The sequence below is a fragment of the Polaribacter sp. SA4-12 genome (assembly GCF_002163675.1).
Classification (GTDB): domain Bacteria; phylum Bacteroidota; class Bacteroidia; order Flavobacteriales; family Flavobacteriaceae; genus Polaribacter.
Genome location: NZ_CP019334.1, coordinates 2,488,872 through 2,719,557, shown reverse-complemented (window position 1 = coordinate 2,719,557; position 230,686 = coordinate 2,488,872). Strand labels below are relative to the sequence as shown.

Sequence of the window (230,686 nt, the reverse complement as noted above, 5' to 3'; positions counted from 1 at the left end):
GTTTGACCAGTAAGATCTAAAATTAAAGCACCTGTTGAAGTATAATCTGACGTATTAGTGGTTATAGTAGAATTATAACTATTACCGTTTACATCAAAAGCTTCTAAACTTGCTTGACTATTACCTGCACGTTCCATCCATGCCAAAAGGCGATTACTAGATACAACTATAGGCTCAATATAAGTGAGTTCATAATAATCTCCAGTACCTAAAGGGTTTCCTGGATCTAATGCTTGATAATAATTTAAATTTCTGCTTTGCATAGCTGGTAGTACAAAATTCTCCCAAGTGCTCTGATTGTTAACCCACTCATCTGTATAAGCACCATTTTCTCTTATTCTAATATTTTCTGAACCAGGAGGGTTGTAATTATAATTAAAACCATCTGGTGTAATAAAATCACTATAAGTAACACCATCCACAACAATGTAATTAAATGTGTGAGGCTGTGTGTGGTCGTTTAAATTTGAGCTTGTAATTCCTGCAGGACCGAAGGAAACATTACTAAATGCTCCATTTTGATTGCTATCTATTGCTACAAATGGGGTGCATTCATCAATATCCAAAATCCCATCATTATCATCGTCAAGATCGCATATGTTATTTATACCATCTCCATCTGGGTCGTTTGCTGTAGCTGTTCCTACTGTTGCGCCCTCTGTACATGTTGTATTAAGAACGGTTACTGTTAAAGTAGCTTGGTTTGAAGTACCTGGGTTAGATACACCATCTAACACATAATTGTCTTGAACAGTATAAGGTATGCTAACATCACCTGTAAAACCAGGTATAGAGGTAAACGTAACGTCACCTAATGAGCTTACAGTAAAAGTACCATCTGCAGTAGTTAATGAGCTTTGAATACCTGGTAAAGAAGGGTTTAAATCTACCGAAGCTATATTAATAGTACCATCTGGATCTGTATCTGTACTAGTTACATTAAATGTCACTGGGATTTCAGTTGTAGTTACTGCTGTATTATTATCTGCAATAGGTAACGCGTTTATTGCATTTGCAGTAATTGAAACTTGAGCGGTTTCAATTCTAAAAGAGCGTGCATTTGGTTGTGATTCAGTTCCAGCAACATAAGCACCATTGTTGATGGGCAGCAACCTTATAGTTGCAGTTGCAGCTGTTGCTAAAAAAGAAATTCTTGTTGTTGCCCAAGTTTCTTCATTTACAGCTAAAGATTGTATTGCTCCACCGTCTATTTGATAACTTAATGCATCAATATATGTACCAGCATACCATCCATTACCAGAACCAAAAAATGAACCTCCGTTTTGGTTTGTTTTTGATGTTAATGTATAAAAAACTAACTCATAAGTAACACCAGGCGTTAAACCAGACATTGTAGTAAAAACGCTTTCTTGTGTAATTGCTGAACCTAAATCTCTTAATGAAATCCATTCTGTATGATTATTTGGCGGAAGAGGTAATGTATTAACCCAAGTTGCATTTAACCCATAAAGATTAGAACCTCCTCCTGCAATATTAGCATTAGAAATGTCTGGCGTTCCTCCACCATCCGTCCACCCAGCAGGCACACAATTAGAACACCTAGCCGTACCATTTGATGCAGAAATCGTTTGTAGGTTGCCTTTATAATCTGCTAATTCTAACCCTTTATTTTTAGGCCCTTCCTCTAAAACCCAGTCTCCTCCATTTCCTGTAATATTAGTAGAGGCAGAAACTTGAAGTGATAATGTGTTTTCTAAATAGGCTACAGCTTGTAATCCTTTTTCTCCTTCGGCAAAATTACAACCGTATATATTAAGGTAGGAAATTTGAGATTGTGAATTAGAAATTTTTGAATTCACAAAAACCGCGATTTCTTCTTTCCCTAACCATTTACCGTCTATTAGCAACTCGCCTGGTTTACCGTGTGTAAAGAAATGAAACGAATCATTCTCTAATGTTTTGGTTTTCACATGCGCTTCTAAATCAGATACAGATTGGTCTATAAAATAAGTTTGCGTTTGATTTTTAACAATATAATCTTTGTTAATTCTATCATTTTCATTATCTATTGATGATATAACGTTAAAAACTATTGTCTTTTTAGCGCTTTTTTTTGTTATTTCTAGGCTATTACCACTAACACCTTTAATTGGTGAACTTGAACTTGAGCTAATAAAAAAAATTAGTAAAAGAGTAAAAAAATGTATTGCTTTTCTGTGTATTAATTTTTGAAACAGCAAGAAGAAATTTAAATTATTCATATTGTGTATTTAATTATTAGCTTAAATTTCTTATTAGAGAAACTTTAAATTATTAACGAAATAAGTTGGGGGTTTAAGTTTTTTTGTTGTCCTACAAATTTTCGTGAATCTTTAACCGTAACAGGTTCTTAATTAGCGAAAACAATGTGTTTTTTAGATTTTATATGTATGATTTTTTTGTTCATATTTTATTTTCACAAATTTCTAACTTTATGACCTGGGCGCTTTAACACTAATTCCGGAAACGTTAACACGTATCACTTATATTGTGAGTATTGTTAACAGGATTTTGCAAAGTTTTATTTATTAATAGGTTAATTTTCTTATTAGAGAAACTATAAATCATTAATGAAATAAGTTGGGTGTTTTAGTTGTTTTATTATATCACAAATTTCCGTGAATCATTAATTACAAGAGGCTCTTAATTAGCGAAAACAGTGTTTTTTTTTAACAAAAACATGTGTTTTTTAGATTTAATAGTGTGTTTTTATGTAAAACAATAATTTTAAGTTTTTTTTAAACATATCTTTGAGAGAGATAAAAAAACAGTGCAGTTTTAAAAATTAACACTCTAACAATTTTAAATATTACCCCAAATAATGAAGCTTCTCCTACCATTAATTTTCTTACTTTATTTTACCTTTAACTCTAATGCACAATCATCTAAAAACCATTTAGATAGTTTAAAAAATGTGTTACAGAAAACAAAAAGTAAAAATGAAAAAGTAGTCCTTTATTCGAAAATTGCAGAAAATGAAAAAAACAAAGATTCTATAAAGTTTTATTTGCAAAAGGGCTTTTATTTATCTAAAAAAATGAATGACAAAAATCTGTTAGCAAATTCTTTTTTTTTAAAAGCTGAACTTCTTTTTAATTACAGTAAAAGATTTGATAGCTTTAGTAACAATGTCCATAGGGGTTTAAAAATGGCCACAAAACCAAAAGTTCTTAATTATGGTTATGAGTTATTAAGTGATAAATACATACAAGACTTTATATTAATAGATTCTGCTTTATTTTATTCAACCAAAATATTAAATCTCTCAAAAGACAATACTTTTTTATTAAATGCCAACAAAAAATTATGTCTCTATTGGCGAAGAAAAAAAAATTATGAAAAGTCAAAAAAGCATGGTTTAAAATCACTAGAATTAGCAATAGAGAGCAAAAATAAAAACAAAATTTCTATAAGTTACACAGATTTAGGCAACTTATATATAGATATGCGAAATTATAATTTAGCCTTAACTAATTATGAACAAGCTTTAAAATATGCAAAGAATAATTCTTATAATCTGGTTAGAATATATACCTACTTGGGTTATTTAGTTGATGTCACTGAACCCAAAAACGAGAAAAGTATTGAATTTTATGAAAAAGCAGCAGAAATTAGTGATCATCTAGACATATCAAAATCTTTAAAAGCACAACCCTATATCTCTCTTTCTTCAATTTATTTACCGTTTAATAAAAATAAGAAAGCCCTTATTGCCATAGAAAAAATAAAAGAATTAGGTTATGTCTCTAAATATCCTATTTTTTTTAAGGCCTATTATAATAGATACAAAGCTTCTTATTTTTTAAATATTGGTAAAAGAGATTCTGCAATTATTCTCTTTAAAAAAAGTATTGAATTCGCAAAAATAAAGAAGAATGAATATGTTATTGCAGATGCCTATATGGAGCTTGGTGAAATATATCACAAAAACAATATACAATTATCAAAAAAATATTTTTTAGAGGCTGAAAAATTTGGACTTAAAGTAAATGAGCCTAATATAATACCTAAAGTATATAAAAAACTAAAGGAGGTATATGAAGCCGATAATAATTATAAAAAGGCAATAGAATATATTAATACATATGCAAAAATTAATGACAGTTTAGAGGTTATAGAGAAAAAAAGTACAGTCGATAAGTTTTTAGTTAAATATGAAACCATTGAAAAGGAAAATAAAATTTTAAGTTTAGCTAAAGACAATCAAGAAAAAGATGTGAAAATATATAAAGATCGTCAAATATTTATTTTAATAATTTTCTTTATTCTTTTAATCTTAATAACCGTTTTTACAATTATACTATACAATAGAAAAAGAAATCATTTAAAAACAAGGTTAGAACTTGCTGCAGAAAAAGAATTAATAAGTAGAAATAATATAATATTAGAAAATATTTCTCACGAAATTAGAACCCCTATTAGTATAATTAATGGCTACCATCATTTAATAAAACAAAAAAATACGCACCCAGCAGAAGTTTCTAGATATGTAAATTTGGCTGAAAAAAGCACTATTAATATTCTTACAAATTTTAATGATTTTTTAAATTTATTAAGAAGTAATGGAAAGCCAATTTTATTAAAAAAAATTGAAAAGAAAGAACTCTCTTTGTTCTTTAAAGAAATTTTACATGCTTATAAAGGCACTGCATCTAAAAAAAATATTGGAATTTATTTTAAATCAAATTTTAAAGAATCTCTAACTTTAGAATACGACTTTATTGGAATGCAAAAAATTGTAAACAACTTAATTACAAATGCTATTAAATATAGTAATTCTAAAAAAAATATTTATGTCGCTGTTTTGTTAGAAGACACAGCTCTTAAAATTGAAATAAAAGACGAAGGGTATGGAATTCCTAAAGAAGAACATAAATTAGTTTTTAATCGTTTCTACCAATCTAAGAGTCATAAAGTATCTGGTGGATTTGGTATTGGTCTATCTTTAATTAAAGAGATTGTAAACAATTTAAATGGTACAATAGATTTAAAAAGCGAAGAAAATATTGGTTCTGTTTTTACAGTTACACTACCAATAGAAGGTATAAATACAGCGCTTTACCTTAAACCATTAAAAAATAGATATGAAGAGATTGCACATATCATTGAAAAAGAAATAATACAAGAGCCTTTAAATTTACCAAAAATACTATTGGTTGATGATAATTTAAATATGATTGAATATTTAAAAGAGATATTACAGCCACAATACACTTGTATCTCTGCTAATAATGGTAGAGAAGCTATGGAAATAATAAAAAAACAACCTATAGATTTAATTATTTCTGACTATAGAATGCCAACTATGGATGGTTTAAGCTTTAAGGAAGAGTTAAATAAAACTAAAGAATTACAAGACACACCTTTTTTATTATTAACAGCTCATAGTTTTAATAATTTTGATAAGGTTAAATTACGCTTAGGTATTCAAGATTATATAGCAAAACCATTTACCTACCAAGAAATTATAACTAGAATTAGAACATTGCTAGAAAACACCTTATCTATTAAAAATATAAAAGATATTGATACTAGATTGCATTTAGATAGTCATATATATAGCCTTCTAGAAAATATAAAAGAGCTTATTTTAAAGAACTTATCTAATTCAGAATATACCATTAAGGATCTAGCTACAGAAAGTAATTATGGACAACGTCAATTAGGTGAAATTGTAAAGGAAAATACAGGTATAACTCTTGTAAAGTTAGTTTTAGAAATTAGATTACAAAAAGCATATGAATTAATTATTAATAAAAAACACCTTACAACATTAGAGGTAATTTATGCTGTTGGTTTAAATAATCGATCTTATTTTAATAAAAAATTCTTTGAAAGATTTGGTATTAAACCAGGTGATCTTTATAAGAAGTATTCTTAAAAAAATTAAATAACTTTATAAACCTGACTCATTTTTTTTACCTCATCATGTAATAAATCATAAGGTAAAAAGGTATGTGAATGATATTTATATCCCAACTTTTTATAAAATTTAAAAGCTTGGGGTTGTTCATTCATAGCATCTAACCAAATAACTTTATATCCTTTTTGTTTCGCTTTTTGCTCTAACCAAGTAAGAAGTGTTTTTCCTATTCCTTTTCCTTGTGTTTTTGGGTGTAGATAAACTCTATGTAATTTTACTTGTTTTTCTTCAGATAAACCTGCTAGTTTTTCATCCCAGATAATTCTAAAATTACCAATAATTTCATCTTTAAAAATAACAAAATAATAGTCTGTTTTTTCTTCTGACAGTTCTTTTAAAATGTTCTCTTTAGAATATTGACTATTCACATACCAATCTCCATTATCTTTCCAAAAATGACTGTATGCAAGTGGATATATTTCTTTCATCAACAGAAAAAGAGGTTCTAAATTTGAATTTAAAATCTTTCTTAATTGTATGTTTTCTGATACTTTAATCATTTTATAAATATAAAAAAACTGCTATAGATTGATTACTTCTATAGCAGTTGATAATAATAGTTAGAACTTTTAATATTTATTCTTGATTTTCAATAGCATCTTTTATTTTTCCTTCAAGTTCTTCTGCTAACTCAGGATTATCTTTAATTAATCCTTTAACAGCATCTCTACCTTGCCCTAGTTTGGTTTCGCCATAACTAAACCAAGATCCAGCTTTCTTTACAATACCTAATTCTACACCAATATCTAAAATTTCACCAACTTTAGAAATACCTTGTCCGTACATAATATCAAATTCTGCAATTTGAAACGGCGGTGCTACTTTATTTTTTACAACTTTAACTTTAGTACTGTTTCCAATAACTCTGTCTCCGTCTTTAATTTGTGTTCTTCTTCTAATATCTAAACGTACAGAAGCATAGAATTTTAATGCGTTACCACCAGTTGTTGTTTCTGGGTTACCGAACATTACTCCTATCTTCTCACGTAATTGATTGATAAAAATAACAGTACATTTTGTTTTAGAAATTGTACCTGTTAATTTACGTAATGCTTGAGACATTAAACGAGCGTGTAAACCCATTTTAGAATCTCCCATTTCTCCTTCAATTTCTGCTTTTGGCGTTAAAGCTGCAACAGAATCTATTACAACAATATCAATTGCGCCAGATCGAATTAAGTTTTCTGCAATTTCTAATGCCTGCTCACCATGATCTGGTTGAGAAATAATTAAATTATCTATATCTACACCTAAATTTTCTGCATAAAACTTATCAAAAGCATGTTCTGCATCAATAAAAGCAGCAATACCACCAGCTTTTTGAGCTTCTGCAATTGCATGTAGTGTTAAAGTTGTTTTACCAGAAGATTCTGGTCCATAAATTTCTATTACTCTTCCTCTTGGATAACCACCTACACCTAATGCTAAATCTAACCCTAAAGAACCAGATGAAATTGCATCTATATCTTCAGTAACTACATCTCCTAATTTCATTACAGCACCTTTACCATACGTTTTATCTAGCTTATCTAGAGTAAGTTGAAGTGCTTTAAGTTTTGCTGCTTTTTCTTTATCTGCTGCCATTAATATTACTGTTTTTATTTTTGAATAAGTCCGACAAGTTACAAAAAACTAAGATTAATTTCCTAACAAATAAGAGTCAAATTTATACTATTTTTACACAAAGCATACTACCAATGAGTTCTAAAGAAATTTTAAGAAATAAAGAGTGTCTAGTTGTAATTGAAAAAGGAGAATTAATCAGTTTTCAAAAAGACAATCTAGAGTATATTCATCAAAAAGGAAATAAAGGTTGGCGTAATTCTGATGATGAAATGTTTCCTGTTATTGGACCAACATCTAAAAATAATTTTAGAGTGCATACCAAAAATGGTGATGCAATTCTAGATCAACATGGTTTGTTAAGAGAAATGGAATATTCTTTAGTTTCTTCGGATGAAAACAGTGCTAAATTCATCAAAAAGTATAAAAAAAATACGCAGATAACAAACAGTAAATTTCCAGTTAAATCATCAGAAGAAAATTTATTTTGGCCTTTTGATTTTTCTTTTCAAAAGAACTTCACCTTAGAAAATGGTATTTTAAAAATCGAATTTATTATCGAATCAGAAAAAGGAATGCCTTTTATGTTAGGATATCATCCTGCTTTTTTATTGTCTGATTCTGGTAAAGAAACATTAGAATCTAATAGAAAAGAGATAACGTTGGCTGATGTTTACAAAGCGGGTGCAAATGCGTGTCCTGTTTTAAATTCTGATAAAATAATATTAAAAAATATAGATAAACAAAACTTAGAAATTACCACAAAAGGTTTTAATAATTTTATGCTTTGGACCGAAGTTGACAACATGCTTTGTATAGAACCAATAACTCAATATACTTCTTATACAGATCAAAAATTCTCTGAAGATAATATGCGTTTATCCGAAGGAAAAAATATTTTTTCTGTAGTAATTAAAGTAGTGTAATCGTCTATGAAAGAAATTATTTTTCTTTTCATTTTTATTTTTGTGAGCATAAATATGCGCTCACAAAATACTTATGTTCCTGATGATAATTTTGAACAATTACTTATAGATTTTGGTTACGATTCTGGTCCTTTAGATGATTTTGTACCAACCAATAATATAAATTCTGTCACTGAATTATTTATCAATGATTCTTCAATTAAAAAATTTGTTGGTTTAGATGGGTTTACTGCTCTTACTCGTTTATCTATAGAAGTACATGATGTTACAGAGCTAGATATTTCTAAAAATATAAAATTAAAAGACCTATATCTTTCTAATGGTTTACTTAAAAACATAGATATTTCTAAAAATACAGAGCTAGAAACGCTACGTTTAGTTGTAGTGGATGTTTCTTCAATTAACCTAAAAAATAATCTAAAATTAAAAGATTTAACAATAGGAAATACAGGTATTACAAAAATAGATTTAAGTTCTAATAGAGAGCTTTTAGAAATAAATTTAAGTCATGGAATTATAGAAAACATAAATTTAAAAAATAACAACAATACAAATGTAAACTCATTTTCTTGTATTGATAATTCAGAGTTGAAATGCTTACAAGTAGATAATAAAAATTATAGCATTACCAATTGGACAAATATTGATGACAATACTGTTTACAATGAAAATTGTAGTGTTTTTGAAAATTTAACATATATACCAGATGATAATTTTGAACAAAACCTTATTGATTTAGGTTTCGATTCTGGCGCTTTAGATGATTATGTACCCACACAAAATATTGATACAATTAGAGAGGTTTTTCTTATAAGTTTAAACATAAACGATGCTACAGGAATTGAAGATTTTGAAAAATTAGAACACTTACAATTAAGAGATAATAATGTTACAACCTTAAATGTTTCTGATTTAGAAGAATTAAGAGTCTTAGATTTTACATCTAATAAAATTGATAATATTGATGTCTCAAGTAATAAAAATTTAGAATTTATATTTTGTAATGACAACCCAATTAATAATTTACAAATTAGTAAAAATGATAAGATTACAAGAGTTGAAATAGATGACACAAATATTTCAAATATCAACCTCGAAAACAATCAGCTTTTAAGTATTTTTTCGTGTAATAATACTCCTTTAACAGAATTAGATCTCTCTAAAAATACAGCGCTTGAAAGATTGTTTTGCGACAATACTTTATTAGAAACAATAAACCTAAAAAACACTAATAACACATCAATTATTCGGTTTTCTTGTCTTAATAATTTAGAATTGTCTTGTTTTTTGGTTGATGATAAAAACTACAGTACCACAAATTGGACAGCAATTGATGATGCTTCTGTATTTACAGATACTGCATGCCCTAAGGTTGGTTATACTTACGTGCCAGATGATAATTTTGAACAAGCTTTAATCGATTTTGGTTATGATACGCTGCCACTTGATGATTATGTGTTAACGGATAATATAAACACCATTAAAAACTTAAAAATTGATCAATTAAACATTTCAGATTTAACAGGAATTGAAGATTTTACAGCTTTAGAAGATTTATATGTTGATGATAATTCTTTAACCGTTCTTAATTTAGATAACAACACCAATTTAACGCTATTATCAACATCAAATAATAATATTACAAGTTTATATATCACTTTAAATTCGAAGCTTTTAGAAATAAATTGTAGTAATAATCCGTTATCAACTTTAAAACTACCATCAAATAATATTCTTACTAATTTATATGTTCAGTCTACCTTAATTTCTGAATTAGATTTAAGAAACCAAGCCAATTTAATTTCAACTTCAAACTCATTTTTAGAAATACAAAACAACCCAAATTTAAAATGTGTTTTTGTAGATGATGTACATAAATTTAATACCGATATTTTTTCTACAATTACAAAAGATGCTAGCGCAGAATTTGTTGCAAATGAAGCTGCTTGTAACTTAATATCTTGTACTATAAATGTAGATATATTAAGTAGTTTAGAAATTTTAGATGCTTATACATTACCAAATATTACCAATGGTAATTATTACACAGAATCTGGTGGAAATGGAATACAATTATCTGAAGGTGCTATTATTACAACTTCTCAAATAATATATATTTATAATCAAAGTACAGTAGATTTATTGTGTTTTGCAGAATCCTCTTTTAAAGTAACTATAAATGGATGTATAATTCCAACTTTTTTTACACCAAATAATGATAATAAAAACGATACTTGGCAGGTAATCTGCAATAAAACGGATATAAATTCTATCGATATTTTTAATAGATTTGGAAAACTAATAAAGCGGATTCAACCAAATACTGAAGGTTGGGATGGAAACTATAATACTAAAAGTACAAATTCGAATACGTTTTGGTATTTGATAAATTTTAAAGATGGAAGACAAAAAAGAGGCTATTTTTCATTAATAAAATAAGAAATATATAAATGAAAAAACACCAACATTTTATAATAAACAAACCTTGGGGAATGATTTCTCAGTTTGTAAATCCCGCAAAGCGGAAGAAAAAATTATTAGGCGATTTATATGATTTTCCTGAAGGTACAATGGCAATAGGTCGTTTAGATGTACCCTCTGAAGGATTACTTTTATTAACAACCGATGGTAAAGTTTCTGCAGAAATTAGATCTCATAAATACGAAAAAGAATATTACGTACAAGTTGATGGAGTTATTACAGAAGAAGCCATAGAAAAGCTTAAAACAGGTTTAGAAATAGGTATTAAAGGAGAAAAATATATTACAAAACCAGGGAAATCTTTTTCAATTGAAGATCCTAAATTTCCGTTAAGAAGTATGAAAATTAGAGACGAAAGACATGGACCTACAAGTTGGGTTTCTATCGTTATTAGAGAAGGAAAATTTAGACAAGTTAGAAAAATGACTGCTGCTGTTGGTTTTCCAACATTACGTTTAATTCGTGTTAGAATTGGAGAAATAGAATTAGGTAATTTAGAGATTGAAGGAGTTAAAGAAGTAACTAATTTTTAAAAAAATATTATTATAATTGCTATAAAAAAAACTATGAAAACTACATTTACATTGCTATTAAGTTTTGTGTTAACTTTTACTTTTGCACAAGAATACTCAGAAGAATATACAAGTGAAGAACTAGAAGTACTTCAACAAAAAATAGACAGTATTAATAATTATTTTACTTATGAATATGGAAAAATCTCAATTCAGGATGGAATAGCAGAAGTTGATGTACCTGATAATTATAAGTTTTTAAATGCTAAACAAAGTAATTATGTTTTAACTGAATTATGGGGAAATCCTCCGTCTGAAGTTTTAGGGCTTTTATTTCCAAAAGATACAAACCCTTTAAGTGAAAACTTTACATATGCTGTAGAAGTTACCTACTCAGAAGAAGGTTATATTGAAGATGATGATGCTAAAGATTTAGATTATGATGAGCTTTTAGAAGAAATGCAAGAAGGTACAAATGCTGATAATGATGAACGAAAAAAATTAGGGTATCCAACAATGGATCTTGTAGGTTGGGCTTCTAAACCTTACTATGATGAAGCTGAAAAAAAGTTACATTGGGCTAAAGAAATAAAATTTGAAGGTGAAGAAATAAATACTTTAAATTACAATATTAGAGTTTTAGGAAGAGAAGGTTACTTAAATTTAAATGCTATTGGAACCATAGATGTTTTACCTGTTTTTAAAAATGATGTAAATGAAATTTTAAGCAGTGTACATTTTACTGAAGGTAATAAATACGCTGATTTTAACCCAGATATTGATACTGTTGCTGCTTATGGTATTGGAGGTTTAATTGCCGGAAAACTTTTAGCAAAAGCTGGTTTCTTTGTTATAATTTTAAAATTTTGGAAAGTAATTGCTCTTGCAATTGTCGGTGCTTTTTCTATTTTTAAGAAGAAAATATTTAGGTCTAAATAATCTTAAAATTTAGAAATTTTAATTTATCAAGAAATGTAACATTTATCACAAAAAAAGAAAATTTATCTTTCTAATTTTGCTGTATGGGTAATTCTAATACAACTTTATATATAGTAGCTGCAGTAATCATTTTACACTTTGTAGTTGGTTTTGGGTATTTAATATATAAAATGACTAAAAAGAGCGATAAAGATTAATTTTTATCTTTTTACATTAAAAAAATCATCATAAGAATATATAAAATTGGAATTGCAGAAATAAAAATCCAAAATATATTTTTCTTTAAGTTTGATTTATATTTAGTTATTAAAAACAGTGTATTTACTACTGAAGCAATAATTATTACTCCTAGTGAAATAAATAACGATACTGATTTTTCATAATCATAAATCCAAGCTCCTCTATAAAATTCTGATAATTTTCCAGTTAATATAAAAATAAAGAATAATAAAACTACAATAATTGCAATCTTTTTATTTCTGTCTATATTTTTAAAAGGTAGTTTCAAATTTATTCTAAATCCATTCTAATATGAGGAATTCCATCTTCTAAGTACTCCTCTCCTACTTGAATAAAATGATGCGTTTCATAGAATTTTTTTAAATATTTTTGAGCAGAGATTGTAATTTCATCAACTTTAAAATACGTTTTGACAGCTTTAATAGAAGCTTTCATTAAATCGTGACCAAAACCATACTTTCTTTCTGAAGCTGCAACTACTACTCTACCAATACTTGCGTTATCAAAATAATCTCCTGGTTTAAAAATTCGTGTATACGCAACTATTTTATCATTTTTAGTACCAATAACATGTAACGATTTTTGATCTTTAAAATCTACATCTTGATACACACAATCTTGCTCTACCACAAAAACTTCAGATCGTAATTGTAATATATTATAGAGTTCTGTTGTGTTTAATTCTTCGAAAGTTTTAATTTGAAAATTCATCATTTTTAATTCTAAATATTCTCGATACAATTTCGCTAAAAAAATCGAAATCACTCAAACTGACAATAGCTATTTATCAATTTGAGTGAAAATTATTTTTAAGGATTTTGTGTCGAATAAAAATTATCCAGCACAAGAAATTTTATTTACTCTTGTTCCATGTCTTCCACCTTCAAATTCTGTAGCAAGAAAAATATCTACAAAACCAATAGCTTGTTGTAAAGAAACAAAACGTGCAGGAATCGTTAAAACGTTTGCATTATTATGTTGTCTTGTTAATGCAACCAATTCATTATTCCAACAAAGTGCAGCTCTAATACCTTGGTGCTTATTAGCTGTCATTTGAGCTCCATTACCAGAACCGCAAAGAATAACACCTAGTGCTGCTTTACCACTTTCTACAGCATCTGCTGTTGGATGAATTGCATCAGGGTAATCCATAGAATCATTTGTATCAGTTCCAAAATTTAGAACTTTATATCCTTTTTCTTCTAAATGTTTTATAATTTCGAATTTGTATTCTGTACCTGCGTGATCGTTTCCAATTGCAATTGTCATAATAGATTGATTTTAATTTAGTTGTCGTCACAAAAATACAGTTATTAACGGTTATCAACAGTTATAAACATCTTAAATTTTGGGTTTTTTAATAACTTATTAATTTTTAACTCTTTAGCTATGTTACCTAAATGTTAAGAACTATCGGTAAAGTTTTACAAGTAAATTTGGTGATTAAATAAATTATTACAATACAGCGAGCACTATGACATACACAACTTTTTTTATGAGTTTTTGATAAAAGTTTATCAACATAAAATTAACGTTTTGTTTACAGAGATTACGTTGTTAACTATTAAGATTTTTCGGTTAATTACTGTTTATAACTATTGTTAACAACTCTAAAATTATATTGATTTTTAATACTTTAAGTAGCTAACAAAATGTAGATGGTTTTTAATAACTCATATTAAAAAATAAAAAGAGTTTTTTTTATAGTAGCTATTCACACACTATTATAACCATCATTGTTTTTTTTAAATTTAAAAAGAAAATATAATTATAATATAGAATGTTGATAACTGTTGAAAAGGTTAAAATTCAAAAAATGAAAATAGATTGAAATGAAGATTCCTTTAAAGTTTATTTAAATTTTTTAAAATACAATACTTAAGAAATTTATTAAAAACGAAACAAATTATGACTTTACTAGAGACTATATAAAACGTTTTTAGAAAATTTAGATACTTTGACATTCAGCTCTAAATTAAATCTTTTAAATATATCTTATTTAAAGAATTCAAAAATTAAATTTTAAACACAGTTTTTTTACCGAAAAATAGAATCGGGTAGAGGATACGTTAAAAAAAAATAGAATTTAAACTGTTTTCTTTTCAGCTTGTAAAAGATACAAGGTGTCTTTTTGAATATCTACAGTTTCGTTAGTATTTATTGTTTTATTCAAAGAAGTATTTACAGTCATTACAGTAACAAAAATGCCTGCAACAAATATAAAAGCGAATAAAATAATAACTTTATGTAGATTTTTCATCTTAATAATTAGGTGTTCTTATTATAAAGACGCTTCATTTTAACAAACGTTACACAAATTTTAAGATTTCTTTAACTTAATGAAACTCTAATTTTAAAATCACGAAGTGATGTATAAAATTAGTAAGTTGAATTAATCCCGTTGAAAAACGGGATCTATGATTTAATTCACAACAAAATTCACAGCCTTTTCAATAATTTTAACATTCACTTTTCCTGTTCCAATCAATTCACCATCTGCTTGAATAAAAGGTTTTGAAGTTTGTGGAATTACCCTTATTTCTTTGGTTTTATACGTTTCAATTTTTTTATGATGCACAATAGTACCGTTATAAAGTTTTTTAATATTAAAAATTAAATCGAAAATAGTTAAGTTTTTAGCAATTGTAATATCAAAAAATCCATCAGAAGAATTTACATCTTTTGTAAACTGCATTCCACCTCCAGAGAATTTACATATTCCGAAAAGTGTCATTAAACAGTTCGTTTCTATTATTTTATCATCAAAAATAACTTTAAAAATTGTTTTTTTATAGAATAATAAACCAGCCAACCCACTTAATAAATAAGCAATAGATCCAAAACGTTTTAATGTTTTCAACTTATTAACAATGTAGCCATCATATCCTAAACCAGCTACATTATTAAAATAAGAAATACTTTTATCCGCAGTTTCTAAAACACCAATATCTTGTAAAATTATTTTCTTTTGGGCGATGATTTCTATCGATTTTTCAACATCATTTGGTATGTTATATGTTTTAATCCAATCGTTTCCTGTTCCTTGTGGAATCACTGCAATAGTTATATCAGAAGTTTTTACATACCTTTGCAGCATTATTCCGTTAACTACATGATGTAGTGTACCATCTCCACCAACCGAAATAATATTTCTAAAACCTTGTTTAATTGCGGTATCAACCAATTCAATTTCGTGTTTAGAAAATTGTGTAAAAGCAAAAGAATAGTCTAAATTCTTATTGTTTAGTAATTGTTGAATTTCCTCCCACTGTATAGAAAATTTCCGATTTCCAGAAGTAGGATTTGCAATTATAAACCAAGAGTTAGACATAAATAATAATTAAAGTAAAGCCAAAATACAATAATAGATTGATAACTATAATTTAATAGACTATCACAGTAAATAATTGTAAATTGGTATCATATAATAAGAAGTAAGAATTAATGACAAAAAAGAAGAAAAAAATATATAAAAAGAAAGGGAATGTTGTAAAAGACTTAACTAGAAATATATTTAGAGTTTTAAAAGAAGACAGCGAAAAAAGTTTTAACCATAAACAAATTGCTGCAAAATTAAAGATTTCTGATACTGATGGTAAAACACAAATAGTAAAGAAATTAGCAGAATTAGCTGCAACAAAACAAATTAAAGAAGTAGCAACAGGTAAGTTTCAAGTAAATGTTGATAAAAAATACGCTATTGGTGTATTAGATGTCACATCTACAGGAAATGGATATTTTGTTTCTGATGATTATGAAGATGATATTTTTATTCCGAATGTTAATCTTGGTAAAGGTTTACATAACGATACTGTAAAAGCATACGTTTATAAAAAACGTAGTGGAAATAAATATGAAGCAGATGTTGTTGAAATTATTGAGCGTGCAAAAACAGAATTTGTAGGTGTTTTACAAAAGAATAAGAATAAAAATTTCGGTTTTGTAGTTCCTGATAGTAATAAAATGTACGCAGATATTTTTGTTTCTGAAAGCAAAATGAATGGGGCAGTAGATGGAGATAAAGTACAAGCAAAATTATTGGATTGGCCTAAAAATTCTAAAAATCCATTCGGAAAAATTACTACAGTTTTAGGTAAACCAGGAGATCATAATACAGAAATGCATTCTATTTTATTAGAATATGATTTGCCTTTTGAGTTTGATCCAGAAGTAGAAAAAGAAGCTGAAAATTTATCAATAGAAATTACAGAAAAAGAAATTTCTAAGCGTAGAGATATGCGTAAAGATTTAACTTTTACGATAGATCCAAAAGATGCAAAAGATTTTGATGATGCTTTATCATTTACAAAATTAGAAAATGGGAATTACGAAATAGGAATTCATATTGCAGATGTTTCGCATTATTTAGAACCTAAAACTATTTTAGATGATGAAGCTTATAAAAGAGCAACATCTGTTTATTTAGTAGATAGAGTAGTACCAATGTTACCAGAAATGTTAAGTAACGGAGTTTGTTCTTTAAGACCAAATGAAGAAAAATTAACTTTTTCTGCTGTGTTTGAATTGAATGAAAAAGCACAACTTGTAAACCAATGGTTTGGTAGAACTGTAACCTATTCAGATCAACGTTTTGCATATGAAGAAGCACAATCTATTATAGAAAACGTAAAATTATCTGATGATGTTCAGCCTTACGTAATGCCAGAGGATATTTCTATTATCGATAAAGAATACACAGTAACTCCAGAAATTGTAGAAGCTACTTTAAAATTAGATGAATTGGCTAAAATTCTTCGTAAAAAAAGAATGAAAGATGGCGCAATTTCTTTTGATAGAGTAGAGGTAAAGTTTAATTTAGATGAAGAAGCAAACCCAGTTGGTGTTTTCTTTAAGGAATCTAAAGATGCTAATAAATTAATTGAAGAATTTATGTTATTAGCAAATAGAAAAGTTGCTGAATACATTGGTTTTTCTAAAGGAAAAGCAACAAACAGAACGTTTATTTATAGAATTCATGATGAACCAGATGTTGAAAAATTAGCTTCTTTACAAAACATGATTAGTAAATTTGGATATAAAATTAATACGGATACAAAAGAGTCTACTTCAGATTCTTTAAATAAGTTGTTAAGTGATGTTCATGGTAAAGCAGAATCTAATATGATTGAAACTCTAACGATTAGAACAATGTCTAAAGCAAAATATACGACTCAAAATATTGGTCATTATGGTTTAGCTTTTGATTATTATAGTCATTTTACGTCACCTATTAGACGTTATCCAGATGTAATGACACATAGATTGCTTCAATATTATTTAGATGGCGGAGACGCACCTAAAGCACTTCCTTATGAAGAAAAGTGTAAACATTCTTCAAATAGAGAAGAATTAGCTTCTAAAGCAGAAAGATCATCAATTAAGTACATGCAAATTAAATACATGCAAGATCATAAAGATGAAGAATTTGAAGGTGTAATAACAGGAGTTACAGAATGGGGAATTTATGTAGAAATTTCTTCTAATAAATGTGAAGGAATGGTTAGAATTAGAGACATAAAAAGTGATTATTATGTTTTTGATGAAAAACAATATGCTATTGTTGGTCAATCTTCTAAGAAGCTATATCAATTAGGAGATGATGTTAAAGTAAAAGTTAAAAATACAGATTTAGAAAGAAAGCATTTAGATTTTACTTTAATAGAAAAATAATATTCTACGTTTCTACGTTTAATATTTTATAAAAATTATCATTCCCGCGAAAGCGGGAATTTAAGTATTAAATAATTTTGAAAATATTTTAATACTTAAATAATAATAAAGGACACTTTTACCACAATAAAAACCTTAAAAAGTCTTTATAGTGGTATAATTATTGATTTAAATATTGTAATCAAATTTTAAAATGATGAAAAAAATAATTTTTATTTGTGCTATAATGTTAAGTTATATAACATTTTCACAAACAGTTGTAACTAAAAATCTAGGAGATTATACTACTTTAAAAGTTTATAATGGAATAGAGGTAGAGCTAGTTAAATCTGAAGAACAGAAATTAGAAATTACTGGAGAAAAATCTGAAATGGTTAAAATTAAGAATGTAAATAACACCTTAAAATTATCGTTACCTTTTTCTTTAAAACCAGAAAATAATGCAGCAGATGGTAAAGTTTTAATAAAACTATATTACAATAAAAACATTGCTATAATTGATGGTAATGAAGGTGCTACTATTACAGGTAAAGATTTTAATCAAGATAAATTAGAAGTAAATGCACAAGAAAGAGCTTTTATCAATCTAACATCAAAAGTTAAATATTTGATAGTAAAAACTACTTCAGGCGGAATTGTAAAATTAACTGGTACAACAGAAAATCAGGAAGTAGATGTAGATTTATATGGTATTTACAATGGTTTCGGATTGCAAACTACCGGTAACTCAACAGTAAAAGCTGGTACTGGCGCTAAAGCAGAAATTTTAGCAGGTCAAACTTTAAGTGCTACAGTTAGTTTTGGAGGTTCTATATTTTATAAAGGAAACCCAGAAGTTGTAAAAGATAAAAAAGTAATTGGTGGTATTATTCAAAAAAGGGATTAGCTCTTTAAAAGTAATATACTGTAATAACCTTTTTTGTATATTTGTGCTATTAAAATAAAAAACAATGAACAGTTTAGCTATATATTTTGGATTTATTGGTGGCCCACAAGTTATCATTATTTTAGTAGTCGTTTTATTATTATTTGGTGGAAGAAAAATACCAGAATTAATGAAAGGATTAGGAAGTGGAATTAAGGAGTTTAAAAATGCTTCTAAAGAAGAAGATACTGATGATAAAATAGAAGATAAAAAGTAATTTTAATAGTACTTTTAAAATATAAAAAAGCTCAACTTGTTTAAACAAGTTGAGCTTTTTAGTTTATAAAATATTTTTTATTACTGCATTCTAAATGATGATTAGCTGAATAGCTATTTTTATTACTATTTGTTTTAAATAAAAACTATAAGTAATAAAATGATAAGGTAATTAAAAAAGAAGTTTTAAAAAGCTTGTAAATAAGTAATGGAACATAAAGAGCATAAAATAAGAAATTTTAATGTTTACTTTTAAAACATAAAAAAAGCTCAATTTGAATTAACAAGTTGAGCTTCTAGTTTGTAAAATTAAAAATATCCCCCAACATTTTTAACTTTTTTTTCATTAAGACAAATATAGGTTTCAAAAATGATACTATTTAATTTTTGTTGCAAACAGGAAGTATTTTGGGGTATTTGGGATAAATGGGAATGTTTAACGTATTAATTTTTGTAAAGATTCTCTAGAAAAACTTCTTGATACGGGTATATCAATAGTTATAAAATCTGATTTTAATAAATATCCTCTCGCATTTCCAGAAATATCATTTATAATATTAATATTTACAATATAACTTTTATGACATCTAATTATATAAGAATACTCTTTTAATTCGATAGCAATTTTAGTTAAAGTAACTCTTAAAATTTTTTCTTTTAAATCCCCTTCATTTTTTAAAAAGAAACTCGCATAGTTTCCTTGAGATGTAACGTACACTAAATTATCTATATGAAAAGTAATACTTTCTTTTCCGTTATCAGAATGAATACTAACTTCTTTATTTAGTTTTTTTGAAGTATCAATTTCATTTTTTCTATTAATTTCTTTAATTTCAAATACTCTTTTTTCTCTTCTTTCTCTCACATTCTTCTCATTTATAAAAATAAAGAAGGTTAGTGGAATTAAACTAACTAAAAACGTATAAAATAGAAATTGTAACAGCGTTATTTTTCTAAAATTATAAGGTGCTTTATACATTTCTCCAAAATACCATAAAAGAATTCCTATAAAGGTAATACCTATTGCCATTAAGAAAAGGTTTCTACCAATAGTCCAATTATCTTCATTAAAATATTCTTTAAAAATAAGTGCAGGAAAGTATAAAATAATAAAAGTTGCTAAAAAAGCTATAATACCTATTCCTAAAGTATATTCTAAAATAATAAGATCTAATTCAATGAGGTAAAAAGGTCTAAAAACATATAAAAAAAGAAATAAAAATAAGCCATGAAACAAACTCATTTTTAGTTTAAATTTTATTGTAGGGTTAAAGTAATAAGGCTTTGAGAGCCAAGAAATAATACTCTTCATATAAACTTATAATTGTAAAATAAACGGATTAAATCTTTTAGTTCTTTTTGTATTAATTTCTATATAAATAAGTACTGTTAAAAAACTTTTTTGTATTTCCTTAAATTGAATTTTGAATATAATATTTATAGCATCTTATAATAAGATCATTTCCTTTTAAACCAGAAATATTATTTATTTCTAATATTAGAACTTTTTATAAGACTAATATAATTTCATTGTGAAGATATATAAATTATACTATTTATTTTAAAGTCATGATATATTTTGAATATTTTACTATCTATAGATACTAAAATAGTAAAAAAACAAAAGCACAAAGATATAAGATGATATAGATGAGAGTTAATAAATGGTTGTCTTTATTAGTTACTTAAATTCTATTGTTCTATAAGTGTTTAAAAGTTCTTAAAATATAATTCTAAAGAAAAGAAGTAAAGTATTTTATAATAAAAAAGCTCAATTTGTATTTAACAAATTGAGCTTTACTTTTAAATTAAAAATCCCCCAACTTTTAACTTAAAATGTATCGTATTCAAATTTATTAAAACTATTCTTATTGTAATACTAATTTTAGTAAAAGGGCTGTATTACAAGGTTTGGGGTAAATGGGAAGCTTTTAGTCGACTATTTTTTCTAAGTATTCTTTATTGAATTTTCTAGAAACAGGTATTAGATTTTCTATTTGATTCGTTTTTAAAAAATATCCTCTTGCGTTTCCAGAAATAGAATCTATATAATTTGTATTTATAATATAAGATTTATGGCATCTAATAAAATTTGGGTAATCGCTTATTTGATTAATAATATTTGATAAAGTATTCCTTAAAACTAATTCTTTTATACCTTCTTGTGTATTTATATAGAAACTTACATAATTACCAGTTATTGAGGTGTAAATTAATTCATTAATATTAATAACTATGCTTTCCTTTTTACCTTCAGAATAAATAGTTAATTTTTCTTTTATAATTTGATTATTTTTTTCAACTCTTATGTTATGTATCTTATTTTTAAGTTTGATTATTTTATCATTTAAAACAAAAAACAACAGCATAGAAAAAATTGAAATAATAGATGTATATCTATAAAAAAGGGTAAAGGATAATTTTTTTTTATACCCTTTTAAATCTTTGTAAAATCCACTAGAATACCATAAAACAAGACTATAGATAAGAATACAAAAAAAGCATAATATTAATATATTAGAATAATTCCATTTTTTGTAATTTACTTTTTTTAAAATAACAAATATTAAATAAGGAGTTACGATAGATTGAATTCCCATTAATATGGAGTATCCAAAAAAATATTCATTTAAAAGATCTAATTTAAATGGTTTAAATAGATTTAAAAAAGCAAAAATAAATAAACCATGAGATACACTTAATTGTACCTTATTAGAAATAAAAGGTTGAATTTTAAAAGGCTTTATTAAAAAGTATTTTATGTAATTAAACAAGATTTTAATTTTTGAGCGAAAATAAAAAAAAATATTATTTTAAATCATTAATAAAAAATCTAATTTATATTACAAAAAGAGAAGTAATAAATGAATCTTTATTACTTCTCTTTTTGTAAAAAGGTACTGTTATTTTATTCACTTTTCTTCTTAGCCTTTAAGTTCTTCATAGACTCCCCAACTTGATTTGTAGCTGCAAAGCTTGCTACCATATCAGTTAACATAGAACTTGCTGCATTTGGGTTATTAGGTAGTAAAATTAAGTTACTATTAGTATCTGCACCAATAGCTTGCAAAGTATCATAATGTTGGGTAACTACAATTAGTGCTGATGCTTCTTGGCTATTTATACCTGCTCTATTTAATACCACCATAGATTCTTCTAAACCACGTGCAATTTCTCTACGTTGGTCTGCAATACCTTTACCTTGTAAACGTTTACTTTCTGCTTCTGCTTTTGCACGTTCTACAATTAAAATACGTTGTGCATCTCCTTCATATTGTGCAGCTGTTTTTTCTCTATCTGCTGCATTAATTCTGTTCATTGCTTCTTTTACTTGAGCATCTGGATCAATATCTGTTACTAAAGTTTTAATTATGTCATATCCGTAACTAGACATTGCTTCATTTAATTCTAGTTTTACAGCAATTGCAATATCATCTTTCTTAACAAAGACATCATCTAATTTCATTTTTGGTACTTCTGCTCTTACAACATCAAAAACATAAGAAGTAATTTGATCATGAGGATAATCTAACTTATAAAAAGCGTCATATACCTTGTCTTTAATTACCTTAAATTGTACAGAAACTTTCAACTTTACAAATACATCATCTAAAGTTTTTGTTTCAATAATTACGTCTAACTGCTGAATTTTTAAACTTATTCTTCCTGCAACTTTATCTATTAAAGGTATTTTTAAATGTAAACCAGATTGACGAATAACTTTAAACTTTCCAAAACGTTCTAAAATTGCAGCTGTTTGCTGTTTCACAGTGAAAAAGGAAGCAAATAAGACTAATAAGCCTAGTACTATTACTATAATTAATATTGGGTTCATAATTAAATTTTTCTTTTAAATTAATAATTGATTTATGTAAAGATACTGAATTTCAGTAGTTATTTATTAGACGCATATTTATAAATATGTTACATTTTAAAATGAAGAAAACCCTGCAAAAAAATATTTTTACAGGGTTTTTAATTTGGTTTGTAGATTTGTTATTATTCTTTTGGAAAAACTTTGTAAATCTTTCTATTATACTTAATCCACTTTTTATATTGCTTTTCAGAAAGTAACTCTTTCATCGTTGAATTTAATTTTAGATCTTCTACCTTAAGTGTTTCAAAAATTGGTTTTAGGTTTTCACCCATCCTTTTCTGTACCTTTTTTTGATTTGAAAAATCACCACTTTCTCTAGATGATTTCTGAAAGTTTTCAATCATATCTTTCGTACTTCTTAGTAAAAAAGAATTAATTCTAGTAATGTCTTTTATATCTTTATTATACTTAGTTAACACTTTAGAAAATTCTTTTCCTTCTTTAGATGATAACTTTATACTCGATTTTTTTGCAGCTTTTTTAATATCATAAATAACAATTCCAATATATCTTTCTACATTAAAATTTGGTTTAGGAGCTTCTTGTTGCGTTTGTCCCATTTGACTTTGACGCTGGCTTCTACTATTTCTATTACCATATTGGGCTTGTGCAGTAAAAGCACAGCCTAAAATTAAAATTAAAATTATTTTTTTCATGATTAAATTTTTGTTCCTATGATTTCTGCAAGATATTAAAAACTTAATTGGAATATATCTTTAAAAAATTACAGTTTTTCAATTGCGTTTTTAAGTCTATTAATAGTTTCTTTTTTACCAATCATTGCTATGATATCAAATAAATGAGGACCCGCTAATTTACCTACTAAACTTAAACGTAAAGGTTGCATTACTTTACCAAAACCAATTTCTTTAGCAGTAATCCATTCTTTAATTTCTTTCTCTGTATTTTCTGATGAAAAATCTTGAATATTTTCTATAATGTCAATTAATTCTGTCATTAAATCAGGAGTTCCTTCTTTCCAGTTTTTTTTAGAAGCTTTTGCGTCATACTCTGTTGGAGTTTCAAAAAAGAAACTAGATAATTCCCAGAAATCTTTTACAAAAACAGCTCTTTCTTTTATTGCAGAAACTACTTTTAAAACAAAATCTTTGTCTTTAGAAATTCCTTTTTCTTCTAAAATAGGAATAAATAAATCAGTTAATTCTGCATTATCTTTAGTTTGCATATATTGTTGATTGAACCAACTTGCTTTTTCTGGACTAAATTTTGCTCCAGATTTGCTAACTCTTTTTAGATCAAAATTTTCTACTAAATCTTCTAAAGAGAATATTTCTTGTTCTGTTCCAGGATTCCATCCTAAGAAAGCCAACATGTTAATAAAGGCATCAGAAAAATATCCATCTTCTTTATAACCACGAGAAACATCACCAGAAACTTCATTTGTATATTCTAATGGAAACACTGGGAAACCTAATTTATCTCCATCACGTTTACTTAATTTTCCTTTACCAACTGGTTTTAAAATTAATGGTAAATGTGCAAATTTAGGAGCATCCCAACCAAAAGCTCTGTACAATAAAACATGTAAAGGCATAGAAGGTAACCATTCTTCACCACGAATTACGTGAGAAATTTCCATTAAATGATCATCAACAATATTTGCTAAATGATAGGTTGGCATTCCATCACCTTTAAATAAAATTTTATCATCTAAAGTATTGGTATCAATTCTAATATTTCCACGGATTTCATCATCCATACGAAGTAATTCATCTTGTGGAGTTTTAAAACGAATTACATAATTTTCGCCAGAATTAATTCTGTTTTGTACTTCTTCATCAGTTAAAACTAAAGAATTTACCAAACGTCCTTTTTCTCTATTATGCCAATTGTAGATAAAGGTTTTTCCTTCTGCTTCATGACCTTTTCTTTCAGCATCTAAAGCTTCAGCAGAATCAAAACAATAATATGCCCAACCTGTTTCTATTAATTGATTAGCATATTTTTTATATAAATCTTTACGTTCTGATTGTCTGTAAGGACCAAATTTTTCGTTCTTTCCTGGACCTTCATCAAAAGGAATATTACACCATTCTAAAGCGTCTATAATATATTGTTCTGCATTTGCAACATAACGTGTTTGGTCTGTGTCTTCTATTCTTAAGACAAAAGTTCCATTATATTTTTTTGCAAATAAATAATTAAATAAAGCTGTTCTTACACCTCCAATATGTAAAGGTCCTGTAGGACTAGGTGCAAAACGAACGCGAACATTAGATTCCATTTTTTCTGTTTTTTTGATGGCGCAAAGATAGTTTTTATAATAGAAAATAGAGAAAAGAAAAATGACTTGTTTTTTAGGTGTTTTTAGTATTTTTATAAAATGAAAATGAAAAGGCATTGTGATTTATGCGATCATCAAAAGCTAAGTTTAAAAGAAGGTAGTTTATGTGGTTTAACAAATAAGAAACCAAGCTTTCATAGAACTTGTGTAAAAATTGATTTTAATAAAATCTTAATAAGCTTATTGGAAGATCTTCATATAAACTTTGAAGATCAGAAAAATATGAAAAAAAAATCAGCAACAAATTTTATTATAAAACCAATACTTGGTGTTGTTGTTATTTTGATAGGATATTATTTATGGCAATTTATTTGGAGTGTTGGATATATTGCTTTTATACCAGCAGCAATTATTGCAATGGGAGCTTATTTAATAAGAAACCCTTTTACGCAAAGAAAACTTTTTTATATTCAAATTAGAAAAATAGAAAATGAACTTTTTGAAATTGAAGAGGTTTTAAAAATGTATCATGTTTCTTATACTACTAAAGTTACTTTTAGTAAAGAAATTCATGGAACTCAAGAAGCAAAAGCCAATATTAAAATTTCAAAATAATTTAAAACTTCTTATAAACTCCAAAAGATAAAGCGACTTGTTTTGCAACATTATTTCCAAAAAATGCAGCTGGTAAACTTGCTGTAACTCCAAAATTGTCTGAGAATTCTCCAATTGCTTTTACACCAACAACACCATATTCTTGATCGTTTACATACAAACCTGTTGCTAAATTTGAAGCAGGTAAATCAATATCACCATTTTTAAATGATTTTTCGATATCTAGAAAACCAACTAACCAAATATTTTTAGAAATTTTACTTCCATATTCTCCACCAATTTTAAAGTTAGAAGAGTAGTTATTTGTTCTAATTTTAGATCCAACAAATGTTTGTAAATACGATTTTCCAAAACTTTTTCCAGCTAAGAATAGGGGAGTAAAAGTATATGCATCATAACCAGTTCTTATTCCTGATTCTGTATCAAAAGAAGCTGTATTTGCTTCAACAGAAAATTGCCCAGAAACCAACCAATTTTTTTTATAAAAATTATGTTTTAAACCAATTTCTATGTTTCCTAAAGAAGTATTACTATGTTCATTAGTGTTATTTTGATCAAAAGAAATCAATTTTAAAGGTAAATTTACAATTAAAGTTGTTTTGTCTGATACACCATATTCTCCATAAAATTGAAGTGTATTGTCAGAGATTTTTCCATTAATTTCAATTTCTGGGTCGCCAAATAAAGTATCATAACTTGGTATTGTAGTAAATGATAATTGCGTATAAAACTTTCCTTTTTCTTGCGTCCAAGGACCTTGTGAAAAAGCTGAAATACTTACTAATAAAATTAAAAGTTTGGCTATTTGTTTCATCTTTTTAGAATTTTAATCTTTAGTTGCAGTAATTTCTAAATACTTACAAAAATCGTTTTAACAATTATTTGATTGTGTATCAATGTAAAAATAGTATTTTTAAAAGTTAATTATGGATGGATTTAAAAATATTGAACAAAAATTACATCAATTTACACGAAAATATTACACGAGTGAATTGATAAAAGGAGGAATTTTATTTCTGTCTTTAGGATTTTTGTATTTCTTTTTTACTTTATTTTTAGAGTACTTTTTGTGGCTAAAACCTACAGCAAGAACCATTTTATTTTGGTTGTTTTTAGTTGTTGAATTATTTCTATTGATTCGTTTTATTGCCATTCCTATTTTTAAGTTGATAGGTTTAAGAAAAGGAATTACCAATGAACAATCTTCAAAAATTATTGGTAGTCATTTTCCAGAAGTTCAAGATAAATTACTGAATGTTTTGCAATTAAAACAAAACACTAATCAATCAGATTTATTATTAGCAAGTATCGATCAAAAAGCAGCAGAATTACAACCAATTCCGTTTTTAAAAGCAGTAGATTTTAATCAAAATAAAAAGTATTTAAAATATGCGATAATTCCTGTTTTAATTTGGTTAACTATTTTATTTACAGGTAATAACGGTGCAATTACCCAAAGTTTAGATCGTGTTGTAAATCATAATACTGCGTATAATCCTCCAGCTCCATTTTTGTTTTCTATTGCAAATTCTAAGTTAGAAGTTATACAAGGTAAATCTATTGCAATTTTGGTAAATGTAGCAGGAAAAGTGTTGCCAAGTGAAGCGAAGATCCATTTTGATAATCAAGAATATTATTTACAGAATAATAGTAATGGAACCTTTTCTTACACGTTTTCTGATGTTCAAAAACCTATTGATTTCTTTATTGAAGCAAACGGAATTCAATCTCAAGATTATTTAATTGAAGTTATTAACACACCAACAATTCATAATATTTCTTTAGATATTAATTATCCTAGATATTTAGGAAAGAGAAATGAAACGATTAAAAATTCTGGAAATATTGTTGTTCCTGAAGGAACTAGAATTACTTGGAACGTAATTGCGAATCAAACCGATTCAGTGGCTTTTATCAACAATAAAAAAAGAGATTTTTTTGAATCTGTTTCTGATGATAATTTCAAATATTCAAAAAGAATTCAAAATGCACTCAATTATCAAATTGCATCATCAAACAAAAAATTAAAAGATTTTGAAAATTTACAGTTTTCTGTGGATGTTGTAAAAGATGAATCTCCAACAATTTCTGTGCAATCTAATATTGATAGTATTTCTCGTGGAACAGCTCAATTTGCTGGTCAGATTTCTGATGATAATGGAATTCGAAAATTGCAGATTGTTTATTACGATGATGGAAATCCACAAGATCAAAATACGTTTGATTTAGAAATTACAAAAGAGAACATTCAAACATTCTTTTATCAATTTCCTGAAGGATTAAATTTGATAGAAGGAATTAATTATGAATTGTATTTTCAGGTTTTTGATAACGATGCTGTCAACGGAAGTAAAAAAGCAAAAAGTAAAGTTTTTAATTATCGACAAAAAACAGCAGAAGAGGTTGATCAAGAATTATTGCAAGAGCAAAGAAATACAATTAATAATATTGAAAACTCTATTCAGAAACAGCAAAAACAAAATAAGGATTTAGAAAAAGTCCAGAAAGAGTTACAAGGGAAGAAGAAGATTAATTGGAATGATAAAAAGAAGATTCAGAAGTTTGTAGAACGCCAGAATCAATATAATAAAATGATGCAACGACAAACAGAAAAGTTGCAAGAAAATCTTGATGAAAAGAAAGATGAAAATGAGAATCTTCAAAACAAAAAAGAAGAATTAAAAAAGAGAATAGCTGAACTTAAAAAACTGGATAAACAACAAAAGTTGTTAGATGAAATTCAGAAAATGGCTGAGAAACTAAACAAAGAAGATTTGGTAAAAAAAGCAATAGAATTAGCGCAACAAAATAAACAACAAGAAAGGAGTTTAGAACGGATTTTAGAATTGACTAAACGTTTTTATGTTGAACAAAAAACAATGCAAATTGCAAATAAAATTGAAGAACTTTCTAAAAAGCAAGAAGAGTTAGCTAATAAAAAAGAGAAAGATTTAGACGCACAAAAAGAAATAAAAAAAGAGTTTGAAGCTATAAAAAAGGAATTAGAAGAATTAAATAAAGATAACGAGAAATTAAAAGAAGCAATGGAGCTTCCTGATGTGGAAGATGAAAAAGAAGAGGTAGATGATGAGTTAAAAAAATCTGAAGAGAATCTTTCTAAAGAAGATAAATCTGATGCAAAAAAGAGTCAGAATAAATCATCTAAAAAGATGAAAGAAATGGCTGCTAAAATGCAAAAAGCCATGATGGAAATGGAAGGTGATTCTATGGAAGAGAACATGGAAGATCTGCGTAAGATTTTAGATAACTTGGTTGTTTTTTCTTTTAAGCAAGAAACGTTAATGAATAAGTTTAATGAGACTTCAACGTCTCATCCAGATTTTGGAAAAGACTTGAAGAAGCAAAATCAGCTAAAAACTTATTTTGAACATATAGATGATAGTTTGTATGTTTTGTCTATGCGTTTGCCTAAAATATCAGCAAAAATTAAAGACGATTTATCTACAACGCACTATAATTTAGATTTGTCTTTAGATAATTTTTCTGAGAATCGTTTTCCAAATGGAGTTTCAAATCAACGTTATGTTATGACTTCTGTTAATAGTTTAGCAGATTATTTAAGCAACATTTTAAACAATATGAAAAACTCTATGTCCATGAAAATGGGGAAAGGGAAGAAAGGTAAAGGAAAGGGGTTTAGTTTACCAGATTTAATTAAAAAGCAAGGTGAATTGTCTGAGAAAATGAAGAAGGGAATGAAACCTGGTCAAAAGCCTGGTGATAAACAAGGTGATGGAAAAGACGGTAAAAAAGGAGAAAAGGGAAAAAAACCTGGAGACAAAGGAAAAGGTAAAAAAGGTAAAGGAGATAAACCTGGTGAAAGTGGTAAGAAAGGCGGAAGTGGAGAAGGAGAACCTAATGACGATTTAGACGGAGAAATTTATGAGATTTATAAACAACAAAGTTTATTAAGACAAGAATTGCAAGAGCAAATTAAGCAGTCTGAAAGTGGAGGAAATGGTGTAAACTCTGAAGCTAGAAAAGCTTTAAAGAAAATGGAAGACTTAGAAAATGAAATCTTAGAAAAAGGTTTTAATGCTGGTACACTTCAAAAAATGCAAAATCTAAACTACGAATTACTAAAATTAGACAAGGCAGCTTTAGAACAAGGAAAGGATAAAAAGCGTAAATCTAATGCTAATAAAAAGCAGTTTGATCAAAAAAATATTAAAGCGATTCAATTTAAAAAGCAGTTTTACAATCAAACCGAGATATTAAACCGACAATCATTACCTTTGCAGCAAAATTATAAAAATAAAGTCAGAGAGTATTTTTCTGATAAAAAGAAAGAGTAGGTATGGTTACTTTTAATTACGAAACATCATTTGAATTACAGGGTGAAAACCTTTTAGAATATTGGATAGATACTGTTGTCTCTGAAGAGGGTTTTAGTATTGGTGAAATCAACTATATTTTTTGTGATGATGAATATCTTCATAAGTTAAATGTTGAGTTTTTACAACATGATACGTTAACAGATGTTATTAGTTTCGATAACACTTTAGGGAAATTAATAAGTGGCGATATTTATATTTCTGTTGAAAGAGTCGAAGACAATGCTAAGGATTTTGAGGTTTCTTTTTTAGATGAATTACATAGAGTTATGATTCATGGTGTTTTGCACTATATGGGTTATAAAGATAAATCTGAAGAAGAAAAAATAAAGATGAGAAATGCAGAAAATAAAGCATTATCTGAATTTAAATAATTGATAACCAGTAAAATACACACGTGGTTTCACGTGGAACTATAATATAATGAGTTTATTTTCAACAACATACGATGTAATTGTAGTAGGTGGAGGTCACGCAGGAAGTGAAGCTGCTGCGTCTTCTGCAAATATGGGTGCACACACTTTATTGATTACAATGAATTTGCAAAATATTGCACAAATGAGTTGTAACCCTGCAATGGGTGGAATAGCAAAAGGTCAAATTGTAAGAGAGATTGATGCTTTAGGTGGTTACAGTGGAATTGTTACCGACAAGACTGCTATACAATTTAAAATGTTGAATAAATCTAAAGGACCTGCAATGTGGAGTCCAAGAGCACAATCTGACAGAATGCAGTTTGCTGAATGTTGGAGAACGATGTTAGAGCAAACAGAAAATGTAGATTTTTATCAAGATTCTGTAAACGGTTTATTGTTTGATGGCGATAAAATTATTGGTGTAAAAACAGCTTTAGGTTTAGAGATAAAATCGAAGACTGTAGTAATTACTGCGGGTACATTTTTAAATGGATTAATCCATATTGGTGATAAAAGTTTTGGAGGAGGAAGAGCAGGTGAAGGAGCTTCAACTGGAATTACAGAAGACTTAGTTGCTAAAGGTTTTGAGTCTGGAAGAATGAAAACAGGAACTCCACCAAGAGTTGATGGAAGATCTTTAGATTATTCTAAAATGATTGAACAACCTGGGGATGAAATCACAGAAAAGTTTTCTTATTTACCAATTACAAAGCCATTACAAAAACAACGTTCTTGTTGGCTTACTTATACTAATTTAGATGTGCATGATTTGTTACGTACAGGTTTCGATAGATCGCCAATGTTTAATGGTAGAATTAAATCTACAGGTCCAAGATATTGTCCTTCAATAGAAGATAAGATAGATCGTTTTGCAACTAAAGATAGACATCAAATGTTTATTGAACCAGAAGGATGGACTACTTGTGAAATGTATGTAAATGGATTTTCAACATCACTTCCAGAAGATGTTCAGGACAAAGCAATTCGTTCTGTTGCTGGTTTCGAAAACGTAAAGTTTTTAAGATATGGTTATGCTATAGAGTATGATTATTTTCCACCAACACAATTAAAACATTCTTTAGAAACGAAGAAGATTGAGAACTTGTTTTTTGCCGGACAAATTAATGGAACAACAGGTTATGAAGAAGCTGCAGCCCAAGGATTAATGGCTGGTGTAAATGCTGCTTTAAAAACACAAGGAAAAGAACCTTTTGTGCTAAAAAGAAACGAAGCTTATATTGGTGTTTTAATTGATGATTTAATAACTAAAGGTACAGAAGAGCCTTATAGAATGTTTACATCTCGTGCAGAATACAGAACGCTTTTAAGACAAGATAATGCAGATTTAAGATTAACTCCATTAGGGTTTAAATTAGGTTTGGCTTCTCAAGAAAGATTAGATCGTGTTATTCAGAAACAAGAAAAAGCAGATTTATTAATTAAGTTTTTGCAAGAAACAAGTGTGAAGAAAGAGGAGATGAATCCTATTTTAGAAGCAAAGAATTTAGCATTGATTAATCAATCTATGAAACTTTATAAAATAGCAGCAAGACCACAATTAGAATTTTCTGATTTTAAAAACGTAGAGAAATTAAATGTGTTTTTAAAGGAGAATGCTATCGATAAAGAAATGATTGAGCAAGCTGTTATTCATTTAAAATATTCAGGTTACATCGAAAAAGAAAAGAACAATGCTGATAAATTAAATAGGTTAGAGAACGTTATGATTCCTTCTAAATTTAATTATCAAAAAGTAAAATCTCTTTCTTTTGAAGCGAGAGAAAAGTTGACTAAAATACAGCCAACTTCAATATCTCAAGCTAGTAGAATTAGTGGTGTTTCTCCCAGTGACATTTCTGTTCTTTTAGTTTATATGGGAAGATAAATTAATAAAAAAATGCTGATGTTCCTCGTGGAACATTTTATAAAGAAAGAATAAAATGGGGAGAAAAAGAGAACTTCATAAAGGGTTAGAACCTTTTTTAAATTGTAAAGATTATACAGTTTCTGGAGAAACATATGAAGTAATGTTTAATCCAGATTATGATATGTTGATCACTTCACCAGTTCCTGTTGATTTAGAAAATTACTATAAAAGTGAAGATTATATTTCGCATACTGATAGTAAAAAATCAATGCTAGATAAAGTATATCAATCTGTAAAAAACTATACTTTAAAAAGAAAACTATCTTTAATTAATTCTTTTGATACTGAATCGAAAAACATTTTAGATGTAGGAGCAGGAACAGGAGATTTCTTAAAAATTTGTGCTGCTAATAATTGGAATGTTTTAGGAGTAGAACCTAGTTCTGATGCTAGAAACATTGCAAAAGAAAAAGGAGTTGTTTTAAAAGAAGATTTACTTGAAATAGAAAACCAAAAATTTGATGTAATAACACTTTGGCATGTTTTAGAACATGTAGAAATGTTATCAGATTATATTTCAAAATTAAAAGAGCTGCTTTCTGATAATGGAAGATTAGTTATTGCGGTTCCTAATCATAAAAGTTACGACGCAAAATATTATAAAGAGTTTTGGGCAGCATTTGATGTTCCAAGACATCTTTGGCATTTTTCTCAAACATCAATTCATAAAATTTTTTCTACCGAAGAAATGATTGTTGAAAAAACAATACCAATGAAATTTGATTCTTACTATGTTTCTCTTTTAAGTGAAAAATATAAAACGGGTAAAATGAATCCTGTTAAAGCTTTATATAGAGGATTTACTTCAAATTTAAAAGCGAGAACCTCTTCTGAGTATTCTTCTTTAATTTATGTGATTAAAAAGCATTAAAAACGATTTTAAAATATATTTGGTTTGATTTTAACACCTAAACTATATAAGTTATTTACTAAAATTAAAAAAGCTCTTAAAACGTCTATTTTAAGAGATTTTTTAATAAATAATATTTATAGAGTCTGTGAGTTTTATCAGTTTTAACTATTTAGCAAATAAACACCACTAAGTGTAATTATAAAATAGACACCTAGAGACATCGCTCCTGGATAATCTTTTGCGAGACGTTGACCAATTAGCATAAAAATTATACTGACCGCAGAAAGCTCTATACCCAATAAAGCAATTTCTTTTGTTTCTGATGTATAAAGTTGATAAACTCCAATAATCATTAAGATGGATGCAATTATTTCTACGATTAAAAGAATTGCTAGTAAAAAAGGAACCTTGTTTTTAAAAGGTGAATTTTGAAAATGATCTTTTATAAAATTCACATTTCCTTTCCAATCTGATATTTTTTCATATCCGGAGATCACATAAGTGATAATTAGAAAAAGTAATATGATTACTTCTGTTGGATAGTTCGAAAATAATTTCATTCTTTACTATTTTTATTTTCCGAATAATCGTTGAAAAAAGGTTTTTGACTTTTCCTTTATTTCTGTAATTTCTTCTTTTGCATCTTCAGCAAAATCTGCTAAATGTTCTGCTGCTTCACTGGCTAATTCAGAAGCATTTTCTTTTATATCTTCGAAAGCTTCTTTAGCATCCTCTGTAAACTCAGCAGCTTTTACCTTTGCAACCTCAGTGTATTCTTCTGCTTTTTCTTTTACCTTTTCAATATTTTCATCAGAAAAAGTTTCATTTATCTTTTCTTTAGCACTTTCTAATACCTCTTTCGCTTCTTCTTTTATTTCAGTAGCTTTTTCTTTTGCTTCGTCTTTAAAAGATTTTGAAGATTCTTCGTTTTTTAAATTTTCATCTAACATAATTATCTGATTATAAGGTTTTTGTATTTTGTTTTTTACTCAAAAGCTTTGTCTATTGGTTCCCAAAGTTCAATTTTATTTCCCTCATTGTCTAAAATCCAACCAAATTTACCATAATCATATTCTTGCATTTCACCAACAATGGTAACTCCTTCTTTTTTGAGTTCTTTTAATAATTCTACCAAATTTTCAACTCTATAGTTAAACATAAAGTCTTTTTTTGAAGGTTCAAAATAATCGGTGTCTTTTGCAAACGGACTCCATTGCGTAGAGCATTTATTTCCATCTTTATCTTTCCACCAAAAAGTACAGCCCCAATCATCTGTATTAAAACCTAAGTGATTTTTATACCATTCTTTAGCCGCTTTAGAATCTTCAGATTTAAAAAATAAACCACCAATTCCTGTTACTCTATTTTTCATTTTATTTCTTTTTGATATTCGTTTCGTAGACTTTTATCCATTCTTTAAGGGTAATTTTTTGTGATAATTCAGCAATTAAATCAAAAGGAATTTCCTCTAGTTTTTTAAAACGGACACAACTTTTACCCATATCTAATTTTCGAGAACTATGTTTTGGATATTCTTTTACAAACCAATTATGAATTTCTGGAATTGCATAAATACCCATATGATATAAATTCACAGAATTTTTTTGAGAAGCAAAACTCATAAAAGGCAAAGGTTCTTTTTTGTTACAATGATAACCATCTGGATACATAGCATGTGGAACATAATAACTAATCATTCCATATTGAATACCTTCTTCAAAACCTTTTGGTAGATTTTCTGTAATAGTTTTCTGTAACTTTTTAAGAGTTTCTTTACGCTCTTGTGGAGCTTGGTCTATATAATCTTTAGGGGAATTAATTTTAGGGAGCATAACATCATTTTTAGATGCCTACAAGTTAATAAAATTTTGCTTTAATTTTATCTACAATCGTTTGTGCTAATCTTTCTTTGCTTTCAATTGTCCAACCAGCAACGTGTGGAGACAATAAAACATTCTCAGAATCAATTAAATATTTAAAAGCTTCTGGCATTTTATCATCAGAAAAAAGATTTTCGAAAGATGCTTTTTCATATTCTAAAACATCTAAACCAGCTCCTAATATTTTATCTGATTGTAAGGCAGAAACTAAATCTTTAGTAACAACAGATTTTCCACGAGCAGTATTTATCAACCAAAAAGATTTTTTAAAACCATTGATAAAATCTGTATTTATCATGTTTTTAGTGAGTTCAGTTTGTGGTGTGTGTAAACTTAAAACATCAGCTTTTTCTTGCAATTCAGATAAAGAAACTTGTTTGCAATTAGCATCACCAACATTTGGTTTTATATCGTAGCACAAAACTTCAACATCAAAACCACGAAGTTTTTTAGCGAAAGATTTCCCCATATTTCCATAACCAATTAAACCAACTGTTCGTCCATCTAGTTCAATTCCACGATTTTCTTCACGTAACCATTTTCCGTTTCTAACTTCTTTATCAGCTTTATTAAGGTTATTAAAAAGAGATAATAACATTCCTAAAGAATGTTCTCCAACTGCGTTTCTATTTCCTTCAGGAGCCGCAATTAAAGTAATTCCTTTGCTTTCTGCATACTCACAGTCTATGTTTTCTAAACCAGCACCAACGCGCCCAATAAACTTTAAATTTGATGCTTTGTCTAGGAAATCTTTATCAATAGAAAATCGACTTCTAATTATAAAACCATCATATAAATGAATTTTATTTTCAATGTCAGATTTTGAGGAAGTATAATCTTCATCATTAGTATAACCTAAATCATTTAGTTGATTTATTAAAAGTGAGTGATTGGAATCTAAGTGGAGAACTTTCATTTGTAATATTATTTGTTTGACTACATAGAGACATAGTCAACATAGATTTTGTGTTTATAATCTTATTAAGTCAGAAGTAATTGATTTCATAAAATCATTTTCGCCATTTTCCAATGATTAATAATAAAGCCATAATTGGAAATAAATAAAAAGCGTAAAACTTAAAAAATTTTAAAAAAAACTTAAAAATGGGAGCAAATGAATTATTTCTATCTTCTGTTAAGTGAAATACTTTTTTTGATAAAAAATTAAAACATATTCGAACAAATGGAATTAATAATAGATAAATTATAGTGAAAAAAACTTTTTCTATTAATAATTCCATTTACTTATTTGCTATAAATTCCTTCTCTTTGGGAAGGTTACAATGGGCTATTAATACTGTTCTTTTTCATTCGGGAAATCACCACTCTTTACATCATTTTTATAACTTTCAAAAGCACCAGTCATATCCTTATATAAATCTAAATATCTACGTAAAAAACGAGGATTAAATTCATGTGTCATTCCAATCATGTCATGGGTAACTAAAACTTGTCCATCAACACCATTTCCAGCGCCAATTCCAATTACAGGAATCGTTAATGCATCCGCTACTTTTTTAGCTAATTTTGCAGGTACTTTTTCTAAAACTAAAGCAAAACAACCAATTTTTTCTAATAATAAAGCATCTTTCATTAGTTTTTCTGCTTCCTCTTCTTCTTTAGCTCTTACAGTAAATGTACCGAATTTATATATAGATTGTGGTGTTAAACCTAAATGTCCCATTACAGGAATTCCAGCATTTAAAATTCTTTTTATAGAATTCTTAACTTCTTTACCACCTTCTAATTTTATAGAATGACCACCACTTTCTTTCATTATTCTAATAGCAGAACGTAAAGCTTCTTTAGGGTCAGATTGATAACTACCAAAAGGCAAATCTACCACCACTAAACATCTGTCTATTGCTCTTACTACTGAACTTGCATGATAAATCATTTGATCTAATGTAATTGGCAATGTAGTTTTATGACCAGCCATCACATTAGATGCTGAATCGCCAACTAAAAGAACGTCAATTCCTGCTCCGTCTAAAATTTTGGCCATTGTAAAATCATAAGCAGTTAACATAGAGATTTTCTCTCCATTCATCTTCATATCTCCTAGAGATTTTACAGTAACTTTTTTATATTCTTTCTTTGGTAATGACATACTTCTTATTTTTATAATGATGTAAATGTAAGAAAAAGCAGTAGATATTAAACAAGTTAATATTCCGTTAATCTTAAGTAATAAAAAAAAAGAAATTTAAATTTTAGTTAGTTATAATTTAAACGCTATATAAGCTCTATTTAAAAGGGAATTTCAACCATTGTGTTGCTAATTAATTTCAGTTATTTAATGATAAAGGAACGTGGAAAATTATTTATTTAGTAGATATGAGGAGAAGAGAAAATTGTAAGTAGTCTAATCTAATAAAAAATAGCGTTATATTTGATTTTTATTTCTAAAATGGCAGAAGAGCAAGTTTTATTAAATACGGACAAATGGATAGATAATTATGCAGATTATATGTATAATTATGCAGTTGTACGTGTAAATGATAGTGATTTAGCTAAAGATTTGGTACAAGATACATTTTTTGCAGGTTTAAAATCTGCTAAAAATTTTCAAGGAAAGTCTACAGAAAGAACTTGGTTAATATCTATTTTAAAAAGAAAGATAATAGATCATTATAGAAAAATAAATTCTAAAAAAGGACAAGCTGAAGTTAGAATAAATTTTTACGATGATGGTGAAAATGAAGGAAACTGGTTAGAAGAAAGAGTACCTCAGAGTTGGGATAATCAATCTGAAAAATCAATTGAAAATCAAGAATTAAAAAGCCAATTAGAATCTTGTATAGATGCTTTACCTGAAAAATACGCAATGGTTTTTAGGATGAAAACAATACAAGAGTTTGAAACTGAAGAAATTTGTAAGGAGTTAGACATAACAGCGTCAAACTTATGGGTTATCATTCATAGAGCAAGAACACAGCTTAGAAAATGTATGGAAGATAACTGGTTTAATAATTAAAAAATGTTTAAAAGTTTAAAAATTACTTGCGATCAAGCTACAACCATATGTGATAAAAGTCAATATGGTGCTTCTACGTTACTAGATAAAGTGAAATTAAATATTCATTTTTTAGGATGTAAAGTTTGTTCTCTATACACTAAGCAAAATTCTATGCTTACAAGATTATATAAAGGGCATGCAAAAAATTGTAAAGGAACTAAGGCATGTATGAGTAAAGAAGATAAAGAAGCTCTTAAAAAAGAGTTAGAAAAAATAAAGGCATAAAAATATTTTGGTGGTTTTTAGAAAACCACATTTTTGATTTTTTGTTAGATTGAAACGGAATTTATAGAAATATAGATTCCGTTTTTTTGTACTTTTGAGTCTTATATTATTAGATAGTTTGATTTAGAGATTTCTAGACAAAATTTCTAATCATTTAATGATCTAACCGTCTAAAATTCTTTAATAAAATGCATTTTTTACCAGAAAATATTGATAATTACGTTGTTGAACATTCACAACAAGAACCGGCAATTTTAAAAGAATTAAGTAGAGAAACTTGGCAGAAGGTATTAAACCCTAGAATGTTAAGCGGTGCTTTTCAAGGAAGAGTATTATCTATGATTGCAAAGTTAATTCAGCCTAAAAACATATTAGAAATAGGGACTTACACAGGGTATTCTGCTTTGTGTTTAGCTGAAGGACTGCATAAGGAAGGAAAGATTTTTACAATTGATAAAAACGAGGAATTAGAAACACTCCAGAATAAATATTTCGAAAAATCTGGTTATAGAAATCAAATAGAACAGTTTGTTGGTAATGCTTTAGAAATAATACCAACAATTGATGCCAAATTTGATCTCGTTTTTATTGATGCAGACAAATCTAATTACATTAATTATTTTCATTTAATGATTGATAAAATGAATCCTGGAGGAATTATTTTGTCTGATAATGTACTTTGGAGCGGAAAGGTTGTTGAAAAATTAGATCCAAAAGACAAAGACACAAAAGTACTTTTAGAGTATAATAAACTACTTAATACTGATGATAGAATTGAAACCGTTCTATTACCAATTAGAGATGGATTAACAATTAGTAGAGTTAAATAATATTTGTTTTTTGTCATTCCTGCGCAGGCAGGAATTCAAACTAAATTACTTATTTTCATTTTGATAAGACGCTGTCAATTCGAGTGAATTATTCGATTGAAATGAGGGAAATTTGTATCGAGAATAAGAGTTTTAGTTATTGTATAAATTTCTTTTCACTAAAGTAGAATTGTGTCTTTAAGAAATTATAAATTCCTGTATTCGCAGGAATGACAGACTCAAGAATTAATCTTTAAAAACTTCTAAAGCAGGAGTAGCTTTTAAATTAAAATCAAATAAAGCTTGATTTTCCCATGAAGAACCATCTGTAGCAATTTTGCCATTATAAGCAACCCATTCTGCACCCCAATATCCAAAACCTATACCTTTTTTTAACGATTTTATGATCGTCTTTATTTCTTGTAAATATTTTTTTTGACCTTCTAAAGTTGCAAGAAATTGTGGGTAAATTATTTGAGAATTATCACCAATAACATTGTTTGTATTGTCGTTCCAATCTAAAGTAAAAGGATAAGAAGTTTCTGCTAAAACAATATTTTGAGCGTAGTTATTATCTAAAATTTGAAGCTGATTTTTAAATATATTTAAATCTTTTCCGTGCCATTTTGGGTAATATGAAACACCAATTAAATCGTAATCTAAAGGTTTTATAAGATCAAAAAACCAAGAAGCATTTTTAGAATCTGCTTTATGAATCATAATTTTAGTTTCTGAATTATGGTTTCTTACAGCAGAAATTCCTTTTTCTAAAAGCGCTAAAAATTGCGTTTTATTAGCACCAATATCTCCAATAGGAAGCAGTATTCCTGGATCAATTTCGTTACCAATTTGAATAATATCGGGTTCAATATTCTTCATGATTTTAGAAGTATATTTATAAACACTGTCTTTTAAAACAGCAAAAGAAGCATTTTCCCAAGCTTTAGGAATCGCTTGATTTGCTGGATCTGCCCAAGTATCTGAATAATGAACAGTTAACCAAACTTTAAAATCTAAACTTTTTAATTCTTTAGAAAAAGCTTCAACCTCTTTAAAACTTGCGTGTTCATCTTTGGGCGAATGCCATAAACGCAAACGAATTGTATTGACTCCGTTTTCTTTTAAAATCTGTAAAAAGTTTCTTTGAGTTCCGTTTCTGTTGTAAAAAGTAAGTCCTTTTTTTTGAATTGTTGGGTAATAAGAAATATCTACTGCATTATAAAAAGTATCTGTAACAGGAACGATAATTTCTACATCTTCGTTTTCGTCTAAAACAAGCGTAGTAGTATTTTTACAAGAAATAAGTAGTATTAAAAAAAATAAAAGTTGATATTTTACCGAACTTTTCAACGTTAAAAATTACGTTTTATAGGACCCGTAAGGTCATCAATATTATCTTTTACCTTAGACATTTCTTTTTTAACTCTTTTAAAGTCTTCACTAATGCCTTTGTTTAGATCTTTGGTAATATCAGTATCAATTCCGTTTTTTTCAGAACTGTCTTTAATTTCTTTTTTAATATCGTTTGTTGCATCTTTTACTTGACGGATACCTTTACCTAAACCTCTAGCAATTTCAGGAATTTTATCTGCACCAAAAACCATAACTACGATTAACATAATTACCATTATTTCTGGACCACTAATAAATAAAAGAATAGAATTCATATTGCAAATATAATTACTTTTTAAACAACAGACTTCTATCTTATTTATTTTAATTAATACACCAATAAATATAATTTTGAAAGCACCAATAAATGGTTTGTTTTAAAGTTTCCATTTTGGACTAACTGAAAGTAGTGAGTCATCTCACTATTTTCAGTGAAGTAAAAATTTCACTGTTTTCAGGGATTGACAAGTGTGTTTTTATAGTTTAGTTTTGCTGAAAAATAAATTGCTAAAAAAAAATAGGTAAAAGGAAAAGAAACTTACCATTTCATGTCAAAAAATGTGAAAGCTAAAAAAAGACATTAAAAATAGTTAGACGAGTTTATATCCTGAAAATTGAAAGAGTAGGGGAAATTGAAGTTAATAATAATAATAATAATGGAAATAACAGAAAGTGATTTTAATATTTGGTCAGTATTACTACAAGCAATAAGTATATTTTGTTTTGTACTGATAATTTACTTGATATTTAAATATATAAAAAGAAAAAAATGAAAAGAATAATATTTATATTAGTTATTTCATTATCACTTTTATCTTGTGATAGTGATTTTAAAGAAGAGAGTCTATTAACTAAAGAGCAGTTAGAAACTTTTATAAAGAATAAGAACCCAAATTATGTTTTTCATAAAAATTTAGCTAAAAGTAATACAAAACTAGTAGAACCAATTCATTTTAATAATTTATTAGAATTAGACAATTTTATTAACGAAATAGAGGAAAGTAAATCAAATGCAGAAGAAGGAAAACATCTTTTAACATACGATAATGATAACGAGTTATTTAATGGGGGATCAGGTGCAAATATTCCTGGTTTATTTAGGATACAAAGATGGAGAGGGTTTTATTATCATAATACAACTTTTTTTGTTGATGAAAGTTGTAATGGAACTCAATTGAAAAGTTTTTTAAGTGGTTTTACACTAGGAGTATCTTATAGCGAGAATTCTAGTAAACTTACCAAGAATTATCCACATATAAGTTATACAGTTTCGGGAGTAATTGATTACTCTATAGTTGTTCAAGGTATTGGAACATATTATAGTGAGTATGTTAATTATTCTGGTACACATGATTGTCCAGGAATATAATTAGATTATAGTTAACCGAATGTTACTTTTTTGCTAACATTCGGTTAATTTCTTTTTTAATATTGTCTGATAAAGTGTAATTTGAATAATTTCGAGATATCCTAAAAATTTAATTTAGCTTGCCTATCGTACATAATAATGCTTCCTGCAACAGATACATTTAAACTCAACTCAGATTTAAATTTTACTAAATGATGCGATTTTTCAATAGCAATTTTAGACATTCCATGATCTTCTGCACCTAATAAATAAACACAACGTCTAGGATGCTCAAAAGTTTCTAATTGTACCGCTTTTTCATCTAATTCTACACCAACTAACATAGCGCCTTTTGGCAAGTTGTTAAAGAAATCTTCAAAAGTTTTGTAATGAAAATAAGGCATTGCACCAGTTGCTTTATGAGTGTCGCAGGCTTGTTTTGCATAGCGATTACCAATGGTAAAAATAAAACTAGCACCCATATTTTGAGCAGAACGCCATAATACTCCTAAGTTTTCAGGTGTTTTCCATTTTGAATTCCAATTCCAAAAAAACCTTGTTCTAAATTGTTTACCATTACTTTTTTTCTTTTTCACCCAGATTTGTCATTTCGACCTTGTGGAGAAATCTAACAAAAAAAATATTAATTAAGATTTCTCAACTACGTTTCTCTTCGTTCGAAATGACAAAATAAATAGTTTAAGATTTCTCAATTCCACTTTGTTTCATTCGAAATGACAGTGTATTATTTCTTAATCAACATTCGCTTAATTTCATTCAATTTCATAAGCGCTTCAATGGGTGTTAAAGTATCAATATTTGTAGCAAGAATTTCTTCTTTAATGTTTTCTAACAAAGGATCATCTAACTGAAAAAAGCTAAGTTGCATTTCCTCATGTTGCTCATGTTTTAAAACGTCTTTTACTTCCGTGTTTTTATTACTTTTTTCTAGTTTAGCGAGTATTTTATTCGCTCTATGAATCACCATATTTGGCATTCCAGCAAGTTTAGCAACATGAATACCAAAACTATGATTAGAACCTCCAGAAACCAATTTACGTAAGAAAATAATAGTGTCTTTTAATTCTTTTACAGACACATTAAAGTTTTTAATACGCTCAAAAGTGGCTGTCATTTCATTCAATTCATGATAATGCGTAGCAAACAATGTTTTTGCTCTAGAAGGATGCTCATGTAAGAACTCAGAAATGGCCCAAGCAATAGAAATTCCGTCATACGTAGAAGTTCCACGACCAATTTCATCTAAAAGAACCAAACTACGCTCAGAAAGGTTATTTAAGATCGATGCAGTTTCATTCATTTCTACCATAAAAGTAGATTCGCCCATAGAAATATTATCACTTGCACCAACACGCGTAAAAATTTTATCTACAATACCAATTTTTGCATTTTGAGCAGGCACATAACTTCCCATTTGTGCTAATAAAACAATCAATGCTGTTTGCCTTAAAATAGCAGATTTACCAGACATATTGGGTCCAGTAATCATAATTATTTGTTGTTGATTTCTATTTAAAACAACATCATTTGCAATATAAGTTTGGTCTATTGGCAACTGTTTTTCTATAACAGGATGACGACCGTTTTTAATCTCTAAATCTGTGCTTTCATCCATAATCGGACGCACATAATTGTTATCAATTGCTAAAACTGAAAAAGACAGTAAACAATCAATTTTTGCAATAATTTGCGCATTTTCCTGTACAATTTGTACAAATTGAATGATATATTGTAATAATTTAGAAAATATTTCTTGTTCTAGTTTGGCTATTTTTTCTTCAGCACCTAAAATTTTGGTTTCGTATTCTTTTAATTCTTCAGTAATATAACGCTCTGCATTTACCAAAGTTTGTTTACGAATCCATTCTTCAGGAACTTTGTCTTTATGAGAATTTCTAACTTCTATGTAATACCCAAAAACATTGTTGAAAGAAATCTTTAAACTTGTAATTCCCGTTCGTTCAACTTCACGCTTTAACATGTTGTCTAAATACTCTTTCCCTGAGTTAGAAATTGCGCGTAAATCGTCTAATTCTTGATGAACGCCAGTAGCAATTGCATTTCCTTTATTGATGTTTACAGGTGCATCATCAAACAAAGTTTCATTAATTTTTTCAATTAAATCTTGGCAAGTATGCAGCTGATTACCTAGTTTGTTTACAGCGTTATTTTTACTTTTTTCTGCGGATGATTTTATCGGAAGAATCGCCTTTAAAGAATCTTTTAGTAAGACAATTTCTCTAGGTGAAGCTTTACCTGTGGCAACTTTAGAAATCAATCTTTCTAAATCTGATATTTGTTTTAATTGATAGGTTACCGTCTGAGAAAAATCATCAGAATCTATAAAGAATTTTACCAATTCATGACGATTTTTAATTTCGTCAATATTTTTTAAAGGAAGTGCCAACCAACGTTTTAATAAGCGTCCACCCATTGGTGAAATCGTTTTATCAATAACGTTTAAAAGTGTGACCGCATTTATAGAATTCGGATTATACAATTCTAAGTTTCTAACCGTAAAACGATCCATCCAAACATAATTATCTTCAGCAATTCTGCTGATATGTTGAATGTGTTTTAGTTGATTATGTTGCGTTTCAGACAAATAATACAACACTGCTCCGGCAGCAATAATTCCGTTTTTTAAATCCTGAATTCCAAAACCTTTTAAGCTTTTTACTTCAAAATGATTCTGTAAAGTTTCGTTTGCGTATTCCTTTTGAAAAACCCAATCGTCTAAATAAAACGTGTAATATCTGTTTTCAAAAAGCTCTAAAAACTGTTGTTTGTTTTGTTTTTGCACTAAAACTTCACTTGGAGAGAAGTTTTGCAATAACTTATCGATGTATTCTGCATTTCCTTGCGCAACCAAATATTCACCTGTAGAAACATCTAAAAATGAAATTCCGAGTTGTTTTTTATCAAAATGAACAGCCGCTAAAAAGTTGTTTGTTTTGGTTTGTAAAACTTCGTCATTTAAAGAAACTCCAGGAGTCACTAATTCTGTAACACCACGTTTTACAATGGTTTTTGTCATTTTAGGGTCTTCTAACTGATCACAAATTGCAACACGCATTCCTGCTTTTACCAATTTTGGTAAATAGGTATTTAAAGAATGATGCGGAAAACCAGCCAAAGCAGTTTCTGTTTCACTACCAGCACCACGTTTTGTTAACGTAATTCCTAAAACTCCGGCAGCTTTTTTAGCATCTTCTCCAAAAGTTTCATAAAAATCCCCTACACGAAAAAGTAACATTGCATCAGGATATCTTGTCTTGATAGCATTGTATTGTTTCATTAAAGGAGTTACCTTTTTTGGTTTCGGTTTTGCCAAGTTTTTAGAAATTTTCAGTTAGTTTTGCGAAGATAAATATTAGTAAGCAGTTTTCAGTAGCAGTTTACAGTGAACTTATTCACAAACTATGAGGAAATTAAAGAATAACGAGTTAGGTAGAATTACAGTTGATGAATTTAAGTCTGTAGAAAAAACGCCTATAATTGTGGTTTTAGACAATATTAGAAGTTTAAATAACATTGGTTCTGTTTTTAGAACGAGTGATGCCTTTTTGATAGAAAAAATCTACTTATGTGGTATTTGTGCAACTCCGCCAAATAAAGATATTCATAAAACTGCTTTGGGCGCAACAGAATCTGTAGCTTGGGAATATGTAGAAGATACGCTGACTTTAGTAGAAAAATTAAAGGCAGAAAACGTAAAAGTTTTAGCAATTGAACAAGCAGAAAATAGCACAAAACTGAATACTTTTTATCCGAAGGAAAATGAAAAGTATGCCATTGTTATGGGGAACGAAGTAAAAGGTGTGCAGCAAGAAGTTGTAAGTGCTGCCGATGTATGTTTAGAAATACCACAATTGGGTACAAAACACTCTCTAAATATCTCAGTAACAACAGGGGTGGTTTTATGGGATTTATTTCAAAAAATGAACATATTATAGTTGTTTTTAATTCTAAAATTCTATTTTTAGGATGTTAAACAAAAAAAACATAAAAATGAATTTACAAGAAGACTATTTAGAAGAATTAGCAATGAATTTAAACCCTGGAGGAGATGATTCTGAGAATGATGATAACAGTGGTGATACTGTTATTAAAGAAAAATAATTGATTTAATACACAAACGCTCTATGGGATTAGAGCGTTTTATTTTTATGCAAAAAAAAGTATTTTTTTTACTATTCTTTGTAGGAATTTCTGCATTTTCTCAAAATCTAGATTTTGAGAAAAGTAAAGATTCTATTGCTTTATTGATGAAAGAATACAATAAAACAAATGCAACTAAATTAACTAGCAAAGCTTTTTTAGTAGCAGAAAGGACCAAGAATGACTCTTTAATTAGAAAAACCTATATTAATTTTGGTTGGATGGCTTATAAAGCCAATAAAGACTTTGCAAATGTAGCTTTAACTGAAAAAAAATTACTTCAACTTTTCAAAATAAAGAATGATTCTTTTGCTTTAGCAAAATACTATCATTTTAAAGGAACTTCTTTTGATTTTCATAATAAATCTGATAGTAGCTTTTATAATTACAGCAGATCTAAAGACTTTCATGTACTATTAAAAGATTCACTAGAAGCAGGGGTGAAATTACTTTTTATGTCTCGTATTCAGTATAGAGAAAGAGATTATTTAGGCTGTGAGAATTCTGTAGTACAAGGGTTACGATATATAGAACCTCTTGAACATTATTATTACTTAAAGAGGTTAAATAATCGTCTTGGAAATATAATGCGTATTACAGATAGGCAAATAGAAGCTAGAAAATTGTACTTAAAAGCTTTCGAAGTTAGCAATAGAAAATCAAAAGTGATCAGTAAATATAAATATGCTTTTCTATATAATCAATATGCAAAGAGTTTTGAATCTGAAGGAAATAATATAAAAGGATTAGAATTCTATAAAAAAAGTTTAGTTATTGATAGTTTGATAAATAAGTTTCCTCTTGATTATTATCAAGCATTAGATGGCTATTCTTATAATAGTTTTAAGTTAGGGAATAAAAAACTGGCAATAAAAGGATATTTAGAAGTCTTAAAGTCTAGAGAAAAGAGAAATGATAAAAAACGTTTGGTTTTTTCACATTCGCTTTTAGGAGAAGTATATGCTACTACTAAAAACGTTAAAAAAGCAATATTTCATACAAAAAAAGGGTTAGCTTTAGCTAAAGAAGTAAATAATAGCGAGCGTATTTTAGAAAACCTTTTATTGTTATCTAAATTAGTAAAAGGAGAAAAAGGAAGACAATATTTAGAAGAACATTTTATATTGAATGATAGTCTTTTTAAGCGAGAAAGATCTTTAAAAAATCAGTTTGCAAAAATTAGATATGAAACTGAAAAAAAGGACAAAGAAAACGCGGGTTTAAAAGAAGAAAATACAGAAAAACAATTGCTTTTAGAACGCGAAAAACAACAGAAAACAATTGGGTGGTTTATTGCAGGAATAAGTATTTTAGTGATTGGTTTTGGAGTAAGTATTGCTTCTAGTAGAAGAAAGAAAATTCTTTTTGATGCGAAGATGCAACAAATCGAAGCACGTGAAAAAGAGCGTCAGCAAATTGCAAAATCTTTACATGATGAGGTTGCTGGAGATATACGAATGTTACATTTAAAATTAGCAAAAACCAACCAAACAGAAGAAGCAAAAAGTTTAGATGTTATCAAAGAAAATGTTAGAAATTTATCGCATCAATTAAGTAGCGAAAGCTTTGATAAAGTGTCTTTTAAAGATCAGATCATTAATTTAATATCAGACTTTTTTGAAATCGACTTTAGAATTAAAGCAGAGAAAATAGACAGTGTAGATTGGCAAAATATTAATAATGCTATTAAAAGAACCTTGTTTTTAACAATAAGAGAAAGTGTTCAAAATGCTAAAAAACATGCAGCGGCAAAAAATGTTGTTTTAAGTTTTAGTGAAACAAAAAAGGCTGTTTTTTTAACAATTTCTGATAACGGAAAAGGTTTTAATGTTGCTGCTAAGAAAACCGGAATTGGTTTAAAAAACATGGAAAATAAAATAAGAATTTTAATTGCTGATGATCATCAACTTGTAATACAAGGAATCCTTTGTTCTTTAAAAGAAGTAGGCGATTTTGATGTAGTTACAACCGATAATTGCGATGACGCTTTTCAGTTGATAAAAAGCAACCAGAATACAAACCCATTTCAACTTTTATTTACAGATTTAAGTTTTGATAATGTTACGAGCGAAACAAATTTAGATGGAGGAGAAGAGTTGATAAAGGCCATTAAAAATAATGAATTTGATATTAAAATTGCAGTAATTACGGGTCATACAGAAACAAATAGAGTGTATAATGTAATTAGTAATTTAAACCCAAATGCGTACTTATTAAAAAGTAAATGTGATGCTGCAGAGATTGGTTTTGCTGTTCAAAAAATGTTAGCAAACGATTACTATTACACGCACGAAATTCATCAAAAAATAATGAAACGTAACATCATTCAAATTCAAATGGATGATGTTGCTATTCAGATTATTAAAGAACTTCCAAATCATCCAAAACTTGCAAATTTAGAAGGAGTGATTACAAAAGGAGATGGTTCTTTTTTAAAACTTCGCTCTATAGAAACAAAATTAGGTAGCTTAAGAGCTGATCTAAACGCAAATAATAATACAGACTTAGTTTTAAAAGCAAAAGAACTAGGCATTATAGACTAATTTTTGCTTTTGCGGAAATCCACATTTTAAACTGCGGTTTTTTACAGTTATAAAGTTAATAACTGTTATAAATTTGCAGCGTAATATTTAACCAAATACTACAAAAAGGGATTAATTGCGATATGAGATTAGGGGCTTATATCAAAAGTTAAGAGAAAAAGGAAAAAACCTTTCAGTTTTACTGAAGGGTTTTTTTATATGCCTAAAATAACCTTTGCAATCATAAAGTAAATTAAGATTCCAAAAATATCATTACTTGTAGTTATAAAAGGACCTGTTGCAATTGCAGGATCGATACCTCTTTTATTTAAAAATAAAGGAACGAAAGTACCTATTAAACCAGCTACAATAATTACGATTACTAAGGATACAGAAATTGCTAGGGCAAGATCTATTTTACCTTGATAAGCCCACACAAAAAAGAATAGTATTAGTGCTAAAATAAACCCGTTTAAAGCCGCTAAAAGCATTTCTTTAAAAAGACGACTATTTATACTTCCTTTTACATCATCGTTGGCTAAACCTTGCACAATAATAGCTGAAGATTGTACACCTACATTACCTGCCATTGCTGCAATTAAGGGGGTGAAAAAGAACAAAGCTGCATATTTTGCAAAAACACCATGAAAACCTTCCATAATTAAAAAAGCACCAATACCACCTAATAAACCTAAAAATAACCAAGGTAAACGTGCTCTTGTCAATTCAAAAATACTATCGTCAGAATCTACATCTTGTGTTAAACCAGCTGCCATTTGATAATCCTTGTCTGCTTCTTCTTTTAAGAGATCTACAATATCATCAATTGTAATTCTACCTAATAAAACGTTGTTATTATCTACAACCGGTATTGCTTCTAAATCGTACTTTGCCATAATTCTAGCAACTTCTTCATCATCTTCATTTACGTTTACAGCATCTACTTGATCTATATATATTTCTGAGATTTTTTGATCAGACTTGGCAATAATTAAATCTTTTAAAGAAAGCCTACCAATTAATTTCTCTTCTTTATCTACTACATAAATAGAATGTACTCTAGTAACATCTTTAGCTTGCCCTCTAATTCTACGCATACAGCCAGCAACCGTCCATGTTTCATAGACTTTTACCAATTCTTTTGCCATTAAAGCACCTGCAGTTTCTTCTTCGTAAGAAAGTAATTCTTTAATATCTGCTGCTAACTCATGATCATCTAACTCAGAAATTACACGTTTTTGGCGTTCTTCAGAAAGTTCACCAATAATATCTGCAGCATCATCAGAGTCCATTTCTCCAACTTCTTCTGCAATTTCTTTTGCAGATAAGTTTTCTAAGATTTTCTCACGAATATCCTCGTCTAATTCCATTAGAATTTCAGACGTTTTCTCGCTATCTAAGAGTTTGATGATATAAATTGCTTCATCAAAATTAACCTCGTCTAAAACCTCTGCAATATCTGCATAATGGACATCTTTAAATAAGGAATAAATTACCTTATCATCATTAGAGCTTATAACGTCGGATAGTTGTTCTATAAATTCATCTGTGATTTCAAATGCCATTTTCTGCTAGTTTTTGAGTCAATTCTATAAATTCATTTACAGATAATTGTTCTGGTCTTTTTGTAAAGAAAGGATCTTCTTTTAAAGAATCTGAAAGGTTAAAAGATTTTAAGCTAGAACGTAACATTTTTCTACGTTGTTGAAAAGCAGTTTTTACCACTCTAAAAAATAGTTTTTCATCAACAGGTAATGAATAATCTTCTTTTCTAACAAGTCTAATAACACCCGAATCTACTTTTGGTGGCGGATTAAAAACAGTTGGCGGAACTGTAAATAAGTATTCCACATCAAAAAAGGCTTGTGTTAAAACAGATAGAATTCCATACACTTTACTTCCTTCTTTTTCTGCGATTCTTTTTGCCACTTCTTTTTGAAACATTCCTGCAAATTCAGGAACATATTCTCTATTTTCTATTGCTTTAAAAACAATTTGAGTAGAAATATTATATGGAAAATTACCAATAATAGCTACTTGCTTTTTATTGAAAATATCTTGAATGTTTTTCTTTAAGAAATCGCCTTCTAAAATACTAAAATGTTCTGTTGAAGTATCTAACTTAATATGTTCTAAAGGAAAAGTATCATTTAAATAAGCAACAGATTCTCTGTCTAATTCCATAACAGTAACTTTTGCTTTTTTGGGCAATAAGTATTTTGTTAAAACCCCCATTCCTGGGCCAATTTCTAAAACATCATCATATCCGTTCCCCGATAAAGCATCTGCAATATCTTTTGCAATACTTTCGTCCGTTAAAAAATGTTGACCTAAATGTTTTTTTGCTTTAACTGACATGATTCTATTTTTTTTAAAGAAAAAGAAATTAAAAGAGTTGAAACGCTTTCAATTCTTTTTTAATTACTAGTATTTGTAGGATAAAACTCTTTTACCAATCTTAACTCTGTTCTAAAAGCTAACATTTTATCGCCAAATTTTTTAAGACTTTCACTACGCAATTTGTCTGCATCGTGTTTATAATAATCTTCTAAATCTTCTTTTGTATTTGCTGTGTATTGTACAGAATAAGTTCTTCCTCCCATATCTTCTTCGACCAAAACTTCAGTAAGTTTTGCAGAAGTAAATTTACCTGTATTTAATACATTAGGTATTTGAGTTTCCATCCAAGTTAACCATTCTAAATGAACAGTTTCATCGATATTTATAGTTACGTTATATATGTACATTTGTGTTGTTTAATCGTTTAATTGTAAAAATTCAAAAGTATTTAAACTTTATCACCTCTAATTTTACGGTATTTTTTTCTTGCGTCTACCAAATAAATACTGGAAGAATAGTCAAAAATAATCTTTTGATAGTATTCTGATGCCTTTTCAGGGTTTTTTAAATGATTTTTGTACAATTCTGCCAATTCGTAATACGCATCATCAATTAAAATACCTTCAGGATTTAAGGAAATTACTTTTTCGAAATTTACAATTGCAGCTTCAAATTGGTTTTGTTTGATGAATAATTGTGCTTGTTTAAAAAGCGCTTCATCTTCAATTGGCTGTCCTTTATAATCTTTATTGATAATGCTTAAAGTATCAATTGCTTGTTGTGTTTTATTCTGAAAAGCTAACAATGCTGCTTTAGAATATTGTTTTAACCCAGAAGGAATAGAATCTACAGGTTCGTTGTCTGTAATGATTAAAAAGAGCTCTAAAGCGTCGTTTGCAATCAATTGTGTTGTAGAACCTTTTAATACTTTTAATTGTGCTTTTGCCCAAGTAAAATCGCCTTTAAAATAACTTGTTTGTGCTACTTTAAAACGAGCTTGTTGTGCTAATTCGTGGTTTTTTAGTTGTGTTTGTATTTGAGAAAAGTAGATTAAAGCTTTGTTGTATTTACCTGTAAATACTAAGATATCTCCCAGTTTTAATTTTATTCTTGCTTTATCAAACTTCGACTTCGAAAATTGTAAAGCATTTTCTAAAATGGCTTTTGCTTCATTTGGTTTATTCTTTTGAAACGTTAAAAAATCAGCATAAGCAACTTGTAATTTTAACGTCTGTGTATTTTTCCCAAACTCGTTAAATAACGATTCAAATAATTTTTCAGCTTCAGAATTATTGGTAGCAACTGCAATTTTTGCGATGTATAAATTAGCCGCTATTTTTTCTTCTGATAAAGTTGATGTTTGGTTGATAAAATCGAAACACTCTTTTGCTTCCTCATAACTTTTATTCTCAAAAGCTATTTTTCCTACCCTAAAAATAGCATCTAAATCTGTTGAGTTTCTTTGATACAAAGCTTTCTCTTGAATTAGTGCTTTTCCGTAATCTTTCTGCTGTGTAAACAACCAACTTAACAACACATTCCAAATATCTTTTGGATTGCTCGCAGATTTTCTTAAAAGCGTTTTTCTGAATAAAATATTTGCTTCATTTTCAGAATCATCAGTAATATATTTACTTGTATATCTTTGAACGAGACTTAAATAATTTTCAGTTTTATCAACCAAATTAATATACGATTCAAACATTTTTTTGAAGTCGCCTTTTTCTCCATAAATCTGTGCAATCTGAAAACTATAATTAGCATTTTTATTTTCTGCCATTACTTTTTCATACGCTAAAATTGCGTTGTCTAATAAGTTGTAATCTTTAAAAACACGACTAATAATTCCTCCATAAGAAGCCCTTTTATCCAAAGAACTTAGGGCTAAATTATAATTCTTTTCTGCCAATTCTTTTAATTGTTGACGCTCGTAATTATAACCTAAATACACATATAAAAATCCTTGTTTAGGATTCTTTTTAATTTTTGATTTTAATAAATTCTCTGCTTCTAAAAATTGATCCGTTTCTTGATAACAAGAAATTAAACGACTTAAATAAGAAGTATTAAAAGGACTTTTAGAATATAATTTTTTAAAAATCTGAGTCGCTTTTTCATATTCACCTTCTCTATAATAACTTTCTCCCAATAAATAATCATTTTGGGAGTAGCTAATGCTAGTTATAGTAAGAAAAAATATAAAAATAAATGTCTTCAAAAAAAGGAGTTAAAATTATTGTTGATGTACTCTTTTAGCTAATAATAATAATAGCTTTCTGTAAACATACAAAATCCCTCTGTGAGGGTTTCATCAGAATCAAAGATACTTAAGAAATATGTTAAAATTTTATTAAAGCCATCTATTCCGAGGTGTTTCTTGTAACGTTTTGGCACGAAACTTGTCTATAGTATATATAACCAATCAAATTTTAAGATTATGAATACTTTTTCAGCACAATACGAAACTGCAAAAAACAACTCAATAGAGTTTATGAAAAACGGACAAATTAGTGCTTACTTTAATGCACTTTTAGAAATGAATAAATATAAAAGATTAATGATAGCTGTAGTTTCTAATTAGTACGCCGTTTTTTAGTCTTCAGTTTGCAGTTGCAGTAAACAGTACTCAACTATATCAAAAAGAGCTTTTACGCAAAATAGCTAACTGAAAACTGCGACTGAATACTGTAAACTGAACACTAAATATTAATCAATCATATCAAACCCACAATAAGGAACCAATACATCTGGTACTTTTATTCCGTCTGCTGTTTGGTAGTTTTCTAAGATTCCAGCCAAAACACGTGGTAAAGCCAAAGAGCTTCCGTTAAGTGTGTGTGCTAATTCGCTTTTTCCTTCTTTATTCTTAAAACGAAGTTTTAATCTATTTGCTTGAAACGTCTCAAAATTTGATGCAGAACTGATTTCTAACCATCGATCTTGCGCCGTAGAAAATACTTCAAAATCAAAAGTTAAAGCAGCTGTAAAACCAGTATCACCACCACACAAACGTAAAATTCTATAAGGTAATTTTAATTCTCTTAAAATATCTTTTATGTGTTCTACCATTCCGTTTAAAGCTTGGTAAGAATTATCTGGATGCTCAATGCGTACAATTTCTACTTTATCAAATTGATGTAATCTGTTTAAACCACGAACATGTGCACCATAACTACCTGCTTCTCTTCTAAAACAAGGCGTATAACCCGTTGCAGTTATTGGAAATTCTGATTCTTGTAACAAGTTTCCACGAAACATATTTGTAATAGGAATTTCTGCAGTAGGAATTAAATATAAATCATCTACTGTAGAATGATACATTTGTCCATCTTTATCTGGCAATTGCCCAGTTGCAGTTGCAGATTCTGTATTTACCAAATGAGGAACCTGAACTTCATTATAACCAGCTTTTGTATTTTTATCTAAAAAATAATTGATTAAAGCACGCTGAATTCTAGCACCTTTTCCTTTATAAACCGGGAAACCAGCACCCGTAATTTTATTTCCTAATTCGAAATCTATAATATCGTATTTCTTAGCTAATTCCCAGTGAGGTAATGCATTTTCTCCTAAATCAGGAATCGTTCCTTCACTAAAAATGTTCTCATTATCTTCTTCAGACTTTCCTGCTTTTACAGAAGCATGAGGAATATTCGGTATCGTATATAATAAGGTTTGTAAAGCCTCAGTAAAATCATTTAAACTTTCACCAAGTTCTTTAGATTTGTCCTTTAACTGACCCGTTTTTTCTTTTAAAAGGTTTGCTTTTTGTACTTGTCCAGATTTAAAGAAACCACCAATTTCTTTGGACAGTTTATTAGATTCCGCCAAAGTATCATCTAACTCAACTTGAGTTTTTCTTCGATTTTCATCAGCAGTTAAAACTTGCTCAATAATTGTTTCAGAATTTGCAAAATTACGTTTTGCTAATCCTTCTAAAACAGTTTCTTTGTTGTCTCTAATAAATTGTACTTGTAACATTTTTGTAGAATTTTGTAAATGCAAAGATATAATTTGTGAGATGGATTTACCACGAAATCAGAAATAAAAAAACGTGTAAAATTTTAACCAGATAAGCAAATAGAAATCATAGAATTAAAAGAAAACTAAAAATGTTTTTGGGTGTTACCACAAGGGTCAGGCTTTCACACTCGCTTTTTTTGTGAAAAAACAAAAAAGAGCTCAAACAATTGTTCAATCCTTAACGCGAAGTGCAATTCTATAAAATAAATTTATTTTAAAAATTAAGACTTACTTTTTATAAAATCTCTGGCAGTTTGTTCGTCTTTTTTAATCTGAACAATTAAAGTTTCAATAGAACTAAATTTTTCTTCATCACGTAAAAAATAAAGCAATTCTATTGTAAGGTTTTGGTTGTATAAATCGCCATTGAAATCTAAAAAATGGACTTCAATTGTTTGGTAACTACCATCTACAGTAGGTCTATTACCAATGTTCATTATTCCAAATACTTCTTTTTTATCAATCGTAGATTTTACAACATAAACACCCGTTTTAGGAATCAATTTATACGATTCTTTTACATCAATATTTGCTGTCGGATATCCAATTGTTCCTCCTAATTGTTTTCCGTTTACAACAGAACCAGTCAACATAAAATTGTAACCTAAATAGTTGTTGGCAGTTTCAATATTTCCTTCTGCCAAAGCGCGTCTTACTTTTGTAGAACTAACAGAAACGTCATCGATATCTTGTGCAGGAATTTCTTCCACCGTAAAGTCATATAAATGACTATACTCTGTTAACTGAACAATGTTTCCTTCTCTATTTTTACCAAAGTGATGATCGTAACCAATAATCAATTTCGAAATATTAAGTTGATTCACAAGAATATCACGAACAAACTCTAAAGCAGTCATTCTAGAAAATTCTTTGCTAAAAGGATGAATAATTAAGTAATCTAAACCTGTTTTTTTAAGAAGTTCTGCACGTTCTTCAATAGTGTTAATCAACTCTAAAGAATTGTCTTTTTGCAACACCATTCTTGGATGTGGAAAAAAAGTAAGTAATACCGATTTTCTATTTGCTTTTTTAGCCTCTAAAACGAGCTTCTCAATAATTTGTTGATGCCCAAAATGAACACCATCAAAAGTACCAATAGTAACGTATGTTTTTTCTGTTGTAGAAAAGTTAGAAATATTATGAATTGTGTTCAACTAAAAGTATAATTAATGATATTACAAATGTACAATAACTAGCCGTTTCTATTAATGTCTAAAAGAGTCCTTTTTTCACTTTCTTTTTGTTAAAAAGAAGTCGTTTTTTTGTTAAAATCTTAAAAAAATGACCTATTTATTGAATTATTCAAAAAATATTGTATTTTGCCGAAGTTAACAAATAATTCAAATTATGATAAAAAAGATTTTACTTCTTGCATTTATAGCTTTTGGTAGTGTTACAATGGTCGCTCAAACCACGGTTTCAGGTACAGTTAAGGATGCAAAAACAGGAGAAACGATTCCTGGGGCTAATATTAAAATTTCCAGAAAATCTGTAGGAACTAATACAGATTTTGATGGATACTTTGTATTAAAAGTAGCCGACAAACCACCTTTTACTTTAGAAATTTCTGTTTTAGGATTTCATACAGCAAAAGTAGAAATAACAAAAAACAATCAGAAAGTTGATGTTGATTTAGTAGAAAACGAAACTTCTTTAGATGAAATCGTAGTTTCTGCTTCTAGAACTCCAGAACGTATTATGGAGTCTCCAGTTACTATTGAAAGAATGGATAGTAGAGCCATTAAAAACACTTCTGCACCTAGTTTCTATGACGGACTAGAGAATTTAAAAGGAGTAGATGTTAATACAAACAGTTTAACATTTAAGTCTATTAACACTCGTGGTTTTGCTACATTTTCTAATACACGTTTTATGCAATTAGTAGATGGAATGGATAATTCATCTCCAGCTTTAAACTTTGCATTAGGTAATTTATTAGGTATGTCTGAGTTAGATGTAAAAACAGTAGAATTACTACCAGGAGCTTCTTCTGCATTATATGGTGCAAATGCTTTTAATGGTATTATGTTTATGACAAGTAAAAGTCCTTTTGAAGATCAAGGAATTAGTCTTTCTTTAAAAGGAGGAATGACGAGTCAAGAAGCTGGTGGAAACAATGAGTTTACTGATTTTAATATAAGAATGGCATATGCTTTTTCTGACAAATTTGCTGCAAAAGCAACGCTTTCTGTATTAGAGGGTACTGATTGGTTTGCAACTGATTATAGAAATACTAGAGGTGGCGAATTAGTTGCTGGTGATAGAGAGTCTGATAGAAATTATAATGGTGTTAATGTATTTGGAGATGTAGTTTCTACAAATATAAATGGTGTTGCTAAAGCTCTTGAATCTTTAGGAGTAATACCTAATGGAGCAGCTTCACTTATACCAAGTGAAAACATCAGTAGAACTGGTTATAACGAAAGAGATTTAATTGATTATGGTGTAGAAAGCGTTAAGTTTGGTGGGTCATTAAACTTCCGTCCATTTGGTGATGATCGTTTAGAGGTTATTTTGAATTCTAAATTTGGAGTTGGAACTACTCAGTATTTAGGAGGTCAAAAATATAGTATTAAAAACTTTTTTATGCAGCAGCATAAATTAGAAGTTAGAGGTAAAAACTTTTTTGTAAGAGGTTATGTGACTGATGAAGATGCAGGTGATTCATACAATACCTTATTTACAGCAATAAATATTAATAGAGCATGGAAAGATGATAACACTTGGTTTGGTCAATATACGGGTGCTTATTTACAAGGAACTTTAGGAGGTTTAACATCAGATCAAGCACATGCTTTAGGAAGACAAACTGCAGAAACTGGAAGGTATGAACCAGGTTCAGCAGAATTTAAGGCAGCTTTTAATAAAGTTACTAATGATCCAAACTTATTAACAGGTGCAAAATTTAGAGATCAAACTAAATTATATCATGGAGATGCAAATTATAATTTTCAAGATGTAATAGACTTTGCAGAGATTCAAGTAGGTACTTCTTATAGAAGATACTCTTTAAATTCTTTTGGTAATATATTTACGGATGCAGATGGTCCTATTAATTATGATGAATATGGTATTTATACACAAGCACAAAAGAAATTTTTAGAAGATGATCGTTTAAAAATAACAGCTTCTCTTCGTTATGATAAAGCACAAAATTTTGATGGTAATTTTTCACCAAGAGTTTCATTTGCTTATGCAGGAGGAGAAAATAAAAATCAAAACTTTAGAGCTTCTTTTCAAACAGGTTTTAGAAATCCAACAACTCAAGATCAATACATTGGTTTAGATGTTGGTAGTGCTATTTTAGTAGGTGGTGTTGAAGATAATATAGATAGATATTCTACAACTTTCCAAGATGCTGGAGTTAGTTATACATTAACTGGTAGAGATGCTTATGAAAATTCTTATACTGTCTCAAGTGGAGGAACTGTTAAAGCAGATGTTGCATTTGTAAAACCAGAAAAAGTAACTGCTTTTGAAGTTGGTTATAGAGGTTTGGTAAACACAGGTGCTTCTAATAGAATTACAGTAGATTTAAGTGTGTATTATAATAAATATGAAGATTTTATTGCTAATACGAACGTTATTGTACCTTACAATGCAGTTGGAGGTTTTAAAGTTTTTCAATTGTATGCAAACTCAACAGCAGATATTAGTTCTTATGGAGCAACCATCGGTTTAAACACGAAGATTTTAGATGGGTTTAATTTAGGTCTAAATTATACGCTTGCTGAATTTGAATTTGATCAAGCAGCAAACCCAGATTTTGAAGCAGGATTTAATACCCCAAAACACAAAGTAAAATTACAATTTGGAAAAACTGATTTGTTTAAAAACTTTGGTTTTAATATTAATGCAAGATGGCAAGATAAATATAGATGGGAATCTACTTTTGTAGATGCAACTATAAAATCAAGAACAGTCTTAGATGCACAAATTAATTATAGCGTTCCTTCTTGGAAATCTGTATTTAAATTAGGAGGAGCTAACTTAACAGGACAAGAGTATTTAAGTGCTCCTGGTGTAGGTGCAATTGGTTCTCAATACTACCTTTCTTGGTCAATTAATAACTAAAAAAACAAAATTTAATGAAGAATTATAAATATTTAGGATTGTTTCTTTTAACTCTTGGCTTAACATCTTGTGATGTAAACAATGAGTTGGATGCAATTCCAGAAGAAGTAGTAGCAGAGGTTCAATTAAATGCAAATGGTTTAGATTTTTCTAAATTCGTTTCTATTGGAGCTTCTTTTACTGCAGGTTATACAGATGGAGCAATGTTTAAAGCAGCTCAAGAAAATTCTTTTCCTAATATTTTGGCATCAAAATTTGGAACAGAGTTTATTCAACCTTTAATGAATGATAATATTGGAGGATTGGTTTATGGTGGAACAGCAGTTCAACCAACAAGGTTTTATTTTGATGGAGCAGGACCAGCAAGATTAGATGCTTTACCTACAACAGAACTAACAACGGTTCTTAGTGGACCATTTAATAATTTTGGTGCACCTGGAGCAAAAAGTTTTCATTTAGGAGTTGCTGGTTATGGACAATTAAATCCTTATTTTGGTAGAATGGCTTCTAGCCCTACTGCTTCAGTTATGGGAGATGTTTTAGCACAAAGTCCAACATTTTTTACATTATCAGAAATCGGTGGAAATGATGTTTTAGGATATGCACTTTCTGGAGGTTCTGGAGTAGATCAAACAGGAAACTTTGATCCAACTTCTTATGGTGTTTCAGATATTACAGACCCTAATGTTTTTGCAAGTGTTTTTAGTGGTATGGTAACTGCTTTAACAGCAAATGGAGCAAAAGGAGTGGTAGCAAACGTACCTTACATTACAGATTTAGCTAATTTTACAACCGTACCTTATAACCCAATTCCTTTAGATGCAGGAACTGCAACAGCTGTAAATACAGGTTATGCTCAATATAATGGTGGTTTGTTAGTTGCACAGTCTTATAGTATGATTGATGCTGCAGAAGTTGCTAAAAGAACAATTACTTTTGCTGCTGGTCAAAATGCAGTTGTTATAGTTGATGAAGATTTAACAGATTTATCTGCTTTAGGAATTCCTTCATATAGACAAGCAACTGCTGATGATTTATTATTATTAGCAAGTTCTGCTATTATTGGTACTTTAGCAGACCCAAGTAATGCAGCAAGTGTTTATGGTGTAGGTGTTGCCTTAGGTGACGAATGGGTATTAACACCACAAGAACAAACTAATATAAAAACAGCTACTGATGCTTACAATACAACAATAGCTGCAGTTGCTAGTTCAAACTCAAATATTGCAATGGTAGACTTTAAAGGTGTTTTATCTGAAGCTTCTACAGGAATTGCTTTTGATGGTTATACTCTAACAACTAGTTTAGTTACAGGTGGTTTAGTAAGTTTAGATGGTGTTCATTTAACTGCTAGAGGTTATGCTTTAATGGCAAATAAAATTCTTGCTTCTATGGATGCAGAGTTTGGTTCAAACTTTACAACAGCTACAGATGGTTTAGCTAAAGCAGGTGATTATCCTACAAACTATTCTCCTTTATTGAGATAAGAAAAGACAATTAAGTATATAAAAAAAAGGTTGAGAATTTAATTCTCAACCTTTTTTGCTTTTTTAAATATATTATAAAGTGGCGCTAATTCTTTTGGTGGGTTTTCATGATCAAAATCTGAAGACGTAAATACATTAGTGTTGGTCTTTATTGTAAAATTAGCACTTAAAGCTCCATCTGTAAAGCGCCTATTTGAAGGAGCTTTTAAACTTGATATTTCTTTAAGGTTTAATTTATTAGCTTCTTCTTGTATCTTTTGTTGTAGATGTTTGCTTAGAACTAGTGTTTTATCCTTTGAATTCGTTTTATATTTAACTGAATCATTTTTATAAGTGATACTTAGTGAAGTTCCTCTTGTGTGTGCAACATATTGCACTTCGATAATTTTATTAGAATCTTCCTGCGCTATGCAGCTAGAAAAAACAATTAAAAGTAATAATGTGATCTTTTTTAATAGTTTCATAATGTTTATTTAAAATTTAAATATAAAAAAAGACGTCATAAAGACGTCTTTTTATTTTTTATTTATGAGATAATTAGTTTCCTGCCATAGAAGCTCTTGCTCCTCCAGAAGTAAAAATAGCTCTCATTCTATTACGTTGACCATCTGTAAACATATACATACAAGCATCATAAGTATAATCCATATAATTCATTGTCATGTCAGCTGTTTTACAACTTATAGAAGGAAATGTAGGACATCCTCCATTTGAAGAATCTGCAGATGGAGTATCAGCAACGAAATCGTCTTGACGACATCTTCCGTCTCCCCAAATGTGACGTAAATTGAAATAGTGACCAACTTCATGAGTTGCTGTTCTACCAGCACCATAAACACCACTTGTAACACCGAAATAATCACCACCTAAAACTACACCATCAGTTGATGCAGCTCCACCTGGAAATTGTGCATATCCTAAGATTCCACCACCAATATTACATACCCAAATATTTAAATGAGTCTCTGGAGTAATAGGAGGGTAAGCAGATTTTACTGAATTATTAGTTCCCCAAGAAGATGTAGCATCATCATGTCTAAATGTTCCAGCTAAAGTGAAACTAAAACCTGCATCTGTTGCATCATTAGCAAATGTTGTACCTGAAGGTAATTGATTAACATTTGTGCTAGAAAAATCTGAATTTAATACACTCATTTGAGAAGTAACCTGTGAGTTACTAATACTACTAGCATTTGGATAAACAATATGAATATAAACAGGAATATTAACAACACCTAAGTTATCAGCTACAATAGTAACATCTACATCAGTATCTCCACCACCACCATTTGATCCACCACCACCGGTTGGTTTACCTTTTGCAGTATGCTTTCTAGTGTGAAGTTCAGCATTGTACATTTTTTTATATAATCCCGGGTTTTCTTTTAATTGTCTATTCAATTCTTGCATTGAATAGCATTTATCATCATCATCTTTAGAATTGGTTTTACTTTCGTATTGATCTGTAAAAAGATAGAAATCACTCATATCTACTTTAGACTGTTGTTCATTTGGAGTGTCAGTACTTTCTTGACATCCAATAAAAGTTCCTGCTGCTAAAAGCAACGCTAATAATCCTTTTTTCATCATGTTTAGTTGAGATTTTTGGGGTTAAATAATTAGTTAAATTTAGTTAAAATTTTATGACATCATCAGTAGTTTTGTTTAAATAATAACAAAAAACACTTTATGTGTTTAAAATTTTAAAGATACGAATATACACTTTTTTTGTAAATAACAAAATTTCGAACAAAAAAATACCTTTAGAGGTTCTCTAAAGGTATCGTTTTATTAAAATAAAATCTTTTTAAGACAACATCATAGTTGCTCTTTTTACTCCAGCAACTAAAACATCTATTTCTTCTTTTGTATTGTAAAAAGAGAACGAAGCTCTTATGGTTCCAGGTATTTTATAAAAATCCATAATTGGTTGTGCACAATGATGACCAGTTCTAACAGCAATTCCTAATTTATCTAAGATAGAGCCAATATCATAAGGATGAATTTCATTCACATTAAAAGAAATAACAGCCGTTTTATTAGAAGTTGTTCCGTATATTTTTAACCCTTCAATTTTTAATAATTCTTGCGTTCCGTATTCTAAAAGTTCGTTTTCATAAGATGCAATCTCATCGAATCCCACTGAGTTTAGATAATCTATTGCTGTTCCAAAAGCGATTCCTCCACAAATATTTGGAGTTCCTGCTTCAAATTTATGAGGCAAACCTGCGTATGTCGTTTTTTCGAAACTAACAGTTTCTATCATTTCTCCACCACCTTGATAAGGAGGTAATTTTTCTAACCATTCTTGTTTTCCGTATAATAATCCAACTCCTGTTGGACCACATAATTTATGAGCAGAAGCTACATAAAAATCTACATCTAAAGCTTGTACATCTGGTTTAATATGAGGTGTTGCCTGAGCTCCATCAATTAAAACAGCCGCATTTACTTTATGAGCAGCATCAATTATTTCTTTAATTGGGTTTACGGTTCCTAATGCATTTGAAACGTGGTTACAAAAAACAAGTTTTGTATTTTCATTTAACAAAGTATGATATACATCCATTTGTAAAGAACCATCTTCATTCATTGGAATTACCTTTAAAATAGCGCCTGTTTTTTCACATAACATTTGCCAAGGCACAATATTAGAATGATGTTCTAAAGCAGAAACGATAATTTCATCACCTTTATTTAAAAGTGAAGCAAAACCAGATGCAACCATATTAATACTATGTGTTGTACCAGAAGTTAGAATGATTTCATACGCCTCTTTTGCATTAAAATGTTTCTGAATTTTAATACGTGCTTCTTCATATTTGTCTGTAGCAATTTGACTTAAAGTATGAACACCTCTATGAATATTGGCGTTATAGTTACTATAATAATCAACAATAGCATCAATAACTATTTGAGGAGTTTGTGAAGTAGCAGCATTATCAAAATAAACCAAAGGTTTTCCATGAACGGTTCTTTTTAGAATAGGAAAATCTTCACGAATTTTATCAACATTTATCATACGAAGTCAGTTTAAAAAGCAAAGATAAAGTTTGAATTTTTAAACTTGGAATAAAGCTTATAAGAATTTCTTATTACACTACTTTAGAAACCAATTTGACTAAAAAACCAACTCCGTTTTGAATGTTTGAAATTGCTGAAGCTTTATCATTGTTAGATAAAGAAGCGTTATTTATTTCTTTTAAAACAGCTAAAGCATTGGTGTTACTAATATTACTTTCAGATATAAATGTATCTATATCAGATGTTTTTAAGCTTGTTAAACCCGCTAATTGGCTTTTAAATTCAGAATCTGTTTGTGAAACTGCTTTTTCTGCTAAGGCACTCCAATCTATATCGCTCATAACTGCTTATTTTATTAGTTTTTCTATTTTTAATAATTTACCCATTCCCAAACCTGTTTTATTCAATAGGCTGTCTAACTTGTTTTCTATTTGTCTAAAATTTAATTTATTACCTGTTAGTTGGTTGATTTCTGCTAAAGCAGTTTGTTCTGCATTTTTTTCTTTTACAGCAGAATTGATTAAATTTTGTAAAGATGAGGTAGCTTTAGAATATGAAATGAAGTTTGTATTTAACCCAGAAACTATTTTTTGTTGTTGATTTAATAATAAATCTTGCAAAGAGTCTCTTTTTCTATTAATAACAGGGATTATTGCTTCAATAATATTTGGTAATTCTTTTTTGTAATCTAAATCTTGTGGCAATAAGTTTTGATATTTTTTAATAATAGCTGGTGTGTATTTATTAGTAATAAATGTATTTAAACGTGCCCTTTTTTCATTAAACAATTGGTTTACTAAAGAGATGTTTAATTGATGCATAGCGTCGCCTTCATCAATTACGTTTTTGCTGAGTGTAGCTGTAGCATTTGGAATACTTGCACACGATAAAAAGAGTGCAGTTGCTATTAGTAAAAGTGTATTTTTATACATTATTTTATAGTGTTTGGTGAAATGAAGATGCCTTTTATTTTATCGATGATTCCTTGTAGAATACTAAAAATAGCATCCGAAGAAAAACCACCAACTAAAGCAAGAATACTTTTGTTAAATAAATTAATTTGTTTAGGATCTTGTGTGTAAAAAGAAATGATTTCAGACATGATTAAACCTGCTATAACTCCTAAAATAATTTGAGATAAATAGCCAATTGCATTCTCTGGAATTAGAGAACCTTTTTTTAGCGAAAGACTTACTTCTTTTAATAGAAAAAATAACACACCTAAACCAGCCACAGAACTTAAATAACCAATATTTAATAATAGAGAAATACCACTATTATCCATCATTCCTTTATCTAAAGAATCATTATTTACCTCTGGAGACATTCCTGTAATTACATAAGTAACTAAAAAGAAAAGTGCCAATAAAATTAGATTTCTTAGTAAAGGTAGTTTCCTGAATATTGATTTTCCATTACTATCTTTATTTAATTTTTTAGTATAAACAATAGATTTTGGAGTTGCAGGTGCTACGTTTTTACACAATAGATTGTGTGCATTTATTAAATCATCCACATTACTATTTTGAATTAAAGAATTTACATCAGTGTTTACTGTAATTCCGTTAAAAATAGCAAAAGACAACATATTATTTATTTCTCTACTTAATTCGGTAATTACTTCTTCAGAAATTCCGGAACTTAGTTTTGCTGGTGTCTTTGCTGTGGAAGTAGAATTTGTGTTCGGTTTTGTTGTGTCTGTATTTGTAGCTATCGAGGTCATGTTTTTTGTGATATTATTGATGGAGTTAAAACTAATTAAATCAAATAGTTATAGTTTACATGTAAACCCCTCATTTTAAATTCAAGTATTTCTACGGATTAAAAAGAATGAGATTTAAATCCCTATTTTTACGTACTTAAACTTCTAGTTAATGAAAATTTTTAAAAGACTTTTGCTATTATTACTTGTATTCGTTTTAATTACAGTGATTTATAACTATTCAAAGCTGAATATTTTGGCAGGTTATTCTGCAAAAAACACCGCTTCTTCTGTGTTTGTAGCGAATAGAACTTTAGTGTTTACAGATAGTACAGATAATAGTTTTTCACCAGTAAACTTAGCTTCAGATGAAGTTGATTTAAAAACAAATACGGCAACATCTTCTGTTTTTGGATTATTGACAAGAAAGGCAGTAATTAGAAAAGGTTTAGGAAGTGTTTTAACATTAGAAAAAAGTGATGAAACGGCAGATTATTTAATTCCTAAAAGAGCAGCTGCAGATAATACAACTCCATATCCTTTTGGAAATGGACCTCAAAAAGATACTGTGTTTGCAAATGTTAATTATCAAAAACTAAATCTAGCTGTTGATTCATTATTCCAAAAAAGAAATAAATCTAGAGCAGTTATTGTAATTTATAAAGATCAAATTATTTCAGAAAAATATGCGGATGGTTTTACAAAAGAATCTAAAATTTTAGGGTGGTCTATGACCAAAAGTATTCTAAGTACAGTTTTTGGAGTACTGCAACATCAAGGTAAAATAAATGTACAAGATAAAGCGCCAATAGAATCTTGGCAAAATGATGCACGTAAAAATATTACCATCAATAATTTATTACAGATGAATTCTGGTTTAGAATGGGATGAAAATTATGATAAAATTTCTGACGCAACTAAAATGTTATTTCTAGATAGAGATATGACTAAGATGCAAGAAAACAAACCGTTGGTTGGTAAACCAAATCAATCTTGGAATTACTCTTCTGGAACCACGAATTTATTATCAGGAATTTTAAGAAGTCAGTTTAAAACACATCAAGAATATTTAGATTTTTGGTATTCAGACTTTATTGACAAAATAGGAATGAGCTCTATGGTCTTAGAAGCCGATTTAAGTGGTAATTACGTAGGTTCTTCTTATTCTTGGGCAACTGCGAGAGATTGGGGTAAATTTGGATTGTTATATCTTAAAAATGGAAATTGGAACGGAGAAGAATTGTTTACTAAAGATTGGGTAGATTATATTACAACACCAACACAAACTTCAGAAGGAATTTACGGAGCTCAATTTTGGTTAAATGCTGATGGTGGTTTTAAAGACGTTCCTAAAAACATGTATTATTCAGATGGTTATCAAGGACAAAGAGTCTATGTTTTACCAGATAATGACATGGTAATTGTGCGTTTTGGCTTGAGAAATTTTGATGAAAATGAGTTTTTGAAAGGGATTTTAGAGAGTGTAAAGTAACTATTTTAGCTCTTTCCTTTCGCTAAACTAAATACTAAAGCAACAATTCCAAGCGCAATAGTAATATAAGAATTTGTATTATCTTGAGACTTTACTAAATCTAAATCACCAATAGAAATTTGAGTTTCTGGTTGAATCATTGTGTAAATTCCGTACACTAATAAAATAATTCCTGTTACTAATAATAAAGTCTTAATTGTTTTGTTCATAATTTCAGTTTTTATAAAGTTACAAAAAATAAATAAGCACAAAAAAACCACGCAAATTGCGTGGTTTATATTTTATAAAATATTCATTTTCTTCTTAAAGATCAAAACCAATATTAACGCTTAATTTATCTGCGATTAACTTCGTAATTCTGTCTTTTACTTCTGGTATTTTAACGCTTTCTAAGACAGTATTCGCAAAAGCAAACATTAATAATGCTTTTCCTTCTTTCTTTGGAATACCACGTTGTTGCATGTAAAATAATGCATCATCATCTAATTGACCAATAGTACAACCGTGAGAACATTTTACATCATCTGCAAAAATTTCTAGTTGAGGTTTTGCATTAATGGTTGCCTTATTACTCATTAAAACATTATTGTTTTGCTGATAAGCATTTGTTTTCTGAGCTTCTTTTTCAACAATTACTTTACCATTAAAGACTGCCGTAGAACGTCCATCATAAATTCCTTTATAATCTTGATGACTTTCACAATTTGGCTCAATATGATGCACTAAAGTGTGATGATCTACATGTTGTTTTCCTTCAATAATTGTAATTCCTTTTAAGATAGAATCTATATGCTCTCCTTTTTGATAAAAGTTTAAGTTGTTTCTAGTAATATTTCCTCCAAAAGAAAAAGTATGTACAGAAACCACACTATTAGATTTTTGTTCTACATAAGAATTATCAACTAAAGATGCATTATCAACATCATTTTGAATTTTATAGTAATCTACAAAAGCTCTTTTGTTAGCAAAAATTTCTGTAACTGCATTTGTTAAAACTGGGTTACTCGTTAAACTTTGATGACGCTCAATAATTTGAACATGAGAGTTTTCACCTACAATAATTAAATTTCTTGGTTGCATCATTGTTGCAGCTTCAGAACCTGTTGTAAAATGAATAATCTGAATCGGTTTTTGTACCTCAACATTTTTAGGAATGTTAATGTATGCTCCTTCAGTTGCAAAAGCAGTATTTAAAGACGTTAAATTGTCTTGTTTTGCAATTTTATTGAAGTAATTATCAATAATTGCTTTATATTTTGGCTTATTTAAAGCGGCAGACATTAAACAAACGTCTATGGTGTCGTGTGTTGTTTCTGATAAAAAAGAACTGTATTTTCCATCGATAAAAACAACTTTGTAAGTATCTATATCATGAATAAAATACTTTTTTACATCTGCTAGTTCAACAGCATTATCTTTGCTAGGAAATAAACTGTAATCTTCTTTTAAAACTGAGTTTAAAGAAGTGTATTTCCAATCTTCTAATTTCTTTGAAGGAAATCCTAAATCCTCGAAATTTTGAAGAGCTTTAGAGCGAATTTCATGTACATCAGAATTGGTGTCTACATGATTTTCAAAAGCAACGTATGATGATAATAATTTATCTTTTAATTCCATTATTTCAGTCTTCAGTTGTCAGTCTTCAGTTGGCAGTTTACCAATTGAATGTATAAATTGCTTTTAATGACTAACTATTTTAATTTTATTTCTGTTTTAGCATGCAGTTTTTTTGACTGCAAACTGCTACTGATTTACTGCGAACTTATTTTACAAGTTCTTGTTTAATCCAATCATATCCTTTTGCTTCTAATTCTAAAGCTAAAGAAGCGTTTCCACTTTTCACGATTTTTCCATCATGTAAAACGTGTACGAAATCTGGTACGATATAATCTAATAAACGTTGGTAATGCGTAATAACAATTACAGCATTGTCTTTAGATTTTAATTTGTTAACTCCGTTTGCAACAATACGTAAAGCATCAATATCTAACCCAGAATCTGTTTCATCAAGAATAGCTAATTTAGGCTCTAACATTGCCATTTGAAATATTTCGTTACGTTTCTTTTCTCCTCCAGAAAAACCTTCGTTTAAAGAACGAGATAAAAATTTACGGTCTATTTCTAATAATTCAGATTTCTCACGAATCATTTTTAACATGTCTTTTGCAGGCATGTCTTCTAAACCTTTTGCTTTACGAGTTTGGTTAATAGCCGTTTTAATGAAATTGGTAACAGAAACTCCAGGAATTTCTACAGGATATTGAAAAGATAAAAACACACCTTTATGTGCTCTTTCTTCTGGCGCTAATTCGCTAATATCTTGCCCTTCTAGTTCAATAGACCCAGCAGTAATTTCATAATCATCTTTACCAGCAATGATGTTTGCTAAAGTACTTTTTCCAGCACCATTAGGTCCCATAATAGCGTGAACTTCACCTGCTTTTACTTCTAAACTTAAACCTTTTAAGATAGATTTATCATCTATACTCGCTTGTAAATTTTCTATTTTTAACATTCTCTTTATGCTATTCGCTTTTAGCTTTTGGCTATAAGCATTATTTAAAAATTGATATATTTTATAGTTGGTAATTAATTATCCAACACTTCCTTCTAAACTGATTTCCAATAATTTTTGAGCTTCAACAGCAAATTCCATTGGTAATTTATTTAAAACTTCTTTACTAAATCCGTTAACAATTAATGCAATTGCTTTTTCAGTGTCAATTCCACGCTGGTTACAATAGAAAAGTTGGTCTTCACCAATTTTACTTGTAGTTGCTTCGTGTTCTATTTGAGCTGATTTATTTTTTACTTCTATATAAGGAAACGTGTGTGCTCCACAAGCGTTACCCATTAATAAAGAATCACATTGTGAAAAGTTACGTGCATTTTCTGCTCTTGCGCTTACTTGTACTAAACCTCTATAACTGTTTTGAGAATGACCTGCAGAAATTCCTTTAGAAATAATGGTAGACTTGGTATTGTTACCCAAGTGAATCATTTTTGTACCTGTATCTGCTTGTTGATAGTTATTAGTTACTGCAATTGAGTAAAATTCACCAACAGAGTTATCTCCTTTTAAAATACAAGAAGGATATTTCCAAGTTACAGCAGAACCTGTTTCTACTTGTGTCCAAGAAATTTTTGCGTTCTTTTCGCAAATTCCTCTTTTAGTTACAAAATTGTAAACTCCACCTTTTCCTTCTTTATTACCAGGATACCAGTTTTGTACCGTAGAATATTTAATTTCAGCATCATCCATTGCAATTAATTCTACAACAGCTGCGTGTAATTGATTTTCATCTCTACTTGGTGCAGTACAACCTTCTAAATAAGAAACATAACTTCCTGCATCTGCAACAACTAAAGTTCTTTCAAATTGTCCTGTTCCACCTTCGTTAATTCTAAAATATGTAGATAATTCCATCGGACATTTAACTCCTTTTGGAATGTAACAGAAAGATCCATCAGAAAAAACTGCCGAATTTAATGCTGCATAAAAGTTGTCTGTTGTTGGTACAACAGTTCCTAAATATTTTCTAACTAATTCTGGATGTTCTTGAATTGCTTCAGAAATAGGCATAAAAATAATACCTTTTTCCCCTAATGTTTTCTTAAAAGTAGTGGCTACAGAAACAGAATCCATAACAATATCTACAGCAACATTAGCTAATTTTTTTTGTTCATCTAAAGAAATTCCTAAACGCTTAAAAGTGTCCAATAATTCTGGATCAACTTCATCTAAAGAGTTTAATTTCGGCTTTTCTTTTGGTGCAGAATAGTAAGCGATGTCTTGAAACTTTGGTTTTTCATAATGAACATTTGCCCATTCTGGTTCTTCCATCTCTTTCCAAACTCTAAATGCTTCTAAACGCCAATCAGTCATCCACTGTGGCTCGTTTTTCTTTTTAGAAATTGCGATAACAACATCTTCGTTTAACCCTTTTGCAAAAGTTTCACTTTCTATATCTGTATAAAAACCGTATTTATATTCTTGGGTTTCTAATTCTTTTTCTAAATCGTCTTCAGTATATTTTGACATTTTTTTCTTAAATTTTAAAGTGAGAACGATTCCCCACAACCACAAGTTCTGTTTGCGTTAGGATTATTAAATACAAATCCTTTTCCGTTTAAACCACCAGAGTATTCTAAAACGGTTCCTACTAAGTATAAAAAGCTTTTTTTATCGACAATGATTTTTATACCATTTTCTTCAAAAACTTTGTCGTTTTCTTCTTTCTTGTTATCAAAAGTTAAATCATATGACAAGCCTGAACAACCACCACTTTTTACACCAACTCTTACATAATCTTTTGCAGCATCAAAACCATCATCCGTCATTAATTGGATGACCTTTTTCTTTGCTATGTCTGAAACTTTTATCATAATTTTAAATAGATTAAATCTAAATAGGTTGCAAATATACAATATAAGTCGAATAAAAATTACAAACTTTCATTATCAAACCTAATATAACAATTGGTTTTATTGATTGCGGGCACTTATCGAAATAAAAGGAGGAACGAGTTTGAAGTTTTTTCACATAACTTATTCACTATCTATGGGTTTAAATAGTTTTCTTCTTTCTAAAATAGTATTGATTAATTAGAGCGCTCTAACTCTAATACTTTTTGTATCATTTTGTCATCTTGATGAATAATTCGATAATAACCAACATCACCAAAAAGTGTATTTGCTATGGATGCTCTTAAGTATTTATTTAAACCTTGTTTGGTTTTAAAAGAAGGTTTTGCGGTGTCCTTAATGTCCGATAAATAGCTGTCAAAAATAGTTTCATCTTTATCAAAACCTGTAACAAAGCTATCTATAGTCCATTTTTCTAGAGATTTTCTATTGTTATCCACATATTCAAAAGCAAAATTATTTACTGAATTAAAGTAGAAATTAGACATATAAGAAGTCGTGTCTATTGCTACAAAAACATCAGGAATAATACCTCCACCACCATAAACAACTTTTCCTTTTGGAGTTGTAAATCTTAAAGAATCTATTACTTTTATACTGTCTTTACTTAACAACTCTCCGTTAGTAATTCTTTTCTGATAATCTTTATAGTAATTTTTATGACCGTTTTTAGCATATGGTTTTTGAATTGATCGACCTGTTGGAGTATAATAACGTGCAGTTGTTAAACGTACTGCAGAACCATCTCCTAAATCCATTTCTATTTGCACCAATCCTTTACCAAAAGAACGACGACCAATAATGGTTCCTTTATCATTGTCTTGTAAAGCGCCAGCAACAATCTCTGAAGCAGATGCAGAGTTTTCATCAATTAAAACATACAAACCACCTTTTTCGAAACTCCCTTTTGAGGTTGCAAAAGATTCTTCAATCTTGTTTTTATTGTTTTTTGTAAAGACGATTAGCTTATCATCTTCTAAAAATTCATCAACAATACTGTTTGCAATGTCTATAAAGCCACCACCATTTCCACGTAAATCTAACACCAAATCTGTCATTCCATCATCAATTAAGGTGTTTAATGAAGATTTGAATTCTTTATACGTGTTTCTTGCAAAACGATCTAGTTTTATATAACCAACACTATCGTTAACCATATATGCTAAATCAACACTTTTAATATTTACTTTTCCACGAGTAACATCAACAATAAAAAGAGAATCGTTACTTTTTCTATAAATTTGAAGTGCAACCTTAGTATCTGGTTCTCCTTTTAAATACCCAGGAACTTTGTTGCTAAACATGTCTTTGCCAAATAAAGTGTCTTTATCTGCCATTAAAATTCTATCTCCAGCCTTAATACCAGCTTTTATACTTGGTCCACCTTTTATGGGTTGAATAACAGTTATTGAGTCGTTTATCATTCTAAACTGAACGCCAATTCCTACAAAATTACCTTGCATACTTTCTTTAACGGCTTGCAAGTTTTCTTTCGGTATATATACAGAATGCGGATCTAACTTTCCTAACATTTGCGTAATTGCACCATCTAAAAGACTTTCTGTATTTACAGTATCTACATAATCTTTTTCAATAAAATTGATAAGCCTCTTTATCTTCATTTCTTGTGAAGAATTTTTATTTAAAGACAGCATATCAGTAGGACTTCCGTTTAAAGAAACGCCAATGATCACTCCAAAAACAACGGCTAAAGAGAAATATATAGGAAGATTGTTATTATTTTTCATAAGGTAAATGCATAATTTCTACGCCAGCTTTTTCTAAAAAATCGATTCCAGAGGTATCTCTGTATGAGTTTGCAAAAACAACACGTTTTATTCCTGCTTGATGAATTAATTTACTGCATTGTATACAAGGCGATAATGTAATATATAACGTTGCTCCGTTTGTAGATTGCGTAGAAGATGCAACTTTTAAAATTGCATTGGCTTCTGCGTGTAAAACTTCCCATTTTGTAATTCCGTCATTGTCTTCACAACAATTATCAAACCCAGTTGGAGTTCCGTTAAAACCATCAGAAATTATCATTCTGCCTTTTACAATTAAAGCACCTACTTGTTTGCGTTTACAATGAGAGAGTTTTCCCCATTCAAAAGCCATTTTTAAATAAGCACTATCGTATTTTAATTGTTTCGTATCAGTCATCAGAACGAAAGTAAAAATATTTGTAGAAATAAGACGTTAATAATAAGACAAAATTTATATGAATTACAATAAGTTAGAGAAAAAGTTGTTTTTGGGCGTTACCTTTCAGGTCGGGCTTTCACTACTCGCTTTTTTTGAAAAAACAAAAAAGAGCTCAAACAAGCCGTTCAATCCCTAACGCAGCTTACTTGAAAACAAAAGTTAAAAACCGAAACAATTTTATTTTACCAAAAAACTCTATTTAACATCATTTGTATAGAAAAACCAACTACTATAGATGAACAAACTAAAATCCAATCTCTTTTTGTTACATTAATAAAGTTTTGAAGCAGCGTACCAATTACCAAAATACCTAAAACAATAATTATCTGAGCAGCTTCTATACCTAAAGCAAATTCTGATAAAATTAATAACTTATTATCATCTCCAGAAACCAATCTTGAAATATAACTAGAAAAACCTAATCCGTGAATTAAGCCAAAAAATACAGCAAAAACTAAATTGGTATTTTGTTTTCCTGCGGATGATTTTTTAGCTGTAAAGACGTTTACAACACCAGTTACAAATATGGTAAAAGGTATTAAAAACTCAACGATCTCTGTGTTTTTTTTATTCATTTCGAATAATAAATCATAAGCAGATAAAAAGAGAGTTAAAGTATGACCAATTGTAAATAAAGTAACTAACCAGAGTACTTTTTTAAACTGATTAAAGCTAAAAACAACGGCTAAAACAATTAAGAATAAGATGTGATCGTAAGCAGAAAAGTCTAACACATGGTTAAGACCCATTTTAAAATAGAGGATGAAATCGTTCATTTTTTTAATTTTAGAGGAATCCAAAGATATTAAAAAGGATTCACTAATAAATTAAATCGCAAAAAAATCCTCTTGGCTCTTTTTCGGGATTTCTGTTGAAATTGCCATTCTCGTGAAAACGGGAGTCTAAATACAGAATTCCTATTTCTTAGAATTCAATTTTATCGATAATTCATTTAGAGAGTATTATTTTTTCAAAATGATAAAAATTTAATTTCTACGTAAAAAACAACTATTTATTTATATAAAAATAAGTAAAAATACTTAGTTTTGTGTTTTAAATACGTAGTTATGAAAACAATTATTGTAGTTGGTAATGGAATGGTAGGTTATAAATTTTGTGAAAAATTTGTAGCAGCTTCAGAAAATGAAAATTTTAAAGTGATTGTTTTTGGTGAAGAGCCAAGACCTGCTTATGATAGAGTTCATTTAAGTGAGTTTTTCGAAAACCAAGATGCGAAAGCTTTAGAAATGGCTCCTGCAGAATGGTACAAAGAAAATGGTATCGATTTAATTGTTGATGAAAGAGTTTCTGATATCCAAAGAAATACTAAAAACATCATTACGGCAAAAAATAGAGTCTTTAATTACGACTACTTAGTTTTAGCGACAGGTTCATCGGCTTTTGTTCCGCCAATTAAAGGTGTAGAAAAAGAAGGAGTTTTTGTGTATAGAACCATTGAAGATTTGGAAGGAATGTTGGGGTATGCAGCAAAACTGAAAGAGAAGAATCCAAATGCGAGAGCAGCAGTTTTAGGTGGAGGTTTATTAGGTTTAGAAGCTGGTAAAGCTGTTATGGATATGGGTTTAGAACCTCACATTGTAGAGTTTGCTCCTAAATTAATGCCAAGACAATTAGATGCAAGAAGTAGTAAGGTTTTACAATTAAAATTAGAATCAATAGGATTAAATATACATTTAAGTAAAGCAACCAATCAGATTTTAGGAGATACATCTATCACAGGAATGGAGTTTGGAGAAGATGATGTTTTAGATGTAGAAATGTTAGTTGTTTCTGCAGGAATTCGTCCAAGAGACGAGCTTGGTAAAACATCTGGATTAGAAATGGGCGTTCGTGGAGGAATTGTAGTTGATAATAAAATGCAAACTTCTGACGAAAACATTTTTGCAATTGGAGAAGTTGCATTGTACAATCAAATGATTTATGGTTTAGTTGCTCCTGGTTATGACATGGCTGGAGTTGCTGTAAACCAAATCATCGGTAATATAGAAGAATTAATGCCAGCAGAAATAGATATGTCTACCAAATTAAAATTAATTGGTGTAGATGTAGCAAGTTTTGGAGAGCCATTTATGCCTGCATCAAAAGGACATTCTGTGATTTTTGAAAACAAAACACAACATTTATATAAGAGGATTAATGTTAGTTTAGACGGTAAAAGTCTTTTAGGTGGAATTTTAGTTGGAGATGCATCAGACTATAATATGTTGCATCAAGTATTTTTAAACGGAATGGCAATTCCAGAAGATGCTGCACAATTAATATTACCAGCAACAGAAGGAGGCGCTTTTGGTAGTGCATTAGATTTGCCAGACGAAGCTCAAATTTGTTCTTGTGAAAACGTTAGTAAAGGTCAGATTTGTGGAGCTATTAAAGATGGTTCTTGCGAAGATTTATCGGGTGTTATTTCAGCAACTAAAGCAAGTACAAGTTGCGGTGGTTGTAAACCAATGGTTACAGATTTAGTAAACGAAGCTTTAAAATCGCTGGGTAAAACAGTTAAAAATGTAATTTGTGAGCATTTCGATTATAGTCGTCAAGAATTATACGGAATTATAAAAGCCAAAAAATTAACTTCTTTTAATGAAATTTTAGATACTTGTGGAACAGGACATGGTTGTGAAACTTGTAAGCCTGCGGTGTCTTCAATTTTAGCAAGTTTATATAACGTAACGCCAAATAAGGATGATGTTACACAAGATACAAATGATAAATTTTTAGCCAACATTCAGCGAAACGGAACGTATTCTGTAGTACCAAGAATTGCTGGTGGAGAAATTACTCCTGAAGGTTTAATTACGTTAGGTCAAATTGGTTCTAAATACAATTTATACACAAAAATTACTGGTGGAGCTCGTATCGATTTCTTTGGTGCAGAGTTAAATGATTTACCTTCAATTTGGAAAGAATTAATCGATGCTGGTTTTGAAAGTGGACACGCTTATGGAAAATCGTTAAGAACTGTAAAAAGTTGTGTAGGTTCTACTTGGTGTCGTTATGGTTTAGATGAAAGTATTTCGTTTGCAATTGAACTAGAAAATAGATACAAAGGTTTGCGTTCTCCTCACAAAATAAAAGGTGGAGTTTCAGGTTGTATTCGTGAATGTGCAGAAGCTCGTGGAAAAGATTTTGGTGTAATTGCTGTTGAAGGTGGTTGGAATTTATATGTTGGTGGAAATGGTGGAGCAACACCAAGACACGCTCAATTATTAGCAGAAAAAATAGACAATGAAACTGTCATTAAATATTTAGATCGTTTCTTAATGTACTACATTCAAACTGCTGCTCCGTTAATGAGAAGTGCTGCTTGGTTAGATAAATTAGAAGGCGGAATTGAGCAATTGAAAAAAGTTGTTATTGGTGATAGTTTAAACATCAATGTAGATTTAGAAAAAGAAATGCAATTTCTAGTGGATGCTTACGAATGTGAGTGGAAACAAGCGATTGAAAGTGAAGAAACTAAAAAACGTTTTAATCATTTTGTAAATTCAGATGATAGAGATGATAACTTAGTATTTGTTCCTATGCGTGATCAAAAAATGCCAGAACACTGGAAAAATTAAGAATAAAAAACGTTGTCAGTTCGAGTGAAATTTCTTTTTCAGAAATTTTGTATCGAGAACATATCAATTAGAAATATAACAGGTTTAATAAATATATTTATGGATTCATTACTCTTAAAATACAAAACAGTAAAAGAAGCAGATGTAAAAGTTTGGTTTAAAGCTGCTGCAGTAAGTGCATTTCCAAAAGATGGTGGCGCTTGTGTAAAATATAAAGATTTACAAATTGCTATTTTCAATTTTTCAAGATTAGATAAATGGTATGCTTGTCAGAATTTATCACCAGAAAAACAAGAAATGGTTTTATCTAGAGGTATGTTAGGCGATCATAAAGGGATTCCTAAAATTGCGTGTCCTTTGCATAAAAAAACATTTTCATTAGAAACTGGAGAAAATTTAAATGCAGATTTAGACCCTATTGCTATTTATCCTGTTAAGATTGAAGGAGAAAATGTGTATATTGGCTTCTCTGAATAAATACAAAAAATGAAGCCTACAAGATTTGAAACTGCCATTGCAATTATTGATAAAAAAAATGCTGAAGATACAACTACGTATCAAGTCGCAGATATAGAGTATCCTAAAGAGTTATTGTATTCTCAAAGGATGACAAGAAAGTTACTTCAATTTGATCCAAATGCATCTAAAGCACTTCAGATTGCTGCAAGAGGACAACATATTTGTCGTTGGAAAATTGCGAGAAAAGAATATCCAATGGATAGAGTAGGATATTTAAAATGGCGTGAAGAATTGAAAAAAATGCACGCAGATCTTACTGGAGAAATCTTAGTGCAAGTTGGTTTTGATGATCAGTTTGTAGATAGAGTTCAAAAGATTATCTTAAAGAAATTTATCAAGAAAAATGAAGAATCTCAAACTTTAGAAGATACTATTTGTTTGGTTTTTCTAGATTATTATTTTGATGAATTTGCAGCAAAACATACTGATGAAAAAATCATCGATATCCTTAAAAAAACGTGGGTAAAAATGTCTGATAAAGGACATGCAGCTGCTTTAAAAATTCCTTTTTCTGAAAAAAGTTTAGCATTAGTAAAACAAGCTATTTCATAATAACTGTAATTTAAAATGACAAAAAAAGGCAATTCATTAGACCAAAGAACGTTTAATAAATTAAGCCGTTTATACATTATTGCTTTAAGTGCAATTGCACTTTCTGTAATTATTAGTCAGGTTTTAGTCCGTAATCATTTAAACAAACAACAAAGCGATTCTACAGTAATAAACGTTGCTGGTAGACAGCGTATGTTGAGTCAGAAATTGACGAAAGAAATTGTTTCTCTATCTGTTTATTCTGATGAAAAAAATAGAGTTCTTCTTAAAGAAAATATTAAAAAAACATTGTATTTATGGGAGTTATCTCATAAATCTTTGCAAAAAGGAAATGATAGTTTAGGGCTTCCTAAACAAAATAGTATTGCTATAGAAAGTAAATTTATAGCAATCAATCCTGTTTTTGATACTATTCAAAAAGCATCAAAATCTGTCATTCTAAAATTAGAAAATAAACCTTTAATTTCTATTGATGAATTAGCTTCTGATATTAAAAAAGTAACCAGTAATGAAGGTTCTTTTTTATTGATGATGGATGCAATTGTGAATCAATATGATGTAGAAGCTGATGAAAAAGTTGCTTGGTTAAGAACTTTAGAATTTTCATTAATGATCTTAACACTATTAATTCTTTTTGGAGAATTTTTATTCATTTTTTGGCCAACAGCAAAATCAGTAAAAGCAACATTAGCAAAATTATTATCAGCGGAAAAGGAAGCTAAACAGATGGCTTTTAATGCAGACGAATTAAGTATTTCTAAAGAAAAATCGATTAGAGAATTACGTGCTTTAAGTCAGGCAATTGATGAAACTTTATTGTTTGCCAGAATTTCTCCAAATGGAGATCTTATTCATATGGGAAATAAGTTTTCACGATTGTTTAAGTTTTCAAAATTCAAGAAAGAAATTTTCTTTTGGACTATTTTATCGAGTAATGAAAACGAGCAATTATTAATTGAAGATTTAATTAGTAAACATAAAAAAACGGGTTGGCAGGGAGAAGTAAAAGCAACCATAAAAGGAGGTGAAGACGTTTGGTTAGAAATGTCGATTGTTCCTTATAGACCAACTGAAGATAAATCTGAATTATTAATTATAGCTTCAGAAATTACTGCAAGAAAAGAAGGGCAAATAGAGATTGAAAGACTGACAAAAGAGAGTTTTGAGGAAAAAATGAGTCAGCAAAAAATAATCTCAAGTAAGATTATTGAAAATCAAGAAAAAGAACAAAACAGAATTGCCAAAGATGTGCACGATGGTATTGGGCAAATGTTAACTGGCTTAAAATATAATTTAGAAAGCATCAATATAAATGATGTTGAAAAAACGGCTTCAAAAATTGAACATTTAAAAGAGCTCACAACCAATATTATTAAAGGTGTTAGAACTGCTACTTTTAATTTAACGCCACCAGAATTATCTGATCACGGAGTTGTGCCTGCAATTTCTAAATTAACCAAAGAATTAGGGAAGTTAACAGGAAAAGAAATTTTGTTTTATAATAAAACAGATTTCAATGAACGTTTAGATTCGCTTGTAGAAATTAATATTTATAGAATTGTACAAGAAGCTATAAATAATGCTATTAAATACGCTGAATCTTCTCATATTTTGGTCTCACTTTCTCACAGTAAAAATATACTAAGTATTGTGATAGATGATGATGGTAAAGGTTTTGAACCATCAAAAGTAAAGAAAGTAAAAAATGGTGATGGAGGAATGGGAATGACTTTTATGAAAGAAAGAATTAAATACGTAGAAGGTAGATTGTTCTTAAATTCTGAATTAGGACAGGGAACTAGAGTTACTTTAAATATCCCAATTTAAAAAATACGTAGTTTTACTTAAAAACGCTACTTTTGTACGTATAAAATATTACAAATATGATAAATGTAGTTTTAGCAGACGACCATGTTTTGGTAAGAGACGGAATTAAAGCACTTTTAGAAGATCAAACAGGAATTACTGTTATAGATGAAGCTTCTGATGGAAAAGAAGCTTTAGAAGTAATTGTCAAAAGTAAACCTCACGTTCTTATTGTTGATATTAGAATGCCAGAAATGAATGGAATTGAAGTGGTTGCAGAAATTACTAAGAATAAAATCGACGTAAAAACCTTAGTGCTTTCTATGCACGATTCTGAAGAATATGTAGTAAAATCGATACAAGCAGGTGCTGATGGTTATTTGTTGAAAGGAGCAAGTAAAGAAGAGTTTTTGAAAGCAGTACACAAAGTTGCTGAAGGAGGTAAGTATTTTACCGGTGATGTTTCTTCTATTATAATGAACAACTTTGTAAATGGAAATACCAACAAAGCAGCAGAACCAAAAAAAGAAATTCCTACACTTCCTTTTAAATTAACAAAGAGAGAAAAACAAATATTAGTTTTAGTTTCTGAACTAAAAAATAATAAAGAAATTGCTGAAGAATTATCAATTAGTAAACGTACTGCAGAAGTGCATCGTTTTAACTTAATGAAGAAATTAGAGGCAAAGAATTTAAGTGAATTGACGAGTAAAGCAAGAAAATATCAATTAATATAAGTATTTCTGATATTGCTGTTTTCTATTCTACTTGTTTTTTAACGTCTAATTTATCAAATTCTTAAAATCACTATTACGTAATTGTTAATCTACTAATAATTATAATATACGTATTTTTTAACACTAAAATTAAGTATTTATACTTAGTTTTGTGTTTATAAAATTAGGTATTATGATAAATTTAACGCAAGAAAAATCAACAAAATTAAGTTTATTCGATTTTAAGAATATTTCAACACGTACATTTTGGATTACATCTGTATCATTCTTTTTGTGCTTTTTTGCATGGTTTGGTATTGTTCCTTTTATGCCAGATGTTGTAAAAGATTTAGGTTTAACTCCAGATCAAAAATGGAACTCAATTATTTTAGCAGTTTCAGGAACCGTTTTTGCACGTTTATTGATTGGTAAATTATGTGATAAATACGGGCCAAGATTATGTTATACTTGGTTATTAATGTTAGGCGCAATTCCTGTAATTTTATGTGGATTGGTACAAACGCCAACCCAATTTTTAGTGTGTAGACTATTTATTGGTTTTATCGGTGCTTCCTTTGTAATTACACAAGTACATACTTCATTAATGTTTGCACCAAATATTGTGGGAACTGCAAATGCAACTTCTGCAGGTTGGGGAAACTTAGGTGGAGGAGCAAATAGATTAGGAATGCCTTTAATAGCAGCAGCAGTTGTTGCTTTTGGTGTTGCAGATGGAGAAGCTTGGAGATATTCTATGGTAATTGCTGGTATTGTTTGTTTTTTAATGGGAATCGTTTATTTCTTTTTTACACAAGATACTCCAAAAGGAAACTTTAGTGAATTAAAAGCTTCTGGAGAAATGATTGTTACTAAAAAAGATCAAATTGGTTTTTTAGAAGTGTTAAAAGATTATAGAGTTTGGATTCTTTTTGTTGTGTATGCAGCAAGTTTTGGAATCGAATTAACGGTTTATGGAACTATGGATGATTATCTTCAGAACACCTTTCAATTACAAAGAGTAACAGCAGGTAATATTGTATTGTCATTTGCTTTGATGAATATTTTTGCAAGAACTTTAGGTGGTTTCTTTGGTGATAAATTTGGGAAATTAAAAGGCTTAAGAGGTCGTGTTTTATTCTTGTCTTTCATCTTAACATTACAAGGAGTAATACTTATCTTTTTCTCTGGAGCAACAAGTTTGGTTTTAGGAGTTGTTTTATTAATTTTATTTAGTTTAAGTGTTCAAATGGCAGAAGGAGCAACGTTCTCTGTAGTGCCATTTATCAATAAAAAAGCAATTGGTTCTGTTTCTGGAATTGTAGGAGCAGGAGGAAATGTTGGAGCATTTTTAGCAGCAATGTTGTTAAAATCTAAATCTGCATTGGCAGAAAAAGCAGCAATTGCAGCAAATGAAGGTTTGGGAGATGAGGTAATAAAAACAGCACAATCAGTTGCTTCGTCTAGCGCAGTTTCTAGCGGGTATTTACTAATTGGTTTTGTAGTTGTAGTTACAGGTATTATTGCTTTAACTATTAAGTTTTCTGTAGAAGAAGAAAATGAAGAAGCACCAGAAAAAATAAATGGAGTAACGCCAGAGTTAATTCCTATTAAAGTAAAAGCGTAGTAAAAAGTCTTTCATCAGAAGAAATTCTGAATAACAAAATTGACTATTAACGATGTTCTTTTTTGTTGATATAAAAATTCTAAGGATGCTTTTTTAGTGTATTCAGAATAATAAAACCAATGTTTGGTTTGTAATATTTTAATGTCGTATTTAGTATAAAATCTTGGTCTAAATGGTTAAAAATGAAATTAAAACAACGTGCTCTTATTGTGGAGTTGGTTGTGGAATTATCGTAAAAAAAGACATCAACAACAAGGTTTCTGTTGAAGGTGATAAAGAGCATCCTGTAAATAAAGGAATGTTATGTTCTAAAGGGATGAACTTGCATTACGTTGCTAATGATACTTCAGACAGAATTTTATATCCAGAAATGCGATGGAGTCGTTCTCACCCTCGTGAGCGCGTAAGTTGGGATACTGCTTTAGATAGAGCAGCCAACGTTTTTAAATCCATTATTAAAAAACACGGTCCAGATTCAGTTGCTTTTTATGTTTCAGGGCAAAGTTTAACAGAAGAATATTACATTGCTAATAAACTAACAAAAGGTTTTTTAGGAACCAATAATATAGATACCAACTCACGTTTATGTATGAGTTCTGCAGTGGTTGGTTACAAAAAAACATTCGGAGAAGATAGTGTGCCAATTTCGTATGAAGATATCGAATTAGCAGACACTTTTTTAATTACAGGAGCAAATCCTGCTTGGTGTCATCCTATTTTATTTAGACGCATAGAAAAGCATAAAGAAGAAAACCCAGATGTAAATATCATAGTTATTGATCCTCGTAAAACAGATTCAGCAAAATTTGCAGATTTACACTTACAATTAACTCCAGGAACAGATGTTATTTTACAGAATGCAATTGGTAGATGTTTGTATAAAAGTGGTTTAATTGATGATAATTTTATAAAAAAACATACTGAAGGTTTTGATGCCTATAAAAAATTAATTTTTGAAACATCATTAAAAAAAGCGTCAAAATTGTGTGGAGTTCCTGAAAAGGATATTCAACAAGCTGCAAAAATGATTGGTCTTTCTAAAGGATTTATCAGTATGTGGGCAATGGGTCTAAACCAAAGTGTAATAGGTACAGACAAAAATACTTCACTAATGAATTTGTCATTAATTACAGGTCAAGTTGGTAAACCAGGTTCTGGTCCTTTTTCATTAACAGGACAGCCAAATGCAATGGGTGGACGAGAAGTTGGTGGAATGGCAAACTTATTAGCTGTTCATAAAGATTTAAATAACGAAGAACATAGAAGAGAGGTTGCACAATTTTGGGGAGTAGATAAAATATCTGCAAAACCAGGATTAACAGCAACAGAAATGTTTGACGATCTAGAAAGCGGTAAACTAAAAGCAGTTTGGATTGCTTGTACAAATCCATTGGTGAGTATGCCAAATTCTCATCAAATAGAAAAAGCAATGGCAAACTCTAAATTTGTTGTAGTACAAGAAATTTCTCATAAATCAGATACTGTAAATTATGCAGATTTGGTATTGCCAGCAGCAGCCTGGTTAGAGAAAGAAGGAACAATGACCAATTCTGAAAGAAGAATTTCTTATTTACCAAAAGCAATTGAAGCTCCTGGTGAAGCAAGACCAGATGTAGAAATTTTTTGTGATTTTGCACAAAGAATGGGCTTTAGAGGTTTTGATTATAATGGAGCTGAAGAAATTTATGATGAATATGCTTCTATGACCAAAGGAACAAATATTGATGTTTCTTTCTTAAATTATGATCGTTTAAAAAACGAAGGAACTTTTCAATGGCCAGTAAATGAATATCGTCATAAAGGAACACCGCGTCTTTTTGAAGATAAAAAATTCTATACGCCATCTCAAAAGGCAATCTTTAATACTCCGTCAACAATAGAAAATACATCCGTAAAAATTAGTGATGAATTTCCTTTAATTTTAACAACTGGTCGTGTTAGAGATCAGTGGCACACAATGACTAAAACGGGAAAAGTTTCTCGATTAAAAACACATTATCCAAGACCTGTATTAGAAATTAATCCTGTTGATGCGTTTTTAAATGGCGTAAAAGATGGAGATATTACAGAGATAAAAAGTGGAAATGGAGTTGTTAGAGTTCGTGCAAAAATTACCGATGAAATTAAAAAAGGAGTCGTTTTCTTACCAATGCATTGGGGTAAAGTATTGCAAAACAATTTAAATAGAGCTAACAATTTAACAAATACACATGTAGATCCTGTTTCTAAAGAACCAGATTTTAAATTTACTTCTGTAGCTGTATCAAAATATAAAAAAGCAAAAGAGAAAATTGTAATTGCTGGTGCAGGAGCTGCTGCATTTCGATTTTTACAGAATTATAGAGACAATAATGAAGTTGATGAAATTCACGTTTTCTCAAAAGAATCAAACTTGTTTTATAACCGAGTTTTATTGCCAGAATATATTACAGAAGAACTTTCTTGGGAGCAATTATTGAAGATAAAAAATGCTGAATTAAGCAAATTAGATATCAAAATTCATCCAGAAACGATTATTGAGACTATTGATAAAGAAAATAAAACAGTAACTGATTCTAATGGCGGAGTTCACTCTTTTGATAAATTAATATTAGCAACAGGTAGTAGACCTTTTATACCAAATGACGTACAAATAGATTTACCTGGTCGATTTACAATGCGTAATAAAAATGATGCAGATCGATTCAAAAATTATTTAGACGAAACAGGTTTGCCTCCAGAAGAACAACATGTTGTAATTGTTGGTGGAGGTTTGTTAGGTTTAGAATTGGCGGCGGCTATGAAACACAAAAAGGTAAAGATTACCATTGTGCAAAGAGCGTCAAGATTAATGGAACGTCAATTAGATAAAATTTCGAGTAAATTATTGTCTTTAGATGTACAAGAAAGAGGAATTCAAATTTATTTTGATAATGAGGTAAGTACTGTTTTTGATGATGAAGATACAAGTGAATTAACCATCAACCTAAAAAGTGGAAAATACATTACAGCCAATGCAATTGTGTATGCAATTGGTACAAGACCAAATATAGAAATTGCTAAAAATAACGGAATTTCTTGTGGGCGAGGAGTAAAGGTAAATCAGCATTTACAATCTTCTGATCCAGCTATTTTTGCGATTGGTGAAATTGCAGAATTCGAAAATAAATTATTCGGAATTACATCTGCAGCAGAAGAACAAGCTGGTGTTTTAGCTAATTTTATTGCGGGTGATATTAGTGAAGCTTACAAAGGTTCTGTATTGATGAATATTTTAAAATTCAACGATTTAAATCTTTGCAGTATTGGAGAAATTTCGGTTCCAGAAAATGACCCGAGTTATGAAGAAGTTATTTTTACAGATATTTCTAAACGTTATTATAAGAAATGTATCGTAAAAGACGATTTGTTAATTGGAGCCGTTTTAGTAGGTGATAAAAACGAGTTTGCAGAATTCAAAACGATGATTGAAAGCAAAATCGAAATGTCTGACAAGCGAAATACTTTATTACGAGGAGCATCTAACGATAAACCCGTTTTAGGAAAATTAGTATGTTCTTGTAGTCAGGTTGGTGAAGGGAATCTTGAAGAGGAAATTGCGAATGGTTGTACTAATTTCACGAAATTATGTAACAAAACAGGTGCAGGTTTAGGATGTGGAAGTTGTAAGACTGAAGTTAGAGAAATATTGAATAACGCAAAAGTAGGAGCATGAAAAAGCAATTAAATAGGTTGATCGTAAAAGGTGGAGTTTTATCACCAGGAGAACTAAAATACATTTGTGAATCTGCAGAAAGTTTAGGTTTAAAAACCATTTCTTTTGGGTCTAGACAAGATATTCTTTTGCCTAAAAATGTAAACGAAGAAGAACTCGCTCAATTTGAAAAATTGAAGATTGTTGAGTCTGATGAAACAGGTGTAGAAAACATTGTTTCTTCTTACGTTTGTGCAGATATTTTTCCGAGTACTTCTTGGTTAACAGGTGATAGATACTTGTATCTTTTAGAGCAATTTAGAGCAAAATCAAAATTAAAAATCAATTTAACAGATCCAAAACAACGTTTAGTTCCTTTATTTACTGGAAATATAAACTTCATCGCTTCAGAGCATGAAGATTATTGGTATTTGTATGTAAGGCTTCCTGGTTGGGGAAAAACACAAATGTACCCTGCGTTAATTTATAGTTGGGATTTAGGTAAAATTGAAACTGCTATTGAGAATATTCTTCAAGAAGAACCAGAAACTATAGAAACTATTTTTGAGTTGGTCAGTGATGCAGAAGACACAAATAATAGAACTGTAGATAAACCTTTAGAAGTTCCTTTTTACCCATTTCCTTATTTTGAAGGAATGAATAAAATTGGGGTTGATAAATATTGGTTGGGTTTATATTGGAGAAACAATAAATACGACATTTCATTTTTAAAAGAAATGTGTGAATTGTGTTCTGAAAATAAGATTGGTAAAATATCAATTACACCTTGGAAATCTTTTATTGTAAAAGGAATTCCAAAAGAATCTAAACTAGTTTGGGAGAAGTTTTTAGGTAAAAGAGGAATCAATGTGCGTCACTCAATGTTAGAGTTAAATTGGCATATTTCTGTAGCGAATAAAGATGCTTTAAACCTTAAAAAATATTTGGTTTCTAACTTCGATCAAAATGATATTAGTACCTATGGTTTAACATTCGGAATTACAGATTACAATAAAGTTTCTAATTATTTTACATCTATTGTTGTTGAGAAAAATAAGCAACCAGAATTGATTGAAGGTTTCCAAACAAGAGATACGTATAATCTATTGTATGCTAAGAATTTTGATCCAAATACACGAAAGTATATTATGCACGTTCAAGACGTGGATAAAGTTGAATTACCTGGTTTATTGATGGAATTAAGTCAGTTGTATTTTGATCAATTAGGAAGTGAAATTGAAGTTGAAAAAGAAGCTGAGGTACAAAAAGAAACCACTGAATTAGAAGTGTATCAATGTTCTGATTGTTTAACAATTTACGATGAAGCTTTTGGAGATGTTACTCAAAATGTTGCTCCTAAAACGCTTTTTAATGAACTTTCAGGGAATTATGAATGTTCTTTGTGTGAAGCTCCAAAAAGTAGTTTTAAAAAGGTGGTTTTGGTTAAGTAATATTAAAAGTTGCTTGTTGTTTGAATATTCTCCTAATAAAATCTATTCATATAATTCCAAAACTTTGATGTAGTTTCGGGTGGAGTAAATTTTACCTTCATCATGCAGTTGTTTTATAAGTCTTGTAACAACAACTCTCGAAGAATTTAAGTCATTAGCAATTTCTTGATGTGTAATTTCAATATCAATATTGTTATTAATTTTAACTTTATCAGTTAGGTATTTAAGTACACGTTGGTTCATTTTTAAGAAAGCTAAACTATCAATTGAGTCTACCATTTCAATCAATCTAAAATGGTAACTATCTATGATAAAATGACGCCAAGACTTGTGTTCTACTAACCATTTATCTATATGATCTACCGGAATAAATATTGCTTCCATATCTCTTTCTACAACACCTTTAAAAATGCTTTTTTTCTTGTTGATACAATTCACAAACGAAATAGCACAAGTATTGCCACGCTCTAAATAATAAAGTACAAATTCTTCACCTTCTTTTTCTTTTCTAACAATTTTTACAGCACCATTTAAAATTAAAGGAATATGCGTCATCTCTCCTCCAATATCAATTAAAAGTTCACCACTTTTAATTTTATCAAAATGGCCTACATTAATTATTTCATCGATTAATTCTTTTTCAAAAATATTAGAATAAGAATCGTTTAATTTCTCTCTTAATATGATTTCTTGGTTTTTCACGGTGTTTTAATTGAAAACTAAAGATAATGAAATATAAAAGAAAACCCTCTGATATTTTACAGAGGGTTTAAAGTTTAATTATAACTTATTTCTAGTGCAATTATTCAATTAGAATCTTATTTGTATTTGAGCTAATAAAGCATCGTCTTTAACATTAACTACAGTCTGAATGTTTGCTTGGTAGTTTAGTTGAAGTCTTACTTTTTGGTTAAAGAAATAGTTAATACCAAGTGTCATTCTTTCTTGATAAGTACCATCATCTTTACTATCTAAATCTGGATCAAAAAACTCGTATTTAAGAACGGGTTGTAATTTATCATCTATATTATAAGCTGCCATAATGTAAGCCCCATCTCTATTTTCGCCAAGTGCAACAGGAGTTGCCCCACAACCACCACTTGTTCCTAAAAAGTAAGCGCCTTCATCATAAATATACTCACCTTGTACTTTTAGTTTCTCTAATTTCACAACAAATTCCCCACCATAAGTAGTTCTGCTATCATCATTGTTATTTGGTATTGGATAACCGTGTCTAAAACTACTACCAATTGTTAAATAATTAGTAAGTTTATAAGTAGCTCTGGCAACAATATCTTTTTTAGTATTACCATCCGCTTGACCTAAACCTGTTCCATTCATTAAAGCAATCCAATAATTAAATTTAGTGTATTTATTGCCACCTAAAACCATAAACCCAAAGTCTCTTTGTGGAGCAACCAATTGGTCTGCCACAATAGCTCTGTCAATAGTTGTTAATGAATGACAAGCAGTTGCAACTTCTAAACTAAATGGTTGTTTAAAAGAACCTACAGACATTTTAGCCCAATTGTATTTAGAGTAGGTAATAAATGCATCCATAAGATAAGCATCTCCAGAACTACCAATAAACGGACTCGTTTCTAACATAAAATAGTAAGAAAAGTCATCACTTATTTTACCTAAAGCACCAATTCTGGCTCTTTTAAATTTAAAAGTGTTTACTTGATCTCCATCTGTAAAATTATAATCAAATTGAGATTGTATGTATCCAAATATTTTAACGTTTGGAGTATTTATGGAATCATTACCAACTGGATCATCACCTTCACAACCTTGTGCAAAAACTTGATTTCCTTGGAGAAACATTACCAGGGTAAATAATATATATATATAGTTTTTCATTATTAATTTATTTAACGTTAATAATTAATTAGAGAAAGTAGGGTAGTTCTTAGAAACAGAAGCACTCCATTGGTTAGATGCCCATACAGGATTTGAGTTGTATAAACCATTCATTCCAAATTTTAAACTAGCTCCATTGTATCCTAACACTCTTAATGTTGCAGTTAAAACAGCAGATGTTTGCCCTGTATAACAATAAGTAACTAAAGAACTAGCATCAGGGTTAAGACTTAAATAAGTATCGTCTGCAAGTTTAAAGGGAAGTATTCTATTAGCACCATTGATATGGCCAAACCCTGAATAATCTCCTTCACTAAAAAAGTTATTGATAAAATAATTACCAGGGTTACTCAATACATCTGTACCATTTACACCTTGAAAACCTAAAGCTACAATAGCTTCAACTCTTTCTTTAAGAATTGCATTACCATCAGTTAATAAAGTAGTTATTTTTGGGTCGTTATAAGTTACATTTGAAGGAGCTGAGTTGTAACTCCAATTAGTACTTGTTGCTGCGGGGTTTCCATTAATAGCATTGTTCCATGAACCTGCAGTTGCAGGGTTCCAACCAGACATTCCCCACTTTAAAGCTTGAGTTTTAGGATATCCATACATACGTAATAAAGCAGTTCCATAACAAGCAGTTTGACCAGTATAGCATATTATAAGAATAGGTTTTATTCCTGCTTTAGGGGCATCTGTTAAAATATCAGTAAAAGGAACATTGATAGCTCCTTTTACATGAGCTGTTAAAAAGTCGGCACTACTTCTAATATCCATAATGTAATATCCACTAAGAAAAGCATCAACATCTGTTGCAGAAGCTGGAGCTCCTACTACAAATTTTTGTCCATCAACGTTTGTAAGAATTTTGTCGACATCTAGATTGTTATTAACCATATACTCTTTCATTAGAGTAAATTTTGGAGTTGTAACACCAACAATATTATCTACTAACTCATCACCTCTATCGCAAGAAGTAAATAATAATGTAGGTACCAATAGTAATCCTAGAAATAATAAAGATAATTTTTTCATGACTTGTATATTTAATGTTATATAATTTGGTTTTATTCTATTACGGGGAACATGTTAATTTCTTTTTTGGTAAAAGCATCTCTTCCTTTTTCTTTTAGTACTTTATTCATAAAGCTGTTTTCTCCGTAAGCTAAATTACCGGTGTTGTATCCTAAAACATTTAAGTAAGCTACTATATATGCTGCTTTTTGGCCTGTAGCTTCATAGATTACTATTTTTTCATCTATAGGAAGTGTTAATAAATCTTTTGATAATGATGCATTAGGAGTGTAGTGAAGGGCTCCTGGAATGTGGCCTTCGCATTTTTCTTGATCCCAATAATTTACTATATAATAGTCGTTTGGGTTTTCGAAAACATCTAAAGATTTAATGATGAACTCTTTGTAAGGAATTGCAAATAATTTTTCTAACCGTACTCTTAAAATGTCTTTTGCTTCTGTTTTTCCTGTGTTTAAATTAGGATGAGATCCTAACGCTGGTTTTGTTTTTTCTATTGTTTCTATTTTTGAAGCAAAATCATTTTTAACGTTTTTCTTCCAAGAATTGTTTGCGAAATCTTCTCTCCAAGAACTCATTCCCCATTTCATGCTATAAACATTATCATAACCAGCTAATCTTAATAAACTTGCATAATAGGATGCTGATTGACCAGAGTAACAGACCATCACTATTTTATCAAAATCTGATGGTTTAATAGTGTTTTCGAAATAGGTAAGTAGATTTTCTGCTTTTACATTGGCCGCATTTTTAATATGACCATAATCAAACCAACTATCAGTTCTAATATCTATAATATGATATTTAGAATTTTTATAATTCTTTTTTACTTCATCTGCCATAATTAATGGCAATTCATTTTCAATATAATTATTATTGTTTTCGAGATAATTTAATAGTGTTTTAAATTCATTTGGAGGGTTAAAAGTATCGTTTGTTGAATTTGTGAAACTGCTTAATAGAACAGTCGCAGAAATAAAAATTGTAATTAAAAAAAATGAAGATTTTTTCATGATATTATAATTTAAATTCGAATAATATTACTTGTTTAATTACTACTAAAATTATAATTTAAGAGGTGTGTTTTTTATGATTTTTGTCATAATTGTTTTATATATAACTAGTATATACAGTGTCATTTGTTACATAGTTATGTAACAAATGTTACAAAAGTAAATTTGTGTTTTTGTGTGATTAAAAAACTGTTAATCAGGTTGTTGTAGGTGTTTGTGTATTTTTTTAATATTCAAAAAATAAACTTTTTTAAGAGGTTTTTTTGATAAAAATAAAACAATAAGAATTGTATTGTAATTAGGTTATAAAGAAGTTTTTAAAAACGGCGTATTTTAGAATTTACACCTTTATATTTTACAAAATTTCGACATGTATTTTACGTCTATCAAGTTTAATTTTTCCATCTTCTTGGAGTGTTTTTAAGATACGAGAGATGACAACTCTAGAGGTGTTAAAATCTGTCGCTATTTCTTGATGGGTAATTAATAAATCATTACTATGTTTAAACTTAACTTGATTAGCAAGATATTTGTACAAACGACTTTCAAGTTTAAAAAAGGCCAATTCTTTTATAACACTCAGCATTTCTTCAAGTCTGTTATGATAACTATCAATAATAAAAACACGCCAAGTTTTATATTTAACCATCCACTCTTCAATTATATTAACAGGTAACATAATGCACTCTATTTTTTCTTCTGCTGTAGCTCTAAACATGCTTTTACTTCTATGAATACAATTTATAAAAGAAATAGCACAAGTATCACCTTCTTCTAAGTAGTAAAGCAGTATTTCATGCTCATGACTGTCGTCTCTTGAGATTTTAACAAGGCCATTTATAATTAATGGAATATGAGTTGTTTCTGTACCAATATCTATTAGAATATCTTTATTCTCATAAGTGGCATAGATTCCATTTTTTGCTATTTCATTAATTAGAGATTTTTCAAAAACATCATCGAAATGCAAGTGTAATTGTTCTTTTAAAAAAGCTATTTTTTTCTTTTTCATTTTGATTTGTAGTAAGCAAAATTGAAATAACTTAAATCATTAAAATGTTAGAGATTAGAAATTAACAACCACCTTCTGTTGGCATTTTCTTTTTCTTTTTAATTGTAATTACTTTTTTAGGAGCAGTCACAACTTTTGGTTTTGCAGTTATTTTGATATTTGCTTTTTTCATAGCATCTGCCTGCTTTTTAACCGATTCTTGAATGAAAGAAGCAACATCTGCTTTAGAGGTTTCAACACTACAGTTTTTAGTAATTAATTTATTTTGATAATAGTCTAACTCAACTGTTAAGAGCTTCATGTTATCATAACCTAATTGATGCAAAAGTAAAAAAGGAAGATTCACTTCTTCAGGGTTTTTACCGTATAGAATTGCTGTTTTATTGTTTTCTTTTAGTTCTTTAAAAATGGATATGTTATCCTCATTTAAAAAATCTGGAGTGTGAATATTTATAGCATTTTCTAAATGACCTTTTTCAAATTCGAATGCACTTCTAATATCAATTAATACATCAGTATTATTAATACCTTGTAAATCTGTTAAGTAATTTGTGTTAGATAGATTTTCGAGTGTGCTTTTTGTATTAAAAGCGTAGGTGTTAATTGGTCTTTTATAAGTAAGAAGTCCAATTAAAACGGCTAATATAAAAAGCGTTGTAGCTATTGATATTCGTTTTGTTTTTTCTAGTTCTTTCATCTGTTAGATCTATTATTTTTGCAATACTATTAGGCTATAAATCAATTTAAAAATTAGCAACCACCTTCAGCAACTTTCTTTTTCTTTTTTACGGTTACAATTTTTCTTGGCGCTTTTTTAACAACGTTGTTTGTTTTTATTTGATCAGCATAAACAACTCCATAAAACATACTTGCAGCTTTTCTTGTTGTATATAATTCAAATTCTTTTGCAGTGCCATTTTCATTAGGTTTTTTCGGGTTTATAACAGTAGAAAACCATTCATTTACACCACCTTTTAAAACGTGTAGGTTGTTGTATTTTAGTCTATTACATAATACCCAAGCTTGATCAGCGTAAAAATTGTCATTAGAAAAAAATACGACATCAAATTGATCTTGATTTAGGTAAGATTCAAATTTTGTATCCAATAAATTCTTTAGAGGAATATGAATAGCGTTCGGAAGTGTGTAGTTATTATAACTTTTTTCATCACGAACATCAATCAATATAAATGAAGGATCTTGACTAATATTTTTTTCTGAAATTTGATCAGTAGAAACATATCTTTCGAGGCTAACAATGTTGCTCAATAATTTATCAGCAGGAATTCCTTCGCTTTTTTCATATTTAGGTAATAACACTAAACCACCAGCAAGTATGATAAAAACGGTAGCCATCATTACATATCTATAAGATAAAATTTTTGCAGTTCTTTTTTTAATCATCATCTAATTGTTTTAATTAATAGAACACTTTTTTTACTTTTTTTCTTACAAAATCTGCAACCACAAATGCTACAATTGCTATGACAGAAAATATAAAAATAACCCAATAAGGATTCCAATCAAAGGAATCAATTAAAGTAACATTTCCTAAATAATATCCTGCATAAATTGGTTCGAAGAAAGTATACATTTCAGAAAAAATAAATACTCCAATTGCTAAACCTAATAAGTAAACAATAGCATCAATTTTTCCAATTGCAACGCCACATAAACTAGTTCCCGGACAAAAACCACCAGCAACAAAACCAATACCCATAACAGCTCCTCCAATTATTGCACCCCAAACATATGTTGGATGTATATATAATTCACTAACATCTAAATACCCTAAGTAGTCTAAATAGTAAATTCCTATAACTGCTACTGCAGCTGCTGTAAAAAATACTTTTAATACTGCAAAATCGTAGCCATAGAAAACACCTGCCATTTTTCTTGAAGAAGAAAATCCAGAAGATTCTAAAACAAATCCAAAAGCAATACCAATACAAATAGCAATAACACTATCCCACTGAGCAGGAATAGAAATTGCGTTAAAAATTAAAAGTTCCATATTTTATATTTTTAAATTATATCCAATTTTTTCTAAAGAAATAAGCGACAATGTAACCTGTACCAAAAATTGATAACATCGTTATAAAACCTCCAGAAGATAATACAGCCATTCCGCTTAAAGCGGCTCCACTTGTACAACCTCTAGCAATTTGGGCTCCTAACCCAAATAAAATACCTCCTCCAAGTGCAAATAGCAATCTTCGTTTACTAGATATTTTTGGAGAATGTTGTACTCTCCAGCTAATTCTTCCTGATAAACCTCCAGAAAGAAATGCACCTAAAAGAACACCTAATGCTTCAAAAACCAACCAAGTATTCATTGGCGTGTCATCTTCTTTTAAAAACTTGCTATAATATGCGTTGTTTTCAGCGTGTGTTGGCGCTATTTTATCAACAATTGTAACTACACTACTTTTTACAGCTCCACTTGCACCTAAACCTCTTTTTGTTAAAAGAAATGTAAAAATGATGATGATACCAAGTAGAAATCCTCCAAAATATGGATTCCAATAAATGTGACTATTTTTTTGTTTTTTATCATTCATAAAATGTAGTTTTAATATAGAAATCTTGTTAATTGTCCGGCTTCAACCATTACAAACCTAAAAATTAGACCTCCTAAAATGACTAATAAGGCAGGTACAATTACAGGCACTTTAAATCCTATAAGTTCTATAAATTCAAGAATTGCTGGCACAATTAGTCCAAGTAAAACAACAAAGCCAAAGAACATTAGTGTAAAGTCTCCGTTGATTAATAATTCCATTGCTTCTAGTTGAACTTGTGAACCTGCATAATATCCCATAATCATATGCGTAATTAATGCCAATTCAATAATAATTAAACCTAAATCTATTTTTCCAAAAAGATGTTTTTCTGCTTTTGTTTTTGATAATAAAATTATTGCAGCTGCTCCTGTAGAAAGTCCAGAAACTAAAAATAATGGACCTAAAATGGCATTGTTCCAAAGTGGTCTTGCATTAAAAGCAGATAATAAAATACCAGTGTAAACACCTAAAACTAAAGCTAAAGGAATTAAAGCATAAGCGATGTTCTTTCTGTTTTTTATTGTAAATTTTTCAAAAGAACTTAAAAATTTAAAACGTTTAAATACTTTTAATTTAGCTTCTAGTTTAGGATATACTTCTCTATAATAACTGAAAGTCCAAATAAAAGATAGTGGTGTTGTAATTAACAAAACCCAAGCTCCCCAAGACATTGGAGATTCAATTCTAAATGTGGTATATAGTTGCCAAGTATATAGCGGATGTGTTAAATCGTAAACTAAAGCTAGCAAGCCTAAAGACAAAGCAATAGGAGGAATAATAGATGCTGTTTTTACAGCTGTTGGATATTGATCTTCTTTACCTACAATATAGATTAAGGCACCAAAAAATAATATTCCAGCTGCAAGACCTCCTAAAAATAAATAAACTGCTATTGGCCAATGCCAAATTTCTAATGCGGGATCGATATTTGGAATATTTCTTCCGCTTGTGAATAGTTCTTCTTGTATCATATTTATTTTATGTTAAGTAAAATACATGTGGATCTGTACCAGCTTCTGGAGCTAATGTTTTGTGTTTTCTATTTTTTAATAATAGTGACACTTCACTGTTTGGATTGTCTAAATCGCCAAAATACATACACTTTGTAGGGCAAACAGAAACACATGCAGGAAGCTGACCTTTTTGTAATCTGTGATGACAAAAAGTACATTTATCTACATATCCGTCTGGATGTTGATAACGAGCATCGTAAGGACATGATTCTATACAAGCACCACAACCAATACATTCTTCTGCAGTTACTAAAACAATACCACCTTCTACAATATGACTTGCTCCTGTTGGGCAACATCTAACACATGGCGCATTTGCACAGTGATTACATCTTTCAGATTTTAATTCTAACATAATGTTAGGATAAGTACCATCTACAGTTTCTGTAATCCAATCTCTACAATATCCAATAGGTACATTGTTTTCGGTTTGACAGGCAACTACACAGTCACTACAACCAACACATTTTAATGTGTCTATTACCATTGCATATCTCATACTTCTTCAGTTTTATGTGGGTCTTCTGTTATAATTTCAACAAAATTTCCACGCATTCCAGTTCCACCCATTATAGGGTCTATCATTGTTTTGGTAACCATTTGTGTATCATTAATACCTTTACCAAAAGCTCTCGTTAATTTTTTATTATCATGACCAAAACCATGAACCATATACACAGAATCCCATCTAATACGTTCTGTAACTCTTACTTTAATAGAAAATGTTGAAGTAATTTTATCTTGATTTCTTAACCAAACAGATTGTCCAGTTTTTAAACCAATTATTCTTGCGACTTTAGGGTTTACCCAAAGATTATTTTCGCTTTTTAAAGCATTTAAATTAGGATTATTTGCAGTTCTACTAAACGTATGCATAGGAGATCTTCCGTAATTTAATCTATAAAAACCTTGAGGTGGTTCTGGGTGTTTTGTATAAAGTGGCATGGCATCAAAACCAAGACTTTCTAATTCTTTAGAATACAATTCAATTTTTCCACTTTCAGTAGGAAATTCATAATCTCCACCTTCCACTAAATACATTGGTCCAGATTTACGAGGATAATGTTTTACTCCAATCTTTTCCATTTCTTCTAATGAAGTTCCCATTTTTTGCAATTGCCATTCAATAACTTCTTTATAATCATCATATTTAAAGAAATCACCTAAACCAATACGTTCACCAATTTGTTTGGCAACCCACCAACCTGGTTTAGAATCGTATTTTGGTTTCACTGCAGGAACTCTAACAGCTATTGAAGGCGTTCTGTTTGTAGCAGAACGAATACCATCATAACGCTCTAAATAGGTGCATTCTGGTAGCACAACATCCGCATAACCAGTAACATCCATTGGCATTGTATCTAAAACAACCATAAACTCAAGTTCATCTATTGCTTCTTCTAATAATTTTTTATCAGGAATTGATTTTGTAATGTTAGTACCTGCAACCATCATTGCTTTTACAGGATACTTATTATCTTTACTCGGAATTGCACATTTAATAACTTCTGTAGTGATTCCCATTTGAGCAAGTGGAAATTTTTCACCAATATCTCTCCAATCCCATTTTGGATGTGGATATTTTGGGTGAGGATATTTAGGAACACTAATTTTTTCTTTAAAGTAGAATCCACCATGTCTTCCCCAAGAACCTAAAAGACCATTTAAAATAGCCATTGCTCTTGCACGTTGTGTATCATCTCCATACCAACTTACATGACGTCCAGGATGAATAATAACAGCAGGTGCAGCATGTCCCATTTCTCTTGCTGTTTTTATAATTTCATCTGGTTTAATTGTTGTAATTCCATAAGCCCATTCTGGAGTGAAATTTTGGACATGTTTTTTTAGTTGATCAAACCCTATTGTATGTTTTTTAACATACTCTTTATCATATAAATCTTCTTTAATAATTACATGCATCCAAGCTAACATTAAGGCAATATCTGTAGCTGGTTTAATAGCTAACCAGTATTTAGATTTACTTGCTGCAGTAGATAATCTTGGGTCAACAGTAATTATTGTAGCTTTATTATCAATAGCTTCAGACATTTCTTGCACTTGAGAGTTGTGCATGTTTTCACCAATGTGCGAACCTATTAATACTAAACATCGAGTGTTTCTAATATCTGTAGGTTCTGGGGATCCTACCCAAGAACCAAATGTTGCGTTAAAGCCAGCTTCACGAGCACCTCTACATTGTGCATAGGCAGGTTCTGCAATAGTATCTGAACCATAAGCTTTAAATAAATGTTCTAAATGTTTACCAGGAGAACCATGCTTTAATAAAGCAAAGGCTTCTGCACCGTATTTTTCTTTAATATTTTTAAATTTTGAAGCAATTAAATTTAAAGCTTCATCCCAACTTGCTTCTCTAAAAGTTTCTTCACCATCAATAGTCGTTCTAATTAAAGGTGTTTTTAAACGATCTTCATCAGAGTACATTCCTACACCACCTGTTCCTCTAGGGCAAAGTCTACCATAACAATGTGGATCCGTTTCATTTCCAATAATTTTTTGAATATTTCCTTGTTCATCAGAATGAGCCCAAGCTGCACATTTCCAAAAACATACTTCGCAATAAGTAGCTGTTTTTTTAAGGTTTTGTGAAATTTTTTGAGTCGTCTTTTCAGTTAAAGATGAATTATTACCAAAAAGATTAAATGCTGAAGTTGATGCAAAAACACCTCCTAAACCTAATGTGGAAATTTGAATAAACTTTCTTCTTGATGTTGTCATATATAACGGTTTTACAAAACGTAAATATAACTGTATAAAGAAGTTGATATTATGATAAATGTCAGTAATACAGTCTTTTGTGTGTAACATTTGTTACATAAGGGGCGTTTTTAAAGTTGTAATAGATAATTAGAGTTGAAGTCATTTTAAATTATTGTAGATTTGAATAATGGATAAAATGAAGAAGACTAAAGCACTTTTTATAATTTCTTTTTTGTTGTTTTCTGCACTGTTTTTGGTTAAAAACAAAAAACTATTTGAAGCAGAGGAAGATTATAAAATTGTGAAAGAAAATGTTTATGAAGGAGCAGAAGTGGTAACTTCTGAATCTTGTTTTCTATGTCATCAAAATACAAAAGGATACTCTCAATATCACAATCCAGAATATATTGGTTGCGCAAGTTGTCACTTAGGAAATACAACTTCGTCTGTTAAAGAAGAAGCCCATAAAGACATGGTTTTAATTCCTGGAAACTTATCAGATGCAAAACAAACTTGCGGTAAATGTCATGCTAGTGAATTACATAAAGTAGAAAATTCTTTAATGACAACAAACAGTGGTCTTATTGCTGTTGATAAATTTGTTTTTGGAGAAGCAGATAGTTTAAATGCTCATTATCATATAAAGGATTTAAAAAAATCGGCATCAGACAAACATTTAAGAGATTTGTGTGCGAATTGTCATTTAGGCGCAGAAAAAAAATCTTTTGGTCCAATAACTCAAATGAGTAGAGGTGGAGGATGTAATGCGTGTCACTTAAATTATTCTAACGAAGCAAAAAATGATCTTGAAAATTATTTGGCATCCGATAAAAAGGAAGTTCCAGAATTTCACCCATCAACAGATATTTTTGTAAATGACATGCATTGTTTTGGTTGTCATAGTCGTTCTAGTAGAATTTCTACAAATTATATAGGCTTGCAAGAAACCTTGTTAGAAGAAGATGATGTAAAAAATAAATCTGATTATCAAGTTTTAGAAGACAAGCGTGTTTATAAATATATTGAAGAAGATGTGCATCATACAAAAGGAATGTTGTGTATAGATTGCCATTCGTCACACGAAGTTATGGGTGATGGAAAAAAGTATGCACATGAAGAACAAGCAGTAAAAATTCAATGTATAGATTGTCATTTTAAAGAAAAACCCAATACAATTCCTTATGATTCTTTAGATACAGAAAGTATGCTTGTTTATTTTCATAGAGACTATAAACACAAGGATAAACCAATTATTGCCGTAAAAAAAGACGGTCATCCTTTAATAAATACTTTTATAGACAGTTTGGGTAATGCTTTTTTAATAGGAAAAAAAGACAAAAAAGTACACGCCTTAAAACCTCAAGGAGAAGTTTGTTCTAGAGATAATGCACATAAAAATGTTAGTTGTGCAACATGTCATTCTTCTTGGACGCCACGTTGTATCGGTTGCCATAATGAATTTGATAAAGATGAACCAAGTGCTTTCGATTTGTTAGATAAAAAGTTTACAAAAGGTCAATGGAAAGAATATGTTGCAGAATTTTCATCTTCAATACCAGCAATGGGAGTTCGTGAAAATGAAGAAGGACGAATTATTGAGCCAGCAATTCCTGGTATGATTATGACCATAGATTTAGGTAGTTATTCTGATAAAACAACTGAAGAAAAGCTCTTGTTTCATAGATTATATGCACCTAATTCGCCACACACAACTACAAAAGAAGTTCGTGATTGTAAATCTTGTCATTCAGATCCTGCAACTTTAGGATATGGAAAGGGTTTGTTGGCTTATGAAATAAAAAGCAACAAAGGTACTTGGGTTTTTACACCAGAATATGCTTTAAATCCTAATGATAACTTACCCGAAGATGCGTGGATTCCTTTTTTGAAAGAGGTTGATAAAAAAACAATAAACTCTACAAGGTCAGATTTTAGACCTTTTACTGTTGATGAACAACAGAAATTGTTGTTGGTAGGTTCATGTTTGCAATGTCATAAAGATAACTCTAAAGTGATGAAGCAAACTTTAGAATTTGGATTAAAACCAATGCTAAAAAATAGGAGTACTTCTTGTGTTTTGCCAACTTTTTAATGCTTAAAAAGAAGATTAAAGAGTTATTTCGTAAATTTTAAATTGGTGTTTTTCTAAATCTATAATCTTAGATAGCTTTTTTTAAGATAACACTAAAAATAAGTATATGTTTCTTAAAGTAAGTATTATTACGTAGTTTTGTAAAAACATTTTTTATTTAAATTGGTTAATTCTACAAACATATTATTAAAAAATTCTAGAAAAGTCATTAAAGATTTTTCTTGTGCTTCTTGCAGTAATACTAATTGTTTGATTAAAAAAAACTTAGGAAACTTATCGAACACTGCTTTTGTAGAAAATAAGAATACCTTAAAAAGCAAAAAAGGACAACAATTTATTATTGAAGGAGCTCCTGTAAATGGTTTGTTTTTTATTTTAAAAGGAACTGTAAAAGTTTTTAGAACTGGTATTAATGGGCGTGAGCAAATTGTACGTTTTGCTAAAGAAGGAGAAATTATTGGGCACAGAGGTTTTGGTACAGAAGAATATTATTCTATCGGTGCAATTGCTTTGCAAGATGTTGTTTTGTGTTATTTTTCTAAAGATGATTTACAAGAAGCGTTATTAGAAAACCCTAAGTTTTCTTATGATATGATGCTTTTTTATGCAAACGAATTAAATAAAAGTGAATCTAAAGTAAAGTCGATTTCTCAAATGACAGTTCGTGAACGAGTTATTGATACCTTATTATATATCAACAGAAAATTTGGAGATTTACGAGGTTTCATCAACTTGCCTTTAAGTAGAAAAGAATATGCAGATTATGCAGGAACAACTGAAGAGCAAGTCATCAGAATTTTTTCTACACTTAAAAAAGAAGGATTAATTATCGCTAAAGGAAAAAAAATTGGTATCACAAATATTCAGACTTTAAAGAATGAGATTAGTGAGCACAACTTTTATTTAGATTCTTAAATTACATATTCTTGTCATTCCCGTGAAAACGGAAATTCAAACGAAGTTTACAAAAAGACCTTTCAAATAATAAATTTGAAAGGTCTTTTTACGTAGAAAAATGATTCAAATAATAAGTACGTAGAAAATATACTTATAGGTTTTTGTTTTATCAATGTGTTGGTAAATAATAGCTTACTGTAAAAGTATGTTTTTTAGTAGTTTTTAATATGTTTTAAAAAGAGGTTTGTTTATGGTTAATCCCATAAGTTAAAAGTATGTCTAGGTATATATTTGTCAAAAAATAAGTATTAATACTTAGGTTAATAAAAACTTACTAAAAATGAAATCTCTATTTAAAAAATCAACTTACATTTTACCCGTAGCAATGTTACTATTTGCTTGTGGAGGTAAAGAAGTTAAAAAGACAACAACAGCTGTTGAAGCAAAAACATCAAAAACAAAAACGTTAGCTATTGAGAAACCTCAATTAACGTTTGGTTTTATCAAACTAACAGATATGGCTCCTTTGGCAATTGCTAAAGAAAAAGGTTTTTTCGAAGACGAAGGATTATTTGTTTCTGTAGAAGCACAATCTAACTGGAAAAATATTTTAGACCGTGTTATTGATGGTCAATTAGATGGCTCTCACATGTTAGCGGGTCAGCCAATTGCTGCAGGAGCAGGTTTTGGTCGTCAAGCAAAATTAGTGACTACTTTTTCTATGGATTTAAATGGAAATGCAATTACAGTTTCTAACGATGTTTGGTCTAAAATGAAACCGCACGTACCAAAAGATAAAGATGGTAAACCTGTGCATCCAATTAAAGCAGAAGCTTTAAAGCCAGTAATTACAGAATATAGAAATTCTGGTAAAGCATTTAAAATGGGAATGGTTTTTCCTGTATCGACTCATAATTATGAAATTAGATATTGGTTAGCAGCAGCAGGAATCAATCCTGGAATGTACACCAAAGAAAATGTACAAGGGCAAATTGATGCTGAGGTTTTATTATCTGTAACGCCTCCACCACAAATGCCAGCAACGTTAGAAGCAGGTACTATTCATGGATATTGTGTTGGTGAACCTTGGAATCAACAAGCAGTTTTTAAAGGAATTGGAGTGCCAGTAGTAACAAACTACGATATCTGGAAAAATAACCCAGAGAAAGTGTTTGTAATGACTCAGAAATTTATTGACGAAAACCCAAATACAGCAATTGCAGTTACCAAAGCTTTAATTAGAGCAGGTAAATGGTTAGATGAACCAACAAACAGAAATGAAGCGGTGAAAATCTTATCAATGTCACAATATGTTGGTGCGCCAGAAGCAGTATTAGCAAACTCTATGACAGGTACTTTTGAATTTGAAAAAGGAGATAAACGTGCTATGCCAGACTTTAATGTATTCTATAAATACAATGCAACCTATCCTTTTTATTCTGATGGAATTTGGTTTTTAACTCAAATGAGAAGATGGGGACAAATACCTGATGCAAAAACTGCAGATTGGTATGCAAGTACAATTAAAGATATTTACAGACCAGATATCTGGAAAAAAGCAGCAGCTCTTTTAGTTGAAGAAGGAAACATACCTGCAACAGATATTCCTACAACAAATGGTTATAAGCCAGCAACAGCAGATTTTATTGACGGAACAATTTACGATGCAAAAGATCCTTTAGGATACATCAATAGTTTTTCAATAGGAAATAAAGATAAATAAAAAACATCTTGATACAATTTCGATAAAAAATCTAAATTGTATCAATTTGATAACGTGAATATTAGTCCTAAAAAATAAGGTACTGTCAGTTCGATTGAAATTTAATTTTTATAAATTTTGTATCGAGAACTTTAAAAATAAACAGATGAGAGCAAGTTTAACACTAGGGAAGGTTTCTAATTTTATTGGATTAGGTTTTCTTACCACTTTAAAAGATTTATTTACAGGAAAACTAGAAAAAGAAGAATTTAAAAACTTTTTACGCAAGACAATAGTGCCGCTTGCTTCCATTTTATTATTTATTGGTTTATGGCATTTAGGAGCAAAGTCTTTATACAATATAGAGGCAGAATTTAAAATAGAAAAAGCTTTACAAGACCAAGGTCAAGTTGCTGCAGATGCTTTAAAATCGTGTATTGCTTCTGGTGAATCTAGTTGTCAGCCAAATACATTACCATCTCCAGCTCAAGTTTGGGAATCTTTTAATTCTTTATTAAGAGATCATAATATTATTAGTGCAGATAAAGCTGCTTTTATAGAAAAAACAGCTGCTTTAAACGCTCAAAGAATTGCCGATGGTAAAGATGCAATTACCTATACTGGTAGACCTTCTTTTGTGGATCAAATATTTACAAGTTTACAAACTGTATTTGCTGGTTTCTTATTGGCATTATTAATTGCAGTTCCTTTAGGTATTTTTATAGGATTGAGTTCTACTTTAAAAAGTGCATTTAATTGGTTTATTCAAATTTTTAAGCCAGTATCTCCTGTAGTTTGGTATTTATTAGTTTTTATGATTGTAAAAACATTATTGATAGATTCTAATGAAGATAGTTCATTTACCATTTCATTTATTAGTGTTGGTTTTTGTTCTATGTGGGCAACTTTGGTGAACACAGCAATGGGAGTTTCTACAGTTGATAAAGATTATATTAATGTTGCAAAAGTTTTAAAATTAGGAACTTTTCAGAAGATTTTTAAAGTGGTTTTACCATCATCTTTACCATTAATTTTCACAGGATTAAAAATCACATTATCAGTTGCTTGGATGGTTTTAATTGCGATTGAACTTTTGGCACAGAGTCCTGGTTTAGGGTTGTTTGTGTGGGAGGAATTCCAAAATGGAGCAAACGATTCAAATGCAAAAATTATTGTTGCCATGTTTGTAATTGGTATCATTGGTTTCTTGTTAGATAGATTGATGTTAACGATTCAGAATTGGGTGTCTTTTGATAAAACTGATGCAATTTAATTAAAAGTCATACCTGCGTTAGGGATTGAAACGACATCCTTTTTTATTTTTTTGAAATAAAAAAGATATAGTGTAAAGCCCGACCTTTTTAGGTAACGCCCAAATAAAATAAAAAAATGGCATATTTAGAACTAAATAATATTTACAAAAGCTACGATCAAGCAGATGGAGAAACAGAGGTTTTGTCTAACATCAACTTGAAAATAGAAGAAGGAGAGTTTGTTGCTATTGTAGGTTTTACAGGAAGTGGAAAAACAACATTAGTAAATTTAATTAACGGATTGATACAGCCAACAAGTGGCGAGGTTTTGTTTAAAGGAGCACCTGTGATTGATACAAGTCATGAGCGTGGAGTAATCTTTCAAAATTATTCATTATTGCCTTGGTTAACTGTTGGTCAGAATGTTTTTATGGCTGTTAAAGAAGCTTTTCCGAAGAAAAATAAAAAGGAGTTAAATGAAATTGTTGCAGATTATGTAGAAATGGTGAGTTTAACGCCAGCAATAAATAAAAGACCTAACGAATTATCTGGAGGAATGCGTCAAAGAGTAGCCGTTGCAAGAGCTTTGGCAATGAAACCCGAAATGATAATTATGGATGAACCTTTAGGAGCTTTAGATGCTCTAACTCGTGGAAATTTACAAGATGAAATCTTAAATATCTGGGGAAAAGACAAAAGAACGGCTTTGTTAATAACCAATGATGTTGATGAAGGAATTTATATGGCAGATAGAATTATTCCTTTAAGACCTGGACCAAATGCAACTTTGGGACCTGAGTTTAAAATTGATTTGGAACGTCCGAGAGATAAAACAGCAATGAATGATAATCCTAACTTTAAGAAAACTAGAAATGCTATTATTGAGTATTTAATGGATATAGGAAATGAGCGTAAATCTGAAGCGAAAGAGGAAATAATACTTCCGGATTTGGTTCCGAAAGATTTTGTTAACCAGTTTAAATTTGGAAACTAATGAGCACTATAATCAAACAAAAAGAAACTAAAATTATTACAGAAAACAAACCTTTTCCGTCAAAGGATGTAATGTTAGATTTAAAGAATCTTAAAAAAGTATATCCTACTCCAAATGGTGATTATGTGGTTTTAGAGGATTTGAATCTTCAGATAAAAAAAGAAGAATTTGTTACCATTATTGGGCATTCTGGTTGTGGTAAAACAACAATGCTTTCTATGATTGCAGGATTAAACCCAATTTCTGGAGGAAACATTTCTGTACTTGGTAAACATATAAAAGGACCAGGACCAGATAGAGGTGTAATCTTTCAATCGCCAAGTTTAATGCCTTGGATGACTTCTTTACAGAATGTTTTGTTGGGTGTTAATCAGGTTTTTCCTCAAGCAACAAAAGCACAAAGAAATGATGTTGCAAAGTATTATTTACAAAAAGTTGGTTTAGAAGATGCTTTTCATAAAAAAGCAAGTGAATTATCTCAAGGAATGCAACAAAGAGTTGGTATTGCAAGAGCATTTGCTATAAAACCGAAAGTACTTTTATTAGATGAACCTTTTGGAATGTTAGATTCTTTAACGAGGGGAGAATTGCAAGATATCTTAATTGAAATCTGGAATAAAGAAAAAATTACAGCAGTGATGATTACGCACGATGTTGATGAAGCTATTTTTTTAGCAGACAGAGTAGTAATGATGACAAGTGGTCCTAAAGCAAAAATTGGAGATGTTTTAGATATCAATTTTGAAAGACCAAGGACACGAAAATCAGTTTTAGAACACGACGATTATTATACATATAGAAAACATCTAATCGATTTTCTAGAACATTAGAATAAAAATAATAGTATAAATAGTATATTTAGAGTGCCACAAACATGAGATTTATCATAAATAAGATGTTTTTGTCTTTTTATATTGCGCACCCAAAGAAAAATTAAATTAAAAATTAAATTAGAATAAAAATGAAAAAACAATACATAATTTTAGCACTATTGTTGGTTAGTTTCCAGTTTGTAAACGCACAACTTACTTTAGATGGAGAGTTTAGACCACGTACAGAATATAGAAATGGATTTGGAAGTTTAATTCCAGATGCTTCAGATTCAGGTTTTGGAATCTCAACAAGAGTAAGATTAAATACAAGCTACATGACAGACAATTACTGGGTGTATGTAAGTTTACAAGATATTATGGTTTGGGGAGAAAATAGACAAATTTTACCTTACGATCAGAATAACTCATTTGCAGTTTTTCAAGCTTGGGCAGAAATTAAATTAGGGGAAAATACTTCTACAAAAATTGGACGTCAGGTTTTATCTTACGATGATCAAAGAATTTTAGGAGGATTAGATTGGGCACAACAAGGGCGTAATCATGATGCTGCTTTAATTAAATATAAAAAAGACAATCTTATTGTAGATTTTGCTTTGGCATTTAACCAAGATTATTCTCACCCAACAGGTTTTGTTTCTACTGGAACAGGATATAATACTACAGGTTTTTTCTCATATAAAACCATGCAAATGTTATATATGAAAAAATCTTGGGATAAATTTAATGGTAGTTTATTATTGTTAAATAATGGATTTCAAGAATTTGACACAAATAATGCTGCAGATGGAGTAAGTAATTTACAAACTTTAGGAACACATTTAAACTATAAAAATGGAAGTTTTGGATTGGCTGCTAATGCATATTTACAAACAGGAAAACGTCAAGGAGGAGTAGATGTAAAAGGAGCGTATTTATTAGGATTAGATGCAACTTATAAAGCAACAGATAAGATTACTTTAGGTTTAGGAGTAGAAGCTATTAGTGGTAATGATGGTGGAGCAGGCGAAACAGGAGCTTTTTTCCCTTTATATGGAACAAACCACAAGTTTAATGGATTCATGGACTACTTTTATGTAGGTAATCATGCAAATTCTATTGGTTTAGTAGATTTTCACGTGAGCGCAAACTTTACCTTAAATGAATCTTCTAGCTTAATGGTTAAAGCACTTAATTTTAAAGGAGAGCAAGCTTTAGCGAGTGGAGAAAAATCTTTAGGAACAGAAATAGATTTAGTATACAAAAAGAAATTTAAAGGATATTCTTTAGTACTTGGATATTCTCAAATGTTTGCAAATGATGGTATGTATGAATTAAAAGGAGTTACTGAAGTTGCAGCAGCAAATAATCAAAATTGGGCTTGGGCAATGTTAGTAATTAAGCCTAAGTTTTTAAGCGGAACAAAATAAGAATAGTAAAATATAACTGATAGAAAGCTCTCTTACGAGGGCTTTTTTTATGCGATAACTTTACTGTTTTAGACTTTTTGTTTGAGGCTAAATTTAGACCAATCATAATTTTGTATCATTGCAAACCTTTAACAATACATTTTAAAATAGAAAATGATTAATTATAAAAACTATTTATTTCTTTTTTGCTTCCTGGTTTCATTTGTTGCTTTTGGACAGAATAATCTTAAGAAAAGCAAACAAAGTGGCAGGTTAATTTATTCTTTAGAATGTGCAGAATGTCATGAGGGAGATGGTAAAGGAATGAGAGGGGCTATACCTCCACTTGCTAATGCAGATTATTTAATGAAAGATACAGATAAGGGTATTTTAGCTGTTTTAAAAGGAGTTTCTGGGCGAGTAAAAGTAAATGGTATTAACTATTATGGTACTATGGTTGGTTTAGGAAAACTATCTAACAAACAAGTTGCAGATGTTATGAATTACATTAGAAACAGCTGGGGAAATAAAGGGGAAATTGTGAAACCAGAAGATATTGCTAGGTTAAGAAAAAAGTAATTTTTTAAGCGTAATTTATAATGATGTTTTTTTAGATATCTTTGGCTTATAAAATGTTTAGGATACTTGAGTAGAAGTTATATCTATGATTTTGAAACAAAATCAATAAACAAGGTTACTATTAATCGTGTTTAACCATTTTAATTGAAAATAATAAATTACCATTTTAAAGCCTATAAATGCTAAAATATAATACCATCCTTGTTCTATTTATTATAGCAGTTTTTATTGGCTGTTCTAATAAATCTGAAAGTACAAAACATCAATTTACGAATGATTTAATAAAGGAAACAAGTCCGTATTTATTACAACATGCCCACAATCCTGTAAACTGGAAAGCGTGGAATGAGGAATCATTATCAGAAGCAAAAAAGGAAAATAAGTTAATTGTTATTAGTGTAGGTTATGCAGCTTGTCATTGGTGTCATGTTATGGAGCAAGAAAGTTTTGAAGACTCTATTGTTGCTCATACTATGAATCATAAATTTATCAATATTAAAGTTGATCGAGAAGAAAGACCAGATGTAGATAAAGTGTACATGAAGGCTGTACAATTAATGACAGGAAGTGGCGGTTGGCCTTTAAATGTTATTGCTTTGCCCGATGGAAGACCCGTTTTTGGTGGAACATATTTCCCTAAAGAACAATGGTTAAAAATTTTAGAACAAATTTCTGAACGTTTTAAAAATAAGCCAGAAGATCTTTATGCTTTTGCAGATAAATTAGAAGAAGGAATTAAAGGTTTAGATTTAATTAGTTTAAATACTGATGAAGCTGTTTTTACGAAACCTTTCATAAAAGAAGAAGTAGAAAAATGGAGTGCTTCTTTTGATAATGATTTTGGTGGAGCAGATCAAACAATGAAATTTATGATGCCTAATACTTCTCAGTTTTTAATGCGCTATGCATATCAGAATGAGGATAAAAAATTAATGAAGTATGTAGAAAACACCCTAAATAAGATGGCATTTGGAGGTGTTTATGATCAATTAAATGGTGGTTTTTCTAGGTATTCTACAGATAAAAAATGGCATATTCCTCATTTTGAAAAGATGTTGTATGATAATGCTCAGTTGGTAAGTTTGTATTCAAATGCATATCAAATTACTAAAAACGAAACTTATAAAGAAGTCGTTTTTGAAACTTTAGAGTTTGTTAAAAACGAACTCACTTCACCAGAAGGCATGTTTTATTCTTCTTTAGATGCAGATAGTTATAACGAAGAAAATATTTTAGAAGAAGGAGCTTATTACTCTTGGGAAAAAGCAACGTTAGAAACAGTATTGAAAAAAGATTTCGAGCTATTTTCTAAATATTATAATATAAATGATTTTGGTTTGTGGGAAGAAGGCAAGTTTGTACTTATAAAATCTGTTGATGATATTACTTTTTCAAAAGAAAATAATATCACAATTTCTAAATTAAAGGAGCTTAAAATCAGTTGGAAAAAAACATTAACACAAAAACAAAAAGAACGTAAAAAACCAAGGTTAGATGACAAAAGTTTAACTTCTTGGAATGCTTTAATGATAAAAGGGTATTTAGATGCATATGCTGTTTTTAATGAAAAACCCTTTTTAGATACAGCGTTAAAAACGGCTTATTTTATGTTGAAAAATCAAGTATCTAAAGACGGAAAATTATATCATAATTATAAAAAAGGAAATAGTACTATTAATGGCTATCTAGAAGATTATGCAGCTACAAGTGAGGCTTTTATCAAAATGTATAAGGTAACATCAGATGAGGTTTGGTTACAAAAAGCAGAAGAATTAACGAAGTATGCTATTGATAATTTTTATAATAAAGATTCTAAAATGTTTTATTTTACCTCTAAGAAAGATGCTCCATTAGTTGCAAAAACGGTAGAATATCAAGACAATGTAATTTCGTCTAGTAATTCTATTATGGCAAAAAACTTATTTGCACTTTCACATTATGCTAACAATAAAAATTATCTAGAAATAGCAACATCAATGCTAAATAACATAAAACCCAAAATAGTAAATAATGCTGCTTATTTTTCTAATTGGTTAGATGTAATGTTAAATTTCACAAACCCATATTACGAAGTTGTTATTGTGGGTAAAGATGCAAAACAAAAAATAACGGAATTAAACAAAACGTATCTTCCTAATATCTTAATTTCTTATAGTGGTAAGAATTCTAATTTACCTTTATTAGAAAATCGTTTTATAGCCGATGAAACTTTCATATACGTTTGTATAAATAATACGTGTAAACTTCCTGTAGAAACTATTTCTAAAACTTTAAAGTTGATAAATAAATAGTTAGAATTATTTAACTTATAACTAAAGTCTTGTCTACTTAAAAAAAAGGCTTTTTAGAAAATCAAAATAAACTTAAGATAAAGATTACTCAATCTAAATATTGAAACTCATTTTAAACTTTATAGAAATGTGAAGTTTTTTGTTGTCCAAATTATTAAAATATAACAAGAAGGAATTTACTAGAATTCACACAATAAAAAGTTTTAAATTTTCTAATTATTTAATACTCTTTATTGTCTTTAATAAGAAGTAATCTGAAATCACCCTTTATTAATAGGGTAATTTGCATATTCTATAATACATCATGCACGTTTTTTGTTATTACCTAATTTACTTTAAAAGTAATTTTATTATTCGATAAAAGGCCTAAGAATTATTAAGAGGAATAGGCCGTTTTCTTTAATTTAAAACAATAAGGTTTGTACTATTTAGGATTAGATATTGGAAGTTCTTCTATAAAAGCAGCTTTGGTAGAAGTAGAAACAGGTAAGAGTTTAGGAGTTGTACAAGAGCCCGAAGAAGAAATGGGCATGTTCGCTCAAAAAAACGGATGGGCAGAACAAAAACCAAACGATTGGTGGCTGCATATTTGCAACGCAATTACTAAATTAAAAAAAGAGTATAATATAAGTAGAACTCAAATAAAAGGTATTGGTATTTCGTATCAAATGCATGGTTTGGTTTTAGTTGACAAAAAAGGAGAACCACTTCGTAAAAGTATCATTTGGTGCGATAGTAGAGCGGTAGAAACAGGGAATAAAGCATTTAATGAAATTGGTGAAGAAAAATGTGCTTCACATTTATTAAACTCTCCAGCTAATTTTACAGCATCAAAATTAAAATGGGTACAAGAAAATGAACCAGATATCTACAGTCAGATTCATAAATTCATGTTACCTGGAGATTATATTGCTTATAAATTTTCAAATAAAATAAACACAACTATTTCAGGATTATCAGAAGGCATCTTTTGGGATTTCAAAAACGATTCAGTTGCAGACTTTTTATTAGAATATTATGGAATTAACAAAGATTTAGTTCCAGATATTGTAGACACTTTCAGTGTTCAGTCTTTAGTCGATGAAAAAGGTGAAGAAGAATGTGGGCTTGCTGCAGGAACGCCAATTTTTTACAGAGCAGGAGATCAACCAAATAATGCACTATCATTAAACGTATTCAATCCAGGAGAAGTTGCTGCAACAGGCGGAACATCAGGAGTTGTATACGCTGTTACAGACAGTTTATCAGCCAAAGAAAGTTCGCGAGTTAACAATTTTGCACATGTAAATTATCAAAAAGGAGCAGCGGCAAGAATAGGTAAATTGTTATGTATCAATGGAGCAGGAATCCAATATCGTTGGTTACTAAATAATTTAGCAGTCAGTTCTTACGAAGAGATGAATAATTTAGCATCAGAAATTCCTGTAGGTTCAGATGGAGTTTGCTTAATTCCTTTTGGTAACGGAGCAGAGCGTATGCTAAATAACAAGGAAATAGGAACACGAATTGTAAACATGAACCTTAATAATCACCATAAAGGACACATGTGTAGAGCAGCTTTAGAAGGTATCGCTTTCTCATTTGTGTACGGAATGGAAATCTTAAAATCCGACGGAATTAAACCAAGCGTTATAAGAGCAGGAAATGACAATTTATTCCGTTCAGAAATCTTTGCAAACACAGTCGCGACTTTAATAGAGCAAGAAATTGAAATTTACAATACAACAGGTGCCATTGGAGCAGCAAGAGCAGCAAATCTGCACAAAGGCGATTTCGAAACTTTTGGAAAAGTAATTATGGACAATGATCACGTAATGACATTTATGCCTTTTAAAGACAAGAAGCCATATTTAGAGGCCTATAATAACTGGAAAAACGAATTAGAGCTCATCTTAAATAAATAATTTTTGGGCGTTCCCTAAAAAGGTCGGGCTTTACGCACTCGCTTTTTTTACTTAAAAAAGTAAAAAAGAGCTCAAACAGATGCTTCAATCCCTAACGCAAAAGCAGTACTTACAAGAAATAAACGATTAAACATATATAATTAAACATTTATCAAAATGGCAAATAAAGAATATTTTAAAGGAATCAACAAAATACAATTCGAAGGAAAAGAGTCAGACAACCCAATGGCTTATAAATATTATAATCCAGACCAAGTAGTTGCAGGAAAAACAATGCGTGAGCATTTTAGATTTGCAATAGCTTATTGGCATACATTCTGTGGACAAGGAGGAGATCCTTTTGGACCAGGAACACAAAGTTTTGCATGGGATAAAGCATCAGATCCAATTCAAGCAGCAAAAGACAAAGCAGATGCAGCATTCGAATTCATTAACAAAATGGGATTTGACTATTTCTGTTTTCACGATTATGATTTAGTTCAAGAAGGAGCAACATTCGCAGAATCTGAAAGAAGATTAGATACCATTACAGATTACATCAAAGGGAAACAAGCAGAAACTGGCGTAAAATTATTATGGGGAACAGCAAACTGTTTTTCAAATCCACGTTATATGAATGGAGCTTCTACAAATCCAGATTTTGATGTAGTTGCAAGAGCTGGTGGTCAAGTTAAATTGGCTATTGACGCAACTATTAAGTTAGGAGGAGAGAATTATGTTTTTTGGGGAGGAAGAGAAGGTTACATGTCTTTATTAAATACAGATATGGGACGTGAATTAGATCATATGGGGCAGTTCTTAACCATGGCAAGAGATTATGCAAGAGCACAAGGTTTTAAAGGAACTTTCTTTATAGAGCCAAAACCAATGGAGCCGATGAAACATCAATACGATTTTGATTCAGCTACTGCAATCGGATTCTTAAAAGAATACGGTTTAGACAAAGATTTCAAAATGAATATTGAAGTAAACCACGCAACTTTAGCGCAACATACAATGCAACACGAAATGGCTGTTGCTGCCAAAGCAGGAATGTTAGGAAGTATTGATGCAAACAGAGGAGATTACCAAAATGGTTGGGATACAGACCAATTTCCAAACAACATTCAAGAAACTACAGAAGCAATGTTAGTCTTTTTAGAAGCTGGAGGTTTACAAGGAGGTGGCGTTAATTTTGATGCAAAAATTAGAAGAAATTCAACTGATATGGAAGATGTTTTTCACGCGCATATTGGTGGAGCAGATACGTTTGCAAGAGCATTATTGACTGCAGATAAAATTATGACTTCTTCTGCTTACAATTCATTAAGAGAACAAAGATATAGTTCTTTTGACGCAGGAAAAGGAAAAGATTTTGAAGGAGGGAAATTAGAACTTTCAGACTTGTATAAAATCGCTCAAGAAAATGGAGAATTAACACTTCAGAGTGGTAAACAAGAATTATTTGAAAACATAATCAATCAGCATATCTAAAACCAAAAAGACCTTTCATATTTTAAATTTGAAAGGTCTTTTTAATAAAACTCAGTTTTAACAAAAACTTAAAAAACTAACTTAGACAAAACTATGGGGAAATCAACAAATTCAGGATATCTTATTAAATTAACATTAGTCGCCACTTTAGGAGGCTTACTATTTGGATATGATACAGGTGTAATTTCAGGAACTGTAGGTTCTTTAGATAGTTTTTTTGTAATGCCAAAAGGTTTATCAGAAACAGCTGCGAGTGCATATAAAGGTTTTTTAGTTTCTAGTGCATTAATAGGTTGTATTATTGGTGGTGTTTTTGGAGGATTAGTAAGTAAAAAACTAGGAAGAAAAAAAGGATTAGTGCTTGCTGCAATTTTATTTTTAATTTCAGCCTTAGGTTCTGCAATGCCAGAAATGTTTATTGGTACTTTAGGTGAGTTAGACCATACGTATTCAACAATATTTATTGTGTATAGAATTATTGGAGGAATTGGAGTAGGTTTAGCATCAATGCTATCACCTCTTTATATTGCAGAAATTGCACCAGCTAATAGTAGAGGTAAATTAATTTCATTTAACCAACTAGCTATTGTTGGTGGTTTTATGGTGGTTTATTTTGTAAACTACTTTATATCTAGAAGTGGTGGTTCTGACGAATGGTTGAATACTGTTGGTTGGAGATGGATGTTTGCATCAGAAGTAATTCCTGCAGGATTATTTTTAGGATTATTGTTCTTTGTACCAGACACACCTCGTTCTTTAATGCTAAAAAATAAACCAGCAGAAGCTTTAGAGGTTTTAATTAAAGTGAATGGTGAAGTAGAAGGGAATAAAATTTTGTCTGAAATAGAAGTTTCTATGAATGAAAAATCTTCAGGACATATTTTATCTTTTGGTTGGTTTGTAATTATCATAGGAGTTTTAATTTCAGTTTTTCAACAGTTTGTAGGTATCAATGTCGTTTTATATTATGCACCAGAAATTTTTAAAACAATTTCATCAGGTACAGATAGTGCTTTATTAATGACGATTCTTGTAGGTATTGTAAACTTTTTATTTACTATTATTGCTGTAAATACTGTAGATAAATATGGTAGAAAACCATTAATGATTATTGGAGCTGCAGGTATGGCAGTCGCTATGATCTCTTTAGGTTTCGTCTTTTTCTCTGGTGCTACAGGCTATTTAGCATTGTTTTGTATGATGTTGTATGTTGCAAGTTTTGCGATGAGTTGGGGGCCAGTTGCTTGGGTTTTATTAGCAGAAATTTTTCCAAATAAAATTAGAGGAAGAGCCTTAGCAATTGCAGTTGCAGCACAATGGATTTCTAATTATTTAGTATCTTTAACATTTCCAATGATGAACGATAATTCCTATTTAACAAGACTATTTAATCATGGTTTTGCTTATTGGTTATATGGTGTTATGAGTGTCTTAGCAATGTTATTTATAATGAAATATGTTCCAGAAACGAAGGGTAAAACTTTAGAAGAAATGGAAGGTCTTTGGAAAAAGAAATAATTAAAAAAAAATTCCAATTGAAAAACAACATAATCAATTGGGTTAATTTATAAAATTAAAAAAAATGAATACAAAAATTGACCAACAATCGGCTGACAATATAAGAGCGTTAGCAGTTGCAATGGTAGAAAAAGCAAACTCAGGGCATCCTGGAGGACCAATGGGAGGTGCAGATTTTATGCACATCTTATATTCAGAATTCTTTAACTTCGATCCATCTGATATGACTTGGGCATTCAGAGATCGTTTTTTTATGGATGCTGGTCATTTATCAACTTTAATGTATGCGCAATATTATCTTTTAGGAAATTACGAAAAAGAAGATGTTGCTAATTTCAGACAATGGGGTTCTATCACACCTGGACATCCAGAAGTAGATGTTGCAAGAGGAATAGAAAATACATCTGGACCCTTAGGTCAAGGTCATACCATGGGAGTTGGTGCAGCAATTGCTGCAAAATTCTTAAAATCTCGTTTTGGAGGTTGGATGGATCATAAGATCTATGGTTTTATTTCAGATGGAGGAGTTCAAGAAGAAATTTCTCAAGGAGCAGGAAGAATTGCAGGTCATTTAGGATTGAACAATTTTATTATGTTTTACGATTCGAATGACATCCAATTATCTACGCCAACTGATGAAGTTACTTCTGAAGATACAGAAATGAAGTACAAAGCTTGGGGTTGGAAAGTGGTCACTATTGATGGACATAATCATGATGAAATAAGAAAAGCATTAAAAGATGCGAATAACGAAACTGAAAAACCAACCTTAATTATTGGTAAAACCATTATGGGGAAAGGATGTGTAACATCCGAAGGAAAAACTTTTGAAGGTGAATGTGAATTACACGGACAACCAATTGGAGCATCAGGAGCAGATTATACAAAAACCTTATTAAATTTAGGAGCAAATCCAGAAAGTCCTTTTGATATTTATGAAGATGTAAGTGAATTTTATCAGAATTTATTACAAAGAAAAATAGTAGAAGCAAGAGACAAAAAAGTTAATATTTCTATTTGGAGAGATGCTTATCCGGATAAAGCTAAAAAATTAGATTTCTTTTTATCAGGTGAATTACCAGAGTTAGATTTTGAAGGAATTGAACATAAATCTGGCTTAGCGTCAAGAGCAGCTTCATCCGGAGTATTGGCATATTTAGCTGAGAATGTAGAAAACATGATTGTTTCTTCTGCGGATTTATCAAATTCTGATAAAACAGATGGATTCTTAAAGAAAACACACGCACTTAAAAAAGGAGATTTTAGCGGATCATTTTTACAAGCAGGAGTTGCAGAATTAACAATGTCTTGTATTGCAAATGGTATTGCTTTACATGGTGGAATTATTCCTGTAGTTGCTACGTTTTTCGTGTTTTCAGATTATATGAAACCAGCGATTCGTTTAAGTGGAATTCAAGAATTAGGTGTAAAATATGTTTGGACACATGATGCTTTTAGAGTTGGAGAAGATGGGCCAACACATCAACCTGTAGAACAAGAAGCGCAAATTCGTTTGTTAGAGAAATTAAAAAACCATAGTGGAAATCCAAGTTTCTTGGCATTACGACCTGCAGATTCAGCAGAAACAAGTGTGGCTTGGAAAATGGCTTTAGAAAATAAAAATACACCAACAGGATTAATTCTTTCTAGACAAGGAATTAAAGATTTACCCACAAAAGGAGCATCATCAAGATATCAAGAAGCTTTAGCTGCTGAAAAAGGAGGTTATTTAGTAAAAGAAGTAGAAAATCCTGATGTAGTATTAGTTGCAAATGGATCTGAAGTAGCAACTTTAGTTGAAGCCGCAGCAATTTTAGAAGCAGAAAACGGATTAAAAGTAAGTATTGCTTCTGTAATTTCTGAAGGAGTATTTAGATTACAATCTAAAGAATATCAAAATAGTATTATTCCTAAAAGCAAGCCTTTATTTGGATTGACAGCAGGTTTACCCGTAAACTTAGAAGGTTTAGTTGGTGACAATGGTAAAGTATTTGGATTAGACCATTTTGGTTATTCAGCACCAGCAACAATCTTAGATGATAAATTTGGTTTTACAGGAGAAAAAGTAAGCCAACAAGTATTAGAATATTTAAAAACAGTATAAAACTAGAAGTATGAAATTTTTTATAGACACAGCAAATCTGAATGATATTGCAGAAGCAGAAGCTTTAGGGGTTTTAGATGGCGTAACAACAAATCCATCTTTAATGGCAAAAGAAGGAATTACAGGTGCTGAAAATATCTTAAATCATTACAAAAAGATTTGTGATATTGTAGAAGGAGATGTTTCTGCAGAAGTAATTGCTACAGATTATGATGGAATGATCAAACAAGGAGAAGAGTTAGCTGCTTTGCACCCACAAATTGTAGTGAAATTACCTATGATTGCAGATGGCGTAAAAGCGTGTAAATATTTTTCTGATAAAGGAATTAAAACGAATGTAACGTTAATATTTTCAGCTGGTCAAGCATTATTGGCTGCAAAAGCAGGAGCAACGTATGTTTCTCCGTTTTTAGGAAGATTAGACGATATTTCTACGGATGGTTTAAATCTAATTTCAGAAATGAGATTAATTTATGATAATTATGGATTTAAATCTAAAATTTTAGCAGCATCTGTAAGAAATACAATGCACGTTATTAATTGTGCTAAATTAGGATCTGATGTAATGACAGGGCCTTTATCATCAATTACAGGTTTATTAAATCACCCATTAACAGATAGTGGTTTAGCAAAATTTTTAGAAGATTACAAGAAAGGAAATTAGTATTGAGAGTATTGTTATGAAAAAGTAAAGGGTAAATTCTATTTAGAGTTTACCCTTTTTTTATGGAATAATAATTAAGCAGAAAATCTGATAAATGATAAATTAATATTAATTTAAATATTTGCTTAATCTATAACACATCATGCACGTTTTTTGTTATTACTAAATTTAGTTTAAGTGTAATTTTATTTTTTATAGAAGGTTGAGGAATTATTCATTTTATAGACACAGAAAAAGCAATTAAAGAGAATAAATATTTATCTTCATCATTTTACCAATGATCTAATCATATACAATTTAATTTTTAGTTTATGTCAATTAATAAAAGAAGTATTATTCTCTATTCATTGTTACTTATTTTTAATTTAACTCTATTTTCTCAAGGTAAAATTGAGGGGAGTTTAGAAAAATGGAACAAAATAACAATTAGTTTTAATCACAAAGAATTTAGTGAAAATGATGAAGATAATCCGTTCTTAAATTATAGACTAAATGTAACTTTTAAAAATGGGGATGAAGAAATAACGATTCCTGGTTTTTTTGCTGCTGATGGAAATGCTGCAGAAACAAGCGTAAAAAAAGGAAAAGTTTGGCAAGTACGTTTTATGCCAAATAAGATCGGTAAATGGACATATAAAGTTTCTTTTAAAAAAGGAAATGAAATTGCTATAAATGATGATGATAAAGCAGGAGAATCTGTTGGTTTTGATAACGAAAGTGGCAGTTTTTTAATCAATGAAAGTAAAAATAGAACTGATGGAAGATTAGTTTATAAAGATAAACGTTACTTATATTATTCAGAATCTAACAAACCATTTTTAAAAGGAGGAACTGACAGTCCAGAAAACTTTTTGGGATATTATGAGTTTGATGAAACACCAGCAACTCATAAATATCAACCGCATTTTAAAGATTGGAAAGAAGGAAACCCAACTTGGAAAAACGGAAAGGGGAAAAACATTATTGGAGCACTAAATTATTTAGCTTCTAAAGGAATGAATTCTGTCTATTTCTTAACAATGAATGTACAAGGAGATGGAAAAGATGTTTGGCCTTGGATAACTAAAAATGACCGAACTCGTTTTGATACAAGTAAATTAGATCAATGGGAAATTGTCTTTGATCATATGGATAATTTAGGTTTGATGTTGCATATTGTTACTCAAGAAACTGAAAATGAATTACTGTTAGATATTGGCGAATTAAAAACGCAACGTAAATTATACTACAGAGAATTAATTGCAAGATTTGCACATCACTTAGCAATTACTTGGAATTTAGGAGAAGAAAATGGACCGGTTCATTGGTCTCCAAAAGGGCAAAGTGATAAAGATAGAAAAGCGATGGCTAAGTATATTAAAACACATGATCCGTACCATAATTTTGTTGCTTTGCACACACATTCTATACCTAAAGAACAAGATTTGTATTTAGAACCTTTGTTAGGTTATGAGTTTTTAGATGGTCCTTCTATGCAAACAGCTAGTCCCAATTTAATTCATAATATTACAAAAAAATGGATTGCTGAATCTCAATTAACAGGGAAGAATTGGGTTGTTTCTCAAGATGAAATAGGACCTGCAGATGCTGGAGCAAAACCAGATGCAGATGACCCCAATCACGATCATATAAGACAGAAAGTTTTATGGGGGAATTTAATGGCTGGTGGAGCAGGAGTAGAATGGTATTTTGGATATAAATTTGCTCATAATGATTTAAATTGTGAAGATTGGAGATCTAGAGAAAACGTTTGGAATCAAACAAAATATGCATTAGACTTTTTTAATAATTACTTATCTTTTGATAAAATGCAGTCTGCAGATGATTTAACAGATAATCCACATGATTATGTTTTTGCAGAAACTGATAAAACCTATGCTATTTATTTACCAAAAGTAAAAGAGACTAAAATCAATTTATTTGGTTCAAAAAATAAATACACTGTTAAATGGTATAACCCAAGAACTGGAGGGAAACTGGTAAATGGATCTATTAAAAAAATTACTGGTGGAAGTGAAAAATCAATTGGTTTTCCGCCAAATAAAGATAAAGATTGGGTTGCTCTTATTAAATCAACCAAAAAGGAAAAAGAAAGTCCGAAAGGAAATGAGCAAAAAATCATCAGTTTAAATGCAATTCAAGATTTCGATTTATTAAAAAAAGAGGGCTTGTCTTATTACAAAGATTACCCTAACAATGTATTAGCAATTAATGCATCAGAAAAAAACAATAGAAACAAATTTGCAACTGCAATAGCTAAATTTAAAGGAACTACAGGAGTTTATAATTTGACTTTTGTAACTACCGCAGAAAATGATGGAGAATCATCTTATGTAATTAAAATTAATGGTACTGCTTTAGATACGATTAAAAACCCTAGAGTTTCTGAGTCTTTTAAAAATGTTCGTCATCAAATAGATAACATTTATTTAAGTAAAAATGATATCGTAGAAGTAACTTCTAAAGCGGTTACAAATGGTTTAATTCCTGAAGGAAATGAAACGGCATGGTCCAGAGGAAGATGGAGTTCTATCACTTTTACTCCTAAAAATTATTCGTTGCTAAAAACTTTAGCAGACACAAAACCTTTTGAAGAAAAAGACGGAATGTTAGAAATTGAGGCAGAAAACTATCATTATAAAAATAACAATAGCACAAAAAGAAATTGGGTTGTAAGATCTTTAAATGATAAAATAAGTATAGCTTTATCTAAAGGAAATTATAGCAATTCTGCCAATAAAAATAGTTATGTTGAGGCTTTACCGGACACTAGAGTTACTCATGATGATGAACTTATTTTGGGCGAAAACTTCTTTCCAATTACTGGTACAGGAGGTGTTATATCATATAAAATAAAAATAAATAACCCTGGAAAATATTATATTTGGGTAAATGCACTTTCTACAGGTACAGAAGATAATGGCGTACATGTTGGTTTTAATGAAAATTGGCAAGAAAGTGGTGCAAGAATACAATGGTGTGATGGTAAAAATAAATGGACTTGGTCTTCTGCACAAAGAATGCCAGATAACCATTGTGGTACAGAAAAAACAATTCATTTAAACTTTGATAAATCAGGAGAATACGTGCTGTCTTTTTCTATGAGAGAAGATGGTTTTAAAATGGATCGTTTTATTCTAACAAAAAATAGTAATTTTAGTCCTAATTAAAATTCCAAATTATGCAACTTAAATGGTGTATTACTTTTATTTTGTCTTTATGCACATTTTTCTGTGTACATATTGAGGCACAAAATAAAATGCGAAATTTTAATTTTGAAACGATAAAAGAGGGTATTTCTAAAGTTGGTATTTATACCATTATTCAAGATAATAATGGGTTTATTTGGATAGGAACAAATGGATCTGGTTTGTATAAGTTTGATGGTTTAGACTACACTTCTTACAAGTTTATGCAAGAAGATGCAACATCTATAAGTAGTAATCTTGTGTTTTCTTCATACTTAGATAAAGACAATAACCTTTGGATTGGTACAGAAGATGGTTTAAACCTTTATGATAGGCATTTAGATCAGTTTAAAAAAATATCTGTTGGCCAATTAAAAGATGTTAATATTTCAGTTTTAAGTATTTTAGAGCATAATGGAAATTTATACATAGGTACTAGAAATTATGGGCTTTTTAGTTTGAATCTAGAAACAAGAAAAGTTAAAAGGTTATTAACAAAAGATGGAAGTATACCTTCTGTAAATAGTATAAAAGTTAACAAAAGTGGTACTGTTTTTTTAGGAACTAGTTTAGGACTTAAAGAGGTAGATATTGCAAACTCTCAAATAATAAAACCTAAATGTTTAGCAGATATTTCTGCTACTATTTTTGAAATTCCTATTCAGTATATGTTAGTTGATACTGAAGATAATTTGTTAGTAGGGTCTTATGGAAATGGAATTTATAAATTTAAAGTTAAAGATAAAAACATCGTTAGCTTCTCAAATTTTACAATTACTAATAAACGAATTTTGTCTATTGTTCAGTTAGCAGATAATACTTTATTAATCGGTTCTGAAAACGATGGACTTTTTCATTTAAGTTCTTCAGGAGCTTTAATTAAAACATATTTATATAACAAAGCAGACAAAAATAGTATTCGTTCTAATTCAATTTGGTCATTATTTGTTGATAATAATCAAAGAATATGGATGGGTTATTATAATAATGGTGTTGTTGTCAGTGATCATTTATTTGATAAATTTGATAATATAGAAAGCTTAGAAAATAATCCAAATTCTTTACAAACAGGATCAGTTACTGGTATCGTAAAAGGTGCTAATGATAAATTATGGATTACGATGGATGGTGGAGGTATTGATGTTTTTGACATTAAAACATCTAAAGTAGACCACATCAATGCATCTAATGATAAAACATATTCAGGTCTTACAAGTAATCATATTCAAACTATTTTTATTGATAGTAAAAAGAATATTTGGGCTGGAAGTTGGGATAATGGAATTTACATCTTAAAAGATGGATCTAAAAAAATTACCAATATTAACATCAAAAATTCTAATGGAAAATTATTATCAAATGCAATTTTAAGTATTACTGAAGATAAAGAAGGAATTATTTGGATTGGAACTTTTTACACAGGTGTTTATACTTTTAACCCGAAAACGAATATCTTAACAAACCAAAACTCGAAAGAATTTGTAAAGTATGGTATAAATACAAGCGATGTTAGAAAAATATTGGTAGATATTGAAGGTTCTATTTGGTTAGGAACAACTACAGGGCTTTTTAAAATAAATAATAAAGAAGGAAAATTTAATATAAGTTCTTTTGTTAAGCCAATGGCTAAGTCCAATAATAACCAAAGAAGTTCAACGCACATATTATCCTTATATGAAAGTACAGATAATTATATTTGGATTGGTACAAGAGGTGCTGGGTTATGTAGGTTTGATAAAAAGACAGACGAATTTAAATGGTTTAACAAGTTTTCTGGATTAAATGAAGAAAATATTGCAAGTATAATTGAAGATAAAAAAGGTGATATTTGGGTAAGTGGAAATTCAGGAATTTCAAAGTTAGATACAAAAACTAATGAAGTTGTTAATTACACAACGAATGATGGTTTGTTGTCTGATGATTTTAATTTTAATGCAGCATTAAGAGATGAAGAAGGAAAGCTTTATTTTGGAAATTATAAAGGTGTAGACTTTTTTAATCCAAAAGACTTAAGTACAAATTCTAGTGTACCTTCACTTTATTTAACAGGCTTAAAAATCTTTAATAAAGATGTAGTTCCTAGTGAAGAAAACTCACCGCTTACAAAGACAATTACTGAAACATCAAGTATAGAATTTAATCATAAACAATCTGTATTTACTATAAAATATACAGGAATTAATTATACTAGACCTGAAAAAAATCAATATGCTTATTACTTAGAAGGCTTAGAGGAATCTTGGAATTATGTAGGGAATCAAAGAAGCGCTACCTATACAAATTTAGATTATGGAAATTACGTTTTTAAGTTAAAAGCAGCAAATAACGATGGACTTTGGAATGAAACTCCACTAGAATTAAGAATTAAAATTTTACCACCTTGGTGGAAATCAAATTGGGCATTGGCTTCTTATATTTTACTTTTTGGATTAGGAGTTTTACTTTTAAATAAAATAACAAGAAATAGAATAAAAGAAAAAGAACTTATAAAAAACGAAAGAACTCAAAGAATTCAAGAAGAGATTTTAAATAAAAATAAATTACAATTTTTTACGAATATTTCTCATGAGTTTAGAACGCCATTAACGTTGATTTTAAATCCTTTAAAAGATATAATGAGGGATAAGGATTTAAATTTACCAGAAAGAGTTAAATCTAAACACAGCACTATTTATAGAAATTCTGATAGATTGTTTAGGCTTATAAATGAGCTAATGGATTTAAGAAAGTTAGAGTTTGATAAAGTAAGAGTTAGAGCTTCAGAATTAAATTTGGTAGATTTCACCAAGAATATTGTTCTTTTCTTTAAAGAAGAAGCTTTAAATAGAAATATATTTTTGACTTTAGATACAGAAATGTCATCTATTAAAACTTGGGCAGATCAGAGTATGCTTGAAAAAATTATTTTCAATATTTTGTCAAATGCAATGAAAGTAACTCCAGATAATGGTGTGATTAATGTAAATTTAATTGACAATGATGAAGACTATATATTACCTCTTATTTCATCAACTAAACCAGTAAAAGTAGTCGAAATTGTAATATCAGATACAGGTAAAGGGCTAGAGAAAGAACAGGTTAATAAAATATTTGAAAGATTTTATCAAGTGGAAAGTCTTAACAAAACGTACTATGGAGGAACAGGTATTGGGCTAGAAGTAGTTAGTAGTTTTGTTAAGTTACATAAAGGTGAAATTGAAGTAACAAGTAAAATAAACGAAGGAACTACATTTAGAATAATTTTACCAAAAGGAAAAGAACATTTTTCTAAAGATGAAATTAAGAGTTTCAAATTAGAAGAAGATTTTTCTAAAAAAGAGATAAACTTTATCCCTGAAAATAAAATTTCTGGAAAAGAGGAGGAATATGAGAACGAAAAAATAGCATCTAAAAAATATACTATTTTAGTTGTTGAAGATAATACAGAGTTAAGAAATTATTTAAAAACAGAATTAAGTAAAACATACAAGGTTTTATCAGCTATTAATGGTGTAGAAGGTTTAAAGATTGCAGAAAAATCTTTTCCAGATGTTATTTTAACAGATGTTATTATGCCAGAAATGGATGGTTTTGAGTTTTGTAGGCGTATTAAAACAGATATTAAAACGAGTCATATTCCTTTATTAATGCTTACCGCAAAAGCAAGAATTGATGATCGTATTGAAGGAATTGAACACGGGTCTGATGCTTATATGACCAAACCATTCGATATGCGTTTACTTACATTAAGACTTTCTCAACTAATTACAAGTAGAAAATTAATTTTTGATAAATACTTTAGTGAGGTTAGTGGAGCAAAAGAGAATACAAATGCTACTTCTATAGACAAAGAATTTATTAATAAAGTTTTAGCATACATAGGTGAAAATATTAGTAATTCTAGTTTAAGTGTAGAAGAATTAGCTAATGAATTAAACTTAAGTAAAAGTCAATCATACAGAAAAATAAAATCTTTAACAGGGCAAACTCCAAACGAACTGTTAAGGAGAATTAGATTAGAAAGAGCATATCAAATATTAGAAACAGGTTCCGCATTTATAAGTGAAGTTGGTTTTAAAGTTGGTTTCTCTTCTGCATCCTATTTTACAAAATGTTTTAAAGCACATTTTGGAAAACTACCAACCGATGTTGTAATCAAAGAAAAACAATAACTCTTTTCATTTTTCCTCCTTAAATGTAAAATTAGCTACTAAAAGCTAATTCAGATAGTGTGTTTGTGCTATTTTACCCTAAAAAGAGCCAAAATTAACACCTCATGCGTTCTTTTTTTTACTCAAAGGTGCATCAACTTTCTATATTTGAGAAGTACTAAGAGTTAATTATGCAGAAAAAATATCCAATAAGAAATATAATTTCAGAAATAGTAATCGTAGGTATTTTAATACTGTTATTAGTTTTAATCTTTAATCTATCAATTTGAGTAAAGTCAAAATAAATATGAGAGTAATAAAATCAGAAGTCATATTATATGTATGTTTCATTTCGTTGTTTTTTGTTTTGTCATGTAACAAAAAAGGTTATGATCTTAAATTCGAAAATCAATCTTTAACAACTGAAGAGAGAGTTTCTGATTTAGTTAGTAGAATGACATTGAAAGAAAAAATATCTCAAATGAGATATGATGCTCCTGCTATTGAAAGATTAAATGTTCCAGAATATAATTGGTGGAACGAATGTTTGCATGGAGTTGCAAGAGCTGGAGAAGCAACTGTTTTTCCTCAAGCAATAGGGATGGGCGCAACTTGGAACCCAGACTTAATTTTTGATATGGGAACTGTAGTTTCTGATGAAGCTAGAGCAAAATATCATCAATTTATTAGTAAAGGACAAAGAAGAATGGGACAAGGTCTTACTTTCTGGACTCCAAACATTAATATCTTTAGAGACCCACGTTGGGGAAGAGGTCAAGAAACATACGGAGAAGATCCATTATTAACTAGTAGAATTGGTGTAAACTATATAAAAGGTTTACAAGGTGATAATGAAAAGTATTTAAAAGTTGTTGCTACTGCAAAACATTTTGCAGTTCATAGTGGTCCAGAAAAATCGAGACATCAAGATAATTATGTAACAACAACAAAAGATTTATACGAAACCTATTTACCTGCTTTTGAAGCCGCTGTTAAAGAAGCAAAAGTGCATTCTGTAATGTGTGCTTATAATAGATATGATGGTAAACCTTGTTGTGGAAGTGAAATGTTACTTCAAAAGATATTACGAGAAGATTGGGGTTTTAAAGGCTATGTGGTTTCAGATTGTTGGGCAGTAAATGATTTTTGGGAAGAAGATAAACACGCAGTTGTAGAAACACCCGAAGAAGCTGGAGCTTTAGCTGTAATAAGTGGAACAGATTTAAATTGTGGTAGTGTATATGATCCTAATTTAAACGAGGCTGTTTTAAAAGAATTAATAGATGAAAAACAATTGGATGTTGCTTTAATAAGATTATTTACAGCTCGTTTTAAGTTAGGAATGTTTGATGATCAGAAGGATGTTGAATGGTCTAAAATATCATACGATGTTGTTGCTAGTGAAAAACATTTTAAATTGTCTGAACAAATTGCCAAAGAATCTATGGTGTTGTTAAAAAACGACAATAATATTTTGCCTTTAAGTAAGAATATTAAATCGATAGCAGTAATTGGCCCGAATGCAGATTCGAAACAAGCATTGTTAGGTAATTATCACGGAACACCTCATAATTTTATTACACCGTTAAAAGGATTGCAAGAAAAATTACCAAACACAACTATTAATTATGCTTTAGGTTCTTATATAGCAAAAGAATGGCCAACATTAAAAGCAATTCCTAAAGAGGTTTTAAAAAACGAAAAAGGTAAAGGTCTTAAAGCAGAATACTATACCAATAGTAATTTTGAAGGAGAACCAGTATTTATAAGAAGTGATGAAACTGTCAATTTTATTTGGACACCAAATAGACCTATAAAAGAGTTGAAATCGGATGATTTTTCAGTGAGATGGTCTGGAGAAATAGTACCAAAAGAATCTGGAGATTATAGAATTGGATTAAAAGCGAGTAGCTATGCAAAATTATACATTAATGATTCTTTAAAGTTTGAATATAGTGCAGATTATGATCCTAAATTAGAATATTTTGAAGTTAAATTAAAAGCTGAAAAATCATATAAAATTAAAATTGAATATAGTAATACATTATCAGACCCTCAAGCACATTTAGTTTGGGAAAAATTAAATGAAGACTTATTAACACCAGCAATTGAAGCTGCAAAAAAATCTGAAGTTGTAATTCTATGTTTAGGATTATCTCCAGAAGTAGAAGGTGAAGAGATGCCTATAGTTATAGAAGGTTTTGATAAAGGTGATAGATCTAAAATTACATTACCAAAAACACAATTAGAATTAGTTAAAAAGATTCAGAAATTGGGCAAACCAACAGTCGTTGTTTTAATGAATGGAAGTGCTTTAGCTATTAATTGGACAGCAAAAAATATTCCTGCAATTTTAGAAGCTTGGTATCCTGGTGAGTTTGGAGGTAAAGCAATTGCAGATATTCTTTTTGGTGATTATAATCCGTCAGGAAAATTACCCGTAACTTTTTATAAGTCTGTAAAAGATCTTCCAGATTTTAAAAATTACAACATGGAAAACAGAACTTATAAATACTTTAAAGGTGAGCAATTATTTCCTTTCGGTTATGGTTTAAGTTATTCTAAATTTGAATATTCAAATTTAGAAATATCAGATAAAATTGCAAAGAATGATGATATTCTAATTTCTGTTGATGTAAAAAATAACAGTAAATATTCAGGAAAAGAAGTTATTCAATGTTATGTTACTCATGAGAATGATAAAATTAAAAATAACCCAATAAGAAGTTTAGTCAATTTTGAAAAAGTCTTTATAAAAGCAAATGAATCAAAAAAAGTAACATTTAAAATTCCGGCAAAAAAATATGCAAGAATTTCTGAAGAAGGAAAAAGAATCATAGAATCTGGTATAATAAATATAAGTATTGGTGGTAAACAACCAAATAAGTCGGTTACACCAGAAGATAACGTTTTAATTACAAAAGTTCAAATTCAATAAATAAATAAATAAAAACAAATTCAATTAATTTAAATTACTCAAAATGATAAAAATGAAAATCGCTATCATAGCATTAGTTATGATATGTTCTCAGAGTATGTTTTCACAATCCAAGACCGTTAGTGGGTCAGTGAAAGATTCTACAGGAGAATTATTACCTGGTGTTAGTGTAATAGTAAAAGGAACGCAAAAAGGTGTGCAAACAGACTTTGATGGTCTTTTTAAGATCAACAAAGTTAAGTCCACTGACGAGTTAGTATTTGCATATATTGGAATGATTGGTAAAACCATTCTTGTTGGAGAAAGAACAAATATAGATGTTGTTTTAGAAGTATCTCAAGAATCATTAGATGAAATTGTAATTGTTGCCTATGGTAAACAAAGTAGAAAAACAGTTACAGGTGCAATTTCTACTGTAGATGCAAATGAAATTGCAGCATTGCCAATTACAAACGCAGAGCAAGCCTTACAGGGTAGAGCAGCTGGTGTAACTATTGTTAATGGAGGTGTTCCTGGTTCTAGTCCTTTAGTTTTAATTAGAGGTTTGGGTACTTTTGGAAATAACAGTCCTTTATTTGTTATCGATGGTGTAATTGTAGGAAACCTTTCTGGGATTAGTCCTAGTGATATTGAAAATGTTTCTATTTTAAAAGACGCATCTACAACATCACTTTATGGAGCTAGAGGTTCTAATGGAGTTGTTTTAGTTACCACTAAAAGTGGAAAAAAAGGAAGAGGTCAGTTATCATTTAGTACTTATACAGGAGCTCAAATGGTAACAAATAGATATGATGTTATGAATACTGTTCAGTATTTACAACATGCTGCAAATATTGGTGTATTTCCAAATAGACCATTAGAGGTATATCAAAATAATACAAACTACCAAGATGAAATTTTTGAAGTAGGAATGTTACAAGATTATAAATTAGATTACTCTAAAGGAACAGATAATAGTACTCAATTTTTCTCAGCAGAATACTTAAATCAAGAAGGTACTATTATTAATACTGGTTTTGAGCGTTATTCTTTTAGGGCTAATAGTTCATATACAAAAGGAAAATTAAAATTTGGAGAGAGTATGTCTATCTCTTTTGGTAAACAAAGCCCAGAATTAAGTGGTGGTGGTAGATCTTTAATAGTACACGCTATAAAAGCAGCTCCATATTTACCTGTTTACAATCCTAATAATTTAGGTGGTTTTCAAGGACCTTCTTCAGCTGGAGACGGACAAGATGCAGAAAACCCAGTTAGAATTCAAACTCATACAACATCTATTAATAAAACTTTAGGTATCGTTGGTAGTGTTTATGGAGAATTTGAAATTTTAGACGAATTAAAATTTAGATCACAAGTTGGTTTAGACTATTTTAGATTTGATGGTAGTAGCTTTACACCAAGTTTTAATACTGATAATGTTTTGGGTAGTAGCACAAACGCTCAAAATTATGCTAGTTATGGTAGAAATGCACAAGAAGGTAAAGGGTTAGTTTTCACAAATAGTTTAAGTTATTCAAAAACGTTTGCAGAAAGACACAATGTTGAGTTTTTAGCATTAGCAGAAAAAACTGAAAACACATTTACTCAATTTGGTGGAAGTGCAAGAAATGAGATTACAGATGAGTTAGTTCAATTCGGAGCTACAACTCCATCTATAGGTAGTAGTTCGTCAGAAACAAATAGATTAGGTTATTTAGCAAGAGTAAATTACGATTTTGATGGTAAATACTTATTTTCTGCAGCAATTAGAAGAGATGCTTCGTCTAGATTTGGTGCTAATAACCGTTGGGGAACATTCCCTTCTGCTTCTTTAGGATGGAATTTATCTGAGGAGAACTTCTTAGATGATTCGAATGTCAATAACCTAAAATTAAGAGCTAGTTATGGTGTTGTAGGTAATGATCAAATTGGAGATTATTTGTATAGTGCTTCATTAACTGATGGTTTTGAATATCCAATAGGATCTGGAAACGGAGCTGGTGTTACAGCAAATGGAGGTTCTAATCCAGATTTAAAATGGGAGGAAACTACCATGATGAATATTGGTTTAGATTTCGGATTATTTAGCAATAAGTTTACTGCAAGTTTAGAATACTATCAAAATAAAAGTGAGGACTTATTATTAAGTTTACCTGCTCCTCTATCTAACGGAATTCATGCTGGATCAATAACTGCAAATGTAGGTTCTGTAGAAACAAAAGGTTTTGAAGCTGTTCTTGGTTTTAATGATACTGAAGGAGATTTTACATGGTCTGCTAATGTAAATTTAGGTACTAGTAGCAATGAAGTTTTAAATTTAGGTAGTTTAGAAGCTTTTGAAGGAGGTACAATGAAAGATGGTAAAGGAAATATCTCTAGAACTGTACAAGGGCAATCATTATTTCAATTCTACGGATTGGTAAGTGATGGTATTTATCAAAACCAAGCAGAAGTAGATGCGGTATTTTCAAGTAACACAGGTCAAACAACTGTTAAACCAGGAGATGTTAGGTATAAAGATTTAAATGGAGATGGAGACATTAACTCTCAAGATAGAACTACGTTAGCAAATCCATATCCAGATTTTACTTATGGTGTTAACTTAAGTGCAAATTACAAGAATTGGGATGCAAACCTTTTTGTAACTGGAATTCAAGGTGTAGATATTTACAATACTAACAAATATGATTTAGAAGGTGGCGCAAATAGATTGTTTAATGGAAGCCCGGTTTTATTAGATAGTTGGACAGAAAGTAACCCTTCTACAACACAACCACGATTCCCAGGAGCACCTCAAAATCATTCAATTTCTGATAGATATATTGAAGATGGATCATATGCAAGGTTAAAAAATATTAGTATTGGATATACATTACCAAGCGAAGTATTGAATGATGCTTTTTCTAAGATAAGATTATATGCTAGTGGTCAAAATTTATTAACTATTACCGATTATTCTGGTTTAGATCCAGAGATAGGTCAAGGAAACCAAGAATTTGGTATTGATAGAGGAAATTACCCTCAACCAAAATCTTTCTTATTCGGAATTCAGGTATCATTTTAAAAAAGAAAAATCATGAAAAAATATAAAATAATATTACTATTACTTACAGGTGTTTTTACTATAAAATCCTGCAGTACAGGAGATTTAGAATTAACTAATCCTAATCAATTATCGCCAGAAACTTATTTTGCTAATGAAGCACAAGTACAAGCTTCTGTAAATGCATCATATGCTAACTTACAAACAATTGCTTTATATGGAAGGCTAGTTTGGTATATGATGGATAACATGGCGCATGAACAATTCGGTAACGGACAACAAGAAGCAGATAAAGTAACATTTGCAGACTTTTCTTTCGATTCTACCAATGGTCAAATTGCAGAATATTGGGATGCTTGTTATAGAGGAGTTAACAAAGCAAATTTTGTTATAGGTAATGCAGATAGAATTAACGCAATACCAGATTCTGAATTAAGTGCTTCACGTAAGAAAAAATTTATTGCAGAAGCAAAATTTATGAGAGCACAATATTATTGGTTATTAGTGAATCGTTTTGGTGGTGTACCATTAAGAAATGGAGATTTTACAGAACCAGAAGGAAAAGCTAGAAGCACTAAAGCAGATGTAATTAATTTAATAATTGAAGATTTAGAATATGCTTCAGTTAATCTTTTATCTAAAGGAACTGAAGATAATGGTAGAGCAAACAAAGGTGCTGCTCAAGCATTTTTAGGAAAAGTTTTCTTATATGAAAAAAGATACGGAGAAGCATTAACGTCATTTGAAAAAATGAAAGGTTATGATTTAGAGGTTGATTATTTTGATAACTTTAAAGAAGAAACTGAACATGGGATTGAATCTGTTTGGGAAATTCAATACGATTTAACTTTAGGAACAGGAGATAAATGGTCTAGCCTTGTTAGTGGTTCTGGTAAAAATCATGCAACTTATAGAGGACAAGATTATGGTGTTGTAGATTGGTTTAATGTATACCCAACAGATGACTTAGTTGCGTCTTATGAAGCTGGAGATAAAAGATTAAATGGTAATTTCTATTTTGAAGGAGATACTTATAATAATGGTAACAGTGTATTTGTTTCTGGAGATTTTAAAGAAAATGGAGGAAATATAAGACCTGTTGCTTGGAAAAAATATCAAAATTACTATAAGCAACCAAATGAAAACCAAGAATCTGGTATAAATGCAAAAGTAATTAGATATTCTGATGTTTTATTAATGATGGCAGAATGTGCAAATGAAGTTAGAACACAATCAGATGCTGTTGGTTTTATAAATAAAGTTAGAACAAGAGCTAGTATACCAAATTTAGCAACTTCGTTAAGCAAACAACAAGTTTTCGATGCTATTGTACAAGAGCGTAAAGTTGAATTATGTGGAGAGCAAGTTCGTTTTGATGATATATTACGTTGGGGAATTTCTTCAACAGCTTTGGCAGGAACAAATTTTCAAGCAGGAAAAAATGAGTTATGGCCAATACCAGATAGAGAAATTGCATCTAATGTAAATGTTACAAGTGCAGATCAAAACCCTGGATTTTAATAAGAATACAATTATAATTTGATTTGAGTTGATGATTAAAACAGCGTATTCTAACGAAGCGCTGTTTTTTTGTTTTTATAAATAGTGTATTTCTTTATTAATTTCTCTAATATTAGAAAGTTGATTATATTTTAAAATTAAAACCATTTCTTATGAAAAAGAGTATTAGATTCATATGCTTTTACATTTTTTTAGTAATATTAAGTTCCTGTTCTAAGGACGTTGAAACTGTGCCATCACAAATTTTTAATCAAATAAAACATAGCTCAACAAATATTGACTTTAAAAATATTCTTACAGAAAACGATTCTATAAATTACTTTACGTATTCCTATATTTATTTGGGTGGTGGTGTTTCTGTTGGAGATATAAATAATGATGGTTTGCCAGATTTATATTTTGTAGGAAATCAAGTTTCTAACAAATTGTACTTAAATAAAGGAAATTTAAAATTTGAAGATATTACAAGTTCCTCTGGTGTTTCAGGTAGTAAAGAATGGCATACTGGCGTTACAATGGCAGATGTAAATAATGATGGTTTTTTAGATATTTATTGCTCTGTTTCAGGAAAGTTTGGGTCTAAAAAGAATCAGCTTTTTATCAATAATAAAGACAATACCTTTACAGAACAAGCAGAAAAATATGGTTTAGCAGATGCAGGAAATAGTATAAATGCCACTTTTTTCGATTATGATAATGATGGTGATTTAGATGTTTATGTAGCAAATTATCCAATTTTAAAATTTAGCTCTCCAACATTTGTGTATAAATTACGAATGGAAAATGTAAAAGATGCTGAATCAGATCATTTGTACAGAAACGATGGAAACTCCTTTACAAATGTTACTAATGAAGCAGGTTTAACAAATTTCGGTTTGACTTTAAGTGCAACTGCTGGCGACTTAAATAATGATGGTTGGCAAGATCTATATGTTTCTAATGATTTTAATTCACCAGATTTTATGTACATCAATCAAAAAGATGGAACTTTTAAAGAAGTGGTGAAAAAAGCAACTGCTCACACTGCGTTCTATGGAATGGGAGCTGATATTGCAGATTTTAATAATGATGGTTCTTTAGATATTTTTCAGGTTGATATGGATGCCAACAGCAATCGTAGACAGAAAGCAAATATGGCAAGTATGAATCCTGATTTGTTTTGGAGTGTTGTAGATGCTGGCTTTCATTATCAATATATGCAAAACTGTCTTCAAGTAAATTCAGGAGCTTTTAAAGATGGAATTCCTTATTTTTCTAATATGTCTAGAATTACTGGAATGTCTTCTACAGATTGGAGTTGGGGACCTTTAATTGCAGATTTTGATAACGACGGACTTAAAGATGTATTTGTATCAAACGGAAATAGAAGGGAGATAAATAATAGAGATTATTTTAATAAGTTAGAAGAAAAAAAAGTTGGTAGGGACAAATCTTTAGAGATGAGTTTAAAAATTCCATCAGAGAAAATAGATAACTTTATTTTTAAAAATAATGGAAATTTAAACTTTGAAAAAGCAAATAAAAAATGGGGAATAGAGTTTAAAGGGTTTTCTACTGGAGCTGTTTATGCAGATTTAGATAATGATGGAGATTTAGAAATTATTACAAATAATATAGATGATTATGCTGCTGTTTTTGAGAATAAAAGTGCTGAAAAAAGTAATTTTTTAAAGGTCAATTTTACAGGGAATTCTACAAATAAATTTGGATTAGGAAATCGTGTTTATGTAAAAACCGGTGATAAAACTCAAATGCAAGAGTTAACATTAACAAGAGGTTTTCAATCTTCTGTTGCTCCAGAAATCCATTTTGGTTTAGGTGCTGTTTCTAAAATTGAAGAAGTAAAAGTAGTTTGGCAGAATGGAAATGTACAGACTTTAAAAAATGTATCTGTAAATAAAAATCTTACTTTTAAATATGAAGATGCATTAAAACCATCAACCCAAAAAGAAGTAGAAAAAGAAAAATTATTTACAGCAGAAAACAATCTATTTCCAAAGCATAAACATCTAGAAAACAAACATGATGATTTTGCAACTCAAGTTTTATTACCTCACAAAATGTCTTCTTTAGGTCCAACTTTAGCCGTTGGAGATTTAAATAATGATGGTTTAGAAGATTATTTTATTGGAGGATCTAAAGGTAAAATGGGTAATTTATTTTATCAAACAAAAACAGGTTTCGAAGCACAAAATGTTACTTTTTTAGAAGAAGATATTTTATGTGAAGATTTGGGTGCTTTAATTTTTGATGCAGACGCAGACGGCGATAATGATTTGTATTTGGTTAGTGGAGGTTATGAGTTTGATGAAAAATCAGAATTACTACAAGACAGATTGTATATAAATGATGGAAACGGAATTTTATCAAAAGCAAAAAAAGGTACTTTACCTAAATTTATTTCTAGCGGATCAAAAGTTTATAGTGCAGATTTTGATAAAGATGGTAAAGAAGATTTATTAGTCTTAGGACGTCAAATTCCTGGTAAATATCCTCAGCCAGCAACCACTTATTTATTGAAAAATGTTGGGTCAAAAGGAAATGCCAAATTTGAGTTCTTTTCAGATGAATTTGCAAAACCTTTTAATGATTTAGGAATGGCAACATCAGCAATAATTACAGATTATAACAATGATAATTGGTTAGATATTATTGTTGTAGGAGAATGGATGCCAATTAAAGTATTTAAAAATAATAAAAATGGTTTTTCTGATGTTTCAAATGAATTAGGTTTAGATAAAAATACTACAGGTTGGTGGTGGAGTATTAATGAAGGGGATTTTGATAATGATGGAGATACAGATTATATTTTAGGAAATAATGGTCTTAATTATAAATATCAAGCCAACGAGAATGAAACTTTTGATATTTATGTGAACGATTTTGACAAGAATAAAAAGGAAGATATTGTATTAAGTTATTATAACGAAGGGAAACAATATCCTGTTAGAGGTAGATCATGTTCATCACAACAAATACCAGGAATTAAAAAGAAATTTAAAGATTATGAAAGCTTTTCTGAAGCTACTTTAGTCGATGTTTTTACTGATAAAGCATTAGAATCATCTTTACATTATCAAGTAAAATCTTTTGCTAGTATTTATTTAGAAAATAAAAATGGAAAGTTAATTGTGCACAAACTACCACAAGAAGTTCAGGTTTCTAGCATAAATGAAATCCTCGTTACAGATTTTGACAAAGATGGTAATCTAGATGCTTTAATTGCAGGAAATTTACATATGTCTGAAGTAGAAACGCCCAGAAACGATGCTAGTTATGGTACTTTTTTACAAGGAAATGGAGATGGAACATTTAATGCACTATCAAGAAAAGAATCAGGTTTTTTTGCTTCTGGAGATGTAAAAGGAATGAAGCTAATTCAGAAAGGAGAAAAGAAATATATTATTGTGGTTAGAAATAATGATGAGGTTATTTACATTAATATTAATAAATAATTTCAACTTTATTTTTATGATTTCTAATTAATCGAGGCGAATGCTATAAATAACCCAAAATGATGTATTTTTTTTACCAAATGCATCATTTTTTATGTTTTAAACAAGATGCTATTTATAGTTTAGAGTTCTAAATAATGAATTTTTTAATAAATTATAAATAATGATGAAAATTACTAAACTTTTAAGCCTTTTATTATTGGTAACAGCTTTTACTTCTTGTGAAGAAGATAATAAATTACCAGAACTAAATCAACCAACATTTACAACAACAGTTTCTGAAGAAGATTCAAGTGTAATTGTTTTTGAAAATACAACTCCAAATAAAGAAGAGTTTTATAGTTATTTTGAGTTTGACGTAGCTGGAAAAAAAGTTGCGGCTGATAAACCAGGAACCGTAGAATATAAATACGATTCTAATGGTGTAAAAATTGTAACATTAACAATGTTAGGAGACGAAGGTTACTTACAAACTTCACAAGCAGTTACAGTAGTTTTACCACCACCAACAGATGATCGTTTTTTAATCAATCCAGAAAACTTAATCGAGAACGCATATTTTGCAGACGGAACAGGAAACGAGTTTACAAGTTGGGGTTTAAACAATGGTGCTGATAATATGACTGAATCTACAGATGGTAATATTAGTGTAAGAGCGATTGTGGTAAATAATGGTGCAGAAGGTAATGAATGGGATACACAATTAGTAAGTGCTGCTGCCCCAACAACAAATGGTGTAGAGTATACTATTTCAGTTTGGATGAAAGGTGGAGATTCAAATGTAATTCGTTTTTCTACAAATCCAGGTTCTGGAGGAACTGAACAATATGGACCAAATTTTACAGCTACTGCAGATTGGCAACAACATTCTTGGACAATAACAGCAAATTCTAGTACAACTACTGTTGCATTAGATATGGGGAAATCAAAAGGGAATTTTGTAATTGACGGAGTAGAGTTAGTAGAAGGTACTAGTGCTTTACCTGCTCCTTCTAATGATAGTGAATTGTTAAACGGTAGTTTTGAAGAAGGAACTGGAAGTGATTTTACAAATTGGGGTAAAAACAACGGACCAGATAATTTTAGTGAAGAAGTTACAGATGTTGTAAGTGGTTCTAGAGCAGTAAGAGTAAATAATGCTGCAGATGGTAATGAATGGGAAACACAATTTGTAAGTGATGGTTTTGATACAGTAAGTGGAGATTCTTATACAGCTTCTGTATGGATTAAAGGTACTGCAAATATTAGATATTCTACAAATCCTGGTGCAGGAGGTACAGAACAATATGCAGGTGGTTATGAAGCTACTGCAACTTGGTCTAAATATTCTTGGGAATTTACTGCTAATTCAGATATAACATCTTTGGCATTAGATATGGGTAAATTAAAAGGTAATTTTATAATTGATAACGTAAAAGTTGTTAAAAACTAAAAAAAGAGATATAAATGAAAATTAAAAATATATTCAATATTTTAAAAGTCTTACCAATACTATTATTAACACTTTCGTGTGATGGAGACTCTGATAATGATGGACCGATAATTATTCCACCAACAAGAGTTCAAGCAACTTTTGAGATGTCAATTTCTCCATCAGATCCAAATGTTTTGTTGTTAGATAACAAAACTTCAGGAATTGGAGACTTTATAAGTGAATGGGATTTTGGACAAGGAGATGGTTTAGTACAAGACTTACCAGGAATAGAAGAAGTAAGATTTGATACTGATGGTACATTTTCTGTAAGATTGTTAGTTAGTAATGCCGCAGGTTTAACAGTAGATAGTAAAACTGTAGTTGTAGATAATTCAGCTGGTGGAATTTGCCCTAACGGAAATTGCGGGTCAACTAGTACTTCTGCATTAAAAGATGCTGCAACAACGTTTTTTGTTGGTAATATTACTAGATCTTCTAGAGTAAACGCTGGTGGTAAACATGTAGAGGTTTTAAAAAGTGATTTTTCTAGTATTACATCAGAATACGAAATGAAAATGAATGTAATGTACCCTTCTCAAGGTAATTACGATTTTACTGCTGCAGATGCTATTGTGAATTTTGGAGTTAATAATGGAATTAATGTCCATGGTCATGCGCTAATTTGGCACAATGCAACTCCAGATTGGGTAAATGATTTTACTGGTACTGATTCAGAATTTGAAGCGATGGTTAAAGATTATATAACAACAACCGTAACAAGGTATAAAGGTAAAATTGGATCTTGGGATGTTGTAAACGAAGCAATCGACGATGGTAGTGGAAACCCTTTAAGAAATTCTGTTTTTAAACAAAAAATGGGAGATGATTACATTAAAAAATGTTTTCAATGGGCAAGAGACGCAGATCCTGATTGTTTATTGTTTTATAACGATTATAATATGGCATCTAGTTCTGGTAAAAGAGCAGCAATGTTTAAAATAGTAGATGATTTAGGAGATTTAATTGACGGAGTTGGTGCACAAATGCACATTTCATATAATGGTCCATCAAAATCTAATATTCAGGCAGTAGCAAATGGTACTGTGTCTAGAGGTTTAAAATTACATTTTGCTGAGTTAGATATTAGAGCAAATCCTAATAACGATCAAACAAGTTTAACTTCTCAAAGAGCAGATGCACAAAAAGCAAAGTTTAAAGAAGTTGTTCAAATTTATAACTCAATTCCATTAGATAATAAGTATGCATTAACTGTTTGGGGTTTAAAAGATAATGAATCGTGGTTGTTAGATTTTTGGGGTCATGCAGATTGGCCACTAATGTATGATGATGATTACAATAAAAAGAAAGCTTATGATGGATTCTTAGAAGGATTACAATAAGTGAATAATAGTTGTTAAATGAAGTTTTGAATTAGAAAACAGTTAAATATATATACTTATAAATTTAACTGTTTTTTTGTGAAAAATAATTAGTTAATATTTTAAATATTATAAAATGAATTACAGTAAATACTTTAACTCAATCTTTATAATTACAATAGTTTCTTTATTACTTTCTTGTAACGGTAGTGATAAAAAAGAAAAACTAAAAGGATTAAAAGAGCATGCAGATTTCCCTATAGGAACAGCAATTAAAATAAAAACGTTATCTAAAGATGAGAAGCTACAAAAATTACAGATAAGTAATTTTAATAGCATTACTTCAGCAAGTGATATGAAGATGAATAATATAACGCCTAAAGAAGGTGTTTATTCATGGGGAATAATAGATAGCATTGTTGGTTATGCACATAAAAACAATCAAAGATTATTTGGACATAATTTAATTTGGCATAGTTCTACTCCTAATTGGGTTAAAGAAAAAGCAGCTAAAGATAGTTTGTGGTTAGGTACTTTTATGAAAGAATACATTACAAAGTATGTAACAAGATATAAAGGAAAAGTTGCTGCTTGGGATGTCGTTAATGAAGGTTTAGAATCTCATGGAGGTAACGTTAGAAAAACAATGTGGTACAACGCATTAGGTAAAGATTATATAGCAAAAGCATTTCAATATGCGCATGAAGCAGACCCAGAAGCTATTTTGTTTTATAATGATTTTAATATTGAAAGAGATACGTTAAAACTGAATAGTACTCTTAAAATGATTAAAGAATTACAGGCAAAAGGAGTTCCTATATCTGGATTAGGTTTTCAAATGCATATTAGAATGGATACTCCAAATGAAGTAATTGCAAATTCATTAAAAAAAGCAGTAAAAACAGGTTTACAAATTCATATTTCAGAGTTAGATATTATTTTTAATAAACACGATGACACTAGAAGAGGTGGTATACAAGTTTATGAAAAACTAACTGACGAAATGAAACAAGAGCAAGCCAAGAAATATAAAAGCATTGTTAAAATGTATAAAACGATAGTGCCAAAAGAACAACAATACGGAATTACTTTTTGGGACTTTACTGATAGAGATACATGGATTAAAGGGTTTTTTAATATAAATGATTGGCCAACTATTTTTGATGAACAGCTTGAGCCTAAACCTGCATATTTTGGATTTTTAGAAGGATTAAAAGAAAAAAATTAAGTAATGAAGAAATTTTTTATAGCCGTATTTATTAGTGCCTTTATTCTAAGTTGTTCAACTAAAAAGGAAAATAAAGACATAAAACAAGTAATAGAAACCACATTTTTAAATCCTATTTTGAAAGGATTTTATCCTGACCCAAGTATTTGTAAAGTAGATAACAGTTATTATCTTATAAACTCAACTTTTGCATATTTTCCAGGAATTCCTGTTTTTAAAAGTGATGATTTAGTAAACTGGAAACAAATAGGAAATGCTTTAGACAGACCAGAGCAATTAAACTTAGAAGGTTTAGAGGTTTCTAGAGGCGTTTTTGCCCCTGCAATTTCTTATCATAATGGAATGTTTTATATTATTAACACGATTGTTGGTGGTAAAAACAATTTTATTATTTCTGCTACTAATCCTGCAGGACCTTGGTCTAATCCAACATGGTTGCCAAAAGTAGAGGGGATAGATCCTTCAATGTTTTTTGATGAAAATGGAAAAACGTATGTTGTTTTTAATAGTAATCCTCCTAATAATACGCCAGAATATGATGGACACAGATCTATTAAAATTATTGAGTTAGATGTAGAGAGTCTAAATACAATTGGAGAATCAAAAATAATTATAAATAAGGGCGCAAATCCAGAAGATAAACCAATTTGGATTGAAGGGCCACATATTTATAACAGAAATGGATTTTATTATTTAATGGCGGCAGAAGGTGGTACAGCAGAAGATCATTCTGAAGTAGTTTTTAGGAGTAAAAATATTTTTGGGCCTTATAAAAGTTATGAAAATAATCCGATTTTAACACAACGAAATTTAAGTGATAATAGAAAAAATCCATTTACCTCAACGGGACATGGAGATATTATTGAAGATAATTTAGGGAATTGGTGGGGCGTATTTTTAGGATGTAGACCTTATGATAATGAGAATCATTTTAATACAGGAAGAGAAACATTTATGGTTCCAGTAAAATGGAAAGATGATTGGCCCGTTTTTGATTTAGAAGGAAATATTGTAAAAGATAATTATAAAATTACTATTGATAAATTCCCAACTAAAACAATATCTAGAAATGCGGATTTTAAAGATGAATTTAATGCTAATTCTTTAGCTTTTGATTGGCTCTTTTTAAGAACACCAAAAGAAAAATGGTATTCACTTTTAAATGGAGAATTAACCATAAATACACGTCCAGAAACTACTTCAGGAACTTCAAACCCAAGTTTTATTGGGTATAGACAAAAACATTTATTTGGGAATGTTACAACAAACCTATCTTTTAATACAGTTTCAGAAAATGAAAAAGCAGGTTTAATTGCTTTTCAAAATGAAACCCATTATTACTACTTGTGTAAGAGTTTAAAAGACAATAAACCTGTTGTTCAATTATTGAAATCAACAGAAAACGGAACAGAAGAAATCGCTTTTAAATCAATTAATAAGAGTGATAAAATATCTTTTAAAATTGAAGCTAAAGGTAAATATTATAGTTTTTTCTATTCAATAAATAATAAAGATTGGCTTCCTTTAAATGAAAATGTTGATGCTACTTTTTTAAGTACAAAAATAGCTGGAGGTTTTGTAGGTACAATTTACGGAATGTACACAACTTCATCAGGAGAAAAAAGTATTAATAAAGCTGTTTATCATTGGTTTGAAAATAAGAATACAAATAAATATTAACAATAATAAAAATAGAATTCATGACTTATAAAAGTATTATTTTTATAGCTCTATTAATGACATTATTCTCATGTAAACCACAAATTACTAAAGAAGAAGTAAGGCCAAAGGCTAAAAATGTTATTCTTTTAATTGCAGACGGTACGGGATTATCTCAAGTATCTTCAGCATTTTATTTCAAGAAAACAAGACCAAATTATGCACGTTTTAAGTCAATTGGACTTATTAGGACCTCTTCTGCAAGAGAAGATATTACAGATTCTGCTGCTGGTGCAACTGCATTTTCAACTGGACAAAAGACGTATAATGGTGCAGTTGGTGTTGCTGTAGACTCTACGAAACTAAAAACTTTAATAGAAATTTTATCTCCACAACATGTTAAAACCGGATTAATTGCAACCTCGGCAATACAACACGCAACTCCAGCAAGTTTTTATGCACATGTTTTAAATAGAGGTCAATATGAAGATATTGCTTTAGATTTGGTTACTTCAGATGTAGACTTTTTAGCTGGTGGTGGAAGACATTTTTTGAATAAAAGAAAAGATGGAAAAAATTTATTAGAGGAATTAAAAGTAAATGGATTTGAGGTAGATACTACTGCTTTAGGGAGTTTTACAGAAATTAAAAAGCATTCTAAAATCGCTTATTTATTAGCAGAAGAGCACATGAATGCAGTGTCTAAAGATCGTGGAGATTTTTTATCGAATGCAACAGAATTAGGGATAAAATTTTTGAATAAGGATCCTGCTAAATCTAGTTTTTTTATGATGGTAGAAGGTTCACAAATAGATTGGGGAGGTCATGATAATGATGCAGATTATTTGATATCTGAATTGATCGATTTTGATGATGCTGTAGGTAAAGCACTAGATTTTGCAGAGAAAGATGGTAATACATTGGTTATCGTAACTGCAGATCATGAAACAGGAGGATTTACTTTAGCGTCTACGCCAAAGAAAAAAGAAGATGGTACAGCTTATAATGATTATAAGGAAATTACAGGAACGTTTTCAACCAAAGGACATTCGGCTACTTTAATACCTGTGTTTGCTTTTGGTCCTGGTTCTGAATCTTTTTCTGGAATATATGAAAACACAGAAATTTTTCATAAAATATTTGAATTAACAAGTTGGAAGAAGGAGAATTAATAGACTCTTTTTTCTTTATAAGTTGAAGGTTATAGCACTTATTACAGAATTTAAAACTCAAAATAATGTTACATTCTAAAATAGTACGATTTCTTTTATTAAGCATTTTTGTTTTTCAAGGTTTGGTTTTAAATGCTCAGCATAAATCAAAAAACCAACTACAAGAGTTATCAAAATATATTGGTACTTGGTATGGTGCAGAAAATATTAATGATGTTGATTTAGGGAAAAATCCTAAGATTAAAATGGTGGTAAAACCTACAATTGGTTTTACAAATGGTTTACAAGTCGAGGTTTTTGAGAGTAGGGAAAATGAATGGAAAACTATTTTGGTAGAACTAATTTCTTATGATGCTTTAACTGATAAAATTATAGCAAAAGGGATTAATGAGAAAAATGAATGCTTTATAGGTAAAGGAGCGTTTTATGAAAATAATCTTTGGATTATGAAAGATGAAAATTTAAATGGAGAACATATTTCTACAGTGAATTTTAATTTTTTAAGTAGTTCAGAAGTGGTTTTAAAAGCTACAGATAGTTTAGACAAGGAGTTGTGGGGAATAAAATACATCAAACAAAACCCGAAGGATAAAAATATTGGCATTCAGTTAGTTTCTGTTAAAGATTTAATGGAAGAAAATCCAGAAAAAACCTTGAAACAATTGGGAAGAATGGGCTATAGTTATGTAGAAACGTTTGTATATAAAAAAGGTTCTTTTTACAATTATTCTCCTGCCAAATTTAAAGAACTGGTAGAAGAAAACGGCATGCGTTTTTTAGGTTCTATGACTTTTTACAATCCAATTGATAAAAGCAACAAAGAAATTGAGAAGTGGTGGCGTAAAACAATCTTGGATCATAAAAAGGCAGGTGTTGCATACATTTCAACATCTAATAATGATATCAAAAACATCAAAAATTTAGAAGATTTAAAAAAGTACACCAGTTATTATAATAAGGTTGGTAAGATGTGTAAAGATGCAGGTTTACAGTTTGTTTATCACAATCATAAAGACGAATTTTTATCAATTGATGGAGAAGTTTTTTATTAAAGAATACCAATCCAGAATTCGTTTATTTTCAGTCAGATTTATATTGGATGGTTGTCGCTGAAATTAACCCAGTTACTTACTTTAAAAAGTATCCAAAACGATTTATAAGTTGGCATGTAAAAGATTATAAAGAACTAGGGCACAGTGGTAAAATAGACTTTAATAAAATATTTTTATCAGCAGAAAAAGCAGGTTTAAAATATGTAATTGCAGAGGTGGAAGATTACAACTATCCAACAATTACAAGTGTTGGTTTAGCTTGGGGATATTTATATTATCAACTTTTAAAGTAAAATAATTATGTTAAAATCGAAATTACTTGCACTACTACTTCTAACCATTTTAATTACTCAAAAAAACATGGCTCAAGATCAGTTTAGTGTTTTATTGTTTACCCAACATGATGATTGGCATTATAATACTATACCTGTTGCTATTCAGGCTTTTGAAGAAATGGCAAAAGAACATCAGTTTAAATTTAATTGGACACAAAGGCCAAATGATCTTATAACGAAATTACCAAAACACGATGTAGTAATATTTATGAACGCCAATGCCGATTCTTTAAAGACAAAGCATATGATTGCTTTAAAAGCATTTATGAAAAGAGGCGGAGGCTTTGTTGGTATTCACGGAACAGCAGATGGTGAAAACAATAATTCTTGGTTTGATGGGCTTGTTGGAGCGAAATTTGTGAATCATCCAAAATTGCAAGCCGCAATTGTAAAAGTTGAGAATAATGATTTTCCAGCAACCTGCCATCTGCCAAATAAATGGCTTCGTAGTGATGAATGGTATAACTTTAAAAACATGAATTTAGATAAACTAAATTTTCTATTGACTGTTGATGAAGCTTCTTATGATTTTACTGCGGGTTATAATGACATTCCGTTAAAAGGCATGGGAGAGTTGCATCCTATTTCATGGTATCAAGATTATGAAGGAGGAAGATCGTTTTATACAGCTTTAGGTCATAAACCAGAATCGTATAAAGACAAAAACTTCTTAAACCATATTTTTGGAGGTATTTATTGGGTTTCAAAGAAAAATAAAGAAGACTGAACAAAAATGATAAAATTAATAGATGCTGATAAGTTCTCAACGGGTTCTGAAGAACTAGGAATTAAATTATTTACCTTAAAAAATAAGAACGGAATTGTTAGTCAGATTACCAATTATGGAGGTAGGGTTGTAAACCTTTTTGTTCCTGATAAAAATGGTGTTTTTAAAGATGTTGTTTTAGGCTACGACTCTGCAAAAGATTATTTAGAAAAGCCTGATCATTTTTTTGGAGCTATTATTGGTCGATATGGAAATAGAATTGCTGATGGTAAATTCAGCATAGATAATAATGAGTTTTCGTTAGCTAAAAATGAAGAAGAATGCCAATTACATGGAGGTGAAAAAGGTTTTCATGCAGTTGTTTGGGAAGCAAAACAAATATCAGAATCTAGTTTAGAGTTAACTTATTTGTCAAAACACTTAGATCAAGGTTTTCCTGGTAATTTAGAAGTGAAGGTTGTTTATACATTAACCGATGAAAATGAATTACAAATAGAATATTTTGCAGTTTCGGATGCAAAAACTGTTGTAAACTTAACAAACCATTCTTATTTTAATTTATCGGGCGATTTTAACAACACAATAGAAAATCATTTATTTCAAATAAAGGCAGATCATTATTTACCAGTAAATGAAAAAATGATTCCTATTGGTAATTTAGAAAATGTTAGGAATTCTCTTTTAAGTTAGAAACTTAAAAACTATAAAGAAAGCTTTAAAAAAACAGCATAAACAAATAGAGTTAGGTAGTGGTTTTGACCATAATTTTGTCCTAAATGAGGTTGATTCTGATTTTGTAGCAAAGGTCATTGATGAAAATTCTGGTAGAAATTTAGAGGTTTATACAACAGAAACTGGAGTGCAATTTTATTCAGGAAATCATCTAAAAGATATAGAAGGTAAAGGCGGTATTTTATATCAAAAAAGAGCAGCGTTTTGTTTAGAAACCCAACATTTTCCAAATAGTCCTAATCAATCAAACTTTCCATCAACGTTATTACTTCCAAGAGAAAAATATTTTTCAAGAACTACTTATAAGTTTAGTGTTGGTAAATGATTGCTTCACATTATCAAACCTTTTAAAATAGAATTTAATTATTGTAATGCAAGAATTGTTTTACTAAAAGCAGTATTTGTTTTATATAAATCTACAGATTACAGCTAATTTTAATCAACTAACAAGGCGTTTTTTATACAATGACTTGTTTATCAATTTATATTAAAAATTCACTTAATCGCATTAAGAGAAACATACAATAGTTAGATTTTGTTAAGGAAAAATATATTTAAATACTTGTTCGTTGCCGTTTTTATTTTCGGTTGTAATAGCAATCCTAAATGGAACGTTATTGATGCTAAAGGAAATTGCACTGCAAGACATGAATGTGGTTTTGTTGCCCATAAAAATGCACTTTATTTAATTGGTGGAAGAGGAGATAGACCAGTAGATAAATTTACAACAGCAAACAATACATGGTCGTCATTAAATGAAACACCAATAGAAATGAATCATATTACGCCAGTTTCTTTTAATGGTAGTATTTATATTGTTTCTGGTTTAACTGGTAATTATCCTTTAGAAAAACCTTTAACTCACGTTTATAAGTTTGATGCAGAAAAAGATATTTGGCAAACTGTTTTTGAAATTCCTTTAGAAAGAAGAAGAGGTGGAGCAGGTGTCGTTCTTTTTAATGATAAAATATACATAACAAATGGTATTGTTAATGGGCATACAAGTGGTACTTCATCAATGTTTGATGTTTATGATCCTGTAAATAATACATGGAAAGTTTTACCAAATTCACCTACTAAAAGAGATCATAGTTCTGCAGTTGTTTTAGAGAATTATTTAATTGCTTTAGGAGGTAGAAATACAAGCTATCATGAAGATGATAACTTTGCAGCCTTCTTTAAAACAGCAATAAACACGGTTGATTATTTCGATTTTTCAACTCATAAATGGAGCACATTTAAAGAAGTATTACCAAATCCTGCAGCAGGAAGTGGAACTGTTGTTTTAAATGATGAACTTTATTTTCTCGGAGGAGAAACAGCGAAAAAAGAAGCCAATAAATTAATGTTTAGTTTTAATTTAAAGGATAAAACGTGGATGAAAAAGCCAAGTTTAAATATAGGGAGACACGGAACAAATGCTGCTGTTTTAAACGATAAAATTTATATCGCTTCAGGAAGTGGAAATCAAGGAGGTGGGCCAGAATTAACATCAATAGAAATTTACAAATAAATACAATATATATGTTTAATAAAATAAATTCAACTTTACTCTTATTCTCAATTTGCTTTTTAAGTTGTAAAGAGGCAAAAAAAGAAAACACGATTCAGAATCAAGAAATTGAAATCTCTTTAAAGAAAAGTTATAATGGAGATTTTTTAATTGGTACAGCTCTTAATACTGGTCAAATTAAAGAAGTAGATGCAAAACAGACGACTTTAATAACTAAAGAGTTTAATGCAATTACTCCAGAAAATGATTTAAAGTGGGAGCAAATTCACCCAGAAAAAGATACTTATAATTTTGAGGTTTCAGATGCTTATGTTGCTTTCGGTAAAAAAAATAATATGCACGTTGTGGGGCATACTTTGCTTTGGCATAGTCAATTGGCTCCTTGGGTAAATGAGATAAAAAACAAAGACACTTTAGTAAATCAGATTACAAAACATATAAATACAATTGCAGGAAGATATAAAGGTAAAATTGATTCTTGGGATGTAGTTAATGAAGCTTTAAATGAAGATGGAACTCCAAGAGAATCAATTTTCTATAAGTTATTTGGAGATGAAAGTTATTTAGAGTTAGCATTTAAACTAGCTGCAAAAGCAGCACCAGATGCAGAGTTAGTTTACAATGATTATAATCTGTGGAAACCAGCAAAAAGAGAAGGAGTCATTAGAGTTGTAAAGAATTTACAAGCAAAAGGAATTAAGATTGATGGTGTAGGTATGCAAGCTCATTGGAGTATAGAAGGACCATCAATAGAAGATATTGAGAACAGTATTATTGCATATTCAGACTTGGGTGTAAAAGTAATGTTCACAGAATTAGATGTTACCGCTTTGCCGAATCCATGGGAATTGGATGGAGCAGCAGTAGAACAAAGTTATGAGCGTTATGAAGGTGATCCTAAAATGGATCCTTATGTAGATGGATTAACAGAAGAAGCAAAACAAAAAATAGCAAAACGATATGAAGATATTTTCAATCTTTTCTTAAAACATAAAGATAAAATTAGTCGTGTTACATTTTGGGGAGTTAATGATGGACAGTCTTGGTTAAATGATTGGCCAATAAATGGTAGAACAAACTATCCGTTACTTTTTGGTAGAGATAATAAACCAAAGGAAGTTTATAATAATGTAATTGCTCTTAAAAATAAGGCAAAATAACAGCTCCTAAATTATGACAACTATTTCACAAAAATTATCAGTAAAAGAAAAAGTAGGTTATGCTCTTGGAGATTTAGCAGCCAATTTAGTTTTTCAAACTTTAATGACCTATCTAGCATATTTCTATACTGATATCTATGGTCTTGAATCAAATCATGCATCTGCAATAATATTGACAGTTGGTCTTGTAGCAGCTTTTGGTTTTAATCCAATTATTGGAGCTATTGCAGATAGAACAAATACTAAAATTGGTAAGTTTAGACCTTGGATTTTATGGACTGCAATACCTTTAGGTGTAACAGCAATTTTAGCTTTTACAACACCAGATTTTGAATACAAAGGAAAAGTTATTTATGCAGTCATAACGTATACTTTGTTACTGTTATTATATTCAGCAAATAATTTACCTTATTCAGCTTTAAGTGGTGTAATTACAGGTGATATGGGAGAAAGAAATAGTATTTCTTCCTATCGATTTGTCGCTGTAATGTTTGCTCAGTTCTTTGTGCAAGTATTTATGTTACCAATTATTGAAACTGCTGGTGGAGGAGATAAAGCAGTTGGTATTGAATTAGTAATGACGTGGCTAGCAGTTATAGGTACCGTAATGTTATTAATTACTTTCTTTACCACAAAAGAACGTATTATACCTAAACCAGAACAGAAGTCAAGTTTAAAAGAAGATTTAGGAGATTTATTTAAAAATAAACCTTGGGTTATTATGTTGGTTTTAACAACGTTAGTCTTTGTTACATTGGCAATGAAAGGTGGCTCTTACGTTTATTATTTTAACAATTTTGTAGATGAGAAAGAATTAACAAGTTTTATAAGTCCTATTTTAGATTTTTTATCAAGTATTGGTATTAATTTCTTTGGAGAAAATCCTGTTTCTGCAGGTTTTGGATTGTTCAACGCAGGAGGAATTATTTTTATGATGGTTGGTATTGGATTGTCTAAAAAATTAGCTGATAAATATGGGAAAAGAGATGTTTTTAAAACATTTTTATTTATATCAACATTGTTTATTATTTTCTTCTATTTTCTCTCTCCAGAGTCTATTGGATTGATTTTCTTATCACAAATTTTACATGGTTTTTTCTACGGAATAACAATACCCATTCTTTGGGCTATGATTGCAGATGTAGCTGATTATTCTGAATGGAAAAACAACCGTAGAGCAACTGCTATCATTTTTTCGGCAATGATGGTGGGGTTAAAAGGAGGTTTAAGTATTGGTAGTGCTTTAGTTGCATGGATTTTAGGATTGTACAATTATGTTCCAAAAGCAGATTCACAAGTAGAAAGTGCAATTCATGGAACAAAAATGTTAATCAGTATTTTTCCTGCAATTCCATTTTTAATAGGAGTTGGATTATTGTTTTTCTATGAAATTGATAAAAAGATGGAATTAAAAATTGAAAAAGAGTTAAACGAAAGAAGAACCGCTTAAAAAATTATAAAATGCCAGAAAAAAGTATAGAACACATCAATTTTGATGAATTAAATAAGAAAGCCATTTCACAACCATTAGTATCTCATATTTATACAGCAGATCCATCTGCACATGTTTTTGATGGTAAAATATATATTTATCCATCTCATGATATTGATGCAGGAGAAGCTTTTGATGATTTAGGAAGCCATTTTGCGATGGAAGATTACCATGTAATTTCTATGGATAGTATTGATGGTCTTGCTGTTGATAATGGTTTGGCACTTCATGTAGATGATGTTCCTTGGGCAAAACAACAAATGTGGGCACCAGATGCTAATGAAAAAGATGGAAAATATTATTTGTTTTTTCCTGCAAAAGCACATGATGATATTTTTAGAATTGGGGTTGCTGTTAGTGATTCTCCAACAGGTCCATTTAAAGCACAACCAGAAGCAATTAAAGGTAGTTTTTCTATAGATCCTGCAGTTTTTAAAGATGATGATGGAAGTTGTTATATGTATTTTGGTGGCCTTTGGGGTGGACAATTACAGCGTTGGCGATCAGGTGAATTTAATGCAGAGCAACCAGATAGTCCAACAGCATTTATTCCTGAAGATAATGAACCTGCATTATTGCCTTTTGTAGCTAAAATGACAGATGATTTGTTAGAATATGACGAAAAGCCAAAAGAAATAGAAATTATTGATGAAAATGGAGCGTTATTATTAGCAAAAGATATTGATAGACGTTTTTTTGAAGCAGCATGGATGCATAAACACAATGGAAAATATTACTTCTCATATTCAACAGGAGATACGCACTTTATCTGTTATGCTATAGGAGATAATCCTTATGGACCATTTACATATGCAGGTAAGATTTTAGAACCAGTTGTAGGTTGGACTTCTCACCACTCTGTTTGTAATGTTGATGGGAAAGATTATTTGTTTTATCATGATTCTAGTTTATCGAAAGGAGTTACTCATTTACGTTCTGTAAAAGTTATAGAAATTAATTATAATTCAGACGGAACAATACAAACAATAGAACCTTATAACGATTAGTTGTTTATATATAATTGAAGAATAAGTGTTAATCGAAAAAACCTCAACTATAAAAGTTGAGGTTTTTCCTTTGTACTCAAGGTGGGAATCGAACCCACACTCCCGAAAGAACTGGATTTTGAATCCAGCGCGTCTACCAATTCCGCCACTTGAGCAAGTAATAAATACGATTGCAAATGTATTAAATTATTTTATTTTAAAGTCAAAAAATAAAATCGAAACTCAAAAAATAATTTCTACTTTTGTATTTAGACAACAACACAACAAAAAAACAACTAAATGCCTACAAATCAATTAGCACCAAAACTTTTTGCGTGCTCACAAAGTACCGTTTTAGCAGAAAAAATAGCTAAAGTATATGGTGCTGAATTAGGAAATGTAATTACAACTCACTTTAGTGATGGCGAATTTCAGCCAGCTTTCGAAGAATCTGTTAGGGGAAGAAGAGTCTTTTTAATAGGTTCTACATTTCCAACAGCAGATAATTTAATGGAAATGTTATTAATGATAGATGCTGCTAAAAGAGCATCTGCAAGACATATAACAGCAGTAATGCCATATTTTGGATGGGCAAGACAAGACAGGAAAGATAAGCCAAGAGTTGCTATTGGAGCAAAATTAGTTGCAAACTTATTACAGGTTGCAGGAGCAACTAGAATTATGACCATGGATTTACATGCAGATCAAATTCAAGGTTTCTTTGAAAAGCCAGTTGATCATTTGTATGCTTCAACAATCTTTATGCCATATATTGAGAGTTTAAACTTAGATAATTTAACAATTGCTTCCCCAGACATGGGTGGTTCTAAAAGAGCTTATGCATATTCTAAACATTTACATTGTGATGTTGTAATTTGTTATAAACAGCGTAAAAAAGCAAATGTAATAGGGCATATGGAGTTAATTGGAGATGTCAAAGGAAAGAATGTAATCTTAGTTGATGACATGATTGATACTGGAGGAACATTAGCACATGCAGCAGATTTAATGATGGAAAGAGGAGCTTTAAGTGTTCGTGCAATTTGTACACACCCAATACTTTCTGGAGGAGCTTATGAAAAAATAGAAAACTCTGGGTTAACAGAGCTAATTGTTTCAGATACAATTCCTTTAAAGAAGGTAACTTCTAAAATAAAAGTAGTATCTTGCGCGCCATTATTTGCTGATGTTATGCATAAAGTGCAAGACAATACTTCAATTAGTGGACAATTTTTAATGTAAATAAAATAATAAAAGTAATGAAATCAATTTCGATTAAAGGATCAAAAAGAGAAAGCGTAGGTAAAGTAGCAACTAAAGCCTTACGTAATGCTGGTATGGTTCCTTGCGTTATATACGGAGGAAAAACACCAATACACTTTTCAGCAGAAGAAAAAGCGTTTAAAAACTTGGTATTCACTCCAAATGTTTATACAGCAAGTTTAGATGTTGATGGTCAAAAAGTAGAAGCAGTATTGCAAGATATTCAGTTTCACCCAGTAACAGACAGAATTATTCATGTAGATTTTTATCAATTATTTGATGATAAAGAAATTACAATGAAGATTCCTGTAAGATTAACTGGTACTTCTCCGGGAGTATTAAATGGTGGTTCTTTACGTTTTACTAACCGTAAATTAAAAGTAAAAGCTTTACCATCTAATTTACCAGATTTTGTAACTGCAGATATTTCTGAGTTAAAAATTGGAAGTAAATTATTGGTATCTTCAATAGTAAATGATGCGTATACATTTATGCACCCAGATAACACTGTTGTTGTTCAAGTAAGAACTTCTCGTAATGCAACTGCAGAAGACGAAGAAGAAGGTACAGAAGAAGCTACAGAAGCTGCTGCAGAATAATTTTTGCAAGCATAATTTACAAAAAGCGTTACAAGTCTGTAACGCTTTTTTTTATTTTAGTATTTTTGCCAAATGGATTTAAAAAACTTCTTTTCTAATTTATTTGGAACAAAAGTTGAAACTAAAGAAGAATTGATGAAGAAATTTTTAATTGTTGGTTTAGGAAACATTGGCGAAAAGTATACAAATACACGTCATAACATCGGGTTTAAAATTCTTGATGAAGTTGCAGAAGAAAACAAGGTGACTTTTGAAACTGAAAAGCTAGGTGATGTTGCTACATTCCGATTTAAAGGCAGAACTTTTATCCTGTTAAAGCCAAGTACATTTATGAATTTAAGCGGAAAAGCAGTGAAATATTGGATGGAAAAAGAGAATATATCCATAGAAAATATTTTAGTAGTCACAGATGATGTACATATAGATTTTGGAAGTATTAGATTAAAAGCCAAAGGTTCTGCTGGTGGGCACAATGGATTAAAAGATATTCAAGAAAAATTAAATACCCAACAATATGCACGTTTTAGGTTTGGTGTTGGTGGTAATTACAGTAAAGGAAGACAAGCAGACTTTGTGCTTGGAGAATGGAATAAAGAAGAGATTAGCCAGTTAATAGAGCGTTTACCGACTTCTGCAAAAATAATAACCTCTTTTGGTACTGAGGGTTTGGCAAATACTATGAATACTTTTAATGGTAAATAATCCATTATATATTTAGAACACTTATTTTCAAAAACAAATTTTTAACAGTAATTCACGCAACCATTTTGTTTTTTTCTCATCTATAAAATATATATTAGTAGAAGAATAGAATTAAACACATACGTTATGAAAAAGTTAGTCTTAATTATGTTATGTTTTTCTCTTACAAGTTGTTTTTACAATAGAGAAGATGAACCTATTGATAATATTTTTGTATCTAGTTATGATCCAGTTACTTTAGATAGAGATGTTTTTGAAAGTTCAATTGTTATTCAAGAAGAAAAAGAAGTAGTTACATCTTCTAAAATTTATATTATAAATAACTATATTTTTATAAATGACAAACGAACGGGGTTTCATATATTCGATAATTCAGATACTGCTAACCCTATTAAAAAGAAGTTTTTAAAGATTCCAGGAGCAACAGATATTGCTGTTAGAAACAATATATTATACATTAATCAAGCTACAGATTTAGTGGTTTTAACACTAAATTTTAACGATTTTTCTTTCCAAGTCAATAAAAGATTAAAAAATGTTTTTCCAGAATTGCTTTCTCCTGATGGAGAATATTTTTCTGAAAACAATAAAGTGGTTGTAAATTGGATTAAAAAATAAAAAGATGAAAAAGAAATTATTAACAATAGTATCTGTTATTTTTTTGATTTTTGCATGTAGCCAAGAATCATCAGATTCTAATTCAACAAATAATGTTTCTGGAGATGGACAAGGAGGCTCTTTGGCAACTTTTACTTTAAAAGGGGAATATTTATATACAGTAGACTTTTATAATTTATCTGTTTTTAATGTAAGCAATCCAATAAATCCAGTAAAAGTTAATACAATTGATGTTGGTTTTAATATAGAAACACTCTTTAGTTTTAAAGATTACTTATTTATTGGCTCACAAGATGCAATGTATATTTATGATGTTTCTAATAAAGAGTTACCAAAATTACTATCGCAATCAACACATTTTAGAGCTTGCGACCCTGTAGTTGCAAATGATAAAAATGCATACGTAACACTTCATAGTAATTCTAGTTGTAGAGGAATAGTAAATGAACTGAAAACTTATAATATAGAAGATATCGAAAATCCAATATTATTAAACACAAGGGGTTTAACAGAGCCAAAAGGGTTGAGTTTGTTTGGTGCTAATTATCTTCTAGTTTGTGATGATTCTGTAAAGATTTTTGATGTTTCAGATCCAACGGATTCAAAATATTTAGAAGAAATACCTACTAAAGGAGCTATTGATATTATTATTAGAAATAATCATGCTTTTATTATTTCAGACTTTAGTATAGATCAATATGAGTTAAATGATACTGATATTACTAACTTTAAGAAAATAAGTACGTTTACTTTTTAAAATTTTATTTGAGTGATGTTGTGAAAAATAATATTTTTTTTAGAACAAATTCATTACAAATCTTTAATAAATTGAATGGAAATAAGTAATTCTCAATCAATTTACATTGTTTAAAAAACAAAAAGCTATCTATTAAAGATAGCTTTTTTTATAAAATAATATTTTTTTAATTATTGTCTAGCAAGACATATATTTGTTTCAAAATTAGCCGTTATTTTACTTTTTAAGTGAATAATTAATTTTCACTTGCAAACCACTCAGCAAAACTAGAATCTGTTTCTTGTAGTTTTATAGAATGTAATTTGATGTTTTCAGGTAGTCTTTCTTTAACTTTTTCAGCAAAATCAATTACCATCATTTCACTTGTTGGCTGATAATCTACCAATAAAACTTCATGACCTCTGTCCATTAATTCTTTAGCTAATTCTACGTGAGGCGTGTTTTTGTTAAATACTGTTGCATGATCAAAAACATCTACAATTTCTTCGTTAACAATTTTCTTTAAATCACCAAAATCTATAACCATTCCAAATTTTACATTTGTATTGTCAGATATTGGAGTTCCAGAAACAGTTACAGAAAGCTTGTAAGAATGTCCGTGAACGTTTTTACATTTTCCATCATAACCATATAAAGCATGACCTGTTTCAAAATTAAACTGTTTGGTAATTCTAATTGTGCTCATTAACGTTTGTTTCTAAATTTGTTGTAAAAGTAAACAATAACTAATCCTATTGCCAATCCTATAAATAAAAAATCTCCTCCCATTTTGTTTGTATTTTGTTATTCTTCAACTAAAAAATTATCTAAAACATCTGCAATTTTTCTGTTATCAGATAATTGCGGAATCTTATTTTGTCCTCCAAACTTACCAATAGATTTCATATATTCATGAAAACCACCTTTTTTTACTTTTCTAATAACTAAAGGACGTAACACTTTTCCTTTAATTAAATCTACATAATAGATGTTTTGGGCTTGCATTGATGCATCAATCTTAGCTGCAAAATCACCTAAATTTTCAGGTTCATTTTCAAATTCAATAAACCATTCATGATAAGGTAAACCATTTTCTGGACTTACTTGTGGCGCAACTGTAAACTCACTAATATTTATTGGTGTTCCTAAAATAGAATCGTTTAACGCTTTTTCTACTTCTTTACCAATAACGTGTTCGCCAAAGGCGGATATAAAATGTTTTATTCTTCCGGTAACTTTAATTCTATAAGGTTTTGTTGATGTAAATTCTACAGTATCACCAATATTATAACCCCAAAGACCTGCAGTTGTATTTAGAATGATGACATAATTCACTCCAATTTTTACATCCTTTAAAGAAATTCTTGTCGGATTTTCATCAAAAAACTCAGTTGCAGGAATAAATTCATAGAAAATCCCTGAATCTAATTGTAACAACATTCCTTTCTCAGTTTGAGAATCTTGATATGCAATAAATCCTTCTGAAGCAGGATATAATTCGATGTAATCTATCTTTTTACCAATTAAACTTTCGAACTTATTTTTATAAGGTTCAAAATTTACCCCTCCATAAATAAAGAAGTTAAAATTGGGGAACAATTCTGAAACTGATTTCCCTGTTTTCTCAATTAATTTTTCAAAATACATTTGTACCCAAGAAGGAATTCCGCTAATTACAGACATATCTTCATTTACGGTTTCTTCTACAATTGCATTTACTTTGGTGTCCCAATCGTCTATACAATTGGTTTCCCAAGTTGGTAAACGATTTTTAAGTAAATAATTAGGAACATAATGTGCTGCAATACCACTTAATCTACCCAATTTTACGCCGTTTTTATCTTGTAAAACAGGACTTCCCTGTAAGAAAATCATTTTTCCGTTTACAAAACTTGCATCATTTTTTTCAACAATATAAAAAAGCATCGCATTTTTTGCTGCTTTAATATGCGTAGGCATTGAGTCTTTGGTAATTGGTATATATTTTGCGCCAGAAGTTGTTCCAGAAGTTTTTGCAAAATACAGCGGTTTCCCTGTCCAAAGAACATCAGATTCTCCTGCTACAATTCTATCTACATATTTTCTTAAACCTTCGTAATCTGTAACTTTTACTTGTTTTTTAAAATCTTCATAATTAGATATTTCATCAAAATTATGATCTTTTCCAAAAGCTGTTTTACTTCCTTTAGAAATTAAATTTTTAAAAACTTTTTCTTGTGTTTTATGCGGATTATTAGCCCATTTGTAGACTTTTTTCGTCGCGATTTTAGCAAACGGAATTGCAAAAATAGATTTGATACTCATTATTTAAAATCTATAAAATTTGTTGGATTTACGGCATAACCACCGTTCCAAAGTTCAAAATGTAAATGTGGTCCTGTTGATAATTCTCCTGTAGAACCTACAGTTGCAATTACTTCACCAGACTTTACAAAATCTCCTTGTTCTTTTAGTAAATTTCCATTGTGTTTATAAACAGAAATATATTCTTTAGCGTGTTTTAAAATGATAACATAACCAGTTTCAATAGTCCAGCCAGAAAAAATAACAGTACCATCTGCAGTTGCTTTTATTGGATCGCCTGTTTTTGCAGTAATGTCTACAGCAAAATGTTTAGAAGTAGCATCGAAACCTTGAGAGATAAGACCATTTAAAGGTGCAAAAAAGACAATTTTAACATTGCTTTGAGCATTATTTTGTAATGAAAAACGAGTTTCACTTTCTATTTTTTCTCTAAATAAAGAATCTTCTTTTGTTGCATTTAATTCACTTTCATTAATTAAACGATGTCTAGCTTCAGTTAGAATAGAGTCGATACTTTCAGCTTCAATTTCACCCGTTAAAACAGGTTTTAATGCTTTTGTATAGTTTTCTAAAAAAGCTAATTTTGTTTTTAGAGAATCCACTTCTAAAGTAGCTTTTAAAGCATCAGATTTTAATTTCGATGATGAATAACCTGGAATGTATTCTTTTATAGGTGTGAAGGCAATTAATACAATGGTTGCAGCAACTAATAAAATGGAAAAAATACCACCAAAAACAAATACATTTAACCTGGATAGTTTTAATGAAAAACGCTCTTCAAAAGTGTCTTCATTTAAAACAACCAATCTGTATTTATCAGTTAGTTTTTGTTTAAATCTCCCTTTCTTTTTATCCTTTTTAGCCACAAAAATTTATTTGATGTTTAACAAATATACAACGAATTTTAAGTGAAATTATTTTCTATAAAAATTCATTTCATCTACATATTCCCAAACCTCTTTAGATAAGAGTGGTTGTATGTTTTTTTGGTCTTTAATTCCGTTTCTAATTATGGTAGAAGAAATTTGCACAATTGGTGCATCTACTTTATGAATTTTTGGATGCTTATCAAACTGAGTCTCTACTTTTCCTTCAGAAATTCTTGGATACACATAAATGTGATGATGCTCTAAAATAGTTTCATAATTTTTCCATTTATGTAAATTTTTCAGATTGTCTTCACCCATAATTAAACAAAATTCTTTGTCTGGGTATATATCAGAAATATGTGCTAATGTATAAACAGTGTAATTAGGTTGCGGTAATTTAAACTCAATATCAGAAGGTTTTATCTTCGAATAATTTTCTGTTGCCCTGTAAACCATCTCAAAACGATGATTATTATCAAGCAAAGAACTTTTCTTTTTAAATGGATTATGAGGTGTTACAACCATCCAAATTTCATTTAAATCTGAATGTTCAACCATATGATTGGCAATAATTAAATGCCCAATATGAATTGGATTGAAGGTGCCAAAATATAAACCGATTTTACTCATACTTTTAAAAGATAATAGAAAAGAGATGAAAGACAAGAGACTTCTTATTCATCTCTTTTCTTACCTCTTTTTTCTTGTTTTTCTACTCATTATTCTCCTTTAATTCCAAGTAATTACTCACTAATTCTTCTGCTTCTTTTAGAGCATCTTCTAGTACGTAATTTTTAATAATTTTATCAAATTGTGGCGCAGTTGCTAACTCAACAGAAGCTTTAGCAATACGCATATTTATTTTGTCGTCACTTTCTGTAGAACGCTTTTTTAAACGAATTTTTAATTCATCTACACTTGGTGGTTTTACAAAAACGGCTAAAGTTTCATCTGGAAATTTATGTTTAATTCTCAATCCGCCAACAACATCAATATCAAAAATAACATGTTTTTTTAATGCCCAAATTCTTTCTACTTCAGTTTTTAAAGTTCCGTAAAAGTTATCTCTATAAACTTCTTCCCACTCTAAAAATTCATCATTTTTAATTTTATCTTTAAATTCTCTTAAATTGATAAAATAATAATCTTCACCTTCTTTTTCTTCACCTCTAGGTTCTCTAGAAGTTGCAGAAATAGAAAATTCTAGATTAAATCTTTCTTGCTTTAATAAATGACGTACAATTGTCGTTTTACCTGAACCTGAAGGTGCGGAAAAGACAAATAACTTCCCTTTAAAATCTGACATAAATTTTGTAATTTTTGTCATTCTGAATTTATTTCAGAATCTTGTTTATGAATAGTGATAAGCTGAAACAAGTTCAGCTTGCTTTAAGTTTTATTTAAAGCACGTTTAAAATTTGTTCCTTAATTTGCTCTAACTCGTTTTTCATTTGAATTACTGCTTTTTGCATTGGTGCAAAATTTGCTTTAGAACCTGTTGTATTTATTTCTCTTCCCATTTCTTGAACAATAAATCCTAATTTTTTACCATTAGATTCTTCAGAAGTCAATGTTTGTAAGAAATAATCTAGATGATTTGCTAAACGAACTTTTTCTTCATTAATATCTAATTTTTCTAGATAATAAATCAATTCTTGTTCAAAACGATTTTCATCAGTATCAACTTTTAAATCATCAATAGCCTTTTTTAAACGTGTTTTAACGTTTTCTACTCTATCGCCATCTAAAGCTTTTACTTCTTCTAAATAAGTTTTAATATTTGCAATTCTTTCTTTAAAATCTATTTCTAAAGAAGCTGCTTCGTCAACTCTATATTGTACAATATCTTTAATAGCAATATCTACACTTTCGTTGATAAGATTCCATTCGTTTTCATCTAATTCTTCTCGTTCTGTTTTTAATGCATCTGGCATTCTTACTGCCATTTTTAATAACTCAACATCATCCGTAGATCCTGTTTGAACTACATTTCTAAGTTGTTGCATATATTCTTTTACAACTCCATGATTAATAGTTGTAGAAGTTTCATCAGCAGTCATTTCAACAAAAATTGAAAAATCTACTTTACCACGAACTAAAGAGCTTGCTAATTTTTTACGAACAGCTAATTCTTTCTCTTTATAATAAGAAGGAATTCGAACGTTTAAATCGAGGTTTTTACTGTTTAAGGATTTAATTTCTATGGTTACTTTTTTTGTAGGTAATTGTAATACAGATTTACCATAACCAGTCATAGATTGAATCATAAAATCAACGTTTTAGATGAGGGGCAAATATAGTTTTTATTTAACAGAATTTTCTACTTGTTTGGTTACTAAATATACACCAGAAAAGATGAGTAATGTTGCGCCGATTTTTACTAAGTTTAAAGAGTCGCTACCAACAATTAGTGCATAAATTGTTGCAATTACAGGTTGTAAATAAATGAAAACGCTAACAGTTGTAGGTTTTAATTTTGATAAACCATACAAATTGAAAAGATAGGTAACACAAGAGGTAAAGACAACCACAAAACCAATACTCCAATAAATATTTGTCGGCATTTCTTGCCATATAACTTCTTTTAATTCATTGTATCCAAAAGGAATTGTAAAAATTAACCCAAATAGATACAACCATTTTACAAGGATAATTGGATGGTATTTTTCAATCAAATTTTTAGAGATTACCAAATACAACCCATAAGATGCTGCATTTACAAAAACTAAAAAATTACCCCAATTACTATTTGTTGCCTCAGTTTCATGCGAATTACCATAAGTAATTAATATAATGGCGCCAACTAAACCTATAATTATACCTATAATTCTTTGTTTGCCAATATTTTTTTTAATTAAAATACTAGAAAAAATTAAAACCATTATTGGTGATGTTACCATCATAACAGAAGCACTTATGGGTGTTGTTAAACTTAGTCCTTTAAAAAAAGTTAGCATGTTTAAACCAACACCAAAAAAGGAAGCTAAAAGTATTTTTTTATAATCGGATTTGTCTATTTTTTGAGATTTAACAAATAAACTTAGCACCCAAAAAATTGTAGTTGCTCCAATAACCCTTATTAATATAAAGCCAAAAGGTTTTACATAAACTGGCATTACTTCTTTAGCAATCGTATAATTAACACCGTAAATTAGCGTGGCTATAGAAACGGCAATTAATGCTAATGTTCTTTTATTCATAAAAGGATTAAATCTAAAATTTGAAGCGCTAAGTTGATGATAAATTTTAAATTTATTGCATAAAAAAAGAGCTTCAAATAAATATTGAAACCCTTTTTCCTTTGGTTGATTGACTTTTGATTAGTCCACTAAAGGTGGTATTCTTAAAACCTGACCAGGATAAATTTTATCTGGATGTGATAACATAGGTTTGTTAGCTTCGAAAATTACAGGGTATTTCATTGCGTTACCATAATAGTTTTTTGCAATTTTACCTAAAGTATCTCCGCTTTCTACTGTATGAAATTGAGCTAATAAAGCTTCTTCAATTACTTCAACTTCTGCTACAGTTAAATTGTCTTCTACAGATGCAACACCATTTGTGTTACCAACAACTAAAACTACTTTTTCTTTAGTAGCTAAATCTGCAGCTTCTCCCCAAAGTTTTACAGCATCATCATCTACCTCAATAGATAAGTCAGCAACCTCTAGTTCTAAAGCTGAAACAGCGTTTCTTAATTGTCCAGATTTCTCTGCATTTTCTTCTTCTGTAGTTTTTCCAATACCGAAAACTGATGCTCCAGCATTTTTAATGAATGAAAAAATTCCCATTTTTTTTGATTTTTATTAATATTTTGATTTTTGTTCTTAGGCAAGATACAAATTTTAAGCAATTTCTTTACATTTGTTCATATAATTTATACAAAAATGATAATTCATCACTTACAAGAAAAAAATTCTATTCTTAATAAATTCATCTCAGAGATTAGAGATGTAAAAGTTCAAAAAGACTCACTTCGATTTAGAAGAAATATTGAAAGAATTGGAGAGGTTCTTGGATATGAGTTGAGTAAAAGTTTAAAATATTCTAATGTTTCTATAGAAACACCTTTAGGTATTAAAGAAGAGCAATTGTCTAATAAAGATGTCGTTTTATGTTCAATATTAAGAGCTGGTTTACCTTTACACCAAGGGTTGTTAAACTATTTTGATGATGCAGAAAACGCTTTTATATCAGCATATAGACATCACCCCAATAATGATGCAGAGTTTGAAATTGTTGTAGAATATTTTGCAGCACCTTCACTAGAAAATAAAACGTTATTACTGGCAGATCCAATGTTAGCAACAGGGCAATCTTTAGTTTCTGTTTATGAAGCAATAAAAAAACAAAGAACTGTAAATGAAATTCATATTGTTGCTGTAATTGGTTCTGAAGAAGGTATTGAGTATCTAAAAGACAAATTTCCTGAAAACACACATTTATGGATTGCTGCAGTAGATCCTGTATTGAATAGCAAAGGATATATTGTTCCTGGTTTAGGGGATGCTGGTGATTTAGCGTTTGGACCTAAATTATAACCAGAAAAAAGTTATAACAGTTCCAATTAGTAATAATCCAAATAGAATGTTTTTTAATACGTTTTTTTGAATAACTTCAAATCCATTTGCAATAATTATGGATGATGGTACTAATAAAAAAATAATTTCAGAGCCATTTTTTTCTGTAATTATAAAAGCAAAAATTGCTGTAATAATTGCATTAATTATTAATAGTATCCAATTTTTCTTAAAAGAATTATTTACAGATAATGCTTTTGGCGATTTTAAAAAGATAGATAAAATAGTTAGTAAAACGATTACTCCAAAAATCCAAAAGGTATAATCTTCTGCGTAAATGAATAGGTTATTTATCTCATCAAAATAAAATAGTTGTGTAAACACATCAATAGAATCATTCCAGAATAAATAAGCAGAATAGGTTACTAATGGAGTAATAAAACCTATAATAGGAGATACTAGTGTATGAATTGTTATTTTTTGATGTAATAAAATTGCTGCAAATATCAAAATTGAAAATAGCAATGAAAACGGTTCTAGAATACAAAGAATTCCTAACCAAAAACCACTATCAAATATTTTTTGAATCACTTTTTTTGATGATCGTAAACTATAAATTTTTCTTAAAAAGAGAAGGTATACTAAAAGTAGTATTAGCACTTTAAAGTCAAATAACTTAGAGATAAAAAGGATTATAGTTAAGGTAAAGAGGAAAAAAGAGTAAGAATTATCGAAAGTTAGTTTGTTTTTTGAAACTACAAAATGATAAAAGAAGAAAATAGAAATAAAAAGAAAAAAATAAGAAACGCTTTCTAAGACCTTGTACCACGTGAATTCAGCTCCAGAAATATTTGAAAATACGGTTATAAAAAAGAAACAAAAGAATAATACTAAATAGACTATAAAATTGATTGGTTTAGATTTCTCTAAAAAATTGGCTAGCATTGTTTCTTTTGTTATTTTTGCAGCGTAAAGATAATTAAGTTATGATAGCAAGCAATATTTTTAGATGGATTGGTAGTTTATTTACTGATTTATTATTCCTTCCTTTTAATTGGTTACGCACAAGTGTAGCGCATGCAGATTTTGGTTGGTGGATTTCTAATACAGTAAATTGGTTATTTCTAATAGTTTTATTAGTATTATTCGCATATTGGATGAGTCAATCTCTTAAGTTTAAGAGAGAAGGTACAGAAGATAAAGTTTAATTTTATACTTTGGGAAGCAAAAACAAATTGAAACGTTTTAAAGAAAACGAAACGTTTAAAAATGTCATTCAACCAACAAGAGAAGAAGTTGTAACAGATTTCTCTCATAAAGGTAAATGGCATTCTTTTTTTGGTAACAACAATCCTATTGTTGTTGAGTTGGGTTGTGGTAAAGGAGAATATACGATTGCTTTAGCACAAAAAAATCCAAACAAAAATTATATTGGAATCGATATAAAAGGCGCACGTTTTTGGCGTGGAGCTAAAACTGCAATTGAAGAAAATTTACCAAACGTTGCTTTTGTAAGAACGCAGATTGAGTTGGTCGATTTTATTTTTGCAGAAAATGAAGTTTCAGAGATTTGGATTACTTTTCCAGATCCACAAATAAAGTTTCAGCGTACAAAACATAGAATGACAAATTCTAGTTTTATGAAAAAATACTATCATATTTTAAATGAAGAGGGTATTATGAATCTAAAAACAGATTCTGAATTTATGCATGGTTATACTTTAGGTTTGTTACATGGAGAAGGGCATGAAATTTTATATGCAAATCATACTGTATATAAAAACGAAGGCGCACCAAAAGAAGTTACAGAGACACAAACTTTTTACGAAAATCAATATTTAGAGGTTGATAAACCTATTACGTATATAAAATTCAGATTAAAATATTAGTGTTTTCTGATCCATTAATAATTACAAAAAATCCTCATCAAAACTTGATGAGGGTTTTTTTGTTAAATTGGAGAAAAGTAATTTAATTCACTTTTTTAAAGCTTCCTTTTCCTGTTTTTTTGTTTAAAATAGAGGTGTAAAAATATTCGTCTCCTTCAATTTTCACGATTATAGAAGTAAGTTTACTACCAATTTTTAAAGGAACTCCTCTTTTCTGAAGATCAACTATAGTAAGTTTGTATCTATATTCTGTTAACCAGTCAATTTTTGCTTTAATGTACTCTTTTTCTGGATGGTACTCATAGTAGTAGCCATCTTTAATTTCTACTAAAACTTTTTTCCCTTTAAATTCGTAGGTATATTTTCCATCATTTAATATACCACGCTCAACAATAACTTTATTAAACATTGAGTGAGATTTTGACGATGGTTTGTCTATCATATTTTGAGAAAAAGTTATTTGAGAATTAAATGAAATCAATATAAGGGATGCTATATAAATTATGTGAGATGTGTGTTTCATAACTTTAAGTGATTAAATTTACTTTAAAATTAGATCAATATTCAAAAACAATTTGATGGTTTCTGCCGAATAACAATTTTCTATTGTCGAACTGTAGGCAGTTAAAGGTTAAGGTTTATAGTAATTGAAAATTGTTTACTTGAGAACAATTGAAAGGTTCTTTTAGAATATCATCTTATAATTCGAATATTTCCTATCTTCACTTCGTGAAAGAATCTGATAATTTTTTTGATAAAGTTTATAAAGTAACACGCTTAATTCCTTACGGAAGAGTTACCAGTTATGGAGCTATTGCAACCTATTTAGGTGCAGCAAGATCTGCAAGAATGGTAGGTTGGGCAATGAATAAAGCTCATAATTTAGAAGACATTCCTGCACATAGAGTTGTAAATAGAAAAGGATTACTAACAGGAAAACATCATTTTGACGGTACTAACTTAATGCAGCAATTATTAGAAAGTGAAGGAATTGTTGTTGTTGAAAATCAAATACAAGATTTAGAAAAAGTTTTGTGGATTCCTATGAATGAGTTGCCTAGTATTTACTAATTATTGAAATAATCAAAAAAAAATCCCATCAAATATTGATGAGATTTTTATTTTAATCTTTAAACGTAATAGTTTAATTACTTTACTTTTTTAAAGCTACCACTTCCTTTTTTATTATTTAAAACAGATGTGTAAAAATATTCATCACCTTCAATTTTTGTTATTTCGGCAGTAAGTTTACTACCAATTTTTAAAGGAGAAGCTCTTTTTTCGATATCAACAATAACTAGGTTGTACTTGTATTCAGTTACCCAATCAATTTTAGCTTTAATGTATTCTTTGTTAGGATGATACTCATAGTAGTAACCATCTTTAATCTCTACTGAGATATTTTTCTCTTTAAATATGTACGTATAGTTTCCATCTTCTAAAACAGCATTCTTAACAACAATATTATTAGATATTGCATAAGATTTAGACAAAGGCTTTAAGAAATTACTTAATGCTAGGTCTTGAGAAAAAGATGTTTGAAAATTAAAAGAAATCAATAATAGGAAAGCTACACATTTTAGGGGGCTTGCGTTTTTCATAATCGTAGGGGTTAAATTATTTTATAAATGTAATAAAAATTATTTAAAAACAATATAAAATGTTGTTTTTAAACTTTTATTCGTTTTTTAATTGTAGTAATTACTCCTTTACTTCCTTACAAGTTTTTTTAAAAGTATCTTTGTAATTCAGAATAAATTATAATTAAAGTCTCTAAAATGAGTTTTAAAAAACAAGATATATACAAAGCATTAGAAACTATTACAGCTCCAGGAGAGGGTAAGAGTTTAATAGAAAATAATAATATTACAAACGTTGTTGCTTTTGGTGACGAAGTGTTAATAGATGTTACAATCAGTAATCCAACCTTACAAGCAAAAAAGAAAGTTGAATTAGAAATTACGAAGGCTATTCAAACACTTGTTGGCGAAGATATTGATGTAAAAATCAAATTAACAGTAGAAAAACCAGCAGTAAAAGAAAATCCGAATCAAATTAAAGGAAAAGCAATTCCTAATATTAAAAATATTATTGCAATTGCATCTGGTAAAGGTGGTGTAGGTAAATCTACAATTACTTCAAATACAGCAATTTCTTTAGCTAAAATGGGCTTTAGTGTTGGCGTTTTAGATGCAGATGTTTATGGGCCATCACAACATATTATGTTTGATGTAGAAAAAGCAAGACCACTTTCTGTGAAGATTGATGGTCGTTCTAAGATGAAACCTGTAGAAAATTACGGAGTTAAATTATTGTCTTTAGGGTTTTTCACAAATCCAGATCAAGCAGTTATCTGGCGTGGACCAATGGCTTCAAAAGCATTAAATCAATTAATTTTTGATGCAGATTGGGGAGAATTAGATTTCTTATTGATTGATTTACCTCCAGGAACAGGAGATGTGCATTTATCAATAGTACAAGCATTACCAATAAACGGAGCAGTTGTAGTAAGTACACCACAAAACATTGCGTTAGCAGATGCTAAAAAAGGTGTTGCAATGTTTCAACAAGAAAATATTAATGTTCCTGTTTTAGGAATCATTGAAAACATGGCTTATTTTACACCAGAAGAATTGCCAGACAATAAATATTATATCTTTGGTAAAGATGGAGCAAAAAATTTAGCAACAGATATTAAAACTAGGTTTTTAGGTGAAATTCCATTGGTACAAAGTATTCGAGAAGCTGGAGACGTTGGTCGTCCTGTAGCTTTACAAGAAGGAACTATTTTAGAAAAATCATTTAATGATATTACTAAAGAAATGGTTGCCGAATTATTAAAAAGAAATGCAAATTTACCACCAACAGAAGTTGTTAGAATTACAACAATGAGTGGTTGTAGTTCAGTTAAAAAATAAGGTTATGACAGAACAAGAAACATTAAATAATGTTGAAAAAGCGTTAGATGAAATTCGTCCTTTTTTAATAAGCGATGGAGGAAATATTAAGCTGCTTTCTATAGAGGATGATATCGTAAAAGTGCAGTTAGAAGGTGCTTGTACAGGTTGTTCTGTAAATCAAATGACTTTAAAAAACGGAGTAGAAGCTACTATTAAAAAGTATGCTCCACAAATTAAAGAGGTTGTTAATATAGGGTAAACTGACAATAATCAGTTTTTATACATCTATAATAATATATTTTTGGGCGTTCCCTAAAAAGGTCGGGCTTTTCGTTGTATCTTTTTTGAGAAAAACAAAAAAGGATACCACTTCAATCCCTAACGCGCTCATTAACATACATAAAAGACCTCATAAGATTATAATCTTATGAGGTCTTAAAAAATAAAAAAATGATTACTACAGATATCTTAATTATTGGTGCAGGACCAACAGGATTGTTTACCGTTTTTGAAGCTGGTTTATTAAAACTACGTTGTCATTTAATAGATGCTTTGCCACAAGCTGGTGGGCAATGTTCAGAAATTTATCCAAAGAAACCTATTTATGATATTCCTGCATATCCAGAAATTTTAGCAGGAGATTTAACGCATAAATTAATGGAACAAATTAAACAATTTGAACCCGGTTTTACTTTAGGAGAACGTGCAGAAACAATAGACAAACAAGATGATGGTACTTTTATTGTAACAACAAATAAAGGAACAGAGCATCACGCAAAAATAGTTGCAATTGCTGGTGGTTTAGGTTCTTTTGAACCAAGAAAACCTCCAATACCAAATATTGCAGATTTTGAAGATAAAGGAGTAGAATACATTATTCGTGATCCAGAATTTTATCGCGATAAAAAAGTAGTTATTTCTGGAGGAGGAGATTCAGCTTTAGATTGGTCAATATTTTTGACAGATGTAGCATCTTCAGTAACTTTAATTCACAGAAGAAACGAATTTAGAGGCGCTTTAGATTCTGTAGATAAAGTACAAGAATTAAAAGATGCAGGTAAAATTACAATGATTACTCCTGCAGAAGTAAAAGGAATTGTTGGTACAGATAAAGTAACAGGTGTTTCTGTTGTTAAAAAAGGAGAAGAACCATTTACCGTTGAAACAGATCATTTTATTCCGTTGTTTGGATTGTCACCAAAACTAGGTCCTATTGCAAATTGGGGATTAGAAATTGAAAAAAATGCTATCAAAGTTGATAATTCATTAGACTATCAAACGAATATTCCTGGTATTTATGCCATTGGAGATGTAAATACATATCCAGGAAAATTAAAGTTGATTTTATGTGGTTTTCACGAAGCAACATTAATGTGTCAAAGTGCTTATAAACGTATTTTTCCAGATAAAAAGTATGTTATGAAATACACTACAGTTGGTGGGGTACAAGGTTTTGATGGAACCAAAAAAGAAGCACCAAAAGCAGTTGTTAAAAAAATTGAATAATCATTTGTCATTCCTGCGAAGGCAGGAATCTAGAATAAGTTAATGAATATTTAATTTATTTTTTTATAGACTCTTGTTTTATAGAAATAATGAACTAATAATTATCTTATAGAAAAATTAAAACTATGATTGCTTTAAATTGTTTTGGACCCTATCCATTTGGGTATTATCCAACTGCTTATGATTTATTAATGTTTACATTAGGTTCATTTGTAATTATTTCAATGCTTCTTTTTTATTATAATAGAATCCCAAAAAGTAACGATACTATTAGTGAATTAGACTGCCCAATTTATCATTCAAAAGACATCTTATTACAATCAAATTCTAATGATGTTAGTTTTTTTATTGATAAAAAAACAACTTCTACTTGGGTTAAAATTCTAGCATTTTTTTTAATTATTTTTATGGTATTTACATCTTTTCAGGAATTCTTAGGACTTTAGTTTTTTAATCGTAAAATAATTTTCTAACAATCTTTTCTTATATTTGTAGAACAACGAAATCGATTGAGATGTTTTCAGATTTACTTACATACCTAAAATTTTTAATAAAGCGCAAGCCTGAGTAACTGTTTAAATGAACTTAAAAATCATTCAAATTTTTAATCATTTAATACATTAAAAAACATGCCTTTTTATCATAAATTAGGAAAAATTCCACCTAAAAGACACACGCAGTTTCGTAAAAAAGACGGGAGTTTATATTACGAACAACTTTTTGGTACAATTGGTTTCGACGGAATGTCTACCAATTCGTATCACGAACACAGACCAACAATGGTAAAACATATTGGAAAACAATATTCTGTGAAACCAAAAATAGCGAAAGCAAATAACATTCAATCATACAGGTTTAGAGGATTTCAAGTTCCGCCAGAAAACGATTATTTAGAAAGTAGAAAAATCGTTTTAACAAATTCTGATTGTAATATTATTTTATCAGCACCAAAAAAATCTACCACAGATTATTTTTATAAAAATACAGATGCAGATGAAGTTATTTTTATTCATAAAGGAACCGGAAAATTAAGAACGCATCTAGGGAATATCAACTTTAAATACGGAGATTATTTAGTAATTCCTCGTGGAATTATTTACAAACTAGACTTCGATGATGAAAACAACAGACTTTTTATCGTAGAATCCTATTCGCCAGTGTATACTCCAAAAAGATACAGAAACTATTTTGGTCAATTATTAGAACATTCACCATTTTGCGAACGAGATTTACGAAGACCAGAAGAACTAGAAACACATAATGAATTAGGAGATTTCTTAATCAAAGTAAAAAAACAAGGCGAAATTATAGAAATGATTTACGCTTCACATCCTTTTGATGTTGTTGGTTACGATGGTTATAATTTTCCTTATGCATTTTCAATACACGATTTTGAGCCAATTACTGGGCGAATTCATCAGCCGCCACCAGTGCATCAAACTTTTGAAACAAATACGTTTGTAATTTGCAGTTTTGTGCCGCGTTTGTACGACTATCATCCAAACGCAATTCCAGCGCCATACAACCACAGTAACATCGATTCAGACGAGGTTTTATATTATGTAGCTGGCGATTTTATGAGCAGAAACGATATCGATCAAGGTCATATTTCTTTGCATCCAGCAGGAATTCCTCATGGTCCACATCCAGGAACAGCAGAAAAAAGTATTGGCAAAACAAAAACCGAAGAATTAGCAGTTATGGTAGATACTTTTAAGCCTTTACAAGTTACAGAAGAAGCTATGAAAATTGCCGATGAAGCGTATTATAAATCTTGGTTGGAGTAAAGTCCATCCCAACCTTCCCAAAGGGAAGGAGCGAGTAACATACTTAAAAACTATGTTTTCTATGTTGCTATGTGGTAAAAAAGTTCATTAAAATAATAAGAAGCTATTTCCAGCTTTCCGTTGTATCTTTTTTAAGAAAAATAAAAAAGGTTAAGAATATCAACAGTTATTCGAACGACTTCAATCTGGGCTAAACATATTTGCAAACAAATAGCAATTACAAAATACTAAAATCATCAAAAGATGGCACACGATTTAAAATCAGTAAACTACGGTTTAGAAAAAATATTTGAAGGAGCACAAGATTTCCTTCCATTGTTAGGTACAGATTATGTAGAGTTTTACGTTGGTAACGCAAAACAAGCAGCACACTTTTACAAAACAGCATTTGGTTTTCAATCATATGCTTATAAAGGATTAGAAACAGGGTCTAAAGATGTTGTGAGTTATGTACTAACGCAAGATAAAATTAAATTAGTTTTAACAACTCCATTAAACAGTAAATCACCAATAAACGACCATATCGTAAAACATGGCGATGGTGTAAAAGTAATTGCGCTTTGGGTAGAAGATGCTAGAAAAGCCTATGAAGAAACAACTTCTAGAGGAGCAAAATCTTACATGGAGCCAAGAGTTGAAACTGATGAACATGGAGAAGTTGTAAGAGCAGGAATTTATACATATGGAGAAACTGTGCATATGTTTGTAGAGCGTAAAAATTACAAAGGAACATTTTTACCAGGTTTTCAAAAATGGGAATCAGATTACAATCCACCAATTGCAGGTTTAAAATACATAGATCACATGGTTGGTAATGTGGGGTGGAATCAAATGGATGTTTGGGTAAAATGGTATGAAGATGTTATGGGGTTTGAAAACTTTCTATCTTTCGATGACAAGCAGATTCATACAGATTATTCAGCTTTAATGAGTAAAGTAATGTCTAATGGAAATGGGAGAATTAAGTTTCCGATAAATGAACCAGCAGAAGGGAAAAAACGTTCTCAAATAGAAGAATATTTAGATTTTTATGAAGGAGCAGGTGTGCAACACATTGCAGTTGCAACAGATGATATTATTGCAACTGTAACTCAATTACGTTATAGTGGAGTAGAATTTTTATCAACACCACCAGAAGAATATTACAACGCAGTTCCTGGAAGATTAGAAGAATATAGTCATGAATTAAGAGAAGATATCGAAAACTTAAAAGAGTTAGGTATTATGATTGATGCTGATGAAGAAGGGTATTTACTACAAATTTTCACAAAACCAGTAGAAGACAGACCAACTTTGTTTTTCGAAATCATTCAAAGAATGGGCGCAAAAGGTTTTGGAGCTGGGAATTTTAAGGCATTATTTGAATCTATAGAAAGAGAACAAGCAAAAAGAGGAACATTATAAATCAGTAAACAGTCTTCAGTAGCAGTTTGCAATTGAGTAAGTTAATCGAAGAATGAAGTAATCTCTTTATTAAATAGTGAAAAGAAAAATAGAGTCAAGAAACAAGATTTAACTATCTTGCTTCTTGATTTTTTTTATACATCAAACAGCAATGGAAAGAGACGAAATTTTAAAAGCAATAGAAGAAAAGTACGATAAGTTAGGTGTTCCAGTAGATGCTATGTTGGAAGGTTTACTTCATAGTACACCAATTACGTATTGGGATTATATTCAAACAGATGCTTTGTTAGGTTTACAAACTCCAAGAACAACACAACCAGATGAAATGGTTTTTATCATGTATCATCAGGTTAATGAGTTGTTATTTAAAATGATTTTGTGGGAAATTGATCAAGTTGCAAAAACAACTGAAGTTACTGCAGCTAAATTTTCGATGCATTTAGGTAGAATTAGCCGATATTTTGATATGTTATGCAGTTCTTTTACTGTGATGGCAGATGGAATGGAACGTGAACAATATTTAAAATTCAGAAATACATTAACGCCTGCAAGTGGTTTTCAAAGTGCTCAATACAGAAAAATTGAATTTGCTTCCACAGAATTGATTAATTTAATTGATGTTCGTTTTAGAGATTCTATAGATAGAAGTTCATCATTTAAAAATGCCTATAATCATTTGTATTGGCAAGCTGCAGGTAAAAATTATACAACTGGGCAAAAATCAACTTTATTAAATCTTTTTGAGAAAAAATATATGGGAGATTTTATCGATTTTATGGAAGATTATAATGATATTAATTTATCTCTAAAATTTAAACAACTTCCAAAAGAAGTACAAGAAAATAAAGATTTAATCAAAGCAATGCGTCATTACGATTATACTGTAAATGTAAAGTGGGTAATGGCTCATTACAATGCAGCTGCAAAATATATTGGTGGTAGTGATTCAGAATTAAAAGCTACAGGTGGTAGTAATTGGCGTAAATACATGCATCCAAAATATCAAAGAAGAATTTTTTATCCATATTTATGGAGTGAAGAAGAATTAAAAAACTGGGGAACATTTTAAATTAGACTAATTCATCAATTTTTTATTGATATTACAGTTAAAATTGTCATTCTCATAAAGTTTATACTCAATTTAATTGGGTATAGAGAACTCATAAATACATGTTAAAAAGCTATTTACTAATAGATATTAAATGGTTTTTTTTGTTTTGGAACGGTAATTGTCATTACTTTTTTATAAGTTTGGTTTCTATGAATAAGTATATCCTATTATTTTTTACGTTTTTTTTCTTGACAACTACTAATAGTCAAGAAAAATCAGTCGCCTTTAAAAGTGGTGAGTCGCTGCGTTATAAAATGAGCTACAGTGGATTTCTAAGAGCTGGAACAGCAGTTTTAGAAGTTAAAGAAAAAGAATTAAATGGTAAAAAAGTATTTCATACAAAAGGTTCTGGTTGGACTTCTGGTATGATTAAATGGTTTTTTCAAGTAGATGATAAATATGAATCTTATTTTGATAAAGATACCGTTAGGCCTTATCTTTTTAAAAGAAAGATTGATGAAGGTGGTTATAAAAAACATAGAATAACTTCATTTAACCATCTTTCAAATAAAGCTTATACACAAGATTTTACTTTACAAAAAGATACTTCCGTAGCGTTTTTTAATGTGCAAGACATGCTTTCTTCTTTTTATTATTTAAGAAATAGAGATGTAAAAAACATGAAAAAAGGAGAAGAAATTGCAATTGATATGTTTATGGATTCTCAAGTATACCCTTTTAAGTTACGTTTTTTAGGAAGAGAAGTTTTAAAAACAAAATTCGGAAAAGTAAAAACAATGATTTTTAGACCTATGGTTCAATCTGGTAGAGTTTTTAAAGCACAAGAAAGTGTTACACTGTGGATTACTGATGATGCAAATAAAATACCAATTAAAATGAAAGCAAATTTATCTGTTGGTTCTCTTAGAGCAGAGTTAGAACATTACAAAGGTTTAGCAAATCCATTTGTTAAAAACTAATTCTATTGTATTTGTTATCATTTCTTAATAAGTAAGCCTTTATTTTTATTCATTTTAATCTCAATAATTGAATTGTTAAAAGTGATTGGTTTATCTTTATTTCTTTCATAAGTAATCTTTCTTATTTTTTTGAAATGATTTTGACAATTTTAATTTTTCACTAAATTAATAAGTAATCCCAGAATTTATGGAAACTTTAACGAAACCGTTTTAGGAACTTCATTAAGATTAGAGACTTAAAAAACTTTTTTATTTGTACTTTTGAAAGCCACATTAAATAGCACCCGTTTTTTGAAAAAAATATTCCTCCTTTTAGTTTTAATTATCTCATTTTCATCTTGTAAAAAAGATATAGAAAAGTCAGTTACAACTCTTAAAAAAGTAAAACCAAAACCTGTATATCGATTTGGTTATAAATTAGACGACTTTGTTGTGATACAAGACACTATTGAAAGAGGAGAAAGTTTTGGAGCTATTTTAGATAGGCATCATGTTTTTTACCCTAAAATTAATCAAATAGCAGGGTCAATTAAAGAAGTTTTTGATGTTAGAAGAGTTAGAGCAGGTAAACCTTATACTATTTTAGCTAGTAAAGATTCAGTAGAAAAAGCAAAGGTTTTTATTTATAAACACGATAAAATTAATGCTACAATTGTAGATTTTAAAGATTCAATTATTACCGTAAAACGTCATCAAAAACCTATAAAAACTATTTTAAGAACTGCAAAAGGTGTTATAAACTCAAGTTTATCTGTTACAATGGATAGTTTACATTTATCAGCAAATTTAACGTATACGATTGCAGATATTTATGCATGGACTTTAGATTTTTATAAACTTCAAAAAGGAGATTCTTTTAAGTTTATGTATGAAGAGAGATTTATTGACGATACTATTTTTGCTGGTTATGGAGATGTGAAATCGGCAGTTTTTAAACACAAAGGACAAGATCTTTTTGCTTTTAAATACTTAGCAGATTCAATTAAAGGGATTCCAGAATATTATGATGAGAATGGAAATATGTTACGTAGTCAATTTTTAAAATCTCCAATAAAATTTCAATACAGAATTTCATCAAGATATAACCTAAAAAGAAGAATTGCTTTTTATGGTAATAGAATTAAACCACATAGAGGTACAGATTTTGCAGCCAACAGAGGAACTCCAATTTTAGCAACTGCAAGTGGAACTGTTACAAAATCTGAAAGAAGAGGAGGTAATGGAAATTATGTAAAATTGAAACATAATAACACATATTCAACACAGTATCTTCATATGAAAAAACGTAAAGTTAAAAAAGGACAATACGTAAAACAAGGAGATGTAATTGGTTGGGTAGGAATGACAGGAAATACAGGAGGACCACACGTTTGTTATCGTTTTTGGAAAAATGGGAAAGAAGTAGATCCATTTAAACAAAAATTACCAGCAGCAGAACCTTTAAAGAAGAGTTTAAAACCTAAGTTTTTAGAGTTTATGAAACCACTTAAATATCAATTAGAAAATAAAATACTTCCGGTTAAAGAGCCAGAAGTTATAGACTATATAGCGAAAAAATAAATATAATGGCATTAAAAAACATCAACCCAACTACAACCAACGCTTGGAAAGCATTAACAAATCATTTTAATGATATTCAAAATATCAACATAAAAGATTTAGATAAGGAAGTAAATAGAAAAGAAGATTTTTCATTAAATTTTGATGATTTATCAGTTGATTTTTCTAAAAATAGAATTACAAAAGAGACCATTAGTTTATTAGTAGAATTAGCAAAAGAAGTAGATTTAAAAGATGCAATTGAAAAACAATATTCTGGTGAAGTAATAAATGTTACAGAAGGAAGAGAAGTTTTACACACAGCTTTAAGAAGCACTTCTGAAGAACCAATTTTGGTTGAAGGGAAAAATATTAAACCTCAAATTCAGGCTGCTTTAAGAAAAATTAAAAGTTTTTCTAACAAAGTTATTTCTGGTAAATGGAAAGGATATACAGGTAAATCTATTACAGATATTGTAAATATTGGTATTGGTGGATCGGACTTAGGACCAGATATGGTTGTAGAGTCTTTAAAATATTATAAGAATCAATTAACAACTCATTTTGTTTCTAATGTAGATGGAGATCATGTTTCAGAAATTATAAAAACCTTAAACCCTGAAACGACTTTGTTTGTAATTGTATCAAAAACATTTACGACACAAGAAACAATCACGAATTCAGAAACGATTAAAAACTGGTTTTTAAAATCGGCAACTATTTTCGATATTCCTAAACATTTTGTTGCTGTTTCTACAAATTTAGAAGCGGTAGATAATTTTGGAATCGACAAGAAAAACGTTTTTCCTATGTGGAATTGGGTTGGAGGTCGTTTTTCTCTTTGGTCTGCAGTTGGTTTGTCTATCAGTTTATCTGTTGGTTACGATAATTATAAAGCATTGTTAGAAGGGGCAGAAGAAATGGATCTTCACTATAAAAACGAAGATTTTGATCAAAATATTCCTGTAATTTTAGCACTGTTAAGTATCTGGTATAATAATTTTTATGGAGCAGAAACAGAAGCTGTTTTACCTTATTCTCAGTATTTAAAGAAACTTCCAGATTATTTACAACAAGCTATTATGGAAAGTAATGGTAAAGGTGTAGATAGAAATGGAGATAAAATTGATTATCAGACAGGAACAATTGTTTGGGGAAGCACAGGTACAAATATGCAGCATGCTTTTATGCAGTTAGTGCATCAAGGAACTAAATTAATTCCGTGTGATTTTATTGGTTATAAAGAGTCTTTATATGGTTTAACAGATCATCACAAAAAATTAATGGCAAACTATTACGGTCAAATGGATGCTTTGGCTTTTGGTAAAACAAAAGAAGAGGTTCATTTAGAATTGAAGTTTTCTGGAAATGAAGATAAAATTGGATCACTTTTACCATTTAAAGTTTTTGAAGGAAACAGACCAAGTAATGCAATTCTTTTTGATAAATTAACTCCTCGTTCTTTAGGGAAATTAATAGCACTTTATGAACATAAAATCTTTACACAAGGAATTTTATGGAACATATATAGTTATGATCAATTTGGAGTAGAATTAGGAAAAGAACTGGCTAAAAAATTATTGAATAATCAGTAAAATCGACTGTTCTAAATTGATTATTTAATAATTAACTGTTTCGTAGCTTTATGTTAACAAATTTGTTAATATGTAATAGCTTGATTCTCAGTTTTTAATTTTTAATTTTATATATTTCGATGTCTTAATTTTTTGTTAAATCTTAACATTAAATTAACATTGCAGAATTTCAAAAAGAGGATTTTTGTAAAACATTTAATAACATAAAATTAAAAAATGAGAAATTTTAAAAACTTATTATTTGTAGCTCTGTTTTTTGTAACAGCTACAGTTTTAGGACAAACTAAAATTACAGGTACGATTGTCGATGAGACAAATCAACCTTTACCAGGAGCAAGTGTTGTTGTGAAAGGTACAACAAACGGTACATCAACTGATTTTGATGGAAAATTTACGCTAAAAGCAGGATCTACTTCTGGAACAGTTGTAGTTTCTTTTATTGGCTACCAGTCTAAAGAAGTTAGTTTTTCCTCTTCGAAAGCTAATTTAGGTTCTATAAAATTAGCTGAAGATGCAGGTACATTAGATGAAATTGTAATTACTGCTACATCATTTGCTATTGATAGAAAAACACCAGTTGCTGTTTCTACAATTAAAGCGTCAGATATTGAAACTAAATTAGGTACACAAGAATTTCCAGAGATTTTAAAATCTACTCCAGGTGTATACGCTACTAAAACTGGTGGTGGGTATGGAGATTCTAGAATTAACTTAAGAGGTTTTAGTTCGGAAAATGTTGCGGTTATGATTAATGGGGTTCCTGTTAATGATATGGAAAATGGAGCTGTTTATTGGTCTAATTGGGCTGGTTTATCAGACGTTACTTCTGCAATGCAAGTACAAAGAGGTTTAGGAGCTTCTAAAGTTGCTGTGCCTTCAATTGGAGGAACAATTAATGTTATCTCTAAATCTACAGATGCTGAGAAAGGTGGAAACGTAACAATGTCTACTGGTAATAGTGGATACCAAAAATACGGTATGACTTTATCTACTGGTTTAATGGACAATGGTCTTGCAATAACTGCTTCAGCTGCTAAGATTTCAGGTGACGGTTATGTAGATGGACTTCAATTTAGTGGAGTAAATTACTTTTTAAACGTATCTAAAATAATAAATGCTAATCACAAATTATCTTTTAATGTAATAGGAGCTCAACAAACTCACGGACAAAGATTTAATACAAGAACTATAGCACAAAACAGAGCTACTGAGCAAGGTGGAAAAAGATTTAATCCGGATTGGGGTTATAGAAACGGACAAGTTGAAAATATTTCTTTTAACTTCTATCACAAGCCACAAATATCTTTAAATCATGATTGGACTATTTCTGATAAAACTTTCTTAACTACTGTAGTTTACGCTTCTTATGGTTCTGGTGGTGGTAGAAGGACTCAAGGTTCTGGTAAATTCACTAATAATGATTACAGATTAGGAGATATAGATCAACCTATTGATTTTGATAGAATAGTTGAGGAAAATAAAGGAAATGGAGCTTTAGGTTCTACAGATGTTTTTGCAGCTTCTAACAATGATCATAAATGGTATGGTGTTTTATCTACTTTAAAAACAGATTTATCAGAAAACATCGTTTTGTCTGCTGGTTTAGATGGTAGATATTATATTGGTTCACACTGGTATGAAATTACAGATTTATTAGGAGGACAATATTATTTAAACCCTAATTCAAATGACAATAACTATAACGAAGCATTACAAGTTGGAGATCATTTTAATAGAGATTACGAGGGTAGAGTATTAAGATACGGTACATTTGCTCAATTAGAATATTCAAAAGATGATTTATCTCTTTTCTTATCTTCATCAATATCTAATACAAGATATGGTAGATCTAGTTTCTTAGATGATTCTTCTAATCCAAATGGAACGGTTTCTGATAATGCAAATTTCTTAGGGTTTGGTACAAAAGGTGGAGCAAATTATAATTTAGATGATAACCATAATGTTTTTGCAAATATTGGTTACTTCTCTAAAGCACCTTTTTTAACAGGAAATGTTTTTCTTAATAAAGAATCTGTAGAGTTAAATGATGATGCATTAAACGAAAAAGTTTTTAGTGCAGAAATTGGTTACGGATATAGAAGTGAAAAATTTAATGCTAATGTAAATATTTATAGAACTTCTTGGTTAGATAAATCGGTTACAGCAAGAGTTTTAGATCCAGATAATTTAGGTCAGTTTTTAGAAGCAAACATTGCAGGATTAGATGCATTACATCAAGGTATAGAACTTGATTTTGTTTATAAAATGTCTGAAAAATTAAAGCTTACTGGTATGGTTTCTTTAGGAGATTGGCAATGGAAAAGTGATGTAGAAGGTGAGATATTTGATCAATCTGGAGCTTCTATTCAGAAAGTAACCGTTAATGCAAATGGTTTAAAAGTTTCTGATGCTGCTCAAACTACTTTTGCTTTTGGTTTAAATTATAAAGCTTTAGAAAAATCAACTATATTTTTAGATTATAATTATGCAGGAGATTTATATTCTAAATTTGACATAACAAGAAGTACAGATAGATTAGATACTTGGAAAATGCCAGCATATCATTTATTTGACTTAGGTTTTAGACATGGATTTACCATTGGAGAATTCGAAACTTCATTATCTGGTAAAATGAACAACATTTTTGATGTTGAATATATCTCTGATGGGTTCGACGATGGAACTCATACTGCTGCGGGTGCGAATGTTTATTACGGAGCCGGAAGAACATTTAGTTTAGGATTAAAAGTTAACTTTTAAAAAATAAATCATGAAAAAAATATTTTTATTATTAACAGTTTTTACAATGGTTTTCACTTCTTGTGAGCCATTAGAAGACATCAATGCAGAAGTTGATGCACAAGCTTCTGCAATAGTAGGAGACGTAGTTTACACACTTACAGATGAAGATTATGATGCATTAGAATTATCTTACGGTAGTTTTAGTTCTGTAGACGATGCAAAAGCAGCTATTCCTGCTTTTTTAACTGACAAATACCCTGTTTGGGGAAAAAACTCTTCTGTTTTACTTGGTTATAAACTATATGTTGGAAATGCTTTTAGTTTAAAAGGTTATAGTCTAAAACAAGAGGATTATACTCTAAGTGGAAGTGAATTATTAGGTTTTAAATCTGATGTAGCTCCAGAAGATTATTTAGCAGATATTATTAGTAGTAATTACAGTTCTCCTAAAGAAGGAGATTATGTAGCTGCAACATATTTCCAATATACTGGAAGTGCATATGTAGTTACACCTACAATTTCTTTAGAAGAAAATTTTAATTTAGGAACAACAGCTGGAGATCTAACAACTATTTCTAGTAATTGGGAAGCTCATTCAGGGAATACGGCTGTAGGATATTCAACGGCAAGTTTGTCTATGGAAAACTATCCTGCTTCTAATATAGGAGGGTCTATGACAATAGGTTCAGGTTCTCAAGATGTAAATACTTCAATTACACCAATAATAGAGACAAAAATAGTGTATTCAAGTGCCTTAGTAAATTTTAGTGAGGTTGGTGATGGAACTTATTTTTTCCACCTTATGGAAGAAGATGGTAGTTATAGTTATTCAGCAAGAGTTGGTGCAAAAAGTGATGGGTCTGGAAATATTTTATTTGGTATTGGGGCTAGTTCAAGTAGTTTAACTTATGGTACAACAGCTTTTAACTTAGATACAACCTATCTTTTAGTTGCATCTTATAATATTGAAAGCGGAGTTTCTAATTTACATATATTAACTTCAGCTTTAACATTAGAACCTTCAATACCAGAAGCAACAAACACTGGTAATAAAGGGAACTCTGCAAATAGAATTGGAATACGCCAAGGTGGTGGTGGACCAACAGGAACAATAGATGGTATTCGTGTAGCAAATACTTGGTCAGCTATTATGAGTAATGACGAATTAGATGATGAGACAGTAGGAACTAAAGTATCTAATAAAGCGGTTTATACATATACTGATAGTGCTTGGGAAGTTCCATCTACTGATGGTTTTTACTTATTAAGCGATGCAGATTTTGCATCTATGGGTCTTGAGAATTTTGGGAGTTCAACTCCAGCAGAAGATTATTTACCAGCATTCTTAAATATAAAATTCCCTTATGCATTAGAAGGAAGTGAATTGGATGTAACTTATAATTATGTATCTAGTTCAAGTGGAGCACAGACACGTGGTAATTCATATACAAAAACTGATGGTGTATGGGTTGGATATCAATCGACAATTGATACAACTTTACAATTTGGTCATGATGGATCTTCTTGGGTTCCAGATAATACAATTAAATATACGTTAGTAAGAAATGCTGATTATGAGTTTATGTCTAATGCATTGGAAGGAAATGCAGACTTTTCAAATGTTAGTTTAGCTAACTTAGCTAGTTATGGTGATTTTGATTATAACTGGTCAGATGAACAAATTCAATACGCTTTAATACTATTTTTAGATCATTTAGACCCAAATGCGGCAGAGAAACAAAAGTATCTTTTAACGTATGTTATTTATGACAACGGAGAGAATGATTATCAAACGAGTTTCATCAAAACTGATGGGGCTTGGGTTGTTAACGACTAGAGATAAAAAAAATTCATATAAAACCACCTCAATCGAGGTGGTTTTTTTGTATATAAAATTAGTAACTTTGCAAAACAACAAAAACTACACAAACAAATGAAAGATATCCATTCATACTGGGCATACCTAGTACTAGCAATATTAATTTTTACAGTAGTAAATGCTATAATTGGTTTAAAACAGAAAAAGGAATTTGCAGATAGAGATTTAAGATTGGGTTTATTTACACTTATTCTATCTCATATACAGCTATTAATTGGTTTAGGATGGTATTTTATGTCACCTTGGTTTAAAGCTTTAAAAGAAAATGGAGGAGAAGTTATGGGAGATAAAGCAGCAAGATTATTAGCCGTAGAGCATCCTATTATGATGATTCTTGCAATTGTATTGATTACAATTGGTTGGTCTAAACACAAAAAGAAAACAGAAGACGCAGCAAAATTTAAAACATTTGCTATTTTTTACGGTTTAGCCTTATTATTGATTCTTTCAAGAATTCCTTGGAGTAACTGGTTCTAAATATGAAATTTTTAAGCTACATATTATCACCGATTTTTGTACTTACTTTTACTTTATTATTGATTATTTTTCATCCTTTTCAGTGGCTAAGTTTCACTCTATTTGGTGTTAAAGGACATGCTAAAGTTGTAAATGCATTAAATTTTAGTTTGGTTAAATCTATGTTACTTATTGGTGTAACTGTTCGTGTAATCAATAAACATAAGATACCAGAAAACACATCAATTGTTTTTGTGTCAAATCACCAATCAATTTCAGATATTCCTCCAATAGGATGGTATTTTAGAAAACATAACCCAAAATTTGTTTCAAAAATAGAACTAGGTAAAGGTATTCCAAGTGTCTCTTTCAACTTAAAGAATGGTGGTGGAGCACTAATAGATAGAAAAGACCCAAAACAATCAATAAGTGCATTGGTTAATTTTTCTAAAAGAATTAATAAAAACAAATGGGGAGCAGTTATTTTTCCAGAAGGAACTAGAAGTAGGAATGGGGAACCTAAATCCTTTGCTAAGAGTGGTTTAAAGGTGATTTGTAAATACAATAAAGATGGGTATATAGTACCGTTAACCATAAATAATTCGTGGAAAATTTTTAAATACGGAAAATTTCCATTAGGTTTAGGAAGTCCAATTACGATTACTACGCATCAACCGATTAAAATAGACTCTTTACCTTTTGATGAATTGATGGAAAAAACAGAGTCAGTTATAAAAGAACACATAAAATAAAACTATGTCTATACACAACGTCAGAAAAGAAGTAATGCTAACTTTAGAAAAAAGTATGCAAACTTTTGTAGATAAATATTTAATACCTGCAGAAAAAATCTGGCAACCAACAGATTTTTTACCGAACTCTCAAAAAGATTCTTTTATTACAGAAGTAGAAGAAATTAGAGAGTTATCTAAAGAATTACACGACGATTTTTGGGTTGTATTAGTAGGAGATACTATTACAGAAGAAGCGTTACCAACATATGAATCTTGGTTATTAGATTTAGATGGTGTTTCTCAACAACCAGATAATAGTTGGGCAACTTGGGTTAGAACCTGGACTGCAGAAGAAAATAGACATGGAGATGTTTTAAACAAATACTTGTACCTATCAGGTCGTGTAAATATGCGTGAAGTAGAAATTTCTACACAACATTTAATTGCAGACGGTTTCGATATTGGTACATCATCAGATCCATATAAAAACTTTGTATATACAAGTTTTCAAGAACTAGCAACGTATGTTTCTCATAACAATGTAGCTAAAATTGCACGTAAAAAAGGACACAAAGCATTAGCTAAAATGTCTAAAATTATTGCAGGAGATGAAATGCGTCACCATCAAGCATATTCTCATTTCGTAAAAGAAATCTTTAAAATAGATCCAAGTGAAATGATGTTGGCTTTTCAACACATGATGAAACATAAAATTGTAATGCCAGCATTACACTTAAGAGAATCTTTTGGAGCAAAAGGAAGTGCATTCGATGATTTTTCAGCAGTAGCACAAAGAATTGGTGTTTATACAGGTTTCGATTATGTAGATATTATTCAGAAACTAAACACAATGTGGGAAATAGATAAAATTACAAATCTTACTCCAGAAGCAGAAAAGGCAAGAGATTATTTAATGAAATTACCAGCAAGAATGTACAGAATTACAGAAAGAATTGTAGTTCCAGATACAGACTTTAAATTTAAATGGATGATTCCAGCGTAGTTTTTAGAAGCTATTTCCTGCTTTTCGTTATATCTTTTTGTGAAAAACAAAAAGGATGTCACTTCAATCAGGGCTAGACTTGTTTGCTAATTTACTGTCATTGCGAATCAAACTTTTTTGTTTGATGTGGCAATCTCTTTTTAGAAATAAAATAAATAAACCCTTCAGATTCAAATTATGAAGGGTTTATTTATTTTAAGACTAAAACTTATTTTTTCTATGCTTCTATGTGGTCATTAACTTTAAAATTCAATTTTAAAAGAATCCTTATCATTTAAAAAACCAAGTTTCTTTCGAATTCTATCTTGTTCCGTTTTAACTAAAGTGGCTTTTACAATGCCAACCTCATTATTCTGTAAATTAGAAATTTCTTGACCAAAATAATCTACAACCAAAGAATTTCCTGAATATTTATAATCATTAGCGTCTTTACCGGTTCTATTTACACCAATTACATAACTCATATTTTCTATTGCACGCGCTTTTAACAAGGTTTCCCAAGCTTTAATTCGTGTAACTGGCCAATTAGCCATAAAAATTAAAAGATCGTAATTTTCGGTATTTCTCGCCCAAACAGGGAAACGTAAATCGTAACAAACTAAAGGACATATTTTCCATCCTTTATAAGTTACAATTAACTTTTTTGATCCAGAAGTGTACACTTTATCTTCTCCTGCCAAAGTAAAAGAATGTCTTTTATCATACGTTTCTATTTTCTGAGAAGGATGAACAAAAACTAAGCGATTATAATAATTTTCATTTTCTTCAATTATCAAACTTCCACAAATGGCAATTTCATTTTCCGAAGCCATTTTTTGCATCCAAGAAATAGCATTTCCATCCATTTTTTCAGCAACTTTTTCAGGATTCATTGTAAAACCAGAAGTAAACATTTCTGGCAACACAACAAGATCTATACCTTTAGAAAGAGTGTTTATTTTACTTTCAAAAAAGGCTAAGTTTTCGGTTGGGTTTTCCCAAACTAAATCAGCCTGAATACCAATAACATTTAATTCGTTTTGCATCAAAAAATAATTTAATGATTAAAGAGGTATAAAAGTAAGTTTTTGTAATTTAGAAATTCAAACTGATCCAAATAAATTGATGCAATCTTTCATTTCTGATACTTTAGATAATATTTTAAAAACCACAAAATCTTTTGAAGACGTCGTTTTTATCCTTCCATCACAAAGGGCAAAAGTGTTTGTAAAACAAACCTTTAAAGATAAAATTACGGTTGGGTTTTTACCAGAAATTATAAATGTTGAGCAATTTATAAATCAAGTTTCTGGAATTGAAAAAGCAGATAGCATTCAATTACTATTTCATTTTTATACTATTTATAAAGGTCTAGAGAAAGAACCTGTCTCTTTTGATGTTTTTGCGTCTTGGGCATTTACTGTAATTCAAGATTTTAATGAATTAGATCAGCATTTAATAAACACCAAAGAAATTTTCCTTTACTTAAGAGATATTCAACGTTTAAAAAAATGGTCTGTAGAAGGCGAGTTTAAAGAAACCGAATTAATGGAAGATCATTATTCGTTTTTAGAAAAACTAAATATTTATTACAATGCTTTTTATAAATTCTTAAAGGAAAATAATATTGGATATCAAGGTTTAATCTACAGAGAATCTTGCAAGAAAATTGATTCGTATTTAGAGAGAAATCAGACTAAGAAGTTCTTTTTCATTGGGTTTAATGCATTAAATACTGCGGAAGAGTTTTTATTTCAGAAAGTTTTAGAAAACAAGAATTCAGATATTTATTGGGATATTGATACTGCGTTTTTCAAATCAAATCATCAGGCAGGAAGGTTTATCAGAAGATATAAAAAGGAGTGGAGATATTATGAGAAAAATGAAGTAAAAACACTTGGTGATACATTTTCTCAACCTAAAAACATTGAAGTAATTGGAGCGTCAAAAAATACGACTCAAATAAAATATGCTGGAGAAATTTTAGAGAAAATCACCGATTTTAAGAACACAGCGTTGGTTTTAGCAGATGAAACATTGTTACCAATAACATTGAATTCGTTGCCAAAAAATATCAATGCAATCAATATAACAATGGGATATCCTTTAAAAGATGTGCCAACTACCAATCTGTTATTTTCAATATTTCAACTATTTGTTTCTCAAGATAAATTACAGAAAACAGTTGTAAATCAGTTTTATTATAAAGATGTAATCAGATTTTTAAAACATCAATCTGTTTACAATTTAATACCAGGAATAGATGCTTTTTCAGATGATGTTGCAAAACAAAATCAGACGTTTATCAAACAAGTTCACATCAATAAATTATTAGAAAATACAGAGCCTAAATTGAAAGAAGCAATTCTATCAATCTTTAATTCTTACATTTCTATAGACGAATTTATCGATAGAATTATCAATTTAATCAACCTTTTAAAAGAAGATGTTAGCGATTTAGAAAAAGAATATTTATTCCGTTTTTACACGACGTTTACCCAGTTAAAAACATTGCAAAATCAGTTTAAATATTTTCCAGATTTAAAAACATTAGCACTTTTTTTTAGACAATTAATTTCTTCAGAAAGTTTATCATTTCAGGGAGAACCATTAAGAGGGTTACAGTTAATGGGAATGTTAGAAACGCGTGTTTTAGATTTCGAAAACATTATTTTAGTTTCTACAAACGAAGGAATTCTACCAGCAAGTAGCCAACAGAATTCTTTTGTTCCTTTTGATGTTAAGGTCGAATTTGGTTTGCCAACATATAGAGAAAAAGATGCTATTTTTTCGTATCACTTTTTTAGATTAATGCAAAGAGCAAAAAACGTTTTTATCATTTACAATACAGAACACGACGTTTTTGGAAGCGGAGAAAAAAGCAGGTTTGTAACGCAATTAGAAATGATGCGATCGGATATTGTTCAGAAAATTATTTCACCTAAAGTAGAAGCGCAAAACATCGCTTTAAAAGAAGTTAAGAAAAACGATGCTGTTTTAGAACAACTAAAAATATTGGCAGAAAAAGGGATTTCACCATCTGCTTTAACCAATTATTTATACAACCCAATTTCATTTTACAAACAGAAAGTATTAAAATTAAAAGAATTTGATGATGTAGAGGAAACAGTTGCTTACAATACGTTAGGTACAGTTGTTCACGAAACTTTAGATGAATTATACACACCTTTTGTAGGTAAATTCTTATTAGAGAAAGATGTGGATTTGATGAAAGAAAAATCCAAAGAATTAGTTGTAAAATATTTTAAAATTGAATTTAAAAACGGAGATATATCAACAGGAAGAAATCGTTTAATTTTTGAAGTTGCTAATAGATTTGTTAATAATTTTTTAGCACAAGAAAAGGACTTACTAAAAGATAAAAAGAACGAATTAAGAATAATAGGAACAGAAGAAAACCTAGCAACAGAAATAGAAATCGAAGGAATAGACTTTCCAATTAAAATTCATGGTCAAGTAGATAGAGTAGACGAATTAAATGGCGTTTTACGAATTATCGATTATAAAACAGGAATGGTAAGTGGCGCTGAATTACGAGTGTTAGATTTTGAGAAATTAAGAGAAAAAGAACAATACAAAGCCATTCAAGTATTGTTGTATGGGTATTTATATACAAAAAGCAAAAAGTATAATTTTAATAAGCCTTTAGAAGCCGGAATTTATTCTTTTAAAAACCTAAATAGTGGATTTTTACCTGTCAATTTTTCATCAAATTATAGAAAACCAGATGTAGAAATTACAGAAGAAAAATTAGAAGAATTTATCACTGAAATAAAAACCTACATCAAAGAGATTTATACTCTTGATGTAGATTTTATAGAACCAGCAGATTTAAAATATTAATCTACTTCCCTTTCAAAATTAACAAAGGAATAGAAGTATAAAACTCTTTTTTAAGAACTGTATTTTTTTCCCATAATTTTTTGAAGAAACCTCTTTTACGTCTAAAAACACACAACATATCTGGATTATGCGTTTTAAAATGCTCTAAAACACCTTGATACGTAGTTGCGTTTTCTGTAGTAGTAAGACTCGTTTGTAATTCAATTAATTCTTTATCTATAACTAAATCTTCATCTTTATAACCAACAGTTTTAACTAGTAAAGAGTTTATTTCTGGATTAAATTTTTCAGCTATAATTGTCAAAGGATTTAAAGCCGTTTTACATTTAACAACACCAGATTTAAAAGCCAATAAAATCGATTTTACGGGTTTATAAACATAACCTTCAGGAATCGTTAAAACAGGTAAGTTCGATTTTTTAACCAAACTACCAGCTGTAGTTCCTAGAAAAACACCGTCTTTAATAGAATTACTTTTAGCACCCACTATAATTAAATCTACACCAATTTCATTATCAATAGCTTCCACGCTTTCAAGAACTCCACCTTTAGAAGAAATCAATTTCACGTCAACATTTTTTCTATCAACAGCACTCACCATTGTTTTTAGATATAATTTTGTTTCGCGCTCAATAATTGCAGTCATATTTACCATGCTACCAGCTTTAGATTTTGCTTTGTACGCCCTAAAAACTAATACATTTGCATTTATTTCTTCTGCAAAATCAATGGCGTATTGTAAAGTGGTAATTGCTTTTTCTGTAGATCCAATTGGGACCAAAATATTTTTCATAATGCTAAATTTAAAGAAGCAAAGTTACATATTTTTTTTGGGCGTTACCACAAGGGTCAGGCTTTTCGTTTCAAGTCCTCGTTCGTTCCTCACTGTGGGCTTTTCACTGCAATCCTTAACGCAAATCTAGTTACATTTGCAAAATTTAGATATGACATCAAATACCAGTTTTAAAAACATAAATAAGTTAGCAATTCCTGCTTTAATTGCAGGTATTGCAGAACCGTTATTGTCTATTACAGACACAGCAATCATTGGTAATATTAATGAAAACGCTACAGAAAGTTTAGCTGCAGTAGGAATTGTAGGAGCATTTATTTCAATGTTAATATGGGTTTTTGGGCAAATTAGAAGTGCTATTTCTTCTATAATTTCTCAATATGTAGGTGCAAATAAATTAGACGAAGTAAAAGCATTACCAGCGCAAGCAATTGCAATTGTAGTTTTAGGAAGTTTGTTTGTATTAGCAATTTCTTATCCGTTTGCAAAACAAATTTTTCAATTCTATAATGCATCAGATTCAGTTTTAGAATATTGTATTACGTATTTTAAAATAAGAATCTTCGGATTTCCATTTTCACTATTTGTATTTGCAGTTTTTGGAATCTTTAGAGGTTTACAAAACACCTATTACCCAATGATAATTGCAATTATTGGAGCATTATTAAATGTGTTTTTAGATATTATTTTTGTCTACGGAGTAGAAGGTTATATTCCTGCAATGAATATTGAAGGCGCGGCTTATGCGAGTATAATAGCGCAAATTGTTATGGCAATTATTGCATTGGTTTTATTAATTAAAAAAACACCAATTTCATTAAAAATAACATTTAAAGTTCATCCAGAAATTCCTCGTTTGTTGGGTATGATAGCAAATCTTTTTGTAAGAACAATCGCATTAAATACCGCTTTGTATTTTGCAACTTCTTATGCCACAGATTATGGGAAAGAATACATTGCAGCTTACACAATTGGAATTAATATTTGGTTGTTAGGTGCTTTTATGGTTGATGGATATTCTAGTGCAGGAAACATTTTATCAGGGAAATTTTTAGGCGCAAAAGATTACAAATCTTTGGTTGAGTTAAGTAATAAACTCTTAAAATATGGTTTGTCTACAGGAATCATTATTGGTATAGTAGGTGCTGTTTTCTATAATTTCATCGGACAAATTTTTACGAAAGATCCTGCGGTTTTAGAACAATTCTATAATGTTTTTTGGATTGTTTTAATAACTCAACCAATAAGCGCAATTACATTCATTTTTGACGGAATGTTCAAAGGAATGGGAGAAATGAAATACTTAAGAAACCTTTTAATTCTTTCAACAGGATTGGTTTTTATTCCAACTTTATTAGTTTTTGATTATTACGATTTAAAACTAACAGCAATTTGGATTGCCTTCACACTTTGGATGATTGCAAGAGGATTACCTTTAATTATTAGATTTAGAAAGAAGTTTTTACCACTTATTTAAAGTAATTAGTTTGTGTTGTCATTGCGAGGAACGAAGCAATCTCATTAAATAGTATATTTTTATTTTTAGATTTCTCAATCGACTAAAAAGTCTCATTTCGAAATGACATTGAGGATAAAACCTTATTTTTACTAAAAATTCAGTTTATGAGCACTACAAGACAAAACGGAAGTTTATATACCAACGTTCAAAATAAGATTGCAACGATAGAATTTGGTCATCCTGCAAGTAATTCTTTTCCAAGTGAATTATTAGACAGATTAACTAAAGAATTAATTTTAGTAGGAAATAATACAGACGTTTCTGTAATTATTTTAAAATCTGAAGGGGAAAAAGCATTTTGTGCTGGCGCTTCTTTTGATGAATTGGTTGCTATTTCTAATTTAGAAGATGGAAAACAATTTTTCTCTGGTTTTGCAAACGTAATTAACGCGATGAGAACTTGTGGAAAACTAATTATTGGTCGTGTTCAAGGAAAAACTGTTGGTGGTGGAGTTGGTTTAGCAGCTGCTTGTGATTATGTTTTGGCAACTGAAAATGCTGGGATAAAATTATCTGAATTCACAATAGGAATCGGACCTTTTGTAATTGAACCTGCTGTAACTCGTAAAATTGGAGTTTCAGGAACAGCAGAACTTACGTTAGATGCTACTAATTGGAAAAACGCCTATTGGGCAAAAGAAAAAGGGTTGTATGCAAAGGTATTTGAAAGTCAAAAAGAGTTGGATGAAGCAATAGAATTGTTGTCAGAAAAATTGGCTTCTTATAATCCTGGAGCTTTATCAGAAATAAAAAAGGCACTGTGGCAAGGAACAGAAAATTGGAATGATTTATTAGCAGAAAGAGCTGCTGTTTCTGGTGAATTGGTTTTATCAGAATTTACAAAAGAAGCATTATCAAAATTTAAAAAGTAGTATCATTATTTTTTTTGAGATTGATTAATCTCACTTCTACTGTTGTTAACAGTTGAAGTGAGATTTTCTTTGGTAATTGGTGTTCATTTAATAGTATATAGATGTCAAAATATAAAGTTGGTATGCCCAATATTTTTAAAATGTCGATATTTATTTACTGATATAAAAATATCTTCAAAATGAAAAAAATCTTCGGAATTTCACTCTTGTTTTTCACTCTTTTTTCTTGTAATAAAGAAACCTTTAAAACGAGTAGCACAAAATTCACCTCAGTGTTAAGTGAAGACTCAGGAATTAGCTTTTCAAATAATATTATAGAGAGTGATACTTTAAACTATTTTACTTTTCCATATATGTATTTAGGAGGTGGAGTTGCTATTGGAGATATTAATAATGATGGTTTATCTGACGTTTATTTTACAGGAAATATGTCCAAAAATAAACTCTATTTGAATAAAGGAAATATGCAGTTTGAAGACATTAGTGATGCTGCAAATGTTTCTGGAGACAATAGATGGTATACAGGAGTAACTATGGCAGATGTAAATTCTGATGGTTGGTTAGATATTTACGTTTCTGTATCTGGAATCTTTGGTAATACAAAAAACCAGCTTTTTATAAATAATAAAGACAATACTTTCTCAGAAAAAGCAAAAGAATATGGTTTAAATGATGCTTCAACCTCTATACAAGCAACTTTTTTAGATTATGATAAAGATGGATTATTAGATGTTTTTGTGGCAAATTATCCGATGGTAAAAGTAAGTATGGGAAACCAGTATTATCATCAAAAAATGCAAGAAAATAAATTAGAAGATTCTGGTCATTTATATAAAAACAACGGTAATAACACTTTTATCGACGTAACAGAGAAAGCAAATGTTAAAAATTTTGGGATGACTTTAGGTATCATAACATCCGATTTTAACAATGATAGTTTACCAGATCTTTACTTATCTAATGATTTTAATGTACCCGATTATTTTTACCTTAATAAAGGTGATGGTACTTTTAAAGAAGTTGTAAAAGAAGCAACAAAACATACAGCAATGTTTGGAATGGGAATTGATGTTGCCGATTTTAATAATGATAAATTATTAGATATTGTGCAATTAGATATGACGCCAGCAGATCATAAAAGATCTAAAACGAATATGGCAAGTATGAATCCTGAATCTTTTAAAGAAGCTGTAGATTTAGGTTTGCATTACCAATATATGCAAAACGTCTTGCAAGTTAATAATGGAATTAACAAAAACGGAGTTCCTGTTTATAGTGATGTTTCTAGGCTAACTAATTTAGCAACGACAGATTGGAGCTGGGGTGTTTTATTTGCAGATTTTGATAATGATGGTTTAAAAGATGTCTTTATCACCAATGGTATGAAGCGTGATGTGAATAACAATGACGTGAATAAAAGAACGAAAATGACTGGTTTTTCGGACTTTAATAAAAGTATAGATTATAAAAGTTATCCAAGTACGCCAATAGATAATTTTATATTTAAAAATGAAGGAAATTACAAATTTTCTAAAGCAAATAAGAATTGGAATATAAGCTATAAAGGCTTTTCAAATGGTGTTTCTTATGGTGATTTAGATAATGATGGAGATTTAGATCTTGTAATTAATAATTTAGACGATGCAGTTTCTATTTTTAAAAATAATAGCACTTCTAATTACTTAAGAATTAAATTTAAAGGAGCAGAAAATAATCCTTTAGGTTTAGGTGTAAAAGTTACTGTAAACAGTAAAGAAGGTAAGCAGTTTCAAGAGTTTACATTAACAAGAGGTTTTCAATCTAGTGTAGAGCCAATAATGCATTTCGGATTAAATGAAGACACTGTTATAGATTCTTTAAGAATAGTTTGGCCAAATAAAAAAGAACAAATTTTGTACAATGTTGCTGTAAATAAAACTATAAACTTGGACTATAAAAAAGCTGTTTCTACAGATGAAAAACCACATAAAAATTCTTATTTATTTAAAGATATTACATTAAAATCTGGAATAGATTTTAAACACACAGAAGATTCGTACAATGACTTTGCAGTAGAACCGTTATTGCCTCATAAAAATTCTCAATTAGGTCCTGCCTTAGCTGTTGGCGATATAAATAATGATGGTTTAGATGATTTTTTTATTGGTAATGCAGCCAATAATGAAGCTATAATGTATGTTCAAAATACTTCGGGAAGTTTTAATGTTTTAAACGGGCCTTGGCAAAATGATATAAATAAAGAAGATACAGGTGCAATATTTTTTGATGCAGATGGAGATAATGATTTAGATTTATATGTTGTAAGTGGTGGTAACGATGTTTCTAAGTCATTAAAATATTATGAAGACAGATTGTATGTAAATACAAAAGAGGGCTTTGTTAAAACAACAAAATCTTTACCTAAAATAAGCACAAGCGGATTAGTAGTAACAGCAAATGATTATGATAATGATGGTGATTTAGATTTATTTATTGGTGGTAGAATTGTTCCTGGTAAGTATCCATTTCCAGCAGAAAGTTATATTTTAAAAAATGTAGGAGGAATAGATGCTGACATTAAATTTGTAAATGTTACAAAACAAATATTTCCAGAACTATCTAATTTAGGTTTGGTAACAACTGCTTTGTGGGAAGATTTTGATAATGACGGTAAAACAGATTTAATAATTACTGGAGAGTGGATGCCAATTCGTTTTTTTAAAAATGATGGAAATAAATTTAAAGAAGTTACAAAAAAGGTAGGTTTAGAAAAGTCTATTGGTTGGTGGAATAGCATCAAAAAGGTAGATTATGATAATGATGGAGACATGGATTATGTAGCAGGAAACCTAGGTTTAAACTACAAGTATAAAGCCAGTGAAAAACAACCTTTTGAAGTTTATGCAAACGATTTTGATGAAAATGGAACAACAGATATTGTTTTAAGTTATAGAAAAAAAGGAATCTTATTACCTTTAAGAGGTAGGGAATGTTCTTCGCAACAAGTACCTGCAATAAAAAAGCGTTTTGAAACTTTCGATTTGTTTGCTAACGCAACTTTAGAAGATATTTATGGTAAAACCATGTTAGATAAATCGCTACATTATAAAGCACGTACTTTTGCAAATTCTTGGATAGAAAATAAAGGAGATAATACGTATGTTTTAAATGAGCTACCACGTAGGGCGCAATTTTCTTCTATAAACGATTTTGAAGTTTTAACTAACCGTAATAAAAATTTACAAATTATTAGTGGTGGTAATTTATATCAATCAGAAGTTGAGACTCCAAGAAACGATGGTGATTATGGTTTAGTACTTCAGCCTAATTCTTCTAATAAAATTGTTACTTCAAAAACAAATGGGTTATTTATAAATGGTGAAATTAAAGAGATTGAAACTATTTATATAGGTAAAGAAAAAAAGAAATCTTTACTATTTGCATTAAACAATGGCAACCTAAAGTTATTTAAAATACAATCTTTAAAAGAACAAAAATAATTTATAGAATACATTTCTTGTTTTTTGTCAAAAGCATAATTTTTTTACCTATTTATTATCAAACACCTATTTTTAGTGGGTTTTGGTTGTCATTTCCTGAAACTTGACACGATATTACCAATCTTAAATTCGTTAAACCTGTTTCTTTGGAGTGAAGTTATTGTGATAATAATAAGGCAAGCTTCAAAAACTAATTCAACCAAATTTAAAACTTTATGAACAGAAAATTATTTTTTAAATTCTTAAAAAATGCTTCATTACTGTTATTGCTGTTTTCAGCAATGAGTATGCAGCATCTAAATGCACAAACTATTGAAGGGTCTGTAGTGGATATTGATGGTATTACATTACCAGGAGTTAACGTTTCAGTGAAAGGCACAACAGTAGGTGCTTCAACAGACTTTGATGGTAATTTTATTATTAAAGCAAAAAAAGGAGATGTTTTAGTCGCATCTTATTTAGGTTATAAAGCTAAGGAAGTTACTGTAGGTTCTGAAAAAAACATAAAAATTGTTTTAGAAGCAAGTACAGAAAGTTTAGAAGAAATTGTAATTGTTGGTTATGGCTCTCAAAAGAGAAAAGATCTTACAGGAGCAGTTTCTACTGTGGGGGCGAAAGATATTGAAAACTTAACGTTTAACGATCCTGCACAAGCATTACAAGGTAGAATGGCAGGTGTAAGTGTTCAATCTCAAGGAGGAGCACCCGGTTCTAATTCTTTAATAACTATTAGAGGTATTGGTACTCTGTCTGATGCTGGACCTTTATTTGTAATTGATGGTGTAATTACTGGGAATATGAATTCTATAAATCCACAAGATATTGCTAGTATTTCGGTATTGAAAGATGCTTCTTCTACAGCTATTTATGGTTCTAGAGCTGCAAATGGTGTAGTAATAATTGCTACCAAAAAGGGTAAAAATGGAAAGTTAACTGTAGATATAGATACAAGTGTTGGATTTAATAAAATCATAAACACATTAAATTGGGCAAATGCAAGACAATACGCAGATATCGTAAACAATGCTGATGATAATGACGGCAGAATGAGATCTCCTGCAAACGATACTCAATTCAATCCTAACAATACAAGTGATCTTTATGGTGAATCTATTAGAACATCAATTGTAAAAAACACAAATATTAGACTTGCAGGTGGAACAGATAATTTATTATACAGTCTTTCATTAAATCAGTTTGATAATGAAGGTATCGTAAAGTATTCAGATTTCAAAAGAACAACTGTTAGAGCAAATGGTTCTTTCATAAAAGGGAAATTTCGTCTTGATAATACTATTGGTTTAACAAGAACTGTTAACAACACAAATCCATACTTTAATAAAGAAAGAAATCTAATTCCTACAATACGTTTAAGAGATGATGAAGGTAATTTCAGTTCTTCAGATATTGGAGCAGGTTCTGCATTAGCATCTTATTATGGTCCTGGAACGATTATTAATGAGTTGGGTGTGGCTGCTCTACAGGATAGAACAATTACAAGAAATACTATATTAGGAAATATTGCTGCTTCTTATGAAATTTTAGAAGGATTAACATACAAACTAAATCTTGGTCTAGAAACTTATTCAGATAATAACTACGAATTTACTCCGGATAATCAGATTTTTAAGGATGCTGGTATTAAACAGTTTTCTGAATTAAGAGAAAGAAATACAAACTTCTTATCTACTTTAGTAGAACATACTTTAAACTATAAAAAGACTTTTGGAAAGCATTCAGTAGATGTTCTTGGTGGATATACACAGCAAGAAAACAATGCAAGACAGTTAGGTATAGAAGCAAGAAGGTTCCCAGCGAATAATATTCGTATAGCTTCGGCAGCTGAAGAATTAAGTAATGCTCCTTCATTTGATAGAACTTCAACAATTCAATCATATTTTGGGAGAGTAAATTATTCTTTTGACGATAAATATCTACTAACAGCTACTTTGCGTAGAGATGGTTCTTCTCTTTTTAAAGAAAACTTAAGATGGGGTACTTTTCCTTCAATGGCATTAGCTTGGAATATAAGTAATGAAGACTTTATGGAAAATGTAGAGGCAATTACAGATGTAAAATTTAGAGTAAGTTATGGTGAAATTGGTTCTAACAATGTAGATGTTTACGCAATTGACCCAGAATTAAATTTATTTAGCGAATACGTACTAGGAGATACACCTGCAAGAGTTCCTGGATACTCTATCACTAAAGGTGTAAATCCAAATATTTTTTGGGAAACGACAAAAACATTAGATATTGGTTTAGATTTTAGAGCATTAAATAATAAGCTAAATGTTACTATGGATTACTTTGTTAAGAAATCTGAAGATATTTTAGTAAATATTCAACTTCCTCTTTACACAGGATTTACAAATGCAATTCCTTTTAATTCTGCAAGTGTAGAAAATAAAGGTTTTGAATTAGTAGCAAGTTATGGTGATGCTGTTGGAGATGATTTCTCTTTTAATGTTTCAGGTAATATTTCTGTGTTAGACAATAATGTTACAAGTTTAGGTAGCTCCACCCCAATACGTCAAGGTAGTTTTACATCAAACTCTTTAAATAGTACAAAAACAGATATTGGACAACCAATTGGTTCTTTTTATGGTTATGTAACAGACGGTATATACCAAACAGATGCAGAAGCAACTGCTGCAAATGATGCATCAGGAAGCCCTGTTGCCGGAGATATAAAATTTAAAGATTTAGATGGTGATGGAGATATAGATGTAGATGATCAAAAATATTTAGGAAGTCCTATACCTACCTTTGATTATGGTCTAAATTTAAGTGCTAATTATAAGCAATTTGATTTAAGTTTATTATTTAATGGTGTTGCAGGTAATTCTATATTAAATGGTACAAAATATAGAGGTTACTTTGATACTGATGGTAATTATTTTGCAGACGCTTTAAATGGTTGGTCACCTTCTAATACAGGTTCTGATCTTCCTAGAAATACAAAGTCAGATAATGGAAACAACCGTAGGATGTCTGATTTTTATGTAGAAAACGGAGCTTATTTTAGATTAAGAAATGCACAAGTTGGTTATAATTTTAAAGAATCTGTTTTAGATAAAATAAAAATCAGCAAGCTTAGATTATATGTAACTGCTACAAATTTATTTACAATAACAGATTATACAGGATATTATCCTGAAGTAGGTCGAAATAATAGAGGTGGTTCTAGAAAAATATTTAATGCAGGTGTAGACGAAGGTAGTTATCCAACGCCAAGAACATTTCAACTTGGATTACAAGTTTCTTTTTAAATTTTAAATTTATAAAAAATGAAAAAAAATAAAACAATAGTAAAAATTAGTTTGGCGCTACTTACATTTTGTATGATTAATATACAATGTAGTGAAGACGTTTTAAATCAATCAAATCCAAATGCTTTAACACCAGACTCTTTTTGGCAGACAGCAGAAGATGCAGAGAAAGGAATCATTGGAGCTTATAGTCCTTTTTCTAATATTTTATACTATTCTAGATTTGAAGTTTTCTTATCAGATTATAGAGATGATGTAATAAACGGTAATGGTACTTCAGATAGAACACAAGTTAGTTACTTTAATACAGATCCTGCAGGAAATCCTGTAAAATGGGTTTGGCAAGCAATGTATCAAGGAGTTTCTAGAGCTAATGAAGTGCTTTTTAGAGTTCCAAATATAGAAATGGATCAACAACAAAAAGATGCAATTCTTGGTGAAGCTCATTTTCTTAGAGCCTTTAACTATTTTAATTTGTTAAATAACTGGAGAAACATTCCATTATTAGAATTACCTTTTTCAGAGATTGAAGATCCTTTATCTATCGTACAAGCAGATCCAGCTCAAGTTTGGGCGCTTATAGAAGCAGATTTAATACAAGCACAAAGTATGTTGCCTAATTCTTGGCCAGCAGATCAAAAAGGAAGAGCAACTTCTGGTGCCGCAACAGGTTATTTAGGAAAAGCGTTATTGTATCAACAAAAATTTGGAGAAGCAAAAACTGAATTCGCTAAAATTATTGGAAGTTCTTACCAATTAATGGATAATTACGCACATAATTTTACAGAAGAATTTGAAAACAATACAGAATCATTATTTGAAATTCAATTGATTGCCGATGGAAACGGTGGTTGGGGTGGAGACGGTCCAGGAAAAGGAAAAGGATCTGGTTACCAGCCAGATTTTGCTCCTGCAGGTTTTACTAACCAAGATGGAATGGAAGTAAACCAATGGGCTTTAGACTTATTTTTAGATGAAAAAACTACAAATAATGAAATTGATCCAAGAGCATATACAACATTGTTTTTTAATACTACTGAAACTACAACTTATGAAGGTAATGTATTAGCTCCTAAAACGTATGGAGATCAAAGTTATGATGAAGTTTATACTGCTGCAGGAACAAAAATATATGGTAATAAATACACAGATTGGGCATTTAATGGCCTAAGTCAGTCTTTAGCTAATGGTTGGCATGGTGCTGGTAACAACTTAAGAATGCTACGTTATGCAGATGTTTTATTAATGTTTGCAGAAGCAGACTTAATGGATGATAATAATTTATCAGCAGATGGTTTAGAAGCGTTAAATAAAGTACGTAGAAGAGTAGATATGTCAGAGTTTACAACCGCTACAATGCAAGATATAGAAGACGAAAGAGTAAAAGAATTAACTTTTGAACGTACAAGATATTTTGACTTATTAAGATGGGGAAAAGTGGTTGAAAGAATAGTTAATAACCCCGCTTTAAAATCTAATAGTGCAGGTACCAGTGCATACAAGCCAGGTAGAGAATACATTGCTATACCTCAAAATGAGTTAGATCAAAACCCTAACTTAAAGCAAAATACAGGGTACTAATAAATCGCATTTCATTATTATTTGTTTAATTGTAAAAGTGATTCAAGGTTTAAGCTTGGGTCACTTTTTTTATTCAGTTTATATTTATACTTTTTAAGATTATTAATATTAGATATGCTAGACGGATTTAAAAATACATTTCTTACCAATTTTGAATTAAGTAATAGAGGATATGCTACAATCTTAACTATTATATTTTACTTTTTTGCTATTAAAACATTTTCTCAAAAACCTATTTATTTTGAGTCTATAACTACAGCTAAAGGTTTGTCTCAGAGCGATGTTAATGCAATTCATCAAGATAAAGATGGTTTTATGTGGTTTGGTACACATGATGGTTTAAACAGATATGATGGTCATTCTTTTAAAGTATATAAACCAAACCCAGATAACACATCTACTATTTCTAGCAACTTAATTTATAGAATTAAAGATGATCAAAAAGGCAATCTTTGGATTGGAAGTACTGGTGGTGGACTTATTTATTTCGATAGAACTTTAGAAAAATTTACGACATATAAGTATAATAAAGAGGATACAAATAGTTTAAATAGTAATTATATATCTAGTATTTATAGAGATAAAAAAAATCGTCTTTGGGTAGGTACAGACAAAGGTATAAACATGCTAGATTTAAAGGCAACTAATAATAAAGTTGTTTTTAAGCATTTTAAAATCCATCAAGAACCTCTTATTCTTAATAATATAGGTTTGTTGGCAGCAAACACTGTTTATGAAGATTCTATTGGTCAAATTTGGCTTGGTGGTTATGAAGGTATTTACAAATTATCTGTTAGTTTTAATGGAGATGAATATTTTAGATGTGTAAATAAAGAAATAAAATTACCAAATGTTGCAGTAAGAAATATTACAGAAAAAGGTGGGAGATTATTATTAGCAACTAATAATGGACTTTTTTATAGAACTAAAGACACAAAAAAATTAAGAGTAGAAAAAATACTTAATGGTTCTTTTAATAATTTAATAATAGATAAAAATATTATTTGGGCTGGTACAGCCAATGGTTTATGGGAAATAAGCTATAACTCTTCTGAGGATAAAATAAAAAAGATAAAAAAATATGTTTATGCTCCTAACCAACCAAATAGTATTAGTAAAGATATTATTACAGATTTATATAAAGATAAATCTGGTATTATTTGGGCAGGAACAAATGGCGGAGGGGTAAATAAATTTGATCCTAATAGAAAAGAATTCATTCATGTTCAAAAAACGCAAAATGAAGAAAGTTTAAGTTATGATAAAATTAGATCTTTTTATGAAGATAGTAATCAAAATCTATGGATTGGAACTGAAGGTGGTGGTTTAAATAAAATGTTGAAAAACTATAATTCATATACCAAATTTCAAGACCTAAAAAATGTTTATGCAATTGAAGAAGTTAAAATAAAAGATAAAACATATTTATTTATTGGAGGTACAGGAGAACCAGAATTGTTGCAATTAGATATTTCAAAACCAGAATCTAAAGTAACTAGTATATTGCCCTATCATGAGTTTAGAAATAGTATTTTCTCTTTACTACAAGATAGTAGAAGTTATTTATGGATTGGTACTTACAATGGCGGTTTACATAGGTGGAAGTTAAATTCTGAAGGAGATTTTTATCAGAAAGACTATTTTTTAAATAATATAGAAGACCCACAAAGTCTTTCTAGTAATATTATTAGAAATATTTTTGAAGATAGTAATGGTAATATTTGGATAGCAACAAGTGATGGTTTAAGTCTGTTGCCAAAAGAAGAGGTTAGTAAAGAGTATCCTAAATTTAAAATTTTTAAGAAAAATGATAATAAAAAAACATCGTTAAGCCATAATTATATTTTATCTATACATGAGGATCTTAATAAAAATATTTGGATTGGTACTTTTGGTGGAGGTCTTAATAAGATTATAAAAACACCTACTAATACTTATGAAATTGCAAAGGTTTATTCAGAGAAAAATGGATTACCAAATAACGTAATAAAAGGAATTCTAGAAGATGATAATGGTAATTTATGGTTGTCTAGTAACAAGGGAATTACAAACTTTAATCCAGAAAAAGTAACATTTAGAAATTACGATATAAACGATGGACTCCAAGATAACGAGTTTCAAGAATTGGCTTATTTTAAAAGAAAAAATGGAGACTTTTTATTTGGAGGTGTAAATGGTTTTAATGTTTTTAAGCCTAAAAACCTTAAAGAAAATACATATCTTCCAAAAACAGTAATTACACAAATTTATATTTCTAATGAAGAGGTTATTGTTGGTAAAATATATGACGATAAAATATTACTATCTAAAGCTGTAAATAAAACTAAAGAAATTAATTTTAACCATTCACAAAATAATATTTCTTTCGAATTTGCATCTTTACATTATGCAGCGCCAGAGAAAAATAAGTTTAAATATAAATTAGAAGGGTTTGATGCAAATTGGCAAAATACAACTTCTAGCAAAAGATTTGCTGCATACACAAACTTAGCGCCTGGTAACTACAAATTTAAAGTTAAATCTTCTAATAATGATGGTTTATGGAATAATGATTATACAAGTATTGCCTTACATATAGAAACCCCGTTTTGGTTAACTTGGTGGGCTTATATGATCTATGGTGTCTTAATATTATTCTTTTTATTAAGTATTATTTCTTACTTCAATTTAAAATCTAAGCAAAAAGCAGCATATCAAGTTCAAAAAGAAATTGAAGAAGTTAATAAGTTAAAATTACAATTTTTTACAAATATTTCTCATGAATTTAAAACACCAATTACTTTAATTTTAAATCCGATAGAAGAGTTATTAGAATCTGTAAGTAATAATGATGCGTTTATAAAATCTAAACTAAATGTAGTAAAAAGAAATGCAGATTCTTTATTAAGGTTAGTACATCAACTTATGGAATTTAGAAGAATAGAAGTTGGTGAAACGAAGTTAGGAGCAACTAAATCTAATATTATAAATTTTGTAAGAGAAGTTGTTTTTTCTTTTAAATCAATTGCAAAGAAGAAAGATGTTACTGTTTCTTTTGAGTGCGAGTTGTACAAAGTAGATATTTGGTTCGATTGGGATAAACTAGAAAAAATTCTAAATAATTTAGTTCACAATGCAATTAAATTTACTCCAGAAGGAGGAGAAGTAAAAATTATTATTAGTAAACCTTTTAAAGATAAAATACATATAGAAAACAGAGATATTAAAACAGAATATCTTCAGATTGAAATAAAAGACAATGGTGTGGGTATAAAGAAAGATGAATTACCATTTGTATTTCAGAGGTTTTATCAGGTAAATCAAGTAGCTAAAAATGAAAACAAAGGATCTGGAATTGGCTTAGCAATTACTAAAGACTTGGTAGATTTACATCATGGTACTATAGCAGTTACTTCAGATAAATTAAAAGGCACTAATTTTTTAATAAAATTACCATTAGGTAAAGAACATTTATTATCCGAAGAAATTATTGAAATATGCATTCCAGAACCTATTAAAGAAGAAGAATTAGATTTAGATGAAAATTTAGAAAAAATAAACATTGAAGGAAACAGTAAATCAACAGTTTTGGTTGTAGATGACAATAGAGATATTAGGCAATTAATAAAAGATGGGCTTTCAAAAAAATATAATATTTTAGAAGCAGAACATGGTCGAGAAGCGTTGAATATAGCTTTAAAAATGATGCCAGACATTGTAATTACTGATGTTTTAATGCCAGAAATGGATGGAGTAGAGTTCTGTTGTGAAATCAAAAAAAATATTAGAACAAGTCATATACCTGTAATAATGTTAACAGCATTAAACTTAGTAGAGCATAAAATTAAAGGTCTAGAATCTGGTGCTGATGCTTATTTACCAAAACCATTTAAAATGAAATTACTCAGCGTAAGAGTAGATAAATTAATAGAGTCTAGAGATTTAATGCGTAAACGTTTTCAGACAGAAAAAGAATTAACACCAGAAAAAGTAACATTAAATTCTACAGATGAAGGTTTTTTGAGAAAAATAATGGATTTTATGGAAGTTAATATGGCAAAAGAAACCTATTGGGTAGATGAATTGGCTTTTGATATGAATACAAGTAGATCTACTTTTTTTAGAAAATTAAAAAAACTTACTGGGCAATCTCCAAATGATTTTATGCGATTGATAAGATTAAAAAGAGCAATGCAATTGTTAGAGCAGAATGAACTCTCAATAAGTCAAATTAGTTATATGGTTGGTTTTAACGATCCTGGTTATTTTGGTAAATGCTTTAGAAAAATTTACGGAGATTCTCCCTCTAAATTTTTGAAAACAAAAAAATAGTTTTTAAAAACCTTATATTCGTTATTGATTTACATTGATTTTTTATGAAAATTATTTCAACAAATTTAGGAGAACGAAAAGAAATAGACTGGAAAGGTGAATTAATTACCACAGGTATTTTTAAATATGCTGTTGATAAACCAATCTTTTTAGACACAGAAGATGTAAAAGGCGATTCAATTTGTGATCGTGAAAATCACGGTGGAATTTTACAAGCTGTTTACGGGTATTCTTTAAAACATTACGATTATTTTAAAAAGCTACATCCAAATGTGAATTTCGAAAACGGAATCTTCGGGGAAAACTTAACAATTGATGATTTAGAGGAAACCAAAATTCACTCTGGAGATACTTTTAAAGTTGGTGAAACAATTTTAGAAGCAACAGTACAAAGAGATCCTTGTATAAAATTAGGAGTTCGTTTTAACGATATGAAAATTTTAAAACAATTTTGGAATAGTACTTTTTGTGGTGTTTATTTTAAAGTGATTCAAACTGGTTTTGTAAAGTCTGGTGATAAATTTATCCAAATAAAAAGTTGTCCGGAGAATCCTACAATTGCAGATTTGTATGTTGCTCAAAGGATTGCAAAAGAGATGTAAAACTTACTTAATTTGAAATAAACAACAGCAAACCAATTAGAATAATTACTAGATAGTATAGAATATAAACTCTAGTGAAATAGTCAATGTTTATGATTTCATTCCTAGTTAAAAAAGCGTTTTTTTGTTTCCTGAAATAAAATAAACCCTCTAAAATAACATATGAGCAAAAAGCTCCAATAAACATAAATAGTATAGTGCCTAATAAGTAATAATGTATTTGCGATTCTATGTTGTTTATAAAATCATTAATTACGTTAAATAATAAATAAAGCAAAAAGATTAAAACAATTGAATATTTTTTTACGTTTTTGTTTTCAAGTTTACTCCAAATAAGATTTTGTAAATCAGAAAGACTCATTTTTAAACAGTCTCTTCTTTTTTATGTAAAAAACGAGTCAATTTCATAGAAAGATCTAACAAAATGATTTTTGGATTTCCGTTTCTTTCTATATGGTAGATGGCAGTATTCAGTTCCTTTTCGATTTCTAAGATGTTGCCAGAATGAACAAATGGAGCAAATTTAGAAAGATCAAATCCGGTTTTAGTTTCCATAAAAACTAAGTTCTCAGATTTATAATTCATTAATAATGCTTGCCTGAAAAATTGCAAACAATAATCTAAAAAACGCTTTTGAGTTTCTCGTCCGGTTTTTGCAATCGTATCAGACCACTCAATTAATTGTTGCACAACTGTAGCGTTTCCTTTGGCTCTAAAAGCAGTTCTAATCCAAGCAATAAACCATTCTTCAAAAATAATATCAGAAGAATCGTTATGTAATAAATGCAATGCTTTATTAAAATTTCCTTCAGCTTGATGCGCAATTTTAGCAGCATCATTATCAGAAACTTGATGATCTACAACTAAAGTGTTAGAAATATCTTGCTCGCTTAACGCAGGGAAATGTAATGCCTGGCAACGAGATTTTATCGTATTTATAAGCTGTTCTTCACTTTCAGTAATTAAAATAAATACCGTTTTTTCTGGCGGTTCTTCAAGTAGCTTTAATAATTTATTGGCAGCAGCAATGTTCATTTTTTCTGCCATCCAAATAATCATCACCTTAAAACCACCTTCGTAACTTTTAAGTCTCAGTTTTTTTACAACTTCTTCAGCTTCATCAACACCAATAATTCCTTGTTTATTTTCTACACCAATATGTTGCAGCCAATTAAACAAACTTCCATAAGGTTGTGTTTCAATAAAAGTTCTCCAATCTTGCAAAAACAAACTACTTACAGGATGTTTTTTTACGCTATCATTAGAAGTAACAGGATATGCAAAGTGTAAATCTGGATGTTGAAGTTTATCACATTTTAGGTTACAAACATCAACATTATCAGAAAAATTACACAATAAAAATTGAGCGTAGGCAATTGCCATTGGCAAAGTACCACTACCTTCTTTACCCACAAATAATTGCGCGTGCGGAATTCTGCCGTTTTCAGCAGACACTTTTAAGTGTTTTTTAATGTGTTCTTGACCGATAATTTGGTTGAAAAGCATAGGCAAATATAAAATTACTTTATCATTAATTCATCAATTTTAGAAATCAATCTTTTAATTTTTGATTTCGTTGAAAGAGATACATTTACCTTCGAAAACGTTGTATTGATTTTTAGGGTTTCCATATTAAAAAGAGTGAATAAATTGGTATTTTTGTTGAAAATAGATTAATAAAAGATGAAAACACTAAAAGATTTTAATTTCAAGAATAAGAAAGCGCTAATTCGTGTAGATTTTAATGTGCCTTTAAATGATAAATTTGAAGTAACAGATGCTACAAGAATTCAAGCTGCAAAATCTACAATTATAGATATTTTAGAACAAGAAGGTAGTTGTATCTTAATGTCTCACTTAGGTCGTCCAAAAGGATTTCAAGACCAATTTTCTTTAGGTAATATTGTTGAAAAAGCAACTGAAATTTTAGGAGTTAAAGTAAAATTTGTATCAGATTGTATTGGTGATAAAGTTGAAGAAGCTGTTGCAAACTTACAATCAGGAGAAGTTTTATTATTAGAAAACTTACGTTTTTATGATGAAGAGAAAAAAGGAGATGTTGCTTTTGCAGAAAAATTATCTAAGTTAGGTGATGTTTATGTAAACGATGCATTTGGTACAGCTCACAGAGCACACGCTTCAACAACAATTATTGCTCAGTTTTTTCCAGAAAACAAATGTTTCGGAAACTTATTAGCAAGAGAAATAGAAAGTATTGATAAAGTATTAAACAATTCAGAAAGACCAGTTTTAGCAATTTTAGGAGGTGCAAAAGTATCCTCTAAAATTACTGTAATTGAAAATATTTTAGATAAAGTAGATCACTTAATTATTGGTGGTGGAATGAGTTTTACTTTTATTAAAGCACAAGGTGGAAAAATTGGAAACTCTATTTGTGAAGATGATAAAATGGAATTAGCTTTAGATATCTTAAAGCAAGCAAAAGAAAAAGGAGTAGAAGTTCATATTCCTGTAGATGTTATTGCTGCTGATGATTTTTCTAATGATGCAAACAAACAAGTTTGTGATATAAATGCAATTCCTGATGGATGGGAAGGAGTTGATGCTGGACCAAAATCTCAAGAGATTTTTGATGTAGTTGTAAACAAGTGTAAAACTATTTTATGGAATGGACCTTTAGGTGTATTTGAAATGGAATCTTTTGCAGGTGGTACAATTGCTTTAGGTCATTCTATTGATAAAGCAACTAAAAACGGAGCATTCTCTTTAGTTGGAGGTGGAGATTCTGTTGCAGCTGTTAAACAATTTGGATTTGCAGACAAAGTAAGTTATGTTTCTACTGGTGGTGGTGCTATGTTAGAAATGTTAGAAGGTAAAACTTTACCAGGAATTGAAGCTATTTTAAAATAGTATCAATTAAAATATATATTAGAAAAAAGTTCTCATTTTTTGAGAACTTTTTTTTGTTTCATATTTAACTCTTAAATAAATGGTATTTTTGATTTTATAAAAATTATTGTTTTGAAAAAACTTTTTCTCTTAATATTGATTTCTTCACTCGGTTGTTCTAAAAAAGAAGTTAACTTAATTAATTTGAAGGGAAATTTTTATATGAGTAATTATACGAACTCTAATTTAGATTCTATTTCTGAAAGCGAAGATTCTGATTTTTACTACGAAGAGGTTTTCGTAACCAAAAATACTGTTTATACATATTCAAACATGGTGGGGTTTAGTCTTCCTTATGAATATATTATAAGAGAAGACTCCCTTTTTATTGGTATTAAAACTGATAGTACAAATTTTAAATTCAAAGCAAGAGTTAATAAAATTAATGAATATGAATTGTTACTCATTGATTCTTTAAATCGAAAAGGAAGTCTTTTCAGGGTTTTAAATGAAGAGTTTACTTTAGATAAGTTTATCAACTTAAAATCTAAATATCCAAAGTTTGAACAAAATAACACTGAGTTTAGTCAGGCTTTTAATTATAGATCAGAAGCGTATAAGTTAAAATTTAAAAAAGATTAAATTATAGTTTATAATTTAGCGGACAGTTTTTTTTACATATTACATAAATAAACAATTACACGTTTACACAGTTAAAACGTTTACACATCAAAAAATGAAATACACAAAATTACCACATACAGATATTGAAGTTTCTAAGATTTGTTTAGGAACGATGACTTGGGGAAAACAAAACACACAAGAAGAAGGTTCTGAACAAATGGATTTTGCGTTAGAGCAAGGTGTGAATTTCTTTGATACGGCAGAATTATATTCTGTTCCTGCAACTCCAGAAACTTACGGTTCTACAGAGAAAATTATAGGTAATTGGTTTAAAAAAACGGGTAATAGAGATAAAGTTGTTTTAACAAGTAAAATTTGTGGGCCAGGACCTTATACGGCTCATATTAGAGACAATGGTTTTGCTAAAGAAGCAATTATAGAAGCTGTAGAAGGAAGCTTAAAAAGATTGCAAACAGATTATATAGATTTATATCAATTGCATTGGCCAGAGCGAGGTGTTAATTGTTTTGGGTTAAGAGATTATCCTTATAAAACATCGAGAAAAGAAGCAGAAAATCATGTGGAAATTTTAGAAACATTAGATGCTTTAATTAAGCAAGGAAAAATAAGACAAGTTGGTTTATCTAATGAAACTCCTTGGGGAACTTTACAGTATTTACAAGCTGCAAAAGAATTGAATTTACCAAGAATGATTACCATGCAGAATTCATATTCTTTAGTGCATAGAAGTTATGAATACGGAATGTCTGAAGTTTCTATGAGAGAAAATATTGGTTTACTTGCGTATTCGCCTTTAGCACAAGGTGTTTTAACAGGTAAATATTTAAGAGGACAAAAGCCTGCGGATGCAAGAGGAATTTTATTTCCTAATTATATAACAAGGTATCAATCTGATTTGGTTCAACAAGCAGTTTTAAAGTATGAATCAATTGCGTTAAAACACGGAATAAGTTTAACAGAATTGTCTTTAGCTTTTATAAATCAGCTACCATTTGTAACTGCAAATATTATTGGAGCAACTAAAATAAGTCAGTTAAAAGAAAATATTGGAAGTATAAATATTAATTTATCAGAAGAGATTTTAGCCGAAATTGAAGCTGTTCATCATTTAATTCCGAATCCTGCGCCTTAAAAAGAGTTTGCAGTTTATCAGTATTCAGTTTACAGTATAAAAAAAATCCGATGAATTTCTTCATCGGATTTTTTATTTGTCATTCCTGCAAAAGCAGGAATCTATAATAAGTATTTTGTTACTCAACTAATTTTAAAGCACTAGCTTTAAAACGTCCGTCTTCAATAACACCAGTAATTTCTGCTTTTCTAACTACGTTACAAAAACCAATATGTTTATCATGAGCATCGCCAAAGTCATTAATTCCAAAACCATCTACAAAATAAGCTTTGTCATCAATTTTAACAGCCAAACTACATCCGTTTTCAGAATCTAATTCAAATTTACATTGACCACAAGAAACATCTGCAATTTGTGTAATCTCTTTTTTATTTCCACAAGAAGCAAAAACTAGTAAACATAAAACGATTAATTTTTTCATAAATTTCAATTTTTTTTTCTTAATTTTAATTCAGCTTTGATTTTACTCATATTCATAAATTGAAGAGGAAGCGTTGCGCTACAAGAAATGCCAACAACAAATAACGCTACAGAAGTTCCATTACCTTCTCTAGTTGCCATTCCATAAATAGTTACAGATAACAAAAGAATAATTATAAAAATCAAGGCCCCGGTAATGGTCTTAATCATCATTAAATAAGACAATAATTGAACTGTTGTCTTATTTTTAAAATTATTCTCTTTCATCTTTTTTCCTTTAAAACTATTTATTTCTTCGCCCAAGAATCACGTAATCCAACAGTTTTGTTGAATACTAGGTTTTCTGCAGTAGAATCATCATCCACATTAAAATAACCTAAACGTTGAAACTGAAAACGCTCACCAATTGTAGCAGTTTGTAAACTAGGTTCTACAAAAGCAGTAATTACTTCTAAAGAATTTGGATTTATAAACTCCATAAAATCTTTGTCTTTATGAGAATCTGGCGCTTCATCTAAAAACAATCTGTCATAAGCTCTAACCTCTGCTTTTATAGCGTGTTTTACAGAAACCCAGTGCAAAGTACCTTTTACTTTACGTTTGCTTTCTTCAGTGTCCATTCCAGATTTTGTTAACGGATCGTATGTACAATGAATTACTGTAATTTCTCCGTTTTCATCTTTCTCACAACTTGTAGCTGTAATAAAGTAAGCGTTTTTTAAACGAACTTCTTTACCTAATTTCAATCGGAAGAATTTTTTATTAGCTTCCTCTCTAAAATCTTCACGTTCTATATAAATTTCTCTAGAAAAAGGAACTTCTCTACTTCCAAAGCCTTCTTCATAGTCATTATAATTAGCATCTAATAGTTCCTCTTTATCTTCAGGATAGTTATCAATAATTACTTTTACAGGATCTAAAACACCCATAACTCTTTTTGCAGTATTGTTTAAATCCTCACGAATTTTAAACTCTAATAAAGCAACATCAATTACATTTTCACGTTTAGAAACTCCAACAGTTTCAATAAAACTCTTAATAGAATTTGGCGTATAACCACGTCTTCTTAAACCAGAAATTGTAGGCATTCTTGGATCATCCCAACCAGCAACATTGCCATTTTCAACTAAAGTTAACAATTTACGTTTACTCATAATTGTATAACTCAAATTCAAACGAGAAAATTCACGTTGTTTTGGCGGATTTGGATATTCAGATCTGCTATATTCAATAACATTATCTCTAAACCAATTGTATAATTCTCTGTGAGGTTTAAATTCTAAAGAACATAACGAGTGCGATATTTGTTCAAGATAATCACTTTCACCATGTGTCCAATCATACATTGGGTAAATGCACCAATCATCACCAGTTCTATGGTGAGATTTAAACATAATTCTATACATTAAAGGATCACGTAGTAACATGTTTGGGTTTTCCATATCAATCTTTGCACGCAAAGTATGTTCACCTTCCTTAAATTTTCCATCTTTCATTCCTTGAAATAATTCCAAGTTTTCTTCAACAGAACGAGATCTAAAAGGACTATTTGTTCCAACCTCAGTTGGCGTTCCTTTTTGAGCACGCATTTCTTCTGAAGATTGAGAATCTACATAAGCCTTTCCGTCTTTAATTAACAAAACAGCCCAATCGAACAATTGCTGAAAATAATCTGAAGAATAACATTCATTTGCCCAAGAATATCCCAACCAAGAAATATCTTTCTTAATTGCATCTACATATTCTTGTTCCTCTTTTGCAGGATTTGTATCATCAAAACGTAAGTTAACAGGCGCATTGTATTTTTCACCCAAACCGAAACTAATTCCGATTGCTTTAGTGTGACCAATATGTAAATAACCATTAGGTTCTGGCGGAAAACGAAAGCGTAAATTTTCTTTCGGCATTCCGTTAGCCAAATCTTCTTCTATAATGTGCTCTAAAAAATTGAGCGATTTAATCTCTTCAGACATAAATAAATGTTTAATTTTAATTGATTTTCTTGTCAAATCGAGCGCAGTCGAGTTGCAAAAAAACTAAGACGCAAAATTAAGCAAAATAACTTGTATATTTTTATTTTGGGCGTTCCCTTTCAGGTCGCGCTTTCCGTTTTATCTTTTTTAATTATTGTCATTGCGAAGTTTCCTTTTTTGTAAACTGTGGCAATCTCATATCTAAAAGCGATTGCTTATCTATTTTGTAATTAAAAAAGGATGTCACTTCAATCGCTAACGCAGGCATTTTTACTAGTAAAAGTTATAAAAAGTCGGTTTATAGCTTTTTTTTTGTCGTATTTTTGCAACGCTCAAAATATTTTTTTTGAGAATTTAGAATTAGAATTTTTATCAATGGGAATAATACAAGTAAACAATATTAAGCTGTACGCATTTCACGGATGTTTAGACGAAGAAGCAAAAATTGGTAGTGAATATAGTGTTGATGTAGAGATTAAAGCAGATTTAAAAAAATCATCAAAAACAGATAATCTTGTTGATACAGTAGATTACGTTCATTTAAATCATATTGTAAAAGAAGAAATGGCAATTCGTTCTAAGTTGTTAGAAGAGGTGGCACAGAGAATTTTAGACAGAACTTTTAAAGAAATTCCGATGGTTAAAAAAGCCAAAGTTTCAGTGGCTAAAATTAACCCACCAATAGGCGGAAACGTAGAAGAAGTTGTAATAATTCTTACAAAAAAGCGATAAAGTAAAAAAACACTTGCAATACTTGTAAATTTGCGTAAATTTGCAATCCTTAAAAACAGATTGTCAATTTATTGGAAATTAGTTTTAAAAATAAAAAGGTGTCTTGGCCGAGTGGCTAGGCAATGGTTTGCAAAACCATGTACAGCGGTTCGAATCCGCTAGACACCTCCAAAAAAGTCTCAACATTTGTTTGAGACTTTTTTTTATCTTATATTACACAAGTAAAACATAAGATATAAAGGTCTTTATTTATGCTTTTATGACATTTGTCATAAGTCATAATGTTTGTTAAAAGTATTTTTGATTCGTATTTTGAGTAGACCTGTATTCAACTTGGTTTATATCATTTTTTTTAGATAAGAGAAATAAAATAGAGTGTTGAAAAATAAAATAAAAATTTTACCAAAAGAATCTAATTGGAGAAAAATAGCATTATTTTTTATTGCTGTTATTATCGGTTTAGGTTTGTTCATGGCTAAGGAGTCTAAGGTACTTTCTTACCTGTCAGATGATCCACAGGCTTGTGTAAATTGCCATGTTATGACACCAGTTTATAATAGTTGGATGCATAGTTCGCATAGACAGTGGGCAAAATGTAATGATTGTCATGTGCCTCATGACAATGTTTTTAATAAATACTTCTTTAAAGCGAAAGATGGTTTGTACCATGCTTCCGTTTTTACTGCTAGAGCAGAACCAGATGTAATTGAAATGAAAGAAGCTTCTCAAGAAGTGGTTCAAAACAATTGTATTCGTTGTCATGTGCAATTAGTTACTCAAACAAAATATGATGGTTATTTAGAAGACCATAAAGAAAATAGAACTACTAGAAAATGTTGGAGTTGTCACAAGCAAGTTCCTCATGGAAAAGTACACGGTTTATTAACAATTAAATTTAATGTTGCTCCTTTGCCAACAGATCAAGAGGAAACAGTTATTCCTTCTTGGTTAGCAGAACAAATAAAAAAATAAATATTTTAAGATGAAAAATAAAGTACTATTTGTAATAACAATTATAGTGGTTTTCTTATTGGGGCTTTTAGCTTCAAGTATTGTAAATAGAAAGTCAGAGGCAAAATATAAATATGTTCCGCAGGTAAATATTTCTGAAAACGAACCTAGAAATGAGGTTTGGGGAGAGAACTTTCCATTAGAATATCAATCATCATTGCAAACATTAGATACTACTTTTGCATCTTTTCAAGGTGGTTCTGCAGTACGTGATGTATTAGAAGAAGATCCTAATTTAGTAATTCTTTTTGCAGGTTATGGTTTTTCTAAAGACTACAACCAAGGTAGAGGGCATGCTTATGCAGTTGAAGATCTTAGAAATTCATTAAGAACTGGTGGACCTAAAGGTAAAGGTGATGGACCAATGCCAGCAACTTGTTGGACTTGTAAAGGACCAGATGTACCACGTTTAATGAATGAAATTGGTGTAGCTGAATTTTATAGTGGAAAATGGGCAGATAAAGGTGCTGAAATAGTGAATTCTATTGGTTGTGCAGATTGTCATAATCCAAAGACTATGAAATTACAAATTTCTAGACCAGCACTTGTTGAAGCATTTGATGCAATGGGTAAAGACATTAATAAAGCAACTCATAATGAAATGAGATCTTTAGTTTGTGCTCAATGTCACGTTGAATACTACTTCGATAAAAAATTACCTGGTAAAGAAGGAATTCCTTATTTAAAATTCCCTTGGGCAAACGGAACATCTGTTGAAGCAATGGAAGAATACTACGATAATATTGATTTTAAAGATTGGACTCATAAAATTAGTGGAGCTCCAATGTTAAAAGCACAACATCCAGGTTATGAAACTTTTATGACAGGTGTGCATGCAGATAGAGGTGTTTCTTGTGCAGATTGTCATATGCCATATAAAAGTGAAGGTGGTCAGAAATTTACAGATCACCATATTCAATCTCCTTTAAACAATACATCTAATGCTTGTCAGGTTTGTCATAGAGAAGAATCTAAAAAGCTAATTGCAAATGTTTACGAGAGACAAAGTAAAGCCACTGAAAATAGATTAAAATTAGAAGATTTATTAGTAAGAGCACATTTAGAAGCTAAAAAATGTTGGGATTTAGGTGCAACAGAAGCACAAATGAAACCTATTTTATTAGATATAAGACACGCACAATGGCGTTGGGATTATTCAGCTGCATCTCATGGAGCATCTTTCCATGCACCTGTAGAAATAGCGAGAGTTATTGGTGGAGGTTTAGTAAAAGCACAAGATGCACGTATAAAATTAGCGAGAATGTTAGCCACTTTAGGACATAACAAGCCAATTGATATGCCAGATGTTTCTACAAAAGAATTAGCACAAAAGTATATTGGTTTAGATATGGAAAAATTAAGAGCAGAAAAAGCAGCCTTTAAGAAAAACCTTTTACCAAAATGGTTAGAAGAAGCTAAAGCTCGTGAAGATAAAATGGAGATTAACTCAAATGCTTCTTCAAAAAAGTAAGCAACAATATAACTAGTAAAAAGAAAGATACCTTTTTAAATCAAGAAGGTATCTTTTTGTATGTATAAAACTCAAAGCGCCACTAAATGAATAGATTATCAAAAATTTTTTCCTCGTCTTTTCTAGCAATTATATTGTTGTTAACATTTGCAGTTTCTATGGCTGTTGCAACTTTTATTGAAAATGATTATGGTATTGCAACTGCTTGGAAAATTGTTTACGATGCTTGGTGGTTTGAAATGGTAATGTTAGGATTAGGCGTGTGTTTTCTCTTTAATACTTTTAAATATAATTTATGGTCTATAAAAAAATGGCCAATTTTATTATTTCATTTATCTTTTATAGTAATTCTTTTGGGTGCAAGTATTACTAGATATTCTTCTTATGGAGGAATTATGAGAGTTAGAGAAGGAGCTTCATCAAACGTAATATTATCTAGTGATAATTTTATCCATATTCATTTAACGGATGGGAAAACAACAAAATCTATCACTAAACGATTAACTTTTTCACCTATAAGTGATAATGATTTTAGTATTGATACAGATTTTAATAATGAGCCTGTAACAATTTCATATAATAACTTTATTGCAGATGCTGTACCTGAGATTGTAGAAGATCCTATAGATGGAAAATTTATAATTGAAATGGTTGTTTCTGCAGGAAATGGAAGAGAAACAGTTTATTTAGAAAGAGGAGAAGTTGAAGCTATTGGAGCACATCGACATAAAATTGGTTTCGAATCTAATGAAGAAGGGATTATTAATATTACTGAGGAAAAAGGTGTTTTTAAAGTTCTTTCTCCTAGAGATTTAAGTTCATTTGTGATGGCAACAGAAACTGCTAGCACAATTAAAAAAGATAGTTTACATACGTTAACTTTAAGAACGTTATATAGAGATGGAGATGCATCATTTGTACTTTTAAGGTATGTACCAAAAGGAAAAATAGATTTAGTTAGTGGTGCTGAAAAATTGAAAGATAATGATGAGCAAAAAGACGATGCTTTAATTGTTAATGTAAAAGTTAATGATGAGGTTAAACAAATCAAATTATTGTACAGACAGGGTTTTTTACCAACTGAACATAAAGTAGATTTTGATAATTTAAAAATGTCTTTGTCTTATGGATCTAAGACTATTAAAATTCCTTTTTCTATTCATTTAGATGATTTTCAATTAGATCGTTATCCAGGTTCTACAAGTCCTTCTGCGTATGCGAGTGAAGTTCAGGTTATTGATGGAGAAGAGCGTTTATTACATAGAATTTTTATGAATAATGTTTTAGATTATAAAGGATATCGCTTTTTTCAGGCAAGTTATGATACGGATGAATTAGGTACAGTTTTATCTGTAAATCACGATGCTATTGGAACAAATGTTACTTACTTAGGTTATTTTTTAATGATGATTGGTATGTTTTTTACACTCTTTGGTAATGGTTCTCGTTTTACACAAATCAACCAGAAATTGAATAAATTAAAGAATAAAACGGCATTATTGCTTTTAATGTTATCATCAATTACGAGTAGTTCTTTTTCTCAACAAAAAGATCCAGTAATTAATGTTGAAATAATTAAAAGTCAAACAATAGATGTTCAGCATGCTGATTTATTTGGACGTTTAATGGTGCAAGATTTAGATGGAAGAATAAAACCAATAAATACGTTGGCTTCAGAATTTATGAGAAAGCTAACGAGAAAGCCTTATTTTAAATTCACTCAAAAAGGAGAAAGTGTTCGTTTAGATGCGAATCAGACTTTTTTAGCAATGCAAGCTTCAGCAAATGTTTGGCAATACATTCCATTAATTAAAGTTGATGAGAAAAAAGGAGGAGAATTATTTTCTGAGCTAAAAATAAGCGAAAATAACCTAGTTTCTTTTATTGGTTTGTTAGACGATAATGGAGATTATAAGTTAGGTAAAGTAGTTGAAAACGCAAATAAAAAGAAACCAGCAGAAAGAAGCGAGTTTGATAAAGAGGTTTTAAAAGTTGATGAGCGTTTCAATATTTTATACAATGTTTTTTCTGGAAATTATTTAAAAGTTTTTCCGAATAGTAATGACGAGAATAACAAATGGTTTGGTCCAACACACGATTTTAAAGATTTTCCTATAGAAGATGGAAACTTTGCTAAAAGTATCATTTCCACTTACTTTAAAGATGTAAATGATAAAAATTGGGTTGCTGCCAGTGAAAAATTAGAATACATTAAAAAGTTTCAAGATGTTTTAGGAAAAGAAATTATTCCGAGCAGAAAAAGAGTTGAGGCGGAATTATGGTATAACCAATTGAACTTAAATTTTTGGTTGTTTCAAGTGTTTTTTGTTTTAGGAACCATCCTTTTAATTTTATCAATCATAAAAATTCTAATAAGTAGAAAGTTAGTAGATGCTATCTGGAACGGAACAATTATTTTAACCCTAATCTTCTTTCTTTGCTTTACTGCAAATATTATTTTAAGATGGTATGTTGCTCAACACGCACCTTGGAGTAACGGTTACGAAATGTTAATTTTCGTTGCTTGGGTTTTATTACTATGTGGTTTTTTAACGTTCAGAAAATCAGATTTTTCATTGCCATTAACAACTTTATTTTCTGGAGCACTTTTATTTGTAAGTTACTTAGATTGGTTGAGTCCAGAAATCACCAATTTAATGCCTGTTTTAAAATCATTTTGGTTAAAAATTCACGTAGCAACAATTGTAAGCAGTTATGCACCATTGGCACTTTCTGCAATTTTAGGTTTTATGGCTTTGTTATTAATGATTTTTAAAACTGAGAAGACAAAAAAAATTATAAATATTAAAATTAAAGAGCTTACTTATATCAACGAAATATCAATGACAATCGGTTTGTTTGTGTTGGCTGTTGGTACTTTTTTAGGTGGAATTTGGGCAAACGAATCTTGGGGTCGTTATTGGGCTTGGGATCCAAAAGAAACTTGGGCGTTAATTAGTGTAATTGTGTATTCAATTGTTTTACACTTACGTTTTATACCCGCTTTAAGAAGTAATTATGTTCTAAATACAGTAAGTGTTTTTGCTTTTGGATCTATTATTATGACATCCTTTGGGGTGAATTATTATTTATCAGGTTTGCATAGTTATGCAGCAGGAGATCCTGTGCCAATTCCAACATTTATTTATGTTTTGGTGGCAATCGTAATTGTAGTTTCTGTAATTGCATATCTTAGAAACAAGAGATTTAAGAAGGATAATTAGTAGTTGTTTTTTTAGTTTTCACGAATTCTAATAATACCATTACGAATTCTCATTTATCATTTTCTAAGGGGGTTTTTATCGTTAAATTTGAGTTGTGCTTATAAATGACACAACTATGAAAACAAAATATCTATTTTCCGCTCTTGTTATTTTTATATTGATTTTTTCTTGTAAGAAAGAAGAAATAAAAACGGATAACATCTACAAATTTAAAGAGTATGTTAGTTATACAACTTCAGGAGTTGTTTCTGTAACAGAAAAAATTAGCGTAAATCTTGCTAAAGAAGTAATTGGTTGGGAAGCTAACCAAGAAGTTTCTCCAGATATTTTATCGATAAAACCATTTGTAAATGGTAAAGTTAAAACGATAAATAAGCACGCTTTTGTTTTTATTCCTGATGAAAATCTTGATGCAAATACAGAATATACTGTATCCGTAAAACTGAGTGAAATTTATAAAGACATTCCACAAGATTTTAAAAATTATACATTTCAGTTTAAAACAATTGCTCCTAATTTTAGCATTCAAACAGCATCATTACAATCTTATTCAAAGGAATATCAATACTTAGAAGGTGTTGTAAAATCTGCAGATGTAATTTCATTAGAAAATGCTGAAAAGCTATTAAAAGCTTCTCAAATGGGAGTTAAAAAAAATATTGTTTGGAACGAATCTTTCTCCAGTGGAAAAACTTTCGAATTTAAAATTGACAGCATCAAACGTTTTGTTGATGACAGCCAGTTAGAAATCATTTGGAATGGAGCAATCATAAATTCAGAATCTAAAGGAGAAAATGAAATTATAATTCCAGGAAAAAATAATTTTAAGGTTGTTCGTTTAGAAGTAAAGAATACAAACGAACAATACATTTCTATCAACTTTTCTGATGCACTAAAAAAACAACAAAATTTTGATGGTTTAGTAACGATTCAGAATGTGAAAAAACCTCGTTTTATTGTCAATGGAAATGAGTTAAAAGTGTTTTCTAAAACAAAATTTCAAGGAAATATTTTAGTATCTGTTTTTCAAGGGATAAAAAATTCGGATGATTTTAAGCTTAAAAACGTATTTAAAGAAACCATTACTTTCGAACAGAAAAAACCACAAATTAGAGCAATTTCTAACGGAACAATTTTACCGAATTCAAAAGATTTAAAATTCAATTTTGAAGCAATTAATATTAAAGAAGTAGATGTTAGAATCATAAAAATATATGAAGATAACGTGTTGCAATTTTTGCAAGAAAATAACATCAATAGTAATAACGAGCGTCAAATTAAAAGAGTTGGAAGAAGAGTTGCAAAAGAAACGATAACTCTAATTGATGATGAAAAAAATAACACTCAAAAATGGAAAGCATATAGTGTAGATATTTCTAAAATGATAACTACAGAACCTGGAGCAATCTATAGAATTGAGATCAATTTTAATAAAAGTCAAACTTTTTATAATTGTGCAGATAATGCTGAGTCAACTGAAAATAATAATGATTTTGAGGATGAATATTATGGAGAAGAATATGACAATCTTAGTGAGGTTGAAGATGAGGAGTTAAGAGAGGAATTGTATTGGGATAATAAATTATATAGTTATAAAAATTACAGCTATAATTGGCGACAAAGAGATAATCCTTGTAATGATGCGTATTATGATGACGATAGAATGATTGCTCAAAATTTATTAGCTTCTAACCTTGGTATTATCGCTAAAAAAGGAACCAACAATAATTATTTCTTTGCAGTAACGAACATTTTAAACACAGAACCAGAAGTTGGAGCTACAGTAAAATTATTCAATTTTCAACAACAAGAAATTGTATCAACAAAAACAGATTCTGAAGGATTTGTAAATATAAAAACATCTAAAGAAGCAGCATTCGCTGTCGTTTCTAAAGGAAATAACAAAGGATATGTAAAGTTGTTAGACGGGAATTCTTTGTCATTAAGTAAGTTTGATGTTTCTGGTAGCAAGACCCAAAAAGGATTGAAAGGATACATTTATGGAGAACGTGGAGTTTGGCGACCAGGTGATGAAATGCATTTAACTTTTATATTGAATGATGCTGATAATAAATTGCCGAAAAATCATCCAATAAAATTAGAAGTTACAGATCCAAGTGGCAAGTTGGTGTTTAAAAAAGTAGCAACAGAAAATCTAAATAACTTTTACAAGTTTACTGTAAAAACGTCTCAAGAAGCTAAAACGGGTAATTATTCAGCGAAAATATCAGTTGGTGGCGCAAAGTTTTACAAGACTTTAAAAGTGGAAACTGTAAAACCAAATCGTTTAAAAATTAAAGTAGATTTTGCTGATGAAATTCTAACTAGTAAAAACCCTATAAATGGAAGTTTAGATGTAAAATGGTTGCACGGAACACCTGCAAAAAACTTAAAGGCAGAAATAAAAGCAAAAGTATCAGCCGCTAATTATAGTTTTAAAAATTACAAAAATTATATTTTTTCAGATCCATCAAGAAAATTTTCATCCGAAGAAATAAATATTTTTGAAGGAAAGTTAGATGAAAATGGAATTGCAAAAATCAACAGTAAATTAGCTGTTGGTAAAAATGCTCCAGGAATGTTAAACGTTCAGTTTTTGGTAAGAGCATTTGAAAATGGAGGTGATTTTTCTATAGATGCATTCACTAAAAAATACGCGCCTTTTAATTCTTTTGTAGGATTAAAATCGCCAAAAGGAAATAGATATGGTTCGTTTTTTACGGATGAAAACCAGACGTTTTCAATTGCAACCGTAGATGAAAAAGGAAATCCAGTTAAAAGAGATGAAATTGAAGTTGAAATCTATCAGATTAAATGGCGTTGGTGGTGGAGTTCTTCAGCAGACAACTTATCAAGATATACATCAAGCAGTTATCATAATAAATACAAAACATTAAAAATTAGTACAGATTCTAAAGGAAAAGGAAGTTTTAAAATCAATATTCCAGAAAGAGATAGAGGTCGTTTTTTAATTAGAGTAATTGATAAAAAAAGTGGTCATTCAACCGGAAGAACAGCTTACTTCTATAAGAATTGGTGGCAAAACTCAAGTTCGGGTGATAAAGAAGCTGCAAAAATGTTGGTATTTTCTGCGGATAAAGAAAAATATAATGTTGGTGAAACGGCTAAAATCACATTTCCTTCTGGAAGTGAAGGTAGAGCGCTTATCAGTATAGAAAACGGGACAAAAGTTTTAGAAACGAAGTGGGTGAAAACTCAAAAAGGAACAACTTCTGTAGAAATTCCCATCAACAAAAATATGACACCAAATGTGTTTGTCAATATTTCATTATTACAACCGCATCAAGTTTCAGAAAATGATTTGCCTTTAAGATTGTTTGGTGTAATCCCTGTTTTGGTTGAAGATAAAAACACCAAATTAGAACCACAGATTTCGATGTTAGATGAATTACAGCCAGAAAAGGAATTCACTGTAAAAATATCAGAAAAAAACAACAAAGAAATGACGTATACTTTGGCTGTTGTAGAAGAAGGTCTGTTAGACTTAACACGTTTTAAAACTCCAAATGCGTACACAACATTTTATGCAAGAGAAGCTTTGGGTGTAAAAACTTGGGATATTTTTGATGATGTTATTGGTGCGTATTCAGGAAGTGTAGATCAGGTTTTTGCAATTGGTGGTGATGGAAGTTTATCAAAAGGAAAAAATAGAAAAGCAAATCGATTTAAACCAGTTGTAAAATATTTAGGACCCTTCTTTTTATCAAAAGGAAAAACAAAAACGCACAAAATTACGTTGCCAAATTATATTGGTTCTGTGAGAACGATGGTGATTGCAGGTGATGTTAAAAATGAAGCTTTTGGAAATGCAGAAAAAGCAGTTCCTGTTAAAAAGCCTTTAATGGTATTGGCAACATTACCTAGAAAGTTATCACCAAAAGAAAAAGTGATATTGCCAGTCTCCGTTTTTGCGATGGATAAAAGAGTAAAGGATGTTACAGTTCAAGTAAAAACGTCTAACGGAATTTCTGTAGTTGGCAGCAAATCTAAAAGGCTCGCATTTGAAAAACCAGGTGAAAAAATGGTGTACTTTGAATTGGATGTTTTAAAAGCAAATGGCATAAATACTGTTGAAATTATTGCAACAGGAGACGGTGAAAAATCAACTTATAAAGTAGAATTAGATGTTGTGAATCCAAACCCAATTACATCAAAAATAATTGATCAAAATATTGAAGGAGAACAAACACAAACCATCACTTTTAATGCGTTTGGAGTTGAAGATTCTAATACAGCAATTTTGGAGTTATCTACAATACCGTCCATCAACTTTACAGGGAGATTAGCATATTTAATTCGATATCCACATGGTTGTGTAGAGCAAACTACATCAAGTGTTTTTCCTCAATTATTTTTGAATGACCTTTTTGATTTAACATCAGCTAAAAAACAAGAAATTCAGAATAATATTGAAAAAGGAATCAAACGTTTAGGTAATTTCCAGAAAGCAAATGGAGGTTTGAGTTATTGGATGGGAGAAAGTAGAATGAGTGATTGGGGAACAAGTTATGCTGGTCATTTTCTGTTAGAAGCAGAGAAAAAAGGATTTGTTTTACCGTTAACTTTTAAAAGTAATTTTATAAGATATCAAAAAGAAGCAGCAAGAAATTGGCGCCCGAATTATAACAGTTATACAAGAGATTTATCGCAAGCTTACAGATTGTATACGTTGGCTTTGGCAGGAAGCGCAGATTTATCGGCAATGAATCGTTTAAGAGAATTTAAGCAGATTTCTAACGAAGCAAAATGGAGATTGGCTGCTGCGTATGCATTGGTTGGTCATAAAGAAGCGAGTACAGAAATTATGGGAAAGGCAGATTTGAATTTTTCTGGCTACAATTATTACAATTATGGTTCTGTAACAAGAAATAGAGCAATGGCGCTAGAAACAATGTTGTTAACCAACAATAAAGAGGTGAAAAGTATAGCGAAAAGTATTGCTAAAGATTTATCGAGCAATAATTGGATGAGTACACAATCTACTGCTTTTAGTTTATTATCTATTGGTAAAATGGTGGTTAAAAACGGAGGTAAATCTATCAATATTAATTACACAAATGCTGGTGATAATGAAACCTTAAAAACTGCAAGTTCTATGGTGCAAAGAACTTTAAAAGTGAAGAAAGGGGCCAATTCTATCAGTATAAATAATAATGAAAATAATATCGTTTTTGCACGAATCATAAATTCTGGGAAGTTGCCTTTAGGAAGTGAAATTTCTGAAAGTAGAGGTTTAAGTGTTTCTGTTAATTATAAGGATTTAAAAGGAAAAGCGATAAACATAAATGAGTTGAAACAAGGTCAGGATTTTGTTGCGAAAATTACAGTGAGTAATCCTAAAAATGAATCGGTAAAAGATATTGCATTGACTCAAATTTTTCCTTCAGGATGGGAAATTGTAAATACTCGATTTACAGATTTTGGAGCTACCGCAAAAAGTGAAGCTCGTTATACAGATATTAGGGATGATCGTGTTAATTTTTATTTTGATTTAAACAAAGGAAGGAAAACTGCGGAAACAAAAACCTTTACAGTTTTATTGAATGCAGCATATTTAGGAAAGTATTATTTACCCGGAGTTCAAGTAGAAGCGATGTATGATAATGATTATTTAGTGAGAACAAAAGGGCGTTGGATAAACGTTATTAAGTAGAAAAATGTCATCCTATGTTTGTAAAAATAAGGATCTGTTTTTAAAAAGCTTAAATTAGATTTAATATTTAACAAGAAAAGTAAGGGTAAAGGAAAAGATTATAGTCCGTCATTTGTCATTAAAGACCGTTCGCAATGCTAATCACTTTACCCCTTACTACATAAACTTGAACAGATCATTAGACCATCAAGTCTGTATTTAGGATTGATAAGTAAATGTAGTAATTTTTCTATAAAAACATTTGATATGAGTAAAATTATAGGAATTGATATTAGTAAGCAAACCTTTGATGTTTCTTATTTAGAAAAAGATAAATGGATTCACAAAATTTTTAAGAATCAAAATACAGGTTTTGAGCAATTTATTAAATTGATTAGTGCATCAGACTGGATTGTAATGGAGGCTAGTGGTCCTTATTATGTTCAGTTAGCAACTTTTTTACATGCATCTAGTTTTAATGTATGTGTATTAAATCCTTTGATAATTAGAAGATATAGTCAAACAAGATTATATAGAGCAAAAACAGATAAAAAAGACGCAAAGACAATTGCCGAATATGGTGCTCAATATGAGTTAAAAAGATGGTGTCCAGAGAGTAAACCTAGTATAGAAATTAAACAACTTTACACAGCTTTAGAATTACTAAAAAAACAAAAACATCAAACAAAAAGACAATTAGAATCCTTTGAAGCAACAGGTTTGTTGAGTTCGGATCTTAGAAAAGAATTAAAACAAGTACTAATATTATTAATAAGACGTATTGATAAGTTTGAAAAAAAGATAGAGCAAATAGGAAGATTAGCTTATAAAGACACGGTTGAAAGAATAAAAACGATACCAGGAATCGGGCTAAAAACGGCTATTATGATGAGTGTTATTACAGATAATTTCACAAAATTTGATAACTATAAACAACTGACTGCTTTTGTAGGATTTAGTCCAAGGCTATATCAATCAGGAACAAGTGTAAAAGGTAAAGGACATATTTGTAAAATGGGCAAACCTCAAATTAGAAAACTTTTGTATTTATGTAGTTGGTCTGCAAAAAGAGTAAATAAAAATTGTATCGAAATGTATGAACGACTTAAAGAAAAAGGAAAACCCGAGAGAGTAATTAAAATTGCAATAGCTAATAAATTAATAAAGCAAATTTTTTCTATTGCGACTAACAAACAAATTTACAATGAAAATCATCAAAACTTATATTTTCTGAAATAAAAGAAATTTTAACAATAAATAATAGTTTTTTAACACAGATCATTGCGAGGTACGAAGCAATCTCTCAATTAAAATAACAGATTGCTTCGTACCTCGCAATGACAAAAGAAAACAAAAATTGAAAATAACAAACTACATAAAACGTCATAAAAAGAAAACAATATTACTTGTTGTTTTGTTGATTTTCTATGCATTTTGTTTGCCCAATGATTTGTTTACAAAACCAACATCTACTGTTATTACAAGTAATAATAATGAATTGTTAGGCGCTTTAATAGCAAAAGATGGTCAATGGAGATTTCCTCATAACGATGCTGTTCCGCAGAAATTTAAAACCTGTTTAATTCAGTTTGAAGATGAATATTTTTATCAACATCCGGGATTTAATCCAATTTCAATTTTTAAAGCTTTAAAACAAAATTTACAAGCAGGAAGTGTAAAAAGAGGAGGAAGTACAATTACGCAACAAGTAATTAGATTGAGTAGAGATAATAGATCTAGAACTTATTTTGAGAAAGTAAAAGAATTGATTTTAGCAACTCGTTTAGAATTGAGAACTTCAAAGGAAAAAATTCTAACCTATTGGAGTTCAAATGCACCTTTTGGTGGAAATGTTGTTGGTTTAGATGCTGCTTCTTGGCGTTATTTTAATAGAAAATCTACGGATTTATCTTGGGCAGAATCTGCAACTTTAGCGGTTTTACCAAATGCACCAAACTTGATTTATCCAGGAAAAAATCAACAAAAATTATTGGTTAAAAGAAATCGATTGTTAAAGAAATTACTTTCTAAAAAAGTAATTGATTCACTAACTTATGATTTATCTATTTTAGAAGAGTTACCTCAAAAAGCATATTCAATTCCACAAATTGCTCCGCATTTATTACAGAAAATCAACAAACAGAAAAAAGGAGAATTTGTAAAAACGACTATTGATAAGCGATTACAAAATCAGGCAAATACAATTGTAAAAAATCATTACAATCAATTAAGTAAAAACGGAATTTATAATATTTCTGTATTGGTTTTAGATGTAAAAACAAGAGAAGTATTGAGTTACGTAGGGAATGCTCCAACAGATAATAAACACCAAAAAGATGTTGATGTAATTGATAAACCTAGAAGTACGGGAAGTATTTTAAAACCATTTTTATACGCTGCAATGTTAGACTCTGGAGATTTATTGCCAAATACTTTGGTGGCAGATATTCCAACAAATTTTGGGAGTTATCATCCAGAAAATTTCAATAAGAAATATGCAGGAGCAATATCAGCAAAACTAGCATTGTCTAAATCTTTAAATGTACCAACAGTTAGAATGTTACAAAGTTTTGGTTTGGATAAATTTCACGATTATTTACTAAAATTAAAACTGAAAGATTTAAGAAAGAGTGCAAATCATTATGGATTAACATTGGCTTTAGGTGGAGCAGAAAGTAACTTATGGGATTTATGTAAAAGTTATGCGTCGATGTCATCAACAGTAAATCATTATACAGAAAATTCGAGTAGATATTTTACAAACGAATTTTCTGAACCTTCATTTTATGTTGATAAGAAAATTGATTTAGGAGAGAAATCATCAGAGAAAATCATATTTGATGCAGCCTCAATTTACCTAACTTTTGAGAGTTTAAAAGATGTAAATAGACCAAATGCAGATCAGAATTGGGAGTTTTTTGATTCCTCAAAACAAATTGCTTGGAAAACAGGAACAAGTTTTGGTTTTAGAGATGCTTGGGCAATTGGTACAACAAAAGATTACGTAGTTGGTGTTTGGGTTGGAAATGCAGACGGAGAAGGAAGACCTGGTTTGGTTGGTGTGCAAGCTGCTGCACCTATTTTATTTGATGTGTTTGATAAATTACCAAATTCTGAATGGTTTGAAAAACCTTTTGATGAAATGACGGAGGTTGAAATTTGTAGTAAAAGTGGGTTTAGAGCAACCAATATTTGTGAAGAGAAAAAGCTAAAATTTGTACAAAATGCTGGGTTGAAAACTGCTCCTTGTCCGTTTCATATTTTGGTAAATGTTGATGCTTCAGAAAATTACCAAGTAAACACTTCTTGTGAACGTTTAGAAAACATCAAACAAAAACCCTGGTTTGTATTGCCGCCTTTAATGGAATATTATTACAAGGATAAAAATCCGTTTTATAAACCATTACCTAAATTTAGAAATGATTGTTTGAGTGAAAGTAAAAACTCGATGAAGTTTATGTATCCAACAGAAGAAAGCACGATTTTTTTACCTAAAAATTTCGATGGTAAAAAGAATGAACTCATTCTTAAAATTGCACATTCTAATAATGAAGCAAAATTGTTTTGGTATTTAGATACTGCTTTTTTAGGAACAACAGAAGAGGAACATGAGTTTTCAATTGATTTAAATACAGGTAGTTATGTGATTTCTGTTACAGATAACTTTGGAAACGAAATTGATCAGAAAATAATCGTAAAAGATTGAAATACTTAAGGTTAGTAGCGTGCAGGTCACCGAAACATAACTGCATCTTGTCGAAAACATTTATTTAAGAGTCAAGTTCTGTAGTACCTTTGTTAAACAATTAAAATACTTTAAATTATGTTTTTACAAATTATGCCACCAGACAATGTAGTAACTGCTCAATCAATCTTTGAAAACGAATTAGTTTTTGTTCTTTTAGGTTTAGCTGTTTCAGTTTTTGCTATTTTAAGAGTTGCCAAATATTTAAGTAAAATAAAAATTAATAAGAGTATAAGTAAACCAAGTTATAGTTCTTAAACTATTTCAAATATAAAAAGGGTTTTAATAGGTAACCTTTAGATTTTTTTAACAAAAACTTATGTAATTTTCCACATCTTTGTTTTCTGTATACTTTTTAAAGAGTATTATGAATTAATTGAATCATATTGATTATTTTTATAGGTAATTTCAATGATTTTAATTTATATAGAATGAAGATATATCCCATAGAAACTGGTAACTTTAAATTAGATGGAGGTGCAATGTTTGGCGTTGTTCCAAAAACCATCTGGCAAAAAACAAACCCTGCAGACGATAACAACTTGATAGATATGAGTATGCGCTCTATGCTTATCGAAGATGGTGATCGTTTAATTCTTGTAGATACTGGTTTAGGAGCTAAACAATCAAACAAATTTTACAGTTATTACTACCTTTTTGGAGACTTTTCATTAAATTCTTCACTAGCAAAACATGGCTTTCATAGAGATGATATTACAGATGTTTTCTTAACACATTTGCATTTTGATCATTGTGGAGGAGCTATTGAATGGAATGCTGACAGAACTATTTTACAACCCGTATTTAAAAACGCTAAATTTTGGTCTAATGAGCAACATTGGAAATGGGCAACAGAACCAAATCCGAGAGAAAAATCATCTTTTTTTAAAGAAAATATCAATCCAATTAAAGAAAGCGGACAATTAAATTTTATACATAGTAATTATAAAGATCAGGTTGGTTTTGATGTCCTTTTTATGGATGGTCATACAGAAAAACAAATGTTACCAATGTTATCTTATCAAGGAAAAACAATTGTTTTTATGGCAGATTTATTGCCAACAATAGGTCATATCCCTTTGCCGTATGTTATGGGTTATGATACAAGACCTTTATTAACAATTAAAGAGAAAGCAGCTTTTTTAAACCAGGCTGCAGATAAAGGCTATTACCTTTTTTTAGAACATGATGCTTACAATGAACTTTGTACTGTTGAGCATACAGAAAAAGGAGTTAGATTAAAGAATACACATAAATTTACAGATATATTTAATTAAGATAAGAGAGATTATGAGAATTTTAAAACCAATTTTATACACGGCAGTTGCTGGGTTACTTTTTTCAAGTTGTAAGTCAATTTCAAGTATTCCAGTTCCTCAAGGTTCGGATGTTGCAATTGTAGCAGTAGCTAAAAAAGGACCTTTAACAGAAGAGCAAAAAAATAACTGGGGACATTTAGATTTAATAAAAGATTCTATTCCTGGAATGTCAGTAGACAAAGCGTATGATTTCTTAAAAGGAAAAAAGAGCGTAACGGTTGTTGTAGGTGTTGTAGATTCTGGGACAGATTTAGGTCATGAAGATTTAAAAGATGTTGCTTGGTTTAATACAAAAGAAGTTGCAGAAAACGGAATTGATGACGACAAAAATGGTTATGTAGATGATATTAATGGTTGGAACTTCTTAGGAGACGTTTATAAAGAAAACTTAGAAGCAGATAGAATTTTACACGACCCATCTTTAGAAAGCCCTGAGATTGTTGCAGAAATTAAAGCAGCACACGAAAAGAAAGTAGCAAATGCTGGAAAAACAAAAATTAGATTCGAGCAAATGCTAAGTGGAGTTAAAGGAGCAGATGAAAGTTTAGCAAAACACTTAGGTAAAAAAGATTATACAGCTAAAGATGTAGCGGCAATAATAACTGAAGACCCTTCTTTATTACAAAGTATTGCAGTAGCAAAACAAATGTATAGTTTTGGTTTATCTTCATTAGAACAAGCACAAACAGAAATAACAAAACAGTTAGATAAGTCAATTGCTTTATTAAATAACGAATATATTAACTATAGAAAAGGAGACAATCCTGAAGATATTAATGATTCTCCAGGTTATGGAAATGGAAACCCAGGAGTTTCTATTAAAAGTGAAGCGCATGGATCTCACGTTTCTGGAATTATTGGAGCATCAAGAAATAATGGAAAAGGAATGAATGGAGTAGCAGATAATGTAAAAATTATGGCTGTACGTTCTGTACCTGATGGAGATGAGTATGATAAAGATGTTGCTTTAGGTTTACGTTATGCAGTAGATAATGGTGCAAAAGTAATTAACACTAGTTTTGGTAAAGGTTATTCTCCTCATAAAGAGTGGGTTTATGAAGCAATTCAGTATGCAGCAAAACATGATGTATTAATTATAAATGCAGCAGGTAATGACGGTAAAAACATTGATGTAGAAAGAACATATCCTAATGATTCTAAAGATTTATTAACAGAGGTTTCTGATAACGTATTAACTATTGGAGCAATGAGTGCAAACTATAACGAAAAATTACCAGCTAGTTTTTCTAACTATGGTAAAAAGAATGTAGATATTTTTGCTCCAGGTGTACAAATATATTCTACGACTCCAGAAAACGAGTATAAACACTTTAGTGGAACATCAATGGCTGCACCATCTACAGTAGGAGTAGCTGCTTTAATACGTTCTTAT

At 29.8% G+C, this 230,686-nt stretch carries 182 protein-coding genes, 2 tRNA genes and 1 pseudogene (2 of these 185 only partly in view); 111 read left to right on the top strand and 74 right to left on the bottom strand.

What is annotated here, in order from left to right; genetic code table 11:
• Positions 1 to 2,222 carry the 5' portion of a DUF4347 domain-containing protein gene (locus BTO07_RS11725; protein ID WP_087521408.1) on the bottom strand. 4,525 nt of this gene lie to the left of the window's left edge, so 2,222 of the gene's 6,747 nt are visible here — the first part of the coding sequence; its start codon is at positions 2,220 to 2,222; its stop codon lies off the left edge, out of view.
• Positions 2,223 to 2,821: 599 nt separating this feature from the next.
• Between BTO07_RS11725 and BTO07_RS11720 the strand changes: the two genes are divergently transcribed.
• Entirely contained in the window at positions 2,822 to 5,881 is a 3,060-nt protein-coding gene (locus tag BTO07_RS11720) for an ATP-binding protein (protein ID WP_087521407.1), read from the top strand.
• Between the two features lie 5 nt (positions 5,882 to 5,886).
• Here BTO07_RS11720 and BTO07_RS11715 read toward each other — a convergent pair whose 3' ends face one another.
• Positions 5,887 to 6,423, bottom strand: coding sequence for a GNAT family N-acetyltransferase (locus BTO07_RS11715; RefSeq protein WP_087521406.1), 537 nt, complete (start codon positions 6,421 to 6,423; stop codon positions 5,887 to 5,889).
• A gap of 76 nt (positions 6,424 to 6,499) precedes the next feature.
• Positions 6,500 to 7,507, bottom strand: coding sequence for a recombinase RecA (gene recA / locus BTO07_RS11710; RefSeq protein ID WP_087521405.1), 1,008 nt, complete (start codon positions 7,505 to 7,507; stop codon positions 6,500 to 6,502).
• A gap of 113 nt (positions 7,508 to 7,620) precedes the next feature.
• Between recA and BTO07_RS11705 the strand changes: the two genes are divergently transcribed.
• The 4 genes from BTO07_RS11705 to BTO07_RS11690 are packed head-to-tail and all read left to right on the top strand — an operon-like array spanning position 7,621 to position 12,344.
• The gene (locus BTO07_RS11705) at positions 7,621 to 8,412 is read left to right on the top strand and encodes an aldose 1-epimerase (protein WP_087521404.1); all 792 of its coding nucleotides are present in this window, start codon (positions 7,621 to 7,623) and stop codon (positions 8,410 to 8,412) included.
• Between the two features lie 54 nt (positions 8,413 to 8,466).
• Positions 8,467 to 10,851, top strand: a complete 2,385-nt coding sequence (locus BTO07_RS11700; RefSeq protein WP_157663336.1) for a T9SS type B sorting domain-containing protein — start codon at positions 8,467 to 8,469, stop codon at positions 10,849 to 10,851.
• An 11-nt stretch (positions 10,852 to 10,862) separates the two neighbouring features.
• Complete coding sequence (locus tag BTO07_RS11695) at positions 10,863 to 11,426, top strand: pseudouridine synthase (protein ID WP_198342460.1); 564 nt, start codon at positions 10,863 to 10,865, stop codon at positions 11,424 to 11,426.
• A gap of 33 nt (positions 11,427 to 11,459) precedes the next feature.
• Positions 11,460 to 12,344 carry a DUF2167 domain-containing protein gene (locus BTO07_RS11690; protein WP_087521402.1) on the top strand — a complete coding sequence of 295 codons (885 nt, stop codon included), beginning with the start codon at positions 11,460 to 11,462 and terminating at the stop codon, positions 12,342 to 12,344.
• A 208-nt stretch (positions 12,345 to 12,552) separates the two neighbouring features.
• Here BTO07_RS11690 and BTO07_RS11685 read toward each other — a convergent pair whose 3' ends face one another.
• The 5 genes from BTO07_RS11685 to BTO07_RS11670 form a co-directional block, all read right to left on the bottom strand.
• The gene (locus tag BTO07_RS11685) at positions 12,553 to 12,852 is read right to left on the bottom strand and encodes a hypothetical protein (protein ID WP_087521401.1); all 300 of its coding nucleotides are present in this window, start codon (positions 12,850 to 12,852) and stop codon (positions 12,553 to 12,555) included.
• 2 nt (positions 12,853 to 12,854) lie between these two features.
• On the bottom strand, positions 12,855 to 13,295 hold the full coding sequence (locus tag BTO07_RS11680) for a GNAT family N-acetyltransferase (protein WP_087522627.1): 441 nt from the start codon (positions 13,293 to 13,295) through the stop codon (positions 12,855 to 12,857).
• Between the two features lie 123 nt (positions 13,296 to 13,418).
• Positions 13,419 to 13,853, bottom strand: a complete 435-nt coding sequence (rpiB, locus tag BTO07_RS11675; RefSeq protein WP_087521400.1) for a ribose 5-phosphate isomerase B — start codon at positions 13,851 to 13,853, stop codon at positions 13,419 to 13,421.
• A gap of 817 nt (positions 13,854 to 14,670) precedes the next feature.
• Complete coding sequence (locus BTO07_RS17450; protein WP_198342459.1) at positions 14,671 to 14,844, bottom strand: hypothetical protein; 174 nt, start codon at positions 14,842 to 14,844, stop codon at positions 14,671 to 14,673.
• A 162-nt stretch (positions 14,845 to 15,006) separates the two neighbouring features.
• Entirely contained in the window at positions 15,007 to 15,915 is a 909-nt protein-coding gene (locus BTO07_RS11670) for a diacylglycerol/lipid kinase family protein (RefSeq protein WP_087521399.1), read from the bottom strand.
• 113 nt (positions 15,916 to 16,028) lie between these two features.
• On the opposite strand from BTO07_RS11670, the gene rnr reads away from it, so the two are divergent.
• From rnr to tatA, 3 genes are all read left to right on the top strand, one after another.
• A complete protein-coding gene (gene rnr, locus BTO07_RS11665) occupies positions 16,029 to 18,254 on the top strand; it encodes a ribonuclease R (protein ID WP_087521398.1) in 2,226 nt (741 codons plus the stop codon).
• A gap of 196 nt (positions 18,255 to 18,450) precedes the next feature.
• Positions 18,451 to 19,140 (top strand): head GIN domain-containing protein, encoded by a 690-nt coding sequence (locus BTO07_RS11660; RefSeq protein WP_087521397.1) that lies wholly within the window; start codon positions 18,451 to 18,453, stop codon positions 19,138 to 19,140.
• Between the two features lie 64 nt (positions 19,141 to 19,204).
• On the top strand, positions 19,205 to 19,396 hold the full coding sequence (gene tatA, locus BTO07_RS11655) for a twin-arginine translocase TatA/TatE family subunit (protein ID WP_087521396.1): 192 nt from the start codon (positions 19,205 to 19,207) through the stop codon (positions 19,394 to 19,396).
• A 435-nt stretch (positions 19,397 to 19,831) separates the two neighbouring features.
• Here tatA and BTO07_RS11650 read toward each other — a convergent pair whose 3' ends face one another.
• From BTO07_RS11650 to gltX, 5 genes are all read right to left on the bottom strand, one after another.
• Complete coding sequence (locus BTO07_RS11650; RefSeq protein ID WP_087521395.1) at positions 19,832 to 20,707, bottom strand: LytTR family transcriptional regulator DNA-binding domain-containing protein; 876 nt, start codon at positions 20,705 to 20,707, stop codon at positions 19,832 to 19,834.
• Between the two features lie 619 nt (positions 20,708 to 21,326).
• Positions 21,327 to 22,169, bottom strand: coding sequence for a LytR/AlgR family response regulator transcription factor (locus BTO07_RS11645; protein WP_087521394.1), 843 nt, complete (start codon positions 22,167 to 22,169; stop codon positions 21,327 to 21,329).
• Between the two features lie 134 nt (positions 22,170 to 22,303).
• On the bottom strand, positions 22,304 to 23,230 hold the full coding sequence (locus BTO07_RS11640; protein ID WP_087521393.1) for an SPFH domain-containing protein: 927 nt from the start codon (positions 23,228 to 23,230) through the stop codon (positions 22,304 to 22,306).
• A 164-nt stretch (positions 23,231 to 23,394) separates the two neighbouring features.
• Complete coding sequence (locus tag BTO07_RS11635) at positions 23,395 to 23,928, bottom strand: hypothetical protein (RefSeq protein ID WP_087521392.1); 534 nt, start codon at positions 23,926 to 23,928, stop codon at positions 23,395 to 23,397.
• 68 nt (positions 23,929 to 23,996) lie between these two features.
• A complete protein-coding gene (gltX, locus tag BTO07_RS11630) occupies positions 23,997 to 25,517 on the bottom strand; it encodes a glutamate--tRNA ligase (protein ID WP_087521391.1) in 1,521 nt (506 codons plus the stop codon).
• Positions 25,518 to 25,799: 282 nt separating this feature from the next.
• On the opposite strand from gltX, the gene BTO07_RS11625 reads away from it, so the two are divergent.
• Positions 25,800 to 26,132, top strand: coding sequence for a hypothetical protein (locus BTO07_RS11625; RefSeq protein WP_198342458.1), 333 nt, complete (start codon positions 25,800 to 25,802; stop codon positions 26,130 to 26,132).
• Position 26,133: 1 nt separating this feature from the next.
• On the opposite strand, the gene BTO07_RS11620 is transcribed toward BTO07_RS11625, so the two are convergent.
• Positions 26,134 to 26,946: a hypothetical protein gene (locus tag BTO07_RS11620; RefSeq protein ID WP_087521389.1), complete on the bottom strand. Its 813-nt coding sequence runs from the start codon at positions 26,944 to 26,946 to the stop codon at positions 26,134 to 26,136.
• A 112-nt stretch (positions 26,947 to 27,058) separates the two neighbouring features.
• On the opposite strand from BTO07_RS11620, the gene BTO07_RS11615 reads away from it, so the two are divergent.
• The 4 genes from BTO07_RS11615 to BTO07_RS11600 are packed head-to-tail and all read left to right on the top strand — an operon-like array spanning position 27,059 to position 33,701.
• Complete coding sequence (locus BTO07_RS11615) at positions 27,059 to 30,448, top strand: DUF4175 family protein (RefSeq protein ID WP_087521388.1); 3,390 nt, start codon at positions 27,059 to 27,061, stop codon at positions 30,446 to 30,448.
• A 2-nt stretch (positions 30,449 to 30,450) separates the two neighbouring features.
• Positions 30,451 to 30,861, top strand: a complete 411-nt coding sequence (gene ybeY, locus BTO07_RS11610) for an rRNA maturation RNase YbeY (protein WP_087521387.1) — start codon at positions 30,451 to 30,453, stop codon at positions 30,859 to 30,861.
• A 49-nt stretch (positions 30,862 to 30,910) separates the two neighbouring features.
• A complete protein-coding gene (gene mnmG, locus BTO07_RS11605) occupies positions 30,911 to 32,788 on the top strand; it encodes a tRNA uridine-5-carboxymethylaminomethyl(34) synthesis enzyme MnmG (protein ID WP_087521386.1) in 1,878 nt (625 codons plus the stop codon).
• A gap of 55 nt (positions 32,789 to 32,843) precedes the next feature.
• Entirely contained in the window at positions 32,844 to 33,701 is an 858-nt protein-coding gene (locus BTO07_RS11600; protein WP_087521385.1) for a class I SAM-dependent methyltransferase, read from the top strand.
• 143 nt (positions 33,702 to 33,844) lie between these two features.
• Here the strand turns inward: BTO07_RS11600 and BTO07_RS11595 are convergent, their stop codons facing one another.
• The 6 genes from BTO07_RS11595 to panB form a co-directional block, all read right to left on the bottom strand.
• Positions 33,845 to 34,243 carry a DoxX family membrane protein gene (locus tag BTO07_RS11595; protein WP_087521384.1) on the bottom strand — a complete coding sequence of 133 codons (399 nt, stop codon included), beginning with the start codon at positions 34,241 to 34,243 and terminating at the stop codon, positions 33,845 to 33,847.
• A gap of 12 nt (positions 34,244 to 34,255) precedes the next feature.
• The gene (locus BTO07_RS11590) at positions 34,256 to 34,633 is read right to left on the bottom strand and encodes a hypothetical protein (RefSeq protein WP_087521383.1); all 378 of its coding nucleotides are present in this window, start codon (positions 34,631 to 34,633) and stop codon (positions 34,256 to 34,258) included.
• A gap of 35 nt (positions 34,634 to 34,668) precedes the next feature.
• The gene (locus BTO07_RS11585; protein ID WP_087521382.1) at positions 34,669 to 35,055 is read right to left on the bottom strand and encodes a VOC family protein; all 387 of its coding nucleotides are present in this window, start codon (positions 35,053 to 35,055) and stop codon (positions 34,669 to 34,671) included.
• A 1-nt stretch (position 35,056) separates the two neighbouring features.
• Positions 35,057 to 35,515: a DUF1801 domain-containing protein gene (locus BTO07_RS11580; protein WP_087521381.1), complete on the bottom strand. Its 459-nt coding sequence runs from the start codon at positions 35,513 to 35,515 to the stop codon at positions 35,057 to 35,059.
• Positions 35,516 to 35,540: 25 nt separating this feature from the next.
• Positions 35,541 to 36,479, bottom strand: a complete 939-nt coding sequence (locus BTO07_RS11575) for a 2-hydroxyacid dehydrogenase (RefSeq protein WP_087521380.1) — start codon at positions 36,477 to 36,479, stop codon at positions 35,541 to 35,543.
• A 375-nt stretch (positions 36,480 to 36,854) separates the two neighbouring features.
• Complete coding sequence (gene panB, locus BTO07_RS11565) at positions 36,855 to 37,673, bottom strand: 3-methyl-2-oxobutanoate hydroxymethyltransferase (RefSeq protein ID WP_087521378.1); 819 nt, start codon at positions 37,671 to 37,673, stop codon at positions 36,855 to 36,857.
• 300 nt (positions 37,674 to 37,973) lie between these two features.
• Here panB and BTO07_RS11560 point away from each other — a divergent pair, with 300 nt between their 5' ends.
• The 3 genes from BTO07_RS11560 (at position 37,974) to BTO07_RS11550 (ending at position 39,637) form a co-directional block, all read left to right on the top strand.
• On the top strand, positions 37,974 to 38,540 hold the full coding sequence (locus BTO07_RS11560; RefSeq protein ID WP_087521377.1) for a sigma-70 family RNA polymerase sigma factor: 567 nt from the start codon (positions 37,974 to 37,976) through the stop codon (positions 38,538 to 38,540).
• Positions 38,541 to 38,543: 3 nt separating this feature from the next.
• Positions 38,544 to 38,807 (top strand): hypothetical protein, encoded by a 264-nt coding sequence (locus tag BTO07_RS11555; RefSeq protein WP_087521376.1) that lies wholly within the window; start codon positions 38,544 to 38,546, stop codon positions 38,805 to 38,807.
• A gap of 188 nt (positions 38,808 to 38,995) precedes the next feature.
• Positions 38,996 to 39,637, top strand: coding sequence for an O-methyltransferase (locus BTO07_RS11550; RefSeq protein ID WP_087521375.1), 642 nt, complete (start codon positions 38,996 to 38,998; stop codon positions 39,635 to 39,637).
• Between the two features lie 225 nt (positions 39,638 to 39,862).
• Here the strand turns inward: BTO07_RS11550 and BTO07_RS11545 are convergent, their stop codons facing one another.
• Together BTO07_RS11545 and BTO07_RS11540 are read right to left on the bottom strand one after the other, a co-directional pair.
• The gene (locus tag BTO07_RS11545; RefSeq protein ID WP_087521374.1) at positions 39,863 to 40,966 is read right to left on the bottom strand and encodes a glycoside hydrolase family 53 protein; all 1,104 of its coding nucleotides are present in this window, start codon (positions 40,964 to 40,966) and stop codon (positions 39,863 to 39,865) included.
• 2 nt (positions 40,967 to 40,968) lie between these two features.
• Complete coding sequence (locus tag BTO07_RS11540) at positions 40,969 to 41,283, bottom strand: Sec-independent protein translocase subunit TatA/TatB (RefSeq protein ID WP_087521373.1); 315 nt, start codon at positions 41,281 to 41,283, stop codon at positions 40,969 to 40,971.
• Between the two features lie 494 nt (positions 41,284 to 41,777).
• Between BTO07_RS11540 and BTO07_RS11535 the strand changes: the two genes are divergently transcribed.
• Positions 41,778 to 42,377 carry a hypothetical protein gene (locus BTO07_RS11535; protein ID WP_087521372.1) on the top strand — a complete coding sequence of 200 codons (600 nt, stop codon included), beginning with the start codon at positions 41,778 to 41,780 and terminating at the stop codon, positions 42,375 to 42,377.
• Positions 42,378 to 42,478: 101 nt separating this feature from the next.
• On the opposite strand, the pseudogene BTO07_RS11530 reads toward BTO07_RS11535, so the two are convergent.
• Positions 42,479 to 42,933 (bottom strand): annotated as a pseudogene (locus BTO07_RS11530) (RNA methyltransferase).
• Positions 42,934 to 43,101: 168 nt separating this feature from the next.
• Positions 43,102 to 45,711, bottom strand: a complete 2,610-nt coding sequence (gene mutS / locus BTO07_RS11525; protein ID WP_087521371.1) for a DNA mismatch repair protein MutS — start codon at positions 45,709 to 45,711, stop codon at positions 43,102 to 43,104.
• Between the two features lie 88 nt (positions 45,712 to 45,799).
• Between mutS and BTO07_RS11520 the strand changes: the two genes are divergently transcribed.
• Both BTO07_RS11520 and BTO07_RS11515 read left to right on the top strand, forming a co-directional pair.
• The gene (locus BTO07_RS11520; protein ID WP_087521370.1) at positions 45,800 to 46,333 is read left to right on the top strand and encodes an RNA methyltransferase; all 534 of its coding nucleotides are present in this window, start codon (positions 45,800 to 45,802) and stop codon (positions 46,331 to 46,333) included.
• A gap of 213 nt (positions 46,334 to 46,546) precedes the next feature.
• Complete coding sequence (locus tag BTO07_RS11515; protein WP_157663334.1) at positions 46,547 to 49,081, top strand: response regulator; 2,535 nt, start codon at positions 46,547 to 46,549, stop codon at positions 49,079 to 49,081.
• A 194-nt stretch (positions 49,082 to 49,275) separates the two neighbouring features.
• Here the strand turns inward: BTO07_RS11515 and mgtE are convergent, their stop codons facing one another.
• The 4 genes from mgtE to BTO07_RS11495 are packed head-to-tail and all read right to left on the bottom strand — an operon-like array spanning position 49,276 to position 53,549.
• Complete coding sequence (gene mgtE / locus BTO07_RS11510; RefSeq protein WP_087521368.1) at positions 49,276 to 50,625, bottom strand: magnesium transporter; 1,350 nt, start codon at positions 50,623 to 50,625, stop codon at positions 49,276 to 49,278.
• Positions 50,615 to 51,418, bottom strand: coding sequence for a 16S rRNA (adenine(1518)-N(6)/adenine(1519)-N(6))-dimethyltransferase RsmA (gene rsmA, locus BTO07_RS11505; protein WP_087521367.1), 804 nt, complete (start codon positions 51,416 to 51,418; stop codon positions 50,615 to 50,617). The genes mgtE and rsmA overlap by 11 nt, the downstream gene beginning before the upstream one ends.
• 59 nt (positions 51,419 to 51,477) lie before the next feature.
• On the bottom strand, positions 51,478 to 51,807 hold the full coding sequence (locus BTO07_RS11500; RefSeq protein WP_087521366.1) for a DUF4286 family protein: 330 nt from the start codon (positions 51,805 to 51,807) through the stop codon (positions 51,478 to 51,480).
• Between the two features lie 41 nt (positions 51,808 to 51,848).
• Complete coding sequence (locus BTO07_RS11495; RefSeq protein ID WP_232457022.1) at positions 51,849 to 53,549, bottom strand: tetratricopeptide repeat protein; 1,701 nt, start codon at positions 53,547 to 53,549, stop codon at positions 51,849 to 51,851.
• 288 nt (positions 53,550 to 53,837) lie between these two features.
• On the opposite strand from BTO07_RS11495, the gene BTO07_RS17445 reads away from it, so the two are divergent.
• Positions 53,838 to 53,981, top strand: coding sequence for a hypothetical protein (locus tag BTO07_RS17445; protein WP_198342457.1), 144 nt, complete (start codon positions 53,838 to 53,840; stop codon positions 53,979 to 53,981).
• 125 nt (positions 53,982 to 54,106) lie between these two features.
• On the opposite strand, the gene serS is transcribed toward BTO07_RS17445, so the two are convergent.
• Positions 54,107 to 55,381, bottom strand: a complete 1,275-nt coding sequence (serS, locus tag BTO07_RS11490) for a serine--tRNA ligase (protein ID WP_087521364.1) — start codon at positions 55,379 to 55,381, stop codon at positions 54,107 to 54,109.
• 263 nt (positions 55,382 to 55,644) lie between these two features.
• The gene (locus BTO07_RS11485) at positions 55,645 to 56,577 is read right to left on the bottom strand and encodes a bifunctional riboflavin kinase/FAD synthetase (RefSeq protein WP_087521363.1); all 933 of its coding nucleotides are present in this window, start codon (positions 56,575 to 56,577) and stop codon (positions 55,645 to 55,647) included.
• Positions 56,578 to 56,770: 193 nt separating this feature from the next.
• Here BTO07_RS11485 and BTO07_RS11480 point away from each other — a divergent pair, with 193 nt between their 5' ends.
• A complete protein-coding gene (locus tag BTO07_RS11480) occupies positions 56,771 to 59,497 on the top strand; it encodes a TonB-dependent receptor (protein WP_087521362.1) in 2,727 nt (908 codons plus the stop codon).
• 14 nt (positions 59,498 to 59,511) lie between these two features.
• Complete coding sequence (locus BTO07_RS11475) at positions 59,512 to 60,984, top strand: SGNH/GDSL hydrolase family protein (protein ID WP_087521361.1); 1,473 nt, start codon at positions 59,512 to 59,514, stop codon at positions 60,982 to 60,984.
• Positions 60,985 to 61,022: 38 nt separating this feature from the next.
• On the opposite strand, the gene BTO07_RS11470 is transcribed toward BTO07_RS11475, so the two are convergent.
• The 6 genes from BTO07_RS11470 to BTO07_RS11445 all read right to left on the bottom strand — a co-directional run bounded on the left by BTO07_RS11470 (position 61,023) and on the right by BTO07_RS11445 (position 65,731).
• On the bottom strand, positions 61,023 to 61,448 hold the full coding sequence (locus BTO07_RS11470) for a hypothetical protein (protein ID WP_087521360.1): 426 nt from the start codon (positions 61,446 to 61,448) through the stop codon (positions 61,023 to 61,025).
• 73 nt (positions 61,449 to 61,521) lie between these two features.
• Positions 61,522 to 62,571, bottom strand: a complete 1,050-nt coding sequence (locus BTO07_RS11465) for a zinc metalloprotease (RefSeq protein ID WP_087522626.1) — start codon at positions 62,569 to 62,571, stop codon at positions 61,522 to 61,524.
• Positions 62,572 to 62,791: 220 nt separating this feature from the next.
• Entirely contained in the window at positions 62,792 to 64,006 is a 1,215-nt protein-coding gene (locus BTO07_RS11460; protein WP_087521359.1) for an aminotransferase class V-fold PLP-dependent enzyme, read from the bottom strand.
• Between the two features lie 73 nt (positions 64,007 to 64,079).
• On the bottom strand, positions 64,080 to 64,349 hold the full coding sequence (locus BTO07_RS11455; protein ID WP_087521358.1) for a hypothetical protein: 270 nt from the start codon (positions 64,347 to 64,349) through the stop codon (positions 64,080 to 64,082).
• A 6-nt stretch (positions 64,350 to 64,355) separates the two neighbouring features.
• Positions 64,356 to 64,940 carry a hypothetical protein gene (locus BTO07_RS11450; RefSeq protein WP_087521357.1) on the bottom strand — a complete coding sequence of 195 codons (585 nt, stop codon included), beginning with the start codon at positions 64,938 to 64,940 and terminating at the stop codon, positions 64,356 to 64,358.
• Entirely contained in the window at positions 64,940 to 65,731 is a 792-nt protein-coding gene (locus BTO07_RS11445; protein WP_087521356.1) for a hypothetical protein, read from the bottom strand. The genes BTO07_RS11450 and BTO07_RS11445 overlap by 1 nt, the downstream gene beginning before the upstream one ends.
• Positions 65,732 to 65,882: 151 nt before the next feature.
• Between BTO07_RS11445 and BTO07_RS11440 the strand changes: the two genes are divergently transcribed.
• Positions 65,883 to 67,202 carry a serine hydrolase domain-containing protein gene (locus BTO07_RS11440; protein ID WP_087521355.1) on the top strand — a complete coding sequence of 440 codons (1,320 nt, stop codon included), beginning with the start codon at positions 65,883 to 65,885 and terminating at the stop codon, positions 67,200 to 67,202.
• 5 nt (positions 67,203 to 67,207) lie between these two features.
• Here BTO07_RS11440 and BTO07_RS11435 read toward each other — a convergent pair whose 3' ends face one another.
• From BTO07_RS11435 to BTO07_RS11400, 8 genes are all read right to left on the bottom strand, one after another.
• Positions 67,208 to 67,411 (bottom strand): hypothetical protein, encoded by a 204-nt coding sequence (locus BTO07_RS11435; RefSeq protein WP_087521354.1) that lies wholly within the window; start codon positions 67,409 to 67,411, stop codon positions 67,208 to 67,210.
• Between the two features lie 94 nt (positions 67,412 to 67,505).
• Complete coding sequence (gene sufD / locus BTO07_RS11430; RefSeq protein WP_087521353.1) at positions 67,506 to 68,819, bottom strand: Fe-S cluster assembly protein SufD; 1,314 nt, start codon at positions 68,817 to 68,819, stop codon at positions 67,506 to 67,508.
• Between the two features lie 145 nt (positions 68,820 to 68,964).
• The gene (gene sufC / locus BTO07_RS11425) at positions 68,965 to 69,717 is read right to left on the bottom strand and encodes a Fe-S cluster assembly ATPase SufC (protein ID WP_087521352.1); all 753 of its coding nucleotides are present in this window, start codon (positions 69,715 to 69,717) and stop codon (positions 68,965 to 68,967) included.
• Between the two features lie 78 nt (positions 69,718 to 69,795).
• Positions 69,796 to 71,244: a Fe-S cluster assembly protein SufB gene (gene sufB, locus BTO07_RS11420; RefSeq protein ID WP_087521351.1), complete on the bottom strand. Its 1,449-nt coding sequence runs from the start codon at positions 71,242 to 71,244 to the stop codon at positions 69,796 to 69,798.
• 14 nt (positions 71,245 to 71,258) lie between these two features.
• On the bottom strand, positions 71,259 to 71,588 hold the full coding sequence (locus tag BTO07_RS11415) for a HesB/IscA family protein (RefSeq protein ID WP_087521350.1): 330 nt from the start codon (positions 71,586 to 71,588) through the stop codon (positions 71,259 to 71,261).
• Between the two features lie 215 nt (positions 71,589 to 71,803).
• On the bottom strand, positions 71,804 to 73,375 hold the full coding sequence (locus tag BTO07_RS11410) for a S41 family peptidase (RefSeq protein WP_087521349.1): 1,572 nt from the start codon (positions 73,373 to 73,375) through the stop codon (positions 71,804 to 71,806).
• On the bottom strand, positions 73,365 to 73,793 hold the full coding sequence (locus tag BTO07_RS11405; RefSeq protein ID WP_087521348.1) for a deoxycytidylate deaminase: 429 nt from the start codon (positions 73,791 to 73,793) through the stop codon (positions 73,365 to 73,367). The genes BTO07_RS11410 and BTO07_RS11405 overlap by 11 nt, the downstream gene beginning before the upstream one ends.
• A 224-nt stretch (positions 73,794 to 74,017) precedes the next feature.
• Positions 74,018 to 74,611, bottom strand: coding sequence for a HupE/UreJ family protein (locus BTO07_RS11400; RefSeq protein ID WP_087522625.1), 594 nt, complete (start codon positions 74,609 to 74,611; stop codon positions 74,018 to 74,020).
• Positions 74,612 to 74,902: 291 nt separating this feature from the next.
• Here BTO07_RS11400 and nirB point away from each other — a divergent pair, with 291 nt between their 5' ends.
• The 8 genes from nirB to BTO07_RS11360 all read left to right on the top strand — a co-directional run bounded on the left by nirB (position 74,903) and on the right by BTO07_RS11360 (position 87,757).
• Positions 74,903 to 77,416 carry a nitrite reductase large subunit NirB gene (gene nirB / locus BTO07_RS11395; RefSeq protein ID WP_087521347.1) on the top strand — a complete coding sequence of 838 codons (2,514 nt, stop codon included), beginning with the start codon at positions 74,903 to 74,905 and terminating at the stop codon, positions 77,414 to 77,416.
• Positions 77,417 to 77,515: 99 nt separating this feature from the next.
• Complete coding sequence (nirD, locus tag BTO07_RS11390) at positions 77,516 to 77,893, top strand: nitrite reductase small subunit NirD (protein ID WP_087521346.1); 378 nt, start codon at positions 77,516 to 77,518, stop codon at positions 77,891 to 77,893.
• 9 nt (positions 77,894 to 77,902) lie between these two features.
• Positions 77,903 to 78,487, top strand: coding sequence for a DUF4202 domain-containing protein (locus tag BTO07_RS11385; RefSeq protein ID WP_087521345.1), 585 nt, complete (start codon positions 77,903 to 77,905; stop codon positions 78,485 to 78,487).
• A 15-nt stretch (positions 78,488 to 78,502) separates the two neighbouring features.
• Positions 78,503 to 80,314, top strand: coding sequence for a sensor histidine kinase (locus BTO07_RS11380; protein ID WP_087521344.1), 1,812 nt, complete (start codon positions 78,503 to 78,505; stop codon positions 80,312 to 80,314).
• A gap of 56 nt (positions 80,315 to 80,370) precedes the next feature.
• Positions 80,371 to 81,030 carry a response regulator transcription factor gene (locus tag BTO07_RS11375; RefSeq protein ID WP_198342456.1) on the top strand — a complete coding sequence of 220 codons (660 nt, stop codon included), beginning with the start codon at positions 80,371 to 80,373 and terminating at the stop codon, positions 81,028 to 81,030.
• Positions 81,031 to 81,202: 172 nt separating this feature from the next.
• Positions 81,203 to 82,633: an MFS transporter gene (locus tag BTO07_RS11370; RefSeq protein ID WP_087521342.1), complete on the top strand. Its 1,431-nt coding sequence runs from the start codon at positions 81,203 to 81,205 to the stop codon at positions 82,631 to 82,633.
• Positions 82,634 to 82,805: 172 nt separating this feature from the next.
• Complete coding sequence (locus BTO07_RS11365) at positions 82,806 to 86,327, top strand: nitrate reductase (protein ID WP_087521341.1); 3,522 nt, start codon at positions 82,806 to 82,808, stop codon at positions 86,325 to 86,327.
• Complete coding sequence (locus BTO07_RS11360; RefSeq protein WP_087521340.1) at positions 86,324 to 87,757, top strand: rubredoxin domain-containing protein; 1,434 nt, start codon at positions 86,324 to 86,326, stop codon at positions 87,755 to 87,757. The genes BTO07_RS11365 and BTO07_RS11360 overlap by 4 nt, the downstream gene beginning before the upstream one ends.
• Positions 87,758 to 87,799: 42 nt before the next feature.
• Here the strand turns inward: BTO07_RS11360 and BTO07_RS11355 are convergent, their stop codons facing one another.
• The 12 genes from BTO07_RS11355 to BTO07_RS11300 all read right to left on the bottom strand — a co-directional run bounded on the left by BTO07_RS11355 (position 87,800) and on the right by BTO07_RS11300 (position 98,996).
• On the bottom strand, positions 87,800 to 88,459 hold the full coding sequence (locus BTO07_RS11355) for a Crp/Fnr family transcriptional regulator (protein ID WP_087521339.1): 660 nt from the start codon (positions 88,457 to 88,459) through the stop codon (positions 87,800 to 87,802).
• A 108-nt stretch (positions 88,460 to 88,567) separates the two neighbouring features.
• Entirely contained in the window at positions 88,568 to 89,620 is a 1,053-nt protein-coding gene (locus BTO07_RS11350) for a porin (RefSeq protein WP_087521338.1), read from the bottom strand.
• A gap of 24 nt (positions 89,621 to 89,644) precedes the next feature.
• Positions 89,645 to 90,658 carry a rhodanese-like domain-containing protein gene (locus BTO07_RS11345; RefSeq protein ID WP_087521337.1) on the bottom strand — a complete coding sequence of 338 codons (1,014 nt, stop codon included), beginning with the start codon at positions 90,656 to 90,658 and terminating at the stop codon, positions 89,645 to 89,647.
• A 32-nt stretch (positions 90,659 to 90,690) separates the two neighbouring features.
• Positions 90,691 to 91,668, bottom strand: coding sequence for a rhodanese-like domain-containing protein (locus tag BTO07_RS11340; protein ID WP_087521336.1), 978 nt, complete (start codon positions 91,666 to 91,668; stop codon positions 90,691 to 90,693).
• Positions 91,669 to 92,023: 355 nt separating this feature from the next.
• Positions 92,024 to 92,680, bottom strand: a complete 657-nt coding sequence (locus BTO07_RS11335; RefSeq protein WP_087521335.1) for a Crp/Fnr family transcriptional regulator — start codon at positions 92,678 to 92,680, stop codon at positions 92,024 to 92,026.
• A 61-nt stretch (positions 92,681 to 92,741) separates the two neighbouring features.
• Complete coding sequence (locus tag BTO07_RS11330) at positions 92,742 to 93,377, bottom strand: rhodanese-like domain-containing protein (RefSeq protein ID WP_087521334.1); 636 nt, start codon at positions 93,375 to 93,377, stop codon at positions 92,742 to 92,744.
• Positions 93,378 to 93,430: 53 nt separating this feature from the next.
• On the bottom strand, positions 93,431 to 94,087 hold the full coding sequence (locus BTO07_RS11325) for a rhodanese-like domain-containing protein (RefSeq protein WP_087521333.1): 657 nt from the start codon (positions 94,085 to 94,087) through the stop codon (positions 93,431 to 93,433).
• Positions 94,088 to 94,100: 13 nt separating this feature from the next.
• Complete coding sequence (locus BTO07_RS11320) at positions 94,101 to 94,694, bottom strand: YeeE/YedE thiosulfate transporter family protein (protein ID WP_087521332.1); 594 nt, start codon at positions 94,692 to 94,694, stop codon at positions 94,101 to 94,103.
• Between the two features lie 16 nt (positions 94,695 to 94,710).
• Positions 94,711 to 95,241, bottom strand: coding sequence for a YeeE/YedE thiosulfate transporter family protein (locus tag BTO07_RS11315; RefSeq protein ID WP_087521331.1), 531 nt, complete (start codon positions 95,239 to 95,241; stop codon positions 94,711 to 94,713).
• An 11-nt stretch (positions 95,242 to 95,252) separates the two neighbouring features.
• On the bottom strand, positions 95,253 to 96,215 hold the full coding sequence (nrfD, locus tag BTO07_RS11310; protein WP_232457021.1) for an NrfD/PsrC family molybdoenzyme membrane anchor subunit: 963 nt from the start codon (positions 96,213 to 96,215) through the stop codon (positions 95,253 to 95,255).
• Positions 96,216 to 96,222: 7 nt separating this feature from the next.
• Complete coding sequence (locus BTO07_RS11305) at positions 96,223 to 96,756, bottom strand: 4Fe-4S dicluster domain-containing protein (protein WP_087521330.1); 534 nt, start codon at positions 96,754 to 96,756, stop codon at positions 96,223 to 96,225.
• Positions 96,753 to 98,996 carry a molybdopterin-containing oxidoreductase family protein gene (locus BTO07_RS11300; protein ID WP_087521329.1) on the bottom strand — a complete coding sequence of 748 codons (2,244 nt, stop codon included), beginning with the start codon at positions 98,994 to 98,996 and terminating at the stop codon, positions 96,753 to 96,755. Before BTO07_RS11300 ends, BTO07_RS11305 begins: the two co-directional genes overlap by 4 nt.
• 178 nt (positions 98,997 to 99,174) lie before the next feature.
• On the opposite strand from BTO07_RS11300, the gene BTO07_RS11295 reads away from it, so the two are divergent.
• From BTO07_RS11295 to BTO07_RS11130, 34 genes are all read left to right on the top strand, one after another.
• Positions 99,175 to 101,070 (top strand): hypothetical protein, encoded by a 1,896-nt coding sequence (locus tag BTO07_RS11295; RefSeq protein ID WP_157663333.1) that lies wholly within the window; start codon positions 99,175 to 99,177, stop codon positions 101,068 to 101,070.
• Between the two features lie 249 nt (positions 101,071 to 101,319).
• Complete coding sequence (locus BTO07_RS11290) at positions 101,320 to 101,985, top strand: Crp/Fnr family transcriptional regulator (protein WP_232457020.1); 666 nt, start codon at positions 101,320 to 101,322, stop codon at positions 101,983 to 101,985.
• Positions 101,986 to 102,307: 322 nt separating this feature from the next.
• On the top strand, positions 102,308 to 103,690 hold the full coding sequence (locus tag BTO07_RS11285; protein ID WP_087521327.1) for a CmpA/NrtA family ABC transporter substrate-binding protein: 1,383 nt from the start codon (positions 102,308 to 102,310) through the stop codon (positions 103,688 to 103,690).
• A gap of 145 nt (positions 103,691 to 103,835) precedes the next feature.
• The gene (locus BTO07_RS11280; protein ID WP_087521326.1) at positions 103,836 to 104,942 is read left to right on the top strand and encodes an ABC transporter permease; all 1,107 of its coding nucleotides are present in this window, start codon (positions 103,836 to 103,838) and stop codon (positions 104,940 to 104,942) included.
• Between the two features lie 116 nt (positions 104,943 to 105,058).
• Positions 105,059 to 105,916, top strand: a complete 858-nt coding sequence (locus BTO07_RS11275; protein ID WP_087521325.1) for an ABC transporter ATP-binding protein — start codon at positions 105,059 to 105,061, stop codon at positions 105,914 to 105,916.
• A complete protein-coding gene (locus tag BTO07_RS11270) occupies positions 105,916 to 106,746 on the top strand; it encodes an ABC transporter ATP-binding protein (RefSeq protein ID WP_087521324.1) in 831 nt (276 codons plus the stop codon). The genes BTO07_RS11275 and BTO07_RS11270 overlap by 1 nt, the downstream gene beginning before the upstream one ends.
• Before the next feature lie 131 nt (positions 106,747 to 106,877).
• Positions 106,878 to 108,155: an alginate export family protein gene (locus BTO07_RS11265; protein ID WP_087521323.1), complete on the top strand. Its 1,278-nt coding sequence runs from the start codon at positions 106,878 to 106,880 to the stop codon at positions 108,153 to 108,155.
• Positions 108,156 to 108,308: 153 nt separating this feature from the next.
• Positions 108,309 to 108,713: a c-type cytochrome gene (locus BTO07_RS11260; RefSeq protein ID WP_087521322.1), complete on the top strand. Its 405-nt coding sequence runs from the start codon at positions 108,309 to 108,311 to the stop codon at positions 108,711 to 108,713.
• Between the two features lie 179 nt (positions 108,714 to 108,892).
• Positions 108,893 to 111,004 (top strand): thioredoxin domain-containing protein, encoded by a 2,112-nt coding sequence (locus tag BTO07_RS11255; protein WP_087521321.1) that lies wholly within the window; start codon positions 108,893 to 108,895, stop codon positions 111,002 to 111,004.
• 419 nt (positions 111,005 to 111,423) lie between these two features.
• Positions 111,424 to 112,908: a xylulokinase gene (locus tag BTO07_RS11250; RefSeq protein ID WP_087521320.1), complete on the top strand. Its 1,485-nt coding sequence runs from the start codon at positions 111,424 to 111,426 to the stop codon at positions 112,906 to 112,908.
• Positions 112,909 to 113,064: 156 nt separating this feature from the next.
• Positions 113,065 to 114,381 (top strand): xylose isomerase, encoded by a 1,317-nt coding sequence (gene xylA, locus BTO07_RS11245; protein ID WP_087521319.1) that lies wholly within the window; start codon positions 113,065 to 113,067, stop codon positions 114,379 to 114,381.
• A gap of 93 nt (positions 114,382 to 114,474) precedes the next feature.
• Complete coding sequence (gene xylE / locus BTO07_RS11240; RefSeq protein ID WP_087521318.1) at positions 114,475 to 115,899, top strand: D-xylose transporter XylE; 1,425 nt, start codon at positions 114,475 to 114,477, stop codon at positions 115,897 to 115,899.
• A gap of 64 nt (positions 115,900 to 115,963) precedes the next feature.
• Positions 115,964 to 118,003 (top strand): transketolase family protein, encoded by a 2,040-nt coding sequence (locus BTO07_RS11235; protein ID WP_087521317.1) that lies wholly within the window; start codon positions 115,964 to 115,966, stop codon positions 118,001 to 118,003.
• A gap of 10 nt (positions 118,004 to 118,013) precedes the next feature.
• Positions 118,014 to 118,667, top strand: a complete 654-nt coding sequence (gene fsa / locus BTO07_RS11230) for a fructose-6-phosphate aldolase (protein ID WP_087521316.1) — start codon at positions 118,014 to 118,016, stop codon at positions 118,665 to 118,667.
• Positions 118,668 to 118,978: 311 nt separating this feature from the next.
• Positions 118,979 to 121,837 (top strand): DUF5060 domain-containing protein, encoded by a 2,859-nt coding sequence (locus BTO07_RS11225; protein ID WP_087521315.1) that lies wholly within the window; start codon positions 118,979 to 118,981, stop codon positions 121,835 to 121,837.
• A gap of 11 nt (positions 121,838 to 121,848) precedes the next feature.
• Positions 121,849 to 126,006: a hybrid sensor histidine kinase/response regulator transcription factor gene (locus BTO07_RS11220; RefSeq protein WP_087521314.1), complete on the top strand. Its 4,158-nt coding sequence runs from the start codon at positions 121,849 to 121,851 to the stop codon at positions 126,004 to 126,006.
• Positions 126,007 to 126,292: 286 nt separating this feature from the next.
• The gene (locus BTO07_RS11215; protein WP_087521313.1) at positions 126,293 to 128,923 is read left to right on the top strand and encodes a glycoside hydrolase family 3 protein; all 2,631 of its coding nucleotides are present in this window, start codon (positions 126,293 to 126,295) and stop codon (positions 128,921 to 128,923) included.
• A 52-nt stretch (positions 128,924 to 128,975) separates the two neighbouring features.
• Complete coding sequence (locus tag BTO07_RS11210; RefSeq protein WP_232457019.1) at positions 128,976 to 131,966, top strand: SusC/RagA family TonB-linked outer membrane protein; 2,991 nt, start codon at positions 128,976 to 128,978, stop codon at positions 131,964 to 131,966.
• 12 nt (positions 131,967 to 131,978) lie between these two features.
• On the top strand, positions 131,979 to 133,466 hold the full coding sequence (locus BTO07_RS11205; RefSeq protein WP_087521311.1) for a RagB/SusD family nutrient uptake outer membrane protein: 1,488 nt from the start codon (positions 131,979 to 131,981) through the stop codon (positions 133,464 to 133,466).
• Between the two features lie 230 nt (positions 133,467 to 133,696).
• Positions 133,697 to 136,921, top strand: a complete 3,225-nt coding sequence (locus tag BTO07_RS11200; protein WP_335682118.1) for a VCBS repeat-containing protein — start codon at positions 133,697 to 133,699, stop codon at positions 136,919 to 136,921.
• Between the two features lie 163 nt (positions 136,922 to 137,084).
• A complete protein-coding gene (locus tag BTO07_RS11195; protein ID WP_087521309.1) occupies positions 137,085 to 138,353 on the top strand; it encodes a carbohydrate binding domain-containing protein in 1,269 nt (422 codons plus the stop codon).
• A gap of 14 nt (positions 138,354 to 138,367) precedes the next feature.
• Complete coding sequence (locus BTO07_RS11190; RefSeq protein ID WP_087521308.1) at positions 138,368 to 139,735, top strand: endo-1,4-beta-xylanase; 1,368 nt, start codon at positions 138,368 to 138,370, stop codon at positions 139,733 to 139,735.
• Positions 139,736 to 139,850: 115 nt separating this feature from the next.
• Positions 139,851 to 140,942, top strand: a complete 1,092-nt coding sequence (locus tag BTO07_RS11185; protein WP_087521307.1) for an endo-1,4-beta-xylanase — start codon at positions 139,851 to 139,853, stop codon at positions 140,940 to 140,942.
• Positions 140,943 to 140,945: 3 nt separating this feature from the next.
• Positions 140,946 to 142,622 (top strand): glycoside hydrolase family 43 protein, encoded by a 1,677-nt coding sequence (locus BTO07_RS11180; protein ID WP_087521306.1) that lies wholly within the window; start codon positions 140,946 to 140,948, stop codon positions 142,620 to 142,622.
• A 20-nt stretch (positions 142,623 to 142,642) separates the two neighbouring features.
• Positions 142,643 to 143,773, top strand: coding sequence for an alkaline phosphatase (locus tag BTO07_RS11175; RefSeq protein ID WP_087521305.1), 1,131 nt, complete (start codon positions 142,643 to 142,645; stop codon positions 143,771 to 143,773).
• A gap of 65 nt (positions 143,774 to 143,838) precedes the next feature.
• On the top strand, positions 143,839 to 144,825 hold the full coding sequence (locus BTO07_RS11170; RefSeq protein ID WP_087521304.1) for a sugar phosphate isomerase/epimerase family protein: 987 nt from the start codon (positions 143,839 to 143,841) through the stop codon (positions 144,823 to 144,825).
• Positions 144,826 to 144,872: 47 nt separating this feature from the next.
• Positions 144,873 to 145,118 (top strand): hypothetical protein, encoded by a 246-nt coding sequence (locus BTO07_RS11165; protein ID WP_087521303.1) that lies wholly within the window; start codon positions 144,873 to 144,875, stop codon positions 145,116 to 145,118.
• 7 nt (positions 145,119 to 145,125) lie between these two features.
• Complete coding sequence (locus BTO07_RS11160) at positions 145,126 to 145,887, top strand: ThuA domain-containing protein (RefSeq protein WP_087521302.1); 762 nt, start codon at positions 145,126 to 145,128, stop codon at positions 145,885 to 145,887.
• A gap of 6 nt (positions 145,888 to 145,893) precedes the next feature.
• Positions 145,894 to 146,577 carry an aldose epimerase family protein gene (locus BTO07_RS11155; protein ID WP_087521301.1) on the top strand — a complete coding sequence of 228 codons (684 nt, stop codon included), beginning with the start codon at positions 145,894 to 145,896 and terminating at the stop codon, positions 146,575 to 146,577.
• A gap of 13 nt (positions 146,578 to 146,590) precedes the next feature.
• Entirely contained in the window at positions 146,591 to 146,944 is a 354-nt protein-coding gene (locus BTO07_RS17610) for an aldose epimerase family protein (protein ID WP_087521300.1), read from the top strand.
• Between the two features lie 210 nt (positions 146,945 to 147,154).
• Complete coding sequence (locus BTO07_RS11145; protein ID WP_157663332.1) at positions 147,155 to 148,132, top strand: Kelch repeat-containing protein; 978 nt, start codon at positions 147,155 to 147,157, stop codon at positions 148,130 to 148,132.
• A gap of 11 nt (positions 148,133 to 148,143) precedes the next feature.
• Positions 148,144 to 149,292, top strand: coding sequence for an endo-1,4-beta-xylanase (locus tag BTO07_RS11140; protein ID WP_087521298.1), 1,149 nt, complete (start codon positions 148,144 to 148,146; stop codon positions 149,290 to 149,292).
• Between the two features lie 13 nt (positions 149,293 to 149,305).
• A complete protein-coding gene (locus BTO07_RS11135) occupies positions 149,306 to 150,742 on the top strand; it encodes an MFS transporter (RefSeq protein ID WP_087521297.1) in 1,437 nt (478 codons plus the stop codon).
• 11 nt (positions 150,743 to 150,753) lie between these two features.
• Positions 150,754 to 151,791, top strand: a complete 1,038-nt coding sequence (locus tag BTO07_RS11130) for a glycoside hydrolase family 43 protein (RefSeq protein WP_087521296.1) — start codon at positions 150,754 to 150,756, stop codon at positions 151,789 to 151,791.
• A gap of 73 nt (positions 151,792 to 151,864) precedes the next feature.
• Here BTO07_RS11130 and BTO07_RS11125 read toward each other — a convergent pair.
• A tRNA-Leu gene (locus BTO07_RS11125) sits at positions 151,865 to 151,946 on the bottom strand.
• 124 nt (positions 151,947 to 152,070) lie between these two features.
• Here BTO07_RS11125 and BTO07_RS11120 point away from each other — a divergent pair.
• From BTO07_RS11120 to BTO07_RS11100, 5 genes are all read left to right on the top strand, one after another.
• Positions 152,071 to 153,012 carry a ribose-phosphate pyrophosphokinase gene (locus tag BTO07_RS11120; protein ID WP_087521295.1) on the top strand — a complete coding sequence of 314 codons (942 nt, stop codon included), beginning with the start codon at positions 152,071 to 152,073 and terminating at the stop codon, positions 153,010 to 153,012.
• A gap of 17 nt (positions 153,013 to 153,029) precedes the next feature.
• Positions 153,030 to 153,632: a 50S ribosomal protein L25/general stress protein Ctc gene (locus BTO07_RS11115; RefSeq protein WP_087521294.1), complete on the top strand. Its 603-nt coding sequence runs from the start codon at positions 153,030 to 153,032 to the stop codon at positions 153,630 to 153,632.
• A gap of 72 nt (positions 153,633 to 153,704) precedes the next feature.
• Positions 153,705 to 154,334 (top strand): aminoacyl-tRNA hydrolase, encoded by a 630-nt coding sequence (gene pth / locus BTO07_RS11110; protein ID WP_087521293.1) that lies wholly within the window; start codon positions 153,705 to 153,707, stop codon positions 154,332 to 154,334.
• A gap of 126 nt (positions 154,335 to 154,460) precedes the next feature.
• Positions 154,461 to 154,952, top strand: coding sequence for a hypothetical protein (locus BTO07_RS11105; protein ID WP_087521292.1), 492 nt, complete (start codon positions 154,461 to 154,463; stop codon positions 154,950 to 154,952).
• A 4-nt stretch (positions 154,953 to 154,956) separates the two neighbouring features.
• Entirely contained in the window at positions 154,957 to 155,709 is a 753-nt protein-coding gene (locus BTO07_RS11100) for an LVIVD repeat-containing protein (protein WP_087521291.1), read from the top strand.
• A gap of 235 nt (positions 155,710 to 155,944) precedes the next feature.
• On the opposite strand, the gene BTO07_RS11095 is transcribed toward BTO07_RS11100, so the two are convergent.
• The 8 genes from BTO07_RS11095 to lysM all read right to left on the bottom strand — a co-directional run bounded on the left by BTO07_RS11095 (position 155,945) and on the right by lysM (position 162,652).
• Positions 155,945 to 156,394, bottom strand: coding sequence for a 6-pyruvoyl trahydropterin synthase family protein (locus BTO07_RS11095; RefSeq protein WP_087521290.1), 450 nt, complete (start codon positions 156,392 to 156,394; stop codon positions 155,945 to 155,947).
• 98 nt (positions 156,395 to 156,492) lie between these two features.
• A complete protein-coding gene (locus tag BTO07_RS11090; protein WP_087521289.1) occupies positions 156,493 to 157,992 on the bottom strand; it encodes a GH3 auxin-responsive promoter family protein in 1,500 nt (499 codons plus the stop codon).
• Positions 157,992 to 158,858, bottom strand: a complete 867-nt coding sequence (locus BTO07_RS11085; RefSeq protein ID WP_087521288.1) for a M23 family metallopeptidase — start codon at positions 158,856 to 158,858, stop codon at positions 157,992 to 157,994. Before BTO07_RS11085 ends, BTO07_RS11090 begins: the two co-directional genes overlap by 1 nt.
• A 48-nt stretch (positions 158,859 to 158,906) precedes the next feature.
• On the bottom strand, positions 158,907 to 159,491 hold the full coding sequence (nadD, locus tag BTO07_RS11080; RefSeq protein ID WP_087521287.1) for a nicotinate (nicotinamide) nucleotide adenylyltransferase: 585 nt from the start codon (positions 159,489 to 159,491) through the stop codon (positions 158,907 to 158,909).
• 82 nt (positions 159,492 to 159,573) lie between these two features.
• Positions 159,574 to 160,188 carry a guanylate kinase gene (gene gmk / locus BTO07_RS11075; protein ID WP_442956786.1) on the bottom strand — a complete coding sequence of 205 codons (615 nt, stop codon included), beginning with the start codon at positions 160,186 to 160,188 and terminating at the stop codon, positions 159,574 to 159,576.
• 73 nt (positions 160,189 to 160,261) lie between these two features.
• Positions 160,262 to 161,116 (bottom strand): YicC family protein, encoded by an 855-nt coding sequence (locus tag BTO07_RS11070; protein ID WP_087522621.1) that lies wholly within the window; start codon positions 161,114 to 161,116, stop codon positions 160,262 to 160,264.
• A 48-nt stretch (positions 161,117 to 161,164) separates the two neighbouring features.
• The gene (locus tag BTO07_RS11065; protein ID WP_087521286.1) at positions 161,165 to 162,061 is read right to left on the bottom strand and encodes a DMT family transporter; all 897 of its coding nucleotides are present in this window, start codon (positions 162,059 to 162,061) and stop codon (positions 161,165 to 161,167) included.
• 120 nt (positions 162,062 to 162,181) lie between these two features.
• The gene (gene lysM, locus BTO07_RS11060; protein ID WP_087521285.1) at positions 162,182 to 162,652 is read right to left on the bottom strand and encodes a peptidoglycan-binding protein LysM; all 471 of its coding nucleotides are present in this window, start codon (positions 162,650 to 162,652) and stop codon (positions 162,182 to 162,184) included.
• Positions 162,653 to 162,748: 96 nt separating this feature from the next.
• Here lysM and upp point away from each other — a divergent pair, with 96 nt between their 5' ends.
• Complete coding sequence (gene upp, locus BTO07_RS11055) at positions 162,749 to 163,402, top strand: uracil phosphoribosyltransferase (protein ID WP_087521284.1); 654 nt, start codon at positions 162,749 to 162,751, stop codon at positions 163,400 to 163,402.
• On the opposite strand, the gene BTO07_RS17555 is transcribed toward upp, so the two are convergent.
• Positions 163,397 to 164,326, bottom strand: a complete 930-nt coding sequence (locus tag BTO07_RS17555) for a DUF6427 family protein (protein WP_232457018.1) — start codon at positions 164,324 to 164,326, stop codon at positions 163,397 to 163,399. The two genes, upp and BTO07_RS17555, sit on opposite strands and share 6 nt — an antisense overlap.
• A 41-nt stretch (positions 164,327 to 164,367) precedes the next feature.
• Between BTO07_RS17555 and BTO07_RS11045 the strand changes: the two genes are divergently transcribed.
• Together BTO07_RS11045 and trmB are read left to right on the top strand one after the other, a co-directional pair.
• The gene (locus tag BTO07_RS11045; protein ID WP_087521282.1) at positions 164,368 to 164,589 is read left to right on the top strand and encodes a DUF6341 family protein; all 222 of its coding nucleotides are present in this window, start codon (positions 164,368 to 164,370) and stop codon (positions 164,587 to 164,589) included.
• A gap of 9 nt (positions 164,590 to 164,598) precedes the next feature.
• Positions 164,599 to 165,270 carry a tRNA (guanosine(46)-N7)-methyltransferase TrmB gene (trmB, locus tag BTO07_RS11040; protein WP_087521281.1) on the top strand — a complete coding sequence of 224 codons (672 nt, stop codon included), beginning with the start codon at positions 164,599 to 164,601 and terminating at the stop codon, positions 165,268 to 165,270.
• Positions 165,271 to 165,352: 82 nt separating this feature from the next.
• Here trmB and BTO07_RS11035 read toward each other — a convergent pair whose 3' ends face one another.
• A complete protein-coding gene (locus BTO07_RS11035; protein WP_157663331.1) occupies positions 165,353 to 165,712 on the bottom strand; it encodes a hypothetical protein in 360 nt (119 codons plus the stop codon).
• A gap of 287 nt (positions 165,713 to 165,999) precedes the next feature.
• Between BTO07_RS11035 and BTO07_RS11030 the strand changes: the two genes are divergently transcribed.
• On the top strand, positions 166,000 to 166,341 hold the full coding sequence (locus BTO07_RS11030) for an MGMT family protein (RefSeq protein WP_087521279.1): 342 nt from the start codon (positions 166,000 to 166,002) through the stop codon (positions 166,339 to 166,341).
• A 77-nt stretch (positions 166,342 to 166,418) separates the two neighbouring features.
• Here the strand turns inward: BTO07_RS11030 and BTO07_RS11025 are convergent, their stop codons facing one another.
• The gene (locus tag BTO07_RS11025; protein WP_087521278.1) at positions 166,419 to 166,871 is read right to left on the bottom strand and encodes a hypothetical protein; all 453 of its coding nucleotides are present in this window, start codon (positions 166,869 to 166,871) and stop codon (positions 166,419 to 166,421) included.
• Between the two features lie 177 nt (positions 166,872 to 167,048).
• On the opposite strand from BTO07_RS11025, the gene BTO07_RS11020 reads away from it, so the two are divergent.
• From BTO07_RS11020 to BTO07_RS10950, 15 genes are all read left to right on the top strand, one after another.
• Entirely contained in the window at positions 167,049 to 168,188 is a 1,140-nt protein-coding gene (locus BTO07_RS11020) for an Mrp/NBP35 family ATP-binding protein (RefSeq protein WP_087521277.1), read from the top strand.
• Positions 168,189 to 168,192: 4 nt separating this feature from the next.
• Complete coding sequence (locus tag BTO07_RS11015) at positions 168,193 to 168,429, top strand: NifU family protein (RefSeq protein ID WP_087521276.1); 237 nt, start codon at positions 168,193 to 168,195, stop codon at positions 168,427 to 168,429.
• 191 nt (positions 168,430 to 168,620) lie between these two features.
• Positions 168,621 to 169,676, top strand: a complete 1,056-nt coding sequence (locus BTO07_RS11010) for an NAD(P)/FAD-dependent oxidoreductase (RefSeq protein ID WP_087521275.1) — start codon at positions 168,621 to 168,623, stop codon at positions 169,674 to 169,676.
• A gap of 125 nt (positions 169,677 to 169,801) precedes the next feature.
• Positions 169,802 to 170,122, top strand: a complete 321-nt coding sequence (locus BTO07_RS11005; RefSeq protein ID WP_087521274.1) for a hypothetical protein — start codon at positions 169,802 to 169,804, stop codon at positions 170,120 to 170,122.
• A 183-nt stretch (positions 170,123 to 170,305) separates the two neighbouring features.
• A complete protein-coding gene (locus tag BTO07_RS11000) occupies positions 170,306 to 171,463 on the top strand; it encodes a homogentisate 1,2-dioxygenase (protein WP_087521273.1) in 1,158 nt (385 codons plus the stop codon).
• A 243-nt stretch (positions 171,464 to 171,706) separates the two neighbouring features.
• Positions 171,707 to 172,867, top strand: a complete 1,161-nt coding sequence (hppD, locus tag BTO07_RS10995; RefSeq protein ID WP_087521272.1) for a 4-hydroxyphenylpyruvate dioxygenase — start codon at positions 171,707 to 171,709, stop codon at positions 172,865 to 172,867.
• A 151-nt stretch (positions 172,868 to 173,018) separates the two neighbouring features.
• Positions 173,019 to 173,936 carry a tryptophan 2,3-dioxygenase family protein gene (locus BTO07_RS10990; protein WP_087521271.1) on the top strand — a complete coding sequence of 306 codons (918 nt, stop codon included), beginning with the start codon at positions 173,019 to 173,021 and terminating at the stop codon, positions 173,934 to 173,936.
• 191 nt (positions 173,937 to 174,127) lie between these two features.
• Positions 174,128 to 174,898, top strand: a complete 771-nt coding sequence (locus tag BTO07_RS10985; protein WP_087522620.1) for a DUF3108 domain-containing protein — start codon at positions 174,128 to 174,130, stop codon at positions 174,896 to 174,898.
• Positions 174,899 to 175,189: 291 nt separating this feature from the next.
• Positions 175,190 to 176,458, top strand: coding sequence for a peptidoglycan DD-metalloendopeptidase family protein (locus BTO07_RS10980; RefSeq protein WP_087521270.1), 1,269 nt, complete (start codon positions 175,190 to 175,192; stop codon positions 176,456 to 176,458).
• Positions 176,459 to 176,463: 5 nt separating this feature from the next.
• Positions 176,464 to 178,032, top strand: coding sequence for a glucose-6-phosphate isomerase (gene pgi / locus BTO07_RS10975; RefSeq protein ID WP_087521269.1), 1,569 nt, complete (start codon positions 176,464 to 176,466; stop codon positions 178,030 to 178,032).
• 216 nt (positions 178,033 to 178,248) lie between these two features.
• Positions 178,249 to 180,792: a TonB-dependent receptor gene (locus tag BTO07_RS10970; protein WP_087521268.1), complete on the top strand. Its 2,544-nt coding sequence runs from the start codon at positions 178,249 to 178,251 to the stop codon at positions 180,790 to 180,792.
• 10 nt (positions 180,793 to 180,802) lie between these two features.
• Positions 180,803 to 182,611 carry a hypothetical protein gene (locus tag BTO07_RS10965; RefSeq protein ID WP_087521267.1) on the top strand — a complete coding sequence of 603 codons (1,809 nt, stop codon included), beginning with the start codon at positions 180,803 to 180,805 and terminating at the stop codon, positions 182,609 to 182,611.
• A gap of 96 nt (positions 182,612 to 182,707) precedes the next feature.
• A complete protein-coding gene (locus tag BTO07_RS10960; RefSeq protein ID WP_087521266.1) occupies positions 182,708 to 183,130 on the top strand; it encodes a hypothetical protein in 423 nt (140 codons plus the stop codon).
• 2 nt (positions 183,131 to 183,132) lie between these two features.
• On the top strand, positions 183,133 to 183,861 hold the full coding sequence (locus tag BTO07_RS10955; protein WP_087521265.1) for a lysophospholipid acyltransferase family protein: 729 nt from the start codon (positions 183,133 to 183,135) through the stop codon (positions 183,859 to 183,861).
• Between the two features lie 4 nt (positions 183,862 to 183,865).
• On the top strand, positions 183,866 to 184,846 hold the full coding sequence (locus BTO07_RS10950; RefSeq protein WP_087521264.1) for an acyl-ACP desaturase: 981 nt from the start codon (positions 183,866 to 183,868) through the stop codon (positions 184,844 to 184,846).
• A gap of 242 nt (positions 184,847 to 185,088) precedes the next feature.
• On the opposite strand, the gene BTO07_RS10945 is transcribed toward BTO07_RS10950, so the two are convergent.
• On the bottom strand, positions 185,089 to 185,871 hold the full coding sequence (locus BTO07_RS10945; RefSeq protein ID WP_087521263.1) for an amidohydrolase: 783 nt from the start codon (positions 185,869 to 185,871) through the stop codon (positions 185,089 to 185,091).
• A 79-nt stretch (positions 185,872 to 185,950) separates the two neighbouring features.
• On the opposite strand from BTO07_RS10945, the gene BTO07_RS10940 reads away from it, so the two are divergent.
• The gene (locus tag BTO07_RS10940; RefSeq protein ID WP_087521262.1) at positions 185,951 to 188,689 is read left to right on the top strand and encodes a PD-(D/E)XK nuclease family protein; all 2,739 of its coding nucleotides are present in this window, start codon (positions 185,951 to 185,953) and stop codon (positions 188,687 to 188,689) included.
• Between the two features lies 1 nt (position 188,690).
• On the opposite strand, the gene BTO07_RS10935 is transcribed toward BTO07_RS10940, so the two are convergent.
• The gene (locus BTO07_RS10935) at positions 188,691 to 189,482 is read right to left on the bottom strand and encodes a universal stress protein (protein WP_087521261.1); all 792 of its coding nucleotides are present in this window, start codon (positions 189,480 to 189,482) and stop codon (positions 188,691 to 188,693) included.
• 151 nt (positions 189,483 to 189,633) lie between these two features.
• On the opposite strand from BTO07_RS10935, the gene BTO07_RS10930 reads away from it, so the two are divergent.
• The 7 genes from BTO07_RS10930 (at position 189,634) to BTO07_RS10900 (ending at position 205,118) form a co-directional block, all read left to right on the top strand.
• Entirely contained in the window at positions 189,634 to 190,959 is a 1,326-nt protein-coding gene (locus BTO07_RS10930; protein ID WP_087521260.1) for an MATE family efflux transporter, read from the top strand.
• 146 nt (positions 190,960 to 191,105) lie between these two features.
• On the top strand, positions 191,106 to 191,873 hold the full coding sequence (locus BTO07_RS10925) for an enoyl-CoA hydratase/isomerase family protein (RefSeq protein WP_087521259.1): 768 nt from the start codon (positions 191,106 to 191,108) through the stop codon (positions 191,871 to 191,873).
• Positions 191,874 to 192,052: 179 nt separating this feature from the next.
• Positions 192,053 to 195,352, top strand: a complete 3,300-nt coding sequence (locus tag BTO07_RS10920; RefSeq protein ID WP_087521258.1) for a VCBS repeat-containing protein — start codon at positions 192,053 to 192,055, stop codon at positions 195,350 to 195,352.
• 215 nt (positions 195,353 to 195,567) lie between these two features.
• Positions 195,568 to 198,624, top strand: coding sequence for a SusC/RagA family TonB-linked outer membrane protein (locus BTO07_RS10915; protein WP_087521257.1), 3,057 nt, complete (start codon positions 195,568 to 195,570; stop codon positions 198,622 to 198,624).
• An 18-nt stretch (positions 198,625 to 198,642) separates the two neighbouring features.
• Entirely contained in the window at positions 198,643 to 200,205 is a 1,563-nt protein-coding gene (locus BTO07_RS10910) for a RagB/SusD family nutrient uptake outer membrane protein (protein WP_087521256.1), read from the top strand.
• A gap of 114 nt (positions 200,206 to 200,319) precedes the next feature.
• Positions 200,320 to 204,516 carry a hybrid sensor histidine kinase/response regulator transcription factor gene (locus BTO07_RS10905; RefSeq protein ID WP_087521255.1) on the top strand — a complete coding sequence of 1,399 codons (4,197 nt, stop codon included), beginning with the start codon at positions 200,320 to 200,322 and terminating at the stop codon, positions 204,514 to 204,516.
• A 44-nt stretch (positions 204,517 to 204,560) separates the two neighbouring features.
• A complete protein-coding gene (locus BTO07_RS10900; protein ID WP_087521254.1) occupies positions 204,561 to 205,118 on the top strand; it encodes an MOSC domain-containing protein in 558 nt (185 codons plus the stop codon).
• A gap of 363 nt (positions 205,119 to 205,481) precedes the next feature.
• Here the strand turns inward: BTO07_RS10900 and BTO07_RS10895 are convergent, their stop codons facing one another.
• Positions 205,482 to 206,624: a DNA polymerase III subunit gene (locus tag BTO07_RS10895; RefSeq protein ID WP_087521253.1), complete on the bottom strand. Its 1,143-nt coding sequence runs from the start codon at positions 206,622 to 206,624 to the stop codon at positions 205,482 to 205,484.
• 177 nt (positions 206,625 to 206,801) lie between these two features.
• On the opposite strand from BTO07_RS10895, the gene BTO07_RS10890 reads away from it, so the two are divergent.
• The 3 genes from BTO07_RS10890 (at position 206,802) to BTO07_RS10880 (ending at position 209,745) form a co-directional block, all read left to right on the top strand.
• Positions 206,802 to 207,989 carry a phosphoglycerate kinase gene (locus BTO07_RS10890; protein WP_087521252.1) on the top strand — a complete coding sequence of 396 codons (1,188 nt, stop codon included), beginning with the start codon at positions 206,802 to 206,804 and terminating at the stop codon, positions 207,987 to 207,989.
• A 201-nt stretch (positions 207,990 to 208,190) separates the two neighbouring features.
• Complete coding sequence (locus BTO07_RS10885; RefSeq protein ID WP_157663330.1) at positions 208,191 to 208,610, top strand: hypothetical protein; 420 nt, start codon at positions 208,191 to 208,193, stop codon at positions 208,608 to 208,610.
• A 94-nt stretch (positions 208,611 to 208,704) separates the two neighbouring features.
• Positions 208,705 to 209,745 carry an aldo/keto reductase gene (locus tag BTO07_RS10880; protein ID WP_087521250.1) on the top strand — a complete coding sequence of 347 codons (1,041 nt, stop codon included), beginning with the start codon at positions 208,705 to 208,707 and terminating at the stop codon, positions 209,743 to 209,745.
• Between the two features lie 118 nt (positions 209,746 to 209,863).
• Here the strand turns inward: BTO07_RS10880 and BTO07_RS10875 are convergent, their stop codons facing one another.
• Genes BTO07_RS10875 through BTO07_RS10865 form a run of 3 tightly spaced genes read right to left on the bottom strand, consistent with a single transcriptional unit; the run spans position 209,864 to position 212,138 of the window.
• Positions 209,864 to 210,166, bottom strand: coding sequence for a DUF6370 family protein (locus tag BTO07_RS10875; protein WP_087521249.1), 303 nt, complete (start codon positions 210,164 to 210,166; stop codon positions 209,864 to 209,866).
• 5 nt (positions 210,167 to 210,171) lie between these two features.
• Positions 210,172 to 210,432 carry a hypothetical protein gene (locus tag BTO07_RS10870; RefSeq protein ID WP_157663329.1) on the bottom strand — a complete coding sequence of 87 codons (261 nt, stop codon included), beginning with the start codon at positions 210,430 to 210,432 and terminating at the stop codon, positions 210,172 to 210,174.
• Positions 210,433 to 210,452: 20 nt separating this feature from the next.
• On the bottom strand, positions 210,453 to 212,138 hold the full coding sequence (locus tag BTO07_RS10865) for a glutamine--tRNA ligase/YqeY domain fusion protein (protein ID WP_087522619.1): 1,686 nt from the start codon (positions 212,136 to 212,138) through the stop codon (positions 210,453 to 210,455).
• A gap of 375 nt (positions 212,139 to 212,513) precedes the next feature.
• Here BTO07_RS10865 and folB point away from each other — a divergent pair, with 375 nt between their 5' ends.
• The 11 genes from folB to BTO07_RS10810 form a co-directional block, all read left to right on the top strand.
• Entirely contained in the window at positions 212,514 to 212,870 is a 357-nt protein-coding gene (gene folB / locus BTO07_RS10860; protein ID WP_087521247.1) for a dihydroneopterin aldolase, read from the top strand.
• A gap of 97 nt (positions 212,871 to 212,967) precedes the next feature.
• Positions 212,968 to 213,041: transfer RNA gene (locus tag BTO07_RS10855), tRNA-Cys, on the top strand.
• 207 nt (positions 213,042 to 213,248) lie between these two features.
• Positions 213,249 to 213,842 carry a cytochrome c nitrite reductase small subunit gene (gene nrfH, locus BTO07_RS10850; RefSeq protein WP_087521246.1) on the top strand — a complete coding sequence of 198 codons (594 nt, stop codon included), beginning with the start codon at positions 213,249 to 213,251 and terminating at the stop codon, positions 213,840 to 213,842.
• A 10-nt stretch (positions 213,843 to 213,852) separates the two neighbouring features.
• A complete protein-coding gene (gene nrfA, locus BTO07_RS10845) occupies positions 213,853 to 215,352 on the top strand; it encodes an ammonia-forming cytochrome c nitrite reductase (RefSeq protein ID WP_087521245.1) in 1,500 nt (499 codons plus the stop codon).
• A gap of 86 nt (positions 215,353 to 215,438) precedes the next feature.
• On the top strand, positions 215,439 to 218,576 hold the full coding sequence (gene ccsA, locus BTO07_RS10840; protein ID WP_087521244.1) for a cytochrome c biogenesis protein: 3,138 nt from the start codon (positions 215,439 to 215,441) through the stop codon (positions 218,574 to 218,576).
• Positions 218,577 to 218,691: 115 nt separating this feature from the next.
• Positions 218,692 to 224,250, top strand: a complete 5,559-nt coding sequence (locus BTO07_RS10835; protein WP_087521243.1) for an MG2 domain-containing protein — start codon at positions 218,692 to 218,694, stop codon at positions 224,248 to 224,250.
• Between the two features lie 246 nt (positions 224,251 to 224,496).
• Positions 224,497 to 225,468 carry an IS110 family transposase gene (locus BTO07_RS10830; protein WP_087519519.1) on the top strand — a complete coding sequence of 324 codons (972 nt, stop codon included), beginning with the start codon at positions 224,497 to 224,499 and terminating at the stop codon, positions 225,466 to 225,468.
• A 118-nt stretch (positions 225,469 to 225,586) separates the two neighbouring features.
• Positions 225,587 to 227,935, top strand: a complete 2,349-nt coding sequence (pbpC, locus tag BTO07_RS10825) for a penicillin-binding protein 1C (protein ID WP_087521242.1) — start codon at positions 225,587 to 225,589, stop codon at positions 227,933 to 227,935.
• A 117-nt stretch (positions 227,936 to 228,052) separates the two neighbouring features.
• Complete coding sequence (locus BTO07_RS10820; protein WP_087521241.1) at positions 228,053 to 228,232, top strand: hypothetical protein; 180 nt, start codon at positions 228,053 to 228,055, stop codon at positions 228,230 to 228,232.
• 173 nt (positions 228,233 to 228,405) lie between these two features.
• Positions 228,406 to 229,251 (top strand): MBL fold metallo-hydrolase, encoded by an 846-nt coding sequence (locus tag BTO07_RS10815; RefSeq protein ID WP_087521240.1) that lies wholly within the window; start codon positions 228,406 to 228,408, stop codon positions 229,249 to 229,251.
• A gap of 13 nt (positions 229,252 to 229,264) precedes the next feature.
• Positions 229,265 to 230,686, top strand: partial view of a S8 family serine peptidase gene (locus BTO07_RS10810; RefSeq protein WP_087521239.1) — the 5' portion only. It continues 210 nt past the right edge of the window; 1,422 of the gene's 1,632 nt are visible here — the first part of the coding sequence; the start codon lies at positions 229,265 to 229,267; its stop codon lies beyond the right edge, outside the window.

What these genes read in the sequence shown, in the direction of transcription:
- BTO07_RS11470 (WP_087521360.1), bottom strand. Translation starts at nt 61,448, where the DNA reads ATGAAACTATTAAAAAAGATCACATTATTACTTTTAATTGTTTTTTCT.
- BTO07_RS17555 (WP_232457018.1), bottom strand. Translation starts at nt 164,326, where the DNA reads ATGCTAGCCAATTTTTTAGAGAAATCTAAACCAATCAATTTTATAGTC.
- BTO07_RS10915 (WP_087521257.1), top strand. Translation starts at nt 195,568, where the DNA reads ATGAACAGAAAATTATTTTTTAAATTCTTAAAAAATGCTTCATTACTG.
- BTO07_RS11615 (WP_087521388.1), top strand. Translation starts at nt 27,059, where the DNA reads ATGGATGGATTTAAAAATATTGAACAAAAATTACATCAATTTACACGA.
- BTO07_RS11365 (WP_087521341.1), top strand. Translation starts at nt 82,806, where the DNA reads ATGGTTAAAAATGAAATTAAAACAACGTGCTCTTATTGTGGAGTTGGT.
- BTO07_RS11635 (WP_087521392.1), bottom strand. Translation starts at nt 23,928, where the DNA reads ATGAAAAAAATAATTTTAATTTTAATTTTAGGCTGTGCTTTTACTGCA.
- BTO07_RS11020 (WP_087521277.1), top strand. Translation starts at nt 167,049, where the DNA reads ATGAGTTTTAAAAAACAAGATATATACAAAGCATTAGAAACTATTACA.
- gmk (WP_442956786.1), bottom strand. Translation starts at nt 160,188, where the DNA reads ATGACAAAAATTACAAAATTTATGTCAGATTTTAAAGGGAAGTTATTT.
- BTO07_RS11100 (WP_087521291.1), top strand. Translation starts at nt 154,957, where the DNA reads ATGAAAAAGAAATTATTAACAATAGTATCTGTTATTTTTTTGATTTTT.
- BTO07_RS11720 (WP_087521407.1), top strand. Translation starts at nt 2,822, where the DNA reads ATGAAGCTTCTCCTACCATTAATTTTCTTACTTTATTTTACCTTTAAC.
- BTO07_RS11320 (WP_087521332.1), bottom strand. Translation starts at nt 94,694, where the DNA reads ATGGAACTTTTAATTTTTAACGCAATTTCTATTCCTGCTCAGTGGGAT.
- BTO07_RS11220 (WP_087521314.1), top strand. Translation starts at nt 121,849, where the DNA reads ATGCAACTTAAATGGTGTATTACTTTTATTTTGTCTTTATGCACATTT.
- BTO07_RS11095 (WP_087521290.1), bottom strand. Translation starts at nt 156,394, where the DNA reads ATGAGCACAATTAGAATTACCAAACAGTTTAATTTTGAAACAGGTCAT.
- nirB (WP_087521347.1), top strand. Translation starts at nt 74,903, where the DNA reads ATGAAAACAATTATTGTAGTTGGTAATGGAATGGTAGGTTATAAATTT.
- BTO07_RS11285 (WP_087521327.1), top strand. Translation starts at nt 102,308, where the DNA reads ATGAAATCTCTATTTAAAAAATCAACTTACATTTTACCCGTAGCAATG.
- BTO07_RS10935 (WP_087521261.1), bottom strand. Translation starts at nt 189,482, where the DNA reads ATGAAAAATATTTTGGTCCCAATTGGATCTACAGAAAAAGCAATTACC.
- BTO07_RS11445 (WP_087521356.1), bottom strand. Translation starts at nt 65,731, where the DNA reads ATGACCTCGATAGCTACAAATACAGACACAACAAAACCGAACACAAAT.
- BTO07_RS11065 (WP_087521286.1), bottom strand. Translation starts at nt 162,061, where the DNA reads ATGAATAAAAGAACATTAGCATTAATTGCCGTTTCTATAGCCACGCTA.
- BTO07_RS11555 (WP_087521376.1), top strand. Translation starts at nt 38,544, where the DNA reads ATGTTTAAAAGTTTAAAAATTACTTGCGATCAAGCTACAACCATATGT.
- BTO07_RS11005 (WP_087521274.1), top strand. Translation starts at nt 169,802, where the DNA reads ATGATTGCTTTAAATTGTTTTGGACCCTATCCATTTGGGTATTATCCA.
- BTO07_RS11325 (WP_087521333.1), bottom strand. Translation starts at nt 94,087, where the DNA reads ATGATGATTAAAAAAAGAACTGCAAAAATTTTATCTTATAGATATGTA.
- pth (WP_087521293.1), top strand. Translation starts at nt 153,705, where the DNA reads ATGGATTTAAAAAACTTCTTTTCTAATTTATTTGGAACAAAAGTTGAA.
- BTO07_RS11375 (WP_198342456.1), top strand. Translation starts at nt 80,371, where the DNA reads ATGATAAATGTAGTTTTAGCAGACGACCATGTTTTGGTAAGAGACGGA.
- BTO07_RS11010 (WP_087521275.1), top strand. Translation starts at nt 168,621, where the DNA reads ATGATTACTACAGATATCTTAATTATTGGTGCAGGACCAACAGGATTG.
- BTO07_RS11300 (WP_087521329.1), bottom strand. Translation starts at nt 98,996, where the DNA reads ATGACAACATCAAGAAGAAAGTTTATTCAAATTTCCACATTAGGTTTA.
- BTO07_RS10910 (WP_087521256.1), top strand. Translation starts at nt 198,643, where the DNA reads ATGAAAAAAAATAAAACAATAGTAAAAATTAGTTTGGCGCTACTTACA.
- BTO07_RS11090 (WP_087521289.1), bottom strand. Translation starts at nt 157,992, where the DNA reads ATGAGTATCAAATCTATTTTTGCAATTCCGTTTGCTAAAATCGCGACG.
- BTO07_RS11475 (WP_087521361.1), top strand. Translation starts at nt 59,512, where the DNA reads ATGAAGAATTATAAATATTTAGGATTGTTTCTTTTAACTCTTGGCTTA.
- BTO07_RS17445 (WP_198342457.1), top strand. Translation starts at nt 53,838, where the DNA reads ATGAATACTTTTTCAGCACAATACGAAACTGCAAAAAACAACTCAATA.
- BTO07_RS11580 (WP_087521381.1), bottom strand. Translation starts at nt 35,515, where the DNA reads ATGCTCCCTAAAATTAATTCCCCTAAAGATTATATAGACCAAGCTCCA.
- BTO07_RS11410 (WP_087521349.1), bottom strand. Translation starts at nt 73,375, where the DNA reads ATGAAAAATAATAACAATCTTCCTATATATTTCTCTTTAGCCGTTGTT.
- panB (WP_087521378.1), bottom strand. Translation starts at nt 37,673, where the DNA reads ATGTCATTACCAAAGAAAGAATATAAAAAAGTTACTGTAAAATCTCTA.
- BTO07_RS10930 (WP_087521260.1), top strand. Translation starts at nt 189,634, where the DNA reads ATGACATCAAATACCAGTTTTAAAAACATAAATAAGTTAGCAATTCCT.
- rnr (WP_087521398.1), top strand. Translation starts at nt 16,029, where the DNA reads ATGACAAAAAAGAAGAAAAAAATATATAAAAAGAAAGGGAATGTTGTA.
- BTO07_RS10965 (WP_087521267.1), top strand. Translation starts at nt 180,803, where the DNA reads ATGAAAAAAATATTTTTATTATTAACAGTTTTTACAATGGTTTTCACT.
- BTO07_RS11465 (WP_087522626.1), bottom strand. Translation starts at nt 62,571, where the DNA reads ATGAAAAAAGGATTATTAGCGTTGCTTTTAGCAGCAGGAACTTTTATT.
- BTO07_RS11620 (WP_087521389.1), bottom strand. Translation starts at nt 26,946, where the DNA reads ATGAAACAAATAGCCAAACTTTTAATTTTATTAGTAAGTATTTCAGCT.
- BTO07_RS11405 (WP_087521348.1), bottom strand. Translation starts at nt 73,793, where the DNA reads ATGACTGATACGAAACAATTAAAATACGATAGTGCTTATTTAAAAATG.
- BTO07_RS11215 (WP_087521313.1), top strand. Translation starts at nt 126,293, where the DNA reads ATGAGAGTAATAAAATCAGAAGTCATATTATATGTATGTTTCATTTCG.
- BTO07_RS10960 (WP_087521266.1), top strand. Translation starts at nt 182,708, where the DNA reads ATGAAAGATATCCATTCATACTGGGCATACCTAGTACTAGCAATATTA.
- BTO07_RS11165 (WP_087521303.1), top strand. Translation starts at nt 144,873, where the DNA reads ATGGTTGTCGCTGAAATTAACCCAGTTACTTACTTTAAAAAGTATCCA.
- BTO07_RS11225 (WP_087521315.1), top strand. Translation starts at nt 118,979, where the DNA reads ATGTCAATTAATAAAAGAAGTATTATTCTCTATTCATTGTTACTTATT.
- hppD (WP_087521272.1), top strand. Translation starts at nt 171,707, where the DNA reads ATGGCACACGATTTAAAATCAGTAAACTACGGTTTAGAAAAAATATTT.
- BTO07_RS11170 (WP_087521304.1), top strand. Translation starts at nt 143,839, where the DNA reads ATGTTACATTCTAAAATAGTACGATTTCTTTTATTAAGCATTTTTGTT.
- BTO07_RS11415 (WP_087521350.1), bottom strand. Translation starts at nt 71,588, where the DNA reads ATGATAAAAGTTTCAGACATAGCAAAGAAAAAGGTCATCCAATTAATG.
- xylA (WP_087521319.1), top strand. Translation starts at nt 113,065, where the DNA reads ATGGCAAATAAAGAATATTTTAAAGGAATCAACAAAATACAATTCGAA.
- BTO07_RS10815 (WP_087521240.1), top strand. Translation starts at nt 228,406, where the DNA reads ATGAAGATATATCCCATAGAAACTGGTAACTTTAAATTAGATGGAGGT.
- upp (WP_087521284.1), top strand. Translation starts at nt 162,749, where the DNA reads ATGATAATTCATCACTTACAAGAAAAAAATTCTATTCTTAATAAATTC.
- nrfA (WP_087521245.1), top strand. Translation starts at nt 213,853, where the DNA reads ATGAAAAATAAAGTACTATTTGTAATAACAATTATAGTGGTTTTCTTA.
- BTO07_RS11115 (WP_087521294.1), top strand. Translation starts at nt 153,030, where the DNA reads ATGAAATCAATTTCGATTAAAGGATCAAAAAGAGAAAGCGTAGGTAAA.
- mnmG (WP_087521386.1), top strand. Translation starts at nt 30,911, where the DNA reads ATGAGTTTATTTTCAACAACATACGATGTAATTGTAGTAGGTGGAGGT.
- BTO07_RS11480 (WP_087521362.1), top strand. Translation starts at nt 56,771, where the DNA reads ATGATAAAAAAGATTTTACTTCTTGCATTTATAGCTTTTGGTAGTGTT.
- BTO07_RS11460 (WP_087521359.1), bottom strand. Translation starts at nt 64,006, where the DNA reads ATGATAAATGTTGATAAAATTCGTGAAGATTTTCCTATTCTAAAAAGA.
- BTO07_RS10950 (WP_087521264.1), top strand. Translation starts at nt 183,866, where the DNA reads ATGTCTATACACAACGTCAGAAAAGAAGTAATGCTAACTTTAGAAAAA.
- lysM (WP_087521285.1), bottom strand. Translation starts at nt 162,652, where the DNA reads ATGGGAATTTTTTCATTCATTAAAAATGCTGGAGCATCAGTTTTCGGT.
- mgtE (WP_087521368.1), bottom strand. Translation starts at nt 50,625, where the DNA reads ATGGCATTTGAAATCACAGATGAATTTATAGAACAACTATCCGACGTT.
- BTO07_RS11640 (WP_087521393.1), bottom strand. Translation starts at nt 23,230, where the DNA reads ATGAACCCAATATTAATTATAGTAATAGTACTAGGCTTATTAGTCTTA.
- BTO07_RS11140 (WP_087521298.1), top strand. Translation starts at nt 148,144, where the DNA reads ATGTTTAATAAAATAAATTCAACTTTACTCTTATTCTCAATTTGCTTT.
- BTO07_RS10970 (WP_087521268.1), top strand. Translation starts at nt 178,249, where the DNA reads ATGAGAAATTTTAAAAACTTATTATTTGTAGCTCTGTTTTTTGTAACA.
- BTO07_RS11690 (WP_087521402.1), top strand. Translation starts at nt 11,460, where the DNA reads ATGAAAACTACATTTACATTGCTATTAAGTTTTGTGTTAACTTTTACT.
- fsa (WP_087521316.1), top strand. Translation starts at nt 118,014, where the DNA reads ATGAAATTTTTTATAGACACAGCAAATCTGAATGATATTGCAGAAGCA.
- BTO07_RS11520 (WP_087521370.1), top strand. Translation starts at nt 45,800, where the DNA reads ATGAGGAAATTAAAGAATAACGAGTTAGGTAGAATTACAGTTGATGAA.
- serS (WP_087521364.1), bottom strand. Translation starts at nt 55,381, where the DNA reads ATGTTACAAGTACAATTTATTAGAGACAACAAAGAAACTGTTTTAGAA.
- BTO07_RS11265 (WP_087521323.1), top strand. Translation starts at nt 106,878, where the DNA reads ATGAAAAAACAATACATAATTTTAGCACTATTGTTGGTTAGTTTCCAG.
- BTO07_RS11385 (WP_087521345.1), top strand. Translation starts at nt 77,903, where the DNA reads ATGAAGCCTACAAGATTTGAAACTGCCATTGCAATTATTGATAAAAAA.
- BTO07_RS11130 (WP_087521296.1), top strand. Translation starts at nt 150,754, where the DNA reads ATGCCAGAAAAAAGTATAGAACACATCAATTTTGATGAATTAAATAAG.
- BTO07_RS11260 (WP_087521322.1), top strand. Translation starts at nt 108,309, where the DNA reads ATGATTAATTATAAAAACTATTTATTTCTTTTTTGCTTCCTGGTTTCA.
- folB (WP_087521247.1), top strand. Translation starts at nt 212,514, where the DNA reads ATGGGAATAATACAAGTAAACAATATTAAGCTGTACGCATTTCACGGA.
- BTO07_RS11305 (WP_087521330.1), bottom strand. Translation starts at nt 96,756, where the DNA reads ATGAGATATGCAATGGTAATAGACACATTAAAATGTGTTGGTTGTAGT.
- BTO07_RS11255 (WP_087521321.1), top strand. Translation starts at nt 108,893, where the DNA reads ATGCTAAAATATAATACCATCCTTGTTCTATTTATTATAGCAGTTTTT.
- BTO07_RS11105 (WP_087521292.1), top strand. Translation starts at nt 154,461, where the DNA reads ATGAAAAAGTTAGTCTTAATTATGTTATGTTTTTCTCTTACAAGTTGT.
- BTO07_RS11270 (WP_087521324.1), top strand. Translation starts at nt 105,916, where the DNA reads ATGAGCACTATAATCAAACAAAAAGAAACTAAAATTATTACAGAAAAC.
- BTO07_RS11435 (WP_087521354.1), bottom strand. Translation starts at nt 67,411, where the DNA reads ATGAACAAAACAATTAAGACTTTATTATTAGTAACAGGAATTATTTTA.
- sufB (WP_087521351.1), bottom strand. Translation starts at nt 71,244, where the DNA reads ATGTCAAAATATACTGAAGACGATTTAGAAAAAGAATTAGAAACCCAA.
- BTO07_RS11070 (WP_087522621.1), bottom strand. Translation starts at nt 161,116, where the DNA reads ATGACTGGTTATGGTAAATCTGTATTACAATTACCTACAAAAAAAGTA.
- BTO07_RS10885 (WP_157663330.1), top strand. Translation starts at nt 208,191, where the DNA reads ATGAGTAATTATACGAACTCTAATTTAGATTCTATTTCTGAAAGCGAA.
- BTO07_RS11275 (WP_087521325.1), top strand. Translation starts at nt 105,059, where the DNA reads ATGGCATATTTAGAACTAAATAATATTTACAAAAGCTACGATCAAGCA.
- BTO07_RS11540 (WP_087521373.1), bottom strand. Translation starts at nt 41,283, where the DNA reads ATGAATTCTATTCTTTTATTTATTAGTGGTCCAGAAATAATGGTAATT.
- BTO07_RS11575 (WP_087521380.1), bottom strand. Translation starts at nt 36,479, where the DNA reads ATGAAAGTTCTCCACTTAGATTCCAATCACTCACTTTTAATAAATCAA.
- BTO07_RS11650 (WP_087521395.1), bottom strand. Translation starts at nt 20,707, where the DNA reads ATGAAGAGTATTATTTCTTGGCTCTCAAAGCCTTATTACTTTAACCCT.
- BTO07_RS10920 (WP_087521258.1), top strand. Translation starts at nt 192,053, where the DNA reads ATGAAAAAAATCTTCGGAATTTCACTCTTGTTTTTCACTCTTTTTTCT.
- BTO07_RS11380 (WP_087521344.1), top strand. Translation starts at nt 78,503, where the DNA reads ATGACAAAAAAAGGCAATTCATTAGACCAAAGAACGTTTAATAAATTA.
- nirD (WP_087521346.1), top strand. Translation starts at nt 77,516, where the DNA reads ATGGATTCATTACTCTTAAAATACAAAACAGTAAAAGAAGCAGATGTA.
- rpiB (WP_087521400.1), bottom strand. Translation starts at nt 13,853, where the DNA reads ATGACAATTGCAATTGGAAACGATCACGCAGGTACAGAATACAAATTC.
- BTO07_RS11205 (WP_087521311.1), top strand. Translation starts at nt 131,979, where the DNA reads ATGAAAAAATATAAAATAATATTACTATTACTTACAGGTGTTTTTACT.
- gltX (WP_087521391.1), bottom strand. Translation starts at nt 25,517, where the DNA reads ATGGAATCTAATGTTCGCGTTCGTTTTGCACCTAGTCCTACAGGACCT.
- BTO07_RS11360 (WP_087521340.1), top strand. Translation starts at nt 86,324, where the DNA reads ATGAAAAAGCAATTAAATAGGTTGATCGTAAAAGGTGGAGTTTTATCA.
- BTO07_RS11025 (WP_087521278.1), bottom strand. Translation starts at nt 166,871, where the DNA reads ATGAAAAACGCAAGCCCCCTAAAATGTGTAGCTTTCCTATTATTGATT.
- BTO07_RS11135 (WP_087521297.1), top strand. Translation starts at nt 149,306, where the DNA reads ATGACAACTATTTCACAAAAATTATCAGTAAAAGAAAAAGTAGGTTAT.
- BTO07_RS11190 (WP_087521308.1), top strand. Translation starts at nt 138,368, where the DNA reads ATGAAAATTAAAAATATATTCAATATTTTAAAAGTCTTACCAATACTA.
- BTO07_RS10945 (WP_087521263.1), bottom strand. Translation starts at nt 185,871, where the DNA reads ATGCAAAACGAATTAAATGTTATTGGTATTCAGGCTGATTTAGTTTGG.
- BTO07_RS11550 (WP_087521375.1), top strand. Translation starts at nt 38,996, where the DNA reads ATGCATTTTTTACCAGAAAATATTGATAATTACGTTGTTGAACATTCA.
- tatA (WP_087521396.1), top strand. Translation starts at nt 19,205, where the DNA reads ATGAACAGTTTAGCTATATATTTTGGATTTATTGGTGGCCCACAAGTT.
- BTO07_RS11340 (WP_087521336.1), bottom strand. Translation starts at nt 91,668, where the DNA reads ATGAAAAAATCTTCATTTTTTTTAATTACAATTTTTATTTCTGCGACT.
- BTO07_RS11370 (WP_087521342.1), top strand. Translation starts at nt 81,203, where the DNA reads ATGATAAATTTAACGCAAGAAAAATCAACAAAATTAAGTTTATTCGAT.
- BTO07_RS10900 (WP_087521254.1), top strand. Translation starts at nt 204,561, where the DNA reads ATGAAAATTATTTCAACAAATTTAGGAGAACGAAAAGAAATAGACTGG.
- BTO07_RS10820 (WP_087521241.1), top strand. Translation starts at nt 228,053, where the DNA reads ATGTTTTTACAAATTATGCCACCAGACAATGTAGTAACTGCTCAATCA.
- BTO07_RS10955 (WP_087521265.1), top strand. Translation starts at nt 183,133, where the DNA reads ATGAAATTTTTAAGCTACATATTATCACCGATTTTTGTACTTACTTTT.
- BTO07_RS11045 (WP_087521282.1), top strand. Translation starts at nt 164,368, where the DNA reads ATGATAGCAAGCAATATTTTTAGATGGATTGGTAGTTTATTTACTGAT.
- BTO07_RS11180 (WP_087521306.1), top strand. Translation starts at nt 140,946, where the DNA reads ATGAAGAAATTTTTTATAGCCGTATTTATTAGTGCCTTTATTCTAAGT.
- sufD (WP_087521353.1), bottom strand. Translation starts at nt 68,819, where the DNA reads ATGGAATTAAAAGATAAATTATTATCATCATACGTTGCTTTTGAAAAT.
- BTO07_RS11450 (WP_087521357.1), bottom strand. Translation starts at nt 64,940, where the DNA reads ATGTATAAAAATACACTTTTACTAATAGCAACTGCACTCTTTTTATCG.
- BTO07_RS11660 (WP_087521397.1), top strand. Translation starts at nt 18,451, where the DNA reads ATGAAAAAAATAATTTTTATTTGTGCTATAATGTTAAGTTATATAACA.
- BTO07_RS11440 (WP_087521355.1), top strand. Translation starts at nt 65,883, where the DNA reads ATGAAAATTTTTAAAAGACTTTTGCTATTATTACTTGTATTCGTTTTA.
- BTO07_RS11715 (WP_087521406.1), bottom strand. Translation starts at nt 6,423, where the DNA reads ATGATTAAAGTATCAGAAAACATACAATTAAGAAAGATTTTAAATTCA.
- BTO07_RS10865 (WP_087522619.1), bottom strand. Translation starts at nt 212,138, where the DNA reads ATGTCTGAAGAGATTAAATCGCTCAATTTTTTAGAGCACATTATAGAA.
- BTO07_RS11120 (WP_087521295.1), top strand. Translation starts at nt 152,071, where the DNA reads ATGCCTACAAATCAATTAGCACCAAAACTTTTTGCGTGCTCACAAAGT.
- BTO07_RS11705 (WP_087521404.1), top strand. Translation starts at nt 7,621, where the DNA reads ATGAGTTCTAAAGAAATTTTAAGAAATAAAGAGTGTCTAGTTGTAATT.
- recA (WP_087521405.1), bottom strand. Translation starts at nt 7,507, where the DNA reads ATGGCAGCAGATAAAGAAAAAGCAGCAAAACTTAAAGCACTTCAACTT.
- BTO07_RS10895 (WP_087521253.1), bottom strand. Translation starts at nt 206,624, where the DNA reads ATGCTTTTCAACCAAATTATCGGTCAAGAACACATTAAAAAACACTTA.
- BTO07_RS11335 (WP_087521335.1), bottom strand. Translation starts at nt 92,680, where the DNA reads ATGAAAAAGAAAAAAATAGCTTTTTTAAAAGAACAATTACACTTGCAT.
- BTO07_RS11000 (WP_087521273.1), top strand. Translation starts at nt 170,306, where the DNA reads ATGCCTTTTTATCATAAATTAGGAAAAATTCCACCTAAAAGACACACG.
- BTO07_RS11210 (WP_232457019.1), top strand. Translation starts at nt 128,976, where the DNA reads ATGAAAATCGCTATCATAGCATTAGTTATGATATGTTCTCAGAGTATG.
- BTO07_RS11695 (WP_198342460.1), top strand. Translation starts at nt 10,863, where the DNA reads ATGAAAAAACACCAACATTTTATAATAAACAAACCTTGGGGAATGATT.
- nadD (WP_087521287.1), bottom strand. Translation starts at nt 159,491, where the DNA reads ATGAGTAAAATCGGTTTATATTTTGGCACCTTCAATCCAATTCATATT.
- BTO07_RS11015 (WP_087521276.1), top strand. Translation starts at nt 168,193, where the DNA reads ATGACAGAACAAGAAACATTAAATAATGTTGAAAAAGCGTTAGATGAA.
- BTO07_RS11235 (WP_087521317.1), top strand. Translation starts at nt 115,964, where the DNA reads ATGAATACAAAAATTGACCAACAATCGGCTGACAATATAAGAGCGTTA.
- BTO07_RS11585 (WP_087521382.1), bottom strand. Translation starts at nt 35,055, where the DNA reads ATGAAAAATAGAGTAACAGGAATTGGTGGTTTATTTTTTAAATCTGAA.
- BTO07_RS10985 (WP_087522620.1), top strand. Translation starts at nt 174,128, where the DNA reads ATGAATAAGTATATCCTATTATTTTTTACGTTTTTTTTCTTGACAACT.
- ccsA (WP_087521244.1), top strand. Translation starts at nt 215,439, where the DNA reads ATGAATAGATTATCAAAAATTTTTTCCTCGTCTTTTCTAGCAATTATA.
- BTO07_RS11195 (WP_087521309.1), top strand. Translation starts at nt 137,085, where the DNA reads ATGATGAAAATTACTAAACTTTTAAGCCTTTTATTATTGGTAACAGCT.
- BTO07_RS11500 (WP_087521366.1), bottom strand. Translation starts at nt 51,807, where the DNA reads ATGTACATATATAACGTAACTATAAATATCGATGAAACTGTTCATTTA.
- BTO07_RS11400 (WP_087522625.1), bottom strand. Translation starts at nt 74,611, where the DNA reads ATGAACGATTTCATCCTCTATTTTAAAATGGGTCTTAACCATGTGTTA.
- BTO07_RS11595 (WP_087521384.1), bottom strand. Translation starts at nt 34,243, where the DNA reads ATGAAATTATTTTCGAACTATCCAACAGAAGTAATCATATTACTTTTT.
- BTO07_RS11515 (WP_157663334.1), top strand. Translation starts at nt 46,547, where the DNA reads ATGCAAAAAAAAGTATTTTTTTTACTATTCTTTGTAGGAATTTCTGCA.
- BTO07_RS10925 (WP_087521259.1), top strand. Translation starts at nt 191,106, where the DNA reads ATGAGCACTACAAGACAAAACGGAAGTTTATATACCAACGTTCAAAAT.
- xylE (WP_087521318.1), top strand. Translation starts at nt 114,475, where the DNA reads ATGGGGAAATCAACAAATTCAGGATATCTTATTAAATTAACATTAGTC.
- BTO07_RS11330 (WP_087521334.1), bottom strand. Translation starts at nt 93,377, where the DNA reads ATGAAAGAACTAGAAAAAACAAAACGAATATCAATAGCTACAACGCTT.
- BTO07_RS11280 (WP_087521326.1), top strand. Translation starts at nt 103,836, where the DNA reads ATGAGAGCAAGTTTAACACTAGGGAAGGTTTCTAATTTTATTGGATTA.
- sufC (WP_087521352.1), bottom strand. Translation starts at nt 69,717, where the DNA reads ATGTTAAAAATAGAAAATTTACAAGCGAGTATAGATGATAAATCTATC.
- BTO07_RS11600 (WP_087521385.1), top strand. Translation starts at nt 32,844, where the DNA reads ATGGGGAGAAAAAGAGAACTTCATAAAGGGTTAGAACCTTTTTTAAAT.
- BTO07_RS11625 (WP_198342458.1), top strand. Translation starts at nt 25,800, where the DNA reads ATGAAAAAAAAATCAGCAACAAATTTTATTATAAAACCAATACTTGGT.
- BTO07_RS10830 (WP_087519519.1), top strand. Translation starts at nt 224,497, where the DNA reads ATGAGTAAAATTATAGGAATTGATATTAGTAAGCAAACCTTTGATGTT.
- BTO07_RS11590 (WP_087521383.1), bottom strand. Translation starts at nt 34,633, where the DNA reads ATGTTAGATGAAAATTTAAAAAACGAAGAATCTTCAAAATCTTTTAAA.
- nrfD (WP_232457021.1), bottom strand. Translation starts at nt 96,215, where the DNA reads ATGATACAAGAAGAACTATTCACAAGCGGAAGAAATATTCCAAATATC.
- BTO07_RS11185 (WP_087521307.1), top strand. Translation starts at nt 139,851, where the DNA reads ATGAATTACAGTAAATACTTTAACTCAATCTTTATAATTACAATAGTT.
- BTO07_RS10905 (WP_087521255.1), top strand. Translation starts at nt 200,320, where the DNA reads ATGCTAGACGGATTTAAAAATACATTTCTTACCAATTTTGAATTAAGT.
- pgi (WP_087521269.1), top strand. Translation starts at nt 176,464, where the DNA reads ATGGCATTAAAAAACATCAACCCAACTACAACCAACGCTTGGAAAGCA.
- BTO07_RS11315 (WP_087521331.1), bottom strand. Translation starts at nt 95,241, where the DNA reads ATGAATGATAAAAAACAAAAAAATAGTCACATTTATTGGAATCCATAT.
- BTO07_RS11155 (WP_087521301.1), top strand. Translation starts at nt 145,894, where the DNA reads ATGATAAAATTAATAGATGCTGATAAGTTCTCAACGGGTTCTGAAGAA.
- BTO07_RS10880 (WP_087521250.1), top strand. Translation starts at nt 208,705, where the DNA reads ATGAAATACACAAAATTACCACATACAGATATTGAAGTTTCTAAGATT.
- BTO07_RS11680 (WP_087522627.1), bottom strand. Translation starts at nt 13,295, where the DNA reads ATGAATTTTCAAATTAAAACTTTCGAAGAATTAAACACAACAGAACTC.
- BTO07_RS11670 (WP_087521399.1), bottom strand. Translation starts at nt 15,915, where the DNA reads ATGTCTAACTCTTGGTTTATAATTGCAAATCCTACTTCTGGAAATCGG.
- ybeY (WP_087521387.1), top strand. Translation starts at nt 30,451, where the DNA reads ATGGTTACTTTTAATTACGAAACATCATTTGAATTACAGGGTGAAAAC.
- BTO07_RS10835 (WP_087521243.1), top strand. Translation starts at nt 218,692, where the DNA reads ATGAAAACAAAATATCTATTTTCCGCTCTTGTTATTTTTATATTGATT.
- BTO07_RS11175 (WP_087521305.1), top strand. Translation starts at nt 142,643, where the DNA reads ATGACTTATAAAAGTATTATTTTTATAGCTCTATTAATGACATTATTC.
- BTO07_RS11350 (WP_087521338.1), bottom strand. Translation starts at nt 89,620, where the DNA reads ATGAAAAACTATATATATATATTATTTACCCTGGTAATGTTTCTCCAA.
- BTO07_RS10890 (WP_087521252.1), top strand. Translation starts at nt 206,802, where the DNA reads ATGAAAACACTAAAAGATTTTAATTTCAAGAATAAGAAAGCGCTAATT.
- BTO07_RS11295 (WP_157663333.1), top strand. Translation starts at nt 99,175, where the DNA reads ATGAAGAAGACTAAAGCACTTTTTATAATTTCTTTTTTGTTGTTTTCT.
- BTO07_RS11160 (WP_087521302.1), top strand. Translation starts at nt 145,126, where the DNA reads ATGTTAAAATCGAAATTACTTGCACTACTACTTCTAACCATTTTAATT.
- BTO07_RS17450 (WP_198342459.1), bottom strand. Translation starts at nt 14,844, where the DNA reads ATGAAAAATCTACATAAAGTTATTATTTTATTCGCTTTTATATTTGTT.
- BTO07_RS11455 (WP_087521358.1), bottom strand. Translation starts at nt 64,349, where the DNA reads ATGAGCGATATAGATTGGAGTGCCTTAGCAGAAAAAGCAGTTTCACAA.
- BTO07_RS11700 (WP_157663336.1), top strand. Translation starts at nt 8,467, where the DNA reads ATGCGCTCACAAAATACTTATGTTCCTGATGATAATTTTGAACAATTA.
- rsmA (WP_087521367.1), bottom strand. Translation starts at nt 51,418, where the DNA reads ATGTCAGTTAAAGCAAAAAAACATTTAGGTCAACATTTTTTAACGGAC.
- BTO07_RS10940 (WP_087521262.1), top strand. Translation starts at nt 185,951, where the DNA reads ATGCAATCTTTCATTTCTGATACTTTAGATAATATTTTAAAAACCACA.
- BTO07_RS11535 (WP_087521372.1), top strand. Translation starts at nt 41,778, where the DNA reads ATGAAAAGAATAATATTTATATTAGTTATTTCATTATCACTTTTATCT.
- BTO07_RS11035 (WP_157663331.1), bottom strand. Translation starts at nt 165,712, where the DNA reads ATGATAGACAAACCATCGTCAAAATCTCACTCAATGTTTAATAAAGTT.
- BTO07_RS10875 (WP_087521249.1), bottom strand. Translation starts at nt 210,166, where the DNA reads ATGAAAAAATTAATCGTTTTATGTTTACTAGTTTTTGCTTCTTGTGGA.
- BTO07_RS10870 (WP_157663329.1), bottom strand. Translation starts at nt 210,432, where the DNA reads ATGAAAGAGAATAATTTTAAAAATAAGACAACAGTTCAATTATTGTCT.
- BTO07_RS11560 (WP_087521377.1), top strand. Translation starts at nt 37,974, where the DNA reads ATGGCAGAAGAGCAAGTTTTATTAAATACGGACAAATGGATAGATAAT.
- BTO07_RS10990 (WP_087521271.1), top strand. Translation starts at nt 173,019, where the DNA reads ATGGAAAGAGACGAAATTTTAAAAGCAATAGAAGAAAAGTACGATAAG.
- BTO07_RS11345 (WP_087521337.1), bottom strand. Translation starts at nt 90,658, where the DNA reads ATGAAAAAATTATCTTTATTATTTCTAGGATTACTATTGGTACCTACA.